The 222,053-nt window shown below is 60.3% G+C and carries 233 protein-coding genes and 5 tRNA genes (1 of these 238 only partly in view); 127 read left to right on the forward strand and 111 right to left on the reverse strand.

Annotation, left to right across the window (positions count from 1 at the left end; translation table 11 throughout):
• From fliG to RMQ97_RS04680, 6 genes are all read right to left on the reverse strand, one after another.
• Positions 1-562: the 5' portion of a flagellar motor switch protein FliG gene (fliG, locus tag RMQ97_RS04655; protein ID WP_413659687.1), read on the reverse strand. It extends 464 nt beyond the left edge of the window; 562 of the gene's 1,026 nt are visible here — the first part of the coding sequence; it begins with the start codon at positions 560-562; the stop codon falls past the left edge of the window.
• 3 nt (positions 563-565) lie between these two features.
• On the reverse strand, positions 566-2,215 hold the full coding sequence (gene fliF, locus RMQ97_RS04660; RefSeq protein WP_413659688.1) for a flagellar basal-body MS-ring/collar protein FliF: 1,650 nt from the start codon (positions 2,213-2,215) through the stop codon (positions 566-568).
• A 314-nt stretch (positions 2,216-2,529) separates the two neighbouring features.
• Positions 2,530-2,799, reverse strand: a complete 270-nt coding sequence (locus RMQ97_RS04665; RefSeq protein ID WP_413659689.1) for a DUF1153 domain-containing protein — start codon at positions 2,797-2,799, stop codon at positions 2,530-2,532.
• Positions 2,800-2,988: 189 nt separating this feature from the next.
• On the reverse strand, positions 2,989-4,374 hold the full coding sequence (locus RMQ97_RS04670; protein ID WP_413659690.1) for a flagellar hook-basal body complex protein: 1,386 nt from the start codon (positions 4,372-4,374) through the stop codon (positions 2,989-2,991).
• 98 nt (positions 4,375-4,472) lie between these two features.
• Positions 4,473-5,138, reverse strand: a complete 666-nt coding sequence (locus RMQ97_RS04675) for a flagellar hook assembly protein FlgD (protein WP_413659691.1) — start codon at positions 5,136-5,138, stop codon at positions 4,473-4,475.
• A gap of 9 nt (positions 5,139-5,147) precedes the next feature.
• Positions 5,148-5,801: a flagellar hook-length control protein FliK gene (locus RMQ97_RS04680; protein ID WP_413659692.1), complete on the reverse strand. Its 654-nt coding sequence runs from the start codon at positions 5,799-5,801 to the stop codon at positions 5,148-5,150.
• 1,066 nt (positions 5,802-6,867) lie between these two features.
• Between RMQ97_RS04680 and RMQ97_RS04685 the strand changes: the two genes are divergently transcribed.
• The 5 genes from RMQ97_RS04685 to mnmA all read left to right on the forward strand — a co-directional run bounded on the left by RMQ97_RS04685 (position 6,868) and on the right by mnmA (position 12,974).
• Entirely contained in the window at positions 6,868-7,074 is a 207-nt protein-coding gene (locus RMQ97_RS04685) for a hypothetical protein (protein ID WP_413659693.1), read from the forward strand.
• A 1,093-nt stretch (positions 7,075-8,167) separates the two neighbouring features.
• Complete coding sequence (gene flgK, locus RMQ97_RS04690; protein WP_413659694.1) at positions 8,168-10,306, forward strand: flagellar hook-associated protein FlgK; 2,139 nt, start codon at positions 8,168-8,170, stop codon at positions 10,304-10,306.
• A 12-nt stretch (positions 10,307-10,318) separates the two neighbouring features.
• Entirely contained in the window at positions 10,319-11,233 is a 915-nt protein-coding gene (locus tag RMQ97_RS04695) for a flagellin (RefSeq protein ID WP_413659695.1), read from the forward strand.
• Between the two features lie 86 nt (positions 11,234-11,319).
• A complete protein-coding gene (locus RMQ97_RS04700; RefSeq protein WP_413659696.1) occupies positions 11,320-11,643 on the forward strand; it encodes a hypothetical protein in 324 nt (107 codons plus the stop codon).
• Positions 11,644-11,753: 110 nt separating this feature from the next.
• A complete protein-coding gene (gene mnmA / locus RMQ97_RS04705) occupies positions 11,754-12,974 on the forward strand; it encodes a tRNA 2-thiouridine(34) synthase MnmA (protein ID WP_413659697.1) in 1,221 nt (406 codons plus the stop codon).
• A 3-nt stretch (positions 12,975-12,977) separates the two neighbouring features.
• Here mnmA and RMQ97_RS04710 read toward each other — a convergent pair whose 3' ends face one another.
• Positions 12,978-13,424, reverse strand: a complete 447-nt coding sequence (locus RMQ97_RS04710) for a type II CAAX prenyl endopeptidase Rce1 family protein (RefSeq protein WP_413659698.1) — start codon at positions 13,422-13,424, stop codon at positions 12,978-12,980.
• A 114-nt stretch (positions 13,425-13,538) separates the two neighbouring features.
• Between RMQ97_RS04710 and RMQ97_RS04715 the strand changes: the two genes are divergently transcribed.
• Together RMQ97_RS04715 and RMQ97_RS04720 are read left to right on the forward strand one after the other, a co-directional pair.
• Entirely contained in the window at positions 13,539-14,729 is a 1,191-nt protein-coding gene (locus RMQ97_RS04715) for a thiolase family protein (protein WP_413659699.1), read from the forward strand.
• Between the two features lie 188 nt (positions 14,730-14,917).
• The gene (locus tag RMQ97_RS04720) at positions 14,918-15,979 is read left to right on the forward strand and encodes a YARHG domain-containing protein (RefSeq protein WP_413659700.1); all 1,062 of its coding nucleotides are present in this window, start codon (positions 14,918-14,920) and stop codon (positions 15,977-15,979) included.
• Here RMQ97_RS04720 and RMQ97_RS04725 read toward each other — a convergent pair.
• Together RMQ97_RS04725 and RMQ97_RS04730 are read right to left on the reverse strand one after the other, a co-directional pair.
• A complete protein-coding gene (locus RMQ97_RS04725) occupies positions 15,976-16,455 on the reverse strand; it encodes an Lrp/AsnC family transcriptional regulator (RefSeq protein WP_413659701.1) in 480 nt (159 codons plus the stop codon). The two genes, RMQ97_RS04720 and RMQ97_RS04725, sit on opposite strands and share 4 nt — an antisense overlap.
• Positions 16,456-16,596: 141 nt before the next feature.
• Positions 16,597-16,902 carry a hypothetical protein gene (locus RMQ97_RS04730; protein ID WP_413659702.1) on the reverse strand — a complete coding sequence of 102 codons (306 nt, stop codon included), beginning with the start codon at positions 16,900-16,902 and terminating at the stop codon, positions 16,597-16,599.
• A 276-nt stretch (positions 16,903-17,178) separates the two neighbouring features.
• Here RMQ97_RS04730 and RMQ97_RS04735 point away from each other — a divergent pair, with 276 nt between their 5' ends.
• Genes RMQ97_RS04735 through RMQ97_RS04745 form a run of 3 tightly spaced genes read left to right on the forward strand, consistent with a single transcriptional unit; the run spans position 17,179 to position 20,696 of the window.
• On the forward strand, positions 17,179-18,408 hold the full coding sequence (locus RMQ97_RS04735; RefSeq protein ID WP_413659703.1) for a 3-methyl-2-oxobutanoate dehydrogenase (2-methylpropanoyl-transferring) subunit alpha: 1,230 nt from the start codon (positions 17,179-17,181) through the stop codon (positions 18,406-18,408).
• Between the two features lie 2 nt (positions 18,409-18,410).
• Positions 18,411-19,424, forward strand: coding sequence for an alpha-ketoacid dehydrogenase subunit beta (locus tag RMQ97_RS04740; RefSeq protein ID WP_413659704.1), 1,014 nt, complete (start codon positions 18,411-18,413; stop codon positions 19,422-19,424).
• A 3-nt stretch (positions 19,425-19,427) separates the two neighbouring features.
• Entirely contained in the window at positions 19,428-20,696 is a 1,269-nt protein-coding gene (locus RMQ97_RS04745) for a dihydrolipoamide acetyltransferase family protein (RefSeq protein WP_413659705.1), read from the forward strand.
• 156 nt (positions 20,697-20,852) lie between these two features.
• Here RMQ97_RS04745 and RMQ97_RS04750 read toward each other — a convergent pair whose 3' ends face one another.
• Positions 20,853-22,391: an aldehyde dehydrogenase (NADP(+)) gene (locus tag RMQ97_RS04750; RefSeq protein WP_413660017.1), complete on the reverse strand. Its 1,539-nt coding sequence runs from the start codon at positions 22,389-22,391 to the stop codon at positions 20,853-20,855.
• Between the two features lie 291 nt (positions 22,392-22,682).
• On the opposite strand from RMQ97_RS04750, the gene lpdA reads away from it, so the two are divergent.
• From lpdA to RMQ97_RS04770, 4 genes are all read left to right on the forward strand, one after another.
• Positions 22,683-24,116, forward strand: a complete 1,434-nt coding sequence (lpdA, locus tag RMQ97_RS04755) for a dihydrolipoyl dehydrogenase (protein WP_413659706.1) — start codon at positions 22,683-22,685, stop codon at positions 24,114-24,116.
• A 24-nt stretch (positions 24,117-24,140) separates the two neighbouring features.
• The gene (locus RMQ97_RS04760) at positions 24,141-24,542 is read left to right on the forward strand and encodes a hypothetical protein (protein WP_413659707.1); all 402 of its coding nucleotides are present in this window, start codon (positions 24,141-24,143) and stop codon (positions 24,540-24,542) included.
• Positions 24,543-24,680: 138 nt separating this feature from the next.
• Positions 24,681-25,421 carry a hypothetical protein gene (locus RMQ97_RS04765; protein ID WP_413659708.1) on the forward strand — a complete coding sequence of 247 codons (741 nt, stop codon included), beginning with the start codon at positions 24,681-24,683 and terminating at the stop codon, positions 25,419-25,421.
• A gap of 44 nt (positions 25,422-25,465) precedes the next feature.
• Positions 25,466-25,954: an acyl-CoA thioesterase gene (locus tag RMQ97_RS04770; RefSeq protein ID WP_413659709.1), complete on the forward strand. Its 489-nt coding sequence runs from the start codon at positions 25,466-25,468 to the stop codon at positions 25,952-25,954.
• Here RMQ97_RS04770 and RMQ97_RS04775 read toward each other — a convergent pair.
• On the reverse strand, positions 25,951-26,403 hold the full coding sequence (locus RMQ97_RS04775) for a MarR family winged helix-turn-helix transcriptional regulator (RefSeq protein ID WP_413659710.1): 453 nt from the start codon (positions 26,401-26,403) through the stop codon (positions 25,951-25,953). The two genes, RMQ97_RS04770 and RMQ97_RS04775, sit on opposite strands and share 4 nt — an antisense overlap.
• Positions 26,404-26,541: 138 nt before the next feature.
• Here RMQ97_RS04775 and RMQ97_RS04780 point away from each other — a divergent pair, with 138 nt between their 5' ends.
• Positions 26,542-26,967, forward strand: coding sequence for an organic hydroperoxide resistance protein (locus RMQ97_RS04780; RefSeq protein WP_413659711.1), 426 nt, complete (start codon positions 26,542-26,544; stop codon positions 26,965-26,967).
• A 3-nt stretch (positions 26,968-26,970) separates the two neighbouring features.
• Here the strand turns inward: RMQ97_RS04780 and RMQ97_RS04785 are convergent, their stop codons facing one another.
• Complete coding sequence (locus RMQ97_RS04785) at positions 26,971-28,053, reverse strand: malate/lactate/ureidoglycolate dehydrogenase (protein ID WP_413659712.1); 1,083 nt, start codon at positions 28,051-28,053, stop codon at positions 26,971-26,973.
• A 320-nt stretch (positions 28,054-28,373) separates the two neighbouring features.
• On the opposite strand from RMQ97_RS04785, the gene RMQ97_RS04790 reads away from it, so the two are divergent.
• The 3 genes from RMQ97_RS04790 (at position 28,374) to RMQ97_RS04800 (ending at position 31,020) form a co-directional block, all read left to right on the forward strand.
• On the forward strand, positions 28,374-30,434 hold the full coding sequence (locus RMQ97_RS04790; protein WP_413659713.1) for a methyl-accepting chemotaxis protein: 2,061 nt from the start codon (positions 28,374-28,376) through the stop codon (positions 30,432-30,434).
• 94 nt (positions 30,435-30,528) lie between these two features.
• A tRNA-Met gene (locus tag RMQ97_RS04795) sits at positions 30,529-30,605 on the forward strand.
• 133 nt (positions 30,606-30,738) lie between these two features.
• Positions 30,739-31,020, forward strand: coding sequence for a hypothetical protein (locus tag RMQ97_RS04800; protein WP_413659714.1), 282 nt, complete (start codon positions 30,739-30,741; stop codon positions 31,018-31,020).
• Between the two features lie 26 nt (positions 31,021-31,046).
• Here RMQ97_RS04800 and RMQ97_RS04805 read toward each other — a convergent pair whose 3' ends face one another.
• Positions 31,047-32,675 (reverse strand): ATP-binding protein, encoded by a 1,629-nt coding sequence (locus tag RMQ97_RS04805; RefSeq protein WP_413659715.1) that lies wholly within the window; start codon positions 32,673-32,675, stop codon positions 31,047-31,049.
• Positions 32,676-32,792: 117 nt separating this feature from the next.
• Positions 32,793-33,116 carry a divalent-cation tolerance protein CutA gene (gene cutA / locus RMQ97_RS04810; RefSeq protein WP_413659716.1) on the reverse strand — a complete coding sequence of 108 codons (324 nt, stop codon included), beginning with the start codon at positions 33,114-33,116 and terminating at the stop codon, positions 32,793-32,795.
• Positions 33,117-33,151: 35 nt separating this feature from the next.
• Here cutA and queC point away from each other — a divergent pair, with 35 nt between their 5' ends.
• Positions 33,152-33,874 carry a 7-cyano-7-deazaguanine synthase QueC gene (gene queC, locus RMQ97_RS04815; protein WP_413659717.1) on the forward strand — a complete coding sequence of 241 codons (723 nt, stop codon included), beginning with the start codon at positions 33,152-33,154 and terminating at the stop codon, positions 33,872-33,874.
• Positions 33,871-34,500 carry a 7-carboxy-7-deazaguanine synthase gene (queE, locus tag RMQ97_RS04820; RefSeq protein ID WP_413659718.1) on the forward strand — a complete coding sequence of 210 codons (630 nt, stop codon included), beginning with the start codon at positions 33,871-33,873 and terminating at the stop codon, positions 34,498-34,500. The genes queC and queE overlap by 4 nt, the downstream gene beginning before the upstream one ends.
• A 43-nt stretch (positions 34,501-34,543) precedes the next feature.
• Here the strand turns inward: queE and RMQ97_RS04825 are convergent, their stop codons facing one another.
• The 8 genes from RMQ97_RS04825 to RMQ97_RS04860 all read right to left on the reverse strand — a co-directional run bounded on the left by RMQ97_RS04825 (position 34,544) and on the right by RMQ97_RS04860 (position 43,452).
• A complete protein-coding gene (locus RMQ97_RS04825; protein ID WP_413659719.1) occupies positions 34,544-34,939 on the reverse strand; it encodes a hypothetical protein in 396 nt (131 codons plus the stop codon).
• A gap of 105 nt (positions 34,940-35,044) precedes the next feature.
• Positions 35,045-35,539, reverse strand: a complete 495-nt coding sequence (locus RMQ97_RS04830) for a hypothetical protein (RefSeq protein WP_413659720.1) — start codon at positions 35,537-35,539, stop codon at positions 35,045-35,047.
• A 116-nt stretch (positions 35,540-35,655) separates the two neighbouring features.
• Positions 35,656-35,856 carry a hypothetical protein gene (locus tag RMQ97_RS04835; RefSeq protein WP_413659721.1) on the reverse strand — a complete coding sequence of 67 codons (201 nt, stop codon included), beginning with the start codon at positions 35,854-35,856 and terminating at the stop codon, positions 35,656-35,658.
• A 69-nt stretch (positions 35,857-35,925) separates the two neighbouring features.
• Complete coding sequence (locus RMQ97_RS04840; protein WP_413659722.1) at positions 35,926-36,624, reverse strand: pirin family protein; 699 nt, start codon at positions 36,622-36,624, stop codon at positions 35,926-35,928.
• A gap of 101 nt (positions 36,625-36,725) precedes the next feature.
• Positions 36,726-38,789 carry a hypothetical protein gene (locus RMQ97_RS04845; RefSeq protein ID WP_413659723.1) on the reverse strand — a complete coding sequence of 688 codons (2,064 nt, stop codon included), beginning with the start codon at positions 38,787-38,789 and terminating at the stop codon, positions 36,726-36,728.
• Positions 38,790-41,531 (reverse strand): DUF4159 domain-containing protein, encoded by a 2,742-nt coding sequence (locus RMQ97_RS04850; protein ID WP_413659724.1) that lies wholly within the window; start codon positions 41,529-41,531, stop codon positions 38,790-38,792.
• Entirely contained in the window at positions 41,528-42,430 is a 903-nt protein-coding gene (locus RMQ97_RS04855; protein WP_413659725.1) for a DUF58 domain-containing protein, read from the reverse strand. Before RMQ97_RS04855 ends, RMQ97_RS04850 begins: the two co-directional genes overlap by 4 nt.
• 5 nt (positions 42,431-42,435) lie before the next feature.
• Positions 42,436-43,452, reverse strand: coding sequence for an AAA family ATPase (locus RMQ97_RS04860; protein ID WP_413659726.1), 1,017 nt, complete (start codon positions 43,450-43,452; stop codon positions 42,436-42,438).
• Positions 43,453-43,534: 82 nt separating this feature from the next.
• Here RMQ97_RS04860 and RMQ97_RS04865 point away from each other — a divergent pair, with 82 nt between their 5' ends.
• Genes RMQ97_RS04865 through RMQ97_RS04875 form a run of 3 tightly spaced genes read left to right on the forward strand, consistent with a single transcriptional unit; the run spans position 43,535 to position 45,944 of the window.
• Positions 43,535-44,098, forward strand: a complete 564-nt coding sequence (locus RMQ97_RS04865; RefSeq protein ID WP_413659727.1) for a DUF1285 domain-containing protein — start codon at positions 43,535-43,537, stop codon at positions 44,096-44,098.
• On the forward strand, positions 44,095-44,715 hold the full coding sequence (locus RMQ97_RS04870; RefSeq protein WP_413659728.1) for an NUDIX hydrolase: 621 nt from the start codon (positions 44,095-44,097) through the stop codon (positions 44,713-44,715). The genes RMQ97_RS04865 and RMQ97_RS04870 overlap by 4 nt, the downstream gene beginning before the upstream one ends.
• The gene (locus RMQ97_RS04875) at positions 44,715-45,944 is read left to right on the forward strand and encodes a CCA tRNA nucleotidyltransferase (protein WP_413659729.1); all 1,230 of its coding nucleotides are present in this window, start codon (positions 44,715-44,717) and stop codon (positions 45,942-45,944) included. The genes RMQ97_RS04870 and RMQ97_RS04875 overlap by 1 nt, the downstream gene beginning before the upstream one ends.
• A gap of 56 nt (positions 45,945-46,000) precedes the next feature.
• Here RMQ97_RS04875 and RMQ97_RS04880 read toward each other — a convergent pair whose 3' ends face one another.
• The 4 genes from RMQ97_RS04880 to hemF form a co-directional block, all read right to left on the reverse strand.
• Positions 46,001-46,708: a CPBP family intramembrane glutamic endopeptidase gene (locus RMQ97_RS04880; protein ID WP_413659730.1), complete on the reverse strand. Its 708-nt coding sequence runs from the start codon at positions 46,706-46,708 to the stop codon at positions 46,001-46,003.
• A 54-nt stretch (positions 46,709-46,762) separates the two neighbouring features.
• Complete coding sequence (locus RMQ97_RS04885) at positions 46,763-47,572, reverse strand: AraC family transcriptional regulator (RefSeq protein WP_413659731.1); 810 nt, start codon at positions 47,570-47,572, stop codon at positions 46,763-46,765.
• 39 nt (positions 47,573-47,611) lie between these two features.
• The gene (locus RMQ97_RS04890; protein ID WP_413659732.1) at positions 47,612-48,046 is read right to left on the reverse strand and encodes a hypothetical protein; all 435 of its coding nucleotides are present in this window, start codon (positions 48,044-48,046) and stop codon (positions 47,612-47,614) included.
• A gap of 172 nt (positions 48,047-48,218) precedes the next feature.
• Positions 48,219-49,103 (reverse strand): oxygen-dependent coproporphyrinogen oxidase, encoded by an 885-nt coding sequence (gene hemF / locus RMQ97_RS04895; RefSeq protein ID WP_413659733.1) that lies wholly within the window; start codon positions 49,101-49,103, stop codon positions 48,219-48,221.
• Between the two features lie 127 nt (positions 49,104-49,230).
• On the opposite strand from hemF, the gene RMQ97_RS04900 reads away from it, so the two are divergent.
• Positions 49,231-50,112 (forward strand): NfeD family protein, encoded by an 882-nt coding sequence (locus RMQ97_RS04900; protein ID WP_413659734.1) that lies wholly within the window; start codon positions 49,231-49,233, stop codon positions 50,110-50,112.
• A gap of 25 nt (positions 50,113-50,137) precedes the next feature.
• On the opposite strand, the gene RMQ97_RS04905 is transcribed toward RMQ97_RS04900, so the two are convergent.
• From RMQ97_RS04905 to RMQ97_RS04915, 3 genes are all read right to left on the reverse strand, one after another.
• On the reverse strand, positions 50,138-51,415 hold the full coding sequence (locus RMQ97_RS04905; protein ID WP_413659735.1) for a DUF2235 domain-containing protein: 1,278 nt from the start codon (positions 51,413-51,415) through the stop codon (positions 50,138-50,140).
• A 104-nt stretch (positions 51,416-51,519) separates the two neighbouring features.
• Entirely contained in the window at positions 51,520-52,956 is a 1,437-nt protein-coding gene (locus tag RMQ97_RS04910) for a DEAD/DEAH box helicase (RefSeq protein ID WP_413659736.1), read from the reverse strand.
• Between the two features lie 189 nt (positions 52,957-53,145).
• The gene (locus RMQ97_RS04915; protein ID WP_413659737.1) at positions 53,146-53,622 is read right to left on the reverse strand and encodes a TrmH family RNA methyltransferase; all 477 of its coding nucleotides are present in this window, start codon (positions 53,620-53,622) and stop codon (positions 53,146-53,148) included.
• 179 nt (positions 53,623-53,801) lie between these two features.
• On the opposite strand from RMQ97_RS04915, the gene petA reads away from it, so the two are divergent.
• The 8 genes from petA to RMQ97_RS04955 all read left to right on the forward strand — a co-directional run bounded on the left by petA (position 53,802) and on the right by RMQ97_RS04955 (position 59,665).
• Entirely contained in the window at positions 53,802-54,425 is a 624-nt protein-coding gene (gene petA, locus RMQ97_RS04920; protein WP_413659738.1) for a ubiquinol-cytochrome c reductase iron-sulfur subunit, read from the forward strand.
• Positions 54,422-55,714 carry a cytochrome b gene (locus tag RMQ97_RS04925; RefSeq protein WP_413659739.1) on the forward strand — a complete coding sequence of 431 codons (1,293 nt, stop codon included), beginning with the start codon at positions 54,422-54,424 and terminating at the stop codon, positions 55,712-55,714. Before petA ends, RMQ97_RS04925 begins: the two co-directional genes overlap by 4 nt.
• Before the next feature lie 13 nt (positions 55,715-55,727).
• Positions 55,728-56,570, forward strand: coding sequence for a cytochrome c1 (locus tag RMQ97_RS04930; protein WP_413659740.1), 843 nt, complete (start codon positions 55,728-55,730; stop codon positions 56,568-56,570).
• Between the two features lie 95 nt (positions 56,571-56,665).
• On the forward strand, positions 56,666-57,052 hold the full coding sequence (locus RMQ97_RS04935; RefSeq protein WP_413659741.1) for a hypothetical protein: 387 nt from the start codon (positions 56,666-56,668) through the stop codon (positions 57,050-57,052).
• 9 nt (positions 57,053-57,061) lie between these two features.
• Positions 57,062-57,940, forward strand: coding sequence for an S-methyl-5'-thioadenosine phosphorylase (locus tag RMQ97_RS04940; protein WP_413659742.1), 879 nt, complete (start codon positions 57,062-57,064; stop codon positions 57,938-57,940).
• Between the two features lie 90 nt (positions 57,941-58,030).
• Positions 58,031-58,438, forward strand: coding sequence for a lysozyme inhibitor LprI family protein (locus RMQ97_RS04945; RefSeq protein WP_413659743.1), 408 nt, complete (start codon positions 58,031-58,033; stop codon positions 58,436-58,438).
• Between the two features lie 3 nt (positions 58,439-58,441).
• Positions 58,442-59,086, forward strand: coding sequence for a glutathione S-transferase family protein (locus RMQ97_RS04950; protein ID WP_413659744.1), 645 nt, complete (start codon positions 58,442-58,444; stop codon positions 59,084-59,086).
• 51 nt (positions 59,087-59,137) lie between these two features.
• The gene (locus RMQ97_RS04955) at positions 59,138-59,665 is read left to right on the forward strand and encodes an adenine phosphoribosyltransferase (protein ID WP_413659745.1); all 528 of its coding nucleotides are present in this window, start codon (positions 59,138-59,140) and stop codon (positions 59,663-59,665) included.
• Between the two features lie 5 nt (positions 59,666-59,670).
• On the opposite strand, the gene RMQ97_RS04960 is transcribed toward RMQ97_RS04955, so the two are convergent.
• The gene (locus tag RMQ97_RS04960; RefSeq protein ID WP_413659746.1) at positions 59,671-60,855 is read right to left on the reverse strand and encodes an MFS transporter; all 1,185 of its coding nucleotides are present in this window, start codon (positions 60,853-60,855) and stop codon (positions 59,671-59,673) included.
• 49 nt (positions 60,856-60,904) lie between these two features.
• A complete protein-coding gene (locus RMQ97_RS04965) occupies positions 60,905-62,389 on the reverse strand; it encodes a S10 family peptidase (RefSeq protein ID WP_413659747.1) in 1,485 nt (494 codons plus the stop codon).
• Positions 62,390-62,489: 100 nt separating this feature from the next.
• On the opposite strand from RMQ97_RS04965, the gene RMQ97_RS04970 reads away from it, so the two are divergent.
• Together RMQ97_RS04970 and RMQ97_RS04975 are read left to right on the forward strand one after the other, a co-directional pair.
• A complete protein-coding gene (locus RMQ97_RS04970) occupies positions 62,490-63,386 on the forward strand; it encodes a 23S rRNA (adenine(2030)-N(6))-methyltransferase RlmJ (protein ID WP_413659748.1) in 897 nt (298 codons plus the stop codon).
• 26 nt (positions 63,387-63,412) lie between these two features.
• Positions 63,413-64,318, forward strand: a complete 906-nt coding sequence (locus RMQ97_RS04975) for a PhzF family phenazine biosynthesis protein (RefSeq protein ID WP_413659749.1) — start codon at positions 63,413-63,415, stop codon at positions 64,316-64,318.
• Between the two features lie 6 nt (positions 64,319-64,324).
• Here RMQ97_RS04975 and RMQ97_RS04980 read toward each other — a convergent pair whose 3' ends face one another.
• The 5 genes from RMQ97_RS04980 to RMQ97_RS05000 all read right to left on the reverse strand — a co-directional run bounded on the left by RMQ97_RS04980 (position 64,325) and on the right by RMQ97_RS05000 (position 68,616).
• Entirely contained in the window at positions 64,325-64,894 is a 570-nt protein-coding gene (locus RMQ97_RS04980) for a hypothetical protein (RefSeq protein ID WP_413659750.1), read from the reverse strand.
• A gap of 60 nt (positions 64,895-64,954) precedes the next feature.
• Positions 64,955-65,881 carry a crotonase/enoyl-CoA hydratase family protein gene (locus RMQ97_RS04985; protein ID WP_413659751.1) on the reverse strand — a complete coding sequence of 309 codons (927 nt, stop codon included), beginning with the start codon at positions 65,879-65,881 and terminating at the stop codon, positions 64,955-64,957.
• Between the two features lie 65 nt (positions 65,882-65,946).
• Positions 65,947-67,200 (reverse strand): multidrug effflux MFS transporter, encoded by a 1,254-nt coding sequence (locus tag RMQ97_RS04990; protein ID WP_413659752.1) that lies wholly within the window; start codon positions 67,198-67,200, stop codon positions 65,947-65,949.
• Positions 67,201-67,301: 101 nt separating this feature from the next.
• Complete coding sequence (locus RMQ97_RS04995; RefSeq protein ID WP_413659753.1) at positions 67,302-67,739, reverse strand: group III truncated hemoglobin; 438 nt, start codon at positions 67,737-67,739, stop codon at positions 67,302-67,304.
• Between the two features lie 106 nt (positions 67,740-67,845).
• Positions 67,846-68,616 (reverse strand): SDR family NAD(P)-dependent oxidoreductase, encoded by a 771-nt coding sequence (locus tag RMQ97_RS05000; RefSeq protein WP_413659754.1) that lies wholly within the window; start codon positions 68,614-68,616, stop codon positions 67,846-67,848.
• A gap of 133 nt (positions 68,617-68,749) precedes the next feature.
• On the opposite strand from RMQ97_RS05000, the gene RMQ97_RS05005 reads away from it, so the two are divergent.
• Positions 68,750-69,295: a TetR/AcrR family transcriptional regulator gene (locus tag RMQ97_RS05005; RefSeq protein WP_413659755.1), complete on the forward strand. Its 546-nt coding sequence runs from the start codon at positions 68,750-68,752 to the stop codon at positions 69,293-69,295.
• Here RMQ97_RS05005 and ychF read toward each other — a convergent pair.
• The 7 genes from ychF to lgt all read right to left on the reverse strand — a co-directional run bounded on the left by ychF (position 69,292) and on the right by lgt (position 75,503).
• The gene (gene ychF, locus RMQ97_RS05010; protein WP_413659756.1) at positions 69,292-70,389 is read right to left on the reverse strand and encodes a redox-regulated ATPase YchF; all 1,098 of its coding nucleotides are present in this window, start codon (positions 70,387-70,389) and stop codon (positions 69,292-69,294) included. The two genes, RMQ97_RS05005 and ychF, sit on opposite strands and share 4 nt — an antisense overlap.
• 113 nt (positions 70,390-70,502) lie before the next feature.
• Entirely contained in the window at positions 70,503-70,922 is a 420-nt protein-coding gene (locus RMQ97_RS05015; protein WP_413659757.1) for a DM13 domain-containing protein, read from the reverse strand.
• Between the two features lie 184 nt (positions 70,923-71,106).
• Positions 71,107-71,712 carry an aminoacyl-tRNA hydrolase gene (gene pth / locus RMQ97_RS05020; RefSeq protein WP_413659758.1) on the reverse strand — a complete coding sequence of 202 codons (606 nt, stop codon included), beginning with the start codon at positions 71,710-71,712 and terminating at the stop codon, positions 71,107-71,109.
• A 41-nt stretch (positions 71,713-71,753) separates the two neighbouring features.
• Complete coding sequence (locus tag RMQ97_RS05025; RefSeq protein WP_413659759.1) at positions 71,754-72,380, reverse strand: 50S ribosomal protein L25/general stress protein Ctc; 627 nt, start codon at positions 72,378-72,380, stop codon at positions 71,754-71,756.
• Between the two features lie 186 nt (positions 72,381-72,566).
• Positions 72,567-73,499 carry a ribose-phosphate pyrophosphokinase gene (locus tag RMQ97_RS05030; RefSeq protein WP_413659760.1) on the reverse strand — a complete coding sequence of 311 codons (933 nt, stop codon included), beginning with the start codon at positions 73,497-73,499 and terminating at the stop codon, positions 72,567-72,569.
• Positions 73,500-73,560: 61 nt separating this feature from the next.
• Positions 73,561-74,694, reverse strand: coding sequence for a class I SAM-dependent methyltransferase (locus tag RMQ97_RS05035; protein ID WP_413659761.1), 1,134 nt, complete (start codon positions 74,692-74,694; stop codon positions 73,561-73,563).
• On the reverse strand, positions 74,643-75,503 hold the full coding sequence (gene lgt, locus RMQ97_RS05040) for a prolipoprotein diacylglyceryl transferase (RefSeq protein ID WP_413659762.1): 861 nt from the start codon (positions 75,501-75,503) through the stop codon (positions 74,643-74,645). Before lgt ends, RMQ97_RS05035 begins: the two co-directional genes overlap by 52 nt.
• A gap of 191 nt (positions 75,504-75,694) precedes the next feature.
• Here lgt and RMQ97_RS05045 point away from each other — a divergent pair, with 191 nt between their 5' ends.
• The 3 genes from RMQ97_RS05045 (at position 75,695) to proC (ending at position 77,485) form a co-directional block, all read left to right on the forward strand.
• The gene (locus tag RMQ97_RS05045; RefSeq protein ID WP_413659763.1) at positions 75,695-76,036 is read left to right on the forward strand and encodes an accessory factor UbiK family protein; all 342 of its coding nucleotides are present in this window, start codon (positions 75,695-75,697) and stop codon (positions 76,034-76,036) included.
• A gap of 101 nt (positions 76,037-76,137) precedes the next feature.
• Positions 76,138-76,641, forward strand: coding sequence for a YbjN domain-containing protein (locus RMQ97_RS05050; RefSeq protein ID WP_413659764.1), 504 nt, complete (start codon positions 76,138-76,140; stop codon positions 76,639-76,641).
• 4 nt (positions 76,642-76,645) lie between these two features.
• Complete coding sequence (proC, locus tag RMQ97_RS05055; protein WP_413659765.1) at positions 76,646-77,485, forward strand: pyrroline-5-carboxylate reductase; 840 nt, start codon at positions 76,646-76,648, stop codon at positions 77,483-77,485.
• Between the two features lie 9 nt (positions 77,486-77,494).
• On the opposite strand, the gene RMQ97_RS05060 is transcribed toward proC, so the two are convergent.
• From RMQ97_RS05060 to uvrC, 4 genes are all read right to left on the reverse strand, one after another.
• The gene (locus RMQ97_RS05060) at positions 77,495-78,832 is read right to left on the reverse strand and encodes an ATP-binding protein (protein WP_413659766.1); all 1,338 of its coding nucleotides are present in this window, start codon (positions 78,830-78,832) and stop codon (positions 77,495-77,497) included.
• Positions 78,833-78,837: 5 nt separating this feature from the next.
• Complete coding sequence (locus tag RMQ97_RS05065) at positions 78,838-79,545, reverse strand: response regulator (RefSeq protein ID WP_413659767.1); 708 nt, start codon at positions 79,543-79,545, stop codon at positions 78,838-78,840.
• Positions 79,546-79,616: 71 nt separating this feature from the next.
• Positions 79,617-80,243 (reverse strand): CDP-alcohol phosphatidyltransferase family protein, encoded by a 627-nt coding sequence (locus RMQ97_RS05070; RefSeq protein WP_413659768.1) that lies wholly within the window; start codon positions 80,241-80,243, stop codon positions 79,617-79,619.
• Positions 80,244-80,251: 8 nt separating this feature from the next.
• Complete coding sequence (gene uvrC / locus RMQ97_RS05075) at positions 80,252-82,177, reverse strand: excinuclease ABC subunit UvrC (protein WP_413659769.1); 1,926 nt, start codon at positions 82,175-82,177, stop codon at positions 80,252-80,254.
• Here uvrC and RMQ97_RS05080 point away from each other — a divergent pair.
• From RMQ97_RS05080 to RMQ97_RS05095, 4 genes are all read left to right on the forward strand, one after another.
• A complete protein-coding gene (locus RMQ97_RS05080) occupies positions 82,176-82,943 on the forward strand; it encodes an SDR family oxidoreductase (protein ID WP_413659770.1) in 768 nt (255 codons plus the stop codon). The two genes, uvrC and RMQ97_RS05080, sit on opposite strands and share 2 nt — an antisense overlap.
• Complete coding sequence (locus tag RMQ97_RS05085; RefSeq protein ID WP_413659771.1) at positions 82,940-83,341, forward strand: dihydroneopterin aldolase; 402 nt, start codon at positions 82,940-82,942, stop codon at positions 83,339-83,341. The genes RMQ97_RS05080 and RMQ97_RS05085 overlap by 4 nt, the downstream gene beginning before the upstream one ends.
• A 123-nt stretch (positions 83,342-83,464) precedes the next feature.
• A complete protein-coding gene (locus RMQ97_RS05090; protein ID WP_413659772.1) occupies positions 83,465-83,857 on the forward strand; it encodes a hypothetical protein in 393 nt (130 codons plus the stop codon).
• Positions 83,858-84,025: 168 nt separating this feature from the next.
• Positions 84,026-84,742, forward strand: coding sequence for a DUF4197 domain-containing protein (locus tag RMQ97_RS05095; RefSeq protein ID WP_413659773.1), 717 nt, complete (start codon positions 84,026-84,028; stop codon positions 84,740-84,742).
• A 42-nt stretch (positions 84,743-84,784) separates the two neighbouring features.
• Here the strand turns inward: RMQ97_RS05095 and RMQ97_RS05100 are convergent, their stop codons facing one another.
• The gene (locus RMQ97_RS05100; protein WP_413659774.1) at positions 84,785-85,777 is read right to left on the reverse strand and encodes a calcium/sodium antiporter; all 993 of its coding nucleotides are present in this window, start codon (positions 85,775-85,777) and stop codon (positions 84,785-84,787) included.
• A gap of 209 nt (positions 85,778-85,986) precedes the next feature.
• Here RMQ97_RS05100 and RMQ97_RS05105 point away from each other — a divergent pair, with 209 nt between their 5' ends.
• The 5 genes from RMQ97_RS05105 to RMQ97_RS05125 all read left to right on the forward strand — a co-directional run bounded on the left by RMQ97_RS05105 (position 85,987) and on the right by RMQ97_RS05125 (position 91,055).
• Positions 85,987-86,463: an NUDIX domain-containing protein gene (locus tag RMQ97_RS05105; RefSeq protein ID WP_413659775.1), complete on the forward strand. Its 477-nt coding sequence runs from the start codon at positions 85,987-85,989 to the stop codon at positions 86,461-86,463.
• Positions 86,464-86,767: 304 nt separating this feature from the next.
• Positions 86,768-89,071, forward strand: a complete 2,304-nt coding sequence (locus RMQ97_RS05110; protein ID WP_413659776.1) for an ATP-binding protein — start codon at positions 86,768-86,770, stop codon at positions 89,069-89,071.
• Positions 89,072-89,125: 54 nt separating this feature from the next.
• Entirely contained in the window at positions 89,126-89,599 is a 474-nt protein-coding gene (locus RMQ97_RS05115; RefSeq protein WP_413659777.1) for a response regulator, read from the forward strand.
• A 113-nt stretch (positions 89,600-89,712) separates the two neighbouring features.
• The gene (locus RMQ97_RS05120) at positions 89,713-90,261 is read left to right on the forward strand and encodes a hypothetical protein (protein WP_413659778.1); all 549 of its coding nucleotides are present in this window, start codon (positions 89,713-89,715) and stop codon (positions 90,259-90,261) included.
• A gap of 194 nt (positions 90,262-90,455) precedes the next feature.
• On the forward strand, positions 90,456-91,055 hold the full coding sequence (locus tag RMQ97_RS05125; protein ID WP_413659779.1) for a hypothetical protein: 600 nt from the start codon (positions 90,456-90,458) through the stop codon (positions 91,053-91,055).
• Here RMQ97_RS05125 and RMQ97_RS05130 read toward each other — a convergent pair.
• Positions 91,052-92,062, reverse strand: a complete 1,011-nt coding sequence (locus tag RMQ97_RS05130; RefSeq protein ID WP_413659780.1) for an alpha/beta hydrolase — start codon at positions 92,060-92,062, stop codon at positions 91,052-91,054. The genes RMQ97_RS05125 and RMQ97_RS05130 overlap by 4 nt on opposite strands.
• Positions 92,063-92,164: 102 nt before the next feature.
• Here RMQ97_RS05130 and RMQ97_RS05135 point away from each other — a divergent pair, with 102 nt between their 5' ends.
• The 3 genes from RMQ97_RS05135 to RMQ97_RS05145 all read left to right on the forward strand — a co-directional run bounded on the left by RMQ97_RS05135 (position 92,165) and on the right by RMQ97_RS05145 (position 93,575).
• Positions 92,165-92,737, forward strand: coding sequence for a phosphoribosyltransferase (locus tag RMQ97_RS05135; RefSeq protein ID WP_413659781.1), 573 nt, complete (start codon positions 92,165-92,167; stop codon positions 92,735-92,737).
• Between the two features lie 2 nt (positions 92,738-92,739).
• Positions 92,740-93,051, forward strand: coding sequence for a hypothetical protein (locus RMQ97_RS05140; RefSeq protein ID WP_413659782.1), 312 nt, complete (start codon positions 92,740-92,742; stop codon positions 93,049-93,051).
• Between the two features lie 77 nt (positions 93,052-93,128).
• Positions 93,129-93,575 (forward strand): hypothetical protein, encoded by a 447-nt coding sequence (locus RMQ97_RS05145; RefSeq protein WP_413659783.1) that lies wholly within the window; start codon positions 93,129-93,131, stop codon positions 93,573-93,575.
• Here RMQ97_RS05145 and nadC read toward each other — a convergent pair.
• The 7 genes from nadC to RMQ97_RS05180 form a co-directional block, all read right to left on the reverse strand.
• Positions 93,572-94,420: a carboxylating nicotinate-nucleotide diphosphorylase gene (gene nadC / locus RMQ97_RS05150; RefSeq protein WP_413659784.1), complete on the reverse strand. Its 849-nt coding sequence runs from the start codon at positions 94,418-94,420 to the stop codon at positions 93,572-93,574. The genes RMQ97_RS05145 and nadC overlap by 4 nt on opposite strands.
• Positions 94,421-94,429: 9 nt before the next feature.
• Complete coding sequence (locus tag RMQ97_RS05155; RefSeq protein WP_413659785.1) at positions 94,430-95,983, reverse strand: L-aspartate oxidase; 1,554 nt, start codon at positions 95,981-95,983, stop codon at positions 94,430-94,432.
• Positions 95,984-95,998: 15 nt separating this feature from the next.
• Positions 95,999-97,111, reverse strand: a complete 1,113-nt coding sequence (gene nadA / locus RMQ97_RS05160; protein ID WP_413659786.1) for a quinolinate synthase NadA — start codon at positions 97,109-97,111, stop codon at positions 95,999-96,001.
• A 204-nt stretch (positions 97,112-97,315) separates the two neighbouring features.
• The gene (locus RMQ97_RS05165; protein WP_413659787.1) at positions 97,316-97,627 is read right to left on the reverse strand and encodes a hypothetical protein; all 312 of its coding nucleotides are present in this window, start codon (positions 97,625-97,627) and stop codon (positions 97,316-97,318) included.
• Between the two features lie 97 nt (positions 97,628-97,724).
• Entirely contained in the window at positions 97,725-98,426 is a 702-nt protein-coding gene (locus RMQ97_RS05170; protein WP_413659788.1) for an RluA family pseudouridine synthase, read from the reverse strand.
• 1 nt (position 98,427) lies between these two features.
• Positions 98,428-99,408: an NUDIX hydrolase gene (locus RMQ97_RS05175; RefSeq protein WP_413659789.1), complete on the reverse strand. Its 981-nt coding sequence runs from the start codon at positions 99,406-99,408 to the stop codon at positions 98,428-98,430.
• Positions 99,408-100,028 (reverse strand): HD domain-containing protein, encoded by a 621-nt coding sequence (locus tag RMQ97_RS05180; RefSeq protein WP_413659790.1) that lies wholly within the window; start codon positions 100,026-100,028, stop codon positions 99,408-99,410. Before RMQ97_RS05180 ends, RMQ97_RS05175 begins: the two co-directional genes overlap by 1 nt.
• Before the next feature lie 235 nt (positions 100,029-100,263).
• Here RMQ97_RS05180 and RMQ97_RS05185 point away from each other — a divergent pair, with 235 nt between their 5' ends.
• Entirely contained in the window at positions 100,264-100,638 is a 375-nt protein-coding gene (locus tag RMQ97_RS05185) for a hypothetical protein (RefSeq protein ID WP_413659791.1), read from the forward strand.
• A gap of 4 nt (positions 100,639-100,642) precedes the next feature.
• On the opposite strand, the gene RMQ97_RS05190 is transcribed toward RMQ97_RS05185, so the two are convergent.
• Together RMQ97_RS05190 and RMQ97_RS05195 are read right to left on the reverse strand one after the other, a co-directional pair.
• Complete coding sequence (locus RMQ97_RS05190; RefSeq protein ID WP_413659792.1) at positions 100,643-101,260, reverse strand: nitroreductase family protein; 618 nt, start codon at positions 101,258-101,260, stop codon at positions 100,643-100,645.
• Positions 101,257-102,156, reverse strand: a complete 900-nt coding sequence (locus RMQ97_RS05195; RefSeq protein ID WP_413659793.1) for an EamA family transporter — start codon at positions 102,154-102,156, stop codon at positions 101,257-101,259. Before RMQ97_RS05195 ends, RMQ97_RS05190 begins: the two co-directional genes overlap by 4 nt.
• Positions 102,157-102,225: 69 nt before the next feature.
• On the opposite strand from RMQ97_RS05195, the gene RMQ97_RS05200 reads away from it, so the two are divergent.
• Positions 102,226-102,786, forward strand: a complete 561-nt coding sequence (locus tag RMQ97_RS05200; RefSeq protein ID WP_413659794.1) for a MarR family winged helix-turn-helix transcriptional regulator — start codon at positions 102,226-102,228, stop codon at positions 102,784-102,786.
• Between the two features lie 21 nt (positions 102,787-102,807).
• Here the strand turns inward: RMQ97_RS05200 and RMQ97_RS05205 are convergent, their stop codons facing one another.
• Together RMQ97_RS05205 and RMQ97_RS05210 are read right to left on the reverse strand one after the other, a co-directional pair.
• The gene (locus RMQ97_RS05205; protein WP_413659795.1) at positions 102,808-103,854 is read right to left on the reverse strand and encodes a hypothetical protein; all 1,047 of its coding nucleotides are present in this window, start codon (positions 103,852-103,854) and stop codon (positions 102,808-102,810) included.
• Positions 103,854-104,969: a beta-ketoacyl-ACP synthase III gene (locus tag RMQ97_RS05210; RefSeq protein WP_413659796.1), complete on the reverse strand. Its 1,116-nt coding sequence runs from the start codon at positions 104,967-104,969 to the stop codon at positions 103,854-103,856. The genes RMQ97_RS05205 and RMQ97_RS05210 overlap by 1 nt, the downstream gene beginning before the upstream one ends.
• Before the next feature lie 214 nt (positions 104,970-105,183).
• On the opposite strand from RMQ97_RS05210, the gene RMQ97_RS05215 reads away from it, so the two are divergent.
• Positions 105,184-106,377, forward strand: a complete 1,194-nt coding sequence (locus RMQ97_RS05215) for an ammonium transporter (protein ID WP_413659797.1) — start codon at positions 105,184-105,186, stop codon at positions 106,375-106,377.
• Positions 106,378-106,531: 154 nt separating this feature from the next.
• Here the strand turns inward: RMQ97_RS05215 and RMQ97_RS05220 are convergent, their stop codons facing one another.
• Positions 106,532-107,650: a beta-ketoacyl-ACP synthase III gene (locus RMQ97_RS05220; RefSeq protein ID WP_413659798.1), complete on the reverse strand. Its 1,119-nt coding sequence runs from the start codon at positions 107,648-107,650 to the stop codon at positions 106,532-106,534.
• A gap of 386 nt (positions 107,651-108,036) precedes the next feature.
• Between RMQ97_RS05220 and RMQ97_RS05225 the strand changes: the two genes are divergently transcribed.
• Complete coding sequence (locus RMQ97_RS05225; protein ID WP_413659799.1) at positions 108,037-110,415, forward strand: TonB-dependent receptor; 2,379 nt, start codon at positions 108,037-108,039, stop codon at positions 110,413-110,415.
• A 92-nt stretch (positions 110,416-110,507) separates the two neighbouring features.
• Here the strand turns inward: RMQ97_RS05225 and RMQ97_RS05230 are convergent, their stop codons facing one another.
• The 3 genes from RMQ97_RS05230 to RMQ97_RS05240 are packed head-to-tail and all read right to left on the reverse strand — an operon-like array spanning position 110,508 to position 112,134.
• A complete protein-coding gene (locus RMQ97_RS05230; protein WP_413659800.1) occupies positions 110,508-110,717 on the reverse strand; it encodes a hypothetical protein in 210 nt (69 codons plus the stop codon).
• A gap of 14 nt (positions 110,718-110,731) precedes the next feature.
• Entirely contained in the window at positions 110,732-111,310 is a 579-nt protein-coding gene (locus RMQ97_RS05235; RefSeq protein WP_413659801.1) for a DNA-3-methyladenine glycosylase I, read from the reverse strand.
• The gene (locus RMQ97_RS05240; RefSeq protein ID WP_413659802.1) at positions 111,307-112,134 is read right to left on the reverse strand and encodes a YgfZ/GcvT domain-containing protein; all 828 of its coding nucleotides are present in this window, start codon (positions 112,132-112,134) and stop codon (positions 111,307-111,309) included. Before RMQ97_RS05240 ends, RMQ97_RS05235 begins: the two co-directional genes overlap by 4 nt.
• 68 nt (positions 112,135-112,202) lie before the next feature.
• Here RMQ97_RS05240 and RMQ97_RS05245 point away from each other — a divergent pair, with 68 nt between their 5' ends.
• From RMQ97_RS05245 to RMQ97_RS05255, 3 genes are read left to right on the forward strand one after another with little or no spacing between them, the layout of a single operon-like run.
• Positions 112,203-113,165, forward strand: coding sequence for a glycosyltransferase family 9 protein (locus tag RMQ97_RS05245; protein ID WP_413659803.1), 963 nt, complete (start codon positions 112,203-112,205; stop codon positions 113,163-113,165).
• Positions 113,162-114,493, forward strand: a complete 1,332-nt coding sequence (locus tag RMQ97_RS05250; protein ID WP_413659804.1) for a dihydroorotase — start codon at positions 113,162-113,164, stop codon at positions 114,491-114,493. The genes RMQ97_RS05245 and RMQ97_RS05250 overlap by 4 nt, the downstream gene beginning before the upstream one ends.
• A gap of 46 nt (positions 114,494-114,539) precedes the next feature.
• Positions 114,540-115,301, forward strand: a complete 762-nt coding sequence (locus RMQ97_RS05255) for a hypothetical protein (RefSeq protein ID WP_413659805.1) — start codon at positions 114,540-114,542, stop codon at positions 115,299-115,301.
• 172 nt (positions 115,302-115,473) lie between these two features.
• Here RMQ97_RS05255 and RMQ97_RS05260 read toward each other — a convergent pair whose 3' ends face one another.
• From RMQ97_RS05260 to RMQ97_RS05325, 14 genes are all read right to left on the reverse strand, one after another.
• Positions 115,474-116,652, reverse strand: coding sequence for an ABC transporter permease (locus RMQ97_RS05260; RefSeq protein WP_413659806.1), 1,179 nt, complete (start codon positions 116,650-116,652; stop codon positions 115,474-115,476).
• A gap of 10 nt (positions 116,653-116,662) precedes the next feature.
• Positions 116,663-117,820 carry an ABC transporter permease gene (locus RMQ97_RS05265; RefSeq protein ID WP_413659807.1) on the reverse strand — a complete coding sequence of 386 codons (1,158 nt, stop codon included), beginning with the start codon at positions 117,818-117,820 and terminating at the stop codon, positions 116,663-116,665.
• On the reverse strand, positions 117,820-118,518 hold the full coding sequence (locus RMQ97_RS05270) for an ABC transporter ATP-binding protein (protein WP_413659808.1): 699 nt from the start codon (positions 118,516-118,518) through the stop codon (positions 117,820-117,822). The genes RMQ97_RS05265 and RMQ97_RS05270 overlap by 1 nt, the downstream gene beginning before the upstream one ends.
• Positions 118,519-118,666: 148 nt before the next feature.
• Entirely contained in the window at positions 118,667-119,704 is a 1,038-nt protein-coding gene (locus RMQ97_RS05275; RefSeq protein WP_413659809.1) for an efflux RND transporter periplasmic adaptor subunit, read from the reverse strand.
• A gap of 193 nt (positions 119,705-119,897) precedes the next feature.
• Positions 119,898-120,371, reverse strand: a complete 474-nt coding sequence (locus tag RMQ97_RS05280; protein ID WP_413659810.1) for a TIGR02301 family protein — start codon at positions 120,369-120,371, stop codon at positions 119,898-119,900.
• Positions 120,368-120,817: an NUDIX hydrolase gene (locus RMQ97_RS05285; protein WP_413659811.1), complete on the reverse strand. Its 450-nt coding sequence runs from the start codon at positions 120,815-120,817 to the stop codon at positions 120,368-120,370. Before RMQ97_RS05285 ends, RMQ97_RS05280 begins: the two co-directional genes overlap by 4 nt.
• Complete coding sequence (locus RMQ97_RS05290; protein WP_413659812.1) at positions 120,807-121,172, reverse strand: VOC family protein; 366 nt, start codon at positions 121,170-121,172, stop codon at positions 120,807-120,809. Before RMQ97_RS05290 ends, RMQ97_RS05285 begins: the two co-directional genes overlap by 11 nt.
• An 8-nt stretch (positions 121,173-121,180) precedes the next feature.
• Positions 121,181-121,981: a 3-hydroxybutyrate dehydrogenase gene (locus RMQ97_RS05295; protein ID WP_413659813.1), complete on the reverse strand. Its 801-nt coding sequence runs from the start codon at positions 121,979-121,981 to the stop codon at positions 121,181-121,183.
• A gap of 76 nt (positions 121,982-122,057) precedes the next feature.
• Entirely contained in the window at positions 122,058-122,849 is a 792-nt protein-coding gene (gene yaaA, locus RMQ97_RS05300) for a peroxide stress protein YaaA (protein ID WP_413659814.1), read from the reverse strand.
• A gap of 123 nt (positions 122,850-122,972) precedes the next feature.
• Entirely contained in the window at positions 122,973-124,409 is a 1,437-nt protein-coding gene (locus RMQ97_RS05305) for an FAD-binding oxidoreductase (protein ID WP_413659815.1), read from the reverse strand.
• Positions 124,410-124,438: 29 nt separating this feature from the next.
• On the reverse strand, positions 124,439-125,422 hold the full coding sequence (locus RMQ97_RS05310) for an L-threonylcarbamoyladenylate synthase (protein ID WP_413659816.1): 984 nt from the start codon (positions 125,420-125,422) through the stop codon (positions 124,439-124,441).
• Positions 125,423-125,459: 37 nt separating this feature from the next.
• Positions 125,460-126,011, reverse strand: coding sequence for a YceI family protein (locus RMQ97_RS05315; RefSeq protein WP_413659817.1), 552 nt, complete (start codon positions 126,009-126,011; stop codon positions 125,460-125,462).
• Between the two features lie 4 nt (positions 126,012-126,015).
• A complete protein-coding gene (locus RMQ97_RS05320) occupies positions 126,016-126,594 on the reverse strand; it encodes a cytochrome b (protein WP_413659818.1) in 579 nt (192 codons plus the stop codon).
• A complete protein-coding gene (locus RMQ97_RS05325; protein ID WP_413659819.1) occupies positions 126,591-127,202 on the reverse strand; it encodes a YceI family protein in 612 nt (203 codons plus the stop codon). The genes RMQ97_RS05320 and RMQ97_RS05325 overlap by 4 nt, the downstream gene beginning before the upstream one ends.
• A 140-nt stretch (positions 127,203-127,342) precedes the next feature.
• Between RMQ97_RS05325 and RMQ97_RS05330 the strand changes: the two genes are divergently transcribed.
• Complete coding sequence (locus RMQ97_RS05330) at positions 127,343-129,103, forward strand: acyl-CoA dehydrogenase (RefSeq protein WP_413659820.1); 1,761 nt, start codon at positions 127,343-127,345, stop codon at positions 129,101-129,103.
• A 102-nt stretch (positions 129,104-129,205) separates the two neighbouring features.
• Here the strand turns inward: RMQ97_RS05330 and RMQ97_RS05335 are convergent, their stop codons facing one another.
• Entirely contained in the window at positions 129,206-129,589 is a 384-nt protein-coding gene (locus RMQ97_RS05335; RefSeq protein ID WP_413659821.1) for a DUF4870 family protein, read from the reverse strand.
• A gap of 189 nt (positions 129,590-129,778) precedes the next feature.
• Here RMQ97_RS05335 and RMQ97_RS05340 point away from each other — a divergent pair, with 189 nt between their 5' ends.
• From RMQ97_RS05340 to dxs, 9 genes are all read left to right on the forward strand, one after another.
• Complete coding sequence (locus RMQ97_RS05340; RefSeq protein WP_413659822.1) at positions 129,779-129,985, forward strand: hypothetical protein; 207 nt, start codon at positions 129,779-129,781, stop codon at positions 129,983-129,985.
• A gap of 68 nt (positions 129,986-130,053) precedes the next feature.
• A complete protein-coding gene (locus RMQ97_RS05345) occupies positions 130,054-130,356 on the forward strand; it encodes a YbjQ family protein (RefSeq protein WP_413659823.1) in 303 nt (100 codons plus the stop codon).
• On the forward strand, positions 130,356-131,123 hold the full coding sequence (gene lepB / locus RMQ97_RS05350; protein WP_413659824.1) for a signal peptidase I: 768 nt from the start codon (positions 130,356-130,358) through the stop codon (positions 131,121-131,123). The genes RMQ97_RS05345 and lepB overlap by 1 nt, the downstream gene beginning before the upstream one ends.
• A gap of 47 nt (positions 131,124-131,170) precedes the next feature.
• Positions 131,171-132,043, forward strand: a complete 873-nt coding sequence (locus tag RMQ97_RS05355) for an SDR family oxidoreductase (protein ID WP_413659825.1) — start codon at positions 131,171-131,173, stop codon at positions 132,041-132,043.
• Positions 132,044-132,061: 18 nt separating this feature from the next.
• Complete coding sequence (locus tag RMQ97_RS05360) at positions 132,062-132,988, forward strand: histone deacetylase family protein (protein WP_413659826.1); 927 nt, start codon at positions 132,062-132,064, stop codon at positions 132,986-132,988.
• A 68-nt stretch (positions 132,989-133,056) separates the two neighbouring features.
• On the forward strand, positions 133,057-133,656 hold the full coding sequence (locus RMQ97_RS05365; protein ID WP_413659827.1) for a histidine phosphatase family protein: 600 nt from the start codon (positions 133,057-133,059) through the stop codon (positions 133,654-133,656).
• 59 nt (positions 133,657-133,715) lie between these two features.
• Entirely contained in the window at positions 133,716-133,970 is a 255-nt protein-coding gene (locus RMQ97_RS05370; protein WP_413659828.1) for an exodeoxyribonuclease VII small subunit, read from the forward strand.
• A gap of 13 nt (positions 133,971-133,983) precedes the next feature.
• Entirely contained in the window at positions 133,984-134,877 is an 894-nt protein-coding gene (locus RMQ97_RS05375) for a polyprenyl synthetase family protein (protein WP_413659829.1), read from the forward strand.
• 14 nt (positions 134,878-134,891) lie between these two features.
• Entirely contained in the window at positions 134,892-136,820 is a 1,929-nt protein-coding gene (gene dxs, locus RMQ97_RS05380; RefSeq protein ID WP_413659830.1) for a 1-deoxy-D-xylulose-5-phosphate synthase, read from the forward strand.
• Between the two features lie 3 nt (positions 136,821-136,823).
• Here the strand turns inward: dxs and RMQ97_RS05385 are convergent, their stop codons facing one another.
• From RMQ97_RS05385 to RMQ97_RS05400, 4 genes are read right to left on the reverse strand one after another with little or no spacing between them, the layout of a single operon-like run.
• On the reverse strand, positions 136,824-137,240 hold the full coding sequence (locus RMQ97_RS05385) for an MAPEG family protein (RefSeq protein WP_413659831.1): 417 nt from the start codon (positions 137,238-137,240) through the stop codon (positions 136,824-136,826).
• An 8-nt stretch (positions 137,241-137,248) separates the two neighbouring features.
• Positions 137,249-137,704 carry a DMT family transporter gene (locus RMQ97_RS05390; protein WP_413659832.1) on the reverse strand — a complete coding sequence of 152 codons (456 nt, stop codon included), beginning with the start codon at positions 137,702-137,704 and terminating at the stop codon, positions 137,249-137,251.
• Positions 137,701-138,327 (reverse strand): glutathione S-transferase family protein, encoded by a 627-nt coding sequence (locus RMQ97_RS05395; protein WP_413659833.1) that lies wholly within the window; start codon positions 138,325-138,327, stop codon positions 137,701-137,703. The genes RMQ97_RS05390 and RMQ97_RS05395 overlap by 4 nt, the downstream gene beginning before the upstream one ends.
• Before the next feature lie 35 nt (positions 138,328-138,362).
• A complete protein-coding gene (locus tag RMQ97_RS05400) occupies positions 138,363-138,776 on the reverse strand; it encodes a MarR family winged helix-turn-helix transcriptional regulator (protein WP_413659834.1) in 414 nt (137 codons plus the stop codon).
• 146 nt (positions 138,777-138,922) lie between these two features.
• On the opposite strand from RMQ97_RS05400, the gene RMQ97_RS05405 reads away from it, so the two are divergent.
• Positions 138,923-139,390 (forward strand): DUF1348 family protein, encoded by a 468-nt coding sequence (locus tag RMQ97_RS05405; RefSeq protein ID WP_413659835.1) that lies wholly within the window; start codon positions 138,923-138,925, stop codon positions 139,388-139,390.
• A gap of 52 nt (positions 139,391-139,442) precedes the next feature.
• Positions 139,443-140,174, forward strand: coding sequence for a TlyA family RNA methyltransferase (locus RMQ97_RS05410; RefSeq protein WP_413659836.1), 732 nt, complete (start codon positions 139,443-139,445; stop codon positions 140,172-140,174).
• 132 nt (positions 140,175-140,306) lie between these two features.
• Here RMQ97_RS05410 and RMQ97_RS05415 read toward each other — a convergent pair whose 3' ends face one another.
• The 4 genes from RMQ97_RS05415 to RMQ97_RS05430 all read right to left on the reverse strand — a co-directional run bounded on the left by RMQ97_RS05415 (position 140,307) and on the right by RMQ97_RS05430 (position 144,522).
• On the reverse strand, positions 140,307-141,053 hold the full coding sequence (locus RMQ97_RS05415) for a hypothetical protein (protein ID WP_413659837.1): 747 nt from the start codon (positions 141,051-141,053) through the stop codon (positions 140,307-140,309).
• 269 nt (positions 141,054-141,322) lie between these two features.
• On the reverse strand, positions 141,323-142,690 hold the full coding sequence (locus RMQ97_RS05420; protein WP_413659838.1) for a hypothetical protein: 1,368 nt from the start codon (positions 142,688-142,690) through the stop codon (positions 141,323-141,325).
• 156 nt (positions 142,691-142,846) lie between these two features.
• A complete protein-coding gene (gene aroC, locus RMQ97_RS05425) occupies positions 142,847-143,935 on the reverse strand; it encodes a chorismate synthase (protein WP_413659839.1) in 1,089 nt (362 codons plus the stop codon).
• Positions 143,936-144,015: 80 nt separating this feature from the next.
• The gene (locus tag RMQ97_RS05430; RefSeq protein WP_413659840.1) at positions 144,016-144,522 is read right to left on the reverse strand and encodes a J domain-containing protein; all 507 of its coding nucleotides are present in this window, start codon (positions 144,520-144,522) and stop codon (positions 144,016-144,018) included.
• A 110-nt stretch (positions 144,523-144,632) separates the two neighbouring features.
• On the opposite strand from RMQ97_RS05430, the gene pdxH reads away from it, so the two are divergent.
• From pdxH to RMQ97_RS05455, 5 genes are all read left to right on the forward strand, one after another.
• Entirely contained in the window at positions 144,633-145,301 is a 669-nt protein-coding gene (gene pdxH / locus RMQ97_RS05435) for a pyridoxamine 5'-phosphate oxidase (RefSeq protein ID WP_413659841.1), read from the forward strand.
• A 30-nt stretch (positions 145,302-145,331) separates the two neighbouring features.
• Positions 145,332-146,207, forward strand: a complete 876-nt coding sequence (locus RMQ97_RS05440; RefSeq protein WP_413659842.1) for a DUF1499 domain-containing protein — start codon at positions 145,332-145,334, stop codon at positions 146,205-146,207.
• 197 nt (positions 146,208-146,404) lie between these two features.
• On the forward strand, positions 146,405-146,668 hold the full coding sequence (locus RMQ97_RS05445; RefSeq protein ID WP_413659843.1) for a hypothetical protein: 264 nt from the start codon (positions 146,405-146,407) through the stop codon (positions 146,666-146,668).
• 11 nt (positions 146,669-146,679) lie between these two features.
• On the forward strand, positions 146,680-147,861 hold the full coding sequence (locus tag RMQ97_RS05450) for a DUF6895 family protein (protein WP_413659844.1): 1,182 nt from the start codon (positions 146,680-146,682) through the stop codon (positions 147,859-147,861).
• Entirely contained in the window at positions 147,858-148,889 is a 1,032-nt protein-coding gene (locus RMQ97_RS05455) for a hypothetical protein (RefSeq protein WP_413659845.1), read from the forward strand. Before RMQ97_RS05450 ends, RMQ97_RS05455 begins: the two co-directional genes overlap by 4 nt.
• Here RMQ97_RS05455 and RMQ97_RS05460 read toward each other — a convergent pair.
• Positions 148,828-149,739 carry an MBL fold metallo-hydrolase gene (locus RMQ97_RS05460; protein ID WP_413659846.1) on the reverse strand — a complete coding sequence of 304 codons (912 nt, stop codon included), beginning with the start codon at positions 149,737-149,739 and terminating at the stop codon, positions 148,828-148,830. The genes RMQ97_RS05455 and RMQ97_RS05460 overlap by 62 nt on opposite strands.
• 5 nt (positions 149,740-149,744) lie before the next feature.
• On the reverse strand, positions 149,745-150,707 hold the full coding sequence (locus RMQ97_RS05465) for a hypothetical protein (RefSeq protein WP_413659847.1): 963 nt from the start codon (positions 150,705-150,707) through the stop codon (positions 149,745-149,747).
• Between the two features lie 154 nt (positions 150,708-150,861).
• Between RMQ97_RS05465 and RMQ97_RS05470 the strand changes: the two genes are divergently transcribed.
• From RMQ97_RS05470 to RMQ97_RS05480, 3 genes are read left to right on the forward strand one after another with little or no spacing between them, the layout of a single operon-like run.
• Positions 150,862-151,035, forward strand: coding sequence for a hypothetical protein (locus RMQ97_RS05470; RefSeq protein ID WP_413659848.1), 174 nt, complete (start codon positions 150,862-150,864; stop codon positions 151,033-151,035).
• A 58-nt stretch (positions 151,036-151,093) separates the two neighbouring features.
• Entirely contained in the window at positions 151,094-152,029 is a 936-nt protein-coding gene (locus RMQ97_RS05475; protein ID WP_413659849.1) for an ABC transporter permease, read from the forward strand.
• Positions 152,026-152,925, forward strand: a complete 900-nt coding sequence (locus tag RMQ97_RS05480; RefSeq protein WP_413659850.1) for an ABC transporter permease — start codon at positions 152,026-152,028, stop codon at positions 152,923-152,925. Before RMQ97_RS05475 ends, RMQ97_RS05480 begins: the two co-directional genes overlap by 4 nt.
• Positions 152,926-153,024: 99 nt before the next feature.
• Here RMQ97_RS05480 and RMQ97_RS05485 read toward each other — a convergent pair whose 3' ends face one another.
• Entirely contained in the window at positions 153,025-153,642 is a 618-nt protein-coding gene (locus RMQ97_RS05485) for a hypothetical protein (RefSeq protein ID WP_413659851.1), read from the reverse strand.
• A 148-nt stretch (positions 153,643-153,790) separates the two neighbouring features.
• On the opposite strand from RMQ97_RS05485, the gene RMQ97_RS05490 reads away from it, so the two are divergent.
• Entirely contained in the window at positions 153,791-155,419 is a 1,629-nt protein-coding gene (locus RMQ97_RS05490; protein WP_413659852.1) for a peptide ABC transporter substrate-binding protein, read from the forward strand.
• Between the two features lie 123 nt (positions 155,420-155,542).
• Complete coding sequence (locus tag RMQ97_RS05495) at positions 155,543-156,784, forward strand: DUF3667 domain-containing protein (protein WP_413659853.1); 1,242 nt, start codon at positions 155,543-155,545, stop codon at positions 156,782-156,784.
• A 393-nt stretch (positions 156,785-157,177) separates the two neighbouring features.
• Here RMQ97_RS05495 and sppA read toward each other — a convergent pair whose 3' ends face one another.
• Both sppA and RMQ97_RS05505 read right to left on the reverse strand, forming a co-directional pair.
• Positions 157,178-158,968: a signal peptide peptidase SppA gene (gene sppA / locus RMQ97_RS05500; RefSeq protein ID WP_413659854.1), complete on the reverse strand. Its 1,791-nt coding sequence runs from the start codon at positions 158,966-158,968 to the stop codon at positions 157,178-157,180.
• Positions 158,969-159,402: 434 nt separating this feature from the next.
• Positions 159,403-159,479 (reverse strand) — tRNA-Pro (locus tag RMQ97_RS05505).
• 262 nt (positions 159,480-159,741) lie between these two features.
• On the opposite strand from RMQ97_RS05505, the gene RMQ97_RS05510 reads away from it, so the two are divergent.
• From RMQ97_RS05510 to RMQ97_RS05555, 10 genes are all read left to right on the forward strand, one after another.
• Positions 159,742-159,817 (forward strand) — tRNA-Gln (locus RMQ97_RS05510).
• Positions 159,818-160,775: 958 nt separating this feature from the next.
• Positions 160,776-161,564, forward strand: a complete 789-nt coding sequence (locus RMQ97_RS05515; RefSeq protein ID WP_413659855.1) for a DUF3450 domain-containing protein — start codon at positions 160,776-160,778, stop codon at positions 161,562-161,564.
• A 27-nt stretch (positions 161,565-161,591) separates the two neighbouring features.
• A complete protein-coding gene (locus RMQ97_RS05520; RefSeq protein ID WP_413659856.1) occupies positions 161,592-162,971 on the forward strand; it encodes a MotA/TolQ/ExbB proton channel family protein in 1,380 nt (459 codons plus the stop codon).
• A 23-nt stretch (positions 162,972-162,994) separates the two neighbouring features.
• Positions 162,995-163,528 carry a MotA/TolQ/ExbB proton channel family protein gene (locus tag RMQ97_RS05525; protein ID WP_413659857.1) on the forward strand — a complete coding sequence of 178 codons (534 nt, stop codon included), beginning with the start codon at positions 162,995-162,997 and terminating at the stop codon, positions 163,526-163,528.
• On the forward strand, positions 163,528-163,941 hold the full coding sequence (locus RMQ97_RS05530; protein WP_413659858.1) for an ExbD/TolR family protein: 414 nt from the start codon (positions 163,528-163,530) through the stop codon (positions 163,939-163,941). Before RMQ97_RS05525 ends, RMQ97_RS05530 begins: the two co-directional genes overlap by 1 nt.
• Positions 163,942-163,956: 15 nt before the next feature.
• On the forward strand, positions 163,957-164,361 hold the full coding sequence (locus tag RMQ97_RS05535) for an ExbD/TolR family protein (RefSeq protein ID WP_413659859.1): 405 nt from the start codon (positions 163,957-163,959) through the stop codon (positions 164,359-164,361).
• A 9-nt stretch (positions 164,362-164,370) separates the two neighbouring features.
• Positions 164,371-164,997: an energy transducer TonB gene (locus tag RMQ97_RS05540; RefSeq protein ID WP_413659860.1), complete on the forward strand. Its 627-nt coding sequence runs from the start codon at positions 164,371-164,373 to the stop codon at positions 164,995-164,997.
• A 236-nt stretch (positions 164,998-165,233) separates the two neighbouring features.
• Positions 165,234-166,778, forward strand: coding sequence for a tetratricopeptide repeat protein (locus RMQ97_RS05545; RefSeq protein WP_413659861.1), 1,545 nt, complete (start codon positions 165,234-165,236; stop codon positions 166,776-166,778).
• Positions 166,779-167,103: 325 nt separating this feature from the next.
• Positions 167,104-168,558: a tetratricopeptide repeat protein gene (locus tag RMQ97_RS05550; protein WP_413659862.1), complete on the forward strand. Its 1,455-nt coding sequence runs from the start codon at positions 167,104-167,106 to the stop codon at positions 168,556-168,558.
• Positions 168,559-168,780: 222 nt separating this feature from the next.
• Positions 168,781-169,389 carry an energy transducer TonB gene (locus RMQ97_RS05555; protein ID WP_413659863.1) on the forward strand — a complete coding sequence of 203 codons (609 nt, stop codon included), beginning with the start codon at positions 168,781-168,783 and terminating at the stop codon, positions 169,387-169,389.
• 130 nt (positions 169,390-169,519) lie between these two features.
• Here RMQ97_RS05555 and RMQ97_RS05560 read toward each other — a convergent pair whose 3' ends face one another.
• The 3 genes from RMQ97_RS05560 to RMQ97_RS05570 form a co-directional block, all read right to left on the reverse strand.
• Positions 169,520-171,739 carry a S9 family peptidase gene (locus RMQ97_RS05560; protein WP_413659864.1) on the reverse strand — a complete coding sequence of 740 codons (2,220 nt, stop codon included), beginning with the start codon at positions 171,737-171,739 and terminating at the stop codon, positions 169,520-169,522.
• Between the two features lie 155 nt (positions 171,740-171,894).
• Entirely contained in the window at positions 171,895-172,314 is a 420-nt protein-coding gene (gene msrB / locus RMQ97_RS05565; RefSeq protein ID WP_413659865.1) for a peptide-methionine (R)-S-oxide reductase MsrB, read from the reverse strand.
• Positions 172,298-173,605: an MFS transporter gene (locus RMQ97_RS05570; protein WP_413659866.1), complete on the reverse strand. Its 1,308-nt coding sequence runs from the start codon at positions 173,603-173,605 to the stop codon at positions 172,298-172,300. Before RMQ97_RS05570 ends, msrB begins: the two co-directional genes overlap by 17 nt.
• A gap of 192 nt (positions 173,606-173,797) precedes the next feature.
• Here RMQ97_RS05570 and RMQ97_RS05575 point away from each other — a divergent pair, with 192 nt between their 5' ends.
• From RMQ97_RS05575 to RMQ97_RS05640, 14 genes are all read left to right on the forward strand, one after another.
• Entirely contained in the window at positions 173,798-174,232 is a 435-nt protein-coding gene (locus RMQ97_RS05575) for a hypothetical protein (RefSeq protein WP_413659867.1), read from the forward strand.
• Positions 174,233-174,289: 57 nt separating this feature from the next.
• Positions 174,290-175,387 carry a DUF2336 domain-containing protein gene (locus RMQ97_RS05580; RefSeq protein ID WP_413659868.1) on the forward strand — a complete coding sequence of 366 codons (1,098 nt, stop codon included), beginning with the start codon at positions 174,290-174,292 and terminating at the stop codon, positions 175,385-175,387.
• 178 nt (positions 175,388-175,565) lie between these two features.
• Entirely contained in the window at positions 175,566-176,078 is a 513-nt protein-coding gene (locus RMQ97_RS05585) for a Na+/H+ antiporter subunit E (protein ID WP_413659869.1), read from the forward strand.
• Complete coding sequence (locus RMQ97_RS05590) at positions 176,071-176,397, forward strand: monovalent cation/H+ antiporter complex subunit F (protein ID WP_413659870.1); 327 nt, start codon at positions 176,071-176,073, stop codon at positions 176,395-176,397. Before RMQ97_RS05585 ends, RMQ97_RS05590 begins: the two co-directional genes overlap by 8 nt.
• Complete coding sequence (gene mnhG, locus RMQ97_RS05595; RefSeq protein WP_413659871.1) at positions 176,394-176,765, forward strand: monovalent cation/H(+) antiporter subunit G; 372 nt, start codon at positions 176,394-176,396, stop codon at positions 176,763-176,765. Before RMQ97_RS05590 ends, mnhG begins: the two co-directional genes overlap by 4 nt.
• Positions 176,765-177,322 carry a DUF4040 domain-containing protein gene (locus RMQ97_RS05600; protein WP_413659872.1) on the forward strand — a complete coding sequence of 186 codons (558 nt, stop codon included), beginning with the start codon at positions 176,765-176,767 and terminating at the stop codon, positions 177,320-177,322. Before mnhG ends, RMQ97_RS05600 begins: the two co-directional genes overlap by 1 nt.
• Positions 177,319-177,762, forward strand: a complete 444-nt coding sequence (locus RMQ97_RS05605) for a Na(+)/H(+) antiporter subunit B (protein WP_413659873.1) — start codon at positions 177,319-177,321, stop codon at positions 177,760-177,762. Before RMQ97_RS05600 ends, RMQ97_RS05605 begins: the two co-directional genes overlap by 4 nt.
• Complete coding sequence (locus tag RMQ97_RS05610) at positions 177,763-178,356, forward strand: cation:proton antiporter subunit C (RefSeq protein WP_413659874.1); 594 nt, start codon at positions 177,763-177,765, stop codon at positions 178,354-178,356. It begins immediately after the preceding gene.
• A complete protein-coding gene (locus RMQ97_RS05615) occupies positions 178,353-179,879 on the forward strand; it encodes a monovalent cation/H+ antiporter subunit D family protein (RefSeq protein WP_413659875.1) in 1,527 nt (508 codons plus the stop codon). The genes RMQ97_RS05610 and RMQ97_RS05615 overlap by 4 nt, the downstream gene beginning before the upstream one ends.
• Before the next feature lie 5 nt (positions 179,880-179,884).
• Complete coding sequence (locus RMQ97_RS05620; protein WP_413659876.1) at positions 179,885-181,363, forward strand: proton-conducting transporter membrane subunit; 1,479 nt, start codon at positions 179,885-179,887, stop codon at positions 181,361-181,363.
• Positions 181,360-181,680, forward strand: coding sequence for a hypothetical protein (locus RMQ97_RS05625; protein WP_413659877.1), 321 nt, complete (start codon positions 181,360-181,362; stop codon positions 181,678-181,680). Before RMQ97_RS05620 ends, RMQ97_RS05625 begins: the two co-directional genes overlap by 4 nt.
• Positions 181,673-183,403, forward strand: a complete 1,731-nt coding sequence (locus RMQ97_RS05630) for a Na(+)/H(+) antiporter subunit D (RefSeq protein WP_413659878.1) — start codon at positions 181,673-181,675, stop codon at positions 183,401-183,403. Before RMQ97_RS05625 ends, RMQ97_RS05630 begins: the two co-directional genes overlap by 8 nt.
• 149 nt (positions 183,404-183,552) lie before the next feature.
• Positions 183,553-183,912: a helix-turn-helix domain-containing protein gene (locus tag RMQ97_RS05635; protein WP_413659879.1), complete on the forward strand. Its 360-nt coding sequence runs from the start codon at positions 183,553-183,555 to the stop codon at positions 183,910-183,912.
• On the forward strand, positions 183,909-184,598 hold the full coding sequence (locus RMQ97_RS05640) for a DUF6456 domain-containing protein (RefSeq protein ID WP_413659880.1): 690 nt from the start codon (positions 183,909-183,911) through the stop codon (positions 184,596-184,598). Before RMQ97_RS05635 ends, RMQ97_RS05640 begins: the two co-directional genes overlap by 4 nt.
• Here the strand turns inward: RMQ97_RS05640 and RMQ97_RS05645 are convergent, their stop codons facing one another.
• The 3 genes from RMQ97_RS05645 to RMQ97_RS05655 form a co-directional block, all read right to left on the reverse strand.
• Positions 184,599-185,015 (reverse strand): SufE family protein, encoded by a 417-nt coding sequence (locus tag RMQ97_RS05645; protein WP_413659881.1) that lies wholly within the window; start codon positions 185,013-185,015, stop codon positions 184,599-184,601. It abuts the gene before it with no gap.
• Between the two features lie 96 nt (positions 185,016-185,111).
• Positions 185,112-185,393 (reverse strand): hypothetical protein, encoded by a 282-nt coding sequence (locus RMQ97_RS05650; protein ID WP_413659882.1) that lies wholly within the window; start codon positions 185,391-185,393, stop codon positions 185,112-185,114.
• Positions 185,394-185,633: 240 nt separating this feature from the next.
• On the reverse strand, positions 185,634-186,758 hold the full coding sequence (locus tag RMQ97_RS05655; RefSeq protein WP_413659883.1) for a hypothetical protein: 1,125 nt from the start codon (positions 186,756-186,758) through the stop codon (positions 185,634-185,636).
• A gap of 231 nt (positions 186,759-186,989) precedes the next feature.
• Between RMQ97_RS05655 and RMQ97_RS05660 the strand changes: the two genes are divergently transcribed.
• A complete protein-coding gene (locus RMQ97_RS05660; protein ID WP_413659884.1) occupies positions 186,990-188,720 on the forward strand; it encodes a sensor histidine kinase in 1,731 nt (576 codons plus the stop codon).
• Here the strand turns inward: RMQ97_RS05660 and RMQ97_RS05665 are convergent.
• Both RMQ97_RS05665 and RMQ97_RS05670 read right to left on the reverse strand, forming a co-directional pair.
• Positions 188,717-189,601, reverse strand: coding sequence for a hypothetical protein (locus RMQ97_RS05665; protein WP_413659885.1), 885 nt, complete (start codon positions 189,599-189,601; stop codon positions 188,717-188,719). The genes RMQ97_RS05660 and RMQ97_RS05665 overlap by 4 nt on opposite strands.
• Positions 189,602-189,634: 33 nt before the next feature.
• Positions 189,635-191,383: a hypothetical protein gene (locus RMQ97_RS05670; protein WP_413659886.1), complete on the reverse strand. Its 1,749-nt coding sequence runs from the start codon at positions 191,381-191,383 to the stop codon at positions 189,635-189,637.
• 57 nt (positions 191,384-191,440) lie between these two features.
• On the opposite strand from RMQ97_RS05670, the gene RMQ97_RS05675 reads away from it, so the two are divergent.
• The 10 genes from RMQ97_RS05675 to RMQ97_RS05720 all read left to right on the forward strand — a co-directional run bounded on the left by RMQ97_RS05675 (position 191,441) and on the right by RMQ97_RS05720 (position 199,364).
• Positions 191,441-191,776 (forward strand): DUF1491 family protein, encoded by a 336-nt coding sequence (locus tag RMQ97_RS05675; protein ID WP_413659887.1) that lies wholly within the window; start codon positions 191,441-191,443, stop codon positions 191,774-191,776.
• 56 nt (positions 191,777-191,832) lie between these two features.
• On the forward strand, positions 191,833-192,249 hold the full coding sequence (locus tag RMQ97_RS05680; RefSeq protein WP_413659888.1) for a hypothetical protein: 417 nt from the start codon (positions 191,833-191,835) through the stop codon (positions 192,247-192,249).
• Between the two features lie 41 nt (positions 192,250-192,290).
• Positions 192,291-193,898 carry a peptide chain release factor 3 gene (locus tag RMQ97_RS05685; RefSeq protein WP_413659889.1) on the forward strand — a complete coding sequence of 536 codons (1,608 nt, stop codon included), beginning with the start codon at positions 192,291-192,293 and terminating at the stop codon, positions 193,896-193,898.
• Positions 193,898-195,076, forward strand: a complete 1,179-nt coding sequence (locus RMQ97_RS05690; RefSeq protein WP_413659890.1) for a mechanosensitive ion channel family protein — start codon at positions 193,898-193,900, stop codon at positions 195,074-195,076. The genes RMQ97_RS05685 and RMQ97_RS05690 overlap by 1 nt, the downstream gene beginning before the upstream one ends.
• Before the next feature lie 35 nt (positions 195,077-195,111).
• Positions 195,112-195,603 carry a hypothetical protein gene (locus RMQ97_RS05695; RefSeq protein ID WP_413659891.1) on the forward strand — a complete coding sequence of 164 codons (492 nt, stop codon included), beginning with the start codon at positions 195,112-195,114 and terminating at the stop codon, positions 195,601-195,603.
• Between the two features lie 108 nt (positions 195,604-195,711).
• On the forward strand, positions 195,712-196,269 hold the full coding sequence (locus RMQ97_RS05700) for a hypothetical protein (protein ID WP_413659892.1): 558 nt from the start codon (positions 195,712-195,714) through the stop codon (positions 196,267-196,269).
• Between the two features lie 72 nt (positions 196,270-196,341).
• Positions 196,342-197,679 carry a glutamate--tRNA ligase gene (gltX, locus tag RMQ97_RS05705; RefSeq protein ID WP_413659893.1) on the forward strand — a complete coding sequence of 446 codons (1,338 nt, stop codon included), beginning with the start codon at positions 196,342-196,344 and terminating at the stop codon, positions 197,677-197,679.
• A 231-nt stretch (positions 197,680-197,910) separates the two neighbouring features.
• Entirely contained in the window at positions 197,911-198,768 is an 858-nt protein-coding gene (locus RMQ97_RS05710) for an alpha/beta fold hydrolase (RefSeq protein ID WP_413659894.1), read from the forward strand.
• Positions 198,769-198,777: 9 nt separating this feature from the next.
• The gene (locus RMQ97_RS05715; protein ID WP_413659895.1) at positions 198,778-199,164 is read left to right on the forward strand and encodes a hypothetical protein; all 387 of its coding nucleotides are present in this window, start codon (positions 198,778-198,780) and stop codon (positions 199,162-199,164) included.
• Positions 199,161-199,364 carry a helix-turn-helix transcriptional regulator gene (locus RMQ97_RS05720; protein WP_413659896.1) on the forward strand — a complete coding sequence of 68 codons (204 nt, stop codon included), beginning with the start codon at positions 199,161-199,163 and terminating at the stop codon, positions 199,362-199,364. The genes RMQ97_RS05715 and RMQ97_RS05720 overlap by 4 nt, the downstream gene beginning before the upstream one ends.
• On the opposite strand, the gene RMQ97_RS05725 is transcribed toward RMQ97_RS05720, so the two are convergent.
• Positions 199,361-199,924 carry a TIGR00730 family Rossman fold protein gene (locus RMQ97_RS05725; protein WP_413659897.1) on the reverse strand — a complete coding sequence of 188 codons (564 nt, stop codon included), beginning with the start codon at positions 199,922-199,924 and terminating at the stop codon, positions 199,361-199,363. The two genes, RMQ97_RS05720 and RMQ97_RS05725, sit on opposite strands and share 4 nt — an antisense overlap.
• A 134-nt stretch (positions 199,925-200,058) precedes the next feature.
• On the opposite strand from RMQ97_RS05725, the gene RMQ97_RS05730 reads away from it, so the two are divergent.
• The 4 genes from RMQ97_RS05730 to RMQ97_RS05745 all read left to right on the forward strand — a co-directional run bounded on the left by RMQ97_RS05730 (position 200,059) and on the right by RMQ97_RS05745 (position 204,570).
• A complete protein-coding gene (locus RMQ97_RS05730; RefSeq protein ID WP_413659898.1) occupies positions 200,059-201,039 on the forward strand; it encodes a LysM peptidoglycan-binding domain-containing protein in 981 nt (326 codons plus the stop codon).
• A 75-nt stretch (positions 201,040-201,114) separates the two neighbouring features.
• The gene (locus RMQ97_RS05735; RefSeq protein WP_413659899.1) at positions 201,115-202,980 is read left to right on the forward strand and encodes an ABCB family ABC transporter ATP-binding protein/permease; all 1,866 of its coding nucleotides are present in this window, start codon (positions 201,115-201,117) and stop codon (positions 202,978-202,980) included.
• A gap of 110 nt (positions 202,981-203,090) precedes the next feature.
• Positions 203,091-203,777 (forward strand): SET domain-containing protein-lysine N-methyltransferase, encoded by a 687-nt coding sequence (locus RMQ97_RS05740; RefSeq protein WP_413659900.1) that lies wholly within the window; start codon positions 203,091-203,093, stop codon positions 203,775-203,777.
• Positions 203,778-203,856: 79 nt separating this feature from the next.
• Positions 203,857-204,570, forward strand: a complete 714-nt coding sequence (locus RMQ97_RS05745) for a prephenate dehydrogenase/arogenate dehydrogenase family protein (protein ID WP_413659901.1) — start codon at positions 203,857-203,859, stop codon at positions 204,568-204,570.
• On the opposite strand, the gene RMQ97_RS05750 is transcribed toward RMQ97_RS05745, so the two are convergent.
• Positions 204,567-206,357 (reverse strand): amidase, encoded by a 1,791-nt coding sequence (locus RMQ97_RS05750; protein WP_413659902.1) that lies wholly within the window; start codon positions 206,355-206,357, stop codon positions 204,567-204,569. The genes RMQ97_RS05745 and RMQ97_RS05750 overlap by 4 nt on opposite strands.
• A 233-nt stretch (positions 206,358-206,590) precedes the next feature.
• Positions 206,591-206,666, reverse strand: a tRNA-Asn gene (locus RMQ97_RS05755).
• 499 nt (positions 206,667-207,165) lie between these two features.
• Here RMQ97_RS05755 and RMQ97_RS05760 point away from each other — a divergent pair.
• Both RMQ97_RS05760 and RMQ97_RS05765 read left to right on the forward strand, forming a co-directional pair.
• Positions 207,166-207,516 carry an Mpo1-like protein gene (locus RMQ97_RS05760; RefSeq protein ID WP_413659903.1) on the forward strand — a complete coding sequence of 117 codons (351 nt, stop codon included), beginning with the start codon at positions 207,166-207,168 and terminating at the stop codon, positions 207,514-207,516.
• A gap of 5 nt (positions 207,517-207,521) precedes the next feature.
• Positions 207,522-207,662 carry a DUF2256 domain-containing protein gene (locus RMQ97_RS05765; RefSeq protein WP_413659904.1) on the forward strand — a complete coding sequence of 47 codons (141 nt, stop codon included), beginning with the start codon at positions 207,522-207,524 and terminating at the stop codon, positions 207,660-207,662.
• Between the two features lie 16 nt (positions 207,663-207,678).
• Here RMQ97_RS05765 and RMQ97_RS05770 read toward each other — a convergent pair whose 3' ends face one another.
• Positions 207,679-209,199, reverse strand: a complete 1,521-nt coding sequence (locus tag RMQ97_RS05770; protein WP_413659905.1) for a cryptochrome/photolyase family protein — start codon at positions 209,197-209,199, stop codon at positions 207,679-207,681.
• 92 nt (positions 209,200-209,291) lie between these two features.
• On the opposite strand from RMQ97_RS05770, the gene RMQ97_RS05775 reads away from it, so the two are divergent.
• Positions 209,292-209,984, forward strand: coding sequence for an SDR family NAD(P)-dependent oxidoreductase (locus RMQ97_RS05775; RefSeq protein WP_413659906.1), 693 nt, complete (start codon positions 209,292-209,294; stop codon positions 209,982-209,984).
• A gap of 40 nt (positions 209,985-210,024) precedes the next feature.
• On the opposite strand, the gene RMQ97_RS05780 is transcribed toward RMQ97_RS05775, so the two are convergent.
• A tRNA-Cys gene (locus RMQ97_RS05780) sits at positions 210,025-210,098 on the reverse strand.
• Positions 210,099-210,273: 175 nt separating this feature from the next.
• On the opposite strand from RMQ97_RS05780, the gene RMQ97_RS05785 reads away from it, so the two are divergent.
• The 3 genes from RMQ97_RS05785 (at position 210,274) to RMQ97_RS05795 (ending at position 213,270) form a co-directional block, all read left to right on the forward strand.
• On the forward strand, positions 210,274-210,933 hold the full coding sequence (locus RMQ97_RS05785) for a protein-L-isoaspartate O-methyltransferase family protein (protein WP_413660018.1): 660 nt from the start codon (positions 210,274-210,276) through the stop codon (positions 210,931-210,933).
• A gap of 361 nt (positions 210,934-211,294) precedes the next feature.
• Positions 211,295-212,632, forward strand: coding sequence for a TolC family outer membrane protein (locus RMQ97_RS05790; protein WP_413659907.1), 1,338 nt, complete (start codon positions 211,295-211,297; stop codon positions 212,630-212,632).
• A gap of 89 nt (positions 212,633-212,721) precedes the next feature.
• Complete coding sequence (locus tag RMQ97_RS05795) at positions 212,722-213,270, forward strand: DUF2497 domain-containing protein (protein ID WP_413659908.1); 549 nt, start codon at positions 212,722-212,724, stop codon at positions 213,268-213,270.
• A 113-nt stretch (positions 213,271-213,383) separates the two neighbouring features.
• On the opposite strand, the gene RMQ97_RS05800 is transcribed toward RMQ97_RS05795, so the two are convergent.
• On the reverse strand, positions 213,384-213,845 hold the full coding sequence (locus RMQ97_RS05800; RefSeq protein ID WP_413659909.1) for a YybH family protein: 462 nt from the start codon (positions 213,843-213,845) through the stop codon (positions 213,384-213,386).
• 168 nt (positions 213,846-214,013) lie between these two features.
• Between RMQ97_RS05800 and RMQ97_RS05805 the strand changes: the two genes are divergently transcribed.
• From RMQ97_RS05805 to RMQ97_RS05815, 3 genes are all read left to right on the forward strand, one after another.
• Complete coding sequence (locus tag RMQ97_RS05805) at positions 214,014-214,544, forward strand: DUF2306 domain-containing protein (RefSeq protein ID WP_413659910.1); 531 nt, start codon at positions 214,014-214,016, stop codon at positions 214,542-214,544.
• 68 nt (positions 214,545-214,612) lie between these two features.
• Entirely contained in the window at positions 214,613-217,468 is a 2,856-nt protein-coding gene (locus RMQ97_RS05810) for a valine--tRNA ligase (RefSeq protein WP_413659911.1), read from the forward strand.
• A gap of 13 nt (positions 217,469-217,481) precedes the next feature.
• The gene (locus RMQ97_RS05815; protein WP_413659912.1) at positions 217,482-218,462 is read left to right on the forward strand and encodes a DUF3137 domain-containing protein; all 981 of its coding nucleotides are present in this window, start codon (positions 217,482-217,484) and stop codon (positions 218,460-218,462) included.
• Here RMQ97_RS05815 and RMQ97_RS05820 read toward each other — a convergent pair.
• From RMQ97_RS05820 to RMQ97_RS05840, 5 genes are all read right to left on the reverse strand, one after another.
• Positions 218,459-219,409 carry a DUF2145 domain-containing protein gene (locus RMQ97_RS05820; RefSeq protein ID WP_413659913.1) on the reverse strand — a complete coding sequence of 317 codons (951 nt, stop codon included), beginning with the start codon at positions 219,407-219,409 and terminating at the stop codon, positions 218,459-218,461. The two genes, RMQ97_RS05815 and RMQ97_RS05820, sit on opposite strands and share 4 nt — an antisense overlap.
• Positions 219,410-219,453: 44 nt before the next feature.
• Positions 219,454-219,834 carry a hypothetical protein gene (locus RMQ97_RS05825; RefSeq protein WP_413659914.1) on the reverse strand — a complete coding sequence of 127 codons (381 nt, stop codon included), beginning with the start codon at positions 219,832-219,834 and terminating at the stop codon, positions 219,454-219,456.
• 102 nt (positions 219,835-219,936) lie between these two features.
• On the reverse strand, positions 219,937-220,773 hold the full coding sequence (locus RMQ97_RS05830; protein ID WP_413659915.1) for a DUF2145 domain-containing protein: 837 nt from the start codon (positions 220,771-220,773) through the stop codon (positions 219,937-219,939).
• A complete protein-coding gene (locus RMQ97_RS05835) occupies positions 220,770-221,060 on the reverse strand; it encodes a hypothetical protein (RefSeq protein ID WP_413659916.1) in 291 nt (96 codons plus the stop codon). The genes RMQ97_RS05830 and RMQ97_RS05835 overlap by 4 nt, the downstream gene beginning before the upstream one ends.
• 124 nt (positions 221,061-221,184) lie before the next feature.
• Positions 221,185-221,973, reverse strand: a complete 789-nt coding sequence (locus RMQ97_RS05840; protein WP_413659917.1) for an exodeoxyribonuclease III — start codon at positions 221,971-221,973, stop codon at positions 221,185-221,187.
• Positions 221,974-222,053 lie beyond the last annotated feature (80 nt).

Here is a 222,053-nt window from a genome sequence, read left to right on the forward strand (position 1 = left end):
TGCGCAGCGTTTCCTCGATCTTGTCGAGAATTTCGCGCTGCACCGGTTCCATGCGCAACATGCGGGAGACCACCTCGAGGGCGAAGTCTTCAGGCAGGGCGGCCAGAACACGTGAGGCGTGGTCGGATTTCACCTTGGAAAGCACCACCGCCACAGTCTGCGGGTATTCATTCTTGAGATAATTGGCCAGCACCACCTCATTCACATTGCCCAGCTTGTCCCACATGGTGCGCCCGGCGGGACCGCGCAGCTCTTCCATGATGGACTCAACCTTGTCTCCGGGAAGGAAGGAGCCAAGCAGGCGTTGTGTGGCTTCGAACGAGCCCATCAACGAGCCCGTGGACGACATCTGGCCGACAAAATCGACGATCAGCTTTTCCACGGCATTGGCGCTGATGGAGCCGAGATTGGACATGGCGGAGGAGACTTCACGGATCTCCTCCTCGTCCAGATTGTCCCACAAGCCGTGGGTTTCCTCGCCCAGGGCCAGCAGGATCACGGCGGCCTTTTCCGGACCGCTCAGCCGGTTGGGATCATCGATGGAGCGTTTTCCCTGCGACATCGTCTAGCTCTCGTGCAGCCAGGTGCGGAGGATGGAAATCGATTCCTCCGGGTGTTGTTCCACAATGGTGGCGACCTTCTTGACCGAGGAGGCTTTCACCTGACCATCAATCTTGGCGATATCGATGCCATCATCCGAGCCGCCGGGGAGCGCGGTGGGCATGGATCCGTCCGGCGAGGGCAGGGCCGCAGCCACAGCGCCTTCAGGCAGGGCTGCGCCACCGGCACCGGCACCCGCCAGGGCGAGGCCGGGGTCCATGGCGGCGACCGCGGCGCCACTGGCACTCTTCACCAGCGGACGGGCGACAAGGAAGATGATCAGAAGGGCGGTGATGAACATGACGGCGATCTCCGCAACGCGCATGATATCGCCCTTGTTCATCGAGAAGGGTGAGCTGGCGGACGTGCCCAGCAGCGGGTCTGCACGCGCAAACTCGAACTGGCGCACCACCAGCTGGTCTTGACGGGCTCCGGTGCCTTGATCGGTAAAGCCCATCGCTGAGCGAACCAGCTCGGTGATCTGATCAATCTGGGCCTGCGGACGCTCGGCCCACTGGGTTGTCCCGTCCTCAGCGATTGTCACGATGCCATCCACGGCGACAGCCACGGAGAGTTGTTCGATATCACCGGCTTGGCGGATCTCTTCGCGGATTGTGCTCGACAGGGCAAAGGTCCGCTCGCTGTCACTGCTTTCGGACGTGTCGAAGGGGCCGCTTTCGCCGCCTTCAGCCCCGGCATTGTCAGGAATGTTCTCAGAAGCGGATACTGCGTTCGGGCCGCCATCCCGGCTGGCGGACTGGGTGTTGTTGCGGCGCTCTGACTGCAGGACAGACCCGTTTGGATCATAGGTCTCGCTACGTTCTTCGACATGATTCCGGTTGAGCTCGGCTGTCACCTGGACCCGGGCAGCGCCCACGCCGACAACACCCTCGACAAGATCGAGAATGCGGCGGCGCAATTGTTCTTCGACCTGGTTGCGGCGGTCATCGAGCATCACCGACAGGGCATCCTCGCCATCGGTGCCCGCCAGCAGTCGGCCGCGTTCATCCGAGACAGCGACATTACCGGCTTCAAGACCGGCCCCGCTGGCGACGATGTTGCGAATCACCCGGATCTGTTCACCGTTCAGCGTGCCGCGTGTCCCCACGGTCACGGTCGCGGTGGCCGGCTGCTGGTCGCGCGCGAAGACCCGGCGTTCGGGCATGTTGATATGGACCCGGGCCGAGGAGATGACGGTGAGGGATTGGATGGTGCGGGCCAGCTCGCCCTCCAGCGCACGACGCGCATTGATGTTCTGCTCGAAACTGGTCTGGTTGAAACTGTCCGACCGGTCGAAGATCTCATAACCCACGGACGCTCCCGCCAGCGGCCCACCGGCGGCTACGCGCACACGGGCTTCGTCGACCTGGGCTGCATCCACATAGATGGCCGATCCGCCCTCACGGATTTCATACCGGATGTTGGATTGATCCAGGGCCTGGCTGATGGAGGCCGCCTCGGCCGGGTCCAGGGCTGAATACAAAAGGGCCTGCGATCCCCCGCCCACGGCACCGGAAAAATACACCATGGCGGCGGCCACACCGGCGGCGAGACCGAAAATAGCTGTCAGCCGACCGACGCCGAAAGCCCTAAGCTGTTCAAAAAACGCGTTCACGCGAAAACCCTGCCCTTCGTCTGTTCGCGACAAATCACTCGCGAAGCACTGGGCAGAATTTTCCTACCTTGAAGGTAAACGACCCTTTAACTTTGCCGCATAGATCATTACCGCGCTGCACGTTTTTAACAGCACGGTTCAGAATGTCTGAAGTCTGGTGAGGTCCAGGCGACCCAGCCGCGTGACCGGCCCACACCCGAGGGTGGGCAGGCTGCGAATGGGCAGGCAGACCGTGTAGGGTCAGGCAAGGGGTTGCAGCGGTCCCGAGGGGGTGCGGAACCGCTGCTGATTAGCGCTCGGTCAGGGGGAAAGCGCTATCGGTATTGTTGCAGGCGCGTCGTGCGCAGACCTGCCAGTCCGTGTTTATCGATGGAGCGTTGCCAGCCCAGAAACTCTTCGACCGTCAGCGAGTAACGCTGACAGGCCTCTTCCAGCGAAAGCAATCCGCCGCGTACGGCCGCGACAACTTCCGCCTTTCTGCGGATCACCCAGCGCTGGGTGTCCGGCTTGGGCAGGTCGCCCAGCGTAAGTGGTGTTCCATCCGGTCCAATGACATAGTTTTCTTTTTTAAGGCGCGGCTGCATGTCCGATCCCCGTTTGTTATGGCTTTATGATGGGGACTATACGGGCGCGAATTTAACATGACCCTAAGTGTCTGGGTAAATTTACCTTTAATAAATGAAACCGGGTTTTTCGCGTTATTGAGTCGAATTTGAATCAAAAAAAACCGGCCCCCCCGAAGGGAGGGCCGGCTTGAGTGGGTCTGTGGTGGATTAACGCTTCATCCGGATCGCTTCGTCGAGCATTTCATCGGCCGTTGTGATGATCTTGGATGAGGCCGAATAGGCCCGCTGGGTGGTGATGAGATTGGTAAACTCGGTGGCGAGGTCCACGTTTGAGTTTTCCAGTGTCGAGGCGACAACATCCCCTGCGACACCAATACCGGCGGCGCTCAGCGTGTACGGACCGGAATCCGGTGTCACCGTGTAGGAACCCCCAGCCTGGGCTTCCAGACCGTTCGGGTTCACGAAGGTCGCGACAGGGATCTGATAAATCTGGCGCACGATGCCGTTGGTGAATTTGGCATAGACAAAACCAGCCTCGTCCACTTCCACACCCGCGAAGTTACCGAAGGCCGAGCCGTTCACATTGGTGGACAGAAGGGCGCTCGGGCTGGCGAACTGGGTGAAGCCGCCCGGAGCATCCGGTGCGCCGAAGTCCAGTGTGATCGACTGGGCTGCAATGCCCGCGCCCGCGGCCCACTGGAATTCGTTGGCGCCCAGTGCTGCGGCGTTGCTCGACCCCAGGAAGCTGAAATCTGTGGGCAGCGTGGTATTGGCCGTGTCGATGCGGCCATCTTCGTCAAAAGAGATAACGCCTGTGCCGATCTGGCCGTCAAAGAGACCCGCGCCGGTGGTGACGTCGGAGGCCGGTGTGACGTGGAGTTCAGCATGCCATTCATTGGCATTGGCGCTCTTGAGCATGGAGATGGTGAGCGTACGCACACCACCCTGGCTGTCATAGATTGGAATGGAGCGCTGGAAGTCCGGCGTGACTGTACCCGACGCCATGTTGTTGAGGCTGTCGGTCGGGTCGTAGGTGGCCTCGGCAGCCGAAACGGCCTGGTCGCGATCCAGGTTGGCGTTGATCCCGACGATGGACGAGGCTTCCGCGGCACCACCAATGGATGACAGATTGATGGTTTCCAGCTCGTTCAGATCGGACGGGTTGGTGACCACTGTGCCGTCTGCAGCCACCGGCCAGCCTGCCAGATAGGCGCCGGCATCATTGCGCAGATAGCCCAGGGCATCGGCATTGAAGCGGCCCGCACGGGTGAAGGCGACCGGATCGGCGGCGCCGGCATCGGCATCCTGGCGGACCACGAAGAAACCATTGCCTGCGATGGCCATGTCGGTTGGAGACGATCCGGCGGTCAGGAGGCCGGATTCACTGATGGCCAGACGCGCGGCAGACCCGACACCGGCGGCTGTATAGCGAGCCGGATTGGCACTGGCGTCGTACATAGGCGTGAAAATGGCCTGGGCACGTTTATAGCCGACCGTATTCACGTTCGCGATATTGTCCGAGATGGCCGACAGGGCACTGGAATTGGCGAGCAGACCAGATGCGCCGGACAGCAGGGCGGAATTGATACTCATTTTGGGCTCCTAGCTTCGTTTAGCGAGTTTGGAGCTTTCTGCTGATGTTTAGACCGGCGTGCCATTCTGGCAGTCCGGTTCAGGCCGCAGCCTGGTCGTTACTGGGTCAGATCCGAGCGAATGCTCCGGACCAGTGACAGGGGAACATCGATGCCGCCCATGGAGACGACAACTTCACTTCCCGACAGATCCACGGATGTGACCTTGCCGGTGGCCTGGATGCTGGCTTCGACGGTCTCACCGTCGGCATCCGTGGCCAAAACTTCAATGGAATAGATACCGTCCGGAGCGGCCGAGCCATCATCCTGCTCGCCATCCCAGACAAAACTGTGCTTGCCGGCCGCCAGTTCAGCGTCGTCACGGGCAACAATATCGCCCGCAGCGTTCTTGACGATAATCGTGGCCTCGGTGGCATCACTGGGCATGTCGTAATCCCAGACCGCCTGGCCATCGGCCAGCTGGGCCTGATCCGTCGAGGCAGTCGCATAACGACCGATATAGCCCACCGCAGAGGTCTGGGCCGCGGCGGATTGCAGGATCAACAGGGTTTCTAGATTCTCATTCATGTTGATCTGTTGCTCAACACCGGAGAACTGGACCAGCTGGTTGACGAATTCCTGGCTGTCCTGGGGATTGAGAGGGTCCTGGTTCTTCATCTGCTCGGTCAGGAGCGTCAGGAACATCTCAAAATTCTGGTTCAGCTCATTGGCTGCCGTCTGGGTGGCGGCTGTGGGTGTGGTCTGTACACCGCTTACGTCTGTCATGATGACCTCCTAGACTCGCACATCCACGCTGTCGCGCGATTGCAGCAAAAATCCATATGTCTCGATCAGGGGAGAGGCAGTGACGAGCAGGTCACCTCCCTCTGCGTAGGCATTCAATACAGGGCCCGTCGCCGGGTTTGATCCGTCGTCTGACCCTGAAAACTCTTCGGACCCGTTTTCATCCCGCAGCTGGAATTCCAGTCCGTTTTCACCGACATCCAGACCGGCGTCCTGGAGGGCGCGTTCCAGATCGCGGGCGGAGCGCTGGAGTTCCGCCAGGGTTTCGGGGCGTTCGGCGGCCAGGACCGCTTGCACCCGGTTGTCATGACCGACTTCCAGACGAACATCGACACGGCCCAACTCGGCCGGATCCAGTCGAATATCAAACACTTTCGCGCCAGACTGGAAGCGCTGAGAGATCTGTGCGGCCAGTTGATGGGCGGTGTGAGGGGCAAAACGGGTCTGGGTCTGGGCTGCGGTTGATTTGGCGATCGTGGCGGCGGCGGTGCGCGGCTCTGTACGGTCCAGGCTGATATCTGCATCACCCGTGTCCGTACTGGTCTCGGCATTCTCGGCCAGCAGGGCGGGATCGGTGACAGGCCCGGGCAGGCCAGCCGGCGCGGGTGTGCGGGTCTCGCCCTCGGCGTTTGGGGGCGGGCTCATAGACAGAGGATCGACAGCCTGGCTCGATTGTGAGGCCGGCTGGATCACGATGTTCGGCGTGTTCGTCTGGGTGTTTGCCTGAATACTGGGTGCGGTCGAAGCGCTTCCCGAGAAGAGCGAGGATGCGGATTTTGCGGTTGCGGAGGCTGAAGACTTGCCCTGAGCGGGACGCTGTATCGCCGGTCCGGTCTCTGTTCGCACAGCGCGGGGCTCGACGGAGAATGCCGGTGCAGGCGCTGCAACTGTCGCCGGAGCCGCAGCATTTGATGCTGGGGCGGGCGTGGCGGGCTGTGCCTGAACGGGTGTCGTGGTGGGTGGCGTGACGGGTGTCTTTACCGGCGCTTGGGCGTTGGCTTGAGCCAAAGCAGGCTCAGGCGTTCCCGTCCCCGTGTTTTGGGTCGCACTGCCTGAGGCTGCGGGCTGAGGCGTTTGCGGACTGGCGGGTGCCGCGCTCGGAATGACAGTCGGCGCCGGTGTCGTTGTTGCGCTGTTTGAGGCAGGCGCACCGTTTGTGGGTGTGACCGATGCGTCCGACGCGTCGGTAACGGGCGAGAAAGTCTGCGGTGCCTGACGCTCTGTGGCCATCGTCGTCAACGTGCTCGTCGTCGGAGTGGTGACTGGTTTGGCGGCTTTTGCTGCAGGAGCCGTCTCTGTCTGTGGGGGGCCTGCCGCTGGCGCGATCGATGGTGTCGACGCGTTAGCCGGTGTGGGTGATGTGGGTTGGGGCGGCTGTGCCGACGCTTGTCGTGTTGTCGCGGCGACACGTGCAGACGGGTCTACGGCGGGGCTCGTCGGTGCAGTTGCCGGAGTCGTGGTCGGCGTTACTGCCGGACCAGCGGCCGAAGTAGGAGCCGGGCTAGCGGTCTGACGTGTCGCCTGTTTAGAGCCTGTATCAGAAGACGTTCCGGACGACGCGCGTGCGACGGCTTCCTTCGCCAGGTCCACCTGCGCCGGTTTTGCTTCGACGTGCTGAGGACTGACCCGAGAAGGGGAGGTCGAATGTGTTGTATCCGGCGATGTCCTAGGTGCACTCGCCGATAATGACCCATCCTCTCCTGCCGCCTGAGTGGCGTCTGTCAGCTCGCTCACAGGTGCGGCGGCTGATCCGGAGGGGCGGGTTTGGAGCGGGTCGGTGGACGTGTTTTCACGCGGCGCAGCGGGAGCCGGCGCCTTGGCCAAACCGGACGAGGCGGGTTTTGTGCTGGGCTGGGGCACTGGTGAGGTTTGGTCCGCGCTTGCCGCAGTGTTGACCTTTGATGGTGGTGCTGCCTGAGCCGTTATCGACGTCACTACCTGTGTCGGTGTCGTTACCTCTGCCGGGTTCGCTACCTCTGCCGGGTTCGCTGACTGTGCCTTTGCCGGTGTATTTGCCGGCGTGGTGGTCTGTGCCGCCGCCGCGACGGTGGCGGTCGGGCTGGAGGTCTTGGGTGCGACATCTGCACCGTCGCCGTTTGTGGCGGGTGCCGTCGGGGTGGCCATGGCGCCCGCTGAAGCGGCAATTGCAGCTGGGGATGTTGAGGCCGGAGCGGTCGTAGCGGGGCTTTGCTTCTGCGTGCCCGGCAGGCTCGGCGTCACAGATTGTGCGTCGGCCTGTGAGTTGGCGCTCGGTGCCTCGGCTTGTGTCGCGTGGGGCAATGCCGTTGTACGGCCCGCAGGCAGGGTGGAGCCGGACTGCCGGGACTGGGATTGTGCAACAAGAGCCTCAAATACACCGGTCGTTGAGGTGTTTCCGGTCTCCGCATCCGTGGGCGCGGTCTGACCGGCGTCCTTTGCCAATTGATCTGCCGTTTGAGTCGATTGCGCGGTTCGTTGCGCAGACGCAGGCGTCGTCCCGGCGGAAGCCGGAGCGGATGCTCGACCCGCCGTGGCAGGGTGAGAAGTCAGGAACGAAGCAAGCAGGGTCATAAAACTCGGCGTGTTAAACAGGTGGCACTCATTCGCCGGTTATCCCGCAAGCGGCATGCCAGCCGCAAAAATCTGTAACCACCTGAAATTATGCGTTAATTTCCCGGTAATAACCGTAAACATCTGGTTTTTCGGGAGTATTTTTCCGCCCGGGGGGACGAATATGCCGAGGTAGGCCCATTCCGCCCCGGCGAGGAAATCGGGGGCCCTCACATCATCCACAGGTGCACGATCTGAAACTGGCCCGCCGCTTGCGACGTTAACCGTGACGTAAAAGGCGCACGCCGCGCCTGTGGAATGATTTGATTGATGAATAAAGACGCTAAAACAATCACTTGCTCGAAGGTCCTGCCCGGCGTGGGCAGCGGCGTACGAGCTGTCGGGCCCGGCAAGGCTTGCCGTTCAGGCGGCAGATTTCTCCGCCCAAACCGTGATTGCGTGAACGTCTTGAGGAGTCCGGCATGTCTTTGAGTGGTGTGATCGGCAATGCATTGTCCGGCCTGAATGCCTCCCAGATGGGGCTTCAGGTATCGTCCAATAATATCGCCAACGTGAACACGCCCGGCTATGCTCGGTCGGTTGTCAATTTACAGACACGCTCGATGGGCGGTGCCGCACTGGGCGTCGACGTGGCAGGGGTCACGCGGATCGCTGACCAGTTCCTGCAGGCAGCGCATCTGGGTGCAGTCTCTGACGCCGGCATGTTCACGACGGTGTCCACCAGTCTCGATCGTCTGCAAAGCTCGATGGGTGGACTGGATGATGCCGGGTCGATGTTCTCCCGATTGAACACTGTCTTTGACAGTTTCTCCGAAGCCAGTGTGGATCCGTCCCTGTCCGTCACCCGATTGTCGGCCGCCAGCAATATCCAGTCCTTCTTGGATGAGGCGTCGCGGATCTCACAGACGATTGAATCCCAGCGTTTTGAGGCCGATGCCCAGATCTCTGCGACGGTCACGCGCGCCAATGTCATTCTCAATGAGATATTTCATCTGAACTCGTCCGTTCAAAGCCTGTCCTCCAATGGTGGGGATACGACCGGACCGACCAACCGCCAGGCCGAGTTGCTCGATGAACTGGCGGGTTTCATGGATATCTCCACCGACTACCAGCAGGATGGCCGGGTAATCGTTCGCACCGGTGACGGTGTGCTGCTGGTCGACAATTACGTCGCCGAGATGAACTATGTTCCGGCTGGTTCTGGCACGTTCGGCATGAATTACGGGACGATCAATGCGGTCCTGCCCAATGGTGCAAGCACGGAGCTGGATGGCCATATCGTGTCCGGTGAATTGCGCGGACTTCTGGATTTGCGCGACACGGAGCTGACCCAGATCGGCCTTGAACTGGCAGAGCTGACGGCGGGCGCAGCGGATGCGCTGAACCGGATCCACAATGATGCGGCCGCTTATCCGGCACCACAAACGCTGGAGGGCCGCAATACCGGCCTGGAAGGCACGGATTTGCACAATTTCACGGGTGCCACGACTCTGGCTGTGACCGGCAGCAATGGCAGCCTTGTCAGCCGGATTGATATTGATTTTGATGCGGGCACGCTGTCGGTGGATGGCGGTGCTGCCCAGGCCCTTGGTAATACGGTCGACAGTCTGACGACCGCGATCAATGGCGCGCTGGGGGCCAATGGCTCGGCCAGTTTCACCAATGGGGCGCTGACCCTGTCCGCAGCCAATGCGACCGATGGTGTGGCCCTGATCCAGGATGAAGCCAATCCCTCCGCTCGTGGCGGGCGAGGATTTTCGCACTTTTTGGGCCTGAATGATCTGGTCGACAGCACGCGGCCGGGCTTTTTCGAAACCGGCATGAGCGGGGCCGATACGCACGGCTTTACGGCGGGCACCCTCCTTGGTTTCGAGATTGCCGGTCCCAATGGCGGATCGACCCGCGAGATCTCGGTGACAATGAATGCCGGTGAAACCTTCAACGACGTGCTTACGGCACTGAATGATCCGGTTAATGGCGTCGGTCGCTATGTCACCTTCTCGCTGGACGGGAATGGAACGCTGCAACAAACGCCCAATGTCGGTTACGAGGGGTATTCCGTCGATCTGACATCAGATTCCACCAACCGCGCCAATTCGGGCATTTCTTTCTCGGAGCTGTTTGGTGTTGGCCTGTCCGCCCAGGCGGGGCGCGCCCAGATCTTTGAGGTCAACACGCTGATCCGCAATGACAGCTCGCTGCTTTCGCTGGGCAAGCTGGATCTCGATGCGGCGACTGTGGCAGGCGATTTTGTGCTGAATTCGGGGGATAATCGCGGCGCCGTCGAAATGCAGGACGCGTTCAGCTCGGTTCGTGATTTCAATGCTGCGGGCACGCTGTCAGCGACCCAGACCTCGCTTGAGAATTATGCCGCCCGTTTCGCCGGCAGTGTCGGGGCTCGCGCCGCGCAGGCGGTCAGCGAAGCCGGTTCTGCCGAGGTGCTGCGCGATACCGCCATGCAGAAACGACTGGATGTGGAAGGGGTGAATCTCGACGAGGAACTCGCCGCGATGACCTTTTACCAGCAGTCTTATAATGCGTCTGCACGCATGCTGCAGGCGGCCAATGAGATGACCGATATTCTGATGAATATCGTCTAGGAGGTTTGACCCATGCCGCGTATTTCAACTTATGGCTCTCAAAACTCGGCGCTGATGGATCTCATGCGGGCCCAGCAGGGCGTATTCGACGCCCAGCAACAGGTGACCACGGGTAAAAAAGCGACGGATCTCAAAGGGATTGGACACAAGGCCGAAACCTTGTCTGCCAGCCGGGCCTCCCTGGCACGATCTGAAGCCTATCAGGAAGCGGCAACGCGAACGGCGTCCTTCCTTGAAAGTCAGGAAATCGCGCTGGAGCGCATCAATAGTTCCATGACCGATCTGCGTGTCGCCGTCACGGAGAAACAGGGCGATTTTGTGTATGGCCAGGTCGAGGATGCCTTTTACCAGGTTGTGACCGCGCTCGGCGCGCGTCATTCCGGCGGCTATATTTTTGGCGGAACCCGAACGGACACCAATCCACTGACCATCAGTTCGCTGGACGACCTGCAGGCGCTGGCCACGGCCGGTGATGCGTTCCAGAATTCCGACAGACGTCCCTCGGTAAAGCTGGATGAGACCGTGACCGTGGAAACCGGTATGCTGGCGGATGAAGTGGGGCAGGAGATTTTCGAGATCTTCAAGCGGATTGCCGATTATGAAGCCGGTCCCAATGGTCCCTTCACCAATCCCCTGCCGGGGCCGCAGGAGACCTTCCTCATCAACGAAATGAACAATGTCGTCACAGCGATCGACAATCTGCTGGCTAAGACCGCTCAAAACGGCAATGCCCAGGCCAATGTGGACACGATCAAGCAATCCCATGCGGACCGGCAGATCTTCCTCAATATCATGATTGCGGATCTGGAAGACGTCGACATGGCGGAAGCGGTGACGAAGTTCGAACAGGCCCAGGTCGCTCTGGAGGTCTCTGCGCGGACTTTCTCTACGCTGAGCCAGGTCACGCTGCTCGATTATCTGCGCTAACACGCCGGGACGGGGTTTGAGGGGATCCCTCTGCCATGAGGCGGGCGCCATGATTATTCTTCATGTTCAGACACATGGAGATCCACATGCGTGCATTTCAGCTCATCAAGACCCTCACCGGCGCTGTCACTTTCGCAGCGGTCGGGGCGCTTTATGCATTTATCACCGGCCAGGACGTCGTTCCGCTTGTCTTGCTGGGCAGTTTGTCAGGTCTTGTGATCGGTCTGGGCTGGGCGTTTTTCGGAGACGGTGCGCAGCGCGGTTTGGCGGCGGATAAGTCCGGCTTGGTTGCACCCGTTCCGGCGAGCAAATCCTCGTCCGATGTGGAGGGTGGATCAGCCGGGTCTGATGCTGGATCAGCTGGATCTGATGCTGGGGCCGCGGGTGCAGACGGGGGTGGTGCGGTTTAGGTCATCACGCCTGACCCCGGTTGCCCGCTTTCAAATCTTCGCATTTTGTCCTATAGACCGCGCTTCCTATTCACCGTTTGCTCCGGGCCTTGACCCCGTTGGAGGCGTAAATGACTGATTTTCCGACCGGCGGCGCGTCTGCGTCCGTCGATGACCTCCTGTCCCGACTGAACCTGTCCGGCGATCCGCTGGGCTTGGGTGGCCATCCGGCCGATCACCGTGTCGTCGTGGCGATGTCGGGCGGCGTGGACAGCTCTGTTACCGCGGCCCTTCTCCATCATCTTGGCTATGACGTGGTGGGAGTGACCCTTCAGCTCTATGACCATGGCGCAGCCATTGCCAAAAAAGGCGCCTGCTGTGCCGGTCAGGATATCTATGATGCCAAGCGTGTCGCGGAGAGCTGTGGATTTCCTCATTATGTGCTCGATTATGAAAGCCGGTTCCGTGAAGCGGTGATCGAGGAGTTCGCGGATACCTATCTGGCGGGTTTTACACCCATCCCCTGCGTGCGCTGTAACCAGACCGTGAAGTTTGCCGACCTTCTGGAGACGGCAAAACAACTGGGCGCGCGATGCATGGCGACCGGCCACTACATTCAACGCGTGATGGGAGAGCAAGGTGCCGAGCTGCGCCGGGCCGCCGATGCAGGTAAGGACCAGTCCTATTTCCTGTTCGCAACCACGGACGAGCAACTTGATTTCCTGCGCTTCCCGTTGGGCCATCTCAACAAGGACCAGACGCGTGAGCTGGCAGAAGCTTTCGGCCTGATCGTGGCGGACAAGCCGGACAGTCAGGATATCTGTTTTGTGCCGGAAGGTCGGTATGTCGACATCGTGGAAAAAGTGCGTCCGGGCGCTTCGCGTCCCGGTGAGATCGTGCACGTGGATGGTCGTGTTCTGGGGCGGCATGAGGGTGTGATCCGCTATACCGTGGGGCAGCGTCGCGGTCTGGGGATCGCAGCCGGTGATCCTCTTTATGTGGTGCGCCTGGATGCTGAGATGGCCCGGGTGATCGTCGGGCCTCGCGAAGCACTGGAAGTGGATCGTATCCGATTGAAAGAGGTCAACTGGCTGGGCGATGACGCGCTGGTTGACGGGGCGCCTGTGCGGGTGAAAGTGCGTTCAACACGCCCGCCCGTTCCGGCCGCATTGTCTGTCGAGGGAGACGAAATCGGAGTGGTTCTGGCGCGTGGTGAAGACGGTGTTGCCCCGGGGCAGGCCTGTGTCTTCTATTCGCCAGACAATGAGGACCGAGTGCTGGGCGGGGGCTGGATCACCTCCACCGGCGGCAAAGCCCTCGACGGTGTGGGGCGAGTCACCCTGATTGGCTAAGGTCTAGCCTGCCAGGAGGCCTTTCCACGCCACCACAGTCAGCCAGTGCATGACGAGGGCGGGCCATAAGGATCCGGTGAGCCTGAGTGCATACTGACACAGGCCACCCAGCACAGCGACGATCAACAGGAATCCGGGTTGGAGAAAAAGGGGCTGGGCCAGCGGCAGTCCAGCCCAGACCTGGACAGGATGCCAGAGCACGAAGAGGCCGACAGCCAGAAGATCCGCCAGGGGTCGCAAGAGGAGTTTCCCGGCCCACCACGGCAGAAAGACCCGAAACGTGACCTCTTCGAGAGCGGTGGGCAGGACGATGGCAACCACCGCCGTGATGATGAATGGAGCCCATTCATCTGTAAAACCAAACTTGAACAGGTGTTCAACTTCGCCCACATACATCGCCATGATCGCAAAAACCGCATACAGCCCCGCCAGTTGCAGCACATGCTTCATGTGCGGGGGTGTTTTGAGGCTCGATATTGCGATTGCGAAAAAGCTTGACGCGCTGCCGCATGATCTCATCATGCGCGCAGACTACGTCCAAAATACATCCCAGAGGAGAGAGAAATGAGCGCACAGGACGATCCGGTTGTCATCGTCGGCATGGCCCGTACGCCGATGGGCGGGCTGCTGGGTGAGCTGACCGCACAATCTGCCAATGAGCTTGGTGCTGTCGCCGTCAAAGCGGCGATGGAAGAAGCCGGCGTGGCAGGCGAGGATGTTGATCAGGTGCTCATGGGCAATGTGCTCATGGCCGGTCAGGGCCAGGCCCCGGGCCGTCAGGCGGCGCTCAAGGCCGGCCTGCCGAAATCCGCCGAAGCCACCACGCTCAACAAGATGTGTGGTTCCGGCATGCAGGCGGCGATCATGGGACGCGCGGCCCTGATGGCCGGCGATGCGGACATCATCATCGCGGGTGGTATGGAGAGCATGACAAATGCGCCGCACATGCTGCCGACCCACCGGGGCGGTTTCAAATACGGCCATGACACCGTCAAGGACCACATGGCCCAGGACGGTCTGGAAGACGCCTATGAGTTCAAGCCGATGGGTGTGTTTGCCGACATGATCGCGGAGGAATACCAGTTCACCCGCGAGCAGCAGGATGCCTATGCTCTGGAAACCCTGTCCCGCGCCCAGCGTGCGACGGATGAAGGTGATTTTGAGCGTGAGATCACACCGGTCACCATCAAGACCCGCAAGGGCGAGGTGACGGTCGAGACCGACGAATTGCCGCGCAAGGCGATGCCGGAAAAAATTCCGAACCTGCGTCCCGCCTTCAACAAGGATGGCACTGTGACAGCCGCCAATGCGTCGGCCATCTCTGATGGTGCTGCAGCCCTGGTCATGATGCGCCAGTCCGAGGCCGAGCGTCGGGGTCTCAAGCCGATCGCCCGGATCGCGGCGACGGCGGCTCATGCTCATGAACCGGCCTATTTCACCACGGCTCCGGTGCCGGCTATGCGCAAGGCGCTCGAAAAAGCCGGCTGGTCTGTCGAGGATGTCGATCTGTGGGAGATCAATGAGGCGTTTGCGGTTGTCCCCATGATCGCCATGAAAGAGCTGGGCATTTCCCACGACAAGGTGAACGTCAATGGCGGCGCCTGTGCGCTGGGTCACCCGATCGGCGCGTCCGGTGCGCGTATCATGGTGACGCTGCTCGCGGCTCTTGAAAAACACGGCAAGACCAAAGGTGTGGCTTCGCTCTGCATCGGTGGTGGTGAAGGCACGGCCGTCGCCGTCGAGCGTCTTCAGTAAACACGCCGGATTGACCGGATTGGAAGGGCGGTTCCGGCGGGGCCGCCCTTTTTCGTTCGATCATGACCAGGGTCACACGCGCATCCGGTTTTCTTGCGCGATCACGGATCTGGCCGTTTTTTTGTCATGCTTGGCGTGTAACGCTGACCGTCAGGAGTGATATCAGGCGAGCGTAATCGGGGGGAAAGATGCGTAAACTGGTTGTGGCCGGCATGATGGCGGGCCTTTTGACAGGCGGGTGCGGACTGGCCGGGTGTTCCGGAGCCTCGGATATGATCCTGCCGGGATCCGGCGACGCCTATCTGGCCGGCGCGGATGTGACGGATATGGACGCCGCCCAATTGCGTCTTGCCCGGAACGAGATCTTTGCCCGCCATGGCTATGTGTTTTCGTCCGAGGATCTGGCGACCTATTTTGCGGCGCAGGCCTGGTATGAGCCCGCTGCCGACAATGACGCCATTGCCCTGAGCGATATCGAGACCGCCAATGTACAGATGCTGCAGGTCGCCGAAGCGCGGGCCCGCACGTTTCTGGGCGGCGAGACGCCGGTACCGGTTGTTGATGGCGAGACGGCGATGGCCTGGAGTGGCCGGATCGAGTGGGACTATCAATGGGCTGCCAATGAACGGACCAGCGGTGAAGGCTATTTCATCGGTCAGGGCAATCATTTGCGCGAAGGCGCGCTGGACGCGGACCGTTTTGTTCTGATCCGCGAGGCCGAAACTACCTGGGTGGAGATGGCCAGCCTGGAGGGCGGTGGATCGGAAGGCTTTTCCTATGCCATGCAGATGGCTCTGCCCTCAGTGCTCGATCGCATGAATCTGGTGACCATTGAGAACCGACCGGCAGAACGGGAGGGCGAGACGCTGAGCGTGCTGACGGTCAATGGCTATGCCTATCCGGAAATCATGCTCGACCTGGATCAGCCCGGTGCCGACAGCGAAGCGGTTCTGGAACGCGGTATGCTGTTAAGCCAGTCGGTCGATTCCTACGGCAGTTTCCTGTTCGAAGTGCCCGGAGGATGGGTGGTTCAGCCCTATATGACCGGCGAGTTGTGGGTCACCGAGGATGGAATTGTCGTCCAGGCCGATCTGACAGGCTTCATGACGGCATTCGATTATGATCATTTCGTCTTCGAACCGTTCGATCTTCGCTATCGCGTAAGCGATCTGGAACGGCGCAGCGATGTGAGTTCCGAGACCTTTGATCCGGACCTGTCTGCCATCGAGACCTGGAACTATGCGGGCTAGCCGTCAATATGGCCGAGGGGCAGTCCTCGGCCATCCTTGATATTGCGGATCTGGACGGATGTGCGGAAATCGCCCACCACGTCGAGCGGAATCAGCTTGTGGGTGACGAAATCATTGTAGGCGTCGATATCACGGGTCACGACCTTGACCAGATAGTCATACGGACCCGTCATGGTGCACGCTTCGGTGACTTCCTCGAAACTCTGGATCGCGGCTTCAAACTTCTCGTAATTGGCCTTGCGGGCCGGAGAGATTTTCAGCTCCAGATAGGCTGTGAACATCAAACCGATGGCCCGGCGGTCAATCTGGATGGAGCGGCGCTTGATAATGCCTTCGGTTTCCAGTCGGCGGATCCGGCGCCAGCAGGGAGAGGGGGTCAGGCCCACCAGATCGGCGACATCGGCGACAGACCGGCCGGCATCTTCCTGGAGTGCTTCGAGAATGCGGACGTCGATCGCGTCGAGTTGGGCGGTCATTATTTCCTCAAATCCGGTGTTTGAAGGAAATTAGTCCAAGCTTGGGCTTTTGCGAACCCGGAAATGGCAGTCTCTTCCATGTATGGGGCATGCTGCAGGCAAAATCTTCGTTCAAATACGCCTCAGGCGCGATCCGGCAGCTCAGTCTCCACCGCCGCCTCCGCCATCTCCGCCACTATCACCCCAGCCCCCATCGCCGGCCCAACCGCCTCCGCCGGAGCGCCGACCGCGCGTGTTGGAGAGGGAGGCCAAACCGCCAAACAGGCCAAAGATCAGCCAGAAGCCTATCACAAAGGGTTCGCCCACGATTTGGGAGAACAAGGTTATGGGATTGCTGCCCGCGACAAAGTAGAAAAAACCGCCAAACAAGACCGGAGGGATCATCAACGTGATGAGTGTGCCAATCAAAAAGCGGCGGATCCCGGATTTTTTCGGTTCATCTGACATGCTCATCCCCTGCGTCTCGCCCCCAATTCCTGTCATCGATGAGACTAATCGGGCACAGGGTAGGCAGCAAATGAAAAGTGAGCGCTAAAAATTCGCAAAACTGTCGATCTTGCGCAAAAATCATTCGTCTTTTTGCAGGTGCGAACTGGAAAATTGGCTCTGACGTCCAAGTGTAGACAAGACCTATCCATTCGCGTTAGACGCCCCCACGCATCCTGCATAACGCATGCAGGGACCGTCCGACAGAAATGTCGCCCCAAGAGCCAGCGAGAGTCCATGACCCAGTCAGACCCCCGTTTTCACGTACCCGCGCCGCACGCCCGGCCCGGGGATACGCCCGACTTCTCTCACATCGCCATTCCCCCGGCCGGCGAAGCCCGTCGCCCGGATATCGATGTGGAAGGCAGCGAGACAGCAGATCTGGCAACGGGTCTGATTCGTGTTCTGGATCATAATCACCAGGCGGTCGGTCCGTGGAATCCGGAGTTGAGTGCAGATCACCTGCGCGAAGGTCTCAAACACATGATGACCACGCGCGCCTATGACGACCGCATGCTGAAGCTGCAACGCCAAGGCAAGATGAGCTTCTACATGAAGTCGACGGGCGAGGAAGCTGTGGCGGTTGCAGCGGCGATGGCGCTGTCCGGTGATGATATGGTGTTTCCGTCCTACCGCCAGCAGGGGATTTTGTTCTCACGTGGTCGCGACATGGTCGACATGATGTGCCACTGCATCTCCAATAGTCGCGATAATCTCAAGGGTCGCCAATTGCCGGTCCACTATACCTGGGCCGAAGGCAATTTCTTTTCCATCTCGGGCAATTTGACCACACAATTTCCTCAGGCTGTCGGTTATGCGATGGCCTGCCAGTATCGGGGCGAGAGCCGGATTGCGGCCAGCTGGATTGGAGAGGGCTCGACCGCCGAGGGCGATTTCCACGGCGCCCTCGTCATGGCGTCGACCTACAAGGCACCGGTGATCCTCAATGTGGTCAACAATCAGTGGGCCATCTCGACCTTCCAGGGCATTGCCGGTGGGCAGGGGCAGACCTTCGCGATGAAGGGGATCGGCTATGGCCTGGCCTCGTTGCGTATTGATGGCAATGATTTCCTCGCCGTCCATGCGGCGACGGCCTGGGCGGCCGAGCGGGCGCGGGCCGGGCATGGCGCCACGATGATCGAGACCTTCACCTATCGCGCCGATGCACACTCTACCTCGGACGACCCGTCGGGGTATCGACCGAAGGGCGAGGAGGCCAAATGGCCGCTGGGCGATCCGATTGAGCGTCTTAAAAACCATCTCATCGGTCTGGGTGAATGGGATCAGGAGCGGCATGACGCTCTGGAGGCCGAGCTCAACGACCAGGTGATCGCGGCTTACAAGGAAGCGGAAAGTCATGGCACGCTGCATGACGGGCCTTTGTCGCCGGTCAGCTCGATGTTCGAGGATGTGTGTGAAGAACAGGACTGGCGCCTGCGCCGCCAGCGTCAGGATCTGGGGATCTAGTCATGGCCAAGATGAATATGATCCAGGCGCTCAATTCCGCGCTTGATGTCATGATGGACAAAGACCCGAGCGTCATCACCTTTGGTGAGGATGTGGGATACTTCGGGGGTGTGTTCCGTGTCACCGCCGGTCTTCAGGAAAAATACGGCCTCGACCGCTGTTTTGACGCCCCCATCAATGAGAGCGCCATCGTGGCCTCTGCCATTGGCATGGCGGCGCATGGCATGCGCCCGGTCGCCGAGATCCAGTTTGCTGACTACATCTTCCCGGCCATCGACCAGATCGTGTCCGAGATGTCGCGCCTGCGCTATCGTTCTGCAGGACAGTTCACTGTGCCCGCGGTCGTCCGGACCCCGTGTGGTGGCGGCATTCGAGGCGGGCAGACGCACTCGATGAGCCCGGAATCATTCTTCACCCATGTGCCCGGTATTCAGGTGGTAATGCCTTCGAACCCCTATGACGCGAAGGGCATGCTCATCGCGGCGATCGAGAGCAATGATCCGGTGATCTTCTTCGAGCCCAAGCGTTTGTATAATGGACCGTTTGATGGGGATCCGACCAAGGCGCTCGTGACCTGGGGCAAGCATGAGAAGGGCGAGGTCCCGGACGGCTATTACACTGTGCCGCTTGGTCAGGCCGAGGTGCTGCGCGAGGGCAATGACCTCTCCATCATCACCTATGGCACGTTGGTGCATGTGGCCGAGGCCGCTGCCGAGGCAAGCGGGATTGATGCCGAGGTGATCGACCTGAAATCCCTGGCCCCCTACGACATCGAGACCATCACTCGGTCGGTCAACAAGACCGGACGGTGTATCGTCGCCCAGGAAGCGCCCCGGACCTCGGGTTTTGGTGCCGAATTGGCCGCCCAGATCCAGGAAGACTGTTTCTACGCCCTTGAGGCTCCGGTGAAGCGCGTGGCGGGATGGGATACGCCCTATCCGCACGCACATGAATGGTCCTACTTCCCGGGCCAGACCCGTTTTATCAATGCCATGCGCGACCTGATGGAGGCCTGATCCATGAGCGAATACCGCTACAAGATGCCCGATGTCGGTGAAGGCATTGTCGAGGCTGAGATCGTTGAATGGCATGTGAAGGTCGGGGACACCGTCTCCGAGGACCAGCATGTGCTGGACGTGATGACCGACAAAGCCACGGTGGAGATTCCGTGTGCTGTGAACGGCACCGTCACCAAGCTGGTGGGTGAGCCGGGCGATGTGATCGCCGTGGGTACCCAGATCATGTTCATCGCGGTGGATGGCGATGTGCCAGCCGAGGATGCGTCTGCGGATGCACCGGCAGCAGGCGGCGAGGCTGAAGCCAAGCCGGATACAGCTTCTGCTGCGCCTGTCGCTCCTGTTGCACCGGTCAAGGCACCGGAAGTGGCTGTTCGGGCCGAAGGTGAGCGCCCCTTGGCCAGCCCGGCGGTGAGAAAGCGGGCGATGGATGCCGGACTGGATCTTTATACGGTTCCCGGCACGGGCCCGGCCGGTCGTGTGACGCATGAGGATCTCGATGATTTCATCGCGTCGGGTGGTCGTCTGGCCTCTCGGGCCGGTGGACATTCGTCCGCACTGCGCACTCCGCGCACCGCTGTGACTGAGGAAAAGATCATCGGCCTACGCCGACGCATTGCGGATAATATGAGTCATGCCCAGCGCACCATTCCTGATATCGCCTATGTCGAGGAGATCGACGTCACGGCGCTGGAGGAATTGCGCAAACATCTCAATGCGACCAAGCAGGATGACCAGGCCAAGCTGACCTTTATCCCGTTCCTGGTGATGGCACTGACCCGGGCCTTGCCCGAGACACCGCAGGCCAATGCCCATTTTGACGGCGAGGCCATGCTGTTGACCAAGCATGATGCCGTGCACTGTGGCATCGCTGCGGCTACACCCAATGGTCTGATGGTGCCGGTGATCAAACACGCCGAAGCCATGGACATCTGGCAGATCGCGGCCGAACTGGGGCGTCTGGGGAAGGCTGCCAAGGATGGCAAGGCGACCAAGGATGAATTGTCCGGCTCCACCATTACCATCACTTCGCTGGGGGCGATTGGGGGTCTGGTCACAACGCCGATCCTCAATGCGCCGGAAGTCTCCATCATCGGTGTCAACAAGATGCAGACCCTGCCGCGTTTCGACGACAATGGTCAGGTTGTGGCACGCAAGGTTCTGAACCTGTCCAGCTGTTTCGATCACCGCATTGTCGACGGCTATGATGCAGCCATGCTGATCCAGCGCGTGAAGGCGTATCTGGAAAATCCGGCGACATTGTTCATGTAAGTTGCTGATACGTCGGGACAGACATCAAGGCGCCGCCCTCCTTGAGGGCGGCGTTTTCTTTTGCGGATGGAGGATTGCCGCACCCGCTCGATGCCATCGCGACGGACAAAAAAGGCGGCCCTGGAGCCGCCTTTCTCTACGTCACGGGTGTGCTGTTTACTCGGCCGGTTCCAGGTCCAGTTTCTCGGCAACAGTCAGGTCGCGCGGGAGAATGGCTTCGGGCAGGTTCTGATAACAGACCGGGCGCAGGAAGCGGCGGATCGACATGGTGCCCACGGAGGTGGCGCCGAAATTGGTCGAGGCCGGGTAAGGGCCGCCATGAACCATGGTCTGGGAGACTTCGACACCCGTCGGGAAACCATTGGCCAGGATGCGTCCGGCCTTGCGTTCCAGAACCGGCAGAAGCTGACCGGCCAGATCGGTATCGCCTTCGTCCATGTGAAGCGTGGCCGTCAGCTGACCGGACAGCGATTTGGCGATCGCAATCATCTCGGCTTCGTCTTTCACGGTCACGACCATGCCCAGCGGTCCGAAGACTTCTTCGCCAAGCACTTCATTGGCCAGCCAGTCCTGGCCGGAAACCACGAAGAGGTAAGGCGTGGCGTTACGCAGATCGCAAGTGGTGGTCAGGACTTCTTGTACACCGGCTGTTTCGCGGATGACGTCGCGGCCCTTTTTGTAGGCTGCGGCAATGCCATCGGTCAGCATGACCTGGGCACCAACCTCCTTGAGGCCGGCCACAGCGGCATTGATGAAGGCTGTGGCGTCGTCGCCCTCGATCACCACCGCGATGCCTGGGTTGGTGCAAAACTGGCCGGCGCCCATGGTGAGCGAACCGGACCAGCCTGTCCCGATGGCTTCGCCACGGGCCGTGACGGCGTTGGGCAGCAGGAACATCGGATTGACCGAACCCAGCTCACCGAAGAACGGAATCGGTTCCGGACGGGCGGCGCACAGGTCAAACAGAGCGCGACCGCCGGCCAGGGAGCCGGTGAAGCCGACAGCCTTGATCAGCGGATGCTGGACCACGGCAGCGCCGACCGAACGATCACCGCCCTGGATCTGGCTGAACACACCCGGATGAACACCGCATTTCACGATGGCGGCATGAATGGCCTGCGCGACTACGTCAGCCGTTCCGGGGTGCGCGGAGTGACCTTTCACAACAACCGGGCAACCCGCAGCCAGGGCGGCAGCGGTATCGCCACCGGCGGTGGAAAAAGCGAGCGGGAAGTTGGATGCTCCAAACACGCCGACCGGTCCGATCGGGCGCTGGACGAGCTTCAGGTCCGGGCGCGGCAACGGCTGGCGCTCCGGCAGGGCCTCGTCATGGCGGCGGTCGAGATAGTCACCATTCAGAATGGTTTGAGCGAACAGGCGCAGCTGGCCAACAGTCCGGCCGCGTTCACCGATCAGGCGGGCTTCCGGCAAACCGGTTTCCTGGCTGCCAATCTCGGTGATGTCGTCACCGCGTGCATCAATCTCGTCGGCGATGGTGTTCAGGAATGCGGCGCGATCTTCGCGGGAGGAATACCCGTAGGACCAGAAGGCATCTTCTGCGGCACGACAGGCTTCGTCGACCAGTTCGGGCGAGCCAGCGGCAAATTCGCGGGCCGGTCCATGCGCGGGTTCACTGGAAAAGATAGCGCTACCATTTTTCCATTCGCCTGCAATGAGATGTTTTCCTGTGATCATGATCGCCTCTTCCGGGAACAAGCCCTGCGTGTCCTGACCATCAGGACCGGGGCCAAACAATGCCTGTGGCGGCAGGGCTCGCGCGTTCTGCCTATGCCTCATCTAATAGGCCCTCCCGGAGGACGCAAGTCAAATTGGATACAATCCTGCCCGGTCTTCATGCAAGCGTGTTTGAATGACGGGCAAGCTGGCCCCGGGAAGTGAGGGTCGGGGCTTTCCATTAATCGCGGCAGAGGCTAAAGCCTGTGCCGAAACCCATCGGTTTATCGCACTCATCTTCCAAGGAGTTCCGTGATGTCGACACGTTCCTGCCAAGTCCTAATCATTGGCGGTGGCCCGGGAGGCTATCCGGCTGCTATTCGGGCCGGCCAGCTCGGACTGGACACGATCATTGTCGACAAGCATGGCCTGGGCGGCACATGTCTCAATCGCGGATGCATCCCGTCCAAGGCGATGATCCACGCGGCGACCAAGTATGAGGACATGGCCCGTCATGCCTCCGAGGATGCGTTGGGTATCTCCCTGGCTGAGGCGCCCAAGCTGGACATGGGCAAACTGGTCTCATGGAAGGATGGCATTGTTTCCAAACTGACCTCGGGGGTCGGCCAGCTGATCAAGGCGGCTGGTGTTGAGCATATCAATGGCTGGGCCCGTTTCACGGATGCCAAGACCTGTGTGGTCGATACGCCGGACGGTGAGGTGGAAATCACCGCGGAACACGTCATTTTGGCCACCGGCTCGGTTGAGGTCGAGCTGCCCTTCCTGCCTTTCGGCGATCACGTTATTGGCTCGACCGATGCGCTGGACCTGTCGGAACGTCCCGAAACGCTGGTCGTCGTGGGCGCAGGCTATATCGGTCTGGAACTGGGCATTGCCTTCCGCAAACTGGGCACCCAGGTGACCTTCATCGAGGCCTCGGACGGTATTCTTCCGCTCTACGACAAGGAGATGACCCGCCCGATCACCATGTGGTTGAAGAAGCACAAGGTGGATGTGAACCTGTCGTGCAAGGCCCAGGGTGTGCGTATGTCCGACGGACAGGCTATTCTCGACTATGTCGATGCCAAGGGCGAGGCGCAGTCCATTACGGCCGACAAAATCCTCGTCGCGGTGGGACGCAAGGCCTGTCTGGACGGCTGGGGTCTGGAAACCATGGGGCTCGATCTGGTCGATGGTCGTTTCATCAAGGTCGATGATCAATGCCGGACCGGCATGCGCAATGTCTGGGCCATTGGTGACGTCGTCGGTGAACCGCTCCTGGCGCATAAAGCGACCGCCCAGGGTGAAATGGTTGCTGAACTGATTGCCGGTCACCGTCGTGTATTTGATCCGGTTTCCATTGCCGCGGTGTGTTTCACCGAGCCGGAGATTGTGGGTGTCGGCCTGACGCCGGACGAGGCCAAGGCCCGCGGTGAGAGCGTGATCACCGGCAAATTCCCGTTGGCGGCGTCCGGACGCTACCTGTCCATGGAGGCCGGAACGGATGGCGGATTTGTTCGCGTCACTGCACGCGAGAGCGATCACGTGATTCTCGGCATTCACGCTGTCGGCACGCATGTCTCCGAGCTGTCGGGTGAGTTTGCGCTCGCGATTGAAATGGGGGCACGGCTTGAGGATATTGCGGGCACGATCCATGTTCATCCGACCCTGACGGAAGGTTTCCTGGAATCGGCCTTGACGGCGCTGGGGCACCCCATCCACATCTCCGCCCCGAAGAAAAAATAACTCCCGGACATTGAAGGGCGCGTCATGAGCGAGTTTTACAAGCCAGGCAGCGAGGCGGAGCAGATTGTGTGTGCAATCTCGGGCACGTTCCTGTTGGTCACAATTTCTGATGGTCGGTTTGAAAAATCGGAAGAGATCCGATTGCGTCGCGGTCTGATCGATACGGCTAAGTTTACCGGCCTGTCAGCGACCGAAATGGACACGATCGCCCTGTCTGCCCAGGCGGCTTTCGAGGCCGATTATGACAAGGCGTCCGCCCATACGCTCAAACAGGTGGCCGCGCTCAAGGCGCATGCCCTGGCCAGACGCGCGATCACCGATACTGCGCGCCGGGCCGTGGTGACAGACAAGACCGTCACGCCTCAGGAAGAGAATGCCCTCAATGTTCTGGCGCACGCGCTGGGCCTGAAAGAGGGCGAGCTCTAGACGGAGCACCTGCCGAACCGGTCATGGCTTTGTGACGACCGGGTCGTTTGAATCTGTTGGACTCCCTTTTGCCTGCCCTTTACGGTTGTGTCCGTGTCGGGCGTGGGGGACCGGCAGGCTAGGCGTGGGGGTAGGCCGGTGAAGATTTTTCCAATCTCGTTCACGATGTTGCTGAACTCGTTCTGGGTCATTCTGGGCGGCGTTGTGGTGGTATTCCTGTTCATCGCGCTGGGCAGCGGTGATCCGGGGCAGGTGATGACGGAAGTCGCTATCCTGCTGGCGGAGATCTATCTGATCTTCGTGCTGGCCGCCTTTTATCTGCGCATTCGCCGACGTCGCGAGGCCGCGCGAATGGAAGATTTCCTCAAACAGGAATTCGCACAGAATGCGACTCGCTTGTTTCACATCATCCGTGTCGATCCGGCAAACCGGGACCAGGCGGTCGAGAGCGGTCGTCTGGTGGTGTTTGCCCATCTCATGCAATCCGATTTGCAGGTGTTGATCGATGCGCTCATGCGGACCTCAGATGATGTGCGGCGTGAATCACCCATCCTCGATGTCTCCTCAAGCGGCGATACCCCGGTGACCCTGGTGCGCAAGCTGGAGGAAACCAAGCAGGATGCCGCTCTCCTGGGCATCAAGGTGCAGGAAACCCAGCGCATCATGGCCTCTTTCAAAAAATCGGCGGAGAGTGATTTTCGTACCCGGTTCAATGACCGCTATATTCTGGGCGCCTATGATGATTGCGTGCGCGGCATGGCCGATGTGGCGCGACTTCTGGGTGAAACGGCTCTGGCTGATTATTTTGATGGCCTGGGTGATCGTCCAATTGAGTATGATGACTATGAGCTTTTTGCTGCGACGGACACGTTTGGCTAGCGGGTCTCATCTGGAATACTGCTGCTTCGATATGAGGAGCAGACATGGCCGACACATTATTCGGACTCACAGGCATTATTGATCCGGGCACACTGGCCCCCGGCGAGGGGCGGGGTTGTATCTCGTTCGAGACCGCGTTGATGCGCGAGATCGAGCCGCAAGCCGAGGATTTCGACGCGCTGGGCCATGTCAATAATGTCGTCTATCTCAAATGGGTTCAGGAAATGGCCGTGACTCACTGGCACCTGATCTCCCCGGCTGACCGGGTGAACAGCGAGGTCTGGATCGCGCTCAAACATACGATCGAGTATCGCGATCCAATCGAGCCGGGTCAGACCGCCGAGATCCGGACCTGGCTGGGCCAGTATCGAGGGCCGCGTTTCGAGCGCCATGTCGATATTCGCAAGCCTGGCGCCAAGCGGTTTTCTGCTCGTGCGCTGACAGAGTGGTGCCGACTGGATCGCACCACGCGCAAGCCCTTGCGCATTGACGCGCAAACTCTCGACGTGTTCGGGCTGACGGATCTGGTCTAGTTCGGGCTCTGGCGGGCCGCAGTCAGTGTGGTGCTCAGGCGATCGATCTGGGATTTGAGCGCACGCAGCGCTGTTTCGTCCATATCGGTGGCCTCAAAGGCGCAGGCCAGCATGTCATTGGCCCGGGTCTGCAGCGCACGCCCGGCATCGGTCAGCCGGATACGCACTTGACGTTCATCGTCCTGATCGCGCACCCGCTGGACATGGCCCTGTGCCTCAAGGCGTTTGAGCAGAGGGGTGAGCGTGTTGGATTCAAGTCCCAGACGGCGCCCCAGCCCGCTGACCGGCAAGTCATCGCCTTCCCACAGGGCCATCATGGCCAGGTATTGCGGATAGGTCAGGCCCAGCTCGTCCATCATCGGTTTGTAAAAACGATTGAAGGCGTTGTGGGCCGAATAAATGGCAAAACACAGCATGTCATCGAGCGTGGGATTGAATTCGGCCGTCATGGTGTGTCTCGCGCGGATGGGTCAGGACTGTGTAAATAAGTCGCGCGCGATTTGTTCGCAAGCGCTTGAACTGGAGGGAGGGGATGCTAGATATATCGTGCGCGATTAAAGCGCGTGCGATATGAAAAGGAAAACATCATGACGGTATCCGTTCTTTACACCACCACAGGAAGCGCGACCGGCGGGCGCGAGGGTGTTGCCGTGACCAATGACGGCGCGCTGACACTGGAATTGTCGACACCGAAAGCGCTCGGTGGCGCGGGCGGAGAGGGCACCAATCCGGAACAATTGTTCGCCGCAGGTTATTCGGCCTGTTTCATCGGCGCGATGAAAGCCGTGTCGGGTTCAGTGGGTGTGGCCGTGCCGGCCGATGCGCGTGTTGAGGCCACTGTGGGGATTGGTCCGCGGGCCGAGGGCGGATTTGGTCTGACTATCGCTCTGGCTGTCGATCTGCCGGGCATCGATAAAGGCCAGGCCCAGGCGCTTGTCGAAGCGGCGCATCAAGTGTGTCCCTACTCTAACGCGACGCGCAATAATATCGATGTTGAGCTGAGCCTGGTCTGATCTTCAATGTCCCTCCGGTCCGGTTTCGAGCCGGACCGGGCTGTTGGCCTTGCCGGCGGCCGTGTTCAGCTGGTCGACGGTCGCGGGATCGAGCGGTATGCCTTCGCGCAGACGCTTGCCCTTCAGAGCGCGTTCGGGGTCGCCGGGATAGAGCACCGGACTGTCCCAGTCCATGGGAGGCGAGGCCAGCGCATAGGCCGCCATGGCGTCCATCTCGGTCTGCATCCAGTCGACATCGCCAAACGCGGCCGGGTCGAGCACGATGGAGAATATGGAATTGAGGATGCCGTCCTGCCGGGCCTTGTCGGGCTGGATCGTGCCGCTGCGCGAAAGCAGGCCTGCGAGGAACTCACAGGCAAAGGCGAGACCATATCCCTTGTGTCGACCCAGCGGAGCCAGGGCGCCGTTAAGCTCAAAACCGCTCATGCCGCTTGGGTCATCGGTCGGGCGTCCATCAGAGTCGAGGATGGCACCAAAGGGAACACGCTTGCCGGCATTGGCGGCGACGCGAGCCTTGCCGAGCGCAATCCAGCTTGTGGCCATGTCGAGCAGAAAGGCCGGGCGATGCGGCGTGGGCGGAAATCCGATGCAGATGGGATTGGTGCCAAAACGGGCGTCGGAGCCCCGAAACGGGGCGACCAGGGGCGCATGATCCGTCACATTTACAAAATGCAGGCTGATCAGGCCGGCATCGGAAACGGTGTCGGCATAGGCGCCGATCCGGCCGAGATGGTGAACATCACCCAGCGTACCGGCTGCGAGGCCGGTCTCGCTTGCCTTGCCGATCAGGCGGGAGACAAAATCCTGTCCCGCAGGCGCGCCCCAGGCCCGCTCGCCGCTCATTTGCAACAGGACGGACGTTTCATGGATGACGCGTGGATGTGCGGCTATATCGACCTGACTTCCGTCAATATGGTCCAAGTAGGCGGGCAGAAGACCGACTCCGTGGCTGTCATGACCCGTTAGATTTGCCTCTACAAGATGAGTGCTGACGTCCAGTGCTGTTTTACTACTCACCCCCATTCCGGTGAGCGTCTTTTTAGAAAACTCAACTAGAGTATCGCTTGGGTAACGTTGAAGCGTCATGACGTGTCCGTTTGCGAGGCTTTAGAGTGAAACTGGATGACTCAGCATTGCAACTGACCCCCAAATGCCTCTTTGGGTTGGTTTATCGAACAGGATGGGGCCAGCATTTCGTCCCGACAATGAACCAAAAACGGCCAAGTTGTTTAGGCTGCGGAAGAAAATTTTCCAATTCAAACAAATACTCAAGCGTAAAAACTGGCCTGTCCACCGAAAGCTGCGTGCGCCAATAAGGTTTCATTTACGACGAAGGTCTAGCGTTGCGTAAACCATAAACGGACTCGGGCTGGGTCCGTGGCGAAAATGTTGTTGAGGCCGTACTGATGAACGCTGTACTCGCAAAAATCCTGCAAAACACCACGAGCATTCGATTCCGCCTGCTTGCCGCATTCGGGTTGACGTCCCTCATGACGTTGATCGCTGCGCTGGTCGGGGTGACCGGGTTTAACTCGACCAATGAGGCGGTTCAGACGATTGCCCAGCGCTCCATCCCCGAAACGGTTGCGGTGGACGCGGTCAGTGAAGCGAGTACCGGCCTCTATCAAGGATTGGGTACGCTCGCCCTGGCCAATACGGTGGAAGGACGCCTCGACAGTTATGAGCGCGTGACGGTTTATCGTGATAATCTGAATGCGGCGCTTGCCGAGCTGACCGCCGTTCGTGGTTCTGACACACGGACCGCCGAGCTCGAGTCCGCTGCTGCCGAGCTTGCTGCGCTGGTAGATCGCCAAAATGATGTCGTGGATACACGCCTGGATCTGCGGGATCGCAGCCGCTATCGCATGAGCCTGGCCCAGACCGCCCGTGCCGATCTGACGGCCGGCATCGAAACGGCGCTCGATGGCAGTGATGAAGCGGATATTGAAAGCCTCTTGCGCGCCATGCTGGCCGCCAATCAGATCATGATTGAATTCAACCGCGCAGCGGTGGCGGCGTCCAATACGGAAGTGGACGCAATCTATGACGTCTATGATGAGGCGGTTGCTGAGCTGGATATCAATTTTGTGATCCTGGGCGATGTCGTCACGGATGAGATGCGGGCCCAGGCTGCAGAGCTGTTCGCCTTTGGTGAAGGTACGGATGGTCTGTTTGAACTGCGCAAGGCTGAGCTGACGGCTATGGCCCAGGCCGAGATGGTGGCTGAAGAGGCCAGCTATTCGACCGAGGCACTCATGACCGTGGTCTCCGCCTTCAAGTCGGAGGTGGAAGCCGGTGTCCATGCGGCTACCGATAGCGCCGGTGCTGCTGTCGTGAGTGGTCGGGTTTTGATGATCGGTATTGCGATCGTCGGTTTGGCTGTCGCCGCTGCCATTGGCTGGTTCTATGTCTCCCAGACGCTCCTCAAGCGGATCTCTGCCATGGCCACGACAATGAGCGCACTGGCCGAAGGCAATGCCGACGTCAATCTGGGCTTCAAGCCGGGACCGGATGAGATTGGCGACATGGCACGCTCCGTGGACGTTTTCCGACAGAACGCGATCGAACGCGCACGTCTGGAAGCGGAGACGGAAGAAGAACGTCGCATGAAGGAAAAACGCTCCGCCGCCATTGAAAGCCTTATCCAGGCCTTCGAGGACGCGTCGAACCAGGCTCTAACCCAGGTCGGTGAAGCGGCAAACCAGATGGAAACCTCCGCGCGTGCCATGAGCTCGACGGCGGCCTCGACAACAGGCAAATCGGCTGCAGTGGCGCAAGCCTCTGAAGGGGCGTCGCAAAACGTCCAGACTGTGGCGGCAGCGGCTGAGGAAATGGTGTCGTCCATTGGTGAGATCAGCCAGCAAATCACGCGCTCTACCGAGATTGCCGGGAATGCGGTGGATCAGGTCGAACAAACCAATGGAGATGTGCAGCGTCTCGATGATGCAGCCAAGCGCATCGACGATATTGTCAGCCTCATCAATGATATCGCTGAACAGACCAATCTTCTGGCCCTGAATGCCACGATCGAGGCGGCGCGGGCAGGTGAAGCCGGTAAGGGCTTCGCGGTTGTGGCCTCGGAAGTGAAGGCCCTGGCCTCGCAGACCGGTGCAGCGACACAGAACATCTCCGAACACATCACTGGCATCCAGGCCGCGACCAACAAGGCGGTTGACGCCATGTCGTCGATCGGGGGTACGATCCACGAGATGTCCGAGATTGCCACCGCTATCGCCGCGGCGATGGAGGAACAGCGTGCTGCAGCGGGTGAGATCACCCGATCTGCCCAGGAAGCCGCTGACGGCACGCGTGATGTCTTCTCCAACATCCAGGAAGTGGACCAGGCCGCTGCCGAGACAGGCGAGAGTGCGGGTCAGGTGCTCGAGGTTTCTCTCGCGGTGTCGCGTCAGTCGGCCACGCTGAAGGATCAGGTCGATCGCTTCCTGACCGATGTTCGCAGCGCCTGATTTATTGCAGCTCAAACTGATAAACATGACCGCCCGTGGCTTGCCAGCTGCGGGCGGTTTGCGTATATCACGCGGCTCCGAAATACACCGATGTGGTGGGGTAGCTCAGCTGGTTAGAGCGCAGGACTCATAATCCTGAGGTCGAGAGTTCAAGTCTCTCTCCCACTACCATCCGGTGTCCGGCCTCGATCGGAACTCCATCATCCCTTGACACTATGCCGCACCACACGCGTGCGTGAGATCACTGGGATTAAGTGAGTGTGCTCCTTACATTGCTCACTCATTGCATTGAGGAGGCCAGCACATGCGCCTGTCGACCGGAGCCTGGGTCTCCATCATTTTCAGCACGGTATTCATGCTCGCCCTGATCGTGATCAGTGCGAAGGTCTGGAGCTATATGCCTGAGGGCGGGATGAGCGCACACGGCTGGGCTGCTCTGGCGCTCGGTGTCCTGCTCTCCATCATCATCGGAGGTGGTTTGTCCGCCATCCTGATCATCAGCCGTCGTCGCGGCTATGATGAGGCGGCCCATTATACCTGGGGTCAGCTGGATACCGGCACGGACGACGACGACAACGCGCGGTGATGCGCTTGCGTCCTGCACAGGCGATATCAGGCTGCGCGGGAGGCGTGTCTTGCGCCGGGTTCGAAAGCCTCTTCCAGCGCCTTGTAGAGATTGTCCTTGGAGATCGGCTTGGCCACGAAACCCGTCATTCCGGCTTCAAGGCAGACCTGCTGATCACCGCTCATGGCATTGGCCGTCAGAGCGATGATCGGAATGCGGGCCACATCACTGCCAAGGCGGCGGATGGCACGGGTGGCATCGAGACCATCCATGACGGGCATCTGCACATCCATCAGCACCGCATCAAAGTTTTGCTTCTGCACCGCGTCCAGGGCCTGTTGACCGTTCTCCACAATCTCGAAATCAATCTTTTTGAGCTTCAGGAAACCGGCCGTCACTGTCTGGTTGACGATATTGTCTTCCGCGATCAGAACGCGCTTCCTGGACGCTGGGAGCGAGGTCTGGTCCGGCTCCATGACCGGGGCAGCGGGTTGCGGTTTCTCCTCGGCCAAGTTCAGCGGAATATCAAACCAGAAAGTGGACCCCTGGTCGGCCACGCTTTCAAAACCGATTGATCCGCCCATCAGTTCGACGAGCCGTTTGCAGATGGTCAGGCCCAGCCCGGTCCCGCCATGGCGACGCGTGGTGTCGGCGTCAACCTGGGAGAAGGACTCAAACAGGCTGGCCTGCGCGTCTTCAGGGATGCCACACCCGCTATCGCGCACTTCCACACGCATGGAGGTGCGTCTGCGGCCCAGGTCCACAAAACTAAAGGTCGCACGCACCGCGCCATCATCGGTAAACTTGATCGCATTACTGATCAGATTGAACAATATCTGCTTGATCCGGACCGGATCTCCAACCAGTTCTCGGGTGTCATGACTGGTCACGTCGATGACAAAATCGAGGTCTTTTGCGGTCGCACGTTCGCTCCACAAAGCCTTGGTATCGACCACCAGATCGCGAACCGCGAAGCTCTCCTTGGAGAGATCCATCTTGCCGGCCTCGATCTTGGAGAGGTCGAGAACGTCGTTGAGAATACGCAGCAGGATCTGGCCGCTATCATTGATGACGCGAGCGAGTTCCGCCTGGTCTTCGGTCAGACCGCTTTCCATGAGCAATTGTGCAACGCCCAGCACGCCATTGAGCGGGGTCCGGATTTCATGGCTCATAGTGGCCAGGAAGTCGGACTTCGCCTTTGAAGCCGACAGAGCGTCGATGCGCGAGCGCCCCAGTTGTTCGGCCAAGGCAGAGAGTTTGTGATTGCGCTCTTCAGCCTGTCTTGCCATCGCGGAGAAAAGCGCCAGCGTCGTACCAACACCGGCATAATATCCACCGGCATAGGTGATGATGAAGCCTTCCATCAGGGCGGCAGGTTCATCCCGAACGATCAGCTTGTTCAGTTCTTCAACGGGTGTGCTGGCATCGACCTGCAGCGGTGCCTTGTTCATCACGAAGGTCACGGGGCGCCGCGCAAACAAGGCCCGGCCATGCCGATCTGCCATCTTCAGAAAGAAGGAATTGCGTGAGATCAGACCTACGGGCCGGTCATTTTCCACGACGGGAACAACCAGCAGATCCTCGTCATCGGAAAACAGCTCATAGACCTCTTCACCCCGCGTGTTTGGAAACACGACAGGCGCATCAACGATCACATCACCGACTGTGCGGAGCATCTCGAATTCCTCGTCTCACCCTCGATTGCACTTTGGGCGAAGGACCTGAAGAATGGGTGAAATCAGCGGTTGGACACAAAAAATTCGCGTGTTTGTCACATTGCGACTTTCGCTGTTTCAGCAGGTTTCCTGCGCGATCCAGGTGAGGAAGTCCGGAGCGCTCGATCCTGCGTCAATAGCAAGCGTTAACACACACGGCGTGTCATAGGGGTGGCAGGCCAGAACGGCGTCACGAATGTCGGCCGAGCGCGCCTTGCGTGTTTTCAGCAGCATGATGTACTCCTCATCCTGGGTCACCTCTTCGTTCCAGCGATACAGGCTTTCGCCGCGGGGCAGGATATTCGCGCAGGCGATCAGCTTTTGGTCCAACAGGATTTGAGCGCAGCTTCGAGCCTGATCCGCATCCGGCCAGGTTGTGTACATCAATACATATGTGTCCATGGTCTTCTCCGAGTGTTTGTCGTTATATGCACGCCATGACGACAGACAAGAATATGCGCTCTGCCCTGGTTCTCTTCTCGGGCGGGCAGGACAGTGCCACATGCCTGGCCTGGGCCCTCGATCGGTATGACCAGGTCGAGACGATCGGCTTCGATTATGGGCAACGCCATGACGTGGAGATGCAGGCGCGTCTCACGGTGCGGGATCGTCTGGCTGAGACCTTCCCGGAAAGGGCAGACCGACTGGGCGAAGATCATATCGTGGATCTGACAGGCTATGGGGCCCTGGCAGAGAGTGCCCTGACAGCCGAGCGCGAGATCGAGATGCAGTCCAATGGGTTGCCGTCGACATTTGTGCCCGGCCGGAATCTGGTGTTCCTCACCGTGGCTTCGGCCCTGGCCTATCGCCGGGGGCAAGGCGTGCTGGTGGGCGGCATGTGCGAGACGGACTATTCGGGTTATCCGGACTGCCGCGCTGAAACCCTGGCGGTTCTGGAAAACGCACTTGTGCTGGGACTGGATACCCAGCTGCAGGTCAAGACGCCGCTGATGTATCTCGACAAGTCCCAGACCTGGCAATTGGCCCATGATATTGGAGGCAGACGCCTGGTCGAATTGATCCGTACCGAGACCCATACCTGCTATCGCGGAGACCGCTCCGTCCTGCACGCGTGGGGATATGGTTGTGGCACCTGTCCGGCCTGTGAGTTGCGCCAGCAGGGTTGGGAACACTGGAAGTCCCAGGGAGTGTCCGCGTGACGTATTCGGTCAAGGAAGCCTTCCTGACGGTACAGGGAGAGGGCGCACAAGCGGGCCGCCCCGCCGTGTTTCTGCGTTTCGCGGGGTGTAATCTCTGGAACGGGCTGGAACGGGACCGGGCGAGCGCGGTTTGCAATTTCTGCGACACGGATTTTGTCGGCATGGACGGGCCGGGTGGTGGCCGCTTCGCGTCCGCAGTCGATCTGGCGCGTCATGTGCACGATTTCTGGCCGGGTGGCGGACGGCCCCTGGTCGTGTGTACGGGCGGAGAGCCTCTGCTTCAGCTGGACGCGCCGTTGATCGACGCCCTGCATGAGGCGGGCTTTGAGATCGCGGTCGAAACCAATGGCACGATACAGGCGCCGGACGGTCTGGACTGGGTGACCGTGAGTCCCAAAGGGCATGCGCCCGTCGTCCAGACGTCTGGAGACGAGCTCAAACTGGTCTATCCGCAGCCGGAACTGGACCCGAAATCTTTTGAGCAATGGGATTTCAGACGCTTCTCACTTCAGCCCATGGATGGGCCGGCCCAGGTGGAGAACGCCCAGGCAGCGTTTCAGTATTGCCTGGAACATCCCCAATGGACCCTGAGCCTGCAAACACATAAATGGATCGGCGTGCCCTGAGCTCGGTGGGATCACTGCACGAAGGTCGGGCACACCCGGGTGATCAGCGCTCTAGTGCCTGGCACGCCGCCGACATCTGCGCATTGCTGTCCTGGAGGAAGCGCGCCACACGCTGGATGTCCTGGGCTGTGTAGTCTGTCTGAGCCAGCAGGCGCTGAATCTCGGCCTGCATCCCGGCCTCATTATTCGCGTAATGGTAGAAACGACCGACCAGGTAGAAGTCTCGATAATTGAGGCGGGCTGACAGCCATCCGGCGGTACACGCACATGCAGGTTCGGGATTGGCGACCTGGCCGCGTGTCTGGGCAACACAGGTCCGCACGATCTCACGCGTCATGACCTGACGCGAGGCTGCTGTCGGATCGCTCTGCTGGGCCTGGGCTTGGGCCGTCAGCAGGCAAGCCGAGACCGCCCCGATAAAAGTGAGCACCAGTTTCATCTTGTCCCCTCCACGGCGCACAGCCTAACGGTCTGATGCGTCATGTCGAATCGACTCGTCTGACAGACGAGTCGATCCGGTAAGTGATGACGAGGCTGATCCCTGTCAGGATGATGGCGCGTCGATATCGTCGGCAATCTGGTCCGCAAAGCGGCGGAAGGTCCGGTTGGCGTCATACCAGACAGAAGCACCGACCACATCGCGCAGGCTGTGTGTCCGCCACGCATATTCATACGAGGCAATCTGTTGGCCGGACGCATCGACGATAATGGCGGTGACTTCGGCACCACCAATGCTGATGCTACGCATGTCCAGACCGGGACGTGCGAACATTTGTTCCTGTGTCGGACGGTTGGGGCGGGCATCGATGATGGTCGCCTGGAGGGTATAACCGCCTTGTCCGAGAACGCCTGCGAGTTCATCACGCAGGGCGTCGTCAAGATCGTCGGCGAGGCGCTCGAGTTCGCGTTCGCCATACTCTTCGGATTTCTCCAGAAGCGCGTCTCCGAAACTGATCGGGGCAATGGTGAGTGGCGTCTGGGCAAAGCCGGGCGCGGCCAGGGCCAGCACCAGCGCAGAAGCTGCAAACATGCGTGTCATGGGTCGTACTCCCTGATTTTCATTGTCCCTCATTGTCACCATAACAGGGATGGCGACAAAGAGGATCACAATTTGGAGGGAAGTCGAAGAAAACTGTCCAGTCAGGCAGACTGTGACTAGTTGTCATCCTCGTCATCATCGCCATCGGGTAAGGCGAGATCGATGGCGCCTTCAGCCACATTGCCCGTGGTTTCGATCGCCGTTCCCACTGTGCCAACAGCAACATCGGTAACGAGGGCAGCGGCACCCAAGGCTACACATCCCCCCATGGGAAGGCACAACAACACGCCGGACAGGCCGAGAAGGAGTTTACGCATGAAAGTCTCCATCATTGACCTGTCCGACATGCCGGTAAAAGGCTTGCCAGAGTATGAAGCCAGCCGGATTTAGGGGGTGTCGGCCAACACGATTTCCGCATCCGAAGAGGCGGTAATGGTCAGGGTTTCGACATCACGGATGGCGGCACCATCGCGTGTGTCGAGTTCCACCCCGTTCACCTCGGCCTGACCTGCAGCCACGGTCAGATAGGCATGGCGACCGGGTTTGAGGGTGTATGTCACGTGCTCACCGGCCTTCAGGAAAGCTCCGAGAATACGGGCATCCTGTCGGATGAGAGCACCGCCTTCAGCTTCAGGATTGCCCGAAGCCAGGACAGACCACTTGCCGCTGCGATCGGTCTTGGGGAAGGCGACCGTTTCCCAGCGTGGATCACCTCCCGCTTCGGCGGGGATGATCCAGATCTGGAAGATCGAGGTGCGATCCTGTTCCAGATTGTATTCCGAATGCATCACGCCGGTGCCTGCGGACATGACCTGGACGTCACCGGCCTCGGTGCGGCCTTCATTGCCCATATTGTCTTTGTGCGTGATGGCCCCTTCGCGAACATAGGTGATGATCTCCATGTCGCGGTGAGGGTGCATGCCAAAACCGGTGCCCGCGGCAATCTCGTCATCATTCCAGACCCGCAGGGCGCCCCATCCCATGCGTTGGGGCTCATAATAGTTGGCAAAGCTGAAATGATGGCGTGCATTGAGCCAGCCGTGATTGGCATGACCTAGCGTGTCAAAAGCGCGTTTCTCAATCATGACGTCCTCCTTGGATAATCGATCTGGGGAGGATGTAGCCCTGGGCGTGGCGGAGAAAAACTGGACGTCCCGCGCAAGATTTATTCCGGAGAGGAAATGATCTAGCGGCCTTCCCGCCACCAGCCCAGGCCGAGTAAACCCGCAGCCAGCAAGACCACAAGCAGGCCGGGCAGCAGCGGGGTCTGGCGGGCATCTCGAACCACATAACGTTCATTGCGCATCAGTCCGAGCCAGGCCCGACCGGCCTGATTGCTGTCCGCTCGCGTCCGTCGCACGGTGGGAAGGCGCAGGTCTGACCCTTCGCCCAGGCTCAGTGTTGTTCCGCCGGTCTCCCGGGTGAGAGGGCGCAGTCCATCATCTGTGGGCTGGAGATCGGCAAATTCGCGCGGACTGAGCGGTCCAAGAGCGGCCACCGTGGTCAGCTCGCCCGAACGCAGACGGACCAGTCCCGACCCGGTGGCGGGAATATCTGCGGTGAAACGGCCCGTATCGCCAGCCTGCATGTCGACCGTCTCGCGACGACCATCCGGCCAGGTCAGTTCAAGGGGCGGCGCCTCGTCGGACAAGGTAATGCGTTCGGCGCGCAACTCACTGTCGACGGCCAGGGCGGTCAGGCGTTCCTCATCCAATTCCGGTTCTTGCATGAGCCAGTGGGCCACACGACGGAACATCTCCGCATAGGGTCCTCCGCCATCGAAACCACGGGACCAGAGCCAGGTCTGATCGCTCATCACCATGGCCGTCCGGCCGCGCTCCTGTCGGCTGACAACAAGAAGAGGCAGTCCCTCCTCCGTTTCCAGCAGGGTCTCGCCATCGAGCGGCGTCCCGTGAATCACGCGGAACCAGCGGCCCCAGTTCGGCTCGCCATCTGGCGGGGCCAAGCCGGCTGTGACCGGGTGGCGTTCACCCAGATCCGTGGTGGCCGGACGAAAACCCTCCTCGGTGATATAGCCCGTCGGTCGGACCGGCAGGACGGCCGAGAGCGGGGTTCGATACAGGCTGGGCGGCCCGGCAAAGGGTGGACCCGCCGTCACCAGCAGAGCGCCGCCGTTTTCGACATAGCGAGCGATATAGTCGAAATAGAGCATCTGGATGATGTTCCGGCGCGGATAGCGGTCGAAAATGATCAGATCGAATTCGTCCAGGCGCTCGGCAAACAGTTCGCGTACCGGAAAACCAATTAGGGCCAATTCTTCTGGCGGGGTGGCATCACGACGATCTGGCGGACGCAAGATCGTGAAATGGACGAGATCCACGGAGGGGTCCGATTTCAGGAGGTCGCGCCAGACACGCGCGCCATTATGGGGCTCGCCGGTCACCAGCAAGACACGCAACCGGTCGCGGACGCCATTTACAGACACGGCGGCCCGGTTATTGATCAGGGAGATTTCCTGCGGGCCCTCATTGACCTCGATCTCGATAACATTGGCGCCGCGGCGCTCGACCGGCACTTCGATGCGGGTGGTACGTCCGATCGTCAGACGGTGGCTTTGCGGTTCACCGCCTTCAAAGCGGAAACTGACCAGGGCTGAGCCCTGCATCGCCGGATCTTCGATACGTAACTGGAAGCTCGCTGTCTGGCCGACAATGCCGTATCGCGGTGCTTCCTCGATCACCAAACGTCGGTCCGTGGAGGCCATATTGCCGGCAATGACGGCATGCAGTGGAGCTTCGCTGTCGAGCAGGCCCTCAGCCGTCTCCGGAAGGTCGTGCACCTGACCATCGGTGGCCAGGATCACGCCAGCTAGACGATCGCGCGGTACACTGGCCAGGGCCGATTGCACACCGTCGAAAAGCCGGGTGCCGTCCTCGCTCTCACCGGCATCGATCTCGACCAGATCCAGCATGGGATCGGCTTCGGCCAGCGCCCGCAGTTCACCAGCGAAGGCGTCGGAGGCGTCGCGACGCTCTCCCAGTTCCATGGAGGCGCTGGTGTCGCGAACCAGAACAGCGATGTCGCTCAGGGGCTCGCGTTCCTCTTCAACCAGGCTGGGATTGGCCAGCACCAGGCCGATCAGACCCACAAGAACCGCGCGCCAGATCCAGCCCGCCAGACCTTTCCAGGCCGCGTAGGCAATGATCAGCACAGCCAGGGCCGCCGCTCCGATCAGTATGGGTTCGGGGAGCAGGGGGGCGAAACTGATATGAGTTGCTGTCAGCGCCATTTATTGCCCCAGACGTTCCAGAAGAGCCGGGACATGCACCTGGTCGGCCTTGTAATTCCCGGTGAGCGCGTACATCGCCATGTTCACTCCGACCCGGCGCGCCATTTCGCGTTGTCGGTCGCCGCCATCAACTGGATAGAGCGGCTCGCCATTGGGGCCCACAGCCCAGGCCGCGGCCCAATCATGCGCTCCGATCACCACCCCCGATGTGCCATCGCGCGAAGCGCCGTCTGGATTGGCCTCCACCCAGATCGGCGAGCCGGAATAGCGACCTGGAAACTCCTGGAGCAGGTAAAAGGCTTTGGTCAGCACGTGATCATTGGGAATGCGCGAGAGGGTTGGGACGTCAATCGATTCAAGGACGGACACCAGTCCGGGATGGGGGGCACCGGCGCGTGTGAAGGCCCGGTCGGCGTCCTGGGTGTCAAAAATGATCAGTCCGCCACTTTGCAGATAGGCACTGACCCGTTCAGCGCTCTGTGTATCAAGGGCCTGTGCCGTTTCCAGAACGGGCCAGTAGATCATCGGGTAGAAGATCAATTCGTCCACCGCCGGGTCAACGGCATGCGGCGGGGCAGGTTCCATGGCGCTGCGGGAGCGGACATCAAAGCCCAGTCCTGTGAGGCCCTCGCGTGAGCGCTGGTCGACGCTGGCGTCACCGGTTTCCACATAGGCAAAACGCAGGCTCAACGCGGCCTCAACTGACTGCGGTCGGGAGCCTTCGATTGGCTGGGCGGAGGCGGGGTCGATCATAAGACCGCTCAGGCCCATCGCCAGAAGCAGGGCTGTCAGACCATTTCCGGCCCGGCGTGGCAGGCGCGGCAGCCGCCCGGCCAGAGCCAGAGCGAGCAGGATATCGGCCATCAGGGCGATGAACGCCCCGATGAGCAGTGCAGGCAGAAGGTCGATTTGCTGGCGGATCATGCCGTTCATGTAACGCACACCCTGCAAGTCGGCCGACATAGCGGTCAGTTGGGTCCGGGCCGTGGCGATGTTGAGGGTGTTGAGGCTGGCGCCCAGGCGGTAGAGGCCGGGCGGGGTGAGGGCGGTTGCATCACGGGCGGACCATTGCTCATCCGGAATCGGCAGAGCGGAAACACCGGGACGGGAGAGCTGGCCATTGCCGTCGAGGATCTGATCAAGCACCCAGGCCCCGGAGGTCGCCGGAGTGATGTCCGATGTGCGCGCAAGTCCGGTGATCCGTTGCAGCATGCGCGGAAACAGGCCGGACAACGGCAGGTCTGACCAGTCGGGGCTGGCGGTAACGTGGAACAGGATGATCCATCCATTGCCGCGGCGTTCAGCCGTCACCAGGGGAGTGCCATCCTCCAGACGCGCCCAGATCCGGTCCGGGGCGGCGGTGCCGGGTTCGGCCAGAACCTGGCGGTCGATCGTGGCGCTGACATCCACGGGTAGTCCGGCGAAGGGGGAGCGGTCGTCAAACGGCGCCATGCGTTGGGGCGTGTCCCAGTTGAGAGCGCCGCCGAACAGGCGGCCCCCCTCACGCAGAACTACGGGCAGAAGATCATCGCTGCGTGCAGCCAGTCTGGGGCCGGCAAACCGCAGCAAGACCCCGCCGTCTTCCACGAACTCCGACAGGGTGTCATCATCGCTTCGCGCACTGTCGACCATCACGAGAATGGCCGCATCATTGTCGATCAGGCTGGCCAGATCGCCGGTGACCAGTTCGGTATGGGGGGCAAGAGCGCTTTCTATGTAATGAAGTTCGGAGAGCAGGGGCTGACCGTCTTCACCTTCCGGTTCGATCAGGCCTGTACGCGGTCTTTGCCATTGATCGCCCAGCAAATGCACGGCGCCTGCGCTGTTCGAGCCGTCAATCTGCAGGCGGGTGATCCGGTTGCGCAGATCCAGCGGCAAATCGATGGACAGGCGCACTTCTCCGCTGTCCGCTGCAAACCGGGTGTCCGCGCGGGCAATCGCCTGTCCGTCCGCACCCAGCGCGGTCACGCTGACGTCGCGTGGCAGGGGGCGGGCGATACGCTGAAGCCGGACGTCCAGACCCTGTGGAGTGGCCTCCGGGGGCAGGATGGCCAGCGGGACGCGCCCGTCCTCCGGTTGCCAGAGGCGAACCGGACCGAGATCACTCAGCTCACGCGCAAACCCGTCCTGGCCCGTCTGGTCCAGACCATCAGACAGCCAGATCACATCCATGCGGGCCGGCAGAAACGCCTGCGCGCGAGCCTCGCGGATCCGGGTCTCCGCCAGATCATAGGCCGAAGGCCAGGCTTGGGGGCGGGCGAGTTGAAGTCGCCGGTCCAGATTGACAGGCTGGTCGAGCCGGAGGGGGGCTTGTCGGTCAGGATGGGCAGCAGTGAGGATCAGTGCCGCCAGGCGTCCATCGCGCCGCGCCTGGTCCAGCCATTGCCCGGCCAGGCGGCGAGTCTCGCTCCAGTTTTCAGCAGCCGACCACCCGTTATCGATCACCAGCAAAAGCGGGGCATCATCGGCCGGGCTGGGTTCTGCTTGGGGTCCCCAGCTCGGCCGGGCCAGGGCGATAATGATCAGCGCGGCCATCAAAAGCCGGAACAGGATCAGCCACCAGGGCGCACTATGCGGTGTCTCCGCGTCGTCCTTGACGTTCAGCAAAAGGCGAAGCGGTGGAAAAAGGGCCTGTTTGGGCGCAGGCGGTGTGGCGCGCAGGAGCAGCCAGAGCACGGGCAGGGTCAACAGACCCAGCAGCGCCAGAGGCGCAGCAAAGCTTAGCGGGCCCAGCGTGATCATGTGGCCAAACCTCCAGCCAGCGCCTGGTAGATCGCCATAACCGGGATGCTAGCGGGCTTGTCGGTTCGGTGTGTCACCAAGACCCAGCCGCGTTGGCGGGCCAGGGCGTCAAGCTGTTCGCCGTGCTCGGACCAGCGTTTCTGATAGACCGAGCGTGCATCTTCCGCCCGGCCAAACAGGATATCGTCATGGCTGCCCGGCGCTCTGAACCGCGTCCGCCCCGTGTAGGGAAAGTCTTCCTCGGCCGGATCAATGACGCGGAGCATGACGCCACGCGCTTCAAATCCGGCAAAGCGGTCGAGGCGGGCATGCCAGGTTTCAACCGGATCAAGAAAATCACCGGCGAGGATGACACGTCCATGTCGCGCCAGGGCAGGTGCGTCCACTGCCGCGGCTTCGCCGGGACCGATCGCCAGGTGACGGGACACGCGTTCCAGCCCGTGTGCCCCGCTGCGTGGTCGTCCACTCTCATTGAGGGCGGCGACCCGCTCCCCGCCCTGCGTCAACAGGGTCGCCAGGGCGATGACGCAGACAGCGGCTCGATCGCGCTTGGTCGGAACGCGCCGGGAGGAGGCGAAATCCATCGACGGCCTGCCATCGCGCCAGATCCAGACCGTGTTGGCTGCTTCCCATTCATTCTGGCGAACAAAAAGCTGGCCGGTCTTGGCTGAGCGGCGCCAGTCAATATCGGACTGTCCATCGCCGGTCTGGTGGTGGCGATACTGCCAGAAGGTTTCTCCCAGACCTGACCGGCGGCGTCCATGAACACCGGGCGCAACCGTCGCGGCAATGCGGCGGGCTTCGGCCTGCAGAGCCGGTAGACGCGCAGCAGCATCCTCGCCCGCATGACGCAGGCGAAGAATCTGGGCTTCACGATCGGACCGGCGGGTCTGGCTCATCAGGGTCAGGCCGCCTGGGCAGCCAGGGTGCGGATCAGGCCTTCCAGGGTCTGGCCGTCGGCGCGTGCGGCAAAGCTCAGTGCCATGCGGTGTTTGAGAACCGGTTCGGCCAGGGCTTCCACATCATCCGTGGAGGGGGCGAGGCGGCCTTGAAGCAGTGCCCGTGCCCGACAGGCCAGCATCAGGGCCTGACCGGCGCGCGGCCCCGGACCCCAGGCGACGCCGTCGCGTACCGCATCCATATCGCTGTCTTCGGGACGTGCCTGGCGCAGTAGGTCGAGAATGGCCTCGAGCACTTTTTCGCCCACGGGCAGACGCCGCACGAGGTCCTGCAGGTCGAGGATCTCTCTGGCGCTGAGGACCTCGATGGCCTCTGCGGCGTTCGCGCCTGTCGTGGCCAGCAGGATCTGGCGTTCGGCGTCGCGGCTGGGATAGGGAATATCGACCTGCATCAGGAAACGGTCGAGCTGGGCTTCAGGCAAAGGATAGGTACCTTCCTGCTCGATCGGGTTTTGTGTTGCCAGCACATGGAAGGGGGCCGGCAGATCATGGCGTTCACCGGCCACGGTCACATGATGCTCCTGCATGGCTTCGAGCAGGGCAGCCTGGGTGCGCGGGCTGGCGCGGTTGATCTCGTCGGCCATCAACAGGCGGCAGAAGACCGGGCCTTCCACAAACCGAAATTGACGTTTGCCGTCCTCGCCCTCGTCTAGGATTTCCGAACCGAGGATATCGCCCGGCATCAGGTCTGGCGTGAACTGGATGCGCTTGGTGGACAGACCGGTCGCAATGGCAATGGTCTGCACCAGACGGGTCTTGGCCAGGCCGGGCGCGCCGACAAGCAGGGCATGGCCACCGGCCAGAATCGAGGCCAGGCACAGATCGACCGGTGTCTCCAATCCGTAGATAACCTTGCCGATCGAGGCTTTCACCGCTTGCAGGCGTTCCGCGGCCTTGTCGGCACGGGCAATCAGCGCGTCCTGCGAATTCTGCGCATCAGCGGCTTCAATCGCGTCGGTCATCGTCCTAGTTTCCTTGTTAAACCCGTTCCCTGGCCGCAGGGGCCGCTTTTCGCGAGCATGGCCCCGCAATGATGAGCTGTCCATGCCTGAACATGCCGGTAAAGCTGATCCATTACAGTCCCTTCTGGACGCCGCGCGGCGTTCTGGTGATGGTCTGCCCCCTGTTGAACTCTGGGAGCCCGATTATTGCGGCGAAATGGACATGGTCATCCGCCGTGATGGCAGCTGGTGGCATGAAGGCCGACGCATTACCCGTGACCGTCTTACACGCCTGTTTGCGAGGATCTTGCGGAAAGATGACGACGGCGTTCATTATCTGGTGACGCCAGTTGAGAAAATCGGGATCACTGTCGAGATCGCCCCCTTTCTGGCCATACGCATGGACCGGATTGGCGACGGGTGTGATCAAGTTCTCGTGTTCGAGACCAATATGGGCGATCTGGTCGAATTGGGGACGGATCATGGCTTCACCCTGTCCGAGGCAGAGGATGGCCAGCCTGTTCCGTTGATCCATGTTCGCGGTCGGCTGGAGGCTTTGCTCTCGCGTCCCGTCTTTTATGAATTCGTCGATCTGGTGAGCGAGCATCAAGGCCGTGATGGCATCTGGAGTGGCGGCGTGTTTTTTCCGTTGGAGCCGACGACGTGAGTGAAGTGTTGATTCAGCGGATTCGTGAACGCCTGGACCCGGTGGGACGTGTGCCCGGCCTGCCCGCCATGGGGGATGCGGTCATTTCCGGTGATCATCTTGATCCGCCTCAGGACCTTGTACCAGCGGCGGTGCTGGTGCCGCTCCTCTGGCAGGGCAGCGAGCCCCATCTCCTATTTACCGAGCGTGCGGCTCATCTCAAGAAACATGCGGGCCAGATCAGTTTTCCCGGGGGCCGGATCGAACCCAATGGGGAAAGCCCGGCCGAGGCAGCAGTGCGCGAACTGGAGGAAGAAATCGGGATCGCGTCCTCTCATGTCGAACTACTCGGTCAGTCCGATGTCTACCAAACGGGAACCGGATTTTCGGTGACACCCATCGTTGCCCGTCTACACGATGGATATGATCTCACCCCCGATCCAGGCGAGGTGGCAGATGTGTTCACGGCGCCGTTTGCGTTTTTCATGGACCCGAGAAATCACCGCAGACAATCGGCCATGTGGAAGGGCAGGATGCGGCATTTCTACGCCATGCCCTGGCAGGACCGGAATGTGTGGGGCGCCACAGCGGGCATGATCAAGGTCTTGCACCAGCGCCTGTACGAAAGGGCGGCCTGATGAGCAATTCCATTGCCGATCAGTCCTGGCTTCATGCGCCGGCGACGCGCGATGTCATCGATATGCTGGAGCACGAACAGGCGGGGTCCGCCCGTTTTGTGGGAGGGTGTGTGCGCAATGCACTCTTTGGCGAACCGGTCAATGATATCGACATCGCCACCCAACTCACGCCTCAAACCGTTTTGGCTGCGGCGCGCAAGGCCGGTCTCAGGGCCGTTCCGACCGGGATAGATCACGGGACCGTCACGGTCATTGCCCGGGGGGAGCCATTCGAGGTCACCACCTTGCGCAAGGATGTCGCTACCGATGGCCGCCGGGCGGTCGTGGCCTTTACGAAAGACTGGTCAGAGGATGCCGAGCGTCGCGATTTTCGGGTGAATGCTCTTTATGCCGCGCCGGACGGCACGGTTCATGATCCGACAGGCGGGCTGGCAGATGTCGAGGCCCGGCGTTTCGTGTTTGTCGGGGATGCGGAGACCCGTATTCGCGAGGATTATCTGAGGATTTTGCGTCTGTTCCGGTTTTCGGCCTGGTACGGACGCGGTGAACTGGATGAAATTGCGTTTTCCGCAGCTAAAAAATTACAGCAAGGATTGCGTGATCTCTCCGCGGAACGGGTGTGGTCAGAGACGAAAAAGCTTCTGGGCGCACCGGATCCGCGGAAAATCGTGCAACTCATGTCAGGTGCAGATCTGTTGAAAACACTCTATGGGGTGAACGGATCCTTAAGAGTCTTCGACGGTATAGTTGATCAGGATGTACAATCCGGTCTAGCGCCCGATTCTCTTTTGCGGTTCGTGGCGCTTGCCGATGGCGGCCCGGAAAGGATCAAGACCATGGCAGCTAAGCTGAAAATGTCGAATGCGGAGGCCGGTCGTCTCCAGAGTGCTGTTGATCCGTCAGCTGAAAAGGATCTCAAAGCGGCGTTCGGTGATCTGGCCGCCGCGGAACGGGCCATCATGGCCCTGGGTGCCCAAGCGTTCGAAGACCAGGCTCGCCTGGCCGCAGCTGGCGAAGTTGTGCCACCGCCGCGTGACTGGCGTATTCTTGCTGACTATGCCCGCAATTGGGAACAACCGGATTTTCCGGTCACCGGTGGTGATCTGATCCTGATGGGATATGAGCCGGGCCCGATGCTGGGTGATGCCCTGGACGAGCTGAAAGCTCACTGGGTGTCGGAACGGTTCGAGCCGAGCAAGCAGGACCTGCTCGATCGGCTCAAACACTAGTCGTTCCAAAGTGTTGTGATGATTGAAACCCCGGTGCCTGGCGCCGGGGTTTTCTCTTACCAGTCCGCGTCGAGATAGAGGGCTGTGAACGACAGCGTATCCACCAGGCCGTGAGCGATGATGAGCGGCCACAGATTGCGCTTGTAGAGCAGATACAAGGCCCCCAGCACGAGGCCGATCAGTCCGGTGACCACAAGGCCGCGCACACCCTGATAATACATATGTCCAAAACCAAAGATCAGTGCGGGTGTGAGAATGGCGAGGAAAAGCCCCAGCGGCAGACCCTTGAATACACGTTCGGTGCGACTGATCAAAAAGGCCCGGAAGAAGAGCTCTTCACCAAAACCGGCGGAGACCCAGGCCAAAGTCAGCCATAGCAGGTAGACAGGCAAATTCCCGCGGATATCGCCCCAGCGTTCCTCTACGCCCGGCATGGTGGTATCGGTGGACCACAGACCCAGAGCGTCACCGCCGATAGCTGTAAGGCCGCCCGTCGCCAGAATGGCCACGACGCCCAGAATGATTTGTGGCGGAATGAGCAGCCAGGATTTCAGGGTCATACGCGGGCGTAATCCCAGCTCGCCCCAGCTTTCGCCACGATGACGCAGATAGAGCGTGGCAAGAACCAGGACAATCAGCAGAGAAACCGGACCGGCAAATTTCCAGATGTAGTTGGCCAGAATGGCCTTGGTGCCGAGGGCTATGAGAATTCCGGCACTGAATTCCATGAGGGCGCGGCTGCGCGGCGAAGATGTGAGAGACATTGCGGTCATCCTGTTGTTCGTCTGGATGACATACTGCCTTCGACATCGACGCCCTTATTGAAGGATTGTGCGGCAGGCGCGTTGCCAGGCACGCGGGGTCTGGCCATAGGCTGATTTGAACTGCCGTGTGAAATGCGCCTGGTCGGCAAAGCCAAAGGCATAGGCCGTATCTGCCAGGGCCTGCCCGGTCGCGAGTGCGGTTCGGGCCGCGTCCAAACGGCGCATCAGCGAAAAACGATAGGGGCTTGTGCCGTGGCGGTATCGAAAGTCGCGTGAGACCTGCCAGCGTGACCGGCCGGCAATCACCTCCAGCTCATCCATGTCGACAGGGCGATCGAGAGTCTCGCACAGAAATTCGTGAACGCGGTTGAGGGCTGCGGTGTCAGGCGTGCTGGATCCGGGGGTGTGGCCCGCGACGCGCAGGAGCGTTTCGGCCAGTGTGTGGAGATGATCAGACAGGTCGTCGTCGGGTTCATCGAAATCTGTCAGCAAGGCCCCGGCGATGCGCGCCAGCTCCGGATCGTTTGACACGCCACCCTCAATAAAAGGCAGGGGTGCGTCACCGAGCATGGGGCGAAGCTGAGCCGGATCGAGAGCCAGGGCGCGGTATCCGAATGGTTCGTCGGTTCCCGCTTCGCCATCATGCATTTCGTCGGGATGCAGGATGACGACGTCTCCGGCCCGAGCCGCCCGCCGGGCTCCACGGTAGGAAAAGCTCTGCACACCGCCCAGCGTCACGCAGATTGTATAGCTGTCATGGCGATGCGGCGCATAGGCCTTGCCCGAAAACCAGGCTTCGAACCGGCGGAGCGGTCCGGCGGCATGGTGGATACGGGCTTTGGGGGTGTTGGCTGTCTCGGTCATGCCTCGTAGATGCGTGCCGGCGGTCAATTGGATGCAGGTCTAGGTGAGTGAGGCGGTCCGCGCATAGGCACTGGCCGCGGCCTGTCGGGTGTCGCCTTGTACGAGGCTGTCCGTATCAAGGCCCAGGGCCTGCTCGATACGCTCCTTGATCTTGTCCTCAATACGCTCGCGTTCTTCAGCAGGAAGCCGGTCGAGGCTCTCCTCGGTCAGGCCTTCTTCCTCAAGAAACAGAGCCCGGATGCGTTCGGCCGGCGACATTTGCATCCACTTGAGAAATTCCGACCGGGCAGACTGGCGTGCTGGATCCACATCCTGGCGGGGCGCGCTGTGCGTTGACGCACCCGTGGAACCTGAATGGGGACTTTTTTCTTCGCCGCCCTGCGTTTGGGAGGCGGCAAAATCAGGCGCAGATGTCGATTGAGCCCCGCCGGGCGCGGGATAGGGGGTGGGCGACGCACCAATACCGTTGATCATCACAAACATCCTCTTGGGTCATTGACCCACGTCGCAGGATGCATGCCAGCCTTCGATGCGTGGAACGGCCTACCTTTACAGGATATCTCGGATTTTCACGCTCGGTTGTTGTGGGCGCTCGGACGATCTTACCGGGCAAGTCTGTCGAGTCCGGGCAGTCTCTGCCGGGGGGTCAGACCCATTTCGCCTCGGGCGGCATGGAAGAGAGGATCGATTTCACATTGCCTCCGGTTTCAAGGCCGAACTTTGTGCCGCGATCATAGAGAAGGTTGAACTCGGCGTAACGGCCCCGGCGAACGAGTTGTTCCTCGCGTTCTTCCTCGGTCCAGGCCTCTCCCATACGACGCCGGACGAGCTGAGGGTAGATGTCCAGGAAGGCCTTGCCGACATCCTGCGTAAACGCAAAATCGGCCTGCCAGTCTGTCGTGTTCAGACGGTCGTAGAAAATCCCGCCAATGCCGCGTGGTTCATTGCGGTGGGGCAGAAAGAAATATTCGTCGCACCAGGCCTTGAAACGGTCGTGATAGTCCGGGGCATGAGCGTCGCAGGCGGTCTTGCAGGCAGCGTGAAAATCCACGGCATCGGGATGCTCCTGGGTGCGTGCGCGATCAAGCACAGGCGTGAGATCCATGCCGCCACCAAACCACCACTGTGTGGTGGTGATGAAACGCGTATTCATGTGGACGGCCGGGATGTGCGGATTCCACATGTGGGCGATGAGCGAAATGCCCGAGGCCCAAAAGCGCGGATCCTCGGCAGCGCCGGGGATCTGGGCGCGGAATTTCTCAGAGAATTCTCCGTGGACCGTGGAGACGTGTACGCCGACTTTTTCGAACAGGCGTCCCTTCATGATCGACGCCACGCCGCCGCCCTGATCGCTGGATCCGTCGCCCCGGCGCCAGGCTTCGCGTTCGAAACGGCCAGGTGTTCCGGGATAGAGATCGGTAGGCGCCTCATCTTCCAGGCGTTCAAACTCGGCGCAAATCTGGTCGCGCAGGTCTTCGAACCAGGCCTTTGCGGTCTGGCGGTGGGTCTCGATGTCAGCAAGCTCGGTCATGGGCATGACCTACAGCCGTGCCGGGCTTCGGGCAAGCGGCGTGCTGCCGCAGGTCTTGAGCGGTGATTGCATTGACCCGCATTGCATCATTTGGTAGCCGGGCCACCTGTTTTTTTGGGGGTGTGTTGTGGGACCGTCGTTTTATGTTTTCCTCGGCATTGGGGCCGTGGTTGGGGGGCTTCTGTCGGGTGTTGTGAGTGTGATCATCGCGGCACTGAAGGAAGAAGGGGCCGTGAATTTCCAGGTTCTGGCCTTTGGTGTTTTGACGTTCGGGTGTGCATTTGCTGCACCCCCCATTCTGGATCCGCATTTCGGGCGCTCGCTGGACAATACGTTGAGCGATACCAGTGTGGTCGAGAGCCGCAGTATTTATCACAATCATGAAATGCTTCGCTTGCTTGAAGACGTAGATCCGTCTGAAGCGGAGCGAATTCAGGCGCTGGTGCTGTCAGCCTATCGTGATCACGGGAGTGGGTTTGCGGAAACGGTGGCACTCTCGGAACGGGTGAAAGTAACCCATTCCGTCTTGTACTCCCTGATGCTTTTGACATCAGACGAAAACCTTCAGGCCTATCTCGACGCGCTCGTCGAGACAGCGGAGAATCTCTACGAGGACCCGCGGGCGTGTTACACGTATTTTTATGGTGGTAGAGTCCCGGGTTTGACTGGATCTGTTGAGGTGAGCGAAGGGATCAATCTGCGGTCTTCGTCCCCTGTCTATATGGCAGCTGTGTCAATTCTTGCAGATTCAGATGAGCCGCCCGTCAGTCCCGACCAAGAGCGCATTGAGCGTTTTGTTGAAGACTACCGCGAATTCGTCTCAGATCTTGACCCCACAGATGCACGTTATCTGGGTGGTGCCGAGCCTCGTACTCGGAGTGATTTCCAGGACGCCTGTGAAGAAGTGCAGCAGCCGCTTCGATTCATGGCAAGCCACGCGGACGGTCCGGCTTACTACCGGGTCTATTGGGCCAGTGCGCGGGACCAGATCTACAACGCACCCGAATAGCACGTTCCTCTCTGGGGCGGTGCGTTCATCCGCCCCAGGTCGGGAAGGCAGCCTTGATGTCGGCCTTTTTCAGGCGCGTCTGCTGGTTGATGCGATTGGCCAGGCGCTCAACATAGTCGAGATGTTTTCCGGCAAACCCTTCATACTGTCTGGCCAAAGCCGACAGCTCGTCCAGTGAGTTCAGATGGGTCACCCGATCGCGATTGATCATGCCGAGCGTATAGCCCATGAGGCGTCCCATACGGCTCTGATTGGCGTTCTTCCAGTCCTTGGACACATTGCTCAACGGCGCGTGGATGGACGGATTGAACGTGATGCGGTCTTGCGTTGCCTTGTCTGACTTTCGTTCGCGAATGGTGACTGGAAAATTCACGGCGGCAAAACCGGTGTCGTAGTCCAGTCGGGCGCCATTTTCCCGCGCACCTGCCGCGATCCAGTCGAGCGCATGGTCGGACAGGCCGGTCATGTCACCGCCGCCGCCGATCGAACCATGATCGCCGGGAAACCACATTTGCTGATAGGCATCGGCACCGCGTCCGTCAGCCTCGGCCTCGGCCTTGAGCTGGGTCAGTTTCCCGGCCTCAAATAGAGCAGGCCGGAACGCGGCCCGGGGTTCGTCTATTGCGACAGCATGGCGGGCCCGACGGACGACACCGGACAGTTTGAGATCATGGAAACCGTGATCTTCGGCCTTGCCGGCCATGGCATTCCACACTCCGGGAATACCGTTCTGGCCGACCGTGTCCCACACGCCAAGATATTCCACCTGGATGCGATTGCCGGGGTGATCGGCGATGATGGCCTGATCTGTATCCTCATCCAGCCACCAGCCGTGCGGATTGTGGGCGTGGCGAAAGGCCACGCAGTCTTCGTGTTTGGGAGAGCGGTCCTTGTCCATGTAGAGCACCAGCGCATCATCCACATAAGGCGCGGCATCACGGCGAAGAATGCCGCAATTGCGGATCATGCCGACGAGGGAGCGGGCGGTGTAGGCACCGCGCGAAAACCCGAACACGAAGATTTCGTCACCCGGATCATAGTTGAAGACCAAAAAGGCATAGGCATCGACGATGTTCTGGATGAGACCATCACCAAACCCGCCGCCATCCAGGCTCTCGCCTTCCAGCGTGCCCACGCCTTCATCATAGAAGACGACCTGTTTGACGGGCGAGTTAGCGTCTGAGTGGTCTTCCAGCGTGATGGACTGAGCCAGTTTCACGACATTCGTGACCGGCCGCTGCTTGTAGTCCAGCTCGTTCCAGGTGCCGTCACAGCAAATGATGATGCGCTTGTTCTTGGCCATGTCTGTCTCCCCGTCATTCCGCTCTGTTGGCGGATCGACGGAGAGACTACGACCATAAGTAGGTGCGATCTAGAAAAAACACGTAATCTGACGTGTTTTTCCGGTTAAGCGGCGGGCGCCTTGGGGCGCCGGTTGGCGGGACGGCGGCGTGCGTTTTGCGGGCGGGGTTTGCGCGCTTCACCACCGGAGGCAGCTGATTGACCCTGGGATTTCTGGCCCTGGGATTTCTGGCCCTGAGACTTCTGGCCCTGGGGTTTCTGGCTTCGCGGTTTTTGTCCCTGCGGTTTTTGTCCCCTGGAGGAAGAACCTTCCGCCTGAGAGCCGCCCGCGGGTTTGCGACGGGGTTTGGCATTGCGTTTGGGAGCGGGACGGGATTTGCCGCCACTGCCGGGGCGTTTCGCCCCCTTGGGAATTTCAAGCTCCGCACCAAAGGCCGTCAGATGGCGACCGATGAGTTTTTCAATATCGCGCAAGAGGATGCGGTCATCCGTCTCCACCAGGGAGATGGCGATCCCGTCCTTGCCGGCCCGGGCCGTGCGTCCGATGCGGTGCACATAGGCTTCGGCGACATTGGGCAGATCATAATTCACCACATGGCTGACGCCGGGCACATCAATGCCGCGCGCTGCGATGTCGGTTGCCACCAGAATGCGGATCTCGCCCGACCGGAAGGATTCGAGCGCCTTTTCGCGCTGGTTCTGTGACTTGTTGCCATGAATGGCGCGGGCATCGAGCCCATCCTTGATGAGATGTTCGACCACCCGATTGGCGCCATGTTTTGTCCGGGTAAAGACAATCGCGCGATCCAGGTCGGGCGTTGACAGGATTTCGCGCAGCGCGTCGCGCTTGTCGGCACGCTCCACCAGTTCCACGGTCTGTTCGATGCGTTCGACCGGGGTGGATTGCGGTGTGATACGCACTTCTTCCGGATTGGACAGGAAATCGCTGGCCAGCTGGCGGATCTGTTTGGGCATGGTCGCGGAAAACAGAACAGTTTGCCGCGTGGGTTTAAGCTTGCCCATGATCTGACGGATTGCAGGCATGAAACCGAGATCCAGCATCTGGTCGGCTTCGTCGAGCACCACGGTGCGTACCTTGTCGAGCCTCAGAGCCCCGGTTTGCATATGGTCGATCAGGCGGCCCGGCGTGGCGATCAGGAGATCGACACCCGGCTCGAGCATCTTGATCTGGGGGCGCGGTTTCACGCCTCCGAAGATGACCGCATGGCGAAGCGCGAGATGCTGGGCATAGATCGCGACATTATCTTCGATCTGGGCAGCAAGTTCGCGGGTTGGTGCGAGCACCAGGGCGCGCACATTGCGCGGTCCCGGGCGCTGGGGGTCGGCCTGCAGGCGGTGCAGCAGGGGCAGGGTGAAGGCGGCGGTCTTGCCGGTGCCCGTCTGGGCGATGCCGATCAGGTCCTGGCCATCCAGGAGACGGGGAATGGCCTGACCCTGGATCGGGGTCGGGGTGGTATAGCCAGCCTCTGTCACGGCGCGCAAAATCGGCGCCGCAAGGCCAAGCTCGGAAAACTGGGTCACAGGTAATATGTCCAAACAGCTCGACCGCCCGGCCGGAAGGGCGGGACGGTTCATGATGTGAACGAAATGAGCGTAGGTCAGCCGTTCGGCAAAAGCGCTTCAGGCCGTCGATTGCGGCAGCGCGGTGAGCCGCCAGTTCGAAACACAAGTTCGAACCTCTACGCGCGGCATTGGCCTTCATATGGCGTATCAGGTCGGAAAATGCAAATCCGAACCGGTCTGAAAGGCCTGGCGCTGGGCTTCGGCCAGGGCGATGCCGGCGCTCACCACCACGTTCAAGGAGCGGGTCTCGGCCCGAATCGGGATTTTGATGCGTATGTCCGCCTGGTTGTGAACATCCTCGGGGACGCCCGCGCTCTCGCGACCAAATAGCAGTCGGTCATCGGGACGAAATTCACTCTCCCAAAGCGTGTCCGCGCCCCGGGTTGTAAACAGAACGAGCCGACCGGACCGGGCCTGTTCACTTTCGGTGTAAATCCGCCAACTCCCATGCCTGACAGGGGATATCGAGGCGCCATAATCCATGGCGGCCTGCCGGATCTTGCGGTCTGTGAGCGGGAAGGCGCAGGGCTCTACAATGTCCAGACCGGCTCCGAAACAGGCCGCAACCCGCATGGCGGCGCCGAGATTTTGCGGAATATCTGGTTGAAAAAAGACGAGACGCATTTTAATCCGCGCGCTGTGGCTGGGTTTAATGGGTGAATGCGGCGTTGCGCCGCGTTTGATCCTGCTCACTTGCCATTATAGGAATACCGCCTTGATGTCCTGCTATTCGGGCAGGGTGGGCTATTAATCATTCAGGGGCTGCGTCCTGCAGTTCCCGGGCAGACAAAAGAGGTCGCCTCGTGACGGAAACCATCGGCGCGCACGACGAACAGGGTCAAGAACCCTCTCGTCGCGACTTCATCTACATCGCTGCAGGCGGCACGGCCGCTGTCGGTGGCGGTCTCGTGGCTTGGCCGTTCGTCCACCAGATGAATCCCGCTCGGGATACTCTGGCCCTGGGGTCGACCCGGGTGGATGTCAGTGTGATTGAGGAAGGGGCCGAGATCACCATCATGTGGCGCGGGGCTCCGGTCTTCGTGCGCCGCCGGACGGCAACCGAGATTGCTGAAGCACAAAATGTCGAGCTGGGCGATCTGCCGGATCCGGACGCGCGCAATGACAACCTGCCGGAAGGCACGCCGGGAACGGATGCCAATCGCGTGCTGCGCGAGGAATTCCTGATCGTGAAGGGCAATTGCACCCATCTGGGCTGTGTGCCGCTGGGTCTGGGCGCCAATACCGGCGACTATGACGGCTGGTACTGCCCCTGCCACGGTTCGCACTACGACACGTCTGCGCGCATTCGTCGCGGCCCGGCTCCGGAAAACCTGCCGGTACCGGACTATTATTTCGAGACAGACGCGGTCGTGAAGATCGGTCTGAACGATGATGAAAAAGCAAACTCGGGGTGGGCTGTAGCATGAGCGGACCTTCGACCTACGAACCGAAGACACCAGTAACGCGCTGGCTGGATTCGCGACTTCCGATCATCCGCCTGGGCTGGGACAGTTTTGTCGACTTCCCGACCCCGCGGAACCTAAACTACTGGTGGACGTTCGGTGGTATCCTCGCCGTCTTCCTGATGATCCAGATCATCTCCGGTGTGGTGCTGGTCATGCACTATGTTCCGCATGAGAGCCTGGCCTTTGAAAGCGTCGAGCGGATCCGCCGCGACGTGAATTTCGGCTGGCTGTTGCAGTCCATGCACGCCAATGGCGCCAGCTTCTTCTTTGTTGCCGTCTATCTCCACATGTTCCGGGGCCTCTATTACGGCTCTTACAAGGCGCCGCGCGAAGTGCTGTGGATCCTGGGTGTTGTGATCTATCTGCTGATGATGGCCACGGCCTTCATGGGCTATGTGCTGCCCTGGGGGCAGATGTCCTACTGGGGCGCCATGGTGATCACCAATCTGATCGGTGCACTTCCCTTCGTTGGCGACGCGATCCGTGAATGGCTCTGGGGCGGTTTCTCCGTCGGTCAGGCCACGCTGAACCGTTTCTTCTCCCTGCACTATCTGTTGCCCTTCGTGATTGCCGGCGTTGTGGGTCTGCACATCTGGGCGCTGCACGTGCCGGGCAATGGCAATCCGGTCGGCCTCGAGGTTCGCAAGGGCGATGCGGGCAAGAAAGACACGTTGCCATTCCACCCGTACTACACGGTCAAGGATGGCTTCGCGATTGTCGTTTACCTGATGGTGTTTGCCCTGTTCGTCTTCTACATGCCGAACGCTCTGGGCCACGCGGATAACTTCATTGAAGCCAACCCGCTCTCCACGCCGGCGCATATCGTTCCGGAATGGTATTTCCTGCCCTTCTACGCCATTCTGCGCGCTGTCACCTTCGATATCGGCCCGATCGATGCGAAGTTGGGCGGTGTGCTGGCCATGTTCGGTGCCATTGCGATCCTCTTTGTCCTGCCCTGGCTGGATACGTCCAAGGTTCGCTCCATGCGCTACCGTCCGCTGACCCGCTGGTTCTTCATCTTCTTTGTTCTCGCAGCGCTGGCCCTGGGCTGGTGTGGCGCAAAGAACCCGGATGATTATGTGCTGGGCATTACCGGTTTCAAATTCCTGTACCTCGGTCAGTTCCTGACGCTGTACTACTTCGCCTACTTCCTGGTGGTGCTGCCTGTTCTCGGACTGATCGAGAAACCGAAACAGCGTCCGGCCAGTATTGAAGCTGCTGTTCTCGGCAATTCCGCAACGACAGCGTAAGGACACGAGATTCATGAAAATGACCCGTATCATTGCTGCTGCTGTTGCAGCGCTCGGCCTTGCCGCTACCGCTCATGCGGCCGGCGATGGCAAGAAGCCGGAACACCATCACTGGCACCATGCCGGTCCGTTCGGCACTTTTGACCGCGACGCTGTCCAGCGGGGTTTCCAGATCTACACGGAAGTCTGCTCCAGCTGTCATGGCCTGGCTTTTCTGAGCTTCCGCAATCTGGGCGAGGAGGGTGGTCCCTTCTATGGTTATATCCCGGACGGTGACGATCATGGTGGCCACCATGTTCAGGCGGTGAACGCGAATGACAATCCGATTGTCATGCAGATTGCAGCCAATTGGCGCTTCCCGGTTGTCGAGATCGATCCGGAAACCGGTGACCCGATTGAGCGTGCCCCGCGTGCGTCTGATCGCTTCCCCGGCCCGTTCCCGAACGATGCGGCTGCTCGGGCTTCCAATGGTGGTGCTCTGCCACCGGACCTGTCCCTGATCGTCAAGGCTCGCTCTCACGGTGCGGATTATCTGCGTTCGTTGATGCTGGGCTATTCGGACGAGATTCCTGAAGATGTGAACATTGCTCCGGGCCAGTACTACAATGAGTACTTCCCGGGCGGTGCCATCGCCATGCCGCCGCAGCTGATTGAAGGTCTGGTCGAGTATTCGGACGGCACTGAAGCAACTGTCGAGCAAATGGCTGAAGACATCACCGTCTTCCTCGCCTGGGCTGCGGATCCGCATATGGAAGCCCGCAAGCGCATGGGGGCCATGGTCTTGATCTTCCTCTTCCTCTTTGCGGTCGTGCTCTATCTGGCGTATCGTCAGGTCTGGGCCAACGTGAAGCACTAGGTAAGCGCATGCGTCTCGCGCATTGGATTTGGGCTGCTGGCACGGTGTCGGCAGCCCTTTCTCTTTCTGCATGTGGTGTGCAGGAGCCTGATCCCGTGCGCGATCTGCCCGGCTATTGGGACTGGGCACCGGGCATGCGTAATGAAGCCGAACGGGGTCCGGCCTGTTCCGGGGCTCTGATGCATATCTGGCTGACAGAAGGCGGACAGCGCTATCATTCCAGCTGGACCACCACGGATGCCGAAGTCACCTCGCGAATTCTGGAGGACTTGCCGGATGCCTTGCTGGACAATGGTGAGCGCGACCCCAAACACGGGTTTCTCATCCAATACGAGGACGAGACCCGCATTGATGCGGATGGAAATCCCGTGTCCTGGTATCTGGTGATGAGCACGCCGGATCGCTTTTTCTGGCAACGTCTCGATCGTATTGGTGTGTCGACGCGCAATCCGACCATGGTGCGCTGTCCCGACCCGAACTAGGCCTTTTACATGACCCAATGGACACTCGGTATTATTGGCGGTTCCGGCCTTTATCAGCTGGACGGTCTGGAAAACACGCATACGCGCACGGTGGAGACTCCCTGGGGGGAACCCTCCGCGCCCTTGCTGTGCGGCACACTCAATGGTGTCGAACTGGTCTTCCTGCCGCGCCACGGGGCGGGCCATTATCTGCCGCCCTCTGATGTGCCCTATCTGGCGAATATCGCTGCGCTTAAACAGGCCGGCTGTACGGATATCCTCGCCATTTCAGCCTGTGGCTCGCTGAGAGAAGACTGTGCGCCGGGCGATTTTGTCGTGGTCGACCAGTATGTCGACCGGACCCAGGGGCGTCCGCGCAGTTTTTTCGGAACCGGATGTGTGGCTCATGTTCCGCTGGCTGATCCAGTGTGTTCACGCCTGTCCGGACTGGCCCACGAGGCCGCTGTGGATGCGGGGATAACTTGTACGCGGGGCGGCACCTATCTGGTGATGGAGGGGCCGCAATTTTCCACCCGTGCTGAAAGCGAGCTGTATCGCCAGTGGGGGCTGGATGTGATCGGCATGACCAATATGCCCGAGGCGCGTCTCGCGCGCGAGGCCGAGCTCCCCTATGCGGCGATTGCCATGGTGACTGATTATGATTGCTGGCACGAGGACGAAGACAGTGTGGATGTTGCCAACGTGCTGGACGTGATGCGCGACAATACGGCCAAGGCCAAGAGCCTCATCTCGCGTCTGACTCAAACTCTATCGGCCCAGGCGCGCACACCGAGTCCGGACGGTATCGAAACCGTGCTCGATGTCGCCTTGATCACAGCTCCTGAACGCCGCGACCGCGAACTGATCGCGCGTCTGGGACAGTTGGTGCCGCGCGTTTTCGGGACATAGTCCTCAGCGCCGACGATCAGGGCTTGGCCCGGATGCCAGGGCTGGTCCATAACTCGGTTTGCGAATGTGCGTGCAAAGGGGAGTTGGCCCGTGTCAGTTTTGTTGAGTGTTTCTGTCCTGATCCTGCAAACGGGTAGTGTGCCGGGTCCGGCCACGCTGGAGCCGCGGCCCGCACTGGAGTGCGCCGAGCATGTGACCGATGCACGGGCCAGACAGAATTGTCTGCGCGATCTCTTGCGGACGTCTGAGAGCGAACTGACCTCAGCTCGCGAATGGGCTGCCTCTGAAGCGGCTGACGTTGATCTGATGCATCCGGGCGCTGGACGGGCACAAAGCGCTCTGGAGGCCGCTCAAACGGCCTGGGGCGCCTATCGGGATGCCGAATGTGCGCGTCAGGCCAGTCTGATGCTGATGGATGAAGGCACCCAGGACGAAATTCGCATGGACTGCCAGATCGCCCTCAATCGGGACCGGATCGCCGAACTCCGGAATCATTAATCCATGACACCCGCCTGCCTCTATATCGGTAACCGTCGCTATTCCAGCTGGTCCTTGCGGGCCTGGCTGGTCATGAAACGAGCTGGTCTGGAGTTTGATGTTGAACGGATCGCGCTCAATGTCGCTGATACCCGAAAGGCGATTAGCGCGATTTCGCCAGGCGGGACGGTGCCTGTCCTGCACGCTGACGGTGTGGTGGTGTGGGACTCCCTCGCGATCTGCGAATGGGTGTCCGACGAGCATGGCGGCCTCTGGCCCGGCGATCCTTTACTGCGCGCACGGGCACGATCTGTCGTCGCCATGATGCATTCCGGATTTCATCATCTGCGCGATGAATGCCCGATGGATCTGGGACGTGCCCCGGCGCCGAAATCACTCTCACCAGAGGCAGAAGCCGATATCGCCGCCGTTCAGGCCCTGTGGATGGAGATGAAGACAGGGACCGGGCCGTGGTTGTTCGGCAACTGGTCGATTGCCGACGCGTTCTTCACCCCGGTTGCCACGCGCTTTGAGAGTTATGCCATTGATCTCCACGCAGACGCCCGTGCATATGTGGACTCTTTGCTGGCGGATGGTGATTATCAGGACTGGCTCGCAGGGGCGCGGCTTGAAACCGATCCGAATCCGTATGAAACAGCAGGTGACTGAGCATCCGCTCTGTTGCTCGGCGTGTTGGCGATAACAAAGAACGGCTCTTCCATGGACATTGCGAAAGCGATCCGCACCATTCCGGACTATCCCAAACCGGGGATCCAGTTCCGCGATATCACCACGCTTCTGGGCGATGCGCGCGCTTTTCGCATCACGGTTGACCGCATGGTCCAGCCCTGGGCCGGCGCCAAGATCGATCTGGTGGCGGGTACGGAAGCGCGCGGTTTTATCCTTGGCGGGGCAGTGGCGCACCAATTGTCCAGCGGTTTCATTCCGGTCCGCAAGAAGGGCAAGCTGCCCTATCACACCATCGAAGAGCGCTACGAGCTGGAGTATGGCGAGGACGCCGTCGAAATCCATAAGGATGCGGTCAAGGAGGGTGACCGTGTGCTGATGGTCGATGACCTTATCGCCACGGGCGGCACGGCGGAAGCGACCATCAAACTGCTTCAGCGTGCCGGTGCGACAGTGATCGGCGCGAGCTTTGTCATCGATCTGCCGGATCTGGGCGGAGCGAAGCGCATCGAGGCGATGGGCGTGCCCGTCTCCAGCTTGGTCGCGTTCGAGGGCGAGTAGACGCGCTAGCGCTCGTTCAGAGCGGGCAGCACCATCAAAACCACAGGCGACAAGGCAGCGATACCACTGGCGATCAGGGCCAGGGGCAAAAGGCCCGTTGTCACGAAAGGCGCGGCTGCTACCGTTCCAAGCGCTGCGGTTAGCAAAATGGCGAGCAGGACCAGGGCCGAACCGCGGCTCTCATTGCCCTTTGCTGCTAGGACGGCCCGGTAGAAGCCCGGCGGTCCGCGCAGGCCAAGCCCGACATTGACCGGGATGAAGAGGAGCGCCAGCCAGGCCGGGTCGCCCACACCTGACAGGGCGTAGAGCACCGTACTCAGACAGCCTGCGGCCGAGAGCCACGAACCGACCATGACCAGGGTTTCCGCGCCGTAGCGTTCGCTCAGGCGGGAGGTGAGGTTGGAGGCTATGACAAAACAGGCAATGCCGCTGATCTGCATCGTGACAAAATGCGTAAGCGAGCCGCCCATGGCCTCGGTCATCACGACAGGGGCGCCGAACACAAAGGTCAGCAATCCGCCCAGCGTGAAGGCCTGGCTGAGGGCATATCGCGCAAAGACCGGGTCGCGCGCGAGCCTGGAATAGCCGCCGGCACCGCGCCGCGACGTCATAGCCGGGAACACGCTGCGCGCCGCCAGCAGGACACCGCTCGCCAGGAGAGCGAGTACGCCGGTGACGGTGAAACTGCCGCTCCATCCCAGCTGGGCCAGCAGCCAGACGCCGGCCACCGGGGCGAGGGCAGGAATGACCGACTCGATACTGCCCAATACCCCCAATGCGTGGACAGCATCGCGTTCCTCGAACAGGGCCTTGATCATGCCGGGCGCATAAACCGCCGCGGCCGCCCCGGCTGCCCCCTGCAGGAATCGCAGGGCGATCAGCGTGTTCATATCCGATGCCAGGGGCGCCATGAGGGAGAGGCCAGCAAAGACCAGAAGGGAGGCGACTAGCAGATTGCGTTGATCAAAGCGCGCACCCAGCTCGCCAAATCCAACAAGCCCTGCACCCGCACCTGCAACATAGGCCGCCAGAACGCCCTGGGCGAGTGCCGCGGATCCACCCAGCGCGTCAGGCAGAACGGTGATGGCCGGCAGGACAAGGTCCGTACCGGCCAGGCCGAGAGTTGTTCCCGCCAGCAATAGTCCGAAGACCAGCCAGCGGCGAGACCGGGTCGAGGTCACGTGCGTCATCCGTCTGCCTGTCGAGTTGAGACCAGGCAAACAGGCAGAGGCTGGAGACCTAGTCGGTGATCAGAGCGCGCACATCCTCGGTGAACTGGATGAGCGAAGGTTCGTGGATATACATCATGTGACCGGCTTCGTAATAGGTGAAGGTCACACGATCCTGATCAAAACCGGGCTGATTGAACATCAGTTCTGCCGCGAAGAACGGTGTCGCGAGATCGTAATATCCCTGTGTGACCAGCACATCCAGATCGCTGTTCTGGCGCATGGCACGCGAGATCCAAGGAGCGACATTGATGTAATTGTTTCCGCCCGAGCGTCCGGTATCCCAGTTCCAGCCGCGCACACCCCCGATGGTGGAGTAATAATCGGAAATCTCGACGCCCAGATTGCGGGTGAAATAGTCGAGCATGGCGCCGGTGAAGCTGGCATCGATGCCGTAAAAGCTCGGATCGGTTTCCGGACCCTCGCCAACACCATCCACTTCCACGCCGGTAAAACGACTGTCCAGACGACCCACGGAGAGGCCTTCATCGCGGCGCAGCTCGCGTTGGAATCGTTGGAGATTTACCCGCATGTTTGCGCGCTTGAGGAAGTCTTCGGACAGACCGGTAAAGCGGGCGAGATCGGCAATCACGCGATCCTCGCGGGCCGGATCGAGCATCACGCCATGCATCAGGGCCGGCATGTATTCCTCGATCGCAAAGGTGCGTGCATCATCCAGGAAGGCTTCGAGATCGCCATTCCAGGCCGCCCGGTCGACCTTGTTGTGATACCAGGCCGTGGCTGCAAAACCCGGCATGAGGCCGACATATCCGATATCATTGCCCGGCGAGGTGTCGTCATAGCGAAAATCAAGCACGGTGGAGATCAGGGCCACGCCATTGATCCCGACATCGGTGTAGCCGCCTTCCAGCTCATTGAGCAGGGCGCCGATGCGCATTGTGCCATAGCTTTCACCCAGCAGGTATTTCGGTGAATTCCAGCGCCGGTTCTCGCTCAGCCACTGGCGGATGAAGGCGGCCAGGCTTTCTGCGTCCTCATTGACGCCCCAGAATTCGTTAGGGTCGGTCTCGCCGAGCGCCCGCGACCAGCCCGTGCCGACCGGATCGACGAAGACCAGATCCGCCACATTGAGCAGGGAGTATTCATTCTCGACGATGTCATAAGGGGCTGCGCCATCATCCACGGCATTGGGAAGGACGAGGCGTTGCGGGCCGAACGTGCCCATATGAAGCCAGAGCGAGGCCGAGCCTGGGCCCCCATTGAACACGAAGGCGATCGGACGAGTGCGCGGATCATCATATCCATCCGCGATATAGGCCGTGGTGAAGATGGAGGCGCGGGCCTCGCCATCCTCGCCATAGAGGAAGGTTTCGCCCGCAGTGGCGGTATAGCGAATCCGTTCGCCATTGATGGTGACCTGGCCGCGGCTCTCATAGACGCGCGGTTCCTCCGCATCGTCCTGAGCCTGGACCGGCATGGATACCACAGACAAAAGGATCGCCGCGCCAAGCACGGACTGGACAAGTTTGAACATGATGCAATCTCCCCGAAAGCTTTGCGGCGAGACTAGTCCCTTTCGTCTCTCCGGCAAATGACGGATGCGTAAGACGGCGAACCGGTCTATAGCCCGCTGCATGAATTACAGACACGCTTTTCACGCGGGCAATTTCGCCGATGTGCTCAAGCACACGGTTGCAGCCCTTTGCCTTGAGCACCTGACAGCCAAGGACAAGCCCTTTCGTTACATCGACACCCATTCCGGTATCGGGGGATATGATCTGGCCTCCAGCGAGGCCCAGCGGTCTCCCGAATGGCAGGACGGTATTGGCCGAATTCTGAAGGCGGACATTCCGGCCGAGGCCGCAGCCGCGCTGGACCCCTATCTCAATATCGTTCGCGCGATGAATGACGACGACACGCTGACCCAGTATCCCGGATCGCCCGAGATCGCTGCCCGCCTGGCGCGAGAGGACGATCGGCTTCACCTGTGCGAACTGCATCCAAGTGATGCGGAGACACTGGACCAGCGTTATCGCCGGGATCGCCGGATCAAGGTCGCCCAGCAGGATGGTTATGCAGCGCTCAAAGGGCTTGTGCCTCCGCCGGAAAAACGCGGGCTTGTCCTGATTGACCCTCCGTTCGAGGATCGTGACGAGCTGGCCCATATGGCGGAAGCCATTATGCCGGCCATCCAGAAATGGCCGAGCGGAACCTTTGTGTTCTGGCGCTCCTTGAAAAACCTTTGGGCAGCCGACCGGTTTGACCAAGGGTTGAGTGAATGGCTCATCAGCGATCTGGAGTTCGAGCCGGAGAAAATCCTGCGCGCGGATCTGTGGGTCCGGGATCTGGCGACGGACGGCAAGCTGGCCGGGGCAGGGGTCGTGGTCGTGAATCCCCCCTGGCAGCTTGAAGGCAAACTGCTGGGGCTGATGCCCTGGCTGTCAGACCTGCTCGCCCAGGACGATGGTTATGGCTGGCGTGTGGATGGCGGTATTACCGAGGCCGACGTTGAACAGGGGCTGGAGGACTGAGCCGTCCGCCTGCCCGGGAGTGAAACATGACAGTACGCTATTCGATCTTTGATGTGTTCACCGACGACGCCTTTGCCGGAAATCCGCTGGCTGTTGTCTATGGTGCGGACGCCTTGAGCGATGAGGCGATGCAGATGATCGCCGGAGAGTTCAACCTGTCCGAAACGGTGTTCATCCGCGAGCCCGAAGGGCGGGAGGCGGATTGGGGGCTGAGGATTTTTACCCCCAAGGCGGAACTGCCCTTTGCAGGTCATCCGACGGTGGGCGCGGCTGTCGCGCTCGCCCTGGACACCGGTCAGGCCGACAAGACCCGCCGGTTTGTTCTTGAAGAGAAAGTCGGGGATGTGACCGCCAATGCCCGCGTGACGGGCGAGCGCAGCGGTGCGGCGCAGTTCTTTTTGCCACAATTGTCCGAACAGGTCGGCGATCTGCCGGACCTCTCCGAGATCGCAGCCGTTCTGGGCCTCAAGACGGGCGATCTGCTCGATACCCCGATCACCGGTGGGCTCTGGTCGGCGGGTGTACCGTTCGCCATTGTACCCGTGCGTCATCCCGAGCGTCTGACGGAGATCCATCTCGATCTCGCCCGTTTTGAAGCGGTTTTTGGGACCTGTGAGGCCAAGGATGTCCTGGTGGTCGCCAAGGCCACCGCGAGCGAGCATACGCTGAACTGGCGCACGCGCATGTTTGCCCCGCTTCTGGGTATTCCCGAAGACCCGGCAACCGGCAGCGCCGCGGCCGCCTTCTCGGGTCTGATCGCGCAGCAATGCGGGCTGGGTGATGGAACCCACGGTATTGATGTCTATCAAGGCGTAGAAATGGGTCGACCCAGCCTGATTCGCATGCGTTTGGAGATCGAGGGCGGACGCCTCAGTGATGTGCTGATAGGTGGTGAAGCCGTTCAGATCGCGGCGGGTGAGCTCTTTGTCTAGGCTGGCCTAGAGCAATTGCACGCCCCCATTGCGCAGGATCTGGTCGCTCATCACGAAGAAGGTGATGATCAGGCTGCACAGCCCATAGCTGAGGACATTGATGGCCAGCCCTGGTTTGAGGCGGCGGGCCGTGTCCCACGTCATCAGAAAAAGCACGGCCATCATGGCGAGGGTGATCGGATAAATGCCAATGCCGAGCATCAGTCCTGCGGCGGCCTCATCATTGGGGTAGGTCCCCAAGAGCGAAATACCGCCCGCGACGGTGCGCTGCATGAACTGGAAGAAAAGCACGCCATAGGCGATGAAGCTGCGTGTCATCCGAGCCGTGACATAGGCCAGGACGGCGATGGCGAGGGTCACCAGCGGTCCGGCCATGGAAATAATCAAGGCCTGTGTGTCGCTTTCATAGGCGCCCAGTGCCGGGCCGGCCTTGTTCAGCGTCATCCACATGTCGACGCCCATTGCTTCACCGACGCCCCAGTGGCCTAGTTCGTGGGCCAAGTAAGTAATCGGGCCGAACACCAGGATCGACAGGAAATACACGGCTCCTGGGCGTTTCGCTTCAGATCTGAACATGGATACCCCTCTAACGCCCCCCAAGCGTCAATCAGAAGGTGAGGGAGTGGGCCGGTTCTGTCAATCTCGGGTCGAGCGATCCCGGTCGGTCAGGTCTAGCGGTTGTGGCCCATAACTGTCCTCGGCCTCGTCCCACCAGGGATACCAGTTGGGCAGGTCCTTGGAGACCTTGAGGGCAAAGTCAGGATCGCGCTTTTCCAGGAAGGACATCACCCCCTCTTTCGCGTCGGGGCCCATGCCGGCCTCGAGAATGCCACGGGTTTCGATCCTGTGTGCGTCCATGGGATTATTGGCGCCCAGCATGCGCCAGGCCATACGGCGCATCAGCGCCACGGAGACCGGGGCGGTCCGATCTGCGATGGCACGCGCGCGCGTTCGGGCTTCGGGCATCAGGTCCTCGGCAGGAACAACACGGCTGACAAGGCCACATTCATAGGCCTCGGTGGCACTGAAGGTCCGCCCGGTCAGGCCCCAGTCCATGGCGGTGGATATGCCCACAACACGGGGTAGGAACCAGCTCGCACAGCCATCCCACACAATACCGCGCCGGGCAAACGGGTAGGCGAATTTGGCGTCCAGAGAGGCGAGCCGGATATCCATCGGCAGGATCATGGTCGCGCCAATGCCCACGGCAGCGCCATTGATGGCCCCGATCACGGGTTTCATCGTATTCCAGATCCGCAGATTGAGGACGCCGCCCCGATCTCGCCAGCGTTCGTCGGTCGGGTCAAACGTCCCGGCATGCTGAGTCTGGGCGACCATGTCGAAGGTTTCCGCGCCCGTTGAGAGATCGGCACCGGCACAAAAGGCGGGCGCTTCACCGGTGACAATGATCGCCCGGACCTGGTCATCACTGTCGGCGGTGTCGAACGCATCAATCAGCTCATCACCCATCTCGTAGGTGAAGGCATTCAACCGGTGCGGGCGGTTCAGCGTGATCGTCGCGATACCGTCTTCGAGCGCGTAGCCGATCGTCTCATAACCCATGGTCTGTTCCCCGTTTATGTGATTTTGGGGAGAAGACTAAGGCGTGGCGTGGCGCGCTCCAAGCCTTACTCGCTGTTGGCACCTGTTTGCATGAGGCGGCCCTTTTCGGTCCACACAACAATGGCCACCGTCGCCAGTCCCATAAGGGCCTGGCCGGCCATCAGCGGGAGAGCCGATCCATCATACGCCTGGCCAATGAAAGTGCCGATCGCCGCCCCGATCACCCCTGTCACAAAGCCATAGGCGGCGGACGCTGTTCCGGCGATATGCCCCATGGGTTCCATGGCGAGGGAGGAGAAATTCGCCGCAATCAGACCCAGCAGAGACATGGCGGCGGCGAGCAGGATGAGGAAGGCCCACAGATTGTCCACGCCAAGAGCGATCGCACCGACATGGACACAGCTGATGGCGGTAAAGACCAGCAGGGCGCCATGGGCCAGGCGACGCTGGCCGAAACGCATGACCAGCCGCGAATTGATGTAACTGGTGACCCCCATTCCGCCGGCGATGGCTGCGAAGGCGAGTGGGAATTGATTATCGTTGAGCCCGAAATGTTCGACGAAGATCTGTTGCGACGAGCCGAGGAAGCCATAAAGCGCACCAAAAAACGTCGTGCCGGCCAGGGTGTAACCCAGCATCAATCGATGGGTCATCGCCTCACGGAAGGCGTTCCATGTGGTCTTCAAGGCAAGCGGTGTTCGGTATTCCGGCTTGAGTGTTTCGGGCAGGCGTAGCTGGATCCAGACCATCAGGGCCACACCAAACAGGATGAGAAAGCCGAAAATCCAGCGCCAGGGCGCGAAAGTGAGGATGAGCTGTCCCAGGCTGGGGGCGAGCACAGGCACGGCCATGAAGGCCGTCATCACCATGGACATGACCTCGGCCATGCGGCGGCCAGAGGTGAGATCGCGCGCCACGGCGACCGTGATGACACGGCTGGCTGCAGCAGCGGCGCCCTGCAGGAAACGCGCGACCAGGAGGAGTTCGAATGTCGGTGTCAGCGCACAGATCAGTGTCATCACCAGATACAGGGCGATAGCAATCAACATCACCGGTTTGCGGCCGAAACGGTCTGCGAGCGGTCCATAAATGATCTGGGAGGCCCCAAAGCCCGCGAGATAGACCAGCACGACGTATTGCTGGTCATTGGGGCGGGCGAGTTCGAGATCCCGCGCGACATCATCCAGTGCGGGCAGCATCATGTCGATCGACAGCGCCACCAGTGCGGTCATGGCCACCAGGAGGGCGACCAGCTCCCACAAGGGCATGGGCAGGTGTTCATCTGTGGCCGCAGCGGCCGCAGGGCGCGGATTGGACATGGCTGTCTCCTGAGGTGGATCCCGTCACATGCGCCTTTGCGCGCGCAGATGCAAGTGTATGGCTTGCATGCAGTCTGCGCTTTTACCCGCGCGTAGGTGGATCACGCCTCATAGGGGTCGGAGAACAAGTGAAGCTGGAAACTGGTTGCAATGCGGTGCGCGCGCTCCATGAAGGCCTGTTTAGCGTCCGGGCTGGCACCCAGTTCGACCAATGTCTGCTCCCATAATCCCAGCCAAATGGGGAAATGCTCTTGCTTTAGGTCTGTCAGCTTCGCGTGGGCAGGCATGGGGCGACCGGAATAGCCGCCATCATGAAAAATCAGCGCTGACCAGAATTGTTTCATGGTGGCGAGGTGCGGCGCCCAGTCCTCACCGATCTCCGCAGCGAAGATGGGCCCCAGATCGGGGTTTTGCCTTATATGGCCGTAGAAGGTTTCCACCAGATTGGAGATGAAATCGGGTGTGATACCGGCAGCGGCGGCCTCTTGGCGGGCGATGCGGCGGGCTTCGGTCACCCGCACCTGATAGGGAGCGCTCATGAAGGATCCTGTACCTGTTACAGGCTGACATGTCATGAGCGCTCGCTTTCATTCAAGGGGAGGGCGCTGCGACGCGATCGCCCACACCCGCTGCACGGATATGGCGCTAGTTGCGGCCGGCCATGACACCGCCATCCACATCCCATACGGCTCCGGTGATCCAGCCGGCGTCATCACCCAGGAGATGAAGGATGGTGTGAGCGACATCTTCGGCCTGGCCAACCCGGCCGATCGGGTGGAAGGCGTCGAAACCTTCGCTCAGTGTCGTCTCGATGGCATCGGGCTCGATAAAGGCACCATAAATCGGGGTGACCACCACCGCAGGGGACACGGCATTGACCCGAATGCCAAACTCCCCGAGCTCCATGGCGAGATGTTGGGTCAGGGCGTGCAGCCCCGCCTTGGCCATGGAATAGGCCGAGGACGGCGTCGCCTTGATAGCTTGTTTCGCCCACATCGAGCCGATATTGACGATGGATCCCCGTCCAGCCTGTTTCATACCGTTCGCAACTGCCTGGGTGATGAAGAAGCTCGCCCGGTTGAGCTCCATGTACGCATCGTAATCGTTCGCCTCATGCTCAAGGAAAGGCTTGGGCGAGAAGGTGCCGGCCGCATTGATCAGATAATCATAGGCAGCGGATTGGCGACGGATCGCGTCTACAAGTGCGTCGACCGCGGCCCGGTCATGCAGATCCAGTGCGTGCGTGGTCACGACGGCGCCGGGCGGAAAGGACGCACGGGCCTCCTCCAGCTTGTGTACCGAGCGGCCCACAAGTGTGACCTGGACGCCTTTGGCGGTCAGCTTGCGGGCGGTGGCCAGACCCATACCGCTGGATCCGCCGATGATCAGGGCGCGATGTGTCGTCGATTGGCTCATTGGATTTCCCTCATAAATCTGTTTCACGAGCGGCAAAGTGGTTGCCTACCTATCAGATGGTAGAGAGCATGTGGGCATTGCGGAGACGGTGTGCAACCCCTATCTATCACTCGATAGAAAAATGGAGAGCGATATGGAACTCAGCCCGAAAGCGCACGAGATTCTGGATGTCGCAGAAGACATGGCGCGCCGTGGTGGGTATGGCGGGTTCAGCTTCCGCGATATTGCCGATGCCGTGGGTATCAAATCCGCCAGTGTGCACTACCACTTCAAGACCAAGCCGGATCTCGGTGTGGCGCTGGTCGAGCGGTACACCGACCGTTTCATTGACGGGCTGGGCGACCCGGCCGATCCGGACACACCCGCTGAGCACAAGGTGAGGGCCTATATCGCAGCCTTCCGAACCGCCCTGCATGATGAGGGATTGATGTGTTTATGCGGGATTTTCGGTGCTGAGAGTGCCGGCCTGCCCGAGGCGGTGGCGAAGAAGTCGAGGGAGTTTTTCACCCGAAACTGCGCGTGGCTTGAAACGGCCCTTGAAGGCCATGACGCCCATACAAGTGAGGCCGCCCGTCGCCAGGCGGCCCTTCTGCTGATTGCCCGGCTGGAGGGCGCAATGCTGATGGCCCGCAGCCTGGGTGATCTTTCCGTCTTTGATACGATCGCAGAGGCGGATTAGACGTTGAAGCGGAAGAGCATGACATCGCCGTCCTGGACGATGTAGTCCTTGCCTTCCGCCCGCATCTTGCCGGCCTCCTTGGCGGGGCCTTCACCGCCGCAGGCGACGTAGTCGTCAAAGGCAATGGTTTCAGCGCGGATGAAGCCCTTCTCGAAATCGCCGTGGATCACGCCGGCGGCCTGCGGAGCGGTCCAGCCATCATGAATGGTCCAGGCCCGCGCCTCTTTTGGTCCAGCTGTGAAATAGGTCTGCAGACCCAGGAGGCTGTACCCGGCATGGATCATGCGGTCGAGACCGGCTTCGTCCAGACCCAGTTCGCCGAGATATTCCTCGCGTTCCTCGTCATCCAGCATGGCCAGTTCAGCTTCAATCTTGGCGGAGATCACGACGGCCTGGGCGCCCTGGCTCTGCGCATACTCCACGACCCGACGGGAATAGGCATTGCCGTCAGCCGCACTGTCTTCATCGACATTGGCGATGAACAGAACCGGTTTGGTGGTCAGGAGCTGGAGGCCTTTCCAAGCCTTCTCGTCATCACTTGAAATCTCGGCATGCCGCGCGGGCTTGCTGTCATTGAGCTGTTCCAGCGCTAGATCGATCAGGGCGAGCGTGGCCTTGGCTTCCTTGTCACCGGATTTGGCTTTCTTCTCCAGATTGGCCTTGCGCTTCTCAAGGCTTTCCAGATCGGCCAGCATCAATTCGGTCTCGACGGTCTCAAGATCGGCCAGCGGATCAATCTTGTTGTTGACGTGCGTGATGTCGTCATCGTCGAAACAGCGCAGCACATAGGCAATCGCATCTGTTTCGCGAATGTTGGCGAGGAATTGATTGCCCAGCCCTTCACCCTTGGACGCGCCCTCTACCAGGCCGGCAATGTCGACGAAATTCATGCGGGCCGGGATGACCTCGGCGGAACCGGCAATCTCTGCCAGTTTTTTAAGGCGGGTCTCGGGCACGGCGACGTCACCGACATTGGGCTCAATGGTGCAAAAAGGGTAGTTGGCAGCCTGGGCCGCGGCCGTCCGTGTCAGCGCGTTGAACAGGGTGGACTTGCCCACATTTGGCAGTCCGACAATGCCGCATTTGAAACCCATGGCGATCATCCTCTTGATATCGAGCGCGCCTTATAGGGAATTTTGCTCCGCGATGCGAGTGGCGTGTCAGCAAGCCCGGCAGAGCCGGACCTGCTGACAGGTTTGACCCGGGTCTAGGAGGCGGTCGAGGTCAGGTGACCGGCGCCCCAGAGCTTGGAAAAGCGCTCACAATGGATGATCACGGAGTTGTAGTCAGACAGGTCCAGATCGTCGGGCAGACGATATTCCTGACCATTGCGATTGCGTTCCAGCTCGGCGAGGAAATAGCCGTCAGCGGCATTGTTGCCTGTCACCTGATCGGCCGGCAGGGCCGAAAAGAAGATTTTCAGATCCGGACCCCGGCGGGTACGGAAATCCTCGCTGAGGACAAGATAGCGCCCGTCCGCACGCGTTTCGATCTGCCAGTCACCGGCGATGGCATAGTCCTGATTATCCCAGCCACCGGCATGGCTTGTGTCCTGGGCGCTCGCCAGGGCCGGCAGGGCAAACATGAGGGTGAGGGCGGCCAGCAGGCCGGTGAGAGGGGTGTTCATATCGGGCTCCTTCGTGTTGAGCTCGATATGGCGAAGTCCTGATCGAAATACGAATCACACGGCGACACGATGTGGTGCCGATTGCTCACGCGCCAGTGAAGCCATGCCAGTGAAGCCATGCCAGTGAAGCCGAGCGGGGAAGCGAAGGGGGTTGATGCGAAGATGTGTGAGACAGGACGGCCGACTAGTCGGCGTCCGGTCGGCCCCGCTTGACCACGGCCGGAGCCGGTGCCTTGTGCGTGACCTGGGTCTGGAAGGCATCGACATTCCCCTCGGCCAGGAGGTCGACCGAGCCAGCAATGGCGTCGAGCAAGGTCATCAGCCAGCTTTCCTCACTCTTGGAGAAGTCCGAGAGCACATAGCCGGTAACCTTGTTGCGATCACCGGGATGTCCCACACCGATCCGGCCACGGCGAAAATCAGGCCCCAGCTGGCTGGTGGTGGATTTGATGCCGTTATTACCCGCCGCACCGCCGCCCAGTTTCAGCCGAAACTTGCCCGGAGCGAGGTCGAGCTCATCATGGAAAACAATGACGTTCTTGGGATCGACCTTGAAGAAGTTCGCGGCCTCACCGATGGAGTGACCGGAGTTATTGTAGAAGGTCTGGGGTTTGAGCAGGAGCAGCTTGTTTGACCCGATGACGAGATCGGTGGCCAGCCCCTGAAAACGTTTGCGCCAAGGCCCGCAATGATAGGCCTCGGCGATCACGTCCAGCGCCATGAAACCGACATTGTGCCGGTTGCGCAGATATTTGGGTTCCGGATTGCCGAGCCCGGCCAGGATCATCATGACAGGATGCTCTCAACCGGGCGGCAGGGCCGCGAAATGCCTTATTCTTCGGCGTCGCCTTCAGCTTCACCTTCGCCCTCTTCAGCCTCAGCCATGGTGGCCGCGCGAGAGCCTTGCAGTGTTGCAATGGTGAAGTCGCGATCGGTGATGGTCGGCTCGGCGCCATCCGGCAGTTTGATCGCGGAGATGTGCACGCTGTCACCGATTTCCAGACCGGTCAGGTCAGCTTCGATGAATTCCGGAATATTGCCGGCGGGCACTTTCAGTTCAACTTCGTGGCGGACAACGTTCAGAACACCGCCGCGCTTGAGACCCGGGGAGTCTGCGTCATTGATGAAGCGGACCGGGATTTCGACGTTGATCTGGGAATCTTTGTCCACGCGATACAGGTCGATATGCATCGGCTGATCGGAGACCGGGTGGAATTGCACTTCACGCGCGATGACCGTCTGGGTCTCGCCCTCGTGGTTGAGCTCCAGCATATTGGTCAGGAACTGGCCGGTCAGCAGCGCACGACGCACTTCATTGCCGCGCAGCGTGATTGAAACCGGACCCAGCTTGCCACCATACAGAACACCCGGGACGAGGTCCTCACGGCGGGCAGCGCGAGCCGCGCCCTTGCCGGTACCTTCGCGAACGTCAACGGTCAGAACAATGTTCCCGCTCATGGGTCACAATCCTTAAATGCAAGCGCCGCCACATCAGCCGGGCGGCGAGGTGTTGGGCGTTGAGCCCCAATAAATCTTTCGAGCGGCGGGCTATAAACGAAACCCGACCGCCGTGCAACCGTATCGCCCAAGTGGACTCAGCTGCGATGACAGTGGGGCAGCCAGGCCGCCCCTATCACAACAGGCCTAGTCGAACAGTTTGGACACCGACTCATCGTTGGAAATCCGGCGGATGGCCTCACCCAAAAGCGGTGCGACCGACAGGTGCCGCAGTTTTTCGGTCTGGGTCGCGTCCGGTGCTTCCTGGATGGAATCGGTAATGACCATCTCGGAGAGTGCCGATTTGGCGATCCGGGCCTGGGCGTCATTGGACAAAACGCCGTGGGTGACATAGGCGGATACCGATGTGGCACCCTCGGACAGAAGAGCGGCGGCGGCATTGCACAACGTGCCGCCACTGTCGCACATATCGTCGAAGAGGATACAGGTCCGCCCCTTCACATCCCCGATGATATTCATCACCTCGGACACGCCCGCCTTGGGGCGTCGCTTGTCAACAATGGCGATGTCCACGTCGAGCAGTTTGGCAAGCGCGCGGGCGCGGACCACACCGCCGACATCAGGAGAGACGACCATCAGGTCATCCATATTGTAGTTCCGGCGGATATCATCCTCCATCACCTTGGTGGCGAAGAGATTGTCCGTGGGGATATCAAAAAAGCCCTGGATCTGACCGGCGTGGAGGTCGATCGTCAGCACGCGGTCTGCGCCGGCTTTGGAGACCAGATTGGCCACTAGCTTGGCGGAAATCGGCGTACGACCGCCGGTCTTGCGATCCTGCCGTGCATAACCGAAATACGGAATGACCGCCGTGATCCGCCGGGCGCTCGCACGTTGCAGAGCGTCGATACAGATCAGCAATTCCATCAGATGGTCATTGGCGGGACAGGAAGTCGACTGGATGATGAACACATCCTCGCCCCGCACGTTTTCGTCGATGCGGACAAAAATCTCGCCATCGGCAAAACGGGTAATTTCAACCGCCGTCAGCGGTGCGTCCAGATAATCGGCGATTGCCTGGGAGAGCGGCTCGTTAGAAGTGCCCGACATCAATTTCATGAGGAATCCCCTGCTCAGATTCGCGCTGACGCTTAACAGAGCGTGACAAATTCTTGAAGCCTTATTCCTCAGCCCGGGCGAAGCCCGGTGGTACCGGCTGGCCTGTGGCGTCGAGACAGACCACCTTGAACAGGGATCCCATCTGCTCAGTGTCGGTCAGACGCCAGATCTGCCGGGCGAGCGCGGCCTTGTGGGGCGGTGACTGCTCCATAAGGTAGGCGGCGCGTTGCTCCAGCCCCAGTTTCAAAAGGAATTCGCCCTGTTGCATCGGGCCATAGGCGGTGAGCCCGGCGTGTCGCGCATGATCGGCGAACCCGGCGAAATCGACGCGGGCCGTCAGGTCGGCCGTGCCGGGATCGTCCAGTGGATCGACTTTTTCGTGCTGGCGAATGGCCTGCAGTGTGTCACCGATTTCTGGGGAGGCCGGACCGTAATCGAAAAACAGGGCGCGGCCGGCATGCTCAGCGAATCGCGTGGCAATCATGTCGGCGACCTGTTGATCCCCTGGCCGTAACTCAACCAGGCTCAGATCCGGCGCGTCGCGCAGCGTATCCGGGATCAGCGCCTCGTCCACACCCAGAGGGGCGCCAAGGGAGAAGACAAAGGCATCATCTTTCAGGCTCACAACCCGTTCATGCCAGGTGCCGTCCTTACGCACAGCCTGTCTCAGGGGCAGGCAGTCCAGAAACTCGTTGGCCAGGATCAGGGAGGGCCCGGCAGGGATCATGTCCAGGCGATTGGACCAGCGGATATCAGCGCCTGTCTGGGACAGCGTGCGGGCCTGGACAGCCTTGAGGGCGGCGCTGGCTTCTACCAGATGCACCTGAACGGCATCGAGAAATCCCGGGGCGGCCCGACCGGCGCGCAGGGCATCGGCCATCATTGTACCCTTGCCCGGTCCCAGCTCGATCAGGTGAAACGGCTTGGGAGAACCGAGTTCGATCCAGCTCTGCGCCGCCCACAGGCCCATGAGCTCGCCAAACATCTGGCTGATCTCAGGGGCAGTGATGAAATCGGAACCAGCACCGATCGGGTCTTTGGTCGCGTAATAACCGGCCCGGGGGTCAAACAGGGCTTCGGTCATGAAGCTGGCAATCGAGAGCGGTCCCTCGTTGCGAATGCGCTGTCGAAGCTGCTCGGCAATCATGCGGCCTGGGTCCGGGTCTCGTCCTTCAGAGCCCGCCAGATCAGCCACGCTCCGCCGATAATCATCGGGATGGAGAGCAGCATGCCCATGGTGATCAGCCCTTGCAGGGCGTCGGGCATGTGGGCATCGGGTTCGCGCACGGTTTCCAGAATGGCGCGGAACAGGCCGTAACTCAGCAGGAACAGGCCGGTATTGAGTCCCGGACGGGCCAGTGACCGGAATTTCCAGGTGGCAATATTGACGATTGCGAACAGGGCCAGACCTTCCAGAGCGGCTTCATAGAGCTGGCTGGGGTGGCGCGGCAGGCAAAGACGGTCCGCAGCGAAGGTCATGGCCCACGGGCCATCCCACGGGCGTCCCCACAGCTCGCCATTGATGAAATTGGCCATGCGTCCAAAAAACAGGCCGATGGGCGTGACAACGGCCGCACCGTCGGCGATGCGCCACAGGTCGAGCCCTTTGCGCCGGGCGTAGAAGAATAGCGCCAGGGCGACGCCGATCAGGCCCCCGTGGAACGCCATGCCGCCATCCGTGATGCCCAGAACAATATCAAGCGGACGGGTCCAGATCATGTCCGGCATGTAGAACAGCACATAGCCCAGTCGTCCGCCGGCGATCACGCCCAGCGTGGCCCAGATCAGCAGATCATCCACCTGTTCCACCGAGAACGGGGCTGTGGCTTTTTTCGGAGCCTCGCCGCGATACCAGACCTGCGGTCGTCGGGCGAGGGCGGTCAGGTAGCGCCAGCCCAGGAACAGCCCGGCCATATAGGCGACTGCATACCATCGCAGGGCAAACGGACCGATCTCGAAAATGACGGGATCAATCAGGTCAAAACTGGCTTCGCAAACCTGCATGGAAAACTCCGGGGGAAACGGGTGCTGGCCTTCGTTTAATCGCTCCCCCGGACGGGGGCAAGGCGGTGATGGCAAGTGGCCGATCTGCGCGCGGGGCGCGGTGCAGGTGCAGATGTGACGTTCCGGCGCGTTGCGCTTTTTTGCCAAGACACGCATATAGAGCCGACAAACCGCTTGGATGGCCAGACCCGATGCAGACTCGCAACCCGCTTCTCAATGATTTCGCTGAACTGATGAGCGACGCCTTTGGCGCTGCCCAGGCTGCCGGTGAAGAAGCCCAGGCCGTGTTTCGTGCCCAGGCTGACCGCTTCGTGGCGGACATGGATCTGGTCAGTCGCGATGAGTTCGAGGCCGTCAAAGCCGCCCTCGTCGAGGCCCGTGAGGAGATCGAAGCCCTCAAGGCCCGGGTAGAGAGTGTGGAAACCGCCGCAGCCCAGGCCGCAAAGCCTGCGCCGACACGTAAGACAACGGCCCGCAAGGCCCCGGCGCGCAAGGCCCCGAGCAAGACCGCCAAGCCGAAATCCACAGACTGAATTTTTCAAGACCACGCTGTGTGTTGCGCCGGCTTCGTCCGAAGCCTACCGTTTGCTTGCGAAACGGTGTGAGTCGCCGCACAGACGAGGGAGAATGACCCATGGACCTGCTGTCAGATGATGTCACACATGCCGTTACCGATCCGCTTGATGCGGTCGAACAGGCGGTGATTGCCGAACAATACGCCTATGAGCGTGAAGATGAGGGCGAACTGCACATGACTGTGCCGGGCGCCTGGCGCGATCACCAGATCTGGTTTGCCTGGCGACCGGAACTGGATGCGCTGCACATCTGTGCCAGCCTCGATCTCAAGGCTCCCGCAGGACGAACCGCGCCGGTGTGCGAACTGATCACACGCTTGAACGAAAAGCTCTGGGTCGGTCATTTCGACCTGTGGGCGGATGAAGGTGCTATTGTCTATCGGCACGCCATGTGCCTGCCGGGGGGTGAGACTGTATCGCCGGCCCAGGCGGCTGCCATGATTGCAGCAGCCAAGGAGGCCGGTGAACGTTTTTATCCGGCATTCCACTTCCTCGTCTGGGGCGGTAAGACAGTGGAAGAGTCCGTGGCAGCGGCTATGTTCGAAACGGCCGGCGAGGCATAAACGAATGTCCAAAATTGGAAAAATTGCCCTGGTTGGGGCAGGCCAGATGGGGGGATCCATGCTGGCCGGTTGGCTCAGGAATAAACGGACCGGAATCAAGGCCGAGAATGTCGTGATCATCGATCCGGCACCGGCAGATTTCGTAGCCGACCTGATCGCCGAACATGAGCTGGCACACGAGCCCCAGATGACGGCGGCCCTGTCGACCACAATCGACATGGTCGTGCTCGCGGTCAAGCCGCAGATGTTTGACAAGATTGCCCCATTCCTGGCGCCTGCGCTGCGTGATGATTGCGCGGTCCTGTCGATCATGGCCGGCCTGACGATCAAGCGCCTGGCCGAGACCCTGGGCGAACGTCCGATTGTTCGAGCCATGCCCAACACACCGTCTGCGATTGGCGCCGGGATTTCGGTATGTGTTGCCAATGCCGCCGGGGATGATTTCCAGGACCAGGCGACCCGGTTGCTCAAGGTGGCAGGTGAGGTGGAATGGGTGCGCGATGAGCGTCTGATCGGACCGGTCACCGCCGTGTCCGGTTCCGGCCCGGCCTATGTCTTCCTGCTCGCCGAGGCTCTCGCAGGCGCCGGCTTCTCCGAGGGCCTGCCGCGGGAGCTCGCTGAAAAACTGGCCCGCCAGACCATTATCGGGGCCGGGGCCTTGCTGGCGGCATCGGATGACAAAACACCGCAGGAATTGCGCCGCGAAGTGACATCGCCGGGCGGGACGACTCAGGCCGCGATCGACGTGCTGATTGGTGGCGGGGGCGGATTGCCCGAACTCATTCGCCAGGCTGTGGGAGCGGCCGAACGGCGTTCCCGCCAGATGGGCGCCGTCAACGACTGACCAGGCCGTTTACTCCAGACGCAGGGTATCGTTCGGTGACAGAGGCAGGCTGAGCACGGCTTTCAGCCCGCCCAGCTCGCTGTCGTCCAATCGCAATTCACCCCCGTGGCTGCGGGCAACATCCCGGGCAATCGACAGGCCAAGGCCCACACCCTTACGATTTTGATTGCGCGCCTCGTCCAGTCGGCTGAAGGGTTTTATGGCATCTTCGCGCTGATCAGCGGGAATACCCGGACCGTCATCCTCAACCCAGATCTCGGCCCGTTTCTGGGTGGCGACAATAGTCAGACGGACCGTGTCGCCAAAGCTCAGCGCATTGGAGATCAGATTGTCGAGGCAGCGCTTGATCGTCAGCGGGCGAATCTCGACATACAGGCTGTCCGCGCCTTCCAGGCTCACCGCATGTTCCAGTCGTTGGGCATCGTCCACACTGGCCCGGGCCAGCACGGCCAGATCATGGCGTTCGGTGGCTTCATTGGCCTGACCCCGCGCGAATTCGAGATACTCATCGAGCATCTCCTCCATCTCCTTCACATCGCGCGTGGCCTCTTCGCGCTCCGTGCCTTCGGGCATCATGGCCAGCTGCAGGCGCAATCGGGTCAGCGGTGTGCGCAGGTCATGACTGACACCCGCCAGCAAGGTGGTCCGCTGTTCGATATGGCGTTTGATGCGGGCGCGCATTTCCAGGAAGGCATGGGCGGCTTCGCGCACCTCGGTGGCACCTGCGGGCCGAAAGCGTTCCACATCCCGGCCCAGACCGAATTGTTTGGCGGCCTCTGCAAGGCGTCGGATCGGCTTGACCTGATTGCGGATAAACACGATCGAGACCGCTGTCAGCAGTGTGGAGGCTCCGACAATCCACAGCAGAAAGATGTGACCGGTCGTGGCGAAGACCTGTTCGCGCAGCGCGATGAAGCGCAATACACCCCCGTCCACAGACACCCGGATATCCACGTAATTGCGATAGCGGGTGGTATCGAACCAGAAATCCGTTTCCAGCTCATCACTGAGAGAGCGTCTCAGGGTGCGGTCCAGCGTGCGGAAAAAGGACGAGCGCCGACTGGTGGGCAGAGCCTCGCCGGGGCGAAACTCGACCGACAACCCCATGGTGGCCATGGCCGTCGCAGACAGGGTTTCAAATGCTTGCGGGTCATCCGCGGTCTGCTCGTAAAGCGCCGTCATCATGGCGATATCGCCCGCGACACCTTCGGACAGGCGGCTGGTGACGGTCTCCCAGTGTTCCTCGAAAAAAGACCAGACCACGGCCACCTGCATCAGAGCGACGGGCAGGACTATGATCAGCAGGGTCCGACCGAACAGGCTTTTGGGCAGGAGGCTTTTGAGCATGGGGGCTATGAGCCTTCGTCAAAGACCGGATCAGCGGCCAGTCGGTAACCTTCCCCGCGCACGGTCTGCAGGTGCAAGGGTTCCTTGGGGTCGGGTTCGATCTTGCGACGAAGGCGGGTCACCTGCACATCCACAGCGCGTTCGCCGCCGCCGGTGCGTTCCGACAGTGCGAAGCGCGATACAGTCTGCCCTGGATTGGCCGACAGGGCGGACAGCAGAGCAGCCTCGCCGCCGGTCAGCCGGACAATCTCATCATTGCGGGTCAGGCGTTCGCGGTCGAGATCAAACATCCATTCACCAAAGGCCACCCGGGAGATGCCGGCACCAGCCGGCTTGGTCCGTCGTAGAATGGCGCTCAGACGCAGGAGCAATTCCTCGGGTTCAAACGGCTTACTCAGATAATCATCGGCGCCGCGTTTTAGGCCTTCAATCCGGTCGGTCGTCTCGCCGCGGGCTGTGAGCAGAAAAATCGGCGTGTCGGACGTTTTGCGAATGGTCTCGGTTAGTTCGAAACCGTCCATGCCGGGCATCATCACATCCAGGATAAGAATGTCGAAGGTGAGGGCTTTCAGCATGGAGAGTGCCTTGCCGGCATCTGGCGCCGTTGAAACCCGAAATCCGCCGCCCTGGAGATAGCGTTTGAGCAGGGTACGGATGCGGTCATCATCGTCGACCACAAGAATATGGGCGTCTTCACTTGCCGGACCGGTCATGCCGTCTCCCGTTTGCCTGATTGCACAATGCCGCCGCTTGCCCGATGTGACAAGCTGCGGACGTGGACGGCTCAATCCTGTTTTCGACGGAAATAGCCTGCGATGGTCAACAAGGTGAGCGCGGCGGTTGCCCACAGACCCGCAATCCAGAACCCTAGCACCCAGTCCAGAGCCAGCCAGCCAAGGGGTTGAGCGATCAGGGGAAACCCGGTGACCATCATCGCGAAGGTCGTCTTCACTTTGCCCATGACACTCACGGGTATGCTGGCCTTGTGGGAACCGCGTCCGCCTAGGCGCATATAGGTGATGGCAATATCACGCAGCACAATGACAATGACTGGCACGGCGACATGAACCGGCGTGTCGCCTGACAGGCCCAGGATCAGCGCATAGACCAGCAGATAACCATCCACCAGGAGCTTGTCGGCAATCGGGTCAAGCAGAGCTCCGAGCGCACTTTCAACCTGCCAGAGCCGCGCGAGATATCCATCCAGCCAATCTGTGATCGCGGCCAGGAAAAACGCCCCGACTGCGAAAATCGCCAGGGCCAGGGCTGCGCGGTCAAAGATCCCGCTCGCCCCAACCAGGGTTTCATCGCTCGCCAGATCGATCCAGGCCGAGACATACAGCGCCGCCGCGCCGGAGACGGCCAGGAAGATCCGGAAAAAGGTCAGCAGGTTGGGTATATGCGCGCGCATGGGGGTGCTCAGCTTTGAAACCACTCGAATATGCGTTTGGCCATGGCTTTGGATACGCCGTCAACTGCTTCCAGGTCAGCAAGCGCAGCATTGCGGACCGCCTTGGCGGATCCGAAATGGGCCAGGAGAGCTTTCTTGCGTGAAGGGCCGATACCCGGGATCTCGTCCAGCGGGTTATCGGTCAGAGCCTTCTTGCGTTTGGCCCGGTGACCGCCGATAGCGAAGCGGTGGGCTTCATCGCGCAGGCGTTGGAGATAATAGAGCACCGGATCATTCTGCGGCAGTTTGAACGGCGCCAGGCCGGGCAGATAGAAGGCTTCGCGCCCGGCATCGCGCTCCGGACCCTTCGCAATCGCGGCGATGGCGACGTCATTGACGCCCAGATCATCCATCACCTCCATCACCTTGCCCAGCTGGCCCTTGCCGCCATCGATCAAGACGAGGTCGGGCACGGCTCCCCCGTCCTCGCGCTCCTTGAGCATGCGAGAGAACCGGCGACGCAGCATGGCGGCCATCATGGCGAAATCATCATTTGTGGCGGCATCGTCACCGGTCATGTTGAACCGGCGATAATGGTTTTTCTCGAAACCTTCAGGCCCGGCCACAATCATGGCGCCAAGCGCATTCGTGCCCTGGATATGGGAGTTGTCATAAACTTCGATCCGGCTGGGGATCTCGTCCAGCTTGAACAGTTTTTGTACACCCTTCAGCAATTGCGCCTGGCTTGCACTTTCCGACAGGCGTCGGGCCAGGGCTTCGCGGGCATTGTGGGCGGTTTGATCGACCAGCTTCTTCTTCTCCCCGCGTTGGGGGGGGTGAACCTGCACTTTGCGGTCGGATTTCAGCGACAGGGCTTCGGCCAGGAGTTCGGCATCATCCAGCGCATGGGACGTCATGATCAGCGCAGGCGCGGGACGGTCATCATAGAATTGCGCGATAAAGGCTGCGAGCACGTCTTCGGGTGCGCTGTCGATTTCGTGACGCGGGAAGAAGGACTGATTGCCCCAGTTCTGACCCGCGCGATAGAAATAGACCTGCACACAGGATTTGCCGCCATCCTGTGCGATCGCAATGACATCTGCCTCTTCCACGCCATCAGGATTGATGCCCTGATCCGTCGTCACTGCCGCGATGGCCCGGATGCGGTCGCGCAGGCGGGCGGCCGTTTCGAAATCCATTGCATCGGAGGCGGATTGCATCTGCTCCTGTAGGGACTGGCGCAGCGCATTCGAGCGGCCACGCAGGAAAGCGCGGGCTTCATCGACCAACGCGTTGTAGTTTTCCGGGCTGACAAGATCCACACACGGACCCGCGCAGCGCTTGATCTGGTAGAGCATGCACGGGCGCGTCCGGCCCTCATAGACACTGTCCGAGCAGGTGCGCAGCAGAAAGGCTTTCTGCAAGGTGTTGATCGTGTGGTTGACCGCCCCGACCGAGGCAAACGGACCAAAATAATCACCCTTTGTCTTTCTGGAGCCGCGGTGTTTGGTCAGGTGAGCGGCTGAATGATCGCGCCGGATGAGGATGTAGGGAAAGCTCTTGTCGTCGCGCAGCAGGATGTTGAAGCGCGGTTTGAGTTTCTTGATCAGATTGGCTTCTAGCAGCAACGCCTCGGTTTCAGTGCCGGTGACCATGAATTCCATCGTTCGCGTCAGCGCGATCATCAGCGCAATGCGATTGGAATGCCCCCGACCATTGGCATAATTGCTGACGCGATTTTTCAGATTGCGGGCCTTGCCGACATAAAGCACCGCCCCATCTTCGCCGAGCATGCGGTAGACACCGGGTTTGGGCGGTAGATGGCGGACATAGTCCGCAATGATCGCGTGGCCTGTCCGGGGGTCAGCCGAAGACGGGGTTTGCGTCTCATCCATCACCGGGCCATCAATGGCGTCCGATTGTGGATCGGCTGGATTTTGATTCGAGGACGTCATGACAGACAAGATCGCGCTGGTAACCGGGGGCGGCAAGCGGCTGGGTGCGAAAATCGCTGCGGCTCTGGGCGAGGACGGATACCACGTCATTATTCACTACAACAGTTCGGCGACCGAGGCGCGTGCCGTCGAGACCCGGATCCGCGATGCCGGCGGCTCTGCAGAGACGGCCCAGTTTGAAATGGGTGACAGTGCCGGTGTGGCGCGGTTCATGGCGGACCGGGGCCGGGTGGATGTACTGATCAATTCGGCGTCGATTTTCGAGATGGACCGGCCGGAGGATGTCGCGGCGGCCGAGCTGGAACGGGCCATGCGTGTCAATCTGATGGCGCCGGTCCTGCTGGCCTCGCAGATGGCCCGCCATCATGAGACCCGCGCCTCCGGCGCGATCATCAATATTCTCGATCAGAAGCTTTTCAATCTGAACCCGGACTTCTTTTCCTACACTCTGTCGAAACATGCGCTTTTGGGCGCGACAACCACCATGGCCATGGCCTTTGCACCGCGTGTGCGGGTGAATGCCATCGCGCCGGGCATTACCCTGCCATCGGGTGGACAAAGCCAGGAAGAGTTCGAACGGGCCCACCGCATGAATCCGATGCAGGGTGGCTCTACCCCCGCCGATATCATCCGCACCATGCGTTTCATCCTTGCGACACCGGCCATGACAGGGGAGACCCTTATTGTGGATGGTGGTCAGCATCTCGACGCGCGCAATGGCGATGTGATGTATGCCACGGGTGTTCCGGAGGACGAACCACGTTGAGACTGGATCAAGTGATCGAAAACGCGCTGGCCAATGCCGTTGGCGAGGACGTGTTTATCTACCGCCTGGAAGGCGTGAAGCTGGATGTCGAGATCGGCATTCACGATTATGAGCGGGGCCGTCGGCAGCGTGTGCTTGTGGACGTCGTGACGATGGTCAGCTCATCCTGGTCCGGCCAGGACGATATCGAAGCCGTGGTTGATTATGATTATCTGCTACACGGAATTGAGGCTTTGTCCGCTCGCCAGTTTGACCTGCAGGAAACCCTGTGCGGGGCGATCCTGGACGTGGCCTTGAGTCCCGGGGCCGTGATTGCAGCCCAGGTCACCACACGCAAGGTCGAGGCGTATGACAAGGCGGATGCTGTGGGCCTTACGCGTTTCAGGCGAAAAATGTGACCCGTTTGCAGCGTTTTTTACGAAAACGCGCACGATTTTGACGAAAACCTTTCCCTTTTGTCATCACGCAGCCATGCTTCACAGCTATAGGCGAGATGCCTTTTGTATCTTGGGGAATGGGCTATGCGTGCTTTTCTTATTGGACTGATTCTGGGAGCGCTCCTTGCTGTGGGCGGTCTTTTCTATTTTGGTCGTGCTGACTTCACCGGTGTTCCGGTGGTCGAAGGCGCGGCGGACAAACTCTCCGCCATGATCCACGGCGAAGAAACCGTTGCCGAAGAGGCCGCTCCGGTGGCTGACGAGGCCGACGCTCCGGCTGAAGACGCTCCGGCTGCTGAAGCTCCGATGGCGGACGAGATGGTTGAAGAGACCGTCGAAGACGCTGTTGAAAACGTCGCTGAAGAGGCTCCGGCCGAAGGCGAAGCCATCGTGGAAGACGCTATCGAGACTGTCGAAGATGCGATCCAGGCGGCTGAAGATCTGGCGGAAGACGCCAATCCGGACTCAGACAACTAAGGTCTGGTCCGAGACGAATGTGATGAAGGGGCGTGCCGATGGGGCGCCCCTTTATTGTGCGCGCCGCCCTGTCTTGAAGGGCCCGCCTTGCCATTGCACCCTTGTGATGCTCATCTCAGGTTCAGCGATGCGGCCGATAGTGGGGCTTCGTTTGAGAGGGGTATGATGATGCAACGTCGACATTTTATTCTCGCGGGACTGGCCGCATGCGCGGCGCCCACCGGTCTGGCCTCGCTCGCCCAGGCTCAAGGTTTCAGTCAATCACGCGCAGCGGACGGGGTGCGTGAAGCGCTGACCCAGGCCGCCCGACTGGCCACGACCCGTCTGGGACGTCATGACGGATTTTGGGGCGACCCGGTTGTGCGTATTCCTCTTCCGCGTGAGATCGCGGCCGTTCAGTCCCGCCTGCGCCCGCTGGGGCTGTCGGGCTATATTGATGATATCGAGCTGAGCCTGAACCGGGCCGCGGAAACGGCGATGCCCGCCGCGCGCGATATTGTGGTGAATTCAGTGTCTCGCATGACCGTCCAGGATGCGGTGGGTATTGTGCAGGGCGGGGATACGTCCGCGACGGACTATCTGCGCCGGGCATCCGGTCCCCGACTGGGCGAGTTGCTGGAGCCGAGAATGCAAGGGACTTTGCGGGATGCGGGGGCCTATGCGGCGCTGGACCGTGTCGAACCCTATGTGGACCAGGGCAATTCCTTCCTCAACCGGTTTGGTCTCGGGCGCGTCAATACACAGGATCTCGCGGATCAGGTCACCGATCATGCGGTCGACAAGGCGCTGGATGGGGTCTTCCACTATATCGGAGTTGAGGAACGGGCGATCCGCCGGGATCCGCTGGGACAGGCCTCGGCGCTTCTGCGTCAGGTATTTGGCTAGGCGGGCGGGCTCTCTCTCGCCCCGCCAGGCGGGGCGAGGGAATCAGACGGCCGCGAGTGCCGAATGGGCCAGAACGGCGATATAGGACACATAGCCCAGCGTGAGCAAAACACCCAGGATCCGTCCAATCGACAGGCGCGCCAGGATAATGCCCAGAATGACCAGGGTTGCGCCCAGCATGACCCACATATCGAGGCTGTAGAACGCCTGAGGCACGGGCAGGGGATGACCGGCCAGAGACGCTGCAACGGCGGTGGCCCCGCCGACCGCAAACACGTTGAACACATTTGAGCCGAGCACATTGCCGATGGCCAGATCGGCTTGTTTGCGGATCGAGGCCATGACGACTGTTGCCAGTTCCGGCAGTGAGGTGCCGAAAGCCAGTGCGGTCAGACCAATCAGGGCCGGATCGACATGCAGGGCTTCGGCTGCGGCCGTGCCCCCGGCGACAATCATCTGGGCGCCGATCGGCAGGCCGACCAGACCGAGCACAATGGCACCGATAATCATCGGCATGCGGCCAGGCAGGCCTTCCATACCGTCCAGATCCGTCATCTCCTGGAGGGTCGGATCATCCGTTGTACGCTGTGACAGGATGGCGAGAATGCTGACATAGGCGATGATGAGACCGAACAGGATCAGGCCTTCGGTCAGCGTGATGACGAGATCATAACCGGTCGCAAAAAGCGCAAACGCAGCGATCAGCGCAATAATGGCATTGCGGCGCACACCCGGCGTGGTGGTCTTGATGGCCCCGAACACCGCGGGCAGGCCCAGAACCAGCAGGAAATTGGCGATGTTCGAGCCGACGATATTGCCGAGCGCCAGTCCCGGTGCACCATTCAGGGCCGACTGGACCGAGACCACAAGTTCAGGGGCGGATGTGCCAAAGGCGATAATGGTCAGGCCGACAAACAGCGGGGGCAGCTTCCACTTGCGGGCAAGGGCTGCGCTTCCACGAACAAGCAGGTCTCCTCCAAACAGAAGGACAACCAGACCAGCCAGAATCAGGCTGATGTAAACCGGTGCGGCCATGACAGGGTGTACGCGTCAGGACTTAGTCGAAACGACGATATTCGATGAGGTTGAGAAGGCCGAAAAGAGCCGCCACAAGACCCAGAGCAATAAGCGCAGCCATGGTATCACATCCCGAACTGAGGCCGGTCGTGCCATTCACGCCCGGTCGATAACTGATTGGGCACAGATAGCGTGAACAATGCCCTCTGGCTAGGAGGAGGCTTCATATGAATTGGCGCTTGGCATTTGAACCGGTTCTGACCCCTGTTTTCCGGACATGGTGGCGCGTATCGCGCGGCATGACACTGGGGGTGCGCGGTTTTGTCCAGGATGAACAGGGCCGCGTGGTTCTGGTGCGCCATACCTATATGCCCGGCTGGTATCTGCCTGGTGGCGGGGTCGAGCGGGGCGAGCCGGTCGCGACGTCACTGGTTCGGGAATTGCGCGAGGAGGCCGGGGTGGATCTCACCGAGCCGCCGGAGTTTTTGGGAATCTATTCCAACCACAAGGCCTTTCGCGGGGATCATGTCGTGGTGTATCGGGCGCGTGGCTGGACCCCCTGTGAACCGGATTTTCGCGGGGAGATCGATGCGCTCGAATGGTTTGACCCGGAGGATCTGCCTGAGGAGGCCACATCGGCAACCCGGGCCCGGATCGCCGAAGCGCTCGGGCAAAAACCAGTCTCACCGTATTGGACAGATTAGACGCCCCGCAAGGACTGGACGGGTTTCACGCGCCGGGCCGGGTGTAAGCGTGAAGTGGTGGTGTGTCGACCCCGCGCTTTGCGAGGGTTGTCGATTGCCGGGCCGGCACACCACCGGGCGCACAATCACACTCTCGCAGAGCCGCGCTGAACGCGGGCTGACTGCAAATGTCGCAATTTCGCCGGAAAGCCGACAGGTGGTATTGCGAGATGAGTTGCAAAATCAGTCAGGATTTTCTTTGCTGTAACTGTTTTCGCCCACAGTCTGGGGGAAATCGATTCGGGACGACAAAAGAGCTGCCATTTTGGACCAGGCTGACACAGACACGCCGGAACGCGGGGGAACGGCGCGACCGGAAGCGCTGGACACGGCGATGGGGTGGCTGGGGCAAGCCGCTCCGGCGCTCGCAGCGCTATTGTGTATCATCCTGATTTTTATCTCGGTTTCGTTTGGTGAACGCGAATTGCGACGCACTGCGCGTGAATCGGTGCGTGACACGCTGGAAACAGTGATGGGCAGCGCCATCCAGCGTTTCGAGGCCTGGGCCCGTCAAAAAGAAGTCGATGTCGCGATCTGGTCGGATGATGACCAGATTCATGAGAGTTTGATCAATCTATTGGAGGCCTCCACACGGGCTGAACTCGCCGATGCCAAGGCCCAGGCCGATTTGCGCATGGAATTGGGCGAATGGCTGGGGCAGAGGGGGTATGGTGGTTATTTCGTCCTAGCGCCGAATGGCACCGTTCTGGCCAGTACCCGAACTGAACTGATTGGCCTTCCGATTCCGATTCTCGACTTGCTCGACCGGGATCACCTGATGGGTGAGGGGGCGCATCTGACCCTGCCCGTACGTGCCGGCGAGGTGGGTATTGGCCAGAGTGCCGCGATCGAAACCCCAGATACCCTGATGTTTGTGGTTGCTCCGATTGCCTTGGATGATGAGCCAGCAGCCGGGTTTCTGGTTTTCGAGATCGATCCTCAAGCCGAGGCAAATGCGATTTTCCAGGGTGCGCGGACCGGCTTGTCGGGCGAGACCTACGCCATCGACCGGGGTGGGCGTCTCCTTTCGGAATCGCGTTTCAACGACCAACTGACGGATTGGGGCCTCCTGCGTGCGGGCCAGAGCTCGGCGCTGACACTAGCTGCTCGCGATCCGGGCTTTCAGCTTGATAGTCCGACGCGCACCTTGCCCGATCTTGTCAGCTTGCCGCTGACGGAGGCCGCTCGCTCGGCGACGATCGGTGAACGCGGCGAGAACCTGGTCGGTTATCGGGACTATCGGGGTGTTCCGGTGATCGGGGTGTGGGCCTGGATCGAGCACCGACAGTTTGGTGTGATCACCGAAATGGATCTTGCCGAGGCCTTTTCCGGCGCCAACAAGGCACGCGCGGTTCTCAGGGTTTTTGCCGTGGCGGTGGCGCTGGCTTTCATCCTGCTCACGGTCTTGTTCAACGCACACCGTACCATCATCCAGCAGCGTGCTCGGGCCATTGAAGACACCCAGCAGAACCTGCGGCGTATTTTGATGACCGCCGCGGAAGGCATTTATGGTGTGGATGGTGAAGGACGATGCACGTTTATCAATCGCCAGGCCTGCCAGATGACCGGGTTCAGCGAGGAAGAGGTCATCGGGCGCTCGGTGCATAGCCTGATCCACCACTCCCGGTCCGATGGATCCCTCTTCCCGCAGGAAGAGTGTGATCTGCACGGCGGCCGTGTGGCCAGTGTGGAAGGCCGGATGGAGTATTACTGGACCAAGTCGGGTCAGTCTTTCCCCGTCGAGGTGTCCATGTCCCGCGTGGATGCGGACGATCCCAAATCCGGCGCCGTGATCACTTTCCGGGACGTGTCCCAGCGCTTGCGCGACGAACTCGCCTTGCGTCGCTACGCCCAGGAATTGAAGCGTTCGAACGCAGAATTGCAGGAGTTTGCCTACGCCGCCTCGCACGATCTTCAGGAGCCCTTGCGCAAGATTCAGACTTTCGGTCAGCGGCTCTCCAACAAGTATGCGGGCGAGCTGGATGAGTCGGGCGAGCTTTATATCGACCGCATGGTCAATTCCGCGACCCGCATGCGTCAGCTGATTGATGATCTTCTGAGCTATTCGCGGGTCAATACCAAGAGCACGGCATTCCTGCCCGTTGATCTGAATACAGTGGTCAGCGAGGTTTTGTCCGATCTGGAGCCGCGGATCCAGTCCTTGGGGGCGACAGTGCGGATTGAAGGTTTGCCGGCGATCGAGGCCGATCCGACCCAGATGCAGCAACTTTTCCTGAATCTGGTCTCCAATGCGCTCAAATTCCATCGCACGGGCGTGAAACCTTCCGTGTCCATTGATGGATCGATCGAAGTGGGAGAGAGTGGCGCCGTCGCCCGGATCGCAGTGGCCGATAATGGAATTGGTTTCGATCCGAAGCATGGCGAGCGTATCTTTGGCATGTTTGAACGTCTGCATGGACGTGACGAGTATGAGGGCACCGGTGTGGGCCTGGCGACCTGTCGCAAGATCGCCGAACGCCATGCCGGCAGTCTCACGGCCTGGGGGGAGCCCGGGGCCGGAGCCGTATTCACACTGGTTTTGCCGATCCGACAGGCAAATCTGGGCTAGACAAATCCGGATCGTCCGGAGAAAAACAAGACAGACACGGTGAGGAAGACATAGATGAGCTCTGAAAACCGGCTTTTCACCATCTTGATGGTGGATGACGACCCTGATGACCGGCTGCTGTTTAAGGAAGCCTGTGAGGAAGTGCGCCTGCGCAATCCGATCGAGTTTCTGGAGAATGGCGAGCAGTTGATCGACTATCTCAAGCGCCAGGGTGATTATGCCGGACGGTCTGGAGAGCCCTATCCCGGTGTGATCCTGCTCGATCTCAATATGCCGTTGAAAGACGGGCGTGAGGCGTTGGAAGAGATCAAGTCTGATCCGGACCTGCGTCACATTCCGATCGTGGTACTCACCACGTCCAAGAGCGAGGACGACATCCTGTCCTCCTATGGTCTGGGAGCCTCCTCCTACATCGTGAAACCGATCTCGCTGGATCGACTGATGCGGGTGGTCAATTCCATAGGTGAATACTGGGTGGAGATCGTCCAGGTGCCGAGTGCGGACGTCGCTGATCCCAGCGAGGCATAATCGCCTTTTCTAGCCATATTTCGAGGTTTTTGAGTCTGGGCGCGTCGCCAGACTTGATACACTCAACCTGTCTGGAAGCAGACAGATCGGGGGGGATCGCTCCGTGATCTGTCATGCCAGAGGGAGGTGTGGTCGTGCTGTGTGCTCGTGTACGCAATACCCGCGAACCGTCGAACCGTATCGACGCGTCCTTGGCTCTTACCGTGATTTTGGGCATCACTCTGGTGCTGATCGCGAACATGAGCCTGACCGGTCCAGCTGACGCCCGGCCCGTCACCAGGACAGGCACGCCCCCTGCGAGCATGCCGATACAGCCAGTTTTCCCGTCAGACCCGGCCGCCCCGACAGACCTGGCCAGTCCGCGTGAACAGCCGAGGGGGATGGACAATGCCTTTGGTCATATCGTTCGTGTGCATGTCGAAGACACTCAATTCGATGCGCTTTTTTCTGCAGATGGCGGGTATGCAGACAGCCGTGGCGTGGCCGGGCGCTGGAGGTATGACGGCCAGCTTTGCATTACAGTGAACACCCGGCAGGGACCGTCAACAAACTGCGGGCCGTGGAACCCGGATCTGGTGGCCGGTGATGTGTGGCAAACCGGGGGCTGGTCGGATGATGACCGTATCGTCCGGATTGAACTCATCCCGATTCGGGCGTGGTAGGACCGGGCAGTCAGCGCGTATTCATCCGTCGTGCCGGAAGATGATTGCGGTTTTCGCCTGTCAGGCGAAGTGGGAAGACCCTTGCCGTGCGAGCCTCTAGTTTGCGGTGAGCCGGGCGAGGGGCCGGTTTTGGCCATGATTGTCTGTCACGCAGGTGTTTTACCCTGGCGGCGGCAATCCCGGGAGGGGTTTCAATGTTTGGTATGATGGCGCGCTCTGGCGCAACTGTGACAGCGTCCATGATCATGGCCCTGGCCATGCTGCTTTTGCTGGGCGTCTATGCGCCGCTCTGGCTGCACTGGGTGCAGGACGGGGCGGATCTGATCGAGCGCGGGGTCACCTCAACCGGTCTGCCCAGTCGTTACAATGTCTGGGTCGGCATTTTCGCTGCGTCGGAAGCGATTGTTATTCTGATCTTCACGATCATTGCCCGCATCCTTCTCGCCTTTGTTCTGGCACCGGTCTCCAGTTCCGTGCGCAAGCGCGGTGTGGTGGGGTTGGTGTCCAGTATCGGCTCGATGACCACCTCACTGTTCTTTGCGTTCATCCTGGGCATTCTCATGCTGGTCGGGCTGGGCGTCGTCGCCCCCGAAATGCTGGATGGTCTCCTGTCGGGTGCCGGCTGGGTCGAAAACGGTCTCGAAAACACCGGTCTGCCGTTCCGCTGGAACAATATCCTCCGCTTGCTGATCGCGGATGATCAGATCCTGCTTCTGTTCTTCACCATCCTGGCCCGCCTGATCATCGCGGGCATCGCAACGGGATTGCAGCGTCTGATCTTCCGCAAGGGCTAGGCACTCAAGGCCCTGGCCAGCAAGGGCAGGCTTACATCCATGCGGAAATCGACCGAGGAGTGAGTGCCCGCGAACTCCTCGTAGACATGGGTGATACCCATCGCAGAGAGACGACGGGTCAGGCGGCGCGCGCCGTAGAGCAGGTTGTACTGATCAGCGTCGCCGCAATCGATATACACGCATTTGAGGGATTTGACGGCCTCCGCATGGGATTCGATCAGGTTGAGCGGGTCCCAGGCCAACCACTGGTCCCAACGTGCCTCGATGCGTTCACATGTATCCATCGTGACCGGCAGGCGAATGCCCAGATAGCTGTCCGGATCGGGATCATAGGTCGCCGCCAGACCCAGGATCATCAAAGCGTGAAGGTCATCGCCCCGCACTGTGTCGGCGGCTTCGAACGCAGCGATAAAGCGTTCAACCGACCCGCCGTGCTTGTCGAGCCGTCGAAGGGTATGGGCGAAATCGGTGGCCAGCATCAGATCAAACCCGACATCACCGGAATGGCTGGCGATGGCGGACCAGGTGTTCGCATACAACATGCCGTGCACGAGGGCGCCATACCCACCCGAACTCTTGCCAAACACGCCGCGTCGGCCCGCGCCGCCGCACCCGAACTGCGTCTCGATGGCGGGTAGCATGTCCTGGGTCAGCCAGTCGGCCCAATCCCCCATGGCACGCGAATTGATGTATTGATTGCCGCCCAGCCGGGTGAAACAGTCCGGAAACGCGATGACAACGGGCGGCATTTCGCCGGAGGCGATAAGGCGGTCGGCGCGTTCGGGGACATTCTCTCCGAAATTGAGCCAGTTGGTGTGTTTGGGGCCACCGGAGGTATAGCCCACCAGATCGACCAGCAGTGGCAGGCCCGCCCCGTCATGCCCGTGCGGGATGTAGAGATCGACGCGGCGACGCGTGGGGTCGCCCAGCATGTTGGATTCCAGGCGTGGACTATCGAGATAGATCGACCGGATCTCTCCGGTCGGGATTGACGGATCGCGACGCAAAATCTCCCCCTCAAGCTCTGTTGGCTGTCGAGGTGCAGAGTATCCACCAAAATTCCGCAATCAACTCCTTGAGGCGGGGGGGCAATCACGCAATGGTTCGACATGAGCATTGAGAAGACCTATATCTGCGCCAATCAGCTTCTGGCGGACAGTTTCCGACTGGGGGCCAGCATCCTCGAGAGCGGGTTCGGGCCGACACATATTGTCGGTGTCTGGCGAGGCGGCGCGCCGGTTGGCATCGCCGTTCAGGAATTTCTAGAATACAAGGGGCTCAAGACCGATCATATCGCTCTGAGGACCTCGTCCTATACAGGGATTGACCAGCAATCACGCGAGGTTCGTGTGTTCGGCGAAGGGTATCTGGTCGACACGCTCAATGCTGATGATCGGCTGCTGATCGTGGATGACGTGTTCGATAGTGGTCGATCGGTCGAAGCGATTTTGCGTGTATTGAAAGCCAAATGCCGACGCAATTTCCCCGTCGATGCCCGTATTGCGACGGTCTATTACAAGCCCACACGCAATGCGACCGAGCTGACACCGGACTTCTATGTGCATGAGTGCGATGAGTGGCTGGTTTTTCCACACGAGATCTGCGGACTGACACCCGAGGAAATCGCTCAAAAAGGTGCTGTCGCTGAGGTGCTGGGCGTGTCGGAGGCCGAGAAGGCCTGATCATGGCGTTGGTCACAGAGGCTCAGATTCGCGGTCTGGTCCTGGTGGCCGAAGGCACGCTGAACCCGGACCAGTTTGCCCTTTGGAACACGATCCGGATTGAGCCCGAAGTCTGGTTTGGTGAGGATGCCCAGATACACGGTATCGGTTTCTGGGTGATCGCCCAGGAAGGCGCCAACATCATCTGGTATGACAGCCTTGCGGAACAATTCTGTGCGGGCACTGCGGATGAGCCCAACACGATTCCCACTGATATTGTCCAGGCAGCTCGAAGTCTCGATGGCCTATTCTCGTCCCTGGACCTTGATGCCTGAAGACCAGCGAATATGTCTAGACAATGAGTAGTGTTTGACTACCGTAAGAGGCGGGTTTGGGGACTCGCTCTTACGATATGACACTTCGCCGACCAAAGCTTCTGACCGTTAATGGTGTGCTCTATTGGGGGCTCCTGGCGCTTTATGTTTTTGGATCCAGCCGTGGGGTCCTGTGGCTCTTGCGCGATGTGAGCGTTCGGCTTGATCCATCCCGCTCAGCCCGGCTCCCGCAGGACTATGTTCAGTTCGTGGAGAGCGTAAGCTGGGGACAGCAGGCTGTGTTTGCGATCAGCATGGTGTTCATGTGGGGGGCGTCGATTGCCATGCTGAGACAATCCCGCTGGGCGCTTCATTTCCAGGGCGCTGCGTTTTTTGCCTATGCCGTCGACTGGATATTGTCCGCCAATGCCGGTTACGACATGTTTAAAACATCAGGTGCGATCGGCCTTATCGCCATGCTGATAGCGGCCGGCGTCCTGATCATCCTGATTGTGCGCGGTGAGTTATACCGCAAGGCGTTCTAGGCGTCGTCGAGACCAATGTCGAAATTCGGCGCGGAATGGGTGAGTGCGCCAATCGAGATGACGTCAACACCGGTCTCTGCGATCGGGCGAACCGTGTCGAGAGTGACCCCGCCGGACGCTTCAAGAATGACCCGGCCGCGCGCGGCCGCGACCGCTTTGCGCAGGTCTTCCAAACTGAAATTGTCGAGCAAAACACTCTCTGCGCCCGCATCGATGGCTTCAGGCAATTGGTCGAGCCGGTCGACTTCCACCGCCACACGCGTCATGTGTCCAGCATAGGTGCGCGCAGCACTGACCGCCGCGTCGACACCACCGCACACCGCGACATGATTGTCCTTGATCAAAATGGCATCGTCGAGACCATAACGATGACGCGAGCCGCCGCCCGCTTCCACAGCCTGTAACTCGAAGGGGCGCAGACCCGGTGTTGTCTTGCGCGTGTGGGCGATCTTCACGCCGGTGCCTGCGACAGCGTCCACATACTGCCGGGTGAAGCTGGCGACACCGCTCATGCGACCGAGGAAATTCAACGCGATGCGTTCTGCGCTCAAAAGGGCACGGGCATTGCCATGTACTGTGGCCAGGATATCGCCCGGTTCAATCCGGTCTCCATCCCTGACCTGTTCGCTGAAACTGGCGTCGGGATCCATCTGCCAGAAGGCTTCCGCAGCCGGTTCCATGCCGCACACCACGCCGGTCCCGCGGGAGCGGATGTAGAATTTCGTGTTCGTGCGTGCGGGGATGCAGGCAATGGCAGTGATATCACCGCGGCCACCCTGATCTTCGGCCAGCGCCCGGGTCACCATCTCGGTCACGAGATAGCGCGGCAAGGGGGAAACAGTCATGGGGTACTCCTATTCCGCAGGCAAACGTCGCGCGACATAAGTCATTGCGGCGTCCACTTCCAGCCCTGAAATGGGTGAAAGCAAATCAAACAGCGTCAGAGCGCTATGTTGTGCCGTGTGGGCGGTGTCCGGAAAGTCCGTCCGGAAGTGTCCGCCCCGGCTTTCCTCTCGTTCAAGGGCGGCCTGAACAATGAATTGTGCCGCGAGAAGCGCATGGGCATCGCCATGGCGATGACGCCACTGGCGGATGAGGTCCAGCAATTCGGCCAGCCCGCTCGCATTGCGTTCGACACCGGCCATCCGGCTCATCGCCTGACGCAGACGCTGCAGGACGTGGGGGGGCAGATCGGGCGCCGGTTCAACCGGATCGGCAGGCGGGCTGAGGCTGTCCGGCGGGGTCATGCCCAAGGCCGTTGCACATCGGGCCGCAGCGACCAGCCCCTCGGCCAGGGAGTTGGACGCCAGGCGATTGGCGCCATGCAATCCACTGGACGCACATTCACCTACGGCCCACAGCCCCTTCACCGTCGTGCGCCCGTCAATATCGGTTTTCACACCGCCCATATGATAATGCGCCGTCGGTGCGACCGGGATCGGGTCGACACGTGGATCCAGTCCGGCACGTTGGCAGGCCGCAAACACGGCCGGAAAGCGCTCGGGAAATGCGTCGCCTATGGCCTCACGGCAATCCAGGAAGGCGCCCAGACCGCGGGCGTTCTGGCGATGAACAGCCCGTGCGACGACATCGCGCGGGGCCAGCTCTGCTAGTTCATGCACTGTCTTCATGAAGCGCCGCCCCTGACGATCAATCAGGTGTGCGCCTTCTCCGCGCAGGGCTTCCGTACACAGCGGCGCCGGATCGAGATCGGCATTGAGTGCGGTGGGGTGGAATTGCACAAATTCCGGATCCTGGATTACCGCCCCCAATGCACTGGCCATGGACATGGCCTGGCCCTGAGCGGTGGAAGGGGTGGTCGTCAGGCCAAACAGTCCGCCCGCTCCGCCCATGGCCAGCACGGTTGCGCGGGCGGCGAGAGGCACATCGCGGTCGTGCGGATCGCGTGCCAGCACACCGCGGCAACCGGTTTCATCGCCCAGCAGGGCCATAGCACGCCAGCCTTCACGGATCTCGATATGCTCTGCGGCTCGCACGGCCTCGATCAGCGTGTTCATGATCGCCGCACCGGCGCCATCACCCTTCACGCGGGCAACACGGTGTGCGGAATGGGCCGCTTCGCGTGAGAGCGACCAGTCAGACCCGCTGCGCTCGAACGGCGCACCGATCGCAGCCAGCGCCTGGACTTCCGCCGCCGCGCCCTCAGCCAGGGCGTGGGCCGCATCGGCCTCGACCAGACCGGCACCGGCCATCATCGTGTCGCGCGCATGCAGGGTCGGGCTGTCATCACCCGCCAGAGCAGCAGACACCCCTCCTTGTGCCCAGCCAGACGCGGCGCCTTCACCCAGCGGCGCACCGGTAAGCAACACGACCTCGCGCGGCGCCAATTTGAGCGCCGCCCACAGGCCGGCAATGCCGGCTCCGATGATGAGAACGGGGCGGGTCATCGTGACCCTCCTGGGTTAGAGGGTGACCAGATCGACCGGTTTTTCCTGGGCCTTCGGATCGAAGCTGGCGGGAACCGCCGGCTTGGGAAGATCCAGCATGGCCTGAACCGAGCGACGGGCGCCTTCGATGATAGTGTCGTCGACCTCGACCTCGTGCTGGCCGAAACGCAGGCAGTCATAGATGTTTTCCAGCGTGATGCGTTTCATGTGAGGGCACAGATTGCATGGCCGCACGAAATTGATCTCTGGAACCTCGACAGCAACATTGTCGCTCATGGAGCATTCGGTGAGCAAAACCGCAGTTTTCGCACCGCTCTTGCGCGCCCAGTCTGCCATGGCAGCCGTGGAGCCGGCGAAATCAGCAGCCTGAACAACGTCGAGCGGGCTTTCCGGGTGGGTGATGATCACAACGCCCGGATAGGCATCGCGCATGTCCTGAATGTCCTGCGGCGTGAATTGCTCATGCACTTCACAGCTTCCGGCCCAGGTGAGGATTTTCACATCCGTCTGGGCGGCCACATTCTTGGCCAGATACTGGTCGGGCAAGAGAATGACCGTGTCCGAGCCCAGGCTTTCCACGACCTGAACCGCATTGGAGCTGGTGCAGCAGATATCGCACTCGGCTTTCACATCCGCGCTGGTATTCACATAGGTCGCGACAGGGATGCCCGGATAAGCGGCCTTGATCCGACGGACATCTTCACCCGTGATGGAGCTGGCCAGGGAACACCCGGCTTCCGTGTCGGGGATCAGGACGGTCTTTTCCGGGGCCAGAACCTTTGCGGTCTCGGCCATGAAGTGCACACCCGCCTGCACGATCACATCGGCGTCGCTGTCCGCCGCCATGCGCGCCAGCCCCAGGCTGTCGCCCATCAGATCGCCGACGGTGTGGAAGATGTCCGCGGTCATGTAGTTGTGCGCCAGGATGACGGCGTTCTTCTCTTTTTTCAGCGTGTTGATGGCGTGGATCAGCGGCGCCTTCTGGGGCCATTCTTCCGGAGTCACAACGTGTTTCACGCGTTCATAAAGATGATCCGTCGCGGCTTTGACCTCATCCGTATAGGGCAGGGTGTAAGCGTTTTTTGCGTTGGAATCCGTGACCGGTTTCGTCCAGGTTTGGCCGTCCATTGTCCCCTCCACTTGTACTCGAAATGAGCATTATTGGGTGCTGAAAACAGGCGGTCCGGTCGAACCGCCTTATGCTCGAAGTGAGCCTATGTCTGCGACCTATATATGCTCACTGTGAGCATAGCGCAAGCGCCCAAGTGGAAAAGACTTCGGGCTCACGCGAAGGTGAGCCCGTTGATGCTTCTGCTGTGGTGTGAAGCGAGTTTAGTTTTCCAAAAACGCACCCTGTGTCGTCGCGGCCTGGGCGAGAACATTTTGCTGGTTCTGGGCGTAAGGGGGGGAGGTTTCGACGGATTCAAACGCCGGAGTCAGGCCCTCTTCGGGTTCTGTCGCAGCATCTCCAAGGACCGGAGCATCGGCTTCAGTGACGGCATCGGTAATCTGCGGGTTCACAATTTCATTGGGTTCAGCGTCCGCCTGCATAACCGGGGGCTGGGCATTGGCGGGTTGAAGGGGCGCGGACAGGGTCAGAAGGGTCGCGGTGGCGAGGGTCGAAATCATGCGTGTGGTCTCCATGAGTTTCACCCTTGGTAGCAGGGCTTGATTGCGCAAGCCTGAAGATGCGGCCGCAAATTGTCTCTATGGCGTGGGGCTGGCGACCGGAGACGTTGGTCTAGAACGGCGCCGGGCTTTCAAAACTCACAGGAGCGCCTCCGTCGGGATGGCGAAAGGCCAGGCGCTCCGCATGCAGGCATAATCGCTCGCGCGCCGCGACAATCGGGTCGGGTGCATAAAGGTTATCGCCCAGAATGGGATGTCCGAGCCATTGCAGGTGCAGGCGCAGTTGATGACTGCGCCCCGTCAGCGGGTGGAGGCGTACGCGTGTATGATCATGCGCGCGCTCCAGTACGGTCCAGTCCGTGATCGCCTGCCGGCCGATCTCGTGATTGATGTGTTGTTTCGGCCGGTTGGGCCAGTCTGTGATCATGGGCTGATCGATACGGCCACAGTCTTGCGCAATCTGTCCTGATGCCAGCGCCAGATAGGATTTTTCGGTCTGGCGTTTTTCAAACTGCAGGCCGATATGGCGATGTGCCGAGGCGGTCAGGGCGAGCACAATCACCCCGGACGTGTCCATATCCAGACGATGCACGATGCGGGCTTGGGGAAAGGCGTGTTGCGCTCTGGATTCCAGGCAGTCCTTCCGGTCGGGACGATTGCCCGGGACCGTCAACAGGCCGGACGGCTTGTCCAGCACCAGGATATGCTCATCAGCATGCAGTATGGGCAAAGGGCCGGGCGGCGGCGGTGAATAGACATAGGGGCGGGGGCTGGACGGCGAAGTCGCGTCATTCCCCGGAGGCCGGGTCGACATGTCAGGTCTCGCGCAGGCGCGGTGTGGCCAGACCCAGGGCCGGACCTCCGCTCAACACTTCGCGGCGATAACGAAAGAGTTCCGCCGGTCGTCCGCCGGTCTGGCTTTCCATCTGTCCCGTGCCTTCGACAAATCCTGTGCGATCAAGCGCGCGGCGGAAATTCTGCTTGTGTAGTTTGAACCCGGTCATGCCTTCTACAACGGCTTGCAGCGCCGAGAGTGTGAACCGATCGGGCATGAGCTCGAACACGACGGGACGATACTTGATCTTGCCGCGCAGGCGGGAGAGGGCGGTGGCCAGGATGCGGCGGTGATCAGAGGCCATCGCCACGCCCAGCGGTTCGCCGGGATTGTGGGTTTCGGCCTGTCCATCGCGACGGGCTTCGGCCACAAGTTCGGCTTCGTAGAGCAGTTCGAAGCGGTCGAGCACACGTTCTTCATTCCACACGCCGGTCTCACCACCGAAACACTGTTTGATACGGTCATGGCGACCGGCCCGGCGGCCCGGAATGGCGGCTTCATCGGCCCAGGCGCGCAGGCGAGGGAGGATGTCGCCCTCAATGAGAGCGGGCTTGCCGTCGCGCCAGTCTTCCCAGGGGAAATAGCGATACCAGGAACGCCATTGGCCGCCGCCTTCCGGCGGGGTGGCGCGGTCCGGTGTCAGGGCCAGATATCCGACTGAAATGATACGTGCATCCTCGGAGCCAGTGAGGGCGGCCACTGGGGCTTCGCGCCCCCGATCTCCGAATGTGTAGAGCTGTTCCACATACCCCAGCTGGAAGCGCGCCTGTTCCGACACCCAGCGTCGCAGCCCGATCTCGAATGTGCGGTGTTCGGTCGGATCGAACGGACCGAAGGGCAGGGCATCTTCGGCGGCACTGCCCGGGCCAGGTGGAATGATCAGAACCTGCGGACAGTCTTCGCCCGCCCCGAGGATGACGGCATTCAGTCCGACAATCAGGCTCTGATCGGTCAAGGCCATTAACGCGACTCCACCTCAGCCAGCACGGTTTCAAACTGTTCCAGGAACAGAGCCTGCGCCTGGGTCACCGGCAAGGGTTCAATCCGTAAATCCAGGTCCGCCGGAGGACGGCCAAAGAATTTCACCGATTCGTCGTGTGTGAAACCGGCAATCTGGGTCGCTTCATAATAGGCACAGATCCGGTCAGCGCGCTTGATCTTGCGTTTGACCTCCTGGCTCATTTTCGGCGGCAGGCCGTATCGCAAGTGAACAGCCGCTTCCAGCCGATCCTCGAACACCCGGTAATCGACACCCAGAGCAGCCTTGAACGGGCTGATCATGTCGCCGATCACGTATTCGGGTGCATCATGCAGCAGACCGGCCAGACGCCAGCGATGATCCAGACCCGGATAGAGATGATCGAGAATGCGCAGAACGATCACGGAGTGTTCCGCGACCGAGAAGGCATGATCCCCCCGGGTCTGGCCATTCCAGCGCGCGACCCGGGCCAGACCGTGCGCGATATCCTCAATCTCCACATCAAACGGAGAGGGGTCGAGTAGATCCAGACGCCGTCCGGAGATCATACGCTGCCAGGCGCGGGGTGCCTTGGGTTCGGATTTTCGGGCCGTGGATGCCATGACGTCCTCTTATCCTGTCTGGCGCTTTGCTCCAAGTCGTCTCGACCGGGCGCTCCACGCTGAATGACGCAGCGGCGGCGCATAGCAGAGCCGTGCAGGGGACGCCAGTGATGGGCAGGGTTATCAACGACAACACACAGTGTGCGGATCCGTCGCGGGCTCAGAATCGATACGCGAATTGACGCGGTCGGTGTGAAATTGCCTTAATGACCATAATTAATTTATGGAGGATGTTATGTCGCTGACACGCGTCACACTGCGCTTGGGCCGCAATCCGGAGGCCGGCTTTCCCGACGGGAATGACAATCACGGCTATGTCATTGTTGCACCGCTGGATCTTGAGGGCATGCTGGATCTCGAACTCTGGCGGGACAACAAGGCGTCGTGCACCGTGAACCGGTTCTCACCCGACCCGGACGAGATTGCCGATGGCTGGCTGACACATCGCGGATCGCACTGGTTTTTCCATTATGACGAGGACCGGGAAGGGCCGGACGAACCGGTCTACCGTCTCGGTGAACACTCCATGCGAGTGGGTGACTATCTCACCATCCACGAGGCGGATGGGGATGACCTCACCTATAAAATCACCGAGACGGTCCGGCTCTAGTGGCTCAGAGCTGGGAATAGATCTGCGAGACGGGAAGGCGCGGTTTCTGGCTCCAATTGTTTGTCATCGCCGTACCGATACAGACGAGCACAACCGGCACCTCGCCCTCCGCCAGTTCAAAGGCGTCGTGCACCCGGTCCGGTTCAAAACCGGACACGCCGCCTGAGCCAAGACCCAGGGTTTCGGCGGCAAACATCAGGGTCATCGCGGCCAGGCTGGCCGAGCGAAAGGCTTCATCGCGGCGCAGGATCGGATTGGTTCCGTGGCTGCCATTGACCATGTCGACCCAGGCGTTTGCGACACCTTGCGGCATGATTCCGGCGGAGACCGAGGGTTCGAGGCGTTGGCCGATCTGTCTGTAGCCATCTGTATTGCCCACCATGATGAAGGTGACGGCGGCCTCCTCGATCTGCGACTGGTCGAAGGCCATAGCGCGCAGGCGGGCCTTGGCCTCCGGTGAGGTGACGGCAATCGCACGCCAGTTTTGCAGATTATAGGCGGTGGGCGTGCGCCGTGTGAGGTCCATCAGCCGGTCTAGCGTGGCACGGGAGAGGGTTTCGTCGGGTTTGAAGTTTTTGACGGAGCGCCGGGTTTCCAACGCCGTTTCAAGCAGAAGGTTCATGATGACTGTCCTTTCTGGGGCGAAGCCAGGACCTGTAGGGCGAACACGCTCACCAGAATGATCAGCATGCCCACCAGTCCAAGCGGGGGGAGAGATTGGCCGAGCAGGGCCCAGCCGAGCAGGGTCGCCGTGACCGGGCTCAACAGGCCCAGTGCAGCCATGGCGACGGGGGGAAGACGGGTCAGGCCGGTGAACCAGAACACGTATCCGGCCAGCCCTCCGGCCAGGCAGAGATAGAGATATCCGCCGATTTCCCGGTGGCTCAGCGCCGGCAAAGCGGGTTCAAAGGCCAGGGCGGCGGGCAGGAGTACGGCACCGCCGAGTGTGAGCTGCCAGCCCGTGAGGGCAAAGAGAGGCGCGTTGCGGCCCCAGGACCGGGTCAGGAGAATGCCGATGGCAAACAAGCTGGTCCCTGCCAGTGCTGCGATGACACCGATCGGGTCCCAGCCCAGCCCGGGTGTGAAGACCAGCAAGCCCATGCCCGCCAGTCCGCACAGGGCGAGGGCGATCTGGGTCCAGCGCGGACGACCGGCCCCCGCCATCCAGTTGAGCGCCAGGATCAGCACCGGGCTGATGGCGCCCAGCAGTGCGGCCTGGCCTCCGGGCAAACGATAGGCGGCGAGGAATAACAGGGCCTGGAAGCCGGAAATATTGATCAGAGACAATACCAGGATCCGCCACAGGCTGACGGGCAGGCGCCAGGCGCCAAAACCGATCAGCAGAAGCAGGCCGGCCGGCAGTGTGCGCAGAGCTGCGGCCATGAGCGGACGGCCCTCGGGTAAAATCTCCGTGGTGACGATATAGGTCGACCCCCAGATCATCGGGGCCAGCGCCGCCAGCAGGGTCAGGATGACGAGGCGAACGACGCGATCAGGGCTTGCAGTAACAAGGGTCATGGCTTTATCTTCAATTCAAGACATCTGACCCCGAACATGGGTATCTTGAATTCAAGATACAAGTGAAAAATGACGGAATCTGACGGAAATTTCGAACCGAATGTGGAAGCGACTGATTTTGTTGACGGTATTCTGGAGCAATGGCGCGCTGTCGCGCCCGGCCTGATGTTGTCGGACATGGCGACTCTGGGGCGATTAATGCGCACCCAGGTCTTGGTCGTGCGTCAACTGGAAGCCCGATACGCCAGGCACGGGCTCACAATGTGGATGTTCGATGTGTTGGCGACCCTCAAGCGGAATGGTCCGCCCTATCGTCTGTCACCCACGGCGCTTTATTCCAGCCTGTTGGTGACATCGGGCACAATGACACATCGACTGAAGAAGCTGGACGGTGAGGGCTGGATCCGTCGTGTGGATGATCCCGATGACGCCCGATCCATGCTGGTGGAGCTCACCGAAGCCGGTCACACGCTCATTGACAGGCTGGTTGTCGAGCATCTGGAGGAGGAAGCGCGTCTGCTCGCAGGGCTGGGTGACGCCGAGCGCCGAGCCTTGGACGAGGGCCTGAGAGCCCTCTCTCTCAATCTTGAGCACGTGTCGCAAACCCGCGCGGATGAGTCGGGTCGCTAGTGGGCTCGGGCAGAGTGAGTGTTAGTCGATCTGGTCCTCTGCCACGATGGCGATGAGTGACAGGTCCGGGGAAAGGGCCAGGCGTGTGACATTGGTCAGACCGGACAGATCGCCCACGGGGGTCCAGTCTTCACCGGTCCAGTAGACCAGCTGGTCGGAATGAGTGGAGAAAAAACCGGTCCGGTCATCGGGCAGACCGGCGGCCACAAAATCCTGTACGCCGGGCGGCAAGGCAAACAGCGCTGTGTCTTCCGCCGTGGCGAAATCGAGATAGTGGATCATGTGCTCCCCCTCGCTATCGGCAAGGGAATGATAGACGCCGGTCCCGCGGGGATTGCGCCAGAACGTCCGTCCGGGATTTTCGGCGATTTCGGTCACCGTTTCCGGCGTCGTGGTCCGGTCGATCAATTGCAGGGTGAAGGGGCCTTCCGTGCCGGGTTCTCCCAGGTAGAAGGTCACGACCTGGCGCATGTCGGTGGAGAAGGCGTAATAGCCCACCGGGGCCAGCTGATGCGCCGCGCGCGGATTGGCGTTGGCCGCATCCGCCAGATAGGCATTACCGGCATACCCACCGGGCGGTTGGTAGAGATAGGACAAAGCCGCTTCGGCCGGTGGTATTTTCGGTGAGTATTCGCTAGCGTCCGGTGTGTTGGTCAATTGTGTCTGCTGACCGCTGGTGAGGTCGTGACGCCAGATATCAGTGTTACCGGTCTCGCCCGCCGAGGTGTAGAGCACACCGCCATCAGTCGTGAAGAAGGGCTGATTATCATACCCGTCCTCACCAATATGTCCGAGCGCAGCTCCCAAAGTCGGGGTGCCCCCCTCCCAGTAGAGCGTGAACAGATAGATATCAGTGCCCATTGGAGCCGGGGCGGCATCCGCATCGGTCTCCGCAGGATCGTCTGAGTTGCCGTCCGTCTCTGTGGCTTGGGGTGCATCCGTTGACGCGGATGATCCGCTCGCTGGCACTGTGTCGTCTGTCTGCGCAGAGCAGGCCGTCAGGCCCAGTGCCAGGATCATCGACAGCAATAGGGGCTGGGCTGGAAGGGGGGGCAGGGCAGGTTTCATCACATCTTCCTCACGGCAGCCGCGCCCACGCCATAACCGGCGCCAAAGGCACACATCACCCCGGTTTCGCCCGGGGCCATGTCTTCAGAATGCATCTCGAAATTCATCACCACGCTCGACGAGGAGGTGTTGCCGTATTCGTGCAAAATGGCCGGTGCATTCTCCGGCGTGCGATCGCGGCCCAGAATGCGTTTGGCGATCATGTCCACCATGCGGATATTGGCCTGGTGCAGCCAGGTGCGGTGGATGTCAGCCGGTGCCAGATCCAGACGGGACATCAGTTCGGCGGCAACAACCGGAGCAAACGAGACCACATCCTTAAAGACCCGGTGCCCATCCTGATCCAGACCGACTTCATAATCGGGGTCTGCAACATATTCCGAACGATTGATGAATCCGAAATCGGAGCGCAGCGCGTTGGAGAACTTGTTCTTGGTATGAGTGCCCAAGATTTCCCAGCCCGAACTGGTGGCATCGCCCGCCTCGACAATTATCGCTGAGGCTGCATCGCCAAAAATGAAATGAACCTCACGGCGCGAATGCACATTGATGGAGGTCATGATTTCCGGTGAGACGACCAGAATGCGCCGGGCCTGGCCGGACTGGATCATGGTGTGGGCGATGTTGAGGCCATAGAGGGCCGAAGCGCAGGCCATGGTCATATCGAAGGACCAGCCTTCACAGCCGATCAATCCTTGCAGCTCGCTTGCGAGGGCGGGGAAATTGCGCTGTTGGGCGGAGCTGGCCACGATGATCCCGTCGAAATCGGCACCGGTGTATCCGGCTTTCTCCAGGGCCGGCGTAATGGCCTTCATCGCGAACTCGGCCTGAACACTGGTTTCATCCCAGCTGCGGGGCGTAATCCGGGGCACCATTTCATCGATGTCGAGAATGCCATCCTTTTCGATGACATGACGGTTCTTGATCCCGGAAGCGCTTTCGATGAAGTCGGCACTGGACAGCGGTTTGGCCTCAAGCGTGCCGGCGGCGATAGCGTCCGCGTTCTGTGCATTGAACCGTTCAGAATAGGCATTGAAACTGGCAACGAGCTCGGCATTCGAGATTTCCGGTGTCGGAACATAGGTGCCGGTTGCGCGCAGAATGGTTTTAACCACAAGTCACTCCCCTGTCTTGGATCCAGCCTAGCAAGTGCTGCACCGCAAGCAAATGATTCCGACACGCTTGAATTCGCAGCTGCAACACGATGGGGCGGAGCTGCTTCAATCGCGTGCAGACGGGTGGTCTTGCCGTTGGATGGACCGCGTCAAATCGACTCCACCCGAATTCCACACCTAGCGTCCTTGGCTCCACACAGTCGCGGAGAAGACAATGGATAGCGGTAGCATTGCCTGGATACTTACCTCGACCGCACTCGTTCTGATGATGACCCTGCCGGGTCTGGCCCTGTTTTATGCGGGCATGGTGCGGCGTTCGAATGTTCTTTCAACCATGATGCAAAGCCTAGGAGCAGCAGCGGTCGTGACCGTGCTCTGGGCTCTGATCGGGTATTCACTGGCCTTTTCCGATGGTGGGCCGGTACAGAGTTTTGTCGGCGGTTTCGACCGCATAGGTCTGGCGGGGCTGACCCCGGAGACCGAATCCGGAGGTTTGCCGGAGAACCTGTTTTTCATGTTCCAGATGACGTTTGCCATCATCACCGTCGCGATTATCGCCGGTGCCGTGGTGGAACGTATCCGGTTTTCGGCCTTTTTGATCTTTGCCGGGATCTGGCTGGTCCTGGTGTATGCACCGATCTGTCACTGGGTCTGGGGCGGCGGCTTTCTGGCCGATGCCGGTGTCCATGATTTCGCCGGCGGGGCGGTCGTGCACATCAATGCCGGTGTGGCCGGTTTGATCCTTGCGAAGTTCGTCGGCCCGCGCAAAGGCTATCCTCAATCCATGTCACCGCCGGACAATTTGGTGCTCACCGTTGTGGGGGCCGGACTGTTGTGGGTCGGCTGGTTTGGTTTCAATGGAGGATCCGCTTTGGCGGCCGACGGCGTGGCGGCGCATGCGTTTGTCACAACACAGATTGCGGCAGCCAGTGCGGTTCTCGTCTGGATGGGAATTGAATGGATCACGCGCGGCCAGGCCAGTGTTCTGGGCGCGGCATCGGGGGCCATTGCCGGCCTTGTTGCGATTACCCCGGCGGCGGGTCTCGTTCCCAGCTGGTCGGCCTTCATTATTGGGGCCGGTGGGGCCGCGGCCGCCTATTGGGGCGTCACGGGCCTCAAGCGCTGGGGCAAATGGGATGACAGTCTCGACGCTTTCGGTCTGCACGGTGTTGGCGGGCTCGTCGGTGCGGTGCTGACCGGTGTGTTTGCGGCGGATAATGGCCTGATTACGGGCAATATCCTTCAGGTCTGGACGCAGACCTGGGGGGCACTGGCCGCAGCGCTCTACAGTGGCGTGATGACGTTTGTGATCGTGTTTGCGCTTTCCAAGGTCATGAAATTGCGTGTGACCGAGGAAGAGGAAACCCAAGGCCTCGATACGAGCCTTCACGGCGAGTCGGTCAACTAGGACCGCACACCCTGTTTCGTTCACAGTTGAGGGGATTGCTGTGAGCGGTTGGCTGGCGCGCCTGGAGTGATCCGGGCGCGCCGCTGGTTTTCAGATCATCAAAAACCGGGACGTTGCCCCGTCCCAAGGCCGGGCCCCGGATTGGGGCAAAGGCCTAGGGGCGTTTTTCGATGACAACCGAGCCGACGGAGTAACCCGCGCCGAAGGAACAGATCAGCCCCTTGTCGCCCGCGTCAAACCCGTCATTGTGCCGGTGGAATGCCACCAGGGAACCGGCGCCGGCGGTGTTGGCAAACTCGTCCAGGATGACCGGCGCTTCGCTTTCGTCGAATTCACGGTCGAAGACCTTGCGGGCGATCATCATGTTCATGTTGATATTCGCCTGGTGCAGCCAGAGTCGTTTCATGTCGGCGCTGGAGAGGTTCATGCCGGAAAGCTGGTCGAGGATCAGCTCGGCGACCATCGGACAGACCTCTTTGAACACTTTGCGGCCTTCCTGGACAAAATAACGGTCCTCGAAAGAAGGTTCGGGGTCTTCCGACGCGTTCAGGAAACCAAAGTTCGACCGGATATTATTCGAGAACTGGGTCTTCATCGTGCGGCCCAGAATGCGCCAGCCACCGTCACCGGCATAGTCTTCAGCTTCCACCAGAAGCGCCACGGACACATCACCAAAGATGAAATGGCTGTCACGGTCACGGAAATTGAGCTGGGGTGTTGTGATCTCGGGTACCACGACCAGAACCGAGCGGGCCATGCCGGTCTCGATCATGTTGATCGCATTGATCAGGCCAAACGTGCCGGATGAACACGCGACGCTCATGTCATAACCAAAACCGGAAATACCCAGCGCCTGCTGGATCTCGATCGCCATGCACGGATAGGTGCGTTGCATGGATGTGGCCGAGCAGATAACGGCGTCCACGTCCTGGGGGTCCCGTCCGGCAGTGTCGAGCGCCTGCCCGGCCGCCGCCAGACCCGCTTCCGCCATCAGGGACAGGGCCTCATTGGGACGCGGTTCGACCCGTGGGCGCATGCGCGAAATGTCCAGTACACCCGCCTTGTCGATGCAGTATCGGGCCTTGATGCCGGAGGCCTTCTCGATGAAGCCCGAAGAGGATGGGTTCTTGGGTTCCACCGTGCCGCGCTCGATGGCGTCGGCATGTTCGGCGTTATAGGCCTCAACATAGGCATTGAAACAGGCGACGAGTTCGTCATTCGAGATCGAGGCGTCCGGGGTCCAAAGACCACTGGACCGGATCACAGCTGCCATTGCGGCGCTCCTTACGCGTCATGCAGAAATGTCCGCGGACCATAGTCCCGCCGGGCCCAATGGTCACCATCCATGCTGCTTTTCTCAGCGGGGCACCCAAAAAGCAGACATCTGGTTTTATTTTGCTGCGCAGCAAAATGAGGTGTTCCAAGAGACAATACTGTATGGATGTCATGCGACTTGAAAATGTCCCCGTTTGAACTAATCGCTATGAAACAAGAGTTTAGAAGTAAGGTGTGTTGCCCTGGAGGCACATGCTGCACAAATGCTGCGCCGCGTCATGACTCCGTCATGGAAGCGTTTTTGAAGCGTCATGATTCAGGCTTAGGCCCCGCTCCGACGGCGCTCCAATTGGGGGGAGGGCCGAACGGGATATGGAGTTTCCTATGACCACCAAGTTTCGCCTGCTGACGGCGACCGCCGTGCTGGCCGCCATGCCGGCTGCACCGGCCTTCGCCCAGGACCAGGACACGTCTTCCATGGAAGTCATCACCGTGACGACCCAGAAGCGCGAGCAGAGCCTGGCTGATGTTCCGATCAACATCACGGCTTATGACACCGAGCGCCTGAACATGCTGTCGATCACACAGTTCGACGAGCTGTCCGATTTCGTGCCGGGTCTGGAAATCCAGGAACAGTCTCCGAACAATCCGGGTTTTGCCATTCGCGGTATCACCTCCGATGACGGTTCGTCTGCCGGTGAAGCCCGCGTCGCCGTGTTCCAGGACGGTGTGTCCATCTCCCGCGCCCGCAGCGCCTATGTCGAACTGTTCGACATCGAGCGTGTCGAAGTCGCCAAGGGTCCGCAAGCCACGCTGTTTGGTCGCGGCGCTCTGATCGGCGGCATCAACATCATCCAGAACAAGGCCGAGCTCGGCGAGTTCAATGGTTCCGTTCGGGGTGGTTTCGGTGATTTCGAAACCCGCGAGCTGGGCGGTCACGTGAACATCCCGGTTGGCGATATCGCAGCTGTCCGTTTCGCGGCGACCCACCGGTCCAACGAAGGTTATGTCGAGAACGCTCTGGGCGGCGACGCCATGAACGCTGTCGACGTGACGGCCTACCGCGCCGCAGCACGCATCGAACCGAATGACCGTTTCACGCTCGACGTGATCGGCAATTTCCAGGAAGACACGCCGGAAGGTGGTACGTCCTTCAAATCCAACGCGATTGCGCCGATCGGCGGTTCGCTCGAGCCGTGGGAACCGGCCGCGCTGAACACGTTTGGTAATTTTGAAGACGGCTCCCCGCTGGGTATCAACCGTCAGGTTTATGGTGTCACGGCGATCGCCAATTACGAGATCAATGACGCATTCACGTTGAACTCCATCTCGGCCTGGCGTCGTTTTGAAGGCACCGAGATCTTTGATCCGGATGGCACCTTCCTCAACTTCCTGGCCGTGGCTGAAGACGCTGCTGGTTATCAGTGGAGTGAAGAACTGCGCCTGAGCTATGACAATGGCGGCCGTGTCAGCGGTTTTGTCGGCGCGTCCTGGTTCAACGAAGCCGGTCGTCAGCGCATTCCGCTGATGACGGACGAGGCTGTCGCCCAAGCCTTCCTCGCCCCGGTCGTGGCCGGTGGTGCAGGCATGACCGTGGAACAGGTTGAAGCCCTGCTGACGCAGCTGGGTGTCCCGAACGCGGACGGTTTCGACAATCCGTTCAACCCGCTGCGCATTTCCGTGCCGGCACTGGCGGCAAACAGTGTGATCGTTCCGCTGAACCCGGCCTATCTGGAAGAGACCACCAACTTCTCCGAAACCACCGCCATCGACCTGTTCGGTGATATCACTTTCCAGGCGACGGATCGTCTCGAGCTGACCGCCGGTCTGCGCTGGACCCGTGAAGAGAAGCAAAGCTCTGTGCAGGCGTTCAATGTTGGCGGCCCGAACAATGTCACGTTTGGCCCGACCCTCTTCCTGCCGGCCACGCCGAACGGTGCCAAGGTGACTTCGGATGAGTATGAGTTCGACGACTTCACCTGGCGCGTGGCTGCCAATTATGACGTCAATGACGCGCTGAACGTCTGGGCCTCTGCGGCTCGCGGTCGTCGCCCCGACGTCATCGCTTTCGACTCCAGCGCCCCGGATTTCTTCGTGACAGTGCCGGCGGAGATCGTCGACAGCTTTGAAACCGGTCTGTTCTGGACGGGTCCGAACACCACGGTGCAGGCCTCCGTGTTCTACTCTCTCTATGAGAACTTCCAGACGAGCCGTTTCGAGCCGAACAACGCGGTCTTCATCACTGATAATGCCGGTCAGGCCACGCAATACGGTCTGGAAGCCCAGGTGGATCATCGTTTCAGCGAGAACTACGCGCTATTCGCCACCTATGCCTATAACTTCGCCGAGTTCGACGACGAAGATGACCAGGGCAATGAGCAGGAGTTTGCAGGCAACACCTTCCGCCTGTCTCCGGAGCATGCTGTCTCTCTCGGCTTCCTGGCCGAATTCGACATCATGGACCTGGGTACGCTGTCCTTCGTACCGACCTATACCTGGCAGTCGGAAGTCTTCTTCGACAATGACAACGACCGCTTCGACGCCGTTCAGGACGAGTTCCAGGACAGCTATGGTCTCCTTGACCTGAAAGTGCGCTTCGACGCGGCCGGTGATGAGAGCTGGTGGGCCGAAGCCTACGTCGAGAACACGCTGGACGAGGAATACATCATCGATGCGGGTAACACGGGTGACGCCTTTGGCATCCCGACCTTCATCGCCGGTGCTCCGCGCAACTACGGTATGCGTTTCGGTACGCGCTTCTAAGCCTGACAGGCTTTAGGACTGGCAACGGCCGGCGGAGTGATCCGTCGGCCGTTTGTCTTGGATCGTCTGGCTGTGGGCAGAACCGGGCGTGTTCAGTCTTCCACGCGATGTCGTGGCTGCACCCGTTCATGCGTGTCTTCGCCTTCACAGATCCAGCTGCCAGGCGGGGCGACATCATGCGGGCCAGCAGGGACGCAATCGCCCATTCCCATTTCCTCGGCCGTGGGTGCAGACCAGGTTTCGCATCCGGTCAGTCCGAGAAGCGCCAGGCCGGCAAGGCTTACAGTGATGGTCTTGGTCATGCATTCCCCCAGTTTTAACGAACGAGGGCTTGGACCTCGCGGTGGCGCGGACAGCGGACTTCGTGATCATTCACCAGCCCGACCGCCTGCATGAAGGCGTAAACGATGACAGGGCCGACAAATTTGAAGCCTCGGCGTTTGAGATCCTTCGACAGCGCGACCGACAGATCGGTCTGTGTGGGGATCTCGGCCTGGGTTTCAAACAGGTTCACGACCGGCGAGCCATCTACATAATCCCAAAGATAGTCGGAGAAATTCCCGCCCGTCTCCTTAAATTCCAGATAGGCGCGTGCATTGGTGATGGCGGCGCGGATCTTGGTTTCCGAGCGTATAATGCCAGGATCCTGCATCAGACTGGCAATCTTGGTGTCGTCATACCGGGCGATCATGCCCGGTTCGAACTCGTCGAAAGCCGCACGCAAGGTCTCACGTTTGCGCAGGATCGTGATCCAGGCGAGGCCGGCCTGGAAGCCGTCCAGCATGAGTTTTTCCCACAGCGCTCGCTCATCATATTCGGGTACACCCCATTCGGTGTCGTGATAGGCGGCATAGATCGGATCGGGCGTGTTCACCCAGGCACAGCGATAGGTCATTGGATTTTCGGGGCAGCGTCGTCCGGTTCCAGCTCGGCGCGGCGATGCACGGTGACGCGGCAATCTCCGGCCACCAAGGGCGCATCCACCTTGTCCAGCTTGTCGAGGCGAATGAGTGCCGTGGCGCTGGATCCCGAGGAGGCGGTAATCTCGCCCACGGCAACGCCGTCTGCTGTCAGCGGTGTGCCTGCCGTCGGGGCCTGGTCCTCACAGGTCACAGCCAGGGTGCGTTTGCGAATCGTGCCACGACGCTTCATGCGCGAGACGACTTCCTGTCCGATGAAACAGCCTTTCGTCCAACCGATCCCGGAATAGGCGTCCAGGTTCACATCGGTTGGAAATACTGCGGATCCGGCATAATCCCGCCCGAAGACCGGAACACCCTGTTCGAGCTCGACAGGGGTCAGATCCGCAGTCTCTCCCGCTTCGGAGATTTCTGTTATGCCCCGATAAACGCCATTCAGGCGGGGGTCGTCAACGGCACCCTTGAAGGATTTGTGCGACCAGACAGAAACAAGATCATCGCGTCGCGATAATGTCACATCTGCCTTAAGGCGATACAGGGTGAGGCGTTTAAGCAGTGCATCGGCCTCACTTTCAGGAACATCCAGCCAAACGGTGTCGCCGCGCACAAAGACGAGAAAATCGACGATGATCTTGCCTTGCGGGGTCAGGAGTGCGCCGGTCCGGGCTTCTGTGTCCGGCTGCCCCTCCACATCTGTGGTGATCACACGTTGCAACAGGGCACGCGCCTCAGGTCCTGTGAGGTCCAGCAGTGCTCGTCCGGGCAGGCGGGCGGGGAGGGAGGTGTCATTCATGGTCATATGTCGCATATGGCATTGTCATCGCGTCTGGCCAAGAGTGCCCGGTGCGGGTTAAGTCCGACGCTATCATGGAACGCATTCTTTTCATCACCTCCACCCGTATCGGCGACGCTGTGATTAACTCCGGTGTGCTGGCTCATTATGTGGACACGCATCCCCAGGCCCGTTTCACGATTGCCTGCGGGCATCTGGCTGCGCCGCTGTTCGAAGCGGTGCCGCGCCTTGATGACATCATCGTGATGAATAAACAGCCGATGGGCGGGCACTGGCTGAACCTGTGGCGGCGTACGGTCACGCGGCGATGGGACCGGGTGATTGATATGCGCTGTTCGGGCACGGCCTGGGCGCTGTGGGCCCGACACCGGCATATTCTGGCGCGGGCCACGCAGCCGATGAACAAGGTGTATGAAGCCGCGAGCGTGATCCCACTTGATCCGGCGCCTCATCCCCATCTCTATCTGAGTGAAGACGCGCAGGCGCGTGCGACAGCACTTTTCCCGATAGGGCGCGACGTGCTGGCGGTGTGCCCGTCTGCCTCCATGCCCTACAAGACCTGGCCCGGGGATCGCTTCGGCGCGCTGCTGGACGAGCTGACCGGTCCTGACGGGGTCATGGCCGGGGCGCAGATCGCGATCTTCGGAGGACCCGGCGATAAGGCGGCGGCTCGCCCAGTGCATGAGGCGCTGCCGGACAAACAAATCATTGACCTGACCGGGGAGCTGGCCTTGCCGGACGTCGCGGCCTGTCTGGCGCGCGCGCGTCTGTTTATCGGTAATGATAGCGGACTGATGCATATGGCCGCGGCCGTGAACACGCCGACACTGGGTCTGTTTGGTCCTTCGGATGAGCGGAAATACGGGCCTTTTGGCGAGCATACGGCTATTGTGCGCGGACCAACCCCGTTTTCCCAGATCGATGCGGCCTATCCCGATCGCAAGCTTCATCCGGACAGCCTGCTGCAGGATCTTGAAATTGATGCAGTTATCGACGCCGCCACGCGGCTCTACAAACGCACGGAGCGCACCACATGAGTTATGATCTGATCCTCAAGGGCGGCGAGATCGTCAATCATGACGGTCGGGGCAAGGCCGATATCGGTGTGACAAACGGCAAGATCGCCCGGATCGGAGATCTGTCGCAGGCCGATGCCGGTGAGATCATTGATTGTACGGGGCTGATGGTTCTGCCTGGCGTGATCGACAGCCAGGTGCATTTCCGCGAGCCGGGCATGGAGTGGAAAGAGGATCTGCAATCAGGATCCTTGGCCGCTGTGATGGGCGGTGTGACCGCTGTTTTTGAAATGCCCAATACCGAGCCGACCACCACCTCGCCGGATATGATGACCGACAAGCTGGCCCGGGCCAAAAATCGCATGCATTGCGATCATGCCTTCTATGCCGGTGCGACCAATGAAAACTCCGGCGTGCTGGCCGAGATGGAACGCATGTTGGGCTGCTGCGGTGTGAAGGTTTTCATGGGCGCGTCAACAGGCTCGCTCCTGGTCCAGGATGATGAAGGCGTAGAGCGGGTCCTGAATGCCATCAATCGCCGGGCGGCCTTCCACTCCGAAGACGAATACCGGCTGGCCGACCGTCGTGGTCTGGCCGTGGACGGAGACTGGACCAGCCACCCTGTTGTGCGTGACGCTGAAGCGGCGATCATGAGCACCAAGCGACTGATCCGACTGGCGCGCAAGACGGGCAAACGCATCCACGTCCTGCATATCTCGACGGCTGAGGAAATGGATATCCTGGCGGCCAACCGGGATATCGCCAGTGTGGAAGCCACACCCCAGCACCTGACGCTGGAAGCGCCGGGTATTTACGAGCAGATCAAGGGACGCGCTCAGATGAACCCGCCCGTGCGCGATGCGCATCACCGGGCCGGTCTGTGGCGGGGGCTCGAACAGGGCATTGTGGACGTGATCGGCTCCGACCATGCGCCGCATACCCTGGAAGAAAAGGCGAAACCCTATCCGCAAAGCCCGTCTGGCATGCCGGGTGTGCAGACCTTGGTCCCGATCATGCTGGACCATGTCAATGCAGGGCGTTTGACCATTGAACGGTTTGTCGATCTGACATCCGCCGGTGCGCAGCGGATCTTCGGGATTGCGAACAAGGGGCGTATGGCCGAGGGCTGGGATGCCGATTTCACCCTTGTTGACATGAAGGCCGAGGTGGAGATCACGGATGAGTGGTCGGCATCGAAATGTGGCTGGACCCCGTTTGCCGGACGCACGGTCAAGGGCTGGCCTGTGGGCACGATTGTGCGCGGTCGTTCGGTGATGCGCGATGGCGCCCTGGTGGGTGAAGGCCTGGGCGAGCCGGTTCGCTTCCTCGAGGCCTTGCCGCAGGCGTAAAGCTTGGCTATGTGCGGGTTTTGAGAGCCTCAACGGGATAAGGCAGATGGACCGCCAGAGCTTTTACTTCTTCGATATCGACGAAAATATTCTCCATTTGCCGACCCGGATTCACTTGCTGAACACGGTCACCGGCGAAGAACGTGCCATGCGTCAGCATGAGTATGAGGATATCAAATCCTATCTCGGTGTGCCGGGGCTGTGGGAAGACTGGGCGGATCCGCCCGCCAAGGCCTATCGAGAATTTGCCGATGGCCAGGATCGTCATGGCGAGGAGTATTTCCTGCGGGATATTCGCCGGGCGCTGGATACGGCCAACTGGCGGGGGCCATCCTGGTCGATCTTTAAATATGCCGTGCTCAAGCGCCGTCCGGTGGCGATCATCACGGCTCGTCAGCACAGCCGCGAAACCATCATGGCCGGTATCCGTTTGCTGGTCGAGGCCGGGCATATTCCTGAAGAGCCGGACTATCTCGCTATCCAGCCGGTCTCCAATCCGCAGGTGCGCGAGGAGCTGGGTGCGCATATGACGACGGCCGGGCTGAAGCGTATTGCCATTCGCAAATGCGTCGAAATGGGGCTGGAAAAATACGGCCGCGATTTACCGCACTCGTTTGGCATGTCCGATGATGACCTCAAGAACGTCGATCTCATCACCTCGGCCATGCTGGAATGCAAGATCGACTATCCCGAGAAACGATTCTTTGTGATCTCAACCAATCGTCGCCGCCATGTGAAAATGGAGATTTTCGCGCCGCACAAGGATGCGGAAAAACTGCGCGAGGCCGAGGATGATTATTACGGCTAGGGATCGGACGGTTCGGCAGGGGCCACACCACGCCGGCTGAGGGGAGGTCATTCTCAACCTTCCCCGGACCCCAGCGATGATCTCAAGAGACGCGACGTGGAATGGAAAAGGGCGCAGCCAGCTGGCCGCGCCCTTTCTTGTGTGCCGTATGAGGGCGTGTTTTGACCGATGACTAGCTGCGGTGAACCGCCAGCAATGGGACGTAGGCCGAGCGGATTGCCGGAACCAGACCCCCAAAGAAGCCGATGATCATCGCCAGGACCATGCCGGTGATAATGGAGTCACCCGTGACGGCGAACGAGAAGACAACCTGGGTAAAACCGGAGCCCAGGGTCGAGGCCGAAACTCCATTGAACACCAGATAGACCATCAGCGCACCGAGGAGCCCGCCCAGCGCCGACAGGATGATGGATTCCACCATCGTCCCTATGGCAGCGGCGAAGCCGGAAAAACCGATGGCCCGGAGCGTTGCAATCTCTCTCATCCGGTTGTCGACGGAGGAATACATGGTGTTCCAGGCCCCTGCGAGGGCACCAATCGCCATGATGATGGAGAGGGGCCAGCCGATGAACTCAATCAGAACTGCGGTACCGCCCGCCTGATTGGCGTAGAACTCGATCTCGGGCTCGATGTCCAGATTGAGCTGTGGGTCGTTCTCGGCATACTCCCGCAGCGCGTCGATCGCTGTCGGCGTGGTGAGCTGAACCCGGATAGACTGAACTCCGGTGCCTCGATTGTAGAGGTTCTGGATGACGGCGAGGTCCGCCCAGATTTCACTTTCAAAAACGCTTCCGCCGGTCGAGAAAATACCCACAACAACCCATTCATTGGATCCCAGTCGGATGGTTTCACCGAGGTCGAAGCCCTGAAATTCGCGAATGATAGCCTCACCCACGACCAGTTCATTGGTGCCCGGTTCAAACATCCGTCCCTCGACCAGTGTCAGGCCATCGCGCAGTGCCACGGCCTGTTCGCCGACCCCGCGCAGGGGCAGGTTGGCCTCGGTCTGGGACGCACGCTTGATACCATCGACGATGACATACAGCTCGCCCGAGACAAGAGGCTGATCCTCGGCATTGCGCGCAACGCCAGGTGCTTCCTCGATCAGGCGAACCTGGTCCCGGCTGAGACCGGAATTGAGTTCGGCCTGGGACCCCGCCCGCAGGATCACCGCGACATTCTCGGAACCCGTTCCCGAGAGCGTTTGGCGAAAGCCGTTCGACATGGCGAGAAAGCCCAGAAGAACACCCGTCACCAGGGCGATGGAAATTATCGTGGCCAGGCTCAGGCCAGCGCGTTGCGGAATGGACCGCAGATTGATCATTGTGACGGCGCCGATTTGTTTCAACATGACGCGTCTCCTACTGCTTGCCGAGCGCGGACACGATGTCCACACGCTGTGCGTTGATGGCCGGGATGAGGCCTGTCAGCAATCCCAGCAGAACCGCCAGTCCGACCCCAGTCAGGAAGACGTCCAGAGGCAGGCTCAGTCCGGGAAGGAAGGCTGAGACAGCAGCGGCCAGGGCGCTGACCACGCCATAGGCCAGCCCAAGCCCCAACAGTCCCCCGATCAGCGCGAGCAGGATGGATTCAGCCAGAACCATCCTGAAAATCCGCGGAGCCGGAAAGCCCAGGGTTTTCATCACCGCGATTTCGCTGGTGCGTTCATTGATCGCAGTGACCAGAGTGAAGCCGACAATGATCAGGATGGTCACAAAGGAGGACCCGACAACGGACAGCAGAATGAGCGCGATATTGCCGAACTGATTGGCAAAGGCCTCAGAGAAGGCGGCCTCGGTGGAGGTTTCGGTCTCTGCGGGCGAGTTGGCAAACAGTCCATCAATCGTGTCGATGACGATCTGGTTCTGCTCGGCGGAGACGGTATTGATCACCATCCAACCAATCTGATCCCGATTAAACGCCAGCGCTTCGTTATAGTAATCATAGTGGAACATGGCGTAGTTGGCCGGGTACTCGTCCGTTTCACCGTCAAAAATGGCGCAGATGTCCAGTTCCCACGATGAGGTGCCGTCCGTTTTTTGCCAGATATTCGAGAGAAGCGGGATCCGGTCGCCCACCGACCAGCCGTAAAGACCCGCCAGGTCTTCACCAATCGCTACACAGGTGCGAGTGTTGATGAAGGCCTCGGCCTGACCCGGCGGGAAGACGAGTTCCGGATAGACCTCCAGCCAGGAGGCGGGCTCGACCGCAAAGGTTTGAACCTGTTGGGTCGGGTCTTGATAATATCCCCCGAACCAGTTGGCGTGACTGGCGCTTTCCACCCCCTCCAAGGCCTGGACCCGGTTGTAGTAGGCGATAGGCATCGAGACGGTGAAATTGATCCGGTTCACCGTCACCAGACGGTTTTCGGCTGCCAGCTCTGATCCGGAATTCCACACGGCATAAAAGGCGCCCAGGCCGCCATAGATGAAAAACGCGATCAGGATGGAGAAGGTGAGAAGAATGGCTCTCAACTTCTTTCGGAAGACATTCTTCCGGATGAGCGTGAGATCATTCATCAGGCCATCTCCGCCTGGCTTTCCACGAAGCGACCCTTGTCCAGACGCAGCTGGCGCGCGGCATACTCGGCGGCGGCCGGGTCGTGCGTGACCATGATGATGGTCTTGTTCAGCTCGCGATTGAGAAGCTGCAGGGTTTCCAGGATTTCGTCGGCCGATGTGCGGTCGAGGTCACCGGTGGGCTCGTCACACAGCAGGACTTTCGGGTCGGCGACAATGGCGCGGGCAATTGCGACACGCTGTTGCTGACCGCCCGAGAGTTGGCGCGGACGGTGACCGCGACGATCGGCAATACCGACGATTTCCAGGGCGGTCTGGACCCGCTGTTTGCGTTCACGGCCTGACAGCTTGGTGAGCAGGAGCGGGAGTTCCACATTCTGCGCCGCCGTAAGGGTGGGCATCAGATTATAGAACTGGAAGATGAAACCGACATGCGAGGCCCGCCACTGGGCCAGCTTGCCCTGGGACAACTGGTCGACCCGAACGCCTTCACAATCCACGGCACCACCCGAGGGTTTGTCGATCCCGCCGAGCAGGTTGAGCAGCGTGGTCTTACCCGATCCGGACGGTCCCATAATGGAGATGAAGTCCCCTTGGGCGATCGTCATGTTGAGTTCTTCGAAAATCGTGATCGTTTCCTTGCCCCGCGTATAGCGTTTGGACAGGTCGGTCAGTGTGTAAAGCGGTGTTTCGCTCATAGTGATCTCCTCACATCCTCCACCCGATTGGCTCCCATACCGCCAGGCGGATACCCTCGATTGACCCGCCGAAACGGGCCGTCCCCATGATGATCCCGGCAGGCCGGGTTGAACGCACTTTAAATATTAAAGTGCGCAACGGATAGTCTTACTCGACAAATGTCACGCGCGAGGCCATGTCCGGCAGAATGCGTTCATCGCGTTCCAGAAAGGCGACGCGAACTCGGATTGTGGCCCGGCTGCGGTCAGCTGTTGGAATAATCGCGGCGACCTCCGCGCGGATGCGCCAGTCAGGATAGGCATCCAGGCGCGCTTCCACCGCCTGGCCAGCGGAGATGCGGCCGATCTGACCTTCATTCACATCCACTTCGATTTCCAGCGAGTCCATATCCACCAGCGTGGCGACACCGGTCCGGGTGAAACCCCCGCCCGCGGAGGCCGGGGACAGGATTTCACCGACCTGGGCATTCTTCGCGATCACCACGCCGGAAAAGGGAGCCCGCACGACATGGCGGTCCACCAGATCTTCCTGGCTGGCGATTGAAACCCGTGAGGCAGCAAGATTGGCGCGGGCGGCAGCCAGCTGGCCGGTCAGGCTATCGACCTGGGACTGGGAGGCCGTCAGCGTGGCCTCGGAGGTGAAATTGCGTTCCACCAGGGTTTCAGCCCGCGCGAGGACCCGGCGGGCTTCGGCCAGCTGGGCTTCCAGAGACACAATACTGGCCTGGCTGGCGGTAAACTGCGCGCGCAACAGGTCCAGCTGCAGCCGGGCGCGGGTGTCATCCAGACGGGCAACGACCTGGCCGGCTTCCACAACCGTGCCTTCTTCCACCAGGACTTCACGGATCCGTCCGGTGATCTCGGCGGAGACAGTGGCCTGGCGCCGGGCAACGACATAACCCGAGGCGACGAGACCACCGGCGCGCGGGGCTCGGGTGATGGTTTCAGCGGGGGTCGGTGCGGGTGTGGTTTGCGCCGGAGCCGGAGTATCAACCGCTGCGACAGGTGTCGGGGCGGGCGCGGCCGGTGCGGTGTCCTGACCGAAGAACCACCAGCTTGCGCCGGCGCCGGCTCCGGCCGCCAGGAGGGCAATCACCGCCACACCGACAAGGCCTATTCCACCGCCCGACGTCTCTTCGCTTCGATCGATACTCAAGGAGTGTAACTGTTCACGACGGTCTGACATGCATTTCCCCTACACTGGACAACCCACTGGCCTTTTACCGGTTCCCACACAGGTTGAGAACGGGATTATGACCCTGGGTCGTCCCTGTCCTGTTTTTGCAAACTTGCCCGGCCCTAACGATACGCATTGCGCGAGTGAACGGATGCTCTGCGCGAACAGACACGTGGCAAGTGGCGCGGCGCCGCGAAAAGGTTCAGTCGAAATATGCGGTCCGCATCATTTCCGACAGATCCCGTCCACGATGCGCGAGTGCCCGCCTTTCCGCGTCGACCTCGGGGCCGCACAGCGGGCGATAGCGTTGTTGAACGCGATAGCCATCATTGAAACGCTCGATCAGGCGACGGCGCAGATCCGGATTGCCGTCCGCTTCCATCTCCAGCAATTGCACCATCTGCTCGCGCCATTCCTGGGCATCCAGACCGTCACAGGCATAGGAGAGATAGTGGAGCTCACCCAGTGTGTAGGCGAGATAGGGCAAAACCCGGCGTGTATCAGTGGGTGTGTCCGTGGCGGTGTTGTCGCGTTGGGAAAGAGCCGGACTGTCCTGCGTTTTCGGTCCGGGCTGCAGGGTGTTTGATGGCTGGGCATGAGACATCGTGCCCGGTGCCAGCAAGACCAGGGCGGCGATGAGTGATGTGCAAACCCCGGCGCGCATGGCGAGCATCATGGCAGGGTTTTCAGGCCAGACAAGTTACGGGTGAGTTCATGTGCGCGGCCGATGACATCACGCGTCTTGTCCCATCCGGTAAGCCGAATGGCCTCGTCGAGCGGGAAGAAGGCGGCCGCATTCACATCATCATCAGGATAGGGATCCCCTGCGGTCCACACAGCGGCATAGTCGACCAGCAGGTAATGCCAGTCGCCGGGAGCGCCCGGTTCACGCGCACCGATACTGTCAACGACATCGACCAGGCCGATAATCCGTGCAGAGACGCCGGTTTCCTCGGCCAGTTCGCGAATGGCGGCTTCCTGGGCGGTTTCGCCATGCTCGATCTTGCCGCCTGGTATCGACCACTCGCCGACATAGGGCGGTTTGCCCCGGCGGATCAGCAGGATCTCGTCATCGCGCACGACGACCACGCCGACCGCGGCAACAGGGCGCTCAGTCGACATCATATTCGCCAATGTCAGACCAGATGGCGAGTTCATTGCCGGCCGGGTCCGTGAAATGAAACCGCCGCCCGCCCGGGAAGTTCAGCTTCTCGCCGACCTGGCCGCCCGCATCACTGACACTCTGTTCAAGGGCCTCCAGATCATCGGATTTGAGCACGATCAGCGCGTTGGTGGCCTTGGGGCCGTCGACACGCGCGAGACCGCCATCCAGCCCGGCATTGGTGAAGGCCGCATAATCGGGTCCGTAATCCTCGAACGTCCAGCCGAAGGCCTTTTGGTAAAAAGCCTTGCCGCGTTCGAGATCGTCCACCTGAAGCTCGACATAGTCGAGCCGGGCCAAGGGGGTATCGGTCATAGGTCCGCCTATTTGGCGGTCCAGCCGCCATCCACACTGATCCAGGAGCCATTCATATTGGCGCCTGCATCCGAGACAAGATAGAGCAGCGCTCCGGCAAGCTGTTCATAAGTCACGAATTGCTTGGTCGGCTGCGCAGCCAGAAGGACATCGCGCACAACCTCTTCCTCGCTGATCCCGCGCGCGCGGGCCGTATCACCGATCTGGTTTTCCACCAGCGGGGTCTTCACATAGCCCGGACAGATCGCATTACAGGTGATGCCCTGTTCCGCCACTTCCAGGGCCAGGGATTTGGTGAATCCCATCACGCCATGCTTGGCCGCGACATAGGCCGATTTGAACGGCGAGGCGACCAGCCCGTGCGCAGAGGCGAGGTTGACAATACGACCCTTGCCCTGGCGCTTCATGATCGGGACGGCAGCTTTGGCCGCATGGAAGACCGAGGTGAGATTGATACCGAGAATGGCGTCCCACTTGTCTTCGGGAAATTCATCCACCGGCGCGACATGCTGGATGCCCGCATTATTCATCAGGATGTCGAGCCGACCGAAGGCTTCTTCGGTAGAGGTGACCAGGTCGCTGATCTCGTCCGGCTTGAGCATGTTGGCGCCGTGATAGCGCACTTCGACGCCATGTTTTTCGGCGAGGCTGGCGCGCAGGGTTTCGATCTCCTGCGCATCGCCCAGCCCGTTGAGGACAATGTGGGCGCCGTTTTCAGCCAGGGCATCCGCCATCGCGGCGCCAATGCCGGACGTGGAACCCGTGACAATGGCCACCTGGCCGCTCAGATCCGTGCGAATTCCCGACATGAATACCCCTTCAAGTTTGCGTTTGGCACACCTAAAGCGAGCGTGCGGGGCAGGTCAAGCGCAAGTCAGGTGGAGGTTATGCGGCTTTTTTGCCTGCTGCGACGGGCTGAGGACGGGTGAAGAGGAGATTGTCCGGCTTCGAACCGTCTGTCTCGAAGCGATATCCACCCAGATCGAATTGTTTGAGGTCGGCCGGATCGGTCACCCGGTTCTCGATGGCCCAGCGCGCCATCATGCCGCGGGCCTTTTTGGCATAGACCATGAGCGCGCGCAGCTGTCCGTCCTTTTCTTCCTTGAAGGTGGCCGTGAAGACGGGGGCCTTCAGGGCCTTCTTGGGAACGGATTTGAAATACTCGTTAGATGCCAGGTTCAGCACGAAGGGCGTCTCACACTCGGCTTCCAGGGCGTTGATTTCCTTGGCGATAAGGTCGCCCCAAAAGTCATACAGGCTCTCACCGCGCCGCGTGTGCAGCTTGCGGCCCATTTCCAGGCGATAAGGCTGGATCGCGTCGAGCGGCCGCAGCAGGCCGTAAAATCCAGACAGGAGACGCAGATGATCCTGGGCATAGCTCAGAGCGTCATCCGAGAGGGTTTCAGCTTCAAGACCGCGATAGACCTCGCCATTGAAGGCAAAGGCGGCCGGTTTTTCTCCGGGCTGATCGGCGTTAAAGGCCTGGAAACGCGCGTGATTGAGCTGGGCCAGATCATCGGAGATGCCCATCATCGCCTTGATCTTGGCCACCGACAGGCCGCGCGTGGTCTTGGAAAGGATGCGGGTATGCTCGATCAGTGCCGGCGTGGTGACGGGCAGATCCCGGTCTACCGGATCAAAATTCATGTTCTTGGCGGGCGAGAGCAAAACCAGCATCGCGAATCTCCTTGTTCACCGGGAAAGATAGGCTCACGCCAAAAGGCTTTCCAGTCGCGCGCACGGTGAGCCGGCATGATTTGCTCAATGCCGGAAATAGAGGGATCCGATGACGCGGGTCGCTCAGGCCTGGGTCAACAGAACACGGGGATTCATGATGCCCTTGGGGTCGAGCGCTGTCTTGATTGCGCGCATGACCGCCACATCGACCGGTTTGAGGCGGGCGAGTTCCTCACGTTTGAGAATGCCAATGCCGTGTTCCGCCGAGATGGATCCGTCAAACTCGGCAACGGTGTTGTAGACGATGGCGGAAATCTCTTTGGCCTTGGCCATGAAGGCCTCGGCCTCACCCGGGCTCGGAGAGGCAAAATTGAAATGCACATTCCCGTCGCCGACATGGCCGAAGCAAAACACCACAGCCTCCGGGAAGGCGTCGGTGACCCGCTGACTGCCCAGCGCGATGAATTCGGCCATGCGCGAGACGGGGATCGAGACGTCATGCTTGACGGATCGGCCATAGGCGCGTTCCGCTTCCGCAATGCTCTCACGAATGCGCCAGAAATCCTTGGCCTGGGTGTCGTTTTCCGCGATCGCCCCATCCTTGATCAGATCCTGTTCAAAACCCTCGCCCAGCGCGTCTTCCAGCGTTTCGCGTGCCCCCTCTGCCCGGCCGAAGCTCATCTCGCAGACCACATACCAGGCTTGCGGGCTTTCCAGCGGGTCACGCGTGCCCGGCACGTGTTCCAGGACGCGTTCCAGCGCGATACGCGGCAGGATCTCAAAGGCCGTGACCGCATTGCCGGACAGGCGTTTGGCCAGACCCAGGAAAGTCACGGCGTCCTCGACACTGTCCAGGCCGATAAAGGCCAGCTCGGTGCGGGCCGGGCGGGGGAAGAGTTTCAGCGTGGCTGCGGTAATGATGCCTAGCGTTCCCTCGGCGCCGATCAGCAATTGCTTGAGATCATAGCCGGTATTGTCTTTGCGCAGGCCCGTCAGACCACTCCAGATCGAGCCGTCCGGCAGCACGGCTTCCAGACCCAGAACCAGATCGCGTGTCATGCCATAACGCAAGACCTGCACTCCGCCGGCATTGGTGGAGATGAGACCTCCGATCATGGCAGAGCCTTGCGAGCCCAGGGAAAGCGGAAACAGCCGGTCGGCGTCAGCGGCGACGCCCTGCAGGGTTTCCAGCACGCAGCCTGCCTCGACAGTCATGGAATCATTGTCCACATCCATCTCGCGAATCCGGGTCATGCGCTTCAATGAGATCAGCACTTCGCCTTGCGGGGTCGCGGCACCGCACAGGCTGGTATTGCCGCCCTGGGGCGTGATCGCGATGCTGGCCTCCGCGCAGATCTTCACGGCAGCGGCAACCTCCTCGGTAGAGCCGGGCTTGAGCAGGATCGGTGTCGATCCCTGGTAACGACCGCGCCAGTCCTCGACATGCGGGGCCAGCTCGCTTGCATCTTCCGACCAGCCTTTCGGGCCCAGCGCCGTTTTGAGGGCGTCGCGCACCGTATCGGTCAGGGCGGTCTGGGAGAGGGTGGGCGTATCAGTCATGGCGGCGTCTCGGTCTGGGGCGTTGAAGGTCAGGCGGGATCGATATCCAGCTCGCTTGCGTCTTTTGGCGCGGCGGCACGGCGAAGTCGATCATTGATCGCTTCCCCCAATCCGGTTGGCGGAATGGGAGCAACAGCAATGCGCCGGGCCCCGTCCGCGTCAAGTTTGCGCAGATATGCAAAAAGATGGCTTGCCGCCTCGGCCAGATCGCCGCGCGCCGACAGGTTGAGATCACCGGCAATATCGCCAAACCCCAACCAGACCTCATCCGGTTTGACGGTGCGGGCATTGAGACGTACCGGAGCGTTGGGCGCGTAATGGCTTTTGAGCATGCCGGGACTGGCAGGGGCATGGCCGTCGCCAGCCCGTGCAAGAGGCCCGGTGACAGCCTCTATGACATTCCGGTCCAGCCCGCCCGGGCGCAGAAGTGTGGCCTGATCAGTCTCGGTTGAGGTGCCGACGGCGATAACGGTGGATTCGAGGCCAACCGGGCAAGGGCCGCCATCGAGCACCAGGTCGATCTTCGTTCCCAGGCCGTCGAGCACATGTTGGGCTGTTGTCGGGCTGACCCCGCCGGACGGATTGGCGCTGGGGGCCACCAGGGGGCGGTCGAGGCGCGCGATGAGCGCTCGGGCCGCGGGATGACGGGGCGCGCGCAGGGCCAGGGTGTCGAGACCGGCCGTTGCCAGTTCGCTGACAGGAGCCGTGTCACGCCGGGGCAGGACCAGCGTCATCGGGCCGGGCCAGAATTCTTCCATCAACCGCCGCGCGAGCGGGGGAATATGCGCGAGACGCTCGGCCATCGCGATGTCTGTGACATGGGAAATCAGGGGGTTGAAACGCGGGCGTCCCTTGGCGGCATAAAGCCGGGCCACGGCGTCTCCCTGGCCAGCATCGGCAGCAAGCCCGTAAACGGTCTCGGTGGGCATGCCCACAAGCCCGCCGGCACGGATAATGTCCGCGGCCCGGTCGAGGGCATGGGCTTGGTCGGCGGGCAGGAGGGGCGCAGTCATGCCGTTGAGTTACGCCCCTCTTGAGGGTCGGGCAAGCCTAGTCGGCCGCCGCATCCGCTTCGATATGCAGGTGGAGGGTGAGTGTGGCGGCGACATCCCCCCAGCTGGACGAGGCGACGTTATAGTCCGCACGGGCCAGTTCGGCTTCGGCCTCGGCAATCGCGCGACCATTCTCGATTTCCAGCGTGAAAGGCAGAATGAAGGGACGGGTCACGTCCTTGATGGTCAGTTCGCCATGGGCCTCGTATCCCGCGTCGGTGGCCCGGATGTCCTCGGATACAAACCGGGCATGCGGATAGGTTTCAGGCGCAAGTCCGTCGCTGGAAAGCATATTCTGTTCGATGTCTCCGCCCCCGGTCGATCCTGTCGCCGTGTCGACGATGGCATTGATACGGGCGGCCGACAGATCGGACGGGTCGAGCGTGATCTCGGCGGAGAAATCAGGGAAACGCCCCTCGACGGTTTGTCCGAAGGCTTCGGTTTCAAATCCGACCTGGGACGCGGCCTGATCTACCACCCAGTCCTGGGCGAAAACAGGCAGGGCAAGGGCCGGGGTCACCAGCACGGCGAGAGAGAGTTTACGCAACATGGGGTCAGTCCTTCAGGAAGGGGATCATGCGAGCCAGAAGATTGTCCCGGTCCACGAATTGGTGTTTGAGCGCCGCTCCGGCATGCAGGGCCGTGAGCAGGAGAATGGCCCAGCCGCCTGCGCCGTGCAGGCTCAGAATGGTTGTTTCCAGCACCTCATCCTGGGGGATGGGCAGTTTGGGCAGTACAAGATCGGGATTATTGAACATCAGGCTCGGGAAGGGCGATGCGGATGAGCCCAGCCAACCGCCCAGCGGCATGCCGATCATCAGCGCGTAGAACGCCCAGTGCGTGGCCGACGCCACACGGCGTTCCCAGTTTTTCATGCCCGCGGGCAGGGCAGGCGGTGTGTGGGTCAGGCGCCATCCCAGCCGCACCAGGCTTAGCAACAGGATGATCATGCCGAATGTCTTGTGACCATTATAGGCGGCCTGGACATCGGCAAAGGATACGCCGCCGCCCGACAGGGCCGCCTCGCGCAGGCCTTCCATATACCAGCCGTAAAACACCATGCCGATCAGCGAGACGGCGAGCAGCCAGTGTAGCGCCATGGCGACGAGGTCGTAGCGTCGGTTCATTGTCATTCAGCCTCTCCCCCTTCGAGGAATTCCGCTTCGATGCGAATGCGAACAGTGTGTCCGAGTATAGTCTCGGGCAGGGATCCGATGCCATGCGACCGGCGGTCCACCTCCATGCGGGCGCTGAACCCCATGGCGTTGCGTCCTTCGAGAGGGTTGAACAGCCCGCCATTGAACGTGATGTCCATCACCGCCTCGCTGGCCTGGCCCTTCATGTAGAGCGTGCCATAGGCGCGGCCCTCGGTCTCGCCGGTGATCTCGATACGCTGCGACACGAAACGGATCTGCGGATGCGCATCGGCCCGGAACCAGTCCTCTGCCAGTTCGCGGTCGAATGCGGTATCCCCGGTTGATATCGAGTGCGGATCGATGATCGCGGTGAGCTGGGCGGCGTCGGGGCGGGCCGGATCAAACTCCAGGCTGGCGTCCACCGTGTCGAAGCGTCCGACATACCAGGACAGGCCAAAATGCTGGACCTCCCAGACCACGCTGGCATGGGCCGGGTCGAGTTGCCAGGACCCGGCGGGCAAGCGTTCGGGGTCTGTCGTCGGCGTGGCACACGCAACGAGCAGGCTTACGCTTACGTAAACGGCAAAAGCTTGAATCCATCTCATGAAACGACTATGCGTTGGCGCGCAGGCGCTGGGAAGTCACCTTTCCCGATGCAGGCGTAAAAACATAATTTCCGATCTCGCCATTGCCGCCGGTGGCGTTATCTTCAGTCCCAGACCGCATCCCTAAGCAGGAGAATGACATGTCCTATCGCGCCCCCGTGGACGATATCCGCTTTGTTCTGGAAGAAGTCGTCGCCGTCGACAGTCTGAAGGCGACCGGTGCGTTTGATGAATTCTCCGAAGACCTGGCGCAGGCGATTCTCGATGAGGCCGCCAAGCTGACCAATGACGTGCTCGCGCCGATCAATCGCACGGGGGATACCCAGGGCGCGCGGCTGGATGATGGTGTCGTCACCACGCCGGACGGTTTCAAAGAGGCCTATGCCACATTTGTGGAAGGGGGGTGGCAGGGGCTGCAATTCCCCGTCGATCATGGCGGTATGGGATTGCCCAAGGCGCTGGGCGTAGCGGTGCTGGAAATGATCCAGTCGGCAAACATGGCATTTGGTCTGGGCCCGATGCTGACCTTTGGAGCCATCGAAGCCCTGCTGGCACACGGCTCCACCGAGCAGCAAGAGATGTATCTGCCCAAACTCCTGTCGGGTGAGTGGACCGCCACGATGAACCTGACCGAACCCCATGCGGGCTCCGATGTCGGCGCCCTGCGGTCGCGGGCTGAACCCAATGGTGACGGTTCCTGGTCGGTGTCCGGACAGAAGATCTACATCACCTGGGGTGAGCACGACTGTACCGACAATATCATTCACCTGGTGCTGGCCCGTACACCGGACAGCCCCGCCGGGACCAAGGGGATCTCGCTCTTTCTTGTGCCGAAATTCCTCGAAGATGGCAGCCGCAATAGCGTCAAGGCGATTGGGCTGGAACACAAGCTGGGCATTCACGGCTCACCGACCTGCACCATGGAATACGCCAACGCCACGGGGTGGCTGATCGGTGAGGAAAATGCCGGCATGCGCTGCATGTTCACGATGATGAATTCGGCCCGTATGAATGTGGGTGTTCAAGGTGTCGGTATTGCCGAACGCGCCTACCAGCAGGCACTGGCCTATGCGAAGGATCGCACACAGGGCCGCGCGGTCGGTATGGACGGGCCGGGACCGCACGCCATTATCAACCATCCCGATATCCAGCGGTCCCTAGTCATGATGCGTGCGAAGATCATGGCGGCGCGGGCTATCTGCATGGCGTGTGCTGTGGCTGCAGACCTCGCCGAGCATTCCGATGACCCGGACGAGAAAGCGGCGGCCAAGCGCCGCGAAGACATGCTGATCCCGATCGCCAAGGCCTGGTCGACGGATATCGGCGTGGCCGTGGCATCGGAAGGGATCCAGATCCACGGGGGCATGGGCTTTATCGAGGAAACCGGCGCGGCCCAGCATCTGCGCGATGCGCGGATCGCTCCGATCTATGAAGGTACCAATGGTATCCAGGCGATTGATCTGGTCGGTCGCAAGCTGTCGATGGCGGGCGGCAAGGCGTTCGAAGAACTCTATGACGATATCGAACAGACCATCGAGGCATGTGGCACGTCATCCCACCCCGATCTGCCGCCTCTCGCTGAACGTCTTGAAGACAGTCTGGATTCCCTGAAAGAAGCCGTCAGCTGGCTGCAGCAATCGGATCTGGAAGACAAGCTGATCGGCGCGACACCGTTCCAGACGCTGGCGGGTGAGGTGATCGGGGGCTGGATGCTGTGTGTGGCCGCTGTTGCGGCGCGTCGTCGTCAGAAGGAAAACATCGGGGATCCGGCCTTCGCGGCTTCGCAGATCGCCCTGGCCAATGTCTATGCCGAGGCTGTGCTGACGCTCTCGCCATCCCGGGTGGATGACATCACGATGAGCCATGACATGTTCACGGCCGTGGGGATAGGCGCGGAGTAACCGCTTTTCGGTTCTCATTTGTAGCGAACGGGCCGGCCTGCCGGCCCGTTTTGATTCAGCCTCAGATCTGGTGGGGCCAGAGTTGATACGGTGGCAGGAGCGTCAGATCCAGAAACCGTGAGGATCGGCAACCGCCTCGCCTTGCGCCAGCTTGACCAGTCCTGCCGCGCTGCGAACCAGCACCCAGACCCAAAGCGCGAGCCCCAGAAGTCCCGCCAGGGGGGCTCCGACGATGGTGACCGTCAAGATGGCACAGATCACAACGCCGACCAGGGCGATCCAGAAGGTGCGGATCTGGTAGGTATAGTGGGAGGTCATCCAGTGGGTTGCGTCTTCCCGGCGGGCATAGGCCAGAATGACTGCGATGATAGAGGTGATGCCCGTGACATTTCCCAGGATGAGCAGGACATAATTGATGATGCCGATGACACGGTCATCTCGGTCACGCGGCAGCGCCTCGGATGGTTCGTAAATCGTCTGGCTCATTGTGCATCTCCTTGCCTGTCCCGACACTATGCGTGAAGGCCCATCTGCCTAGTGGGATTGTCCCGAAACCCGTCCCGATGGCGTCTCAATGTCACGGCTCACGCAATTCCGCTCTGGATGCGGTGTTTCGGCCTTGTTTTCGCCCATACGCTTGGCCAACATGGCGCAGAAATGAAACGGCAGGTTGGTATGATCCGCACTTATGCACCTCTCGCCCTGATCCTGGGTGGTCTGGCCCTCTACGGGCTTGCACTCGTGCTCTCGATGAGTGGTGTGTGGCGCGCCGGTTTTCCGGCCTCGATTTATGTCGCTTGCCTGTCGGCCCTTCCGGCTCTGGGACTGGCGTGGATGTATGTGCGCTCCTGGACGCAAGGCCAGGCCGACGCGGAACACTGACTGACGAGACACACTGACTGCAGAGTCACACTGACGGACAGGGGGAGGTCCGGCTCATGATTGTAACAATGGCTGATTCGATTGCCGGTCGCGAAATCGAAACAGAACTGGGCGTGGCCCGGGGCAATGTCGTGCGTGCCCGCTTTTTCGGCCGCGATTTCATTGCCGGCCTTCGCAATATTGTTGGCGGTGAAGTGCCGGAATACACGAAGCTTCTGGCGGAATCGCGTGAGCAGGCGCTCGATCGCATGGTTCGTCATGCCGAGGAGTTGGGCGCGGATGGTGTTGTGACCTTCCGTCTGACCACATCCACCGTGATGGACGGGGCCGCTGAAATCCTCGCCTATGGAACCGCAGTGAAACTGAAATGATGTCCAATATGTCTGGTGTTTTAGGCCGCGCTGCCGGCGAAATCGTTGAGATCGGCCGCTTTCTTGCCGGTGTGGTTATGGTGTGGCTGGGTTTGGTGACGGTCGGCTTTGCCGCCTTTCACATCCCGTCCGAAAGCATGCAGCCCTCGCTGGAAGTCCGCGATCGGGTTCTGGTGTCGAAATGGGCCTATGGCTATTCCGTACATTCCCTTCCGCTGGGGCTGGGATATCTGTTGCCGGATAATTGGGATGGTCGCATTGCCTGGGGCTCGCCGAAACGTGGCGATGTCGTTGTTCTGCGCGATGAGAACCAGCCGGATGGACGTCCGCGCAATCTCATCAAACGCGTGATCGGCCTGCCGGGGGATACGGTCGAGGTGCGTGGCGGTCTGCTCTATCTCAACGGGACGCCGGTCGAACGCACGATCGTGGATCTGCGCCGCTATCGCGAACACACCTTCAACCAGCTGGTCTCGGTGACCCACTACGAGGAAACCCTGCCGGGCGGGCGGTCCTATTCCATCTATGAACGCACCGATACCTATCCGCTGGACAATTTTGGTCCGGTCACGGTTGAGGACGGCGCGGTGTTTGTGATGGGCGATAACCGTGATGCCTCTCGCGACAGCCGGGCATCGGGTGGGCCGGGCTTCGTGCCGCTGGAGAATATTGTCGGCCGTGCGGAGACGGTGATTTTCACGCTCGCCTCGTGCCGCCGCGAAGATGGATTGTATTGTCCGCGCGGTCGGGTCTGGCGCGGGCTCTAGCTTCGGTCTAGCCTTCCCCGCACAAAACCATAAACGGGGAGTCGACCATGAGCCTGAAGGGCAAAACAATCTTCATCACGGGCGCCAGCCGCGGTATTGGCCTTGCCATCGCCGAACGCTGCGCCCGCGATGGCGCCAATATCATCATCGCGGCCAAATCCGACACGGAACATCCCAAGCTGGAAGGCACAATCCACACGGCGGCCGCCCAGGTCGAAGCGGCGGGCGGACAGGCTCTGGCCGTCAAATGTGATGTTCGTGACGAGGCCTCAGTCGAAGCGGCTGTGGCAGCAGGCGCCGAGCGTTTTGGCGGTATTGATGTGGTGGTCAACAATGCGTCGGCGATCTTCCCGATGCCGACCCCGCATGTGCCGATGAAACGCTATGACCTGATGCATCAGGTCAACGGGCGCGGGACCTTTCTCGTCACACAGAAATGTCTGCCCTGGTTGGAGAAATCCGAAAACCCGCACATTCTCGCCTTGTCGCCGCCGCTGGACATGCGTCCGATGTGGTTCGGTCCGCACGTCGCCTATACCAGCGCGAAATACCAGATGAGCCTGTGCATTCTGGGGTGGGCGGAAGAGTTCAAGGGCCGGATCGCGGCGAATGCGATCTGGCCGCGCACCGCCGTGGCGACGGCGGCCATTGCCAATGTTCTGGCCGATGAGGCGGCGTTCAAACAATGCCGCAAACCGGAGATCCTGGCGGACACGGCCTATCATGTGATCACCAAGCCGGCGGCCGAGTTCAGCGGGAATTTCCTGATTGATGACAGCTTCTTGGTCTCTGAAGGCATTACCGATCTGGACCAGTACAGTGTCGAGCCTGGTCTGGAACTCATGCCGGACTTCTTTGTGCCGGAAGAACCCGCAGCACCCGACGGCGTGCGGATCATGAATCTCAATCCACAGCACTGATCCGTCGCGGAGGTTGATGTGAGAACCGCTGTGTATGAGAGCCGTCTGAGCCTCTCGCATCGCGTGCCTGTGGGGCATCCCGAACATCCCGGGCGTCATGCAGCGATAAAGGCGGCTCTCGCCGACCTGCCGGGATTGGGGTGGCGTGAGCCAGCGCCGGGACATATCGATCAGGTCCGGCGGTTCCATACGCCGGATCATGTGGATCGTATTCTGCATGCCCTGCCGGAGTTCGGTCCGGATGTTCAACTGGATGCGGATACGCATTTGTCCACTGATTCACCCGCTGCCGGTTTGATGGCGGTGGGCAGTGCGTGTGCCGCGGTCGACGCGGTGATGGCGGGTGAGCTGGATGCAGGCTTCATCCTGGCCCGGCCGCCCGGACATCACGCCGAACCGAATCGCCCGATGGGGTTTTGCCTCTTCAACACGGTAGCATGCGCCGCTTTGCACGCACTCGATGTGCAGGGCCTGGACCGTGTCGCCATTGTCGATATCGATGTGCACCATGGCAATGGCACGCAATGCCTGTCCGAGCGCGATGAGCGGGTCCTGTTTGCCAGCCTCCACCAAGCCCCTCTGTATCCGGGCACCGGATCACCCGGAGAGACCGGCCTCAATGGCAATGTCGTGAATGTGCAATTGCGTGAAGGATTGTCGGGACTGGCCTGGCGGGGCGCTTTCGAGGCGGGGGTCATACCCGCGCTCAAGGCGTTCAAGCCGGAATTCCTGTTTGTCAGTGCGGGCTTTGATGCCCATGTCGATGATCCGCTGGCGGGGTTGCAGCTGCGTGATGCGGATTATGCCTGGGCCGGGGAGCGCTTGGCGGGTCTTGCGAAAGAATGCGCATCTTCGCGACTTGTCTCCGTGTTGGAGGGCGGATACGACTGCGACGCGCTCGGGCGCTCGGTGCGGTCCTATCTGACTGCGATCGAGGCCGTCTGACCTCATTTTCAGTGTCCGGAGCGGAGAGGGCGTTCCGCATACGCTCTGCCGCCCTCTCGGGAAAGACCATGTCCCAACTCGCACCGCCAACCCAGGGCCGACCGGGTGTCATTACGATCGCCCGGCACGGACAGCCCGATGCGAATCGGGAAGCCCGTCTGGACTGGCGTGGTTATGAAGACTGGTGGGATAATATCTATCAGCCGGCGTCTCTGGTGCCGGGGCAGGTGCCACCTGCGCGGCTTGTTGACGCAGCGCGTGCCGCGGATCATCTGTTTGCCTCGACCTTGCGTCGGGCTATCGAGACCGCTGAAACGGCGGCTCCGGATCGGGCGCTGAGCATCAAGCCCGTTTTCGTCGAGGCCGAACTTCCGCCACCCCCCATGCCGGGAATCTTCATGGCAAAGACCTGGGGCGTGTTCGCCCGCTGTTCCTGGTGGCTTGGATTTGCACGCGGTCGAGAGAGCCGTGCAGATGCCGAACAGCGTGCAAAAGCCGCTGTCGACCTCCTGATCGAGGCATCGCAAAGTGGCGATGTGGTTTTGTTCGCTCATGGCTGGTTCAACCGCATGATGCGGCCCCACCTCAAACACGCCGGCTGGCGCTGTGTGCATGACGGGGGCGATACGTATTGGTCCTGCCGTCAATATGAATTCCGTCAGGACTGACCAATTGCCCAGCCCGGTGGGCCTGCCTATGCTGGCGCCGACTCTTTGAGGAATACAACATGTCGACATCTCCTGAACCGATTGACGGGCTGAGTTTCGAACGCGCCCTGGCCGAACTCGAACACATTGTGCGTCAGCTGGAATCCGGGGATGTGGAACTTGAGAAATCCATCGCGATCTACGAACGCGGTGCCGCTTTGCGGGCGCACTGTGAAGCCAAGCTCAAAGATGCCGAACTGAAGGTGGAGAGCATTGTGATGGGTGCCGATGGCCAGCCGGCAGCTACCCCGTCCGATCTGGGCGATCAGGCCTGAGAGCGGGGCGAAGATGTCGACACAGGATTTCGAGACCCGACTGGATGAGGCGGCAGACCGTGTGACCGTGGCGCTGGATGCCCTGTTGCCGCGTGCCGACGGTCCGGAAAGCAAGCTGAACTCGGCCATGCGATATGCGGCCCTGGGGCCGGGCAAGCGGCTGCGTCCGTTTTTCACGATCGAATGTGGACGCCTGGTCAATGCGGACGAGCGCGGCCTGCTGCGGGTCGGTTCGGCGCTGGAATGTATTCATGCCTATTCGCTGATCCATGACGATCTGCCGTGCATGGATGATGATGATATGCGGCGTGGCCGGGCCACAGTGCACAAGGCCTATGACGAAGCGACGGCCGTGCTCGCCGGTGACGCCCTGCAGTCCAAGGCGTTCGAGATTATCGCTCATTCAGACACGCATCCGCGCGGTGAAATCCGGGCCCGGTTGGTGGAACGTCTGGCCCGCGCATCGGGCGCGCATGGCATGGTCGGCGGGCAGATGCTGGACATCCTCGCCGAGACCGAGGAGTTCGAACTTTCCGTGATCACACGCATGCAACGCATGAAAACGGGGGCCCTGATCGCTTTTGCCGCAGAGGCCGGGTGTGTTCTTTGCGACGTAGAGGATCATATTAGGCGTGCGCTGGATGGTTTCGCCCATGATTTGGGGCTGGCCTACCAGATCACGGATGATCTGCTCGACGTCGCCGGTTCGGCCGAGGCTGTCGGCAAGGCCGTCGGCAAGGATGCCGGTCAAGGAAAGGCCACCTTCGTCACCATATTGGGGGTTGAAGGGGCTCGGGACCGCGCCCGCCGATTGGCGGACCAGGCCAAGGACCACCTGGAGATCTTCGGATCACGCGCCGACGTCCTCAAGGACGCCGTGGATTTTGTACTGGATCGCCGATCCTGAAAGGTGAAGGCTAGATGCCGATTGAGACCCCGAATCTGGACCGTGTCCAGACACCCCAGGACCTGAAAAATCTCAGCATTGAGCAATTGCGCGCCGTCGCAGACGAGCTGCGGGCCGAGACCATCGATACCGCTTCTGTCACGGGCGGGCATCTGGGATCCGGGCTGGGCGTGGTGGAACTGACAACCGCCATCCATCATGTCTTCGATACACCGCGCGATATCCTGATCTGGGATGTGGGCCATCAGTGTTACCCGCACAAGATCATTACGGGGCGCCGCGACCGTATTCGCACATTGCGACAGGGCAAGGGCCTGTCCGGTTTCACCAAACGCGCCGAAAGCGAATATGACCCGTTCGGTGCGGCTCATGCCTCCACCTCCATTTCCGCCGGTCTGGGCTTTGCCGTGGCTCGCGACCTCAAGGAAGAGACAGACCGCCATGTGATCGCCGTGATCGGTGATGGCTCGATGTCGGCGGGCATGGCCTACGAGGCCATGAATAATGCCGGGCATCTCAAATCACGACTGATTGTCATCCTGAATGATAATGACATGTCGATCGCACCTCCCGTGGGGGCGATGAGTCACTATTTCGCGCGACTGGTCTCCAGCCCGGGCTATCGCCACCTGCGCAAGCTGGGCAAGGGTGTGGCCAAGGCGATCAAGCTGGAAGGCCCGGCCCGCAAGGCCGACGAATACATGCGTGGCATGGTGATGGGCGGAACGCTGTTTGAAGAAATGGGCTTTCGCTATGTGGGTCCAATCGATGGTCATGATCTCGACCAGCTGGTTCCGGTTCTGGCCAATGTTCGCGATGGTGAGGAAGGACCGGTCCTCATCCACTGCGTCACCCAGAAGGGCAAGGGATATGCGCCCGCTGAACAGGCGGCCGACAAGTATCACGGCGTGGCCAAGTTTGATGTGGTGACCGGCAAGCAGCAAAAGTCCAAGGGCGGTCCTCCGGCCTATACCAAGGTGTTTGCCCAGCAATTGATCCGCGAGGCCGAGGCCGATGACCGGGTGTGTGCTGTGACGGCTGCCATGCCGGGGGGCACCGGCCTTGACCTGTTTGGCCAGGCCTTTCCGGATCGAAGCTTTGATGTGGGCATTGCCGAGCAGCACGCTGTGACCTTTGCGGCCGGTCTTGCGGCCGATGGTATGAAACCCTATGCGGCGATTTATTCCACCTTCCTGCAGCGCGGGTATGACCAGGTCGTGCACGATGTGGCGATCCAGAAACTGCCGGTTCGGTTCGCGATCGACCGGGCCGGGCTCGTGGGTGCGGATGGATGTACCCATGCGGGCAGTTTTGATCTCGGATTCCTCGGACAATTGCCCGGCATGGTCATCATGGCGCCGTCGGACGAGGCCGAACTGGTGAATATGGTCGCCACGGCCAATCAGATTGATGATGCACCATCCGCCTTCCGCTATCCGCGTGGCGGTGGCGTGGGTGTGGAGATCCCAGATGTCGCCCAGCCCGTGCCGATCGGCAAGGGGCGGATTGTGCGTGAGGGGTCAGCCATAGCCATTCTGTCGCTGGGGACCCGGCTCCATGAAGCGCTCAAGGCGGCCGACATGCTGGGCGCCCAGGGTCTGTCGACCACCGTGGCTGATGCCCGCTTTGCCAAACCGCTCGATGAAGATCTGATCCTGCGCCTGGCGCGGGAACACGAAGTCTTGCTGACGGTCGAGGAAGGAGCCGAGGGTGGTTTCGGCGCTTTTGTCCTGCATCGGCTGGCCGAGCGCGGTGCACTGGATGGCGGCCTGAAAATCAGGACGCTGACCTTGCCGGATGTGTTCCAGGACCAGGATACGCCGTTCAACATGTATGAAACGGCGGGCCTCAACGCCCGGCACATTGCGGCCAAGGCGCTGGAATGTCTGGGCCGGGCAGAGGCCGCGGCCCAGATCATCGCGGCTGAGGCCTCAGGGGGCTAAGGATCACACCACGCCCAGAATGCGCAGGGCGAGGGCGAGCTGGGCCAAAAATCCGATAAAGAACGCGATCGTGCGCAGGAGCGGTATGCCCAGCGCGTAGATCACGGCATGGGCGATGCGGGCACCCAGATAAGCCGTGACGGCGAAATGGGTCAGCGCATTGCCCAGGCCTAGAAGGCTGACCGTGATCGCCAGTGGGGCAAACACCACCAGGTTTTCAACGGCATTGCGGTGCGCGTGAGCGAGGCGATGCGCCCAGGCATGGCGTGGGGCGATGTCGGGCTCAGGATTTTTCAACGCCTTCCACCATCCCATTTCGACAAGGCGATTGAGGATGATGGGAATCCAGATCAGGGCGGTGAACAGCGTCACCGCGGTGAGGGCGAACAGTTCGGGGGTCAGGTCCAGGGGGAGGGTCATCGGGTCTCCTAGGTGGGAATGAGGGGTTTGCGGGCCAGAAAAACACCCAGCGCCATCAGGGCGAGGCCCAGGGCGCGACGTACGCCGACCGGGCTTTGGGGCGCGCCGAACAATCCGAAATGATCGATCGCTGCAGCGGTGAAGAGCTGGGCCAGCAGGACCAGGAAGATGGCATTGCCGATGCCGATCTTGGGTCCGGCCCAGGTGATGGACAGGGCGTAGAGCGTGACCAGGAGGCCAGCGAGATAATAGAGAGGCGGTGCCTGGAGCAGCGTGTCCCGCGAGGGAAATCCGATGGCAATCATTGGCGGAATCGTGGCTAGCCCGCCGACCAGGAAGACAATCCCCGTTGCCAGGGCCGGATTGCCCAGGCGTATCGCCAGCTGGGCATTCATCGAGGCCATGAGCGGAATACCGGTTCCGGCGATCAGCATCAGGCCATAGAGGGGGAGTTGGGCATTCATGTCAGAGCTGTCCCGGTTTCAGGATGGGTCCGGGTTAGCGCGTCATGACCGGCAAGGCTGGCGAACCAGGCCTCCAGCTTGGGATGACCCTCCCGCCAGTCGATCAGATCGGAGATCCGTAGATCGGCATAATCGGGGAGACAGGCGATTGAGAGCGCATCAATGCAGGGATAGGGCGACAGGGTGTCCATTTCCGCCTCGATGGCATCGAGCCCAGCGCGGACCCCACGCATGCGTCGATCCTGCCAGCCGGGCGCTTGTTGTGCATTCTCGCGACGACGTTCGAACATGATGCCGACGATTGCCGTCATGATCCCGTCGGCGAGGGCCTGGCGACGCATCACGGTTCGGTAGTGGCTGTCTCCATAGGCCGGGAGCAGGCCGGTCTTGGGGGAGCGGGCCGCGATATAGTCAATGATCACCGCGCTATCGTAGAGAATGCCCTCATCCTCGGTGACCAGGACGGGGACCTGACCCAGCGGATTATGGGCTCGGATGACGGTTTCGCCAGCGTCGAGAGGGTGGTGGGCCAGGACGTCGACCTGGTCTTCCAGACCGGCCTGGATCAATGCGGTTCTGACCTTGCGGGCAAAGGGCGAGGCCGGGGAGCAGATGAGTTTCATGTTTTCACCGTTGTATGAGCAACTAACTGGGCAAATTAAATCTGGTCATTGATGGTTCGGGCCTGTTGGACAAAGCCTTTCAGCGTGTTCTCGCCAACGGTATCGGTCATCTGGTCGTACAGACGCTGACCGGTGGCATTGAGCGCATCATGGATCTGGCGGGCGGCCGCCGTGCCGTGAATAGCGTTTTCGCGCGCATTGCCCGCGACAGGTTTGCGTTCGATCAGGCCCTTGCCTTCCAATCCGCTGAGGAGGCGCGTCACAGTGGACTTCTCCAGCTGGAGGCCACGCGCAATGGCCTGCTGGGACTGGCCCGGTTCATTGAGGACCAGTCGCAGCATATAGCCCTGGGCGGGGGTCAGCCCGAATTCGGCAAAGGCGTGCTCCCAGCGCGCATTGAGCGAGCGGGCCAGGGCCTGGATGTTGAAAAAGATGCAGCGTTCAAACATACAGACAGTTTTGTATACAACAGTTGTTGATGCAACATAAATCTGACCTCGCGTGTCTGTGACCGGGTGAACCGGTGAGGGCGTCTTGTGGAGAGGTGTTCACCAACCCATCTGCGCCTCATTCCCAACGCCCAAAGGAGACCCTCATGGCGCAACGTCCACCCCTGCCCCCCTTCACCCGAGACGAGGCGGAGACCAAGGTTCGTCTGGCCGAAAATGCCTGGAACAGCCGCGATCCGCAGGCCGTGTCACTGGCCTATACGCCTGACAGTCAATGGCGCAATCGCGACGAGTTTTTCACCGGCCGCGATGCCATTGTCGACTTCCTCAGCCGCAAATGGGGTCACGAAACCGAGTATCGGCTGATCAAGGAGTTATGGGCCCATGACGCAAACCGGATCGCGGTGCGATTTGTCTACGAGAGCCAGGACGACGCGGGACGCTGGTTCCGCTCGCACGGGAATGAGCAATGGCAATTTGATTCCAACGGTCTGATGGAACGCCGCGAAGCTTCGATCAATGATGTTGAGATCTCGCCAGACGCGCGCAAATTCCTGTGGCCGCTGGGACCGCGACCGGATGACCATCCCGGACTGAGCGAGCTGGGACTTTAGGCCAGCGCACGACGGATTTGATTTTTCCCGCGTGTCACGCGATTGAGGGCGCATGACACGTGCGGACAAGTTTCTCGTCGATGCCGGCTATTTCGAAACCCGGGCCCGGGCCCAGGCGGCCATCGCGGCCGGTCGGGTGAGCGTCAATGGCGTGGCTCTGAGCAAGGCCTCGCAGAAAATCCCGCCCGGTGCGCAGATCGACGCGCGTGAGGCCTATCCCTATGTCTCCCGCGCGGCGCTGAAACTCGTGGAGGGACTGGATGTGTTCGGTGTGGACCCGACGGGGTGTCTGGCTCTGGATGTCGGGTCATCGACCGGCGGGTTCACCGAGGTTTTACTGGAGCGTGGCGCGCGGCATGTGATCGCGGTGGATGTGGGCCGCGATCAGTTGCACGCGCGTTTGCGCGATGACACCCGCGTGACCAGTCTCGAATCAACGGATGCGCGTCATCTGACGGCGGATCTCCTGGGCCAGGCCCCAGAGATTATAGTGTGTGATGCGAGCTTTATCAGTTTGACGAAAGTTATTCAGCGGCCGTTGGAACTGGCAGCAGACAGGGCGGATCTGATCGCTCTCATCAAACCCCAGTTCGAGGTCGGCAAGGCCGGGCTGGGCAAGGGCGGGCTGGTGAAAAGCCAGGTGGAGGCCGATCGGGCGATCGCTGAGGTGCGTGCCGCGCTGGACGGATTGTTCGAGTTTTCAGTGCTGGGCATGTGCGACAGTCCCATACGGGGGGGTGATGGGAATGAAGAATACCTGATCCATGCCCGCAAGCGTTTATAGAAAACACGAAATGACGGGACGATCATCGGATCGCCCCGTCAGTCACCGGCTCCTTGTGCGGACTATACGAGCCGGTTGGACTTCCGGCCTCGCCGGGCCGGTTCGCTAGGTGTCAAAGCCGGGCAGGCTCGCTCAATACGTGTCGGCCGGGCGCCAGATGCCGTCTGTACCCTGGCACATATAAACCTGTGTGGAGGTCGGTTGGCCGTAGGCATTGGCTGTCTGGGTCGCGGTCCACTGGCACCGACCCGTGGAATAATTCGCAGACTGGGATCCGGCCTGATAAACACGGGCTTCGTTTTGCGGACCGCCCGCAAGCGAGGGTTCGGAATAGACCTGGCCACTGGAATAACCATCATCATACCCGGCATAACGCGGATCATATCCGGCCTGATTATAGCCCTGGTCATAACCGCCCTGGTCGTAATAGCCCTGCTGCTGATAACGAGAATTGGCGTATGGATCGCAGTCCTCGCCACCGGCAATCCCGGCTCCGATCAGCGCGCCGACACCGGCACCGGCAATCGTACCCACTTCTTCGGCATTGCCCCGATCGCGGTGATAGTAGGAATCGTGGCGGTGATGACGGCGGTGGTGACGGTCATACCGTCCGCGACGCTCATATCGGCCATGGCGGTCATAACGACGGTGATCGCGATAATCGGGATAGCGGTCATTATTGCTGTCATCGGCGATCTCATTGCCGATCACGGCGCCGATAATGCCTCCGATCAGCGCGCCTGCGACCTGACGTTCGGTGCGCTGCTGCTCGCAGGTGGTATAGGACTGGGACTGGGCCTGGGCTGCCATTGGAGCCAGCAGGGTCAGGCTTGTGCCCGCCAGAGCGGTCAGAGCCAGAGTACGGGACAGGGTTTTCATCGGTCAGCCTCCTTGGCAGGGCGCGCCGGCATGTTGAACGCCGTGAGTTCCAAACGCCAATGTTTCAATCTGTGTGCCAACCTAGCCGGTGGTCGATGAGCCCAACATGAATGTGTGGCTCATGCAGGTGACAGTCCTGTCAGACAAGGCGGAATTTGGGTTCACATCAGGCCGTCCATGCGATGGATCGTGCGCCGTCGTTCGGCGCAAAAGGAAAGGCCGGGCATTGCGAGAATGCCCGGCCCGGTTCATGCCCCAGCATGAATGACCTAGTATTGGTGCTGTGCGACCTGCCAGTCACCATAGGCGTCGCGGCACATGCGCACCGGCTGGTGATGGAAGCGGCCGTCCGGCATGTAAATTTCCGCATCGCCGTAACGGCAATAGGATCCGCTATAGTTATAGCTTTCGCGGATATAGATCACGCCGCGCACACCGGAATGCGGATTGCCCCAGTAATAGGGATTGCCGTGTTCGAAGGCATAATTCACCGCGTATTGATACTGGGCCCGGTCACAATCATCGAGATGACCGATGGAATTGCCCAGGAGCGCACCAAATCCGGCACCCAGCAGAATGCCCACGCCAACATCATCATCATGGGCAGCCGCGCCGCCGATAATGGCGCCGAGGATCGCGCCCACGGCCGTCGCCGAGCCATTGTCATTATAGCGGCACAGACCGTCATAATAGCCAAAGCTGCGGGTGTGATAATGGCGGCTGTAATAATGGTCGTGATAGCGCCAGCGCGAATGATGACCGTAATGGCCATAGCGCGGGGTATGCCGCCAGCCATGGTTCAGGTGCGACACCCAGCGGATATGCTGACGATGCCGGTGGCTGTCGTAATAGAAGTGACGACGGCGCTCGGCCCGGTCCCAGCGGTGACGGCTGTGGTGGACGCGCGGAGTGTAGGTATAGCGCGGGCGCGGATCATAATGGCCCGAACGGTGATGCCCGCGATTATTGTGGCGATACTGCGGGTTGCGATCATGGCCGCGATAATTGCGGCGATCATCATCGCGGTCCCGATAATCCCGGTCGCGGCGATCATGGCGCCGGTCATCATCGCGATCCCGATAATCCCGGTCGCGGCGATCATGGCGCCGGTCATCGCGGCGATCACGCGGATCCGTGTTGTAGCGATATCCCGCCTGACGATACCCGTCGCGATCTCGAACATCGCGATCACGGCGATCTCCATCCCGAAAATCGTGTCGCGGACGCGGGTTCGGTTGAACCTGCGGCTGAGGGCGGCGCGGTGCGGCATGGGGATCACGCCCCTGATGGCGGGCTTCGGTGCGCGGCGGCGTGGTGCGAGGGGCCTGGGTTCTGGGGGGCTGGGTTCTGGGAGCGTGTGTGCGTGGCGGATCCTGGCGACGCGGCTCGACACGGGGCGGATCCTGTCGGCGCGGTTCGGCACGGCGCGGTTCGGCGCGGCGCGGCTCCTGGCGGCGTTGTTCGGTCCGGCGGGCGTCGTGGCGTCCGTCCTGACGACGGAATGTTTCATTGCGCTCGCTAGGAGCCTGTCTGAATTCCTGGCTTCGATCCCGCTGCATGGCCTCGGCCACGGAAACCGGTGTGAGTGCCAGAAGAGAGACCGCCAGGCTCGCGAATGCGTACCCCTTGATCTTCATGGAAATGTCCTCCGTTCTCATGGCTGGCCCGGTCCGCACACGGATAATCAGCCTACATCGGGGAACAGGTTAGACATCGGGCGATGAGCCCAACATGAACGGAATTTTCATTATTCGACACAGAGGGAAGCGCGGGCGCCGTCAGGGTTGCGGCCGTTACTCCATCTGGGCGCGGTGACGCATCATATGATCGGCCAGAACCAGAGCCGCCATGGCTTCGCCCACGGGTACGGCCCGTATGCCGACACAGGGGTCATGACGTCCGCGCGTGACAATCTCGGTTTCTTCGAAATCCCGGTCCAGCGTGCGACGTGGAACCATGATGGAGGAGGTGGGTTTGATGGCGAACCGGATCACCAGATCCTGTCCCGTGGAAATACCGCCCAGAACACCTCCATTATGATTGGAGAGGAATTCGGGACCGTTTTGACCGGCCCGCATTTCGTCGGCGGCTTCTTCCCCGCGCAGGGCGGCCGAGGCAAATCCTGAACCGATCTCCACACCCTTCACGGCGTTAATTGTCATCATCGCGGCGGCCATGTCGCTATCCAGCTTACCATAGACCGGCGCCCCCCAGCCTGCCGGCAAACCGGAGCAGACGACTTCGATAATGGCACCGGTGGACGAGCCTTCGCGGCGCAGATTGTCCATATCCTGGGCCCACAGGCCGACGGTTTCCGCATCCGGACAGAAGAAAGGATTATTGTCGACTTCGGCCCAGTCCCAACAGGACCGGTCAATGGCCCGTCCGCCGATCTGAACCAGGGCGGCCCGTACCCGGATATCCTCTCCCAGAACCTTGCGGGCAATCGCGCCGCCCGCCACACGCATGGCGGTTTCGCGAGCCGAGGACCGACCTCCGCCACGGTAATCGCGAATGCCATATTTGGCATCATAGGTGTAATCCGCATGCCCCGGACGCCACTTGTCGCGGATCTGGGAGTAGTCCTTGGACCGTGCATCCTGGTTTTCTATCATCAGGCTAATCGGTGTGCCGGTCGTGACCGGTCCGCCGGTGCGTTCATCTTCGAAAACGCCGGAAAGAATCTTGACCTGGTCGGGTTCCTGACGCGGGGTCACATGACGGCTGGTGCCCGGACGTCGCTTGTCCAGGAAGGGCTGGATATCCGCCTCGTTAAGGGGAATGCCGGCCGGGCATCCATCAATCACCGCTCCAATTGCCGGGCCATGGCTTTCGCCCCAGGTGGTCAGCCTGAACAAATGTCCGAAACTATTGTGCGACATGGAAATGCCCGTTCTTGAAGTTGAAATCAGGTCTTGGTCGTAAACCCAGACACGTAGTCTAGACAGCGCCAGAGCGCCCGTCACGCGGCAGACTGCGAATTCCTGATCCAGCGTGCAAACCGGCTATTGGCCGAGGGGCGAGAGAATTCATGAATGAATTCATCAAGCTGGTCGAGGTCATTCAGAAAGTCTTCCGGCTGGGCTTCGGCCGGGCTCTGAATGATGCGTATTTGAATATAGGTATCCGTTTCCCCCACGGCCGGCAGGATGCAATCGACCTGCGTGTGGGCAGGAATGCGGACAATCAGGCTGCGACCGGCCGAGCGCAGCGTGCGGGTGACGCCGCGTCGGGCTTCATGCTCGGGCACATCGAGTACCAGACAGTTCGGTAGGGCATGTTCGAGCCGGCGCATCGCCGCGACCAGATCAGCGAGGTCTGACAGGGTCTGCGGGGTGGCGGCCACATGGTCGGGATGCAGGGCCTTGACCCGTTCGCGGAAGCGTTTTTTGACGACGTCCAGGCTCGACCCGGCGGGCAGGTCGAGGGTGGCAAAGGCCTCCGTCAGTGTCAGGTTACGCTCACTCATAGGGATTCGCTTAGCAGAAGAAGATTCCCGAAAGGTTGACGCGATACATCGGCGCGCTTGATCCTGCAGCGGCACCGGCTTACCTGCTCGGAACAAAGAGGAGGCCGCTCATGTCCAAGGATTCGCTCATACCACCGACCCCGAGTGCGGATGATTATGCCGAGACGGCACAGGCCAATGCCGCCGAGATCTTCAATCGTGATGATCCTTTTGCGCTGTTTGCCGACTGGCTGGAAGAGGCCAAGCGCAAGGAGGTCAATGATGCCAATGCCATGGCGCTGTCGACCTGTGATGCGGATGGTTTGCCGGATGTGCGGATCGTGCTCCTCAAGGATGTCGATGCGGACGGGTTTGTCTTCTACACCAATCTGGAGAGTGCAAAGGGCGAACAGCTGAAGGCGAATGCCCGTGCGGCCCTGTGTTTTCACTGGAAATCCCTGCGTCGGCAGGTGCGGGTGCGGGGGCTTGTCGAACCCGTCTCCGACCAGGAAGCCGATGCCTATTTTGCCAGTCGCGCCCGCGATAGCCGGATTGGCGCCTGGGCCTCGGCCCAGTCCCGGCCATTGGAAAGCCGGTTCGCGCTGGAAAAATCCGTGGCCAAACACGCCGCGCGATTTGGATTGGGGGAGATCCAACGTCCCGATTTCTGGAGCGGGTTCAGGGTGAAGCCGGTCGCTATCGAATTCTGGCGGGACCGTCCCTTCCGCCTGCATGACAGAATGTCATTTTTGAGGGACGATTTGGGCTCGCCATTCACCGTATCGAGATTGTATCCTTAAGGTACACGTTGGCGTGTCTTGGGGGCAATTATGGTGCGTGTCACGGTTATGCTGGAGCAGACCGCGATCTGGCTTGGGCTGATCTGCGGTGTGTATGCACTCTTCCTGCCGTTCTGGTTCGGTCTGTCGGCCCTGGGCACCAAATGGGGCTTTTTTGACTGGTCGGTCGGGCTCGACCTGATGACCCATACCCTGGGGGCACCGCTAATCGTGAGCGGTCTTGTCGTCGGTGGTCTGTGCGGTCTCCTGATCATTGTTCACCGCTTCATGGCCGGTGAGTTTGCGACGTCCTTTACCGGCGTGCTGGCGGTTCTGGTTGTGTCCGGGCTTGCCCTGACAGCCAAGGTCCATGTCGACCAGACGCGGGCGTCACGGCCCGTTCTCCTGGACGTCACGACGGATACGCTCAACCCGCCGCATTTCTCCACCAGTTTCATTGCTCGCCGGGATATCGGTGACATGTCGCTGGACTATGCGACCAAGCACGGCCCCGGTGGCGGTGCATTGGGCGATTATCAAGCGAGCCTTTATCCGCGTATTCGTCCGCTCAACGTGCCGGCCGAGCCGGAAATCGTGTTTTCGCATGCCTTGCGGACGGCCCGGGATCTGGGCTGGCGAATTGGCACAGCCTCACGTCAGTCGGGCATGTTTGAAGCGGGAGCGGAAAGCTTCTGGTTCGGGTTTCGCGACGATATCGCGGTGAGGGTGACGGTTCGCGAAGCCGGTGGGGCGATCGTGGATGTGCGCTCACTGGCGCGCGAAGATGTGCATGATCTGGGTCGTAACGCGGATCGGGTCATTCAGTTTCTCGACCTGCTGGCCCAGGAATCAGGCGGTCGTTTGCCTGCTGAGGAAACGGGCGCGACGGATGACGGTGAGCCACCGAATTCGGGTTCCGACATCTGACGTTCAAATTTGAGCAGAATGTGCTCCATCCAGGCACTCTGAAAAAAGCGCAATGAGCGTTTGGCAGACAGGGTGTTGAAACCTTTCCATAAATTCATGTTGGGTTTTTGAGTTGGCGCGTAATGGCGAAAATACCGACTTGTAAACAACTCAAGCGTGTTTAACGGTAGTAACGCACCAAGCGAAGGGAGTGCATCATGAAGCATCAAGTGAAAACTGCTGTTGTTGCGATTACCGTTGCCGCGAGTTCTGCGGCCGTTATGCCTGTAGCCCTGGCTGAAACACCGTCTGTTCAGACGGCAAATTATGGCGATTGCGCGATTGGCCGACTGGCCGGTGCCGTAGCCTCGTCGCGCGTGGCCACCGTGGTTCCCATGCCTGAGCCGGATGCGATCTGTCGTAAAGGGCCCGGTGATCCGGGTTGGTTCTTCTGCCGTGGCTTCACGCTTTACCGTTTCTGATCGATTGAATCATGACGGATCTGTCCTTCATATTTGAGTGGATCGATCACCACCGGGGTCATTTCGATATCTTCGAACATCGAGATGACCCCCGTGCGTCGATGTTCCAGCGCAAAACTTTCCTTGAAGTCGCCGCAGCCCTTGTGTTGGCGCAGCGTGCGGGTGCCGTGATCCCGACCCGTCTTCTGGAATTCATGGTATCACGGGCGGAGAGCGACCATTTTGCTCATCTGGCCTGGCGTGACCTCAAGAATGGCCTGCTCTACGTCTTTCCTCAGAAACTCGTCCTCGATTTCGGCAATTCAGCGGCGCGTGACAGAACGCAGTCCTGGCTGGCGCATCTTGCCCATAGCCGCATGGTGTACGCATCCGAAACCTATCCTCATCGTTATCTCGATTTCGCATTCTCTATGCGCATGCTGGGTCAGACGTGCGCACCGGAATTTGTTGATGCGCTCGATCTGGTGGATCTCGAGGCGCCCCGTGATCTCACCTGGATTGATGAAGGCGATCTCTATGCCTTCACGCATTGTGTCTTTTACGCCTACGGTCTGGCGGTGGAGGCCTGGGCCCTGCGCCCGAACGCGCGGGTCAATCCCGTCAATATCGACCTGTTCCTGTGTCAGGCGCTGGGGCAGGGCAATCTGGACGGGGCACTTGAGGTCGTCATGTGCCGGATATTGGCCAGACGGTGTCTGACACCGATTGATCGTGATGTTCTTGCGGTGGCTCACAACAAAATGGCCCGTCATGGATGGGTGGATGACAGTCTGGATCTCAACAGTGGCAAACCGTTTGAGCAGAGTGTTCACACGATGATTGTGATGGCCTTTCTCAAATCCATCGCGCTGCTGACACGCGTGCTCGTCGAACCGACAGCAGACGACACGCCGCGTCTCGATCACTATGCGGCACTGGGTAGTCTGGCGGGGATTTTACGGCGGTCAGACCTGGAGGCCTTCTTCAACACACGGGATGCCTTGTCGTTTCCGCGCGCCTTTGTTTCGCATTGTCCTGACACCTTGCTGCACCGGACCGAAGCCGATTTTACAGCCTATCTGAACCGTATGAGCTGCCATACACACCGCAAACTGGATGTATTCGGGCCGGAGCGCGCCCAGGGACAGGTCATCCCGGAAACCTACGGGCAGGAGCTGTATGAGCGGGCCTTCCGGCCGGGGGTTCCAGCATGAGATGCAGCCTGGGTTCTGTCTTGATGGGGCTGTGTGGTGTCATGGGTGTGCTGGGCGCATCGGATGACGCGCGTGCCGACGAACTCGAGCTGACAGTCGAGACAACTGCGCCGCTCTATCTCGATCTAGCGCTGGATGGCGACCCGGTCCGGTTGCTTTTGGATCTGGAATCACCCGGTCTGGTCATTCTGAACGGATCGCGCGAGGCCGAAATCGGTCTGTTGTCGAATCCGATCCTCAGTCGCCTACCCATCTCCATCGATCTGGATGGCGCGCATCTGGGGGGCGGCAAGACGGGCCGCACTCCGGTTCGGTTTCCTGATGGGCGGCGTTCACGCCACCGTGTCATCTGGTTTGAAGGTCATGATCTTGTGGAGATGGCGGACGGGATCGTCGGGCCGGGTCTTCTGTCCGGGTACGGGCAAGTGCGCATGAACCTTCCGGGGAGAACGGATGTCGATACCGGGACGGGTGATGAAAATGTGCAGGTCTATCTGTTTGATGGTGTTCCGGGGCTGTCGCCCGAACTGACGCTGCAGAGCGACATCGGACCTGTGCATGTGGGGTTTAGCCTCATCTCTCCGACACGCATGGATGATGCCGCGTATCATCGGTCTCGCCAGATGGGTCTGGTCGATCGGGCCAGTCTTGAATTGGAAGACCATCCCATGGGGTGGCTGGGACGCATTCCTGCCGTGAGTATACCCAATTCGGGCTTGAGCCTGGCCGGGGTGGAACCCACGCGGTTTGTGCGGCATCTGCGCCGGGACGAGCGTGAAGCCTTGACTGAACACCGTGCCCGCGCCGACCGGGAGGTCGTCATGGAGCAGATTATTGTGCGCGCGACCCGACCGGATCCGCGCCCCGGACGTCCGGGGCGGTTGATCCTTGGCCGGGATGTGTTGATGACGTGTCTGGAGCTCGTCTTCGATTTTCAGACGGAAACAACGCGCCTGACCTGTCCGGTCAAACAGTTTCCTGGGCCAGGCGATAGTGAGCGGTCAGATCGGCCTCACCCTCACAGATGACGCGGTCGGTCTTGACCATGTGAATGATGTGAGACAGCACGGAATGCGCCGCAGCAGGATGGAGGCGCTTGTCCACATCCGCATACATCTCAGCGACCATGTCACGGATGCGCGTTTGACCCGCCTTGAGCTGTTCGAGGATCTGAGCCTCGCGCTGCAGGCGGTGATCAATATAGGCTTGGATGAATGTGCGCGGTTCGCGAACGGCCGGGCCATGTGTGGGCCATAGAATGTCGAAATCCTTGTCCCGGATCCGGGCGAGTTGTTCCAGATAATCACCCATGTCGCCATCAGGCGGGCTGATCACGCTGGTGGACCAGGCCATGACGTGGTCGCCACTGAACAGGGTGTTCTCTTCTTCCAGCGCGTAACAGACATGATTGGATGTGTGTCCTGGCGTGTGAAGCGCCCGGATGGTCCAGCCATCGCCCTTGAAGACTTCCTCATCGGTGATTTCGACATCCGGTTTGAAACCGACATCATCACCGGCCTCCAGGCGAATCTCCCCGCCCGTTGGAGCCGTGTTCTGCGGGCCGAACCCGTAGACCTTGCAGCCATGTGTTTCCGCGAGCGGGTGAGCCAGGGGAGAATGGTCCAGATGGTGGTGGGTCACAAAGACATGAGTGACACGTTCGCCGTCCAGCGCAGCCTCCATGGCCTTGATGTGTTCGGGATCAACCGGGCCGGGATCGAGAACGGCCACATTGCCATGACCGATAATGTAGACGCCTGTACCGGTATAGGTGAACGGTCCCGGATTGGGGGCGACAACACGACGGATCAGCGGCGACAGCGTATCGCAGCGGCCATATTCAAACTCGAAATCACGAACAAAGGGAATGGAAGACATGGGCCTCAATCGGGGTTGTGGCGACAGGGGGCGTGGTCGCCGGAAAGTACGCGCTGGGTATAATCTGTGAGGGCTCTCGCCATGCGCCGGGTCACCTGGATCTTGTCATCCAGAGACAGGGCAATCGGTGGTCCCATATCGGTCTTGTTGACGTCGACCACATAGATGCGGCCATCCTGTCGGTCTCTCAGCACATCCATACCGCCCCAGTCCAGCCCCATCCCGGAAGCAAATTCGGAGAGTTTGGACAATTCAGCCGGCGAAAAAATGCCATGCGGGTCCGAGACGGCGACATCGGTGTTGAAATTGGCAAATCGCTCATTCACCGGGCGACGCTTGTGCATCACAACAGGGATGCGGCCTCCGACGGTGGGACAGCGCAGGTCTTCGACCAGCCGGTCATTCATACGATTATCGACCACACGCTGATAGACAAAGCCGGGCTTTGCCTCGATCGGGCCCTGAACTATTCGGCCGTCATGAGCGCCATTCGTCTCCGATTTTTCGACCATGCGGCCTGTCCATGTGGCCGGATCGACCGCCAGACTATAGCCAAACACGCGCTGGAACACATCGGCGACATGGCTCTTTTCAATCGACGTACAGCGGCCGTTCACGACGGGCAGTGTTGCGGAGAGATCCGGCGAGCGGCCTGTGGTCGAATCATCAAACACAAAGGCCAGGTCTGCTTTCTCCGGCGAATTGACGATGCGCATGCCGGCCGCCTGGATGACCGGCCACACAAAATACCAGGGGCGGGGGCGGTCCGGTGCGAAATAAACAGCTGGTCCGGTTTTGCGTCCCGGGGCCAGACGCCAGCTTTCCACTGTCACATAATAGGGCAACCAGGTGAGGAAATCGCCGACCACGCCCGCTTCCAACCGCACACGGGCTCCGGTCTTCTTGACGGTGAGGACACCGTCTTCAAATTCGAAATCCTGCCACCAGGCGGAGCTGTGCATGATCATTCCCGTGTCGCTGACCCGTTCTCACCCCGCATCCTAGGCAAAGTGGGCGGATATTCAATTCACGCCGGATCACATACGGCGTGCTTCTTGCGTGATCCAGAGTGTACAGCAATGTGAGGCTCAAAATATGTCGTTTCTCGATAGAGCGCAGCGAATGACATGGCGGCTGGGATGGCTGGCTCTGGCCCTGTTTGTCGTTCAGATCGGGATGAGCGTCGTTGCCGGTGAAGCGGGCGCAGGAGATAGCGCTAATACAATCTCCAAACGTGGCCTGATTCCGCAGGAGCAACCGCAGGTTGGTGAGTATCAGTCCCGCCGGGTCGATTGACATCGGCGTACAGCCCGTGAAACTGCGGGCTTCAGTTATCGGAGCTCAGTAACATTTCATGATCGGATTTTTGCTCCGACGCCTCCTGGTCGCGATTCCCACCCTGCTTGTTATCGTGACTGTGGCCTTTTTCATGATGCGCGCCGCGCCGGGCGGACCGTTCGATACGGAACGCCCTATGCCGCAGGAAGTGCGCGAGCGGGTGCTGGAAAAATTCGGTCTGAACAAACCGCTCCATGAACAGTATCTCGACTATATGGCCGGATTGCTGCGGGGTGATCTGGGGCCGTCCCTGAAATTCCACGACAAGGATGTTGCGGAACTGATCGGTGAGGGGCTTCCGGTATCCGCCACCATTGGTCTTCTCTCCATCCTTCTCGCGGTGTCATTGGGCACATTGCTGGGTTCGATTGCCGCGCTTCGACAAAATACACTCAGCGATTTCTCGGTGATGACCGTGGCCATGGTGGGGATTTCCATTCCTCCGCTTGTGACCGGCCCCATTTTGTCTTTGGTTGTCGGATTGTATCTGGGCTGGCTCCCTACGGGCGGTCTGGACCCGATCCGGGGCATGACGCCGGATCGACTGGTGCTGCCAGTGATCACTCTGGCGCTGCCGCAGATCGCTGTGGTGGCGCGATTGATGCGGGCCTCTATGATCGAAGTCATACGATCCAATTATGTACGGACCGCCCGGGCTAAGGGCCTGTCGGATCCGATCGTTATTCTGCGGCACGTGCTGCGCGCTGCCATCCTGCCGATTGTGAGCTATCTCGGTCCGGCATCCGCGGCGCTGCTGTCCGGTTCTCTGGTGATCGAACGCGTGTTCCAGCTTCCGGGAATCGGGGCTCATTTTGTCGACGCGGCACTTCAGCGTGACTATACGGTCGTGATGGGCGTGGTCATTCTCTATGCCAGCCTGATCATCCTCCTCAATCTGCTGGCCGATTTGCTCTACAGCCTGCTCAATCCGAAAGTGAGTCTGGACGCATGATTGGCTCGCACGAAAACGCTAAATCCATCGAGTCCGCGGCCGTTAAAGGTCGCTCACTGTGGGATGATGCCCGCATGCGCCTTCTGCGCAACAAGGCCGCCGTCGCCTCGATGATTGTCCTGGGTCTGTTGATCCTGATGGCCTTTTTGAGCCAGTTCGATGTGTGGGTGCATGATCTGGAGCACCAGTATCGGGACCGGGTCTGGATCGCGCCAACCCTGGAGAACTGGCATATCTTCGGTACCGATGGTCACGGGCGCGACCTGTTTGCGCGCACGCTGTCGGGTCTGGGTGTGTCCTTGATGGTCGGTGTAGTGGCGACACTCGTCTCACTGGTGATCGGCGTGACCTGGGGTGCGATCGCGGGTTTTGTCGGCGGCCGGGTCGACCAGGCTATGATGCGCTTTGTCGATATCCTCTACTCCATCCCCTTCATCTTCTTTGTCATTTTGCTGATGGTGGTGTTCGGCCGGAATATCATCCTGATCTTCGTGGCCATTGGCGCTGTTGAATGGCTCACCATGGCGCGGATCGTGCGTGGACAGGCCATTGCCCTGCGCAAGATGGAGTTCGTGGAAGCGGCGGAAGCGATCGGCGTGTCGCGCTGGTCGATCATCTGGCGTCACATCATTCCCAATGTCATGGGGCCGGTGGTGGTCTATGTGACGCTGATGATTCCCGTGGTCATTCTGGCGGAAAGCTTCCTGAGCTTTCTGGGTCTGGGTGTTCAGGAACCGATGACGTCTCTGGGGCGTCTGATCTCCACGGGGCAACAGGACATGATGGCTGCGCCCTGGACGCTCATCTATCCGGCTGTGACCATGATGGTCACCTTGTTCTGTCTGAACTTCATTGGTGATGGATTGCGCGATGCGATTGATCCGCGCGATCGCTAGGGTGATCTGACCTCATTGCCGATTTGCGACATGTAAAAGCCCGCCTCAATGAGGCGGGCTTTGTGTGTTTCGGCGCAGAGGGCAGGCCGTGTGACCGGGTCATTCCACCCGTCGAACCGGAATGGATCGACCCCCTTCAATCCGCATCTGATAGCTGTTGAGGGAGCCGCGGCGGATTTCCGCGCGTCTTGGTCCGTTTCGGGTGCTGGGCACGCGAATATTGTCTGAACTCGTCTGGCGCCAGACCTGGCCGTTCTCCATGGTGAAAATCCAGGAATGCCCGACACGACGCGCCTCGGTGATCAGCATTTCCACCTTCTGAACACCACCCTGGGAATCCCGTTCCACGATTGTGATGGCGTCCGTGCTCTCTGTCTCCCCGTCTTCCGCGCGTGTCAGGGCGGAGGCTGTCGGTGATGAATTCGTGTCGCGGCCCAGTCGCGGCATGGTGAAGCTGGGCAGGCTGGGCAGGTTGAAGCCGAAGGTTTCGCGTTCCACGGCTTCCACTTCAGCGCGGGAAATGGTGACCAGCTCGCCGCTCTCACGATCAGAGGCCAGCGAACCGGATGCGGTATCAAAACAGGCCAGGCGCGCGGCGTCTTCGGTGATCTGGCGGCAAGCCAGGATCTGTTCGAGCGAATCATCCTGTGCGAACGCAGGAAACGCAAAGCCGAGCGCCACCGGAAGGCTCAACGCCCATTTGTAGTTCCGCATCATGCTTCAAACTCCAGCAGAAATGACAATTTTAACGAAGTGTAGCGGCCTCCCGTGCGAAATGTCGAGCGAGGTCTGTTGCCCGTTGCGGTCGTGGCCGGTACAAATTTGAGTGATAAGGCAACGGTAAAACGGTAGGGGAGACCGCATCGTGGCGAAGAAAGCTCTTTTGAGTTCCGTGATTTGCATTGTTTCGGCAGCCATGCTGGCAGCATGTGGCGGCGGCAGCTCGTCCTACGACGCAGACTCGGTCGTCCTGCACCGCGGCAATAATGTCGAACCCCTTTCGCTGGATCCGCACAAGGCCAGCGGACAATGGGAGAACAATATCATCGGTGACATGTTCATCGGCTTGTTCACCGAGGATGCCGACGCCCAACCCGTACCCGGCATGGCCGAGTCCTACACTGTCAGTGAGGATGGCCTGACCTGGACTTTCACCCTGCGCGAGGCGCTCTGGTCAGACGGTGTGCCGGTCACGGCCCATGATTTTGTCTATGCCTGGCAGCGCATCACCAATCCGGAAACCGGCGCGCAATATGTGTCGTTGCTCTATCCGATCGAAGGGGCGTTCGAGGTCTCCAACGGCGCAGATCCGTCCGAACTGGGTGTGCGGGCGCTTGATGATCGCACCCTTGAAGTTCAACTGGTCAACCCGGCACCTTATCTGCCGGGCCTGCTGACCCACTATACCACCTTCCCGCTGCCGTCTCATGTGGTTGAGGAACTGGGCGATGAATGGGTGCGTCCCGGCAATATCGTGGTCAATGGCCCGTATCGCCTGACGGAATGGCGGACGAATGATTTTGTCCATCTGCGTCGCAATGACAGTTTCTTCGACAACGCCAATGTGTGCATTGACGATGTGTATTTCTACCCGTCCGTGGATGCCAGCGCCGCGACGCGCCGTGTGCGATCGGGCGAGTATGATCTGAATATGGAATTCCCGGGTCAGCAGTTGGCGGTTCTGCGTCGGGACATGCCGGAATATGTCCGTGTTCACCCCTACATGCAGACGGCCTATTTCTCCTTCAACACCCAGCTCGACAAATTCTCCGATCCGGCTGTCCGCAATGCGCTGGGCATGGCCATTGATCGTGAATTTATCGCAGACGGCATCCTGCAGGCCGGTCACATCCCGGCCTATGCGATGGTGCCCCCGGGCATTGCCAATTATGCCGGCGGTGTGGGCTCGCAGTGGGCTGAAACACCGATCGAAGAACGCCGCGAAATGGCGCGCGCCCTGTTGGAAGAGGCCGGTTTCGGCCCCGACAACCCGCTGCGCTTTGAGTATACCTATCGGGCCTCTGGCGATAATCCGCGGATCGCACCGGCGGTTCAGAATGACTGGTCCACGATCGCGGACTGGGTCCAGCCTTCGCTGATCCAGAACGACACCCAGATCCATTACGACAACATGCGAGCGGGCGATTTCGAGCTCTCGGATGGCGGCTGGGTGGCCGATTATAACGACCCGTACAATTATCTGTTCCTGGGCGAAACAGCCTCGATCCCGATGAATTATTCGCGATATTCCAACCCGGACTATGATGCGCTCGTCACCGCGGCCAATCAGGAACTGGATGTGGATGTGCGCGCGGGCATGCTGGCACAAGCCGAACAAATGCTGATTGACGACATGCCGATCGTCCCGATCGTGTTCTATGTGAACAAGAACCTGGTCAGCCCCGATGTGACGGGCTGGGACGATAACTTCACGAATATCCACCGCACGCGATATCTGTGTTTTGCCGATATCGACGCGGCGGCGGCCGAGTAACGGACACCGGGTCAGTCGGCGCGACCGTCAAGGTGGCGCCGGTCGAACCAATTGGACTGCACGTTTCCCGGCGGGGTTTGACCGCTGGGCTTGGGGCGGGCCGACAGACATCGGGGGGATGGTATGGCTGGTGAAGAAGTCGTCACGGATGCGGTCGTGGCCGGAACAGCCGCCGATGGAGTGGAAGATGCTGTTCGTCAGTCCAAGCGCAAGAAGAAGAAACGCTTCAGTGCGTTTCAGCCCGATACACCGGATGATGTCTGCTCCAACTGTGTCACACGCCTGACCGGGCCCGTCTGTCACAGCTGTGGCCAGACGGCGGACACCTATCATCGCCCCATCTGGGAGCTGGTTCTTGAGGTTGTGGATGGCGTATTTGGCCTTGAGGGGCGGATCTGGCGAACCTTGCCGCCGCTTCTGTTTCAGCCGGGGCGCCTCTCGCGCTCATATCTAAGTGGGGTGCGGGCGCGCTATGTACCGCCTTTCCGGCTTTATCTCGTTATCAGTGTGATCTTCTTCCTGCTGTTCGCTGCAGCGACCGGGAGTTTCGATTTCTCGTCGGACCTCAGCGAGGAGCAGACGGAACAACTCATCGAGGAGATCCAGCAAGCCGAGGCCACGCGGGAAGATGTCGAGCAGGGCCTTGCACAATCGGGCCTGCCGGACACGGTCCAGGAGACCATTCTGGAGGGGATCGAGCAGGGCATTGAACAGGGGCGTGAGGCTGTCGAGGACGTCGTCGAGGATGGGGCGGTCTCGGACCAGGTCTATAATCCCGATACCATGGTGCTGCGCATTCGACAGGTCCTGCTGCCTGAAGACTATCCTGATGTTGTCGAAGTGGGCGAAGATCCCGATACGGCCATTGTGCGACTGGATGACGGAACAAGTTTCACGATCAGCCGGGAGCCGTGGATGAGTTACGGCATGCGGGTCTATCTGGCGGATCAGCTGGAACAGATTATCCGGGATAATGGCGAATCCCTGTGGCGCGCCATGCAAGCCTGGGCGCCACGCTTGCTATTCCTGCTTCTGCCGATCTACGCCCTGATGCTGGCGATCACACATTTCTACAAGCGGGGTTATTTCTTCTATGACCATCTTGTCGTGTCCCTGCATTTTCATGCTTTCATCTTCGCCGGCCTCATCGGGATAATTCTCTCCAGCTATGTCTATATGCAGGGCTGGGCGTGGCTGATTTTTATTACCTGGTCGAACTTCTATCTCTACAAGCTCCACCGGGTGGTTTACCGGCATGGCCGTTTTTCATCGATCCTGCGCACGCTCTTCATGGATTTTGTCTATTTCATCATCCTCCTGCTTGCGACCGTTGTCTTGATGGTGATCGGACTCTTGCTGGCCTGATCAGTGCGGGGAGGGGGCGCGGCTTGGATCGGCCCTGCGTCGCGGGTCAATCCCGGGCGCATGTTTGCGTCTCTTGTGTCCATCATGACCGCGGGATCCGTGTCCCCCGACTGTCTGCCCGTACGGTTTTCGGGTTACCCTTTTAGGGATGCGGTTTCGGGGATTGAATAGTCGGGAGCTGACATCGGAGATACGGTGTCACGTACCACGTCACGAGGAGGCGTGTTCATTCGCCCTTCCGAAGCGCGCCGGACCCTCTTCGCGACCGGACTGCACACAGTCCGGTCAGGGCCAGGTGAGACGCGGCACAGTGCCCGATCCAGTCTTGATCACCAGACAAACAAAAAGGCCCGCCTCAAAGAGGCGGGCCTGTCTGTGTGAGAGTGTGTCTGACTAGTGAGGAACCGGAGCCGTCGTGCGCATCTGCACACCCTGCTGGCTCATGTCCTGGCGGGCTTGCAGGGCCGCCTGGACTTCCGGCATTTCCATCAGCGCATTGAGGCGGGCTGCAGATTCAGCCGTCTCGGCGCTCAGTCCGAACAGGGCATAGAAGGCTTCCAGACCGGTCAGTTGTTCCGGGAAGCGCTTCAGATTGATGCGTTCGTCTTCCGCGATACCGGCAATCTCCCGCGCTGCGGCAATCGCCGTGCGCAGTCCGCCAATCTCGTCCACCAGACCGATTTCCTGAGCCTGAGCACCGGTCCACACACGACCGCGTGCAATTTCCAGAACGCGCTCGAGCGGCAGATCCCGACCGTCGGCAACGCGGCCCGTGAAGTCCTCGTAGATGTGTTCCATCTGGGTGCGATAGGCCTCACGCTGTGTTTCCGTCCAGGCTTCCTGGCTGGAGAAGGCGGTGGCAAACTCGCCACCCACAGACAGGGTTTCGACATTCAGTCCAACCATGTCGAATGTGCCGTCCAGGACGATCTTGCCCCCCAGGACACCAATGGAGCCGGTGATCGTTGTCGCATGAGCCACGACATAATCCGCCGGTGCGGCGATGTAGTATCCGCCCGATGCTGCGACAGTGGCCATCGACACGATGACCGGCTTGCCGGCTTCGCGGGCCCGGATGATGGAATTCCAGACCTGATCCGAGGCAATCGCCGATCCGCCCGGGGAGTCGACACGGATGATGATGGCGCGAACCTTGTCGTCTTCGGTGGCCGCTTCGATGGCATCGGCCATGGCATCGCCACCGATCATCTCGGAACCGCCAAAGGCCCCCGCTTCACCCGAGCCGGTCACGATGGCACCCTGGCCTTCGATCAGTGCAATGGTCGGACCGGGAGACCAGCTGCCCAGCGTCAGGGCATATTCGGCCAGGTCAACAAAATCACTGTTTTCACCGGCGCGGTCGAGGGCCGCCTCACGGGCATTGACCACGTGGCCGAGCGTGTCGACCAGACCGGCCTCCTGGGCGGCTTCTGCCGAATAGGGGGCATTCTCGAACAAGGCGTTGACAGCGTCGCTGCTGAGCTCGCGATCCGTTGCGATCTCGTCCACGGCCGTCTCGTAGATCGACGTCATGTAGGACAGCGTTGCTTCGCGGTGCGGCTCTGTAAATGTCGTCTGCGTATAGGTGTCGGCCGCATTCTTGTATTCGTGAAACTGCTCGAATTCCGGCTGGGCATTGAAGCGTTCAAACAGCCCACCCAGGAACATGACCTCGGAGGCCAGGCCCGAGGCCGCGAAGGCGGCTGTATCCTGCAGCCAGATCTCGTCGGCACCTGCGACGGCGAAATACCCGGTCACGGACGTGCCTTCAAAACCCTGGGCGTGTGCGATCACAAACTTGCCGGAATCCTGGAAGCTGGAAATGGCGGCGCGCAATTCCTCGGCAGCAGCCGGAGCCATGCCGAACTCATTGGCCCGCAGGAACAGGCCACGGATATTCTCGTCGCGCTCAGCGGCTTCCAGAGTGCGCACCACGTCCACCATCGAGGTGGCTTCGGCAAAGGCAAACGGGGAATTGCTCGGCTGATCGAGGCGGCCTTCGCGCAGATCCAGTGTGAGCACGGACCCGCCGTCTGCATGAGCGACGGTTGGCGTCTGGTTCAGACTGCTCGTCGCGGCGGAAATCATGCCAACGATTATGAAGATGGCGAGGATAAACGCCAGCATCGAGCCGACAACGACGCCGACGATCGAGCCAAAAAACGTGACCCAGAACTGTTTCATTCAAACACCCCAATACAATACGAGGCCAATCACCCCTCTTGGGCGATGGCATGTGTCATGCGCAGGCTGGCACCAAGTGTGTGCCGGGCCCACGCTCAAACCCTATCCGTGTGAGATCACGCCGCAGACTTGGCCTGTCGAACATGGTCCCCGGACACCTCCATGACATAATGTAGGCACTAAGCCGTTAAGGGTCGAGGGATTGTTAGGGGGTATGTCCCGCAGGCGTTGAACCATCCGCGGGGTGAAACATCCAGGCCACACATGGGATCTGTGACGTCCCGATGACCGGATCAGACCGCTTACTTGATAACCTCGAACACAGATCGCCCCGGTCACTGACGGTGGCGATCACAGTTGGGTGTAAACACGCGCTGATACCTCTCTCGGCACGAAACTGGGCGAGGATCAAAATAAAGGGGCGGGAAAATAGATGGTCGGAGTGGCGAGATTCGAACTCACGACCCCTGCCTCCCGAAGACAGTGCTCTACCAGGCTGAGCTACACTCCGAACCGAGGCGCGGCTTATAGCCAGTTTACTGACACGGTGCAACGCGCGAAAAACACTCTTGTGCAGCCCAATTGCAGACGGAGTTGCGATGGAGCCCGTTGAGGCGCGATGCAACCGTGTCATGGCGCGCCAGTTCAGCCCTTCAGGACAGGTGCGAGCGTGTGGAACTGCATCTGAGCAGCAATTCGACGCAGTCGGGAGATTGCATCCGGCAAATCACTTGGGTATTAAGCGCCCTCCGTCGCGAGAGACGGGACCCGGTTGGGGCATGGCGTAATTGGTAACGCAGCGGTTTTTGGTACCGAAGAGTCCAGGTTCGAGCCCTGGTGCCCCAGCCAATCACAATCACTTACATATCCCGCGATCTCTGGCGCCCCCCGCGATGTTATCTGAGCTCGGTTCGGATACCAGTGTCCTGTCAGCATGCGTGTTTTTGGTTCCTCACCAGTCGGTCAGTACGGGTCGGTCAGTACGGGTCGGTCAGTACGGGTCGGTCAGCCGGTTCGAGGCGTCATCCGCCCTGACCTCCAGACTTGGCCTCCGCTGACGGAGGAATGGGCAGGGATAGATCCGCATAACTCATGATGCAGGATTGAATGTCTGCGAGAGCCGAAACATGGGGGCGACCTTGCCATCGCCCAACCGAAAGATTGCCGCAGCGTGACCGCGACCTGTCCGTGCGAGTGCCCGGATGTGAGTGGTCGGCAAATCCGATTCACACAGAGCTTTGTTGTTTTACGCGCCTGAATATCTTGGTTTTCCGCGGTCGTTGGTGATTCTTGCCCATGTTTGAACATGCGTTGCCCGACGCCGTTTTGATGCCTCCACAGGTTGGTGTTAAATAAAATTCACAATCCGGAAGGGTGGTCGCCTCATTTCTGCCCAGTGTTATCGTCACACTTCTCTATTAGAACGCGAGCGCTGGGGGACAGCTGAGCGCCACACGCGAATTTTGATCAAATATGAGCAGTTAGGCATGGATTCTTCCGCTTAACCTCTATTGATCGAAGTCGCACGCGGGGTTAGCGTTCGCTCCGAACAAGCGGCGCATCCGCGCCTATGAGATAGTGGGTCAACCACTACGGATCGGAGGCGGGGCCGGACAGACCATGTGTTTGCAGTCCGGGTAACACTCCGTCGACATTTGATGGCTAAGCCGAACGTATCGGCTGCGGCATCGTGCCGTTTGAATGCTTTTAGGGGGCCGCTCCGGCAGGCTATGCCGGGTCAGCACGAATTTCAGTTTGCGGGGAGTCCGTTCCGGATGACCCGTATCGACCATTGTGAGGCGAGACTATGGTGAAGATGAAGGATATGGTTCGCACGTCGCTTATCGCGGCAATCACGGCTGGAGCCGTGAGCGCAACCGCCGGTGCTCAATCCGTGGGGAGCGTGATTGACGCCGCGGAACAAAGCACCACTGCGGGTCAACAAACTCAGGCCCGGATCGACCGCCTGGACGACCAGCGTACCGATGCAGAGCTCGAATACCGCGCCCTGCTGCAACAGATTGAATCTCAGCAGCTCTTTATCGAGCAGCAGCAGATCTTCATTCGTTCCCAAGAGAACGAATTCGAAAGCCTGAACCAGCAGCTGGCCCGAGTGGACAATATCGAGACCGAACTGGCTCCGATGCTCCGCGAAATGGTTGTCAGCCTGGAGAATTTCATCAATCTCGACCTGCCGTTCCGTCTCGAAGGTGAAAATGGTCGTCAGGCGCGCATCGAACGCCTGTATACGGTCGTTGATGATCCGAACATCTCCCCGGCTGAGCGTTATCGCGCCATCCTGAACGCTTATGAAATCGAAGCTTCCTACGGTCGTTTCATTCGTTCCTACGACGAGACAGTTCTCGACGAAGCCGGCAATCCGGTTCCTGTCGTGATCTTGCAGCTTGGCCGTATCGCTGCGATCCGCAAGTATAACGATGACACCATGACCATCCGTTATAACGGGGCCGACGACTGGCAGCCGCTGGCTTCGTCCTACCTGTCCGACGTCACCCGCGCGATCCGTATCGCCCAGGAAGTGACGACCCCGTCCGTCTACACGATCCCGCTGCCGGGACCGCAGGTTGCTCAATAAGCGCCCTCAGGAACGGAGAGTTAAGTGATGCAAAAGATCAAAACGCTTGCCGCAGCCCTGACCCTGGGCGTGGCTATGACCGCAGGCGCCCTGGCTCAACAGCCGGCGTCCTCCATTGGTGAACTGCTCAACCGCGTGCGTTCCGACGTGCGTGAAACCTCGCAGGAAAACCAGGAACGTCTGTCTGAGTTTCAGGCAAACACAAACCGTCAGCAGGCTCTGCTGCAAAACGCTCGCAACCAGCTGGCTGCACTTGAGCGTGAAAAAGATCAGCTCGAAGCTCAGTACGAAGCGAACCAGATCCGCAATGACGAGCTCGATATCGAGCTGCGTGAGCGCCAGGGTTCCTTCCGTGAACTCTTCGGTCAGGCGCGCCAGTCCGCTGGCGAATTTGCTGCCCTGATCGACAGCTCTATCGTGTCGTCTCAGTATCCGGGTCGTGCAGACGCCCTGGAAGAACTGGCTGACAGCCGTACGCTGCCGACCCGTATGGAACTCGACCAGCTGTGGCGCCTGATGATCGAGGAAATGATCTATCAGGGTCAAGTCGTGACCTTCCAAGCCCGTGTCAACGGTCTGGCCGACGGCCAGGAAGTCGACGCCACGCGCGTGGGTCCGTTCGCTGTGTTCTCCTCCTATAACGGCAATCAGCGTTTTGCGCGTTTTGCCCAGGATGAAACCACTGGCGTTTGGGCGCTGCAGGACATGGCGACACAGCCGCCGGCTAATTTTGTTGCCGGTGCCTCGAACCTCTACAATGCCGAACCGAACGAAATCGTGCGCGGCACGATCGATCCGTCCCGCGGCGGTCTCCTGGAGATCTACAAGGACGTTCCGGACCTCGGTCAGCGTATCGAGCAAGGTGGCCTCGTCGGTTACATCATCCTCGGCCTGCTGGCGATTTCTGTCGTCTTCGGTCTGTTCCGCCTGTTCTCTCTGGTGACCACGCAGATGGCTGTGTCTTCCCAGAAGCGCTCTTCCAAAGCCAAGAAGGGCAACCCGCTGGGTCGTGTCATGCTGGCTTACGAGGCGGCCAAGGACAAAGGCGTGGAAACTGTCGAGCTGAAGCTGGACGAAGCCATTCTGCAGGAAACGCCGAAACTCGAGTTTGGCCTGAACTTCCTGAAGCTTGGCGCTGGTATCGCACCGCTCCTGGGTCTGCTGGGTACGGTGACCGGTATGATCAAGACCTTCACCATGATCACCATCTTCGGTGCCGGTGACCCGCAGGTCATGGCCGGCGGTATCTCCGAAGCCCTGATGACCACGGTTCTCGGTCTTGTTGCATCCATCCCGCTTCTGTTCATCCACAGCTTTGCTGCGAGTTTCGCACGCGGTGTCCAGCAGGTGCTCGAAGAGCAGGCTGCCGGTATCGTTGCCCGTCACTCTGAAGAGCAGCAATCCTAAGGGATTGAACAGGAGGATCCGGTATGGATTTCAACGCCATCATAACCGGCCTCCAGGAGTTCCTCGAGCGTGGGGGCCCCGTCCTGACGGTGATCATGATCACCACCTTTGTGATGTGGGCCTTCATCTTCGAGCGGTTTGCCTATTTCTTCTTTGCCCAGCCGGGCCAAGCGAACCAGGCAATCCGGGAATGGACGGCGCGTGGGGACAAATCGTCCTGGTATGCACACGCCATCCGTGACCAACTCATCTCGGAGGTCAAACAGCGCTGTGACCAAAATGTCGAGCTGGTGAAAGCCCTCGTCGCGGTCGCTCCGCTCTTCGGTCTGCTGGGCACCGTGACCGGCATGGTTACCGTGTTCGACGTTATGTCGATTTCCGGCTCATCTGACGCCCAGGCCATGTCGGCCGGTGTCTCTCGGGCAACGATCCCGACGATGGCAGGCATGGTTGCCTCGCTGTCCGGACTGATCTTTGCCACCCAGATTGAACGTCTGGCCCAGCGTCGTGTCGCTGTGCTGGCGGACAAGATGGAACTGACTGAGGGAGAGGCCTGATGCGGCGTCGTCGTCAACAAGGTGGAGGTGATCAGGCCGAGGTCAATATGACCCCGATGCTCGACATCGTCTTCATCCTGCTCATCTTCTTCATCGTAACCGCCACCTTCCTTCAGGAAGCGGGCATCGACATGCGGCCACCGCCGCCGTCTGATGATCCGCCGCCGAACGAGGAAGTCGATCCGGCCATTATCGTTCAGGTCAATAATGACGATCAGATTTTCGTCAATCGCCTGCAAACCGAGCCGGACCGCGTTCTGTCTGCCATCAATAGTATTCGGGCCGAGGCACCCAATAGTGCCGTTGTTCTCGAAGTCTATGACGAGGCATCTCATGGCGTGGTGGTCACCATCTTTGACGAGATGAAAGTTAACGAAATCCCGGTGACGATTAATCGTCAGCAGGGTTCCTAGTCGGAGGGTATGGAAATGGCGCGACGCGTCAGTCGAGTAAATACCGACGAGGAAGATGTTGAGCTGAACATGACGCCCATGCTGGACGTCGTCTTCATCCTCTTGATCTTCTTCATCGTGACCTCCGTCTTCATCAAGGAGCCGGGAGTTGAAGTTGAGCGGCCGGAAGCCGTGATCACCAGTGATGAGCGTCCGACCATGCTGGTCGCCGTCACGGGTGAGAACGAGATCTTTATCAACCGGCGTGTGTATGAGCAGGCTCAGGTTCGTGGTATCATCGAGCAATTGATGGAAGAAAACCCGCGTGCTGAAGCCGTAATCCAGGGCGATCAGGATGCCGATATTGGCATTATCCTGGACGTTCAGGAGTTGCTCGGTGAGTTGGGCGTGGAAGTCAAAGTTTCCACCGTCGAGCCTTAGGAGGAGAGAATGGGTAGCAGTCTTCTTCGCCTTATTATCGGCATCCCGCTGGCCATTGCAGTCACTGTGGGAGTCTTCTGGCTCATGATCGTCAACATTCGTGTGGGTGATCTGGATCTGGATGAAGAGGCCACGCAGTACGACATTGTGATCAATCAGGAAGTCGCTGAGGTGGATGTCCGCCGCCGCGAAACGACGATTGATGACGTGGAAAGTGTCGAACCGCCGCCGCCGCCGCCGCAAATTGAACGTCAACGTGCGGAGCAACCGACTGAAGGTCTGTCGACCATCATTGGTGAGATTCCGTCCTTTGATGCCCCGACTCTCAATTCAGACAGTATCAGCTTCTCGGTATCCGATCGTGATGCCCAGCCGCTGGTCCGGATTGAGCCGCAATATCCGCCGCGCGCAGCTGAGCGAGGCATTCAGGGGAGTTGTGCAGTCCAGTTTGATGTGACACCGGACGGTACGCCGACCAATATCACGATCATGACCGGCCGCTGTGATAGCTCTTTGTTTGAGCGCGCTGCTATTCGTGCGGTGGAGCGCTGGCGGTATCAGCCGAGAGTTGAGGATGGTGTTCCGGTCGCTCGTCGTGGTGTCCAGACATCGTTCGAATTCCAGCTGGCTGACTAGAGCATAACCGCGCTCTGGATGGCAGAGTGTGGTAGACTGGCAAAGGATCCGGGCAGTGCCTAACAGGCACTGCCCGGGACCAGAACGACAAAAGGGGGAGGCCCGCATTGGGCGCGCTTTTGTCAAACTGAGTTTGGGGTCCGACCCGCATTGTCCAGGAAGGGCGCAATGCTGACAGGTCTGGATCAGGAGATTTAGAAGGCCCGCCGGCAACGGCAGGTGTGAAGGAGCCATCGATGATCCGCTTTAAGGGTTTCGATCTGACGGCATTGATGCGGACGACCGCCGTCCTGGCCGTTGCCGTTTCGTTGGCCGGTGTTGCGGTCACGGACGCGGACGCCCAGCGCCGCCGCAATAACAACCAAGAGCAAAGCGAGGAAGAGGCGGCTGCTGAACGCACTTTCTCCGCAGCGATTGGTCAAATCGTTCTTGACGCGCAGACAGCTCAGGGTGAGGAGCGTTTCGCAGACTCGATTACCTTGCTGAACCAGGCGCTCGGCAATTCTGATATCAATCCATATGAACGCTCCGTCTCGCTCCAGATGCGTGGACGTGCGTATTTCGAAACCGACCGAACCGCTCTCGCCTTGCGAGACTGGGAAGGTGCGATCGAAACCGGTGCCATGCTGCCGTCGGAGATTGTCAATCTCCGTGTCAATATCGGTCAGCTTTACATCATCGAAGAAAACTACGACGCGGGCATTCGCTCTTTTGAGTTGGCCATTCAGGCCGGTGCAGAAATGACGGCTCCGTTGTCCAAAATGCTGGCCCAGGCCTATGCGCAGGCTGAACGTTATCGTGACGGTCTGGTTCACGCTGAACGTTTCTGGTCGCTTCTGCCGACGGCTGAGCGCCAACGTGGCGATTACATGTTGATGCTGTTCTTCTACCAGCAGCTTGATGACATCCCGAACCAGATGCGGATCGTGGAAGCCATGGTCGGTCGCTGGCCGGACGACAAGCGCAACTGGACGTCCTACGCGTCTCTGCTGGCTCAGGTTGGACGTGAAAGCGATGCGTTTGAGGCCAATAAGGTCATGTACCTCAATGGTATGCTGACTGAGAGCCGCGAACTGGTCCGGATTGCCCAATACTATTCGTTCTACGAATACCCGTTCCGTGGTGCCGTGATCCTAGAACGTGAACTCAATGCGGGTCGTGTTGAGCGTAATCGGGAAAACCTTTCTCTGCTGGCCAATATGTGGCGTCAGTCTCGTGAGTGGGAGCGCGCTGTTCCGGTTCTGCGCCAGCTGGCGCAACTGACGGGCGCAGGCCCGGATTGGGAGAAACTGGGTGAGGCTCATTACCAGCTCAAACAGCTGGCCGAAGCCGAAACAGCGTTTCAGGAAGCTCTGGAACGTGGTGGTCTGAACCGTCCGGGCACGACCTGGACGCTTCTGGGCAATGTGCGTTACGAGCTGGGCCAGCGACAGTCTGCGATCCAAGCCTTCCAGCAAGGTACGAGCTATCCTTATTCCCGACGCACCGCTTCGGGCTGGGTAAATTTCGTTCGCAATGAGATCCAGGGCGAGATCAACCGGGCGGCACGTCGCGAGCAGATTTTCCGCGATGAATGCCGTCTGAACGTTGATGCGCTTATGGGGTCGGCCCAAATTCTGGGTACCGTTGCTATCGATGAGCGCACCGGCGAAGAACGCCTCGCCATCGAAGTGCCGGAACAGTGTCAGTCGCTCTACAACCAGTTCGGCGATGAGATCGAAGAAGTGGAAGAAGCCAGCGCTGAAACTGACTCAAGCGAAGAGAGCTCTTCTGCCGGCTAAGCCGTCTCTGTTTCCACCAAGTTTGATAAACGCCCTGGCCGCCCGGTCAGGGCGTTTTTCTGTGTTCGAATACATGTCGAGGTTGGGCGATGATCCCCGGTCGTGAAAATGGAGGTTTCCTGACGCAGCCTCAATCTCGGCAAGATTGAATCACACGCTGACTGCTATCCAGACACGACAAAGGCGGTGTGGGACTGGCTTTGCTCGGGATGGGCCCGTCCCAGCTGACAATGGGATGCGAGGGAGAGTCAGTATGAGCACGATGACGAGGCAAGGTGAGACATCAGGTGGACCAGGATCCAAGATGCGAGCAATCTGGATCAGATTGAGCCGTATCTGGCTGGTGTTCGGGTTGGCAATCACGCTGACGGGCCCTGCCAAGGCCGCTGAAGATTTCGGACACGGACGCACCTCTCTTGAACGTCCAATCAGGAACGACGTCAGCCTGTCAGATGGTGACTTACTGTCCAGCCGAGTGGGCGCGCGCATTCTGGAGGCCCTTGAAAGCCGCGAGGCGGAAGATCCCCATGGCGCAATCTCGCTGCTGAGCGAGATCCTGGAGAGCCCGGGGCTGAGCCCGTTCGAACGGGCGACCGTCCTCTCCCTGCGAGGCGAAACCTGGCATCAAACCGGTAATATCACAGGTACGATCGAAGACTTTACGCATGCGCTTCGATTGCAGGTTCTGCCGCCCGAGCAGGCTAATTCCATGCGTATCAACACGGCCATCCTGCTTCTCAGTCAGGAGGACTATGAAGCGGCGATCGGATGGCTCGAAGACGCCCTGGTCTTTGGATACCCGCTGGATGAAGAGATCGCCCTCTGGCTGGCTCAGGCGTATGCGGTCACCGAACAGTATGACGTCGGCGAGATGTATGCCCGCCAGGCCGTGCAGCTGGCACAAACCCCGGAACGAAGCCGGTTTTTATTGTTGATGTTCTATCTTGAGCGGCGCGCTGACATGTCTGAACAGCTGCATGTCATCGAACGTATGCTGGGATTGTGGCCGGGCGACAAGGAGGTTTGGGCGCGATATGCGAACGTCTTGAACGAGATGGGGCGTGAGACTGACGCTTTCCACGCCTATTCCGTCATGTATTCGCGGGGGTTGCTGGACACGGAGAATGAGATCATTCGGCTGGTCCAGCATTATAACTATCAAGGCTACCCCTATCGTGGTGGTGATATCCTTGAACGGGAAATCAATGCCGGTCGTGTCGCTGCAATAGCAGAGCATTACCGCCTCTTGGCACACTCCTGGCAATTGGCGCGGGAATGGAACCGGTCACTGCCTGTATTGCGGCGTGTGGCGACCCTGACCGGCGCAGGCGAGGATTATCAGACCCTCGCTGAGGCTTTGTATCAGGTACGCGACCATTCGGAGGCTGAGGCCGCCTATGTCCAGGCCCTGAATGTTGGTGGATTGCATCGCCCCGGTGATGCCTGGCTTCAGCTGGGGGTGATCCGGCAGGAACAAGGCAAGCCGCAGCGTGCGATGCTGGCCTTCGAGGAAGCGTTGTCATTTGAGTACTCCCGCGCCGCGGCACAAGGCTGGGTCTCATTCATCCAACGTCGACAGGCTGTGCTTGATGGTATGGACGCGCTGGAAGAGCAGCTGGACCGGGAACGCTGTGCGTTGAGGGTTGAGGAAGCACGACGCGGCTTCCAGATCGATCCCAATGCGCGCTTCGATACGGACGGACGCCCGATTCTGAATTTTGATGAGACGTGCCTGCGTTTCTATTCACCTCAGGGTGTGGCCTTGCCAGAACGAAGCTAGAGCAGGAACCACGCACTCGCTCCATCCCCAAAAATGACCTTAATCCAGCCGGTTTCATGCCATGTGACGCGGTCAGATTGAGGCTTCTGATTGCTCAACTTGGGACGAGCGATCAGGCCTGGACGGTGGCGATCCATGGGATATGGACGCCAGATGGTCCGGGCAATCGAAACGACCTGCGCAGTTCAGGGCTGTGATGCGTACGTCCGTGGGGAGACGACAATGTCACAACTAACCCGAATGCCGGTGATTCTGCCCTTGGCGGGGGTGGTCACGATCGGCGTGTTTATGGCCATGCGCGGCATGATCCAGGTGCCAGAGCTTCCGAGGCTGAACGAACCAGACCGCCCCAGTTTCGTGATCAGCGAGACCGTGGAACCCTATGAACCACACCGAAATGTGACGCCGGACCATATTGAACCGGTTACGCCGCCGCCGCCTGCACCCCGACTGGAGATCGCGTCGACGCAAAGACCGGGGGCGGAGACCATCCAGCTTGTTGCGCTCGCGCCGGAGGTTGAAGTGGGAGAATTCCAGCCCAACCGGTTTCAGGCCGTCGACACCGACGAACAACCGATCTATCGCGTGCCACCTGTTTATCCGGACCGGGCTTTGCAGCGCAATCTGGAGGGCCATTGTGTCATCGTGTTTGATATTACGGCGCAAGGGCAGACAACGAATGCCAGGGTAAGTGCGTGCTCGGACGCGATCTTTGGTCGGGCCTCGGTCCGCGCTGTCCAACAGTGGCGTTTTCAGCCGCGTATGGAGGGAGGCCAAGCCCAGATGCGACGTAATCGGCATGTGCGCCTGGACTTCCGGATTGGAGACTGAGCTGCGCGGCCGGGAGCTCGGCCCGTCGGCGCATTAAAAGCGCGACCTCATCTGTGTGAGGTCTGAGCACGCAAAAAAAGCCGCGGATCGCGTTCGATCCGCGGCTTTTCCCGTGTTCGCTCTCAACGGTCTAGTGACCGCTGTCCTCGCTGATTGTGTCCTCGGTCTCGGCCAGCTCAGCCACTTCGGCATCGGCCAGGCCGACAACCATCAAGGCGAAGGCATAATTCATGGCCACTTCGCGCAGGCTGTCGAACCGTCCTGATGCGCCCCCATGGCCAGCACCCATATTCATTTTCAGAAGGGTGAGGCCGTCATCCGTCCGGCGATCACGCAGGCGAGCGACGAATTTGGTCGGCTCCCAATAGGTGACACGCGGATCGGTCAGACCGCCCGTTGCCAGAACATGCGGATAGGTATGGCTGTCGAGCTGATCGTAGGGCGAATACTCCAGAATGGTCTGGTAATCGGCTTCGCTTTCGATCGGATTGCCCCATTCCGGCCATTCCGGCGGAGTGAGCGGCAGTTCGGCATCCGACATGGTGTTGAGCACATCCACGAACGGAACAGCCGCGATGACACCGGCAAACAGTTCCGGATCAAGATTCATTGCGGCTCCGACCAGGAGACCACCGGCAGAACCGCCATAGGAGACGATATTGCCCCGCGTGGTATAGCCTTCATCCACCAGGGCATTACCTGCGGAGACGAAGTCATGGAAGGTGTTAATCTTCTTGTCCAGCTTGCCGTCGAGATACCACTGATAGCCGCGTGCCATGCCGCCGCGGATATGGGCGATGGCAAAGACCATGCCCCGGTCCACAACAGAGAGGCGGCTGACAGAGAAACTCGCCGGAATGGTCGAGCCGTAAGAGCCGTAGCCATAGAGCATCAACGGCGCTGATCCGTCTATCGGCGTGTCGACATGGTGAAGAATGGTCACCGGAATTTCGACACCGTCATGACCGGGCGCCATGATGCGGCGGACGACATAATCGTTTGCGTCATGGCCGGAGGGGACTTCGCGGCGCTTGCGCAGGATGCGATCGCGGCTGGCCATGTCGAAATCATAGGTCTCGTCCGGCGTAGACGGGCTCTCATATGTGAAACGCAGGTTATCCGTGTCGTATTCATAACCGGCAGAAACGCCCAGCGAATAAGCTTCCTCGTCAAAGGCAATGTCATAGCTCTCGCCAGAGGCATAATGGGTGACCACAATGCGCGGCAGTGCGTTTTCACGCTCCATGCGGACCTGCCAGTCCTTGAAGCCCAGAACGGCATTGATCAGCACACCCGGACGATGCGGAACAACCTCTTCCCAGTTCTCACGGGACGGGTTGTCACGCGGGGCGGACATGATCTTGAAATCCACCGCGCCATCGGCATTGGTGAGGAAGTAGAGACGATCATCGGCCTCGGTCAGCTCGTACTCCATATTGTCTTCGCGCGCGGCGATGAGAATGGGGTCCGAGGTTGGATTATCGGCATCGACCAGTCGCAATTCATTCGAGGTGTGACCACCGGAGCGCAGGACGATATAGCCCCGGCCATCGGATGCGCCGACGGACAGGAAGAAGCCCGGATCTTCCTCTTCATAGATCAGATCACTGCCCGTTTCGCCGCTCACCTGGCGATAGATGCGGCGCGAGCGGCCATTATCATCACGCCAGACCCAGAACAGGGTGGAGCTGTCATTGGCCCATACGAAATCGCCGGTGGACTCCTCGGTCAGTGTCGAGACGATCGCGCCGGTCTCCAGGTCCTTGACGCGGATCTCGTAGTATTCCGAACCCCGGGTGTCGACAGCATAGGCGACATACCGATGGTCGGGGGAGTGCTGAATGGAGCCAAAATCGAGATAGTCGAAATCGGCGGCTTCGGCATCACCATCGATGAGGATCTGTTCCTCACCCACAACTTCACCGGTTTCCGGATCGACCGGACGACGCGAGAAGATCGGATACTGACCGCCCTCGCGGAAGCGCGAGAAATAGGCGAACTCGCCATCGCGGGACGGGACGGAGCTGTCATCTTCCTTGATCCGGCCCCGGATCTCCTGGAAGATCGTTTCCTGCAGGGCTTCGGTGGGGGCCATGACCGTGTCGAGATAGGCATTCTCGGCATCGAGAACATCGCGGATATCCTGTTGCAGGACCTCCGGCTCGCGCATGACTTGCTGCCAGTTTTCATCCTTGATCCAGAAATACTCGTCCGTGCGAGTGAAACCGAGCTGTTCGATCTCGTGCGGGCGTTGTTCGATTTCCGGAGCGGTCAGGATCTGGGCCGTTGTCAGCAAGGTCTCTGTGGTGGCCTGGGCCGTGTTGGCAGGCGTTTCCGCACTGTCAGTCATGTCAGTCTCCTGGCTGCATCCTGCAAGCGTGAGAGCGCAAAGCCCCACACTGGCTATAGAGAGCCGTTTGATGTGAATGGTACGCATGGTCCCCGTTATTCTCCCGTTTGAAATCCGTCGGCAATCCGGCGGATATGAGCCCCGTTCCCCTAAACTCAGTCCGTTGTGTCGTTCCCGCCGTCTTCTGCGTCGAAACCCAATACGCCGCCATTGACGCAAAAGCGCTGGCCGGTGGGTTGCGGACCGTCTGGAAAGACATGGCCCAGATGGGCGCCGCAATTGCCACAATGAATCTCGGTTCGCGGGACGAGAAGTTTGAAATCCGTCTTGGTTTCAATACCGGCATCGTCTTCAGTCTGATAGAAGGAAGGCCAGCCGGAACCGCTTTCATACTTGTGTTTTGATGAAAAAAGAGGCGTCTTGCACACGGCGCAGTGATAACGACCAGCGCGTTTTTCATCATTGAGCGGATGGGAGAAGGGACGTTCGGTGCCCTCCTCGAAAGCGATTTGATAGGTGTCGTTGTCCAGGGCGGCTTTCAGCGCGCGGATATCTTCATCACTCAGTTTTGGCATCATCATCCTCCTCGGCCGGGGGCAGGGCATGGGTCTGCCCGCGCTTGACCGATAGAATGGGGGTGAAAATCGCTATGGCAAGCAGAACCACACCTAGCCCGACCATCGGGATGAGCGCGGCCGAGCGGGCACCAATGGCGCCGACGACCGGACCCATCAGCAAGATCCCCGCCGGCATGCCGCCAAACAGGCCGAGTTGATAGACCGACATCACCCGAGCGAGCTTGTCCGGCGGAGCCTGTTCCTGAACAACGGCTCGGCTCAGGGAGATGGCGACACCGGCGCCCAGCCCCCAGGCCAGCACCAGCGGATAGATGCCCCAGAAGGGGATCGGAATGGCGAAAGCGCCCACCGCCAGAACGGTGACACCTTGTGCCAGAAGCACAGCACGGCCGGGTTTTTCGATGTGACCGAATTTGACGAGGGCGACATTGGCGATGAAGGCCCCGAGCCAGAAGACCACCATGAGGCTGGACAGGGCTTCAAAACTGGCGCCGTAGTTTTCGCGCAGCAAGATCGGGATCAAGACCAAAAACGCACCGCCCACGATGAAGACGCCGATGGCCACCATAATGGCCGTCATTGGCATCAGGACGGGCGAATGCAGAACCGCATCGAGACCGTCTTTCAGATCCCGCAGGGCATGACTGTCAGGGGCGTGGCGCTTAGCACCCAGTCGCGGCACAAAGGCTGCGGCCAGCCCGCCGATCACCAGTCCCACGCCTTGCATGAAAAACAGGGCCGCCGGGCCGATCGTACCGGCAAAATATCCCACGGCCATGCCGGCGATCTGAGCGCCGAACTGGACCGCGGACGCCATCACCACGGCGCGTTGCAATTCAATTCCGCCATGACGGGTGCGCGCGGAAATCCGCACAATCGGATTGATGGCGCTGTCGCGGGCCGGAATCACGAGGCCGCCGGCCACACCGACGGTCAGGGCGAAGATGACGAGGATGGAGTAGGATAATCCGCCCGTGGTCAACAGGGCGGCCAGGATCAAGGACGCAATTCCGGCACCCAGATGGCAGTAAAACAGGATGCCTCTTCGGTCGACCCGTTCCGCCAGAATTCCGGCCAGGGGCAGCAGAAGCGCCATGGGGGCGGTGAGGGCCGCCTGGGCCAGACTGAGCCGTTCGGGGCTTTCACCCAGGGTGAATGTGATCACGCCGGGGAAGAGTGTGGTCTGCAGGCCAAAGCCGAAAAACCATCCGGCGACGATGATCAGATATCCACCAAACGGAGGAAGACGTAGTTGGCGATTGCCGGCGAGGGGACGAAAGACAGGCAAGGATGGGCTCGCGGGTATCAGGCCGGACTCAGCCCTGGACGATCAAAAAGTCATGCATCTGGTGTATGCAATCAAGAGTTATATCACGTGTGTGTCATCGACAGCGGGCAGCTCGTGATTGGCCCGCCCGCCGCAGATAAGGCAAGACACCACTATGCAAAACCCTGCGACAAGGATCGAGGAGAAATAACAATGCAATGGCTTCGTTTGGGAACCGGACTTCTGCTGGCCGCCTTCATGGTCTTCATGGGGCTGCAAAAGTTCGGCGCCGATAATGCCGTGTTTGACTTCATCGCCACCCAGTCCGGCATTGCGCTCTTTGAGCCGGTTGTGCGCATGGCCACCGGTGTGGCCGAACTTCTGGCGGCCGTGTTGATCCTGGTAGGCCTGTTCGCCAATCGTTTGCGCGGCGTCGGCGGTCTGTTCTCACTGGCAGTGATCGGTGGCGCGCTTGTCTTCCACCTTTCGCCCTGGCTGGGCATCGTTGCCCCGGTGGGCTATGACGAAGCGGGCAATTATGTGTTCTCGCCTATGCTGTTCATGATGGCGGTTGCCTTCTTTGGCGTATCGGCCGTGGTGACATTCATCGAGCGTGAGCACCTGCCGATTATCGGAAAATCCGCCTGATCCGTCCTACCTTTCCTTAACGCGCTTGGCTCATGATGATGCGTTGAAATCCGTTGGATGGACACGATCATCATGGCCCACGCCGATATTCTCGATCTTGATCAGCCGGCCCCGCGCCGGGCTCGCCTGGTCTTGGCGCGCCGACTGACCGATATTGTCGGTCTACCAGAAAGTCGACTGACCCCGCGCGAGCGCTGGATCGTCGGGGATCTACTGCACGATATCCTGCGGGCCAGTGATGTGGATCTGCGCAAGCGCTGCGCCGAGCGGCTGGCCGATATCTCCGATGCTCCGCAACGCCTGTTGCGATTATTGGGATCCGATACATTCGAGATCGCCGCGCCCATTCTCGAACGATCGAAGGCCTTGAGCGATTTCGATATGATGGAGATCGCCCGTCTGGGGACGCTGGAACACCGCCTGACCCTGGCTCGACGCGATAAACTCTCGGCCGTCGTCACAGCTAGCCTCGTGGCCCACTCCGAACCGCCGGTCGTGGTGCGTATCCTGCGCAATGAGACGGCCGACATTGCGTCGCCGACCATGGACCATATCATTTCAGCTTCGAAAGATGAGGCGGACTACGCCCGTCACATCATCCGGCGTGCTGAATTGCGACCATCCCAGGCCTTCCGCCTGTTCTGGTGGAGCGAGCATGGAGATCGCTGCGCCATCATTGAGCGGTTCGCGGTCCAGCGCACAATCCTGATCGAGGCTGTGGAGGACGTCTTCTCCATGGCCGCAGACGAAAACTGGGCGGACCCGCTGGTCTCCAAGGTGCTGACCTATATCGACCGTCGCCAGCGTGACCGTGGAGCTGCCGAAGTCTCGCCCTATGGCTCGCTTGAAGGGGCCGCTGCCGAGATGGCCATGGATGGTCCTCAGCCCGGTTTGGTGACCGAAATTGCCAAGCTGGCGAGCATCAACCGCACGCTTCTGGTCAAGATGTTCGATGATATGGGCGGAGAAGCGATCGCAGTCCTGTGCAAGGCCACCGGATTGAAGTGGGACAGTTTCGAAGCCTTCTGGCGCGGTCTGGGCCGACCGGTCCCCAGTGCGATCAGTGAAGAGGCGCGCAAGGTCTATGACAGTCTTTCGGTCGAGAAGGCACAGACTGTCTTGCGGTATTGGAACCTGTCCATCGATACGGACTGAGCCGGGGCAGGCCCACCGCATTCCGTCCTTCCAAAAAGCGAGTTTCGCCTGTCAGGCGTAAAACCCCACATGATGTGCGGCTGATATTGCCTGTGCGTTTCTGACGCGGTTCGACTGGCCAACGCGCGACGGGACCGTTAAAAGCCGTTTCGATAGCGTTAATGCGCGGGGAGATTCCATGTTCTACGGCATCAGCCTGGGAGTGGTGCTTGTGGCGTTGTGGCTGGTTCTTTCGGGCCACTACACGACCGACGGCAGCCATCCGCAACTCATATTCCTGGGTATCGTCAGTATTCTGGCGGCCCTTGGCCTCACATTCCGCATGCGGATCATGGATCGCGAGACCGCTCCATTCGCATCCGCCGCCTCCCTGTTCGCCTATTGGGGCTGGCTTGGCGGCGAGATCGTCAAATCCAACATCATGGTCACCAAGAAGGTCATGGCTGCAGAGGTCGATATCGAACCGCGCCTGATTCGCGTGCCGGTTGATATGCATACCGATCTGGCCCGGTGCGTGTTCGCCAATTCCATTACCCTGACCCCGGGCACGGTGACGGTGGAGGTCGAGGCAGACGGTTTCCTCGTGCACGCCCTGGATGGTGATTTCACGGATCCGGCCGGGTTTGCCGATATGGGCGGTCGCTCGTCTACAGCGACAGACGGCAAGGATGAGGGAGCGACAGATGCTTGATCTCGAACTGGTCAATTTCATTATCGCCTTCGGTCTGGCTGTGGCCATGGCCATCATGCTGGCGCGCCTGTTTGCCGGTCCGACATTGTATGACCGCACCCTGGCGGCGAACTCCTTCGGCACCAAGACCGTTATCTTCCTGCTGGTGTTCTCGGCTCTGGTCGGACGCGGCGATGCCATTGACATCGCCTTGCTCTACGCGCTGATCAATTTTGTGGCGACGATCGCCATCCTGAAATTCTTCCGCTATCGCTCGCTGGATATCGCGCTCGCGCAGATGTCTCTGCGCAAGGCCGTGGAAGGGGATTTCGACAAATGACCGGGATGGAAATCTTCGATCTGGCCCGCTACACCGGCGCCGCGATCTTCATGGGTGTGGGCCTGATCTTCGTGCTTGCCGGTGCGATCGGTGTCATCCGCATGCCGGACTTCTACACGCGCATGCATGCCGCCGGTGTCACCGATACACTGGGCGCCGAGTTGATCATTACGGGCCTGATCCTCCAGGCCGGCGACTGGCAGACGGTGGCCAAGCTGTTGCTGGTCGGTCTGCTCTTGTTCCTGACGAGTCCAACGGCGACCCATGCCGTGGCTAATGCCGCGCACCGCGCCCAGCTCAAACCTGACCTGTCGCACCACAAGCCGGCGCATCCGAGTGAGGCTGGCAAGGGCGAGGAGGCGTCCTGATGATTTTCGACCCGACCCAAATCCTCGACTATACTTTGCTGGTACTGATGCTGGTGGTGGGCTTTGCGATTGTGCGCATGCGTAATCTGTTTGCGGCCGTCATGCTGACCGGTGTGTATTCGCTGCTATGTGCCGCCTGGTTCGTCTCTGAAGATGCCGTGGACGTGGCCTTCACCGAAGCGGCCGTCGGCGCGGGCATTTCCACCGTTCTGATGCTGGGCGCCATGTTGCTGACGGCACGTGAAGCCGATCCGGTATCGGTCAAGCGTCACTGGATGGCCTTCCTCTTTGTTCTGGTTGCCGGCGGTGCCTTGCTGTTCGCTGTTCCGGACATGCCGGTCTATGGCTCGATTGAAGCGCCGGTCAACGCGCATGTCGGTGCGGAATATATCGCCCGCACGCCCGAAGACATCGCCGTCCCCAATATGGTGACCGCCGTGCTCGCCTCCTATCGGGGCTTCGACACCATGGGTGAGACCATGGTGATCTTTGCGGCCGCGCTGGCTGTGATGTTGCTGCTGGGCTTCGGCGGCAAGAAGAAGGAGGACCAGGAATGAATCCGCACCTGATCCTGCGTGTTGTCTCCAAACTTCTGATCCCGATGATTGTGGTGTTTGGATTTTATGTTCAGTTCCACGGCGATTACGGTGCAGGTGGGGGCTTTCAGGCCGGGGTGATCCTGGCTGTGGCTGTCATCCTGTATGCCCTCATTTATGGCATGGATGCCGCACGTGCGGCTGTGCCACCCAGCTGGGCCAAATGGGGCGCGGCGGCTGGGGCCCTGCTCTATATGGGCGTGGGTGTGGTGACGCTCTTCACCGGCGGCAATTTCCTCGATTATGACGGTCTGCATCCCGACTATGCCCACCGGGCCGGTCAGCATATCGGCATCCTGCTGGTCGAGCTGGGCGTGCTGATGACGGTGGTTTCGGTGATGCTGATCATCTTCTACGCGTTTGCGGGACGCGAACCCGACATGTCCGACGAGGAGTGGTAGATGTTTGAGATCCTCGCAGATCGCGCGATCTATATCCCGATTATCGTCTTGATGATGATCGGCCTCTATATCGTGGTGGCCACCGGTAATCTGGTGAAGCGCCTGGTTGGACTGTCCATTTTCCAGACGACTGTCGGCCTTCTTTATATTGCGATGGGCAAGGTGTTTGGCGGTCAGCCGCCGATCCTCGTCTCGTCCTATGGTCATGGTGACAGCCACGGCGACGGACATGGCGATGATCACGGCGCTGAGGCCTATGCCAATGGCGCTCACGCGGATGCAGCTCATGCTGCCCCGGCCCAGGACGCGCATGAAACGGCAGAGCATGCCGCAGACTATGCTGCCGATGCCGGCGCAGACCATGCAGGTGACGCGGCGGGCCATGTGGCGGATGCTGCTCATTATGCGGCCGACACCGTGCTCTATTCCAACCCATTGCCGCACGTTTTGATCCTGACCGCGATCGTTGTGGGCGTGGCGACCCTGGCCGTGGGCCTGTCGCTGGTCGTCCGGATCCGCGAAGCCTATGGCACGATCGAGGACACGGCGCTCACCGAGGCTGACTACGCCGCCGAATCCGGGGGACGGGAATGATTGATTTGATCGGGGCGCTGACCCCCGCAGGGATCGCCCAGCACGCGGTGGCCCTGCTTGTTGTCGTACCGCTGATCATGGCACCGATTGCCGCGTTGATGCCCAATGGCCGTGCGGCCTGGGGCGTGACACTGGCGGCGGCCATTGTGACCCTGTGGATGGTGGGCGTGGTGTTCGGCCAGGTCCATGCTGCTGACCTTGTCTCCTATGCCATGGGCGGCTGGGATGCTCCGCTCGGTATTGAATACCGGGTCGACCGTCTGACCCTGCCCGTTCTGGGGCTGGTGGGTGTGCTGGGCCTTCTGTGTGTGATCTATGGCCTGCCCAGCGTGGCGCAGGAAGTGGCCCGCGATAAACAGGCCTTGTTCTACTCGGCCTTCCTCGTGTGTTTTTCCGGCCTTCTGGGCGTGGTCGTCACCGGCGATGCCTTCAACGTCTTCGTCTTTGTCGAGATCTCCTCGCTGTCGACCTATGCCATCATCGCCATGGGCGCGGCACAGGACCGACGGGCTCTGACAGCGGCCTATAACTATCTGATCCTGGGTACGATTGGCGCGACCTTCTTCGTCATAGGTGTTGGTTTCCTGTATATGGCCACCGGCACACTGAACATGGCGGACATGGCCAATATCCTGCGTGAAAACGGTCATGACCGGGTCACGCAGGCGGCGTTCGCCTTCATCGTTGTGGGGCTGGGCCTGAAATCGGCCATGTTCCCGCTGCATGTTTGGCTGCCCAATTCCTATGCTTTCGCACCCAATTTCGTCACTGCCTTCCTGGCCTCGACGGCGACCAAGGTGGCCTTCTACGCGCTGATCCGGTTCGTCTTCGGTGTGTTCCATCCGGACGCCGGTTTTGTGATGGTCTCGCTGACCTGGGTCATCGCCGTGGTCGGCGTGATCGGCATGCTGGTGGCCTCTTTCCAGGCGATCTTCCAGGTCGATGCACGGCGCTTGCTGGCCTATTCATCCGTGGCCCAGGTGGGTTACATGATGCTGGGCATGGGTGTGGGTACATCGGCCGGACTGTCGGCCGGTCTTCTGCACCTGGTCAATCACGGCATGATGAAGGGCGCGCTCTTCATGGCGCTTGGGGCCTTCGCCCTGCGCTTTGGCCTGCGTCGCATCTCTGATCTCAATGGCATGGGCAAGCTGATGCCGGCCTCGTCCGTGGCCCTGACCATCTCCGGTCTCAGCCTGGTCGGCGTGCCGCTGACGGTGGGCTTTACCTCGAAATGGTATCTGGTCAGCGCGGTGCTGGATCGCGGCTGGTGGTGGGCCGTGGCAGCAATCATGCTGTCTTCGCTGCTGGCTCTGGTCTATGTGGCACGCCTTCTGTCTGCTGTGTGGCTGCAACCGGCCCCCACGCATCATGGTGAGGCCCTTGCACCGCGCCGCGCCCCCTGGGCGATGCTGGTGCCGATGTATCTGCTGGCGATCGCCAATATCTGGTTCTTCCTGCAATCCAGCCCGCTGGTCAGCCTGACCCAGCGTGCCGCTGCCGCAGTCCTGGGCGGAGGATAATATCCATGTGGACGCCTGAACTCTCTCTGGCCCTGGCCCTGGGGCTTCCTGCACTGGGCGCGGTCGCGGTCGGCCTTCTGGGGCGCTGGCCCAATCTGCGCGAAGCCGCAACCCTGGTGACCGCCGTCCTGCTGGCCTTCAATGTCGCTTATCTGGTCGAGATCGCGCATTCCAAGCCGGAACTGAAACTGGCGGAAATCGCACCGGGTTTGGAACTCGCCTTCAAACTTGAACCGCTTGGCGCCGTGTTTGCTGCGGTCGCTGCCGGTTTGTGGATCCTCAACTCGCTCTATTCCATTGGCTATATGCGCGGGAACAACGAGAAGCATCAGACCCGTTTCTACGTCTGTTTCTGTATTGCCATCGGATCGGCCATGGGTGTGGCCTTGTCGGCCAATCTGCTGACGCTCTTCCTGTTTTACGAAGTGCTGACCCTGTCGACCTTCCCGCTTGTGACGCACAAGGGCGATGCCAATGCTTATCGCGGCGGCCGGATCTATCTGTCCATCCTGCTGGGAACGTCCATCGGCCTGCTGCTGCCGGCCGTGATTACTACGCATTTCGTGGCCGGGGGCTCGACAGCCTTTACGGAAGGCGGTCTCCTGGCCGGACAGGCCAGCCCGTTGGTGTCCAGCGTTCTTCTGATCCTGTTTGCCTTTGGTATCGGTAAGGCCGCGTTGATGCCCATGCACCCCTGGCTGCCCAACGCCATGGTGGCTCCGACACCCGTTTCCGCTTTGCTGCACGCCGTGGCGGTGGTGAAGGCCGGCGTGTTCTCCATTTTGAAGATCGGGACGTATATATTCGGCCCGGCGCTGTTGGCGACGACACCGGCGGCGGACGCTCTGGCCTGGATTGCCGGGATTTCCATTGTACTGGCGTCGATGATCGCCATGACCAAGGATAATCTCAAGGCGCGACTGGCGTTTTCGACCGTGTCCCAGCTCTCTTATGTCACGCTGGGTGTCATGCTGGCCTCACCCCTGGCGTTGATGGCGGGGGCCTTGCAGATCGTGATGCATGCCTGGGGCAAGATCACGCTCTTTATGAGTGCCGGTGCGATCTATACTGCCTCCAAGAAGACCGAGATTTCGGACATGAACGGTCTGGGTCGTCTCATGCCGGGCTTGTTTATCGCCTATACAATTGGCGCGGTCTCGATCATCGGCCTGCCGCCGATGGGAGGGATGTGGCCGAAACTCTTTTTGATGCAGGGGGCTCTGGACGGTGGCCAGGCGGCTCTGATCGCGGTGCTCGTGGCGTCCTCCCTGCTCAATATCGCCTATCTCCTGCCTTTGACGGTGCGGGGCTTCTTCGTGAAGTCTGAAACGGTCAAGCTGAAGAAGACCCCGCCGGTCTTTGTCATCCTGCCGCCGGTCATCACGGCCGCAGGCACGGTGGTGCTATTCTTCCTGATAGGTCCGCTGTTTGATTATCTCGCACCGGTCTTCGGACTGGCCGAATACGGGGAGGTGGCCCAATGAGTGCACCCACGCCTGAACAGGATGATCTGATCCATCCGCTGGCCAAGGCGCTGACATGGACGGAAATGCCGGCTGTGCGCAATGCCATGTTCTTTGTTTTCGGTATCATCACCCTTGGCCTGGCGGCTGTGGATTTCTTTATCCACCGTCACGAGATCTTCCACTCCGAACCCGGCCAGACGATCGAGGCCATTCCCGGCTTCTACGCCTGGATGGGCTTTTTGTCCTTCGTGGCCGCTGTGTTCATCGGTTGGGGGCTGCGCTTCCTGATCATGCGCCCGGAAACCTACTACAACCCGGAGGCCGGCGATGAGTGATCTCCTGGCTCAGATTTCCCCGGCCTGGCCGTTTATCATTGCCGGTCTGATCGCGGCGCCTGTGCGCATGTCGCTAGTCCGCAAGGGGCTGGCGCTTATGGCGCCGATTGCCGCCTTCATTATCTGGATGAGCGTGCCGAGCGGTGACCATACCGGGGGTGTGATCGAACTGGGACCGTTTGTCCTGGAAACCTTCCGCTTTGATGGCCTGTCCCGGATCTGGGGCTTGGTCTTTATCATCGCCGGTTTCATCAATGCGATTTATGGCCTGCACCAGAAGGACCGTATCGAAGACGTGTTCGGTCTGATCTATGCCGGTGCGGCGCTGGGCGCGGTATTCTCCGGTGATCTGCTGACCCTGTTCTTCTTCTGGGAACTGACTGCGATCTCGTCGGTCTTCCTGATCTGGGCGTCCCGGTCAGCCGTGTCTTTCAAGGCCGGGCTTCGCTATCTGGCGATCCAGGTCCTGTCCGGCGTGCTTTTGCTGACAGGAGCCGTGTTCCAGGTTGCCGAAACCGGAAGCTGGGCCTTCAACGAGATCGGTCTGGATGGTCCCGGCGGGATCTTTATCTTCCTTGCCTTTGGTATCAAGGCGGGTTTCCCGCTGCTTCACAACTGGATCCAGGACGCCTATCCCAAGGCCACGATTGTCGGCACGGTGATGCTGTCCGGCTTCACCACCAAGCTGGCCATCTATGCGCTGGCGCGGGGCTTTGCGGGCACGGAAATCCTGATCTGGATCGGCATGATCATGACGGCCTTCCCGGTCTTCTTTGCGGTGATCGAGAATGATCTTCGCAAGGTCCTGTCCTATTCGCTCAACAACCAGCTGGGCTATATGGTTGTCGGCGTGGGTGTCGGCACCGAGCTCGCCATCAATGGCGCTGCCGCTCACGCCTTTGTCCACATCATCTACAAGGGCCTCCTGTTCATGAGCATGGGTGCCGTTCTGATGCGGACGGGAACGGCCAAGGCGTCCGAACTGGGCGGGCTCTACAAATCCATGCCGCTCACAGCGGTCTGTTGTCTGATCGGTGCGGCCGCGATTTCGGCCTTCCCGCTCTTTTCCGGATTTGTGGCCAAGGCCATGATCCTGTCAGCCCTGGCCTATGAGGCGAGCTATCACGCGATCTACTTCATCCCGTGGGTGGTTTTGATCTTTTCATCCGCAGGTGTGCTGGAACATGCCGGCATCAAGGTGCCGTGGTTTGCCTTCTTCGCGCATGACAGCAAACGTCGTGTGCGGGAAGCTCCGGCCAATATGCTGATCGCCATGCTGATTGCGGCCTTCCTCTGTATCTTCCTCGGCGTGAATTACGGCGTGCTCTATGATCTCCTGCCCTATGGGCCGAGTTATGAGCCCTATACGGGCGAGCACATACTCACTCAGATGCAATTGCTCATGGCCGCGATCTTTGCGTTCGCCTTCCTGGTCCGCATGAAATGGTACCCGGCCGAGATGAAGGCTGAGAATCTCGACACAGATTGGATTTATCGTCGTCTTGGGGATGGTTTCTTTCGCTGGCTGTTCTCGGTGACGGGGCGTCTGACCGCGTCCCTGGCCAATCTTTGGACGACCATTCGTACACGTCTGGGCGGTCGCATGTTCAATGCCTTCAGCCCGATGGGGGCGCTTAGTCGCGATATCCCGTCCGGACTGTTGGCGATCTGGGCGTCTGGCCTGTTGGCGATCGTGTTGATCATTGCCTATCTCGCGCCCTGATCCATCAAGGGTTTGACCCACCCGGACCCATCGTAATGCCCCGCATCCACTACAGGTTGTGGGGCATTAATTTGTCACGCATTAGGAATATTATCCCCATATGGGACGCAGGTCCTAGCATAGCCCTGTCACGCCGAGAGGAGGTCAGCATGCAGAGCGAGACTTTGGGGATGAATTCACAACACGCACAGGCAGAGTTTACCGCCCGCGCACATCTGGTCCGTCACGCCGTGGCCTATGCCTTTGGTGTGTCGGCCGATGATCTGTCAGCGCCCACTCGTCGCAGTCGCAAGAGCGCCTTTGCGCGTCAGGCGGCAATGTATCTGGCCCATGTTGCCTTTGAGTGGCCACTGGGCCGAGTGGGGCAGGCGTTTGGCCGAGACCGGTCAACCGCGGCTCATGCCTGTCATCTCATCGAGGACATGCGGGATGATGCCGAGTTCGACGCGCGCATGGACGCTTTGGAAGCCGGGTTGAAATCCATCCCCGGTGCGGGGGGCGCGCCATGAGTGCGCCGGTTTGGATGAAACGCCTCGCTCGCCCGGAAACCCGGCTGGTGCAGGACGAGACGGGGCAATGGGTGGTGCGTGCCGGGAAGGGGCAAGGGCGCACACTGGCGCGGCTGTCATTGGCGCGGTTTCGCGAGGCGCGTCGCCAGTCCTGGCTTCATGATTGTAAAACCGGTGGATTTGACCTGAGCGAGGAGGGGCAAAGGGCGTTCGAACGATTGGCCGGTCAATTACCCGGCAAGGCGAAACAGCCTCGTACTCTAATCGAAGAGACAGGTGAGATCTGCCCCAATGCCGTCACCTGTGCGTCGGATCCCTTGTCCCGCTGGAGCGGCGAGGGCGGTTGGCTCAGCGCGGGTGAACACGCGGCGGGCACTCGTTTGATAGAAGACTGGTCCCGCTCCTCCCTGAACCCCCGGATGACAGCGGACTGGCTGCGTGTGCCGGGCGGGGGCCGGGGCGGTCCGGAAGAGGCCAGCCTGTCTGCGATCGCGGCAAAGGACCGGGTGATGCGCGCGCTCGAGATGGCTGGACCGGCCCTGTCACGCCTTTTGACTCATGTCTGTTTTCGGCAGGATCCGCTGGGTGCGTTGGAACACTCGGAGGGGTGGCCGGCACGATCGGGTAAACTGGCACTCAAGCTGGCTTTGCAGGCTGTGGCCCGCAGTTATGGCATGCCGGTGTGATCAGGCCGCTGACTCTGCCACGCGTCGTATCCGGTTCATCATGGAGACAAGGCCATTGGAGCGTTGCGGAGAGAGGTGTTCTGACAGGCCGATGCGTTCCAGAACCGCTTTTGCATCAACAGACAGGATCTCCTGCGCGGTACGATTGGAATAGATCCGCACCATCAGGGCTGCAAGACCGCGCACGATGTGGGCATCGCTATCAGCGTGAAAGAGAATGTGGTTGTCCGGCGTTGTTTCATGGACGAGCCAGACCTGGCTAACACAGCCTTTCACGCGTGTGTCCTCGGTCTTCTGGTTTTCATCCAGCCCGTCCAGGGCCTTGCCCATATCAATGAGATAGGCGTAGCGCTCTTCCCAGTCGCCGAGGAAGTCAAATTCCTCGACCAGGTCTTCGATGTCTGTGTGAATGCTCATGGTGAGCGGGGAGGTAGCCTGCCTGCCGTGGTGGGGCAAGGCGTCAATCTGTATCAGGCGCATCAATGGAGGGAAGACGCACCCGATGGCCCAAGATCAACGGTTGGCGTCGTCCGCTTCCAGGGCTGCCTCAACCCGCTCGCTGGCTGTGTCAGCCAGGAAAACAGTGATACGAGCGGCTTCTTCACCGACTTCGCACATTGCCTCGCGGCCTTCGCACCATTCATCTACGGCGGTGTTTCCATCAAACAGCGGGCCGTCTGTAGCCAGGGATGCAGTGTCAAAAGAGAAGGGAAGCTCGATGTCACTGCCGGCGAAATTCGCAGGGATGAAAAGGCTGACAACACCCAGCCAGAACGCAGCGCGCAGAATAAACATCGGGACTTCCTCCATTGGCTCTGCACTTTTCAATGCAGGATGGAGGCTAGGAAAAACAGCGCAAGATTGCGAGCGAAAGCCCTGTTAACCAAAAATAACGTCCGAAACTGGAGCAAAATGTTTTCTTAAAATTTTTCTCAAGTCTTACCTGTTCCTGAATGGTACACACTTTGTTAACGAACAACGGCGCGGGCCAGAGGCGCCGCGCCGTGTTTCATTCTTCGAAAAACAGGGAAGAGATCAGCCGTTGCTGGCTGACAGGCAATTGCTGACGTCGAGCAGGGCATGTTCTGCGATGCAGAAACTGTCTTCGTATTTGAAGTGACCCGCGGCTACACACTGCTGCATGTCCAGACGGACCCAGGCGAGGCAGCGCTCGACGGTCGGGTCGGTCATTAACGCTTCAAGAGCCTGGGTGGTGGCCATGGGATCATCAGAGATCGACTGGAGGGCGGCTACAGAGAGCACCCGGCCGACCCGGTTTTCGTCCGCAGAGAGCTGGCCCTGGCCAACGGCAAGCGTCAGCGCGGGGGCGCCAGTCGTGGCCGAGGCATCGGCGACAAGAGCGGTATCGGTGCGGAAAAGCTGAGAGGCGGCGCGTCCGGTATCCATCTGGGCCTGGAAGGCTTCAACGGCCGCATTATTCATATCCAGATCGCGCTCACCGGCGGTCTCCAGAGCCGTCAGACGATCCTGACGGTCCTGGGCGCGAACATTTGCCCAGCGCTCATTCTGCAGGTTATAGGCGGCAATGCGATATTGTTCGGCGACATCACGGATCTCGTCTGCATCGCTCTCAAGCGCGCCCGCTACGGCTTGTTCAGCGGTTTCGGCGGTAGAGAAGCTGGTGATATAGGTCGGATCATTCACCAGACCTTCCATGGCCGCGTCCGTGCCATAGAAGTCTGCAGCTTCACGCACTTCATCGATGAAGTCGGGATGCTGAGCTGCGATCAGAGCGGTATAGGCCACCCAGGCCCGCGCCAGACGATCTTCGCCATAATAAGCGGACAGTCGATCCATTGCGGCGTCAAGATCATCGGCTGAGGCAATTGGCGCGTCACGGAGATCTGCAACGGTGCGGTGGAAGCTCGCATAATGGGCGGCGTCCGCGAGCGTTCCGGTAAGGGCTGTTTCGGCCTCAGTTCCGGTCGTGGAGCCCGCATCGAGCTGGAGGACCGGTTCCGGCGCTGCGGCAAGGAGGATGGTTTCGGCGTTTGCTTCGCTCTCGGCGGTGGCGGCGTCGCTTTTGATCGCACTCGCTTCCGCAGACAAGGCGAGTTCGGCCTCGGCAGCGGCAAGCGCCGCATTTTTATCGTCGTCCAGAGCTGAAACCGCCAGCACACCGGCCAAAATTGCAATCATCGGTTTACTCCCACTCCCGCAGCGGATAGCCCGTCCGCCTTAATTGCCGTCTGACACCATACTGACTCCAGTTGGCCTTGCGTCCAACCCTTGAATCGCCTCGTTATGTAAACAGACTTGCCGGTTTTAAACCGTAAACGCGACAAGTTTATAATTTAGGCTTTGTTAACGATTGGGGCGAAAGCTCCGGCCAAGAGGGATAGGACTGAGTCGCACACCAAAATGGCGCATATGGGATCTGACATCATTGGCTGGGCTGTCCGTCGCGGCGGCGCGTTCATCAACCTTATATGGCTGGTGAATGTGGGCGTCGCTGCGGTCACGATCTGGCCGGATTTGACGGGTCCGGTGTGGCTTAATGCTCTTGGGCTGGGTGCGGTCGCGGCTCCTGCTATTGCCGGTATTCTTCTGGGTGCGCGGATCGAACGCAATTTTGAACGTTTTGCGCTCGCTCTGTTCTGGACAGGGATGGCCGCTGGCCTTGCAGCAACCGGTGGCGGTCTGACCGGTCCGGCCGTCTTTGCGTTTCTGCTTCCGCCTGCCGTCGCTGCAGCCCAGGGCGACCGGGAGGCCATTCTCAAATCCGCCGCTCTGTCGGGACTGGCCGCGCTGGTTGTCGGCGCATTGCAACTGGCGGGCTTTATTGGTCCGGCCCAGCTTGGTGCGACCTTGTTTGCGCCCTTTATGCTGGGGGCAACGCTGGCGATTGCCTTTGGCTTTGCCTGTGCGGCGCTGCGCGCTATCCGGCTGCATGACCAGGTTCGAGACCTGGCAGAGCGCAGCCGGGTGCGCGTGCAGGCCTTTGACCAGGCACCCGCCGCTCTGGTGGCATGTGATGAAGACGGGCAGATCCAGGCCAGCTCCATCGGGCTGCGCGCCTTGCTGCCGGGCCTACCGCGTCAGCTGGATAATTTGCCCCTGTCGGATTTCGGTTTTGATGAGCCCGAGCGACATCAGCTGGACCGTTTGGCCCGGATCGCCGGTCTTAAGCCGGCCGAGGACACGCTGGGCATGCGCGGCGCACGCGGGCGGGAGCTGATGGTGCGCTTGCAAAGCCGCCCGATCCCTGGCGGGTCGGTCAATGTTTTAGTCCCTGATGTTCGCTCCGCGGTGGATGGGGAATTGAACCAGATGGAACGCGAGCGCGACCGGGCACTCGAAGACTCACGCGCGAAATCTCAATATCTCGCATCGGTCAGTCACGAGTTGCGGACGCCGCTGAATGCGATCATCGGATTCTCCGATGTCATGAAGGCGCGCCTGTTTGGCCCTTTGCCGGCGCGGTACGCCGAATATGCAGACCTTATTCATGAAAGTGGTCAGCACCTGGTGGAATTGATTGGTGATGTGCTGGACATGTCCAAGATCGAAGCCGACCGGTATCAGCTCTTCCTGGAAGAGTTTGACGTGGCCGAAGTTGTTTCCATTGCGGCCAAGCTCATGCGTCTGCAGGCAGAAGAAGCCGGGCTGAGCCTGGCTGTCGAGGCCAGTGATGCCTCAATCCCGGTGAAGGCGGACCGCAAGGCGCTGCGCCAGATCCTGTTGAACCTGCTCTCCAATGCCGTGAAATTCACGCCGCAAGGCGGTGCTGTGGTGGTCATGACCCGAATGCGGGGTGATGATCTGGTTCTGGCTGTCGGCGATAGTGGTGTGGGTATTTCTACGGACGAGGCGGAACGTCTGGGTCAGCCCTATCAACAGACTGCCAGTGCTGACCGGGCAGCGAGCCGTGGTACGGGACTGGGCCTGTCGCTTGTGCGGGCCCTGGCGGAGCTGCATGGCGGCACAATGGAAATCGCCAGCCGTCCCGGGGAAGGGACGACCGTGACCATTACCTTGCCGGTTATTCGTCGTGACCGGGCCCGGATTGATACGCTTCCCAATATGGATGTGCATGACCAGATCCGGCGCGCCCAGCAGGCCCAGTCCACACTGGGGCCAAACATCGCCGAGGCGCGCTAGCCTTCGGCAAACCGACCGCTGCGAATAAAGCTCAGCGCGGCGGCAAAATCGCCGACTTCCAGAAAATGCGAACGGATGACGCGGCCATTGCGATCAAAGAAATCCAGACGCACGCTTTCGCGCGGATCCTGATTGCTCAGGGCCGACAGCACGCTGTCGGGAAATTGCAGGATACGGGTGTTGCGGGTGTCAAACAGATCCGGGGCCTGTCGGGTCTGGAGCTCGGTGCTCGCCCAGATCACCCGGCGCGCGCTGTCAGGGGGTGTGAACCGCACCCAGTCCTCATCGTGGGCCACCTGGACCAGACCGCCCAGGCTGGGATCGAACAGGCCGGGATGGCGTTCTGTATCCCGCACGATCAGGGCGACGGAGGAAAAATCGCGGCTGTCTTCAATGGCGATGGTGAAGGCGAGCTCGCTGCCAATGCGGGCCAGTCCGGCCTTGAATTGCGTCTGGTCCTGCAGGATCTGCCAGCCCGCTCCGGTATAGCCCGCCATACGATTGGCGTCCCAGCTCTGACCGGAGCCCGGAAAGCGCATGTGGATCAGTCCTGACCAGGCGGCATAGGCGCCGTGGACGCGCTGTTGCAGGGCGAGGACCTCACGGTCATGACACGACATGGAGCGGGTTTCAGAGGCGAGCGCCGTATCGAAACGGTCCAGCTGCTCGTCGGGATAGCCGCCTTGCAGAAGCTGATTACGGCTCTGTGCCCAGCCCGTATCCAGCGCCGTGCGTTCGTCGGCGGAAAACAGACCGCACCGATCATCGAGCTGGCGTGCTGTGGAGCGCTCCACAAACACGTCTTCCGCTGACATCTGTCCCCAGGCCGGACCACTCAAAACAAGGCCGGCCAACACCATCAAAAACCTGGAACGGTTCATCCGCTCTCTCCCAAAGCTGGGAGAGGTTTACCACTAAGCGTTTGACGAGCGATGAACGCGACGACGCCAAATCCCGCGGATCAGGATAAGAAAGGCTAAACCAAACATCACGAAAGCCAGATCGCGGGTATGGTCGAGTGCAAACTCGCGCCAGCGGTCCTGCAAGGTCGGGGCGGCGACGGAATAGTCATACACCGTGACACCACGTTCGCTCCAGATGACGGCGCGCCCCTCCAGAGATCCCCACAGATCAGACCGGGCGAGGCTGCGACCGGCGGTCTCGAATGAGCCCACGGCAGTGGTGGTCAGGGCCCCGATCCAACGGCCGTCCGTGTCAGAGAACAGGCTGGCGACCCCTAGATTGACGGTCTCGGCATTGGCGGCCTCCGGTCCATCGGCGTAAGCGGCGGCGGCGAGGCGCATCAGGCCGCGCTGGCCCTGACTGCGTTCGGCGGCGCGCATGGCGGCGTGCATTTCTGACGGGGCATAGCGCTGAACCAGCGGGTGCATGTCGGCGCCCGGGCCCAGTACCAGAAGATTGTGATTGCCGGGTGCAGGGGTATCGCTCTCGCCGTACCAGGCATAGAGCCAGGCCTGTTCACTGATTAGTGCACTGCGGGCGAGGATGGAGAGGGCTCCGAAACGGTCTTCCTCGGAATTACCCGACAGGATGACAGCCGTCCGGGATCCCTGATCGGCAGAGAAGGGCAGGCCGGACGTGGCAAAGGTGCGAAGGTCTGCATTGGTGCCCACCATGGCGCGGGCATCGCGGGCCATGCCCTGACCCAGTCGTGCAGCGGAGACAGCGTCCGCGGCAGCAAAGCTCTGATCGAAACCGGCGAGAGACCGGGCTGCAAACAGGCGTGCGGCGGCGGTGGCCTCGTCACGATTGCGACCGGTCAAGATCAGGCGAGGCTGACGTGCCGGCATATAGACAAGGGCCGGTCCGGCAAGCCGCAATTGGGCGTCGACGGCGGATTGTTCGGCCGGGTTCAGGTCCTCATAGGCACCCATGCGTACGACCAGGTCTGCGCTGTCGACATCACCGCTCAGAAGGGGCACGACACCGGCGCGCAGGGCCAGGCCCTGGGCGACAAGACCTTCCATGGCCGCGCGCTCATCACTGGCTTCGCTGATGAGGGCGATCCGGCGCGGCGCAGCAAAATCGGCCGACAGATTGCTTTCCAGCGCTTCGAGGCTCGAAATCGATCCGGTCTGTTGCAGGCTGAGGCGCAGGGAGGAGCGCTCGGCATCGACAATCCAGCCGGCATCCGCAGTGTCAGCGGAATAGGAGATCGACAGCGTGTTGTCGCCCGGTCGGAAATCGGCGGAATAAAGGGCGAAGCGTGCTTCCATGGCGCGGGCTTGCGGGCGAATGACGATCGGATCGCCATTATTGACCCGCACGCTGATCCGTCCATTGGACAGGTCACTTGCCGGACGGGCGGCCAGTCTCAGCCAGGCGCCATCCGCATGGATTTCATTGGGCAGGCTGACCGGGATGTCTACAACATCCCGGCTGGGGGTCAGAATAAAGGCGGTCGTGCCCCGGGCGATATCGGCCAGGGCGCGTTCTTCCGCGACAGCCTGAATCGGCGTATCTGTTCCGAACGCCAATTCAATCCCGGCCAAGGCCGAATTGTGCTCAATGGCGGACGTGGCGATCGTGGATGTGGCTTGGCCGACCTCATCCAGACCCTGACTGGACCATGCGCTTCCTGCCAAGCCTGCAAACAGTGCAGCCGACAGGGCGATCACACCCAACTGACTCCGTACTAACATGATACGCTCCCTCACCCGTTTACACTCTATTAAGCAATTGCCCTGCCATCAACGGAAATGAGCGATCTCAAAGCAAAATTCTGGGTCGATGCCCTGATCCGACGTGCCCAGTCAGGGTTGGCCCATGCATATGTCGTGCACAGGGGCGATGCCGATGCCGGGGCCGTGTTGGTGAAACTGGTTTTGCCTCAGCGCAAATCCTGCCTGTTCGTGCCGATACGGGACGCGAAGGGGGATAGAATCTGGATGAAACCGTTCGGAAACGACGCAGATGAGAATCTGGTGGACGCGGATATCGCTCGGCGTTTGGACCGCGACGAGGATCTCTGGGTGATCGAGATCGAGGACCGTCTTCAGCGACATTTTCTCACCGAGCCGGTGGAAGAAAATTAAGGGTCTTGCGTCATATTTGAGGCGTTCCGAGTTTAGACACCTTTGAGTTCCGTTCGATGTTGTTTTTGTTCAACGATGTCGTCTTCGATCTGGGAGATCTCGTCAGCCTGCTCAATGATGGCAGCCTGCCGCTGCCCGTTGCCGAGCTGGACAAGCTTGAGCCGGGGCAATTGATGGATCTGGTGCGTGAGGCGATCTTTACCCAGCCGGACCTGCCGCATGTCAGGGAGGATCAGACCCGGCATTTGTGCGCCCTGCTGGCCTATCGGATTGAGGGAGCGAACGGCCTGTTGGCGATAAAGCCGGACGAGGCGACCCATTACCGCGAGGTTGGACTGCGTTTTGCCAATATCCCGATGGTTGTACTGGCCGGACTATGGGCGTCGCAGATCGATCAGGGGCGGTTGAGCGTCAATGAAGTCAACAGCGAGGTCTGGCTGCGTACCGCTGAAGACTTGCGGTCAACGGGTTGAACGCGCTAATCCCGGCGCTTGTCGAGATTTGCGAGCGATTCATGACTTCATCCCCTGCCGCCGGTGCCGAATGGGCGCGCCGTCGTAGCTTTGCCATTATCTCCCATCCGGACGCCGGTAAGACCACACTCACCGAGACCATGCTGCTCACAGCCGGGGCGATCCGTCTGGCCGGCCAGGTCAAGGCAAGGGGTGAGAGCCGGCGGACCAGCTCGGACTGGATGAAGATCGAGCAGGAGCGCGGGATCTCGGTCTCGGCCTCTGTCATGACGTTTGAACACAAGGGTTTGTTGTTCAACCTGCTCGATACGCCCGGCCACGAAGACTTCTCCGAAGATACCTATCGCACGCTCACCGCAGCAGACAGCGCGATCATGGTGCTCGATGCCGCAAAGGGTGTGGAGCCGCGGACGTTGAAGCTCGTGGAAGTGTGCCGCCTGCGCGATATCCCGATCGTGACTTTCATCAACAAGATGGATCGCGAAGCGCTCGATCCGATCGAGTTGCTGGAAGATATCCAGGAAAAACTGGCCCTCGATGCGACGCCGATGCAATGGCCGTCCGGATCGGGGAACCGGTTCCGTGGCGTGGTTGATCTGCATCGCGACGAGTTTGTGGTCTATCAACGTCCGGGCGAGCAGAGACAGGCCGGAGAGCCGACGGAACGTGTCGCTATGAACGGCAATTCCATCACCGAAATCCTCACCGAGGAGGAACTCGACGAGGTGAAGGAAGGCGCGGAAGTCGCCACCGAGCTGTGTCCGCCCTTCGACCAGCAGGCGTTTCTGGAAGGCCATCGCACGCCAGTCTTTTTTGGCACAGCTCTACGTGATTTTGGCGTTCGCGATATGCTCGACAGCATGGCGGACTTTATTCCCGGCCCGGCACCACTGGAAGCCGATGTGAACGGCAAGGCCAGCGAGATTGATCCCGGCGGCAAGGAAGTGGCCGGCTTTGTGTTCAAGGTCCAGGCGAATATGGACCCCAATCACCGGGACCGCGTCGCCTTTCTCCGATTGAGCTCGGGCAAGTTCCGGCGCGGCATGAAGCTCAAAACCGATAGCGGCAAGCAGATCACGGTGTCTGCGCCGGTGATGTTCTTTGCCCAGGACCGCGAGATTGCCGATGAGGCGTTTGCCGGTGATGTGATCGGTGTGCCCAATCACGGGACGCTGCGTGTGGGAGACAGCCTGTCAGAGAGCGGCAAGATTCGCTTCTCGGGCATTCCCAATTTCGCCCCTGAAATCCTGCGCCGGGCTCGTCTGGCCGATCCTCTCAAGGCCAAACACCTCAAAAAGGCGCTGGAAAGCCTGGCAGAGGAGGGGGTGACCCAGTTGTTCCGGCCCACCATTGGCGGTGACTTTATTGTCGGTGCGGTTGGACAGCTGCAGATCGATGTGATGCGCGAACGTGTGAAGGCGGAATACGGGCTGGACGTGGATTTTGAACCCGCTCCCTATGACACCGCGCGGTGGCTGGGCGGTGATGACGACAAGGTCGAGGCGTTTGCCGACCGGCATAAATCCGCGATGGCCGAGGATATTGGCGGGGATCCGGTCTTTCTGGCCAAGAGCGCCTGGGAAGTGTCTTACTCCGAAGAAAAGTTTCCCGATGTCAGATTTCATCGGGCCAAGGAGCGGCGCGGGTAATGGACGAGAATACGGTGATGTCAGATCTGGAGCGTTTCTGGGGCCTCTTTATGGAGGTGTGGAACACGTCTTTTCTCGGTGTGAGCGTGGGACATGGTGTGGGCGCCCTGCTCGTCCTGCTCATTGGCTTTGTGTTCCGCTCGGGGCTCGCCAAGCTGATCGTCCGGCGGCTCAAGGCCTGGGCGGAGAAGACTGAAAACCAGATTGATGATGCGGTCGTGTCGGCACTTGCCGGCCCGCTCAAGCTCGTCCCGGTCATTATATCTTTGTTTTTCGCCCTGCGCATCCTACAGGCCGGCGCCGAAGATCAGGGTTTCTTCATCGGGGATGGAGCCAATATCGTGCGCTCGATGATCGTGATCGCGATCTTCTGGGCTCTGCACAATGCGGTGGATCCGGTGATGCACCTGTTGCGCGCTCTCAAAAACGCGCTGACACCGGTCATGCTCGACTGGTTGACCAAGGCGCTGCGTATCATCTTCATCATTGTAGGGGCCGCCGCTGTCTTGCAGGTGTGGAATATCCCTGTCGGTCCGATCATTGCCGGTTTTGGTCTGTTCGGCGTGGCGGTCGGTCTGGGAGCGCAGGATCTGTTCCGCAATCTGATCGCCGGTATTTTGATCCTCGCTGAAAAACGCTTCGTACCGGGCGAGTGGATCAAGGTGGATGGCGTTGTCGAAGGCACGGTTGAGGAGATCAATTTCCGCTCCACACTGGTGCGCCGTTTCGACAAAGGGCCGGTCTATGTGCCCAATTCGAAACTCTCGGACAATGCGGTGACCAATTTCTCCCGCATGACCCACCGCCGGACTTATTGGATCATTGGCGTTCGGTATGACACACGGGTCGAACAGCTCCAGGAGATCCGGGACAAAGTGCTCGACTATGTGTTGACGCACCCGGAATACGCCAAACCGCCGGAAGTCTCCACCTTCATGCGTGTGGACCGGTTCAGCGCGTCCTCGATCGATTTCATGCTGTACTGCTTCACCAAGACGACAAACTGGGGCGAGTGGCTGCGCCTCAAGGAAGATCTGGCGTTCAAGATCAAGACCATTGTGGAAGAGGCGGGAACAGACTTCGCCTTTCCCTCGTCTTCGGTGTATCTGGAAACCGGGGCAGAGATGTTCACGCCCCCGGCTGAACCATCTAAGTCTGACACATCCAGGGCTGAGTAATCCACGGCCATAAATCTCGCGGCGGAGTAGGAGATATGCAGGCAGGATTTTGGCAGGGTATTTTCAGGCCAGCCCTCGCATTCTGGGGTGCCGCGCTGATTGTCGTCCTGGTCGGCGCAGGCCTTCACTACGGCTTTGAAATCTGGACCCTGAAACAGGCCGCACCCGATCTTGAAATTCCTGTACCGGGCGTATCGCTGATGATCACGATCGTGCTGGCGCTGGGTCTTACGGGCACGATCCTTGCGCTGGTCTGTGCGCTTCCCGGGGTCTTGCTGATTGTCCTGATCCGCAAAATGGGGTGGCCACGCCCGATCGCCGATGCCGGAATGGCGCTGATCCTTGCCGTCATCGCGCAGATTCTGGTTTTGGCCTATGCCCGGTCAGGCGGTGATCTGTGGGACATGACAGGCCTTGTCCGGGCTGTGACCGGGCAACCCCATCGTCTCGTCATTGCCGGACTGGCCGGGGCTGTGGGTGGCTTGACCTATGCAGGACTGGCCGGCGTACGGCGCCCGGACGTCTGACGGATATCACACCCATAAACAGGCCTGCGTCACCGCGCCTCATGGTGGTTTCTAGTTGTTCTGCTATTTCTGTTTTGACAGAAACAAGCGACAGAAGGCGAGCGCATCATGAGCCTTGCAGCAAAAGCATCCGGCCTGGAACTGACTGAAAAGGACAGGGTCGAAACGCAAAGTTTTGACAGGGAGGGACGCCTCGATTGGTGGAAGCATGTCGTGCGCCCGGTTCTTGCGTGGTTGGCGGCGTGTTACGCCGCCGGCGTTGCGATTATCTCGCTGCTGTTTTGGAGTGGAGTGTTGAGTGGGGGGCATTCAGCCCATGACTGGACACTCTTTGTTATGGCACCGGTTGCAGGGCTCCTCATGGGTTGGATCCCTGGTCTTCATGTCGCTGTTCTGACCTCTCTGCCCATGCCGTTCATCGTCTTTGTCATCCGGTTGAACACATGGCGCCGGGGCCGTCCCGATGTCCTGCTCAGCGGGGTGATGGGGGCTGTGTTAAGCCAGCTCATGGTGCAGCAACAATGGGAAGACAGTCCAAGCGTAGCGGCGATGTGGACCGCCGTGTTTTTTGTTGCGGGCATGGTCGGGGGTTGGGTGTATTGTGCGTTGGCCGGGCATTTTTCCCATTGTCGGCGCAGGGGCGATGACACTTGTCCTGAAGCCTAGGCTTGGATAAGCCCTGCGGCTTGATCTAAAAGGCGGGCGGCAGATCCGCCCGCTCATCCAAGGCCCGTATTCATGACCAAAGTCCGTTTCGCCCCCAGCCCGACCGGCCGCCTCCATGTCGGCAATGTCCGCACGGCGCTGTTCAACTACCTCTTCGCGCGCAAGGCCGGTGGGACATTCGTCTTGCGGATTGATGATACGGATCTCGAGCGTTCCACGTCGGAGTATGAAGACGGTATCCGTGAGGACCTGACCTGGCTGGGGCTTCAGTGGGACGAGACGTTCAAACAGTCCGAGCGTTTCGACCGGTATGCGGCCGCGGCGGAAACACTCAAGGCCATGGGTCTGCTCTACCCGTGTTATGAGACGGGCGAGGAGCTGGAGCGCAAGCGTCGCCTGCAAATGGCCAATGGGCGTCCGCCGGTCTATGACCGCGCGGCCCTCTCGCTCAGCGAGACGGACAAGGCACAGCTGGAAGCCGAGGGTCACAAACCGCACTGGCGGTTCAAACTGTCCGGTCAGCCCATCAGCTGGGAGGATATGGTCCGGGGATCGGTCACTATCGACACCACGTCCCTGTCCGATCCGATCCTGATCCGCGAAGACGGTTCCTATCTCTACACATTGCCCAGCGTGGTGGATGATATTGAGGCGGGTATCACGCACATCATCCGCGGTGAGGACCACACGACCAATTCCGGTGCCCAGATCGAGATCTTCGAGGCGCTAGGAAGCAAGGCACCGATGTTCGGTCACCAGGCCCTGCTGGTCGGCGCAGATGGTGGCAAGCTGTCAAAACGTCTGGGGTCTTTGTCGATGGGTGATTTGCGCGATACGCAGGGCCTGGAGCCGATGGCTGTCAACTCCCTGCTCGCCAAGCTGGGCACATCGGATGCGATTGACGCCTTCGAAGCGCTCGACGGTCTGCTGGACGGATTTGATCTGTCCAAGTTGTCACGCGCACCCGCCCGTTTCGATGAAGACGATCTCAAACGCCTCAATGCCAAGCTGGTGCACGGCATGGCCTATACACAGGTCCAGCCGCGCCTGGCTGCGATGGGAGCTGATGCCGGTGAAGCCTTCTGGCTGGCGGTTCAACCCAATCTGGAACGCCTGTCCGATGCCAAGACCTGGGCCGGGCTGGTGTCCGGACCGGTGACGCCGCTGATCGAAGACGCGGAGTATGCCGCGCAGGCTCTGACCTTCCTGCCCGAGGGTGAGCTGACCGCCGAGAGCTGGGGAGCGTGGACCGCACGTATCAAGGCGGAAACCGGTCGCAAGGGCCGGGGTCTATTCATGCCCTTGCGGCAGATGCTGACCGGTGAAAGTCATGGTCCGGACATGGCGGCGCTGTTGCCGCTGATCGGCCGGAGCACCGTTGAGGCGCGTCTGAAAGGTGAAACGGCCTGATCCGTCCCTGAAGCCAAATTATTGAAACCATTGAAGGGCGGTCGCGATGCGGCCGCCCTTTGTCGTGTTTGCGAGATATTTTGTCAGGTTTCCTTGACAGTGAAGCGGGCATATGTCAGGTTAACGTGACACATCGTCATGGAGACAAGACATGAAATCGAGCAAGAGTATCAATGCGGGCGTCTGGGTCGCGATCATCCTGGCCATACTGTTTGGTGCGGGGGTGATCGGATGATGGTTCGTTTAAGCATAATGGCCTTGGCGCTGGGGCTGAGCACGCCGGCGATGGCCGATCCGACCTATAGTGTGGAGCGGCGGGGGCAGGAGGATCAGCGTAGCGTGATTTTTATCCCCGGGCTCGCCTCACACGGCGACGTCTGGCACGATACAGCCGATAGCCTGGACGTGGATGCGCATATCGTGACCCTTGCCGGATTTGGCGGACTGGCTCCGGCAGAGCGCACGGACAGTGTTGTTGAGACCGCGGTTGCCGATATCTCGGCCTATATCGAGGCGGAAGGTCTGGACGACGTGGTGCTGGTCGGCCATTCCATGGGGGCCCAGATCGCGCTGCAGGTGGCGGCGGCAGAACCCGACGAGGTCAGTGCGGTCGTGGTTGTCGATAGTGCACCGTTTTTTGCCCGCCTGTTCAATCCGGTCATCACCGCTGACCAGGCCCGGACCTATGGACAGAGCATGTCCGCCCAGATGGCGTCCATGCCGCGGGAGAGCTGGCTCGCGACGTCGCGTCAGGGCTTGCCCATCCAGTCGATGACAGCGCAGGGACAGGCCCGTGTCATGTCCTGGATGGAAGCGTCGGATCAGGCCACGGTTGCCACCGCCTTCGGTGAGATCGCCGGTACGGATTTCAGCCCGGTTCTGGCCGAGGTGCAGGCGCCGGTACGCATTCTGATTGCCTGGTCGCCGGCCATGCCGGTTTCAGGCGAACAGATCGAGGCCGGATACGCCGCGCAGTATGCCACTTTGCCTGATTATGACATCGTGCGTATCGAGCCGAGTCAGCATTTTATCATGCTGGACCAATCCGAAGCGTTCACGGCGCAATTGCGTCAGGTTCTGGCACAATAGGGGGACGAGATGGCGTTCAACTCACGTCGATACACCATTCATTTTGGCGGTGCCATGATGGCCTATACTGTGGTCCTCATTGCATCCATCGCGGCCCTCAACCGTCTCGAGCTGGATGTGCTGCCGGCCGTCCTGATCGCTCTGGCCCCGGTCCTGCCGGTTCTGTATGCGCTGCGGGCCTATGTGGTGGAATTCCGCTCCATTGATGAATTCCAGCGCCGTATTCAGGCGGAGGCGATCATCTGGTCGGCGGGACTGGTCGGGTTTGGCAGTTTCGCCTGGGGATTTGTGGAGATTGCCGTGGATGTGCCGCGCGTGTCTTTCATCTGGATCCTCCCGGCATTGATCGCCGTGTATGGCCTGACCCAGTGTGTCCTCATGTGGCGATTCAAATGAAGAATCGCCTGCGTGTGCTCCGGGCGGAGCGAAAATGGTCCCAGGCCGAACTGGCAGGACGGGTTGATGTCTCGCGACAGGCCATCAATGCTGTGGAGACGGGCAAGCATGACCCGTCCCTCAGCCTGGCCTTCGCCCTGGCCGGTGCGTTCGACCTGAAGATCGAGGACGTGTTTGACCCCGAAGGTGAGGCGGACTAGCTGTCCGCCTCTGGCATTTTAGACACGAGGTAATCGATGGCCGACTGCGGATCGGCTTCGAGCACCAGGTGGTCGGCAATGGATTGCGGGGAAAAGGCTTCGGTGACCGTGTGCTGGATCAACTGGATCAGCGGCTGCCAGAACCCGTCTACATCCAGGAAGACGATGGGTTTGTTGTGCAGGCCCAGTTGCTGGCGCGAGATCACATCGAAAACCTCTTCCAGCGTACCGGTGCCGCCCGGCATGATCACATAGGCGTCAGATTCGCCGATCAATTGCTGTTTGCGAACGGACATCGATTCAACAATGCGCATTTCTACACCGTCCAGCTGACCTTCACGGGCGATCAGAAAACCGGGAATAATCCCCAGAACCGAACCGCCTTCCGCAGCGGCGGTGGAGGCGGATACGCCCATCAATCCAACATCCCCGCCGCCATAGACCAGGCGACATCCGGCCCTTGCAATGGCACGTCCGATCTGTTCGGCTGCTTCTTCATAGCTGGGACGCGCGCCCAGACGTGAGCCGCAGAAGACACCAATCGACCTTAGTTTCGCCATGTGATCACCGCGCTTGCTTGTTTTTAACGAGAGGCATGATATTCGCCCAAAAGTGTCGGCGCGAGGATTGCATCAGTGCCGGACATGTCCGATAGCAGTTCCCACGACCTTTTAATGGTTACAGGAGTCTTTTCATGACGCCCATGCGGTCGTTCATCATTGCCGGCCTTCTCGCGATTCTAGCGATCGGTGCCGCTGCAACTTACATTCTCACCTCGTCGGGTCCGGACCCGGTTGTCGAGGATCCAGTTGAAAACCTGACCGAAGCCGAAACACCGGACGAGATCGAAACCGAGGTTGCGGTCAGTATCGCACCGCCTAGCTTTGATATTGTTCGGATCGATTTGCCGGGCACGGCTGTGATCGCCGGACGTGGCGAGCCCGGAGCCCTGATCGAAGTGCTGGCCAATGGCGAGCGTGTGGTCAGTGAAACCATTGATGAGCGTGGCGAGTGGACGTTCGTGGTGGTTGAACCGCTTCCGGCCGGGGCGATTGAGCTGAGCCTGCGCATGACGCTGGAGAATGGTCAGAGCATCCTGTCTGAACAGGTGGTTGCTGTCTCTATTCCCGAAACACGCGATGCCACGCCACTGGTTGTGCTGGGGCGTCCCGGCGAAGCCAGCCAGGTGCTGCAGGGACCGTTTCGGGGTGTCGAGATGGATTCACTGATGCTGGCGACCATTGATTATGATGAAACCGGCGCCGTGGTCTTTGCCGGCCGTGGTGAGACGGGCATGACGGTGCGGATCTTTGCCAACGGCGCGAGTGTGGGCGAGGCCCGTGTGGGCCGTGGTGGGCGCTGGACGATTCTCGCCGATGCACTGTTGCCGCCTGGCGTGTATGAGCTCCAAGTTGATCAGGTTGATGCGGACGGACGTGTGGTGGCGGTGATCGTATTGCCCTTCGAGCGCGTGGCCGCCGATGCGCTTGACCTGGGCCCCGACCGTGTCGTGGTGCAGCCGGGTAATTCCCTGTGGCGTCTGGCCCGTCGCCTGTATGGCGAAGGCGTCCAGTATACGGTGATCTATGAGGCCAATCGCGACCAGATCCGGGATCCCAACCTGATCTATCCTGGTCAGGTCTTCTCGGCTCCGCGCGAAGAGGGTCAGCCCTGATCACGGGCATGCGTGCATGGGGGAAATGTCTCCTCCATGCTGGCAGGGGCGCGGTGATCCGCCTATGTAGGGGGAATGAAACCCTCTACCCCGCTTTCTGACGACGAAAACGCCCAGGCGCCGCAAGGTTCACTGGGAACAGCGATGGCGCGCCTGTTTGCACTGCTCGCTTCGCCCGACATGTCTCGCTGGCGGGTCCGCATGGTGGTGGCTCTGGTGCTGACCCTGATCGCCAAGGTGCTGGCCGTGTCCGCTCCGGTCTATTTCGGTGAAGGCATTAATGCCATTTCCCAGGGGGCAAACGCCGCGTCCGGTGTTCTGGGCGCCTTCGTTCTTGCCTTTGTCCTATATGCGGGTGCACGTTTCCTGTCTGTGGGCTTGCCGCAATTGCGCGATGCGATGTTTGCGCCAGTCAGCCAGGATGCCCAGCGACTGGTGGCGGTGCGCACATTTGGACATGTCCAGCGCCTGTCGCTGAATTTCCATCAGAGCAAGCGCACGGGCGCGCTCAACAGGATTATCGACCGGGGTGCCCGGGCGGTGGATTTCCTGATGCGCTTCCTCATTTTCAATATCGCTCCGACCCTGGTCGAGCTGGTTCTGGCGGCGGGTGTGTTGAGCCTCAATTATGGCTGGGAATTTGCGGTGATCGCCGTGATCACTGTGGTGAGCTACATGGCGCTGACCTGGTCGGTGACCGAGTGGCGCGTCAAAATCCGTCGGCAAATGAACGAGGCCGATAATGAGGCCAATGCCCGGGCCGTAGATACGCTGATCAATTTCGAGACCGTGAAAGCGTTTGCGGCAGAGCGTCGCGAAACGGATCTCTATGATACCGCGCTGACGCGCTATGCCTCGGCGGCCTCACGTTCGCAGTCCTCCCTGGCTCTGCTCAATGGCGCCCAGGCCGGCATTATGAATGCGGGTCTTTTGGCGATGGCGCTGATGGCGGGCTGGAAGGCCTGGCAAGGCGCGCTCCTGCCCGGTGATGTCGCCGCGGTGACCCTGATCCTGATGAATATCTACCAGCCGCTCAACATTCTGGGCTGGGCGTATCGCGAGATCAAACAGGGGGCGGTCGATATGGAGCGCATGTTCGACACTCTCAAACTCCAGCCCGATGTGGCAGATGCAGACCAGGCGCCTGAGCTTGCCCTGTCGGGAGGGGCGGTGACCTTCGAGGACGTGCACTACAGTCATGAAGGCCGCAGCCGGTCGCTCGCCGGGGTTCATATGTCTGTCGTCCCCGGGTCTTTCGTGGGGATTTGCGGACCTTCAGGCGCCGGCAAATCCACGCTGCTGCGGTTGCTTTTCCGGTTCTACGATCCTGATGCGGGGCGTGTTCTGATCGATGGCCAGGATCTGCGCCAGGTTACCCAGGACAGTGTGCGCGAGGCCCTGGGGCTGGTTCCGCAGGATGTGGTGCTCTTTAACGATACCTTGCGCTCCAATGTCGTCTATGGCCGTCCGGAGGCGTCGGATGATGCGGTAATCGAAGCGCTCAAACAGGCCCAGCTCGGCGATTTCCTGGACCGATTGCCCGATGGTCTTGATACCAAGGTCGGTGAACGCGGCCTCAAACTTTCCGGCGGCGAGAAACAGCGCGTGGGCGTGGCGCGGGCTATTTTGAAAGACCCGGCTGTGCTGGTGCTGGACGAGGCCACCTCGGCGCTCGACAGCCAGACAGAAACAGAAATCCGGGCTGCACTGGCCAAGGCCGCTGAAGGCCGCACAACGATTGCCGTGGCCCACCGTCTTTCAACCATCGCGGATGCAGACCGCATCATTGTGCTGGATGAGGGACGTGTCGCGGAAAGCGGGACACATGCCGAACTGCTCGCGCTGGACGGCCTGTACGCCGATATGTGGGCGCGTCAGGCTGAGGCCGGACAGGGCGGCGCGATGGCAGTGATGCAGCCCGAAGCACACATGACCTCCTAGAGACAGTTAACCGGGAAAGAGAAGCGGAATAAGTCTATTCACCTTGTCCGTGTATTGAGTTGGACATCCCTTTCAAGTGTGCATGTTCTGCACGTGCGAGGGGTGATGTCATGAATATTTCCGGTGAATACCTGGTGTGTAATCGAACCGATGCAGGGCATTGGTTCGAACGAATTGTACTCAATGATCGTGATGACGCGATCTGGGGGTGGATCCTGCCTCTGGAACGGCCGACCGATGCCCCTGTCCGGTTCTCCGGCAAGCGGGTGGGCGAGGACCGGTTTTTAGCCCGCCTGGCGCCACGCCGCGGCAGTTGGCGACTGAATGGCCGGATGGACGGTCAGATCGTCTGGGATCAGTCCGGCCAGACCATCCTCACCGGACAGCGCCGCAATGGTGCCGCAGGCTCAGCACTTCGTTTTGTCGGAGAGCACGACCCACGCTTGGACATCCGGGCGAGTGGTATCGCCGGACGCGGGCTGCATGCCCATCGCGAGATCCGCGCGGGCGAGGAAATCACGCCCATTCGAGGTCAGATGACACGGGTTCAAACACCGTATTCAGTGCGGATTACCGACGAACAGCATTGTGAGCCGCATGGCTTTATCCGCTATGTGAACCACGCCTGTGTGGCCAATGCGCTGATCGACGCCAGCAACACAGCACGCCCGGTTCTGCGCGCGAAAACCGATATTGCGCCGGGTGATGAGATCAGCTTCGACTATATCGAAAACGAAGGTCAGATTGTCGGTGGGTTTGAGTGTCAGTGCGACGCACCGGAACACCGTATCTCCTGATACACGCATGACTGCCATCATGACTTGGCGCGCGCGCAGGCGCGTGGCCTCATGCCGCCTCATGTGAGGGGAGGCCAGCATGGTGCAAATTGGATGGATCGGACTGGGGGCGTTTGGTCAACTGGCCGTTGGGCACCTGTCAGCTCATGCCGAGATAGCGGGTTATGATCCTCGCGCGGTCGATCTCGACGGGGTGAGCCGGGTCAGCCTTGCCGACGCCGCCATGCGCGATCATGTGGTATTGGCGGTCCCTGTGCAGGCGATCGAAGAGGTGGCGCGGGAGATCGCGCCTCATCTCCGACCGGGCGCGACGGTGTATGATGTCGCCTCAGTGAAAGTGAAGCCTCTGGCGTCTCTTGACGCCATTTTGCCGCCCGACATCCAACTCATCGGTACCCACCCGCTCTTTGGTCCGCAGAGTGCGGCCCGGGGCGTGGCCGGGTTGGATATTGTGATGTGTCCCATGCGTGGCAGTGATGCGAGGCCGGTGGGAGAATTCCTTCGTGAGGCTTTGTCCCTGACCGTGCACCATTCAGACGCGCACAGCCATGACCGGGCGATGGCGAGCGTGCAGGGGCTGACCCACCTGGTGGCCAAGGTTCTGGCGCAGATCGAGCCCGACGCTCAGCCCTATACAACGCGCAGCTATGATCTTCTCATGCAGGCCGCCGGACTGGTGAAGGATGATAGCGACGCCTTGTTCCGCGCGATTGAACAGCTCAACCCCTATTCCCACCAGGTGCGGGAAGCCTTTTTCAAGGCCGCCCGCGATCTGGATGAGCGATTGCGCTAGGCAAAGCCGGGTGGCCGCTCGCCGGTAACAGTCAGCCGCCGTTCGATCTCGCGCCCCAGGGCCAGAAGCCGTCCTTCCTCGAAGAGAGGGGCCCACAGGCTGGTGGTTTGAGGGACGCGATGCGTCTCGTCCGTCTCCCCTACGGCATCACCGAAGATCGACCGCGTCGGCAGCTCATTGAAGCCTGATTTGATGGCCAATTGTGGATGCCCGGTGAAATTGGTGATCACCAGGAGGGCGTTGGCGAAATTGGGCCCAATGATCAGGTCGACGTCCTGGAAGATCTCATGCATCGCCTGCATGATTTGTCGGCGCATGCGATCCGCATTGATCATATCCACCGCCGAGATGAACCGGGCCCGGCGGAATGTGTTCGGCCACGCGGCAGGGTCCTGCCAGACCAGGGTGTCGTCATCATCGCTGAGTGTGAGGTGTTCGAACGCGGCGGCTGCCTCGGCTTCCAGATTGGTGATAAGCGCATCATACGGCAGGTCGGGCAGTTCGATCTCGACCAGCTCAACTCCGGCAGCGCGGGCCGCCTCAAGTGTGGCCCGGTCGGCATCTGATCCAGACTCGAACCACTCAGGGCGATACCCGACACGCAATGTGTTCAAAGCCACCGAACGACCGTCATCAAGACCATGGTCGAGCGATGACGGGTCGCCGGCGTCGGAACCGAGAAGGGCGTTCAACACCCAGCCTGTATCGTCGACATGGCGACAGATCGGGCCGATCTTGTCGAGCGACCAGCACAATGCCATGGCCCCTGTTCGAGACACGCGTCCGAACGTGGGGCGCAGCCCTGTGGTGCCGCACCGATTGGACGGGGAGACAATGGAGCCCAGGGTTTCGGTGCCGATTGCAAAACTGACCAGACCGGCCGACGTGGCGGAGGCGGAACCGGCTGACGACCCGGACGACCCCTCCTGTGTGTTCCAGGGATTGCGGGTGATGCCGTCGAACCAGCGATCACCATAGGCCAGAGCACCATTGGTCGTTTTACCCAGAAGGACAGCGCCGGCTTCGCGGAGATGGCGGGTGGCGCTGGCATCCGTCTGGGCAATACGATCTCGATAGGGGGTCGCGCCCCAGGTGGCCGGAACGTCGGCGACGTCAATAATGTCCTTCATTCCATAGGGCAGACCGTGCAGCAGGCCTCGATCTTCGCCCCGGGCCAATTCGGCATCAGCCTCGTCAGCCTGTGCCCGCGCGATGTCGGCGGTGACGGTAACAAAACATTCCAGCTGTGGTGCCAGGCGTTCGATGCGGTCCAGATAAATCTCGGTCAGGCGGCGCGATGTCAGCAGGCCTGCGCGCAACATGTGAGCCTGCGTAGTCAGGCTGGCGAAGGCGATATCTGTATCGGTCTCCGGCAGGGGAAGGGCGGGTGTGATATCGCTGAAAGCGCCGTCGCTGGCCGGATTGGCGTAGGCATGACCGGGCAAACGCGGGTCGAAAACGAGAGCCGGAGCGAGCTCATTGGGTTTTTCAACCTGGCGCAGCCGGGTCATTCGATTGATCCAGCCATCCAGCCCGTCAAGCAGTTGCGTCCGTTCGGCATCGCTGTAGCGTACGTCGAACAGTTTTTCGGCGGACGAAATGTCGTTTGCTGTCACCGCCGTGTCGGAAACCGGTTCCGAACCCGCGCCCACGGCATCCGCGAGCGTGCTGGAATCGGCCTCGTCCGCAGGCGTACAGGCGCCGGCGGCTAGACCGAGCGCGCCGACAGCGGCGGTCTTCATGAACAGGCGGCGCGAGGCGGCCGGTGACTGGGTTGGATCGCTCATTGTTTCCCCTCATTGAATGGGGAAACAGACTAGAGACACTCTTCGTGTGCCGACAAGGGAAAGCCGCAAATCAGACGGGCCGGTGCGCGGAATGCACGCCAAAGGCCGCGCGGCAGGTTAATCCGCGAAGGGGTGACGCGTGGACTACAGAAGCGTGGACTACAGAAGCGTGGACTACAGAAGCGTGGACTGCAGCAGATTGTTTGTTTCGGGTAATGTACCACTTGAAGGAATGGCTCCCCCGGACGGGCTCGAACCGCCGACCCGGTGATTAACAGTCACCTGCTCTACCAACTGAGCTACAGGGGAAAACCGTTCTCTCTCAAGCGAGAGACGCGCTTATATCTCCGACCCCGCCGGGAATGCAAGCACTCAGATGCGGCTTCTTGCAGCGATTGCTGCAAAAAAAATCGGGAGCCGCAAGAGGCTCCCGAAAAGGCATTGGGTGGATGGTGGGGTGTCTTCACGGGAAGACACGTACACCCTGGCTTCAGACCTCTTAAAGAGCCGTTAATTCGCATCTCCAAATGCGGTCAATGGTTTATCGTGATTGCCGAATTCCTAATGGATTCAGTGCAATGCATCGAAAATTGCAGAAGAAGCCCGGCGCGCCGATTAGCCTTGTTTTGCACGCGGATCGGGCCGAATCACTCCGAATCACAGGCGAATCACCCCGTCTTGGTAAGATTGATTAACCTTAACGCCGCCACCGGATTCGCCAGGCGGGCCGCGTCGTGTCATGCTGGTTTTTCAAAAGCCGGAAGACAGTCGCCAAGACTGCGCGCGGCGAACGGGGAGTGATAAAGCGATGCGTGAATACAGTACATTTGCCGAGTTCTGGCCCTTCTATCTGCGCGAACATGCGAAGCCGGCGACCCGCGCCTGGCATTATGTGGGTTCAGCTCTGGCCTTGTCAGTTTTCATCGGTGCGGTGTTTACGAGAAATGCCTGGTGGATCCTGGCCGTGCCGCTGTCCGGCTATTTCTTTGCCTGGGTCAGTCATGCCTTCGTCGAGCGCAACAAGCCGGCCACCTTCACCTATCCGCTGTGGTCATTGATTGCGGATTATCGCATGTTTTTCCTGTTTCTCGCCGGACGCCTGGGCGCGCACCTGGTGGCCGCCGGAGTGACGGATACAAAACAGTCCGCCGACGCCTAACGGTCATGCCGCGCCACAAGAGCCGTCATCCCAAGCCCGAGAAACTCTGTACCACGTGCGGGCGCCCCTTCGCCTGGCGCAAGAAGTGGGAAAAGGTCTGGGAAGAGGTGCGCTATTGTTCGGAACGGTGCCGAACGTCGCGCTAGCCGGAAACTGCGTTCGTCAAAGATTATCGAGGATGTCCCGCGCCTTATGGCGCAGATCAGACTGGCGCGCTTCATCCATACGGTCCCAATTGCGATAGACCGGACCGAGGCGCGGATTGCCGCGCAGCGTGTCTGCGTTGCGGGCCAGGAAATCCCAGTAGAGCGCATTGAAAGGGCAGGCGTCAGGGCCGAGTTTGTCCTTCACCGAGTAACGGCAGTCTGCGCAGTAATTCGACATGCGGTCGATATAGGCGCCGCTTGCAGCATAGGGTTTGGAGGCGAGTAATCCCCCGTCGGCAAACTGGGACATGCCGATCGTATTGGGCGCCTCCACCCATTCAAAGGCGTCGACATAAACGCCGAGATACCATTCATGCACCGCATGTGGATCAATGCCGGCGAGCATGGCGAACGTACCCGTGATCATCAGGCGCTGAATGTGGTGGGCGTATCCATAGTGCAAGGTCTGGCCGATTGCCGCGCGCAGACAGGCCATATCGGTCTCGCCCGTCCAGTAAAAGGCGGGTAGCGGACGGTCCGCGGCGAGGGCGTTGCGGTGCACATAATCTGCGCCTTCGCGCCAATAGATGCCGCGCACATATTCGCGCCAGCCAATAATCTGCCGGATAAAGCCTTCCACCGCATTGAGTGGGGCATGCCCCGTGTGCCAGGCCTTTTCCGCGGCGTGGCAGACCTCCAGTGGCTCCAGCAGGCCGATATTCAGGGCAGAAGCGATCAGGGAGTGGTAGAGAAAGGCCTCTCCGCACACCATGGCGTCCTGATAATCACCAAACAGCGGCAGGCGGTGGGTGATGAAATCCTCGAGCGCAGCCAGCGCCTGCGCGCGTGTGACCGGCCAGGCGAACGTCTCAAGATCACCCAGCCCGTCGGCAAATTCGCGTTCGACAAGATGGAGGACCTCCTGGGTGATCAGGTCTGCTTCGGCTTGAAAGCGATGGGGCATGAACAGGTCAGACCCGGCCGGCTTGCGGTTCTCGGCATCGTAGTTCCAGCGGCCGCCCGCGGGTTTGTCACTATCCATGAGGAGGCCGGTTCGGCGGCGCATCTCCCGATAGAAATACTCCATGCGCAGGTTTTTTTTGCCCTCGGCCCAGGTTTCGAACGCGCTGTGGGAACACAGGAAACGATCATCTTCACGGATCTCGACCGGTATCAGGAAGCGGTCCGGCCAGGCTCGCATCTCGCTCAGGAGCCGCCACTCGCCGGGTTCTGTCATCACAAGCCGGGTGAAGTTGGCCCTGGCGAGATGATGTTCGATTACCTCCGAAAAACTCTCCCGCGCGGTGGGGTCGTCGAAACTCTGATAGTGGACTGTAAAGCCCTCCGCGCGCAGGGCCTCGGCAAAATGGCGCATGGCGGAGAAGATCAGGGCGATCTTTTGTCGATGATGGCGCACATAACCCGTCTCCAACGCGCATTCCGCCATGACGATCTCAGTGGTGTGCGGGTCTGCATCACGCAGGCTATTGATGGATCGCGTCAACTGATCGCCAAGAACGAGAACAAGATCTGTCACCTAGGCCGCCTTTCTCATCGCTTGAAACGTTCTACGTCTCACAGGAGCGATCAGATGAGCGCTGGCTGCGCGGGGAAGGCGGACATTCGGGCATGAATGATCAAAGAGACGATGTGTCAGTGGTTCTGGGGGCCGGCGGCGGAATTGGCCGGGCCCTTGCCTCCGAATTGCGCTCACGGGGAGAGCGAGTTATCGCTCTGTCGAGGACCAGCGATATCGTGTTCGACGTGACCTCGCCGCCCTCGATCCGGACCGCACTGGATCGGGTCTTTGAGCAGGGCGTGCCGCGCCGGATCATCCTGTCGACAGGCTTTTTGCATGATGACCGGTTTGCTCCCGAGCGCAGCCTTCGGGAGATGGATGCCGATCACATGACGCAGGCCTTTCAGATCAATACGATTGGCCCGGCGCTTGTGTTGAGGTCTGTGCTGGAGCTGATGCCTCGCTCCGGCGTCTTCGGGATCGCCGCACTTTCCGCACGGGTAGGCTCGATTTCCGACAATCGACTGGGGGGCTGGCTCAGCTATCGCGCCTCAAAGGCCGCCCTGAATCAGGTGGTGCGGACGGCGTCGATCGAGATGAAACGTCGCAATCGCGACAGCGTGTGTGTGGCCTTGCACCCGGGGACTGTTGATACAGCTCTGTCGCAACCCTTTTCCAAACGCGGACTGGATGTGCGGCCCCCGGCCTTGGCGGCACGGGAGATTGTCGATGTGATGGATGGTCTTACACCGTCAGATACAGGCGGTTTTTTTGACCACACGGCACAGCCAATCGCGTTTTGATGGCGCGAGGATCTCAACCAGTTGACAGGTATAGTGAAAGTGGAGGCACCGCCCGGAATCGAACCGGGGTACACGGATTTGCAATCCGCTGCGTAGCCACTCCGCCACGGTGCCGGTGCCAAGGGGGAGGGATATAACCGCAAGCGCGGGGTTGGGCAATCACCCAGCACACGCGTCATGCACTGCGCCCTGCGACAGAGGCGCGCTTGCTCTTGTGCGGGCGCACAGGATATATCTGCCGCGAATTTATCTTGAATCGGGCCGGTACCGGTCTGTTCCCACCTTGGAGATGCCGGTGAGCGATTTCGATCAGGCCCGCAAACAGATGTTGGATTGCCAGATCCGGACAGCAGATGTCACGGATCGCCGGGTACAGGCCGCCTTTGGCCAGATCCCGCGCCATGTCTTTGTGCCGCGCTCTAAAGATGCGTCTGCCTATGCTGACGCGGAAGTGGAGACGGGACCGGGACGCACGATGATGCGTCCGCGCGATATCGCCAAACTTATCCAGGCCGCGGACATTCAGCCGACCGAACTGGTGCTCGATATCGCCTGTGGTCGCGGTTACTCAACCGCTATTCTGGCGTCTTTGGCCGACACGGTTGTCGCTCTTGAAGAGGATGCGGCGACCATTGAAAAAGCCAGCACCCTGCTGAGCGAGGTCGGCGCAGACAATGCAGCGGTCATCGAAGGCGAGCTCAAGGCCGGTATTGCCGGCCAGGGACCGTTCGATGTGATTTTCGTGAACGGTGCCGTGGAAGAGATTCCGCAGGCCTGGCTGGATCAGCTGGCAGACGGCGGACGCCTTGTTGCGATCGTGCGTGAGGGGGCTGTGGGGCGCGCTGTTATCGTCAGCCGGGCCGGTGAGCGCATTGGTGAACGCACTCTGTTCAATGCCAGTGCCCGGGTTCTGCCCGGTTTCGAGCGCGAGCGAGCTTTCAGCCTCTAGTTTCCAACCCGTTTCAGGCCTTGGATCTCCGGATCGGGCTTGAATAGTGAACGCTGTTCACTTAAATTTCCGTCATGCGGGATAAAAGCACCGCTTTTCTTCCTGACCTGTCAGACGGACCGGGTTAAACTGAACGTATAAACGATGGTCTCCGGTGTGCGGTGGCCTGTTTCGACTTATGTCGGGAACGAAAACATTCGGCTTTTTCGTGTGTGTCTGCTATCGCAGGCGCAAGCAGGCGAAAATGTCGGTTCACTCGTTTCCAATCCAGGTCAGGGCCGCTGGGGTCATGGGCCTGGATCACACGACCAGGGATGGGGATCCCCGCCGGCCCGTCGGCCGGACATTGATGAGGTATATGATGACGCGCGCTTTTCTTCGTTCAGCCGTGTGTGTGGCTGCACTGGCAATCGGGGGCTTGACCGGTTCGGCCAGCGCCCAGACCTTCTACGAAACCCTGGTGATGGCTTATAACTCCAATCCGGACCTGCAGGCCCAGCGTGCGGCACTGCGTTCGACGGACGAGGCTTATGTCCAGGCCAGCTCGGCGCGCCTGCCCTCCGTTTCGGCGGCGGGCTCGGTCAGTGATAGCGGTTTTTCCAATCTGACCACGCAGAACTATTCCATCACAGCCACCCAGTCGATCTATCGCGGTGGTCGGACCCAGGGCGCGATCGATCAGGCCACGGCCCAGATCATGGCGGGCCGGGAGACCCTTCGCTCGGTGGAGCAGAGTGTCTTGCTCAATGCCGCGACGGCCTTTCTCGATGTGGCGCGCGACGAGGATATCGTCGAGATCCGCCGCAATAATGTGGAAGTGCTGAGCCAGCAATTGCAGGCCGCCCGCGACCGGTTCGAAGTGGGTGAAATCACCCGTACGGACGTTGCCCAGTCTGAAGCCCGCCTGTCCGGGGCCCAGGCCCAGCTGGCGGCCGCCCAGGCACAGGTCTCGGTCAGCCGTGCCAATTACGAACGTATTGTCGGCTCGCCGGCGATGAACCTGTCCGACCGCCCGGATCTTCCGACCGTTCCGTCAGACCTCGCTTCGGCAGCCGAGCTGGGCCTGTCCAACAATCCCAGCCTTCTCGCCGCTCAATATGCCGAGACCTCGGCGCGCCAGGGTGTGCGGGTCGCACGCGGCAATTTCCTGCCGGAAGTGTCTGTCAGCGGTTCGCTGGGGCATGGCCGCGATGTGGTGATCTCCGGTGATGATCGTGACAGTGCGTCGATCACGGGTCGAGTATCCATTCCGCTCTATACGGGCGGGCTCAACGGATCGCGTGTGCGTGCGGCTGTGGCTCAGGAAGAACAGGCCCGCAATCAGGTAGATGCCGCGCGGCGCCAGGTCATTTCCGGTGTGGCATCGGCCTATTCCAGCTATCAGGCGTCACTGGCGGTGATCGAATCCAGTCGCCAGTCGGTGCGTGCCAACCAGATCGCCCTGGACGGTGTTGAACAGGAAGCGCTTGTCGGCATTCGCACGACGCTTGATGTTCTCAATGCCGAGCAGGAATTGCTGGACGCCCGTCTGACGCTGGTGTCGGCAGAGCGTGATGCCTATGTCGCCGCCTATAATCTTCTGGTGACCGTGGGCACATTCACGGCGCAGGATCTGGCGCTGAATGTCGAGATGTATGATCCGGAAGCCCAGCGCCACCAGACGGGTTTTCCTAACGTTGACTTAACGCCCTGGAACTAGGGTGAGCCGCAAACGGGACTAGACAGGCTGTAAGATGCCGGGTTTATTCGTGTTTCAGTTGAAATCTCCGAGCAAGGGTGGGTTACCCCATGGCTGAGCAGAGCGCCGATAGCGAACCGTCGATGGAAGAAATCCTGTCCTCGATCCGTCGGATCATCAATGAGGACGAGGATGAAGCTCCGGCGGAGGCCGCGGCTGACGAAGACCTGGGCCAGGATGCTGTCGACAACATGTTCGACGAGCCGGCCGAGCCGGAACCTGCGCCTGAACCCGCGGATGATGTTCTCGAACTGACCGAGAAAGTCGATGAAGACGAAGGCATTTCCGTCGCCGATGATCTGATGATCCTGGATCGCGAAGACGAGGAAGCGGAGCCTGAGCCGGAGCCGATGGCGGCATTCGAAGAGGAAATCACCGAAGGCATCATGTCCGATGGTGCTGCGACAGCGGCGATGGGCTCGTTCCACCAGCTCGCTGATACGATCCGGATTTCCGAAGAGGAAGGCCGGACGCTGGAAGGTGTCGTGCGCGCTCTGTTGCGTCCGATGCTCAAGGAATGGCTCGACGCCAACCTGCCGGGCATTGTGGACGAGAAGGTTCAGGCTGAGATCGACCGGGTGGCCCGTCGTCGTCGCTGATATCTTCGATCAACACGTATGGAAAAGGCCGCTTGGATTTATCGAGGCGGCCTTTTTCGTGTCTCGTATGTGGCGAGTACAGCCAGAAAAGCCAGATCAGCCGTGTCACCCGATCAATAGGTGAAGACCATGCGGGAGATTTTCCAGTCGCCGCTGTCATCCTGTTCGAACACGTTCAGGAAATAGCCGGCCTGATCGAAACTACCACTACCGTCTTTCATGGTGACATGACCGGCGAACCGTCCTCGAACCAGGCCAATGGCGCCTTCAATCCGGGCCTCGGAAATCTCGACCTGTCCCGTACAGTCGTGATTGACCATGGCATAATTCTGGGTCTGCCAGGTCCGGATGGCCTCAATGCCATCCAAAGGGGCCCGTCCGGGCATGATCAGGATCGCCTCATCATCGAAGAGGGCCAGCTTGGCCTCGATGTCCTGAGCTAGATCGGCCTCACACCATCCATCTGACGATAAAGTCGCCAGATCAGTGGCGGTCACGGTGCTGTCAGCCAAAGCGGGACCTGCGGTCGAGGCCAGGCTGGCGAGTGAAACGGACAGGGCGGTTAAAACTTTCATGTGGAACTCCGTATGTTGACGCGAGCGTAAACACGGCAGCCAGGGCCAGTAAACCGGTGTCGGACGAATAAGACTTATCAAGGGGGGGAATGATTCCAACGCGATACCATTGACGAAAGCGCTTTGTAATTTAAAGTGAAGTGTACCGGTTTTGAAAGGGACATCGTTATGGAGAATTTCTGGGCTCTGGACAGCTGGATCCACTCGGCCAATGGCGCCGTTCACATGGGCATGGCCCTGCTCGCCTTGCTCCTGGGCCCGCTGCTATTCCTCATTCGCAAGGGCAATCGTTTTCATCGTATCGGCGGGTATCTCTACGTGCTCGCCATGCTGACGGTGAATATCACGGCCCTGACCAGTTATGACCTGTCCGGGCGGCCCAATATCTTTCACTTTTTCGCGCTCATGAGTCTGGCGGGAGTGATCCCGGGCTATTTCGCCATTCGCGCCGCCATGCGCCGACCGAATCGCAATGCGGTGCTCGGTCATGCCAAGGCCATGTCCTATTCTTATATGGGGTTGTTTGCGGCCGGGCTGAGCCAGATAGGAACGCGTCTGGCACCCTCCCTCTTCCTGTCGCCCATTTGGCTCTATGTCTTTCTGGGAAGCGTTGTTTTTATCGGTTTTCTGATCACGGCGTGGATGGTGAAAGCCACAGAAGAGGGGCTGGGGCGGCGCTATTCTCCGGCGGCACGCTGAGACTTGCACACCCCATGCGCAAAAGGCCATCGACGGACGCGAAAAGGGCCTTTATTCATGCGCCTATTATGATGGAAAAAACCTTCAATCCTGCCGAAGCCGAAGCCCGCATTTATGAGGGCTGGGAAACATCCGGGGCGTTCAAGCCGAAGGATGACCCGAACGCGAAACCTTTTTGCATTGTGATCCCGCCGCCCAATGTGACCGGGCGTCTGCATATCGGTCACGCGTTGAACAATACGCTGCAGGACGTGCTCTCGCGCTACAAGCGCATGCTGGGTGACAGCGTGCTCTGGCAGCCGGGTACCGACCATGCCGGTATCGCCACGCAAATGGTGGTCGAGCGTCAGCTGGCAGCCAATCAGGAGCCGGGCCGCCGGGAGCTGGGTCGCGATGCGTTTCTCGACCGGGTCTGGGAATGGAAAGAGGAAAGCGGCGGTCAGATCATGACCCAGCTGCGCCGTCTGGGTGCCAGCTGTGACTGGTCGCGCGAGCGCTTCACCATGGGGGAGCGCGGCGCCGAGAATGACCAGATGCAGGCCGCTGTGATGAAAGTCTTCGTCGAGCTCTACAAACAGGGCTTGATGTATCGCGGCAAACGTCTGGTGAACTGGGATCCCAAGTTCGAGACGGCGATTTCCGACCTCGAGGTCGAGAATATCGAAGTCGACGGCCATATGTGGCACTTCAAATATCCGCTCGCCGACGGCAAGACTTATACCTATGTCGAGAAGGATGAAGATGGGACTATCACGCTCTCCGAGGAGCGCGACTATATCTCCATCGCCACAACCCGCCCGGAAACCATGCTGGGTGATGGTGCCGTCGCCGTGCACCCCGATGATGAACGGTATGCGCCGATCGTCGGTGCGCTGTGTGAGATCCCGGTCGGGCCGAAAGAACATCGCCGCCTGATCCCGATCATCACGGACGAATATCCCGATCCGGAATTTGGTTCCGGTGCGGTCAAGATCACCGGCGCGCATGACTTCAACGATTATGAAGTCGCCAAGCGTAATAATATCCCGCTCTATCGCCTGATGGACACCCAGGCCGCCATGCGTGCCGACGGTGCGCCGTATGACGAGTGTGCCGAACAGGCCCAGGCGATCGCCAAAGGTGCGGACGTGCCGTCTGAAGCCGAGGTGGATGCGATCAATCTCGTGCCGGAAGACTATCGCGGGCTCGACCGGTTCGAGGCACGCGAAAAAATCATCGCGGATATCTCTGCGGAAGGTCTGGCGGTGATGATCACGCCAGAGGCGAAAGAGGACGGCGAAGAACCGCCTCAGCCCATCCCCTTCGTCGAGAAAAAGAAAATCCAGCAGCCCTTCGGTGACCGCTCCAATGTTGTCATCGAGCCCATGCTGACGGACCAATGGTTCGCCAATGCGGGTGAGCTGGCCAAGGAGGCCATTGCGGCCGTCGAAGATGGCCGGACCACCTTCCATCCGAAAAACTGGGAAAAGACCTATTTCGAATGGATGCGCAACATCCAGCCCTGGTGTGTCTCGCGCCAGCTCTGGTGGGGGCACCAGATCCCGGCCTGGTATGATGCGGATGGGGGTGTTTACGTTGCCGAGACCGAAGCAGAGGCTCAGGCTCAAGCGGGCGGGAAGGCGCTGACACGCGATCCTGACGTGCTCGACACCTGGTTCTCCTCCGCCCTGTGGCCGTTCTCGACCCTGGGCTGGCCAGACGAGACGCCGGAAGTCGATCGGTTCTACCCCAATACCGTCCTGATCACGGCGTTTGACATCATCTTCTTCTGGGTGGCCCGGATGATGATGCAGGGCCTGCATTTCATGGACGAAGTGCCCTTCAAGGATGTCTATATCCACGCGCTGGTGCGCGACGAGAAGGGCCAGAAAATGTCCAAGTCCAAGGGCAATGTGATTGACCCACTGGAGCTTGTCGATGAATACGGGGCCGATGCCGTGCGCTTCACGCTGGCGGCCCAGGCCGGGCAGGGGCGTGACATCCGCATGTCCAAACAGCGCGTTGAAGGCTATCGCAATTTTGGCACCAAGCTGTGGAATGCCGCGCGCTTTTGCGAGATGAATGAATGCGCCGTGCCGGCCGGTTTCGATCCCAGATCCGTCACCCAGACGGTCAATCAGTGGATCCTGGCGGAGGCCGAAGCCACGGTGGCGGCGGTCAATAAGGGGCTCGACGAGTACCGGTTCAACGAAGCAGCGGCGGCCGCCTATCGTTTTACCTGGAATATCTTCTGCGACTGGCATCTGGAATTCGCCAAACCCCTCCTTCAGGGTGAGGACGAGAACGCCAAGGCCGAATGTCGTGCAACAACGGCTTATGTGCTCGATATCGCGCTGAAAATCCTCCACCCCTTCATGCCGTTTGTGACCGAGGAATTGTGGAACCAGACGGCGGACCGCGAGACCGCATTGATCACAGCGGCCTGGCCCGATCTGGACGGGTTTGCCAATGAGGCCGCGGCGTCCGAGATGAGCTGGCTGATCGATCTGGTCACGGATGTGCGTCGACTGCGTGCCGAGATGAATATCCCGGCCGGAGCCCAGCTGCAGGCTGTGGCTGTGGGCGCGGATGAAGCGATGGTGGCCTGTCTCAAGCGCAATGAGGCCTTGATCAAGCGCATGGCCCGCCTGGCGGATATCGCGCTGGGCGATGCTGTTCCCCCGGCCTCGGCCCAGTGTGTGGTGGGCGGGGTCACGATTGCGCTGCCACTGGAAGGCGTGATTGATTTTGACGCCGAGCGCGAGCGGCTGACCAAGGAGCTGAAAAAGCTGGATGGTGAGATCACCCGCCTGGACAAGAAGCTGGGCAATGAACGCTTTGTCGCCAACGCACCGGAAGCCGTGGTGGCCGAACAGCGTGAGAAGCTGAGTGAATACAGCGCCCAGAAGGAGAAGGTCGCGGAGGCCTTGTCGCGCCTGGGCTAGAAAGGACCTCGCCATGAGCACGGATCCCTTTGACCAGATCTGGTCGGACACGCTGGAACCCCGCCTGTTGTCGCTGGAAAGCGAGCGTCAGGCCGCGGTGCGGGTCTTGTGGATCCGTATTGTGGCGCTGGGCCTGCTCGGGCTTTTGGTGACGGCGATTTTCCTCATCTTCGGAGCCGTGGATTTTCCCTGGTTCCTGCCGCCAGGTATCGCGATCGCCATTGGTGCGGGCTGGGGCATGGTGCCTCTGACCACGCTGCGCAAGCGAGTGAAGAGCGAGATCAACACGACGGTCACCGACGTGTTTGGACTGAGCTATAGCGTCACCAGCCATGCGCCGGGGTTCAATACATTCGAAACGCTGGGCCTGTTGCCGTATCATGACCGGTCCAGTTTCGAGGACCATATCGCCGGCCCGGTGGATGGCAGCCAGATGGAGCTCTATGAGGCGCATCTGGAAGAGCGGCGGCGGTCCAAGAACCGGACCTATTATGTCACCGTGTTTCGCGGTGTGCTGATCCGTATCCAGTTTCCGCGCAAGGTGGAAGGCACAACGGTCATCACCCGGGACCGGGGCTGGTTCAATGGTCTCACCGCGATGGGCAAGAAATGGGGCTCCAAAAAGCTTGAGCGCATCGGGCTGGTCGATCCCACATTCGAGAAGATTTTCGAGGTCTATGGCGATGACCAGGTGCTGGCGCGCTATATGCTGACACCCTCCTTCATGGAACGTCTGATGGATCTAGAAAAAGCGCTGCATGGCAAACAGGTGCGCGCAGCTTTTCTGCCGGGCGAGGCCGGGCAGGGGGGGGAGCTGATCCTGGCCGCCGAAACGGGCAATCAGTTCGAGGTCGGCAGCATGTTCCAGCCGCTCGCCAGCAAGACCCGTGTGGAAACGGTTGTACGCGAACTGGCGGCCCTGCGCCGGGTCATCGCATTTCTGATCAAACCGGCCAGCGAGAGCGGCGAGTTTGCCGATCGCGGCGAGCGCTAGCCCTCTCCCGGGCGCACACTGGTATAGGATCGTTCCGGGGTCGGGGTCGGCGCCTGGGTCGCCGGAGCATCGCTTGGCAGAACGGGCGGCGGTGTCACCGGTTCGGGCGGATACATGAATTCCGCACGGATTTCGTAGACCTCGGAGGCCAGACCGTATTGCGTCATGAACTCGCCCATTGAGGCGAAGGTGGCCGTGCGGATTGGACCCTCATGATCTTCCAGTCGGATGCGTTCATCCGCGGTGGGGGCGAACATGCGCTGAAAGATCGAGATCTTGAGCGGTGAGGGCTCGAAATAGGCCTCCAGATTGGCCTTGATCTGCGGCAGGCTGTGGGTCTGCCAGGTCGCCCCGGCGATCACGTCGAGCATGAATTCATTGCAGTTCTGGTAGAGCGGATCGAGCGGGTTGGAGACGAGAGAATAATCGTCGCGGTGCAGGGCCTCGTACCGGCCATCCTGCATCATTTCGATCAGGCGTCTTTGCATCTCGGGTGAGGGGATGATGACCCCGACCTCGCCAATGACATCGCCGTTGACGAAGTCCACCGGCCAGTCCTGGTGCAGATAGGACCGGCGGCGATCTTCAGCGCCGTGATAAAGATTGTGGACGGAATACCCTTGGTGGGTCTGACCATCTGCCCCCTGGATCGTGGAATAGACCCAGAAAGCACCATGGGTGTAGCGGACACCGCCTGGCAGTTCCTCTCGCGCGCGGCCACTGCGGAACACAATCGCGATGCGGGCTTCACGCCGGGCGAGATCCCGTTCGATCTGTTTGGCGAAATCCGCCACGTCCTCGATGGCGTGAGTGGGTTGGCCGCGTGGCTGGGAGGCGTCGCCACCGGCATGCGCATCCGGGCTGGCAACCGACAGGGTGAGGGCCAGGCTGAGGGCCATAAGGCTGCGGGCCGCGGTTTTGACGTGCGGTTGGCTTGAGCCTGACATTTCCCCCTCCCTTGCCCTTCCTGTCGGGATCACCAGTCAGACCGCTAGGGGTTTGCCGGTGTCACATAGGGTACGTTCGGCGGCGGATCGGCGATGATCGTCGTCTCGCTGATCTCCAATCCGTAGCCGGTTTCGAACGTGGACTGCATGATAGCTTCACTCAGATTCTCTGTCATGTCGATCAATTCCGGATCGCCGGTGACGGATCCGGCCGTGACGCCGCCCAGCAGCACGACGGTTCCCGCCGTCACGGTCACTCCGGTCGAGGCCAGGGCCGCGCCGGTCTCCACTGAGGCAGCCACGCTGTCGCCGGATGCAGCGGCAGCGGGGGTGTGAGGGGTGGATTGAGCATAGGCGGTGCTGACCGGCAGAGCCGGAGCCAGCAGAATCGAGGTCGCCAGGGCCGTCATCTTCATCATGTCCATAGCCTGTCTCCTTGGGGCTGAAACAGGTGTGTTTGTGGACGTGAACGAAATTCAGCCAAGTATTATTTCGAGTAAACTCGATTTACTAAATTTGTCAGTGGCTTACTGGTGGGAGGAGGCCGTCGGTACAGAGGCGCCGGCCGAAGCGATGGCAGTGGACTCCAGCTCGAATACGGCCTGGGCCAGATTGTAGACCGACATGAATTCCGACATGGACCGGAAGTCCGCCATCTGTACATCATCACCCTGATCATCCAGGCGCAGGGCCGGATTGAACAGGGGGGCTGCGAACCGGTCCCAACCGGAAAACGCCAGTTCGGTCGGATCAAAATAGGCGTTGATATTGACCTTGATCCGCTCGCGCTCGGCATCAATCTCCCAAGCGGCCGATGAGACCACGTCGAGGACGAATTCGGTGGAATTCTGCAAACGCAGATCATTGGGATTGGAAATCAGCGAGTAGTCCGGATTGTGGAGATCCTCATAGATGGGCGAGGCCATAACATCGAGGATCCGGTTTTGCATTTCGGGCAGGGGCACGATCACCCCGACACGGCCTGTGACGTCTGATCGGGCGAAGTTGAGCGGCCAGTCCTGAACCAGATAGGACTCTCCAGGGCGGTCGACCCGGTGATAGAGATTAAACACGGTATAGCCATACAGGGTCCGGCCATCTGCCGCGTCAATCGGGGTGTAGACCCAGAAGCTGGCATGGCTGTAGGGCACATGTCCCGGCAGGCTGTCGAACGCATCGTCACTACGGTACACAATCGCGACATGGGCGCCCCGATAGGCCAGCTCGTATTCGATGTATTTCGAGAAGTCGGCCGCTTCCTGCAGGGAAAAACGTGTGGCGGCCCGTCCGTCAGACAAGGCCATCGCCGGTGAAGATAATCCCACAGCAAGGGTGATCAAAAGACCGGCGAATAAGTACTTCATAGACCTGGACCTGAATTGTCGTCGCTGGTTTCGACGATGATTTCGTCATGAACTTCGAGGGGCGCGTTTGTCATGGGGTTTTCGCGCTGTCGGCTCTGAGCCATATCCCGGGCGCGGCGTAGATAGGTCTGGGCGCGCGTTTCAGCCGGGCTGGCTTCTTCCGTCGTTTCTTCGGTCTGGGTTTCAGTCTGACTTTGAGGCTGGGCAATCCGCTGATCTGCGGTTTGAGCCGTCGCAGCGCCTGTCAGCAGGGCCAGTGTCAGGGGGGAGATCAAGATCAGTCGCATGGTTTCAATCCGCTACCTGTGTATAGGGTTAACATAACCATAACACAAAAGTCAGGTGAACCTTTACTGAACCTGTCGTGAGTGGTGGATGCGTGTACTCACAACCTGACAGATGAGCTCGTCCTCAAAGATCAAACACGCCCAGAACCGGGACATGGTCCGAGGCTTTCTGTTCGCCGCGAGTTTTGCGGTGAATTTCGACGCTTTTGAGGCGATCCGCGGCCTGGGGCGAAAGAAGTAGGTGGTCGATGCGGATTCCATGGCCCTTCTGCCAGGCCCCGGCCTGGTAGTCATAGAAGCTGTATTGATGACCGCGTCCGTCCACCTGTTCAAAAGCCTCGGTCAGACCGAGCCATTTCAGCGCATTGAATGCGGCGCGGCTGTCGGGGCGGGCCAGAGCATCGTCTGCCCAGACGGCGGGATCCCAGCAATCGCTGTCGCGCGGGATGATATTATAGTCGCCGGCAAGGATCAGGGGTTCTTCCAGAGCGAGCAGGCCCTGGGCATGAGCGTGCAGGCGTTTCATCCAGGCAAGCTTGTAATCATATTTGGGTCCCGGAGCGGGATTGCCATTGGGCAGATAGATGGAGGCGATCCGGACCGGGCCGCTCTCGGCACTGATCACGGCTTCCAGATAGCGGGCCTGTTCATCCGTCTCGTCGCCGGGCAGGCGCGGCGTGCACTCCTCGATCGGAAACCGCGAAAGTATGGCGACACCATTGTAGGATTTCTGGCCATGGGTCTCGACATTATAGCCCAGGTCCTCGATCTCCAGCCGGGGAAAGCCCTCATCGACCGTCTTGATCTCCTGCAGGCACACAATGTCGGGACGCGCTTCGCGCAACCAGTCCAGAATATTGGGAAGGCGGGCCTTGATGGAGTTCACATTCCAGGTTGCCAGCGAAAGTGTCATGTCAGCCCTCGATCCCTACCGTAAGTTGAGTTATTCGACAGACAGGTTATGACGTTTCGGCCGGTGCGATAACCGGTGAA

Origin of the sequence: Maricaulis sp. D1M11 (genome assembly GCF_047308265.1) — a bacterium.
Classification (GTDB): Bacteria; Pseudomonadota; Alphaproteobacteria; order Caulobacterales; family Maricaulaceae; genus Maricaulis.

Excerpts from the sequence above, each read along its gene's own strand:
- RMQ97_RS04665 (WP_413659689.1), bottom strand. The coding sequence starts at position 2,799 with ATGCAGCCGCGCCTTAAAAAAGAAAACTATGTCATTGGACCGGATGGA.
- RMQ97_RS04670 (WP_413659690.1), bottom strand. The coding sequence starts at position 4,374 with ATGAGTATCAATTCCGCCCTGCTGTCCGGCGCATCTGGTCTGCTCGCC.
- RMQ97_RS04675 (WP_413659691.1), bottom strand. The coding sequence starts at position 5,138 with ATGACAGACGTAAGCGGTGTACAGACCACACCCACAGCCGCCACCCAG.
- RMQ97_RS04680 (WP_413659692.1), bottom strand. The coding sequence starts at position 5,801 with ATGAGCCCGCCCCCAAACGCCGAGGGCGAGACCCGCACACCCGCGCCG.
- flgK (WP_413659694.1), top strand. The coding sequence starts at position 8,168 with ATGTCTTTGAGTGGTGTGATCGGCAATGCATTGTCCGGCCTGAATGCC.
- RMQ97_RS04695 (WP_413659695.1), top strand. The coding sequence starts at position 10,319 with ATGCCGCGTATTTCAACTTATGGCTCTCAAAACTCGGCGCTGATGGAT.
- RMQ97_RS04700 (WP_413659696.1), top strand. The coding sequence starts at position 11,320 with ATGCGTGCATTTCAGCTCATCAAGACCCTCACCGGCGCTGTCACTTTC.
- mnmA (WP_413659697.1), top strand. The coding sequence starts at position 11,754 with ATGACTGATTTTCCGACCGGCGGCGCGTCTGCGTCCGTCGATGACCTC.
- RMQ97_RS04710 (WP_413659698.1), bottom strand. The coding sequence starts at position 13,424 with ATGAAGCATGTGCTGCAACTGGCGGGGCTGTATGCGGTTTTTGCGATC.
- RMQ97_RS04715 (WP_413659699.1), top strand. The coding sequence starts at position 13,539 with ATGAGCGCACAGGACGATCCGGTTGTCATCGTCGGCATGGCCCGTACG.
- RMQ97_RS04720 (WP_413659700.1), top strand. The coding sequence starts at position 14,918 with ATGCGTAAACTGGTTGTGGCCGGCATGATGGCGGGCCTTTTGACAGGC.
- RMQ97_RS04725 (WP_413659701.1), bottom strand. The coding sequence starts at position 16,455 with ATGACCGCCCAACTCGACGCGATCGACGTCCGCATTCTCGAAGCACTC.
- RMQ97_RS04730 (WP_413659702.1), bottom strand. The coding sequence starts at position 16,902 with ATGTCAGATGAACCGAAAAAATCCGGGATCCGCCGCTTTTTGATTGGC.
- RMQ97_RS04735 (WP_413659703.1), top strand. The coding sequence starts at position 17,179 with ATGACCCAGTCAGACCCCCGTTTTCACGTACCCGCGCCGCACGCCCGG.
- RMQ97_RS04740 (WP_413659704.1), top strand. The coding sequence starts at position 18,411 with ATGGCCAAGATGAATATGATCCAGGCGCTCAATTCCGCGCTTGATGTC.
- RMQ97_RS04745 (WP_413659705.1), top strand. The coding sequence starts at position 19,428 with ATGAGCGAATACCGCTACAAGATGCCCGATGTCGGTGAAGGCATTGTC.
- RMQ97_RS04750 (WP_413660017.1), bottom strand. The coding sequence starts at position 22,391 with ATGATCACAGGAAAACATCTCATTGCAGGCGAATGGAAAAATGGTAGC.
- RMQ97_RS04760 (WP_413659707.1), top strand. The coding sequence starts at position 24,141 with ATGAGCGAGTTTTACAAGCCAGGCAGCGAGGCGGAGCAGATTGTGTGT.
- RMQ97_RS04770 (WP_413659709.1), top strand. The coding sequence starts at position 25,466 with ATGGCCGACACATTATTCGGACTCACAGGCATTATTGATCCGGGCACA.
- RMQ97_RS04775 (WP_413659710.1), bottom strand. The coding sequence starts at position 26,403 with ATGACGGCCGAATTCAATCCCACGCTCGATGACATGCTGTGTTTTGCC.
- RMQ97_RS04780 (WP_413659711.1), top strand. The coding sequence starts at position 26,542 with ATGACGGTATCCGTTCTTTACACCACCACAGGAAGCGCGACCGGCGGG.
- RMQ97_RS04785 (WP_413659712.1), bottom strand. The coding sequence starts at position 28,053 with ATGACGCTTCAACGTTACCCAAGCGATACTCTAGTTGAGTTTTCTAAA.
- RMQ97_RS04790 (WP_413659713.1), top strand. The coding sequence starts at position 28,374 with ATGAACGCTGTACTCGCAAAAATCCTGCAAAACACCACGAGCATTCGA.
- RMQ97_RS04800 (WP_413659714.1), top strand. The coding sequence starts at position 30,739 with ATGCGCCTGTCGACCGGAGCCTGGGTCTCCATCATTTTCAGCACGGTA.
- RMQ97_RS04805 (WP_413659715.1), bottom strand. The coding sequence starts at position 32,675 with ATGCTCCGCACAGTCGGTGATGTGATCGTTGATGCGCCTGTCGTGTTT.
- cutA (WP_413659716.1), bottom strand. The coding sequence starts at position 33,116 with ATGGACACATATGTATTGATGTACACAACCTGGCCGGATGCGGATCAG.
- queC (WP_413659717.1), top strand. The coding sequence starts at position 33,152 with ATGACGACAGACAAGAATATGCGCTCTGCCCTGGTTCTCTTCTCGGGC.
- RMQ97_RS04825 (WP_413659719.1), bottom strand. The coding sequence starts at position 34,939 with ATGAAACTGGTGCTCACTTTTATCGGGGCGGTCTCGGCTTGCCTGCTG.
- RMQ97_RS04830 (WP_413659720.1), bottom strand. The coding sequence starts at position 35,539 with ATGACACGCATGTTTGCAGCTTCTGCGCTGGTGCTGGCCCTGGCCGCG.
- RMQ97_RS04835 (WP_413659721.1), bottom strand. The coding sequence starts at position 35,856 with ATGCGTAAACTCCTTCTCGGCCTGTCCGGCGTGTTGTTGTGCCTTCCC.
- RMQ97_RS04840 (WP_413659722.1), bottom strand. The coding sequence starts at position 36,624 with ATGATTGAGAAACGCGCTTTTGACACGCTAGGTCATGCCAATCACGGC.
- RMQ97_RS04845 (WP_413659723.1), bottom strand. The coding sequence starts at position 38,789 with ATGGCGCTGACAGCAACTCATATCAGTTTCGCCCCCCTGCTCCCCGAA.
- RMQ97_RS04850 (WP_413659724.1), bottom strand. The coding sequence starts at position 41,531 with ATGATCACGCTGGGCCCGCTAAGCTTTGCTGCGCCTCTGGCGCTGCTG.
- RMQ97_RS04855 (WP_413659725.1), bottom strand. The coding sequence starts at position 42,430 with ATGAGCCAGACCCGCCGGTCCGATCGTGAAGCCCAGATTCTTCGCCTG.
- RMQ97_RS04860 (WP_413659726.1), bottom strand. The coding sequence starts at position 43,452 with ATGACCGACGCGATTGAAGCCGCTGATGCGCAGAATTCGCAGGACGCG.
- RMQ97_RS04865 (WP_413659727.1), top strand. The coding sequence starts at position 43,535 with ATGCCTGAACATGCCGGTAAAGCTGATCCATTACAGTCCCTTCTGGAC.
- RMQ97_RS04875 (WP_413659729.1), top strand. The coding sequence starts at position 44,715 with ATGAGCAATTCCATTGCCGATCAGTCCTGGCTTCATGCGCCGGCGACG.
- RMQ97_RS04880 (WP_413659730.1), bottom strand. The coding sequence starts at position 46,708 with ATGTCTCTCACATCTTCGCCGCGCAGCCGCGCCCTCATGGAATTCAGT.
- RMQ97_RS04885 (WP_413659731.1), bottom strand. The coding sequence starts at position 47,572 with ATGACCGAGACAGCCAACACCCCCAAAGCCCGTATCCACCATGCCGCC.
- RMQ97_RS04890 (WP_413659732.1), bottom strand. The coding sequence starts at position 48,046 with ATGATCAACGGTATTGGTGCGTCGCCCACCCCCTATCCCGCGCCCGGC.
- hemF (WP_413659733.1), bottom strand. The coding sequence starts at position 49,103 with ATGACCGAGCTTGCTGACATCGAGACCCACCGCCAGACCGCAAAGGCC.
- RMQ97_RS04905 (WP_413659735.1), bottom strand. The coding sequence starts at position 51,415 with ATGGCCAAGAACAAGCGCATCATCATTTGCTGTGACGGCACCTGGAAC.
- RMQ97_RS04915 (WP_413659737.1), bottom strand. The coding sequence starts at position 53,622 with ATGCGTCTCGTCTTTTTTCAACCAGATATTCCGCAAAATCTCGGCGCC.
- RMQ97_RS04925 (WP_413659739.1), top strand. The coding sequence starts at position 54,422 with ATGAGCGGACCTTCGACCTACGAACCGAAGACACCAGTAACGCGCTGG.
- RMQ97_RS04930 (WP_413659740.1), top strand. The coding sequence starts at position 55,728 with ATGAAAATGACCCGTATCATTGCTGCTGCTGTTGCAGCGCTCGGCCTT.
- RMQ97_RS04940 (WP_413659742.1), top strand. The coding sequence starts at position 57,062 with ATGACCCAATGGACACTCGGTATTATTGGCGGTTCCGGCCTTTATCAG.
- RMQ97_RS04950 (WP_413659744.1), top strand. The coding sequence starts at position 58,442 with ATGACACCCGCCTGCCTCTATATCGGTAACCGTCGCTATTCCAGCTGG.
- RMQ97_RS04955 (WP_413659745.1), top strand. The coding sequence starts at position 59,138 with ATGGACATTGCGAAAGCGATCCGCACCATTCCGGACTATCCCAAACCG.
- RMQ97_RS04960 (WP_413659746.1), bottom strand. The coding sequence starts at position 60,855 with ATGACGCACGTGACCTCGACCCGGTCTCGCCGCTGGCTGGTCTTCGGA.
- RMQ97_RS04965 (WP_413659747.1), bottom strand. The coding sequence starts at position 62,389 with ATGTTCAAACTTGTCCAGTCCGTGCTTGGCGCGGCGATCCTTTTGTCT.
- RMQ97_RS04970 (WP_413659748.1), top strand. The coding sequence starts at position 62,490 with ATGAATTACAGACACGCTTTTCACGCGGGCAATTTCGCCGATGTGCTC.
- RMQ97_RS04975 (WP_413659749.1), top strand. The coding sequence starts at position 63,413 with ATGACAGTACGCTATTCGATCTTTGATGTGTTCACCGACGACGCCTTT.
- RMQ97_RS04980 (WP_413659750.1), bottom strand. The coding sequence starts at position 64,894 with ATGTTCAGATCTGAAGCGAAACGCCCAGGAGCCGTGTATTTCCTGTCG.
- RMQ97_RS04985 (WP_413659751.1), bottom strand. The coding sequence starts at position 65,881 with ATGGGTTATGAGACGATCGGCTACGCGCTCGAAGACGGTATCGCGACG.
- RMQ97_RS04990 (WP_413659752.1), bottom strand. The coding sequence starts at position 67,200 with ATGTCCAATCCGCGCCCTGCGGCCGCTGCGGCCACAGATGAACACCTG.
- RMQ97_RS04995 (WP_413659753.1), bottom strand. The coding sequence starts at position 67,739 with ATGAGCGCTCCCTATCAGGTGCGGGTGACCGAAGCCCGCCGCATCGCC.
- RMQ97_RS05000 (WP_413659754.1), bottom strand. The coding sequence starts at position 68,616 with ATGAGCCAATCGACGACACATCGCGCCCTGATCATCGGCGGATCCAGC.
- RMQ97_RS05005 (WP_413659755.1), top strand. The coding sequence starts at position 68,750 with ATGGAACTCAGCCCGAAAGCGCACGAGATTCTGGATGTCGCAGAAGAC.
- ychF (WP_413659756.1), bottom strand. The coding sequence starts at position 70,389 with ATGGGTTTCAAATGCGGCATTGTCGGACTGCCAAATGTGGGCAAGTCC.
- RMQ97_RS05015 (WP_413659757.1), bottom strand. The coding sequence starts at position 70,922 with ATGAACACCCCTCTCACCGGCCTGCTGGCCGCCCTCACCCTCATGTTT.
- pth (WP_413659758.1), bottom strand. The coding sequence starts at position 71,712 with ATGATGATCCTGGCCGGGCTCGGCAATCCGGAACCCAAATATCTGCGC.
- RMQ97_RS05025 (WP_413659759.1), bottom strand. The coding sequence starts at position 72,380 with ATGAGCGGGAACATTGTTCTGACCGTTGACGTTCGCGAAGGTACCGGC.
- RMQ97_RS05030 (WP_413659760.1), bottom strand. The coding sequence starts at position 73,499 with ATGAAATTGATGTCGGGCACTTCTAACGAGCCGCTCTCCCAGGCAATC.
- lgt (WP_413659762.1), bottom strand. The coding sequence starts at position 75,503 with ATGCAGGTTTGCGAAGCCAGTTTTGACCTGATTGATCCCGTCATTTTC.
- RMQ97_RS05045 (WP_413659763.1), top strand. The coding sequence starts at position 75,695 with ATGCAGACTCGCAACCCGCTTCTCAATGATTTCGCTGAACTGATGAGC.
- RMQ97_RS05050 (WP_413659764.1), top strand. The coding sequence starts at position 76,138 with ATGGACCTGCTGTCAGATGATGTCACACATGCCGTTACCGATCCGCTT.
- proC (WP_413659765.1), top strand. The coding sequence starts at position 76,646 with ATGTCCAAAATTGGAAAAATTGCCCTGGTTGGGGCAGGCCAGATGGGG.
- RMQ97_RS05060 (WP_413659766.1), bottom strand. The coding sequence starts at position 78,832 with ATGCTCAAAAGCCTCCTGCCCAAAAGCCTGTTCGGTCGGACCCTGCTG.
- RMQ97_RS05065 (WP_413659767.1), bottom strand. The coding sequence starts at position 79,545 with ATGACCGGTCCGGCAAGTGAAGACGCCCATATTCTTGTGGTCGACGAT.
- RMQ97_RS05070 (WP_413659768.1), bottom strand. The coding sequence starts at position 80,243 with ATGCGCGCGCATATACCCAACCTGCTGACCTTTTTCCGGATCTTCCTG.
- RMQ97_RS05080 (WP_413659770.1), top strand. The coding sequence starts at position 82,176 with ATGACAGACAAGATCGCGCTGGTAACCGGGGGCGGCAAGCGGCTGGGT.
- uvrC (WP_413659769.1), bottom strand. The coding sequence starts at position 82,177 with ATGACGTCCTCGAATCAAAATCCAGCCGATCCACAATCGGACGCCATT.
- RMQ97_RS05090 (WP_413659772.1), top strand. The coding sequence starts at position 83,465 with ATGCGTGCTTTTCTTATTGGACTGATTCTGGGAGCGCTCCTTGCTGTG.
- RMQ97_RS05095 (WP_413659773.1), top strand. The coding sequence starts at position 84,026 with ATGCAACGTCGACATTTTATTCTCGCGGGACTGGCCGCATGCGCGGCG.
- RMQ97_RS05100 (WP_413659774.1), bottom strand. The coding sequence starts at position 85,777 with ATGGCCGCACCGGTTTACATCAGCCTGATTCTGGCTGGTCTGGTTGTC.
- RMQ97_RS05105 (WP_413659775.1), top strand. The coding sequence starts at position 85,987 with ATGAATTGGCGCTTGGCATTTGAACCGGTTCTGACCCCTGTTTTCCGG.
- RMQ97_RS05115 (WP_413659777.1), top strand. The coding sequence starts at position 89,126 with ATGAGCTCTGAAAACCGGCTTTTCACCATCTTGATGGTGGATGACGAC.
- RMQ97_RS05120 (WP_413659778.1), top strand. The coding sequence starts at position 89,713 with ATGCCAGAGGGAGGTGTGGTCGTGCTGTGTGCTCGTGTACGCAATACC.
- RMQ97_RS05125 (WP_413659779.1), top strand. The coding sequence starts at position 90,456 with ATGTTTGGTATGATGGCGCGCTCTGGCGCAACTGTGACAGCGTCCATG.
- RMQ97_RS05135 (WP_413659781.1), top strand. The coding sequence starts at position 92,165 with ATGAGCATTGAGAAGACCTATATCTGCGCCAATCAGCTTCTGGCGGAC.
- RMQ97_RS05140 (WP_413659782.1), top strand. The coding sequence starts at position 92,740 with ATGGCGTTGGTCACAGAGGCTCAGATTCGCGGTCTGGTCCTGGTGGCC.
- RMQ97_RS05145 (WP_413659783.1), top strand. The coding sequence starts at position 93,129 with ATGACACTTCGCCGACCAAAGCTTCTGACCGTTAATGGTGTGCTCTAT.
- nadC (WP_413659784.1), bottom strand. The coding sequence starts at position 94,420 with ATGACTGTTTCCCCCTTGCCGCGCTATCTCGTGACCGAGATGGTGACC.
- RMQ97_RS05155 (WP_413659785.1), bottom strand. The coding sequence starts at position 95,983 with ATGACCCGCCCCGTTCTCATCATCGGAGCCGGCATTGCCGGCCTGTGG.
- nadA (WP_413659786.1), bottom strand. The coding sequence starts at position 97,111 with ATGGACGGCCAAACCTGGACGAAACCGGTCACGGATTCCAACGCAAAA.
- RMQ97_RS05165 (WP_413659787.1), bottom strand. The coding sequence starts at position 97,627 with ATGGAGACCACACGCATGATTTCGACCCTCGCCACCGCGACCCTTCTG.
- RMQ97_RS05170 (WP_413659788.1), bottom strand. The coding sequence starts at position 98,426 with ATGTCGACCCGGCCTCCGGGGAATGACGCGACTTCGCCGTCCAGCCCC.
- RMQ97_RS05175 (WP_413659789.1), bottom strand. The coding sequence starts at position 99,408 with ATGGCCTTGACCGATCAGAGCCTGATTGTCGGACTGAATGCCGTCATC.
- RMQ97_RS05180 (WP_413659790.1), bottom strand. The coding sequence starts at position 100,028 with ATGGCATCCACGGCCCGAAAATCCGAACCCAAGGCACCCCGCGCCTGG.
- RMQ97_RS05185 (WP_413659791.1), top strand. The coding sequence starts at position 100,264 with ATGTCGCTGACACGCGTCACACTGCGCTTGGGCCGCAATCCGGAGGCC.
- RMQ97_RS05190 (WP_413659792.1), bottom strand. The coding sequence starts at position 101,260 with ATGAACCTTCTGCTTGAAACGGCGTTGGAAACCCGGCGCTCCGTCAAA.
- RMQ97_RS05195 (WP_413659793.1), bottom strand. The coding sequence starts at position 102,156 with ATGACCCTTGTTACTGCAAGCCCTGATCGCGTCGTTCGCCTCGTCATC.
- RMQ97_RS05200 (WP_413659794.1), top strand. The coding sequence starts at position 102,226 with ATGACGGAATCTGACGGAAATTTCGAACCGAATGTGGAAGCGACTGAT.
- RMQ97_RS05205 (WP_413659795.1), bottom strand. The coding sequence starts at position 103,854 with ATGAAACCTGCCCTGCCCCCCCTTCCAGCCCAGCCCCTATTGCTGTCG.
- RMQ97_RS05215 (WP_413659797.1), top strand. The coding sequence starts at position 105,184 with ATGGATAGCGGTAGCATTGCCTGGATACTTACCTCGACCGCACTCGTT.
- RMQ97_RS05220 (WP_413659798.1), bottom strand. The coding sequence starts at position 107,650 with ATGGCAGCTGTGATCCGGTCCAGTGGTCTTTGGACCCCGGACGCCTCG.
- RMQ97_RS05225 (WP_413659799.1), top strand. The coding sequence starts at position 108,037 with ATGACCACCAAGTTTCGCCTGCTGACGGCGACCGCCGTGCTGGCCGCC.
- RMQ97_RS05230 (WP_413659800.1), bottom strand. The coding sequence starts at position 110,717 with ATGACCAAGACCATCACTGTAAGCCTTGCCGGCCTGGCGCTTCTCGGA.
- RMQ97_RS05235 (WP_413659801.1), bottom strand. The coding sequence starts at position 111,310 with ATGACCTATCGCTGTGCCTGGGTGAACACGCCCGATCCGATCTATGCC.
- RMQ97_RS05240 (WP_413659802.1), bottom strand. The coding sequence starts at position 112,134 with ATGACCATGAATGACACCTCCCTCCCCGCCCGCCTGCCCGGACGAGCA.
- RMQ97_RS05245 (WP_413659803.1), top strand. The coding sequence starts at position 112,203 with ATGGAACGCATTCTTTTCATCACCTCCACCCGTATCGGCGACGCTGTG.
- RMQ97_RS05250 (WP_413659804.1), top strand. The coding sequence starts at position 113,162 with ATGAGTTATGATCTGATCCTCAAGGGCGGCGAGATCGTCAATCATGAC.
- RMQ97_RS05255 (WP_413659805.1), top strand. The coding sequence starts at position 114,540 with ATGGACCGCCAGAGCTTTTACTTCTTCGATATCGACGAAAATATTCTC.
- RMQ97_RS05260 (WP_413659806.1), bottom strand. The coding sequence starts at position 116,652 with ATGTTGAAACAAATCGGCGCCGTCACAATGATCAATCTGCGGTCCATT.
- RMQ97_RS05265 (WP_413659807.1), bottom strand. The coding sequence starts at position 117,820 with ATGAATGATCTCACGCTCATCCGGAAGAATGTCTTCCGAAAGAAGTTG.
- RMQ97_RS05270 (WP_413659808.1), bottom strand. The coding sequence starts at position 118,518 with ATGAGCGAAACACCGCTTTACACACTGACCGACCTGTCCAAACGCTAT.
- RMQ97_RS05275 (WP_413659809.1), bottom strand. The coding sequence starts at position 119,704 with ATGTCAGACCGTCGTGAACAGTTACACTCCTTGAGTATCGATCGAAGC.
- RMQ97_RS05280 (WP_413659810.1), bottom strand. The coding sequence starts at position 120,371 with ATGATGCTCGCCATGCGCGCCGGGGTTTGCACATCACTCATCGCCGCC.
- RMQ97_RS05285 (WP_413659811.1), bottom strand. The coding sequence starts at position 120,817 with ATGTCGACTGAGCGCCCTGTTGCCGCGGTCGGCGTGGTCGTCGTGCGC.
- RMQ97_RS05290 (WP_413659812.1), bottom strand. The coding sequence starts at position 121,172 with ATGACCGATACCCCCTTGGCCCGGCTCGACTATGTCGAGCTTCAGGTG.
- RMQ97_RS05295 (WP_413659813.1), bottom strand. The coding sequence starts at position 121,981 with ATGTCGGGAATTCGCACGGATCTGAGCGGCCAGGTGGCCATTGTCACG.
- yaaA (WP_413659814.1), bottom strand. The coding sequence starts at position 122,849 with ATGCTGGTTTTGCTCTCGCCCGCCAAGAACATGAATTTTGATCCGGTA.
- RMQ97_RS05305 (WP_413659815.1), bottom strand. The coding sequence starts at position 124,409 with ATGACTGATACGCCCACCCTCTCCCAGACCGCCCTGACCGATACGGTG.
- RMQ97_RS05310 (WP_413659816.1), bottom strand. The coding sequence starts at position 125,422 with ATGACTGCGCCCCTCCTGCCCGCCGACCAAGCCCATGCCCTCGACCGG.
- RMQ97_RS05315 (WP_413659817.1), bottom strand. The coding sequence starts at position 126,011 with ATGTTGCGTAAACTCTCTCTCGCCGTGCTGGTGACCCCGGCCCTTGCC.
- RMQ97_RS05320 (WP_413659818.1), bottom strand. The coding sequence starts at position 126,594 with ATGACAATGAACCGACGCTACGACCTCGTCGCCATGGCGCTACACTGG.
- RMQ97_RS05325 (WP_413659819.1), bottom strand. The coding sequence starts at position 127,202 with ATGAGATGGATTCAAGCTTTTGCCGTTTACGTAAGCGTAAGCCTGCTC.
- RMQ97_RS05330 (WP_413659820.1), top strand. The coding sequence starts at position 127,343 with ATGTCCTATCGCGCCCCCGTGGACGATATCCGCTTTGTTCTGGAAGAA.
- RMQ97_RS05335 (WP_413659821.1), bottom strand. The coding sequence starts at position 129,589 with ATGAGCCAGACGATTTACGAACCATCCGAGGCGCTGCCGCGTGACCGA.
- RMQ97_RS05340 (WP_413659822.1), top strand. The coding sequence starts at position 129,779 with ATGATCCGCACTTATGCACCTCTCGCCCTGATCCTGGGTGGTCTGGCC.
- RMQ97_RS05345 (WP_413659823.1), top strand. The coding sequence starts at position 130,054 with ATGGCTGATTCGATTGCCGGTCGCGAAATCGAAACAGAACTGGGCGTG.
- lepB (WP_413659824.1), top strand. The coding sequence starts at position 130,356 with ATGTCCAATATGTCTGGTGTTTTAGGCCGCGCTGCCGGCGAAATCGTT.
- RMQ97_RS05355 (WP_413659825.1), top strand. The coding sequence starts at position 131,171 with ATGAGCCTGAAGGGCAAAACAATCTTCATCACGGGCGCCAGCCGCGGT.
- RMQ97_RS05365 (WP_413659827.1), top strand. The coding sequence starts at position 133,057 with ATGTCCCAACTCGCACCGCCAACCCAGGGCCGACCGGGTGTCATTACG.
- RMQ97_RS05370 (WP_413659828.1), top strand. The coding sequence starts at position 133,716 with ATGTCGACATCTCCTGAACCGATTGACGGGCTGAGTTTCGAACGCGCC.
- RMQ97_RS05375 (WP_413659829.1), top strand. The coding sequence starts at position 133,984 with ATGTCGACACAGGATTTCGAGACCCGACTGGATGAGGCGGCAGACCGT.
- dxs (WP_413659830.1), top strand. The coding sequence starts at position 134,892 with ATGCCGATTGAGACCCCGAATCTGGACCGTGTCCAGACACCCCAGGAC.
- RMQ97_RS05385 (WP_413659831.1), bottom strand. The coding sequence starts at position 137,240 with ATGACCCTCCCCCTGGACCTGACCCCCGAACTGTTCGCCCTCACCGCG.
- RMQ97_RS05390 (WP_413659832.1), bottom strand. The coding sequence starts at position 137,704 with ATGAATGCCCAACTCCCCCTCTATGGCCTGATGCTGATCGCCGGAACC.
- RMQ97_RS05395 (WP_413659833.1), bottom strand. The coding sequence starts at position 138,327 with ATGAAACTCATCTGCTCCCCGGCCTCGCCCTTTGCCCGCAAGGTCAGA.
- RMQ97_RS05400 (WP_413659834.1), bottom strand. The coding sequence starts at position 138,776 with ATGTTTGAACGCTGCATCTTTTTCAACATCCAGGCCCTGGCCCGCTCG.
- RMQ97_RS05405 (WP_413659835.1), top strand. The coding sequence starts at position 138,923 with ATGGCGCAACGTCCACCCCTGCCCCCCTTCACCCGAGACGAGGCGGAG.
- RMQ97_RS05410 (WP_413659836.1), top strand. The coding sequence starts at position 139,443 with ATGACACGTGCGGACAAGTTTCTCGTCGATGCCGGCTATTTCGAAACC.
- RMQ97_RS05415 (WP_413659837.1), bottom strand. The coding sequence starts at position 141,053 with ATGAAAACCCTGTCCCGTACTCTGGCTCTGACCGCTCTGGCGGGCACA.
- RMQ97_RS05420 (WP_413659838.1), bottom strand. The coding sequence starts at position 142,690 with ATGAAGATCAAGGGGTACGCATTCGCGAGCCTGGCGGTCTCTCTTCTG.
- aroC (WP_413659839.1), bottom strand. The coding sequence starts at position 143,935 with ATGTCGCACAATAGTTTCGGACATTTGTTCAGGCTGACCACCTGGGGC.
- RMQ97_RS05430 (WP_413659840.1), bottom strand. The coding sequence starts at position 144,522 with ATGAGTGAGCGTAACCTGACACTGACGGAGGCCTTTGCCACCCTCGAC.
- pdxH (WP_413659841.1), top strand. The coding sequence starts at position 144,633 with ATGTCCAAGGATTCGCTCATACCACCGACCCCGAGTGCGGATGATTAT.
- RMQ97_RS05440 (WP_413659842.1), top strand. The coding sequence starts at position 145,332 with ATGGTGCGTGTCACGGTTATGCTGGAGCAGACCGCGATCTGGCTTGGG.
- RMQ97_RS05445 (WP_413659843.1), top strand. The coding sequence starts at position 146,405 with ATGAAGCATCAAGTGAAAACTGCTGTTGTTGCGATTACCGTTGCCGCG.
- RMQ97_RS05450 (WP_413659844.1), top strand. The coding sequence starts at position 146,680 with ATGACGGATCTGTCCTTCATATTTGAGTGGATCGATCACCACCGGGGT.
- RMQ97_RS05455 (WP_413659845.1), top strand. The coding sequence starts at position 147,858 with ATGAGATGCAGCCTGGGTTCTGTCTTGATGGGGCTGTGTGGTGTCATG.
- RMQ97_RS05460 (WP_413659846.1), bottom strand. The coding sequence starts at position 149,739 with ATGTCTTCCATTCCCTTTGTTCGTGATTTCGAGTTTGAATATGGCCGC.
- RMQ97_RS05465 (WP_413659847.1), bottom strand. The coding sequence starts at position 150,707 with ATGATCATGCACAGCTCCGCCTGGTGGCAGGATTTCGAATTTGAAGAC.
- RMQ97_RS05470 (WP_413659848.1), top strand. The coding sequence starts at position 150,862 with ATGACATGGCGGCTGGGATGGCTGGCTCTGGCCCTGTTTGTCGTTCAG.
- RMQ97_RS05475 (WP_413659849.1), top strand. The coding sequence starts at position 151,094 with ATGATCGGATTTTTGCTCCGACGCCTCCTGGTCGCGATTCCCACCCTG.
- RMQ97_RS05480 (WP_413659850.1), top strand. The coding sequence starts at position 152,026 with ATGATTGGCTCGCACGAAAACGCTAAATCCATCGAGTCCGCGGCCGTT.
- RMQ97_RS05485 (WP_413659851.1), bottom strand. The coding sequence starts at position 153,642 with ATGATGCGGAACTACAAATGGGCGTTGAGCCTTCCGGTGGCGCTCGGC.
- RMQ97_RS05495 (WP_413659853.1), top strand. The coding sequence starts at position 155,543 with ATGGCTGGTGAAGAAGTCGTCACGGATGCGGTCGTGGCCGGAACAGCC.
- sppA (WP_413659854.1), bottom strand. The coding sequence starts at position 158,968 with ATGAAACAGTTCTGGGTCACGTTTTTTGGCTCGATCGTCGGCGTCGTT.
- RMQ97_RS05515 (WP_413659855.1), top strand. The coding sequence starts at position 160,776 with ATGGTGAAGATGAAGGATATGGTTCGCACGTCGCTTATCGCGGCAATC.
- RMQ97_RS05520 (WP_413659856.1), top strand. The coding sequence starts at position 161,592 with ATGCAAAAGATCAAAACGCTTGCCGCAGCCCTGACCCTGGGCGTGGCT.
- RMQ97_RS05525 (WP_413659857.1), top strand. The coding sequence starts at position 162,995 with ATGGATTTCAACGCCATCATAACCGGCCTCCAGGAGTTCCTCGAGCGT.
- RMQ97_RS05530 (WP_413659858.1), top strand. The coding sequence starts at position 163,528 with ATGCGGCGTCGTCGTCAACAAGGTGGAGGTGATCAGGCCGAGGTCAAT.
- RMQ97_RS05535 (WP_413659859.1), top strand. The coding sequence starts at position 163,957 with ATGGCGCGACGCGTCAGTCGAGTAAATACCGACGAGGAAGATGTTGAG.
- RMQ97_RS05540 (WP_413659860.1), top strand. The coding sequence starts at position 164,371 with ATGGGTAGCAGTCTTCTTCGCCTTATTATCGGCATCCCGCTGGCCATT.
- RMQ97_RS05545 (WP_413659861.1), top strand. The coding sequence starts at position 165,234 with ATGATCCGCTTTAAGGGTTTCGATCTGACGGCATTGATGCGGACGACC.
- RMQ97_RS05555 (WP_413659863.1), top strand. The coding sequence starts at position 168,781 with ATGTCACAACTAACCCGAATGCCGGTGATTCTGCCCTTGGCGGGGGTG.
- RMQ97_RS05560 (WP_413659864.1), bottom strand. The coding sequence starts at position 171,739 with ATGACTGACAGTGCGGAAACGCCTGCCAACACGGCCCAGGCCACCACA.
- msrB (WP_413659865.1), bottom strand. The coding sequence starts at position 172,314 with ATGCCAAAACTGAGTGATGAAGATATCCGCGCGCTGAAAGCCGCCCTG.
- RMQ97_RS05575 (WP_413659867.1), top strand. The coding sequence starts at position 173,798 with ATGCAATGGCTTCGTTTGGGAACCGGACTTCTGCTGGCCGCCTTCATG.
- RMQ97_RS05580 (WP_413659868.1), top strand. The coding sequence starts at position 174,290 with ATGGACACGATCATCATGGCCCACGCCGATATTCTCGATCTTGATCAG.
- RMQ97_RS05585 (WP_413659869.1), top strand. The coding sequence starts at position 175,566 with ATGTTCTACGGCATCAGCCTGGGAGTGGTGCTTGTGGCGTTGTGGCTG.
- RMQ97_RS05590 (WP_413659870.1), top strand. The coding sequence starts at position 176,071 with ATGCTTGATCTCGAACTGGTCAATTTCATTATCGCCTTCGGTCTGGCT.
- mnhG (WP_413659871.1), top strand. The coding sequence starts at position 176,394 with ATGACCGGGATGGAAATCTTCGATCTGGCCCGCTACACCGGCGCCGCG.
- RMQ97_RS05600 (WP_413659872.1), top strand. The coding sequence starts at position 176,765 with ATGATTTTCGACCCGACCCAAATCCTCGACTATACTTTGCTGGTACTG.
- RMQ97_RS05605 (WP_413659873.1), top strand. The coding sequence starts at position 177,319 with ATGAATCCGCACCTGATCCTGCGTGTTGTCTCCAAACTTCTGATCCCG.
- RMQ97_RS05610 (WP_413659874.1), top strand. The coding sequence starts at position 177,763 with ATGTTTGAGATCCTCGCAGATCGCGCGATCTATATCCCGATTATCGTC.
- RMQ97_RS05615 (WP_413659875.1), top strand. The coding sequence starts at position 178,353 with ATGATTGATTTGATCGGGGCGCTGACCCCCGCAGGGATCGCCCAGCAC.
- RMQ97_RS05620 (WP_413659876.1), top strand. The coding sequence starts at position 179,885 with ATGTGGACGCCTGAACTCTCTCTGGCCCTGGCCCTGGGGCTTCCTGCA.
- RMQ97_RS05625 (WP_413659877.1), top strand. The coding sequence starts at position 181,360 with ATGAGTGCACCCACGCCTGAACAGGATGATCTGATCCATCCGCTGGCC.
- RMQ97_RS05630 (WP_413659878.1), top strand. The coding sequence starts at position 181,673 with ATGAGTGATCTCCTGGCTCAGATTTCCCCGGCCTGGCCGTTTATCATT.
- RMQ97_RS05635 (WP_413659879.1), top strand. The coding sequence starts at position 183,553 with ATGCAGAGCGAGACTTTGGGGATGAATTCACAACACGCACAGGCAGAG.
- RMQ97_RS05640 (WP_413659880.1), top strand. The coding sequence starts at position 183,909 with ATGAGTGCGCCGGTTTGGATGAAACGCCTCGCTCGCCCGGAAACCCGG.
- RMQ97_RS05645 (WP_413659881.1), bottom strand. The coding sequence starts at position 185,015 with ATGAGCATTCACACAGACATCGAAGACCTGGTCGAGGAATTTGACTTC.
- RMQ97_RS05650 (WP_413659882.1), bottom strand. The coding sequence starts at position 185,393 with ATGTTTATTCTGCGCGCTGCGTTCTGGCTGGGTGTTGTCAGCCTTTTC.
- RMQ97_RS05655 (WP_413659883.1), bottom strand. The coding sequence starts at position 186,758 with ATGATTGCAATTTTGGCCGGTGTGCTGGCGGTTTCAGCTCTGGACGAC.
- RMQ97_RS05660 (WP_413659884.1), top strand. The coding sequence starts at position 186,990 with ATGGGATCTGACATCATTGGCTGGGCTGTCCGTCGCGGCGGCGCGTTC.
- RMQ97_RS05665 (WP_413659885.1), bottom strand. The coding sequence starts at position 189,601 with ATGAACCGTTCCAGGTTTTTGATGGTGTTGGCCGGCCTTGTTTTGAGT.
- RMQ97_RS05670 (WP_413659886.1), bottom strand. The coding sequence starts at position 191,383 with ATGTTAGTACGGAGTCAGTTGGGTGTGATCGCCCTGTCGGCTGCACTG.
- RMQ97_RS05675 (WP_413659887.1), top strand. The coding sequence starts at position 191,441 with ATGAGCGATCTCAAAGCAAAATTCTGGGTCGATGCCCTGATCCGACGT.
- RMQ97_RS05680 (WP_413659888.1), top strand. The coding sequence starts at position 191,833 with ATGTTGTTTTTGTTCAACGATGTCGTCTTCGATCTGGGAGATCTCGTC.
- RMQ97_RS05685 (WP_413659889.1), top strand. The coding sequence starts at position 192,291 with ATGACTTCATCCCCTGCCGCCGGTGCCGAATGGGCGCGCCGTCGTAGC.
- RMQ97_RS05690 (WP_413659890.1), top strand. The coding sequence starts at position 193,898 with ATGGACGAGAATACGGTGATGTCAGATCTGGAGCGTTTCTGGGGCCTC.
- RMQ97_RS05695 (WP_413659891.1), top strand. The coding sequence starts at position 195,112 with ATGCAGGCAGGATTTTGGCAGGGTATTTTCAGGCCAGCCCTCGCATTC.
- RMQ97_RS05700 (WP_413659892.1), top strand. The coding sequence starts at position 195,712 with ATGAGCCTTGCAGCAAAAGCATCCGGCCTGGAACTGACTGAAAAGGAC.
- gltX (WP_413659893.1), top strand. The coding sequence starts at position 196,342 with ATGACCAAAGTCCGTTTCGCCCCCAGCCCGACCGGCCGCCTCCATGTC.
- RMQ97_RS05710 (WP_413659894.1), top strand. The coding sequence starts at position 197,911 with ATGATGGTTCGTTTAAGCATAATGGCCTTGGCGCTGGGGCTGAGCACG.
- RMQ97_RS05715 (WP_413659895.1), top strand. The coding sequence starts at position 198,778 with ATGGCGTTCAACTCACGTCGATACACCATTCATTTTGGCGGTGCCATG.
- RMQ97_RS05720 (WP_413659896.1), top strand. The coding sequence starts at position 199,161 with ATGAAGAATCGCCTGCGTGTGCTCCGGGCGGAGCGAAAATGGTCCCAG.
- RMQ97_RS05725 (WP_413659897.1), bottom strand. The coding sequence starts at position 199,924 with ATGGCGAAACTAAGGTCGATTGGTGTCTTCTGCGGCTCACGTCTGGGC.
- RMQ97_RS05730 (WP_413659898.1), top strand. The coding sequence starts at position 200,059 with ATGACGCCCATGCGGTCGTTCATCATTGCCGGCCTTCTCGCGATTCTA.
- RMQ97_RS05735 (WP_413659899.1), top strand. The coding sequence starts at position 201,115 with ATGAAACCCTCTACCCCGCTTTCTGACGACGAAAACGCCCAGGCGCCG.
- RMQ97_RS05740 (WP_413659900.1), top strand. The coding sequence starts at position 203,091 with ATGAATATTTCCGGTGAATACCTGGTGTGTAATCGAACCGATGCAGGG.
- RMQ97_RS05745 (WP_413659901.1), top strand. The coding sequence starts at position 203,857 with ATGGTGCAAATTGGATGGATCGGACTGGGGGCGTTTGGTCAACTGGCC.
- RMQ97_RS05750 (WP_413659902.1), bottom strand. The coding sequence starts at position 206,357 with ATGAGCGATCCAACCCAGTCACCGGCCGCCTCGCGCCGCCTGTTCATG.
- RMQ97_RS05760 (WP_413659903.1), top strand. The coding sequence starts at position 207,166 with ATGCGTGAATACAGTACATTTGCCGAGTTCTGGCCCTTCTATCTGCGC.
- RMQ97_RS05765 (WP_413659904.1), top strand. The coding sequence starts at position 207,522 with ATGCCGCGCCACAAGAGCCGTCATCCCAAGCCCGAGAAACTCTGTACC.
- RMQ97_RS05775 (WP_413659906.1), top strand. The coding sequence starts at position 209,292 with ATGAATGATCAAAGAGACGATGTGTCAGTGGTTCTGGGGGCCGGCGGC.
- RMQ97_RS05785 (WP_413660018.1), top strand. The coding sequence starts at position 210,274 with ATGCCGGTGAGCGATTTCGATCAGGCCCGCAAACAGATGTTGGATTGC.
- RMQ97_RS05790 (WP_413659907.1), top strand. The coding sequence starts at position 211,295 with ATGACGCGCGCTTTTCTTCGTTCAGCCGTGTGTGTGGCTGCACTGGCA.
- RMQ97_RS05795 (WP_413659908.1), top strand. The coding sequence starts at position 212,722 with ATGGCTGAGCAGAGCGCCGATAGCGAACCGTCGATGGAAGAAATCCTG.
- RMQ97_RS05800 (WP_413659909.1), bottom strand. The coding sequence starts at position 213,845 with ATGAAAGTTTTAACCGCCCTGTCCGTTTCACTCGCCAGCCTGGCCTCG.
- RMQ97_RS05805 (WP_413659910.1), top strand. The coding sequence starts at position 214,014 with ATGGAGAATTTCTGGGCTCTGGACAGCTGGATCCACTCGGCCAATGGC.
- RMQ97_RS05810 (WP_413659911.1), top strand. The coding sequence starts at position 214,613 with ATGATGGAAAAAACCTTCAATCCTGCCGAAGCCGAAGCCCGCATTTAT.
- RMQ97_RS05815 (WP_413659912.1), top strand. The coding sequence starts at position 217,482 with ATGAGCACGGATCCCTTTGACCAGATCTGGTCGGACACGCTGGAACCC.
- RMQ97_RS05820 (WP_413659913.1), bottom strand. The coding sequence starts at position 219,409 with ATGTCAGGCTCAAGCCAACCGCACGTCAAAACCGCGGCCCGCAGCCTT.
- RMQ97_RS05825 (WP_413659914.1), bottom strand. The coding sequence starts at position 219,834 with ATGGACATGATGAAGATGACGGCCCTGGCGACCTCGATTCTGCTGGCT.
- RMQ97_RS05830 (WP_413659915.1), bottom strand. The coding sequence starts at position 220,773 with ATGAAGTACTTATTCGCCGGTCTTTTGATCACCCTTGCTGTGGGATTA.
- RMQ97_RS05835 (WP_413659916.1), bottom strand. The coding sequence starts at position 221,060 with ATGCGACTGATCTTGATCTCCCCCCTGACACTGGCCCTGCTGACAGGC.
- RMQ97_RS05840 (WP_413659917.1), bottom strand. The coding sequence starts at position 221,973 with ATGACACTTTCGCTGGCAACCTGGAATGTGAACTCCATCAAGGCCCGC.